Source organism: Marinobacterium sp. xm-m-312, from assembly GCF_013283295.1.
GTDB lineage: Bacteria > Pseudomonadota > Gammaproteobacteria > Pseudomonadales > Balneatricaceae > Marinobacterium_E.
Genome location: NZ_WBYS01000005.1, coordinates 57,672 through 268,476, shown reverse-complemented (window position 1 = coordinate 268,476; position 210,805 = coordinate 57,672). Strand labels below are relative to the sequence as shown.

The following is a 210,805-nucleotide window of genomic DNA, read 5'->3' as shown; positions in this document are numbered from 1 at the left end:
TCGCTGGCAAAGAGGTCGTTTTTGATTGCGCTACGCTTCTTCATGGTACTGATCTATCGGGTGTTAGTGGTTGCTTGATGCTATCACAGGGCTACCGGTGCTGTGAGGGAGGTTTTTCGAGGTGCCCATATAAAGCACAAGCCTAAGGGGCTGATGATTTTCTTGAAGCGGCATCACCCTTACCCTTACCTAGCGCAGTTAGAGCTAGTATTTTAAAGTAATAAACAACACTCATTTTACTAATCATCTCTGCGTCTGAGCGAGCTAGAAGCTCGGGCGTAGACATATCAATGCCCTTGATCTGTGACAGCCCTGTAATTCCAGGCTTTACGGTATAAACATCATATTTTGTACGAGCATTGATAAGTTCATGTTGAGTGAGCAGTCCAGGCCTTGGCCCTACTAAACTCATATCTCCTTTCACTACATTAATTAATTGTGGTAATTCATCAATCTTAGTAGTTCTTATAAAGCGACCTATATTTGAAATGAGATTGGGATCAGAAAGATGAGAGGAAACAGAAGGAGCCAACTTGGACATAGTGCGAAATTTGATCAATGTAAATGGTTTAAGATTTTTCCCCAAACGCACCTGAAGAAAAATAGGTGAGCGGCATTCAAACCAGACTAAAACTAAAAAAATAGTAAAAACAGGGCTCAACGCTACCAGTAATAAAATTGATATTAAAAAATCAAAAAATCTAATAATACGATTTTGTCTCAAAAACAATTTAAATAAACCTTTCATTTATCACAAACGGCTTTCAAACCAACATAGGTATTAACACTTGGAGCCCAATTAAATTTCTCTTTAAAAAGGGAGTTATCTACCTCGAGAGATTCAAAAAAGCTAGCGGAGCTTTTCCCTTTACCCAAAATTAAAAATAGAAGCTTCAACATAAAAGTAGGGAAATTAATAATTTTGCATCTATCTTTATTGTTCACTAAACAAAATAAAATCTCAGGCGTTGATAAAACTTGGTCATCAGAAATAACATAGTCACCCGATGCTACATTTTTATATTTAGCAACGTTCATGATAGCTTCAATTAAATTTTCAACAGAAACCAAAGATCGTCTATTTGCGATACTTCCCAATGGAAGTATCCTAAATTTATTAGCCAGACCACAGAGCAAACGGAGATTTCCTTTAATTCCATGACCATAAACTAAAACTGGCCTGAGGATAACTAGCTCAATATCGGTATCTGAAAACTTTTCCTTCAACAAACGTTCGGCTTGAAGTTTAGATCGAGCGTAGTCACTTTTAGGATTCATGGGACTACATGGCGAAATTGGATTACCTTTGAATGATACCTCGCCATGAACCTTTATGGTACTGATGAAGATAAATCGACTAGCGCCTGATGCGATTGCAATATTGGCCAGAGTCTCCGTGTAACGGACATTCACTCTGTGACATATATGTTTCGATTCTACTGAACGATCAATCGGAACATGAGCAGCGAGGTGGATAAAGGTAGAAATTCTTTCCCCTTCAAAGAGATCTGAATGTAAATCTGCCAAATCACTTGTAACGTGTTGAACATTTCCAAACTCAGCCTGAGCGACACCTCGTTGAATTGCGAAAACCTTTTGAAACTGTCTAGATAGTGATTCTAAAAGTTTTGAACCAATGAACCCTGAAGCCCCCGTTACAAGAACTGTGTTTGGTGAAAAATCAGACATGAAATGTATCGAAATAATTTAATTTTGGGGACATTATACTTTGTTTGCTCTTTAAATAGAAAATGATGATTTAAAAAGGAACGCGCCTTGAGAAGTTCCATCTTCTCGCGGCGCGTAAGATTTTTGGCATGTGCCTGAGATCCCTCTCTTCACCTCAATCCTTTGAAGTGTTGTAAAACTCACAGAACTCCGTTGCTGCTCACTTTACTGGGTTTAAATTAATAGACCCTGTAAGAAGGGACTCTACGTCGTCTGCTAAAACGACACAGAAATTAGGTCTATTAATCTGGGACCACTCCCAAGTACGCCCTTCCTTAGGCGCCTTTAACTGCTCTGTACAGCTAAATTCAAAAATAGTGTGCGCTTTGAAAAATTCCCTCTTCTCGCCACGCAACAGATATTAGTCGAAACTTGAGATCCCTCTCCAAACCTCACTCCGTTGAGGTTTGAGTGTAATGCATCATTGCCATCCTTTGCCGATCACATCACTGGACATTAAACGACAGACTCAATCGAAGGGACTCATTCCTGTAAAACTGTAGTGCCTGCTAGGGAACACTACAGAGTCAGAGTCTATCGTTCAGGGATCCCTCCCTGCTGTGCCCATCCTGCGGCACCCTTAACCGCCCTCATAACACGGTTAAATATATGGTTGATGCGCATTGAAAAACTCCCTCTTTTCGCGGCGCATCAGATTTTGGCAATTGCCGAAGATCCCTCTCCAAACCCAAATCCCTTTGGGTATTTGCATGCATCGGATCATCCTTGATCGATCAACATGTCGATTTCAATCAGCTCTCAGGAGCGAAGGGGGAGCTCACTAACTAATCCACTATGCTGGATGGATTGGTTAGGTGGAAAACCGATTCGAGATCTCTCTCGTTATCCCCATTCCGTCGGGGATGTATATAGGTATAGAACAAGATTTAAATTTTTGCGTAATAAAAAATGAAAAAAAGTTTAAAAAAGTTCGATTTTTTAACAAAAACCCAGAGCAACATCTCTCTCAAACCCCTATGGATAGTGACTTTCAGGTAGATTTTAAAAAACTAAAAAAATTTGTCGTTTTTTTCTAAAAAATGATGGCCATCGCAAATCTAAGACTAACTAGTGGAATAAAAAACAAAAAAATTACGCACATTTTCAAATCCTCTGCTAAACCTTAATGAGGTGTCCACGGAGGGATAGTTATTGTGAATTCATTTGAATCAGCCATATACAGCATTACGACATTAGCCAAGCTTAGACATAAAGCTTGCGATACAGAGCAGTTGCGCCATCAATGGCAAACATCCAAATCCACACTGACAGAAACGGATTTCATAAGAGCGCTAAACTCACTTAACCTAAAAGCAGGGATAAGAAACTGTAAAATCAGTGACTTACACAATGAATTTATGCCCGTTGCAGCACCTATGTCCGATGGGCAATACCTCACCCTTCTTCGCGTTAATCAAAATGGGCAGGATTGGTTCTGCTTAGTCATCAAGCCCGGCGAGACCACACCCAGAAAACTCAATTTGGCAGAGTTTGATCAGCTCTGGGATAACAGAATTATTTTCATTAAAGAGCGAGAAACCCTAGGTTATGATCGCCGATTTGATCTGAAATGGTTTATTCCTTCCCTGATTAAACACAAAGGGATTTTTACCGAAGCCATCATAATTTCTGTATTCCTTCAGCTATTTGCCCTAGCCACGCCCTTTTTCTTTCAAATCGTTATGGACAAAGTGCTGGTGCATAGAGGCTTCACTACGCTGGATATTCTGGCCATCGGATTTGCTGCACTGCTGATGTTTGAATTGGTGATGGGCATCGTTCGCAACTACCTGATGGTTCATACCACCAGCAGAATTGACGTGGAGCTTGGCGCTAAGCTTTTTAACCATGTCATGCGCTTACCTGCAGCCTATTTCGATTCACGCCAAGTAGGGCATACCGTGGCGAGAATCAAAGAGCTAGACACACTAAGGGAGTTCATCACTGGGGGTGCATTGACCCTGATGATTGATCTTAGCTTTCTTCTGCTCTTCATCGCTGTGCTTTGGATGTTTAGCCCTACGCTCACGTGGATCGTTCTTGGGTCACTTCCGTGCTACTTGCTGTTATCTATACTCATCACACCCACTTTGCGCCATCGCTTAAATGAGAGTTTCAAACGCAGTGCCGAAAACCAAGCGTTTCTGGTTGAATCGATCACGGGCATCGATACCGTTAAATCAATGGCGCTTGAGCCAAAGATGCAGCAACGCTGGGAAAAGCAGATTGCCCAAGCAACCAGTATCGGCTTCAAAGCTAAAAACCTAGGTAATATCGCGACTCAAATTGCTCAGTTTATTAGCAAGTTCACCACAGTGTTAATTATCTGGTTTGGTGCCCTTCTGGTCATGGACAATCAGTTAACCATCGGTGAATTGATCGCATTTAATATGATCGCGGGTCGAGTCAGTGCACCCATTTTAAAACTGGTTCAACTCTGGCAAGACGTCCAACAAGCGGGAATATCCTTGAAACGTCTCGGCGATATACTCAATACGCCCTCTGAGTCTGACGCTCAGACAAGCCAAGCGTCTCTCCCTAGCTTGCAAGGCTCCATTGCCTTTCAACACGTCAGTTTTCGCTACAGTCTGAATAGCCCCACGGTTCTGAATAGGATCAACCTTGAGATCAACGCCGGAGAATCGATCGGTATTGTCGGCGCTTCAGGCTCTGGCAAAAGCACACTGACCAAGCTGATTCAACGGACTTACCTACCCAACTTAGGAAAGGTGCTCATTGATGGTGTTGATTTAGCACAGGTCAACACTGATTGGCTTAGATCCAATATCAGCGTCGTTCCACAAGAGAGCTTTTTATTCAATAAAAGTGTGCGCGACAACATTGCGATACGCACACCCGGTGAATCGCTAGAAACCATTGTCAAAGCCGCCAAACTGGCCGGTGCGCACGAGTTTATCACTGAGCTTCCAGCTGCTTATTACACCTTGGCGGGTGAGCGTGGCAGCAACCTCTCAGGGGGGCAGCGCCAGCGAATCGCGATAGCGAGAGCCCTGATCAGCAATCCAAAAATTCTGATTTTTGACGAAGCAACGAGCGCGCTCGATTACATTTCAGAAGAGAAAATCCGTCAGCAGATGCACTTGATCTGCAAAGGGCGCACCGTCATCACCGTCGCTCACCGCCTCAACACAGTAAGACACTGCGATCGAATTCTTGTACTTGATCAAGGCGAGTTAGCTGAGTCTGGCACCCATCAAGAGCTGATGACATTAAACGGCCGCTACGCCGAAATGATTCGTCTTCAATCGGCCGATCAACCATCAGAATTTAAGGAGGCCATCGCATGAGGCTGACATCAAAAGAGCTGCACGATTTTTTACCTGGTGCGCTACTGATTCAAGAGCGACCACCCAAGAAATGGCCGAGGGTAACTGCCTACTTAATCGCCCTGCTGATGATGTCAGGGCTCACCTGGGCGTCTATTGGTGAGGTCGACATTGTGGCAAGGGCATCTGGAAAAGTCATTCCAACTGGACAAACAAAACGAGTTCAATCGTCTATCACAGGGAAAATCGATGCCATCCACATCACCAATGGTGATGAGGTTCAAGCCGGTGAAACCCTCATTGAACTGGATGCCACGGAACCCTTTAATCAACTCCAACAGAGGCTGGAGCAATATGAGTTTAAGCAACACGAGATAGAACGCACCTGGCACTTTGCTGAGTATTTAGAGAAAGGCAACGTCAAGTATCTGTCATCCTCTAACCCTCAACAGGCGCTTTTCTCAGAACAGATAGAGAGTTATACCCGAAAAATTGAACAGTTAAACGCGCAACTGCACAGCTCAGAATTGAGTCATTCACAGGCTAAAACGCAACTCGATTCAATGTCACGACTCCGCTCAATTGTTGAGGCCGAAACAGAAGCGATTGAGTCATTGGTTAAAAACGGCGCTGCATCAAACAGCGCCCTTCTTACCCAACGCCAACGGCTTATTGAAGTGGAAGCTAGCGTAAGGGCGTTACAACTGGACGTAGCTTCAACCTTGAGCCAGGCCGTTTCAATTCAAAAGCAGATCCAAGCATTTAAAGCAGAGAGCAAAGCGCAAACGTTGAATGAACTGCATCGACTGCAAGAGGCCGCCAGATTTCTATATGGGGATATCGCTCAATTAGAGTGGTTCATCGAGCAGCATAACATTCGCGCACCCATTGACGGGATCGTCAGTGATCTCAACGCGTTCACGGTTGGCGCTGTCGCTACCAGTGCTGAGACTCTGATGAATCTTGTGCCACTGAATCAATCGTTAAGAGTCGAAGCCTGGCTACAAAACAGCGATGTGGGCTTTATTCGAACAGGCCAACGCGCCGAAATTAAAGTGGATGCATTCTCGTTCACAAAATACGGCGTAATCGATGCTGAGATCGTTCACCTTGGCGCCGATGCACAACAAAATGAACAAGGCGTTTTACTCTTTCCTGCAGAACTTAAACTCTTCTCAGAAACCTTAGAAATCGACGGCAATTCCCACCCCCTGCAACCCGGGATGAGCGTCAGCGCGGAATTAAAAACAGGCAAAAGGAGGATCATCGAATATCTACTTTCACCGTTACTAAGAATGAAAACAGACTCAATAGAGGAGCGATAGATGAAAAAATTGTTATCCATTCTGAAATGGACCACCTCAATCATTATGGGTTTTCTGATCTTATTAGTATTCATAAGACCCGATAACTTCAACCTCTACGCTGCCGCAACAGCATCTGCTGTCGGATTGTGTAGCTACATCAAATATAAAAAAATCAAAGTAGGACGATGGGTGGATTTCGCCAATCCATTTTTCATTGGCCTGTTGATACCTGTATTGATGGTGCGTGTTTTGAAGGTGATGGTATGAATACAGAAAACATAACGGTTAAAGATGTTGTGATATGGAAGCTAACGTTTGTCATAACCCTTATATCTATGTTTTTTGTACCTCCAGAGCACAATACAAAGGTGTTTTTTATGACCCTTTTTGTGATGCTGATATCTATCTACTTAACTAAGTGGAAGGTAATTGGAATCAATACTTTAGGGAAAATTCTTTTCTTCTTACTACAAATCTTAGTGGCTACCTGGGTATTTCTAGTAGTACACAATTTATAAAAAACTAAACAAAGTAAAAAAGGACTTTTACTATGAGCAATCTTCGCGAGGAACTACTGGATGTTTTTGAGCTAGCTAAATCAATTAAAAGTTTTGATGATGCTATAGGTATTTTTGAGAGCAAGGACAGTACACCGCTACAAGCTGCTGCGGCTGGTATAGCCCTTATCGGCGCAACGATAGATACAATTCCAGACAACAACAAATCCACCCTTCTTAAGGTTATACAACACCATTTCGCCAGCTTAACTTTTGCATCTTCCATAGCGGATACATTAGATAAACACAAAGAAGGAACAGCAAATTTATCAGACTATATATCTACACTTGGCTCAATACTGTATGCAATCCCTACTCCACAGACGCGTCTTTTGGGTTCTATTTTAACCAGTTACCCATTAGCTACTGATTTAGGAGAGCACTTAGCTGAACAAGGGGCTCTTGATCCTATCTTTGACATGATTTTGCATCAGCCTGATGTTGAACTCACTTGGAATGATTGGGAGTTTGCAGCGAATGATCAATATGTTGAAGCACCCAGTTTCGCCAATGCAGAATCGATTACCTCACCGCTCGTTTTAGATCTGGACGGCGACGGCGTCGAAACTATTGGAATTGATCAAGGCGTCTATTTCGATCACGCTGGCGATGGTTTTGCCGAAAAAACTGGATGGGTATCACCTGATGATGGCATGTTGGCCATCGACCTGAACAACAACGGCAAAATCGATGACGGAACCGAGCTGTTTGGTAATAACACCCAGCTATCTAACGGAGACAAGGCCGCCAATGGGTTTGAGGCTCTAAAAGAGTACGACTCTAATTCCGATGGGGTGATCGATGAGTTTGATCGAGATTTCCAAGCGCTTAAAGTCTGGCAAGACCTCAATTTAGATGGACAAACTCAAGAGTTTGAACTGAAAACTCTAGAAGAGCTCGGAATCACATCGATCAACCTGGACTACTCTGAAGATTCACAGCAACAACAAGGCAACCACTTCATTCAAACGAGCTCGTTTGCAAATACAAATAGCCCTTCCAATGAGCTGGTCGATGTCTGGTTTCAAACTGATGAAACGCAATCCATCTATCAGGATTCCACTCAAACAGCTGATGACCTAATCAACTACCCTGATATTAAGGGCTGGGGTTATGTGGCCAACCTACAACAGGTAATGGCACACAATACAGAGCTCAAATCGATGGTTGACCAGTTCATTCAAGAGTCCGACCCTGCTGAACGATCTGCGTTGGTTAATGAGATCATCTACCAGTGGACGGGGGTAGCCGACGTCGACCCCTACAGTCGCGACCCAAGCCGCATTTATGGGCACGTCATGGATGCTCGACAGCTTGAGGCGTTAGAAGAGTTAACGGCTAAAGACTATGTTGGCACCTGGTGCTGGGGTGAACATGACCCAAACCCACATGGCCGCGCGGCACCGGTTCTGATCGCACAATTCAAAGCGTTTAGCGACTATGTCGAAGGGCAGCTCAACGCCCAAACCGACTATGCTGAGGCTTTTGATTTGATTGGGGTTAAATTTGATTCAAGAACTGGTCAATTTGCTCCAGATACGGAGAATTTCGAAGCCCATCTGCAAAGCCTTATCGATCAAAACGATCTGTCACAAGCCAACTTACTCTTCAAAACAGTGCAGCAGCTATCGAGCCTGTCACCGGCTTATGACGTTGTAATAGATGATCTGAAAGAGCACCCCACTCTTGCCCCATGGCTTATTGATTCACAGATTACAGGTACAGATGCTTCTGAGACACTGACAGGCTCAAATGATGATGATCTTATCACCGGTGGTTTAGGCGACGACCAACTCTTTGGCGGCGTGGGTAATGATATTTACCACTACAGCATTGGAGACGGCTCTGATCAAATCTATGACAGCCAAGGGGACGATGTGCTTCTGTTTGGCGAGGGTATTTCGGCCGATAACCTTCTATTTGAGCGAGGCATCAGTCACATCGACATTCATCTGCTGAATGAAGATGGCGCAAAAAGTGGCGCTGCTATTCGGTTAGAAAACGTATTCGACTTTGATGGCAGCCTTCAGGAGGGCACCATTGAAACCCTACGTTTTTATGATGGCAAAGCTCTTAATCTATCAGAAGTGATCACTCACTTTTCGACGAAAGGCGGCAACAGCGACGATTATTTATTCGGTTCCGATCTGGCGGATACACTTCATGGCAATCAAGGTAATGACACAGTTTACGGTGGTTCCGGGGATGATCTTTACCTATTTACTCAAGGGGATGGGCAAGACACCTACATTGAACATTCCGGCAGAGACACAATTCGCATCGTTGGAATAGAGCAATCTGATCAGCTAACTCTTCGACGCATTGGAACTTCTGGAGAGGATCTACTGATCCAATTCTCAGACCAAAACGGTCAATTGAAGGGAGATCAGATCACCATCAAACAGGTCTATGACAAAGGTATTATCACACCCAATCTGATTGAAACAATTGAACTAGTGAATGCGGAGGGGGTTTCAACACAGCACTCTATTTTTGAGCTTAACAGCCTCTACCAATCACTCGACTCCAATAGGCTCTATGGACTTGAGGGGGATGATACATTGCTTGGAACAGAGGCCAATGCATACCTAGAGGGCGCCGGTGGTGACGACCATTTAATAGGTAACCGTGGAGATGATCACTTATCTGGAGGTGAAGGAGGTGACCTGTTAGTAGGTGGTGAAGGGGCTGACGTTTTGCAAGGAGGTAAAGGCAAAGACACCTACCTCTTTAGCCGAGGTCACGGTCAAGATGTGATCAACAACCGCGACCGTGACTCCATCGATAGGGTGTTGTTTGATTCCACTATTAGCAAAAAGCAAGTTGATATCAGCCGGATCAACGATGATCTCTTAATCGAAACAGGGCAGCTGGGGGATCTAATTACCGTCAAATCCTTCTTTAATGGCGATCTTATCTCACTCGACACCATCAAATTGATTGAGTTCAGTAACGGTGAACAGATGAATCTATCGGACATTGCCCAGCAGACGCTTGCGACCAGCAACGGCGATGATCATATCCAAGGCTTAGCCTCTGCTGATGTCATCAGTGGTCATGGTGGCGACGATACTATCTCCGGCGGTGGCGGCGATGATCTTATCCACGGAGATCAGAACAACGATCTCATCTATGGCGATTCCGGCGATGACGAACTATTTGGTGATCAGGGAGAAGATCGTCTGCATGGCGGTAGCGGTTCGGACCACCTGTTTGGCGGCAACGAGTCGGATCAACTTTATGGTGGATCCGGAAACGATAAGCTATCAGGCGACAACGGCACGGATCATCTCTTTGGGGGCAGTGGCCAAGACAGGCTTATGGGCGGCAATGGCGATGACCAGTTAACCGGCGGTAAAGGGGATGACCTGCTGGAAGGCGGAAAAGGCGATGATACTTACATTATTCGAGCGGATGATGGATCAGACCAAATAGTGGATAGCAGTGGGAGTGATACGCTTGTATTGGAAGGCATCAATTGGGAGCGTCTTCAGTTGGAGATGCTTAATGATTCGCTACTGATAAAAGACCGTGATTCCAGCACCGAGGTGACTATTCAATCGGCTAATAAAGATGGCATTGAGAGGATAGAAACTGAAGATGGCTGGGCTGATATGGCTGATATCAACGCCATCATTCATGCAATTGCCCAGTTTGATGCACTCGATGAAGAAGAGGTGACGTTGGAGGATAGAAACACCCTCAACAACACCTTAGCGACTGCCTGGCATAGTGAGTGATATTGATACTCGATAAGGGGGTCAGACCGAAAGGTCAGCCCCCTTAAGTTACCCCTGAGATGAATTCCATTTAGATAAAGTGATACAATTGTATCACTTAAAACTCAGGGGTTATCTATGAAAACAGAGTTAGTAACCAACCTTAAAAGGCACGCGACTAAAATTCTTAGTGAGTTGCACGTCAACAAGGAGCCTATCTTGATTACAGAACATGGACAGCCTTCGGCCTACCTAGTAGACGTAGAAGATTACGAGTACATGCAAAACCGATTGGCTTTGCTTGAAGCGATTGCGCTTGGTGAAAAAGACGTTGCTGAAGGCAAAGTTCATACTCAAGCTGAAGTAGAAGCCAAGTTGGACAAATGGCTAAGCTAATCTGGACAGAAAAAGCGATCGATGACCTTTCAGAATTAGCAGAGTATGTTGCTATTAGTGACAGAGCCGCAGCAAAGCAGTTAGTGCAGAGAATACTGTCTAGCGTCAGGCGACTGGAACAACATCCTGAATCAGGTCGCCGCTTACCTGAGCTTCCATTACAAAACTACAGGGAAGTGATCACTCCACCCTCACGCATCGTCTACAGAATCGAGAAAGAAAATGTCTTCGTAATTAGGGTGATACGACAAGAACGCGATTTAAGGCGGTTAATGCTAGGGCTTAACACTCATAACCGATAAGTCATTCAAATAAAATCGCGGCCTTAATAAGACCGCTCCAACTTATCGAGTAGCTTCTGCGCGTGCAGCAGCGGCGCCAGCTGCATCCCCTGCCTGTTCGCGAATCAACGCCAGTTCACGCCAGAGTTTGCGCTGATAATCGGGAAGTCCCGTTGCAACGGCAACACCTCTTAGCGCAACCTGCTCTGCCTGAATCAGATTCAACTGGCGGCGTTTAATAGACGCTAAATGCAAATAGACCTGAGGATCGCGCGGTGAGATACGCAGTGCGCGCTCAACTTGGGATTCAGCAGCTGCCAGATCCCCTCTGTCTGCGGCTTGTTTTGCTTCAGCGAGCAACGATACTGTTGCTGAGTTGGAGCTTTCATCAATCGCGAGCGGCTCAGAGGGAGCAATTTGAACGGGTTGTTGTGAAGGTTGAGTTGGTGCGAAGTTCGGCACATCGTAGATGGGGGCAACATTCACATCACCACGTGGTTCCACCGGAACAACCGCACCGGGTGCAACCTTTGCATTGCGAGGCGACACATCGCGCTCCTCTACCGGAGTTAGGTAAGGGCTTGGGCCCGCACAACCGACCAGCAAGGTCAGCACAGCTGTAATGGATAAAGATTGGTACAGATTCATGAACCGGCTCGATGTTATCAAGATTAACAAGAACTAAGAATAATCAGTTGATTGCAGAAAATCTAATTAAACCAACCTTTGAACCAGTCTAATGGCGATTTAATCGCCTCCCCAGGTTTGCGTTTGCCACCACAGCTGACACGTTGAACCGGTTCTGTGCCCTGAATGTAGGGAACCGAACGAGCCCCCTCACACTGCTGATCAGTTTGAACATTTTGAGATGCATCGACCCAAACGTACTCCACCTCTCTAGGTTTTAAAGCTAAATAGGGTTCGGGCTGCTCTCTCTTCATCAGATCCGTCCACACCTTTAATGCGCCGCCTGATCCAGTAAAAGGTAAGGTCGCATTGTCATCCCGGCCAACCCAAACAACGGCTAAACGGCTGCCGGTAAATCCAGCAAACCAACTGTCTCGCTGCTGATCAGATGTCCCTGTTTTACCCGCCACATTTAAGTTGCTGGGAAGCGTTCTGTAGAGCGATCTAGCCGTACCCTCACGAGCCACCGATTGCATTGCGTAGTGAATCAGATGAACCTGTTTAGGATCAACGACTTGATTGAGCTTAAAGGGGTAGCGAGAGAGCTCTTGCCCATAGGCATCGGTGACTCGACGAATGGCGCGAAGCGGCATTCTGAACCCATTCGCGGCTAGCGTTTGATAGACCTGCGCTACTTCAATAGGTGCCAAGTTGAGCGCTCCCAATAGCAGCGATGGGTAGGGTTTGATCTCTGAATCAACGCCTAGTCGCTTCAACATATCGATGACCGAATCGACTCCTATATCCAGACCTAAGCGTGCTGAGGAGAGATTGTAGGAGCGCGAAATGGCCTCATACAGGGGCACCATACCCTTCTCTTTGCCGTCAAAGTTCTCAGGTGACCATACCGACCCGTCCGGCTGCTGCATCTGAAAGGCGCTGTCTTCGATCAGTGTCGTTAGGGTGTACCCCTTCTCTAACGCGGCCAAGAAGGTGGCCGGTTTAACTAAGGAACCAATCGGGCGGCGAGCATCCAAGGCCCGGTTAAATCCAGCAAATCGGGCATTACGTCCACCAATAACCGCTAACAACTCTCCTGTTTGCGGATCGGTAACCACCGTTGCGCCCTGCAGAGGCTGTGCTTTTTTGCCGTACTGTTTTTCTAACAACGCGATACGTTCACTTAACGCCGAAGCCGCATTCTGCTGCACTAAAGGATCCAGTGCTGTAAAAATACGAATCCCCTCAGAATTCAAATCCTCTTCGCGATACTCTTGTCGAAGCTGACGTTTCACCACATCGAGGTAGGCTGGGTAAGCCCCTTTTAAACGGGTGCCTCGTTTAATGACATCAAGCGGTTGTTGTATCGCACGTTGATACTGATTGGAGCTGATCATCGCTTGATCCAACAGCAGTTTCAGTACCAGATCACGGCGTTTTAGAGCTCTCTCTGGGTGACGCCGAGGATCATAATAAGAAGGCCCTTTAACCAACCCAGCTAGCAATGCAATGTGATGCAGCTCGAGTTCAGCGGCGGGACGGCCGAAGTAGAAGAGGCTACCTTGACCAAAACCGTGGATCGCACGCGCGCCATCCTGTCCCAGATAAACCTCATTAAGATAGGCCTCAAGAATTTCATCTTTCTCGTAGTGAAGATCCAACAGAACCGCCATCGGCAGTTCAAGCAATTTACGCGAGAGGGTTCTCTCAGAGGTCAGGTAGAAGTTCTTGATCAACTGCTGAGTAAGGGTACTCCCCCCCTGAACAAATCGACCCGCACGAAGATTGACCCACATCGCACGGGCAATGCCTTTCAAAGAGATGCCGAAATGATCGTAAAAGGCACGATCTTCAACGGCAACTAAGGCCTGGGGCAGTAGACTGGGCACATCTTGAATACGCACCAGTTCACGATCTTCATTATCACCGGGGTAGATCCCCCCTATCAGCACTGGCTCTAAACGCGCCAGCGTCATGGAGCGATTATTAGCATCCATCAGGCGGGCTATCTGGCCTTGCTGAAAGCTAAGGGTGACGCGTTTTGATCGTTCAGCGCCCTCAGGAAAATCAAAGCCACGGGTATAGATGTCGGCTCGAGTGGCACTGATTCGCGCTGTGCCAGGGCGATTGACCTGATTACCAATACTGTAGCCAAGTGCTTTCAATTCGAGTTGCAAAGCCTGAGTGTCCAGACGTTGCCCAGGGTAGAGTTCTAATGGGCGTGCATAGACCTTAGCCGGCAGTGACCAGCGTTTGCCTTCAAACTTTTCACGCACCTGCGCATCGAGGTAGACCAGACCCACCGCAGCAACAACGGTAGCGACCAAGCCCAGTTTAAAAAGAAACCAAAACAGCGATTTAGCCCAATTGCGGCTCGATTTTGCTTTGGTTTGCTTAGATTGATGTCTCTTTTTTGTCATCTTCTCAGTATAATCTTCGACCCGCTGGCGCGTATCTCGTTAGGCCAGCTTATGTTTAGTAAGGGCAGTTTAGTCGAACTATGGAATCCACGCTGGTAAACAATCTACTCAATCCAGCTTGCTACCCGCATGAGGTGAGCGAGTTTGAAGTGATTGAGACGCACATCGCGTGGCTTATCAGAACCGGCGAGTTCGTCTACAAAATCAAAAAGCCGGTCAACTTTGGATTTTTAGATTTTACTACACTTGAGAAGCGAAAGTACTTTTGTGAGGAGGAACTTCGCCTCAATCAACGTCTTTCTGAAAATACCTATATTGAAGTTGTGGCTATCGGCGGTACTGAGAGCGATCCAGTGATTGGAGCGACAGGTGAGCCGATCGAATACGCCGTCAAAATGCGTGAGTTTGCTTCAGGGCTACTGCTCTCCGAGCTACTAAACGTCTACAAATTCGACCCCAACTGGATCGATAAACTGGCTGATAAAATTGCTGACTTCCATCAGCGCGCACCCATTGTTGCCCCCGGAAGTCCATGGGGTGAACCCGATAGCATTGCCGCCATTTCCGAAGATAACTACAGGGACATCGATCGTTCGCTTATTCCCGAAGAGGATGCCAAAGAGCTCGACCGTCTTTGGCAGCACATTAAAGATCGTTACCAACTGCTTGAACCCTTAATGCGTCGTCGCAAGCTCGATGGCTCGATTCGTGAGTGTCACGGTGATCTTCACCTGGGCAACATCACCTTAGATGGTGATTCACTCCTCGTGTTTGACTGCATTGAGTTCAACCTAGAGTTCCGTTGGATCGATAAGATGTCGGACCTTGGCTTCCTGTTGATGGACCTAGAGGCTAACGGCCACCCTCGTTGGGCGAACCGTTGTCTTAACCGCTATATGGAGATCACCGGCGATTACGAAGGGTTAATTCTACTGCCCTACTACAAAGCGCACCGCGCGATGGTACGAGCGAAAGTCGCCATGTTGGGCGAGAAACCCAATCTTGCTGAGTTCCAACACTACCTTAAACTGACCGCCGAATACGCGGCTGCGCCACTACCGATGTTGGTGATGATGCAGGGGATTAGCGGCTCCGGTAAATCACATATCTCTAGCAAATTAGCCGAGCTGATCTCCGGTGTTCGTGTACGATCAAGTGCTGAGCGTAAAAAGATCTATCGCAAAGCGTCTCGCGAAGGTGAAAGCCTTGAGATGTACGGTGCAGACATGAATATGCGCACTTTCCTAGAGATGAAGCGCGTCTCTGGCATTCTGTTAGAAGCGGGCCAGACTCTGATTCTGGATGCCGCATACATTCGCCAACGTTCACGTCGACAGTTTCTGCAACTGGCCGAAGAGCTGGGCTGCCCAGCACGAATCATCGCTTGTGAACCCCCAGAAAAGGTCATCGAGGCGCGCCTGGCTAAACGATCTGAAGAGCGTGAAGACCCAACAGATGCAACTATTGAAGTGATGCAAGCGCAAAAACGCGTCGCTGAGCCATTAAGTGAAGAGGAAGAGAAGATCGCCCTTCACATCGATACCAGCGAAGAGAATGCGCACCTTAAGATCATTCAATACTTGATTGATCAGAAGCTGCTACCAGAGACGGTAAACTGCGGATAACCCTCCTCAGTGGGCTCTGCACTCTCGACTTCCACCTCGAACAGTTGCCTTAAGTGAGCGACCGTTAGAACAGAGTGGTCACCCTCGACAACAGAGTCTTGGGTGCCAAGTAAGTAAAAGTAATCCCCCATTCGTGAAGCCAAACTCGCCTCTTGAAGGGTCACAACAACCGCATAGCCCTCCTCTTTAAATGATCTAAGCAGCTCCACTGTCCGGCGTTTAAACTCCGCATCCATGGCAGTGCAAGGCTCTTCAATTAATATTAGGCTGGGCTCATTGGGGCGACTCACCAAATCACAGGCCAGCTGCACACGCTGCCTCTCGCCTCTCGAGAGCGTTTTAAAGGGGCGCTGCAATATTGATTCGAGTAACAACTGAGTTTTTACCCTTTCACTGCGCGATTCGAATAAGACTTCATCAGCACCCGAAGAGTGACCGGCCTGCAGAAGCAGAGACGAAACATTCATATCAGGATCAAGATTAAACTTTGAGAGAGACTGGCTTAACTCAGAAAAATGGCCAAACAGATCCACGTCATAGGCCTGTAAAATGACACTGACTTTGTGACGTTTAAAGGGATGAGCAGGCATACCGTTTCTCTCTGTAAAGCATTAAAATTTGGAAAAATTTTAGGTGTAACCCATGATTCTCTGCAGTGTATCGGATTTAGTCGACGGTGAAAGCCGTGGTTTTGAACGGGAGGGCCTATCCCTTTTTGTTGTAAAACAGGGCGACCAAATCTCAATTTTCAAAAACAGCTGCCCCCATCGCGGTATTCGCCTAGAGTGGCAACCAGACACTTTCTTGGATGTCGAAAAGCAGTTCATCCAATGCGCCACGCACGGCGCGCTATTCACGATAAACGAGGGCGAGTGCATCGCGGGCCCTTGCCCAGGTGAACGGTTAGAGGCGATCCCCTTTGAAATTATCGATGGGAATATTAGGTTAACGATCTAACACCTAGTGTCGCTGACAAACTGTTCAATTCGGTTAAGTGCTTCATCAATATTTGCCAACGAAGTAGTGTAAGCGAAGCGAACAAATTTGTGCGCCTGATACTCACCAAAATCGGCACCAGGCGTCGCGACCACGCCCGCCCTCTCTAGTAACTCCCAGCACCAACTAAAACTGTCATCACACAGATCAGAAGCATCGGCATAAATATAGAAGGCACCTTCTGGCGTTCTAGGGACTTTAAAACCAATTCGCTTGAGCCCTTCTAACAGGCGATCACGTCGCTGCTGCAACTCCTCTCTTCGCAACTCGAACAGTTCAATCGCATCAGGTTCGAATGCTCTGAGCGCAGCATACTGAGACAAGGTCGTGGGAGAGATGTAGAGATTTTGTGCCATCTTCTCCATTTCAGCCACCGCTGATGCATCCGCTACCAACCAACCCAAGCGCCAGCCCGTCATGCCGAAATATTTTGAAAACGAGTTGATCACGATGCAGTTTGTATCGATGCTAAAGGCACTGGGAGTCTCTGCACCGTAGGTTAGGCCGTGGTAGATCTCATCAACAACCAAGGTGCCACCTAAACGAGAGACCGTTGCTGCAATATTGGCAAGCTCTTGTGGATCGATGACCGCGCCGGTTGGGTTAGCTGGCGAGGCAATAAGAACGCCTGCAGTCTGTTCATCCCAATGCTGCTCAACCAATTCAGCGGTTAATTGGTAGTTCTGTTCATGATCCACGGGAATAGAGACCGCTTGGGCCTCCACTATGCGCAAAAATTGACGATTACAGGGGTAGCCTGGATCGGCCATCAATATCTTTTGATCACGATTGGCTAACAGGGCAAAGGTCAATTGCAGTGCAGCTGAAGCACCTGCTGTGACTAACACATTGTCTGCGGCGATCTTCTGCCCGTAACGCTGTTGGTGAAAGGCTGCAATTTTTTCACGAAGAGCCGAAATACCTGCTGCCGGTGTGTAGGTCATAGGGGTAGTGTCCAGCAGACGTTTTGCCTCCTCGATCACCTGGGGTGCCGCACCAAAATCGGGTTCGCCCGCCCCTAAATGGATGATAGAGCGCCCCTGATCGGCTAACGCATGAGCGTGTTTAAGCAGATCCATCACTTTAAAGGATTCAATTAACTGCGAACGCTGACTCCAACTCTTAGACATATCACCTCCCGATCGAATCGACACAGTATACTTGTTACACCAACAGAGACTAGCCATCTTTATACTGTTCTGGTAACTTCGCTGACTTACTAAAAAACGGACTCTCTCGATCCAACGTATTACCCAATAATCGAGAGCAATAATACAATCACAGGGTACGAGGCAGACACTATGCCAAGCAGTAATACTGAATCTTTTACTCACATTGCGCCATACGACATCAAAGACTCAGAAGAGTACATGAACGATGCGCAGAAGGATCACTTCCGACTTATTCTTAAAGAGTGGAAGCGCGAACTGATGGAAGAGGTCGATATAACCATCAACCACCTTAAGGAAGAGGCTAGCAACTTTGCTGACCCTGCCGATCGTGCCAGCCAGGAAGAGGAGTTCAGCCTTGAACTTCGCACACGAGATCGTGAGCGCAAGCTGATTCGCAAGATCGATAAAGCACTCGAGTCAATCGATGAAGACGATTTCGGCTATTGTGAAGCCTGCGGTGTAGAGATCGGTATTCGCCGACTCGAAGCTCGACCAACGGCAACTCTCTGTATCGACTGCAAGACGCTTGCAGAGATAAAAGAAAAGCAGACAGGCAAATAATAGAAGCGCGGTTTGTACCGCGCTTTTTTATGTCCTTTATATTCATACAATGAACTACATTGGTCGATTCGCCCCCTCTCCAACAGGCCCTCTTCACGAAGGCTCACTGCTAACCGCGCTGGCCAGTTACCTAGAAGCTAAAAAGCATCATGGACTTTGGCTAGTCCGAATAGAGGATCTTGATCAACCACGCTGTCAGCAGGCGCATGAAAAGGCGATTCTTGAAGCGCTAGAAGCCTACGGTCTCCATTGGGATAAAACGGTCATGCGTCAAACTGACCGAATCGATCGCTACACTGATCTCTTTCAGTCGCTCATCGCTCAAGGGCAGGCATATCGCTGTGGTTGTAGCCGAACGGACTTAAAGAGTCGGCACGCCTTACCGCATTACGATCGGTACTGTTTGCTGCACCCTGCCAATAAAGAGCCAACCGCAGTCCGATTTAAAGTGGAGCAATGTTCAGGGTTTGATGACCTCCTTCAAGGCTCTCAGCCGACTCCTTCAGAAGGGGTTGGTGATTTCATTCTCTACCGTCGTGATGGCATTGTTGCTTATCAGCTTGCAGTCGTACTGGATGACTATGAACAGGGAGTGACTGACATTGTTAGAGGGTCAGATCTGCTTGATGAAACGCATAAACAGCGAGCACTGCAGCTCACACAGGACTACCCTCTGCTGAAATATGCTCATTTGCCGTTGGTGTTAGCCGCTGATGGACAAAAACTATCGAAACAGACCTTTGCGTGCGCCTTGCCAACAGAACCATTGGAAATCATTAAACAACTTAAAAAGGCGATGGTTAGGCTTGGGCAGATTGATGAAAAGTGCGATATACCGAGCGATGTAGAGACTTTTATTCAGTTCGCACTAGACGTTTGGGATATACAAAAAGTTCCAAAAGTTATTAAAAACAGCTAGTTATTTAGACTTTGGTATGAAGTGTTAAATTTTTTTCACTTTAGGGTTGAATAGAGCTAATGGATTACCTATAGTCGCTCCACAACAACAAGAAAGGACGGCGCAATACTTAGCTCAAATAAAAATAACAAGAGCAAAAGGTGCCGACGAAATACCTGCTCCGAATAAAAATAAAAATGGAGCATTACTCGATCGTGAGGACTGTCACCGCAAGGGACAATAAAAATAACACCAAATTATTGGTGGCAGCCTCACGCTCGAACCCCCAAACGCAAATCCTACCCCTCTAAAATTCATTTTATATAAGACATTTTCAGACCGGTTATTAATTCTTACTAACTACTGGTAGACTAGCGCCTTTGTATTTTGACTCGAACTGTTTTTAAATGACTTCTCAAATTGTTCTGTTCCTTTTGGGCATTGCCGCGATTGCTGGCCTCTATTTTGCGCTTCGTACTAAAGCGGCACCGATCACTGAAGCCAATATTGAAAACACCCAAGCGGATGATCTAGTCACAGCCATTTTGCCGGAAGGTGAACGTCGCGTTGTTCCCGAGTCGATCCATAACATTCCTCGCCACGCTCTGGATGACAATGCCATGCGTGTCGTCTACCGTTTGCTTGATAACGGCTACGATGGCTATCTAGTCGGTGGCTGTGTACGCGATCTTCTGGTCGGCAAAAACCCTAAAGATTTTGACGTTGCTACCTCCGCAACCCCTGAGCAAGCAGAACCCCTATTTAAGCGTGCTCGACTTATTGGTCGCCGCTTCAAGATCGTCCACGTCCGTTTTGGTCGAGAGATCATCGAAGTCACCACTTTCCGTGCCGGACACGACAGCGTTTCAACCTCTAAGGATCAATCACGACAGGCCGCCTCTGGCATGCTGCTGCGTGATAATGTCTACGGCACGATCGAAGAGGATGCAAAGCGCCGCGACTTCTCGATTAACGCGCTCTACTACAACGTTGAAGACAACTCCGTTTACGACTTCGCTAATGGCTACCCAGATCTTCTTGAGAAGCGTATTCGCATCATCGGCGATGCTGAAGAGCGCTACCGTGAAGACCCTGTTCGCATGCTGCGCGCCGCTCGCTTTGCTGCAAAACTGAGCTTTGATATCGACCCCGACACCGCCCAACCGATTCATAAACTGGGTGGCTTAATCAGCAAAGTAGCTCCTGCTCGCATGTTTGATGAAGTACTTAAGCTATTACAAACCGGTTACGGCGAAGCCTGCCTTCGCCAACTGCTCCGTTTTGATCTATTTAAGTACCTTCTACCGGCCACTGATCGCATGTTAGGTAGCGATGAGTACCCAGTTGAGCAGCTAGTTAACAATGCGTTACGCAATACTGATCGCCGCCTTGCTCAGGATAAGAGCGTCAACCCCGCTTTTCTATTTGCAGCGATGCTTTGGTACCCGCTGGTGGATCGCATGCGTGATCTTGAAGGACACAAAGACCTACCGCCTCTACAGCGACTTCACGAGGCCGCTAATCAGATCCTAGGTGAACAGGTCCGAGCGACTGCCATTCCAAGACGTTTCTCCACGACGATTCGTGAAATCTGGGAGATGCAGCACCGTCTAATGCGCCGCGATCGTGCCGATCAACTAATGGAGCACCCTCGCTTCCGTGCTGGCTACGATCTATTAGTGTTGCGTGAAGAGAGTGGTGAAGATCTTAACGGAATCAGTGGTTGGTGGACCGAATACCAGAACAGCCAACCCAATGCTCGTCCTCAGATACCCGCTGAAGAGCGCCGCAAACGCTCTCGCCGTCGCCGTCCTAATCGTAAGCCAAAAGAGCAGTCATAAGATGATTCGCGCCTATATTGGATTGGGCAGCAATTTAGAGAATCCTCTACAGCAGGTGGCTGACGCTCTGCGAGAACTTCAGGCGATTCCCAACTCTAAGCTAGTAGAGCACTCCAGACTCTATCGCTCAGATCCAGTGGGTCCTCCTGGACAACCCGACTACATCAATGCGGTTGCTTGCCTCGAGACAAGCTTAGAAGCTGAACAACTGTTGGATGAACTGCAAGCGATAGAGCAGTCCCATGATCGTGTTCGAGTGCAACACTGGGGGCCGAGAACCTTAGATCTGGATATTTTACTCTTTGGTGATCAAGTCATTAACACTGAGCGGCTTACTGTACCCCACGCTTTTATGCGTGAGAGAAGCTTTGTCCTCTACCCTCTCGCTGAGATTGAACCCAATTTAGTGCTACCAAATGGTGATCACCTAAGCGAAATTTTGCTGGAATGTCCTATGGGCACACTGGAACCAATCGCACTATAATAGTGCGCATCTTATCGAATAGAGAGACTGATTAAATGAGCACACCAAGCCTGCACCGTTTAATTGAGAAAAAACAGGCGGGAGAGAAGTTTGCGGTTCTAACTGCTTACGATGCAACCTTCGCCCATGTCGCCAGCAGTGCTGGCGTAGACCTGATACTGGTCGGTGATTCATTGGGCATGGTTCTGCAAGGTGAATCCAGCACACTGCCGGTAACGGTTGACGATATGGCCTACCACACTCGCGCGGTGGCTATGGGCAACCAAGGGTCGCTGATCGTGTCTGACCTGCCCTTTATGAGCTACTCAAACACTCAGCAAGCGGAAGAGAGTGCCGCAAAACTGATGCGTGCAGGTGCCCACATAGTCAAATTGGAAGGCGGTGCTTGGTTAACTGACACCATTTCAGCACTCAGCCGCCAAGGCGTACCTGTCTGCGCACACCTAGGTTTAACACCACAATCGGTCAATAAATTGGGTGGATACAAGGTACAGGGACGCGACAATCATGCTGCGACGTTGATGCTTGAGGACGCTCAGCGCTTACAGGACGCAGGCGCAGATATGCTGGTGTTAGAGTGTGTGCCAACCCTACTGGCCTGTGAAATCACTAAAAACCTCGACATCCCAGTGATTGGCATCGGTGCAGGTAATCTTACCGATGCTCAAGTGCTTGTAATGCATGATCTGCTAGGTATTACACCTGGACGGCGTCCCAAATTCGTTAAAAACTTTATGGAAGGTGCTGGCTCGATCCAAGAGGCGATTGAACAGTACGTTGCCGACGTTAAAAGCGGCACATTCCCTGGCCCAGAGCACAGTTTCGAATAATCTATGAAAACCGTTACGACCATTGCCGAGCTTCGAGCTGCGGTCACTGCAGCACGTGCTGCAGGTAAAAAGATCGGCTTCGTGCCGACCATGGGCAACCTTCATCAAGGTCACTTAAATCTTTTGATTCGGGCTCGCGAGCTTTCAGACTTTGTTGTCTCATCGATCTTCGTTAACCCGTTACAGTTTAATAACGCTGACGACTTGGAACGATACCCGCGCACCCTTGAAGAGGATCAGGCAAGTCTGAAAGAGTTTGGCTGTGATCTGCTGTTTGCGCCAGCTGAGGCAGAGGTCTACCCAAAGGGTCGTGATTCACAGACCTTTGTTGAAGTACCAGAAGTCTCTAATCTTTACTGCGGTGCTAGCCGCCCCGGACACTTCCGCGGTGTCACGACCATCGTCAACAAACTGTTTAATTTGGTCCAACCTGACCTAGCGGTATTTGGTCGGAAAGACTTTCAACAGCTGCACGTGATCCGCCGTATGGTCGATGATCTATCGATGCCCATTGAGATTGTTGGGGAAGAGACAGCCCGTGCTGACTCAGGTTTAGCCCTGAGCTCTCGTAACGGTTATCTAACCGACAGCGAACTGGCTGCAGCGCCAGCGCTCTACCAGCAACTGAGCCAAATCCGTGATCAGGTTCAAGCGGGTAGCAACGAGTTTGCAGTGCTACAGGTCAAAGCGAGTGAAGCACTAGAAGAGGCAGGGTTCCGTCGTGATTACGTGCATATCGTTAATCGCAATACGCTTCAGCCGGCGACACCGGATGACACTCAATTGGTGATTTTAGCGGCCGCCTATTTGGGTCACGCTCGTCTAATTGATAATCTGGAGTTCGATCGCTAAGCCGTTGCGATCGAACCCTTACCAATCCCCTCAAACGCACGCACTTCAATCTGTTTGCCAGGTAGGGTTGCAGCAATGGTTTGCGCCAGGTGATTGGCGATCAACTCCACGGTAGATTCCGTGTCGATCATGTAGACCACTGAGGTAGGAAGCGTTAGGCTGAATGTCCCCTGGGGTGCTTGGTAGGCAAAATCGACAGACTGTTCAGTGCGACTGACAACGTGATCTTCTGTCCCTATGTAGATATCTTCAAAGCGCTTTGCCCACTGCGCTTCAAGTGCTAGATCACGCTCACCATCAACTAGAATATGGATTCTTGAGCGGTGTCCATGAGCGATACGTTGGCAGTTACCCTCATGCTTCTGTAGACCGTGTGTGTAATGGTAGTAGGCACCGTCAATCACCTCAGGGTATAGAGTCACTTTGATACCACTGACCGTTGGAAAGATCGCAGCTAACTCCTGTTCACACCAACGAGCGACGGGTTCAGGCTCTATCGCATCCACGGGAAGGATCTCAAACGCTTGATGTGGCGCGCTGCAACGAAGGGGCTCACCCGATGGGTAGAGCCACTCCACAGTCGTGTTCTGTTCTGCTGTAGTCACCTTTAGGTTAGCTGTCTTATCGGCAATCACTAACGAGTGATCTAAGCCAGCATCAAACCACTGTTTCACGCGCTTTTTAACGATGCCAAAATCGACAATCATCCCCTCATCGTTTAATTGGCCGTCCAGCTCTAAACGGACAGCCCAGGACTCACCCACAAGACCGCGTTGTGCGTCCAGATAGGTAAAATCAACATGGGTAAGATCATCAACAAATAGCTTCACACACGACTCCTAACAGTTTGTGCTGCTATTTTAGCGAATCGGGATAAGAAATCACCTGATTGTTCGCAGCCACTGGCTGCTCCGGTATAATGCAAAAATCTTAATTCAGGTGAACCCTTCCTATGCGACTCGATAAGTACCTTGCTCAATCCACCGGTTTCTCTCGTAAAGAGGTGAAGCGCATGCTGCACGCTGAAGAGGTACGAGTGAATGGCGAACTCGAAAAGAACCCCGCACGCAAAGTGGCTGAAGAGGATGAAGTCATTCTGGACGGCTACGAAATTGAAGCCCCGCGTGATCGCTACATCATGCTTAATAAACCCCTGGGTTACGTCTGCTCACACGACGAAGGGGATCATGCATCGGTGTTGGGTCTAATCGAGCTGCCCCGTGTTGATAACCTAACCATTGCCGGTCGGTTAGATGTTGATACAACAGGGTTAGTACTGCTCAGTGATAACGGGCAGTGGTGTCACCGTATCACCTCGCCACGTCATAAGCTGGGTAAGATCTATGAAGCGACCTTGGCAGACCCGATTGATGAGAGCTACATCGAGAAATTCGAGCGCGGTATTCAGCTTAATGGTGAGAAAGAGCTCACTAAACCGGCAAAATTAGAGATTCTCTCTGAGCAGGTAGCCAGAGTGGAGCTGTTCGAAGGACGCTACCACCAAGTAAAGCGCATGTTCGCAGCACTGGGTAACAAAGTAGAAGAGCTGCATCGCGAATCGATTGGACCGATCGCACTGGATGATGATCTCTATGAGGGTGAGTGGCGAGAGCTCACTGACGACGAGGTAGCCAGCATCTTTAATGGCTAACTTCGAATCGCTCATCAATCAGGAGATTCAAGCCAATCCAAACGGCCTTCTGATTGTTGATGAAAACCTCAACCCAAAAACAGTTCAAGCCGCCTCCGGTTGGCAGGCTCTGACCAACCGCTTTGATCAGCAACAAGCACTTTGCGCTCAAGGCTGGCAATGCTCACTCTCTGATTTTGAGTGGCCTACAGACTTAACCACTGATCTTATTCTGTATCGCATCAGCAAAGAGAAGGCGGTTGTTAATCATCTCATCAATTTGGCAGCAGAGCAGTTAAAGTCCGGTGCTCGCCTAATCTTGTTGGGTGATAAATCAGAAGGGATAAAAAGCTACGCCAAAAATGGCCAAAAATGCCTAAACGGTGATCGCTCTGAGGTTAAATTGGGCGGCGATAGCTGGAGGGTCGAACTCACAGTAGGCCAGGCAACAGGCACACCGTTAGATGATCAAGACTATCATCAAGTCCGAGAGGTTTCCAAAGTAAGTGAATACTCACTACTATCAAAGCCCGGTGTATATGGTTGGAAAAAAATCGACCAAGGTAGCCAGCAGCTGATTGAGCGCCTACCTTATATCCTCAATCGTCCGCTACCGATTGGAGCCGATCGTGTGTTAGACCTGGGCTGTGGATCAGGTTATCTTACTCTCGCTTCCTGTAGCCAAGCATCTTTCATCACAGCGACTGACAATAACGCAGCAGCAATCAAAGCGACGCAAGCAACCTTGGCAGCAGCGAACTTTCAGGCTGAAGTTTGCTTAACCAATGCCGGTGAAGAGTTGGCCTCTGAGTACGATCTGATACTATGTAACCCGCCCTTTCATAGTGGTTTTGGGATCGATTACGATTTAACTGACCGCTTTTCGAGAAATGCCGCTAGACTGTTAGCAGCAGAGGGGAAAGCCTGTTTCGTCGTGAACCAGCATGTACCACTGAAACGTATCGCATCAAGCTACTTCGAGTCTGTCGAGCTTGACCAAGATACAGGACATTTTTGCACCTATTTACTGACTAAGCCTAAGCGCTAGAGTTTTATGACTAAAGATTATCTACAACAATCGTTTTTCTTCTTCCGTTCCAACTTCAGTGCTCTATTGAGCATTCAACTGCCGTTTCTGATCATTCTGATGATCATCCAGATGAGCACTATTTCCGGAGTGGATGAGTCGAGCAACATGCAGGCACAGCTGATTCTGCTAACCGGTATGGACATGCTGTTTGTTCCTATCTACCTAGCGGCGACCATCTTCTATATGCAAGCCGTCATCGATGGAGGTTCGATCACAACCACGCAAAGCTGGTTTATGGCATTCCGCTGCTGGGGCAGACTATTTTTAACCTTCGTGCTTTCGGCATTGGTAACAGCACTGGGACTCATGTTGCTGATCGCCCCCGGTATCTATATAGCCGTTCGCTTAGCCCTGGCTAACGCCATCTGTGTCATTGAAGGTAAAGGGCCAATCGACTCGATGAAAGAGAGCTGGGAAGGCACTGACGGCCTGTTCTGGACCATGTTCAAAGGTCTGGCTCTGATCTTTGGTGGCCTGTTCATTCTAGAGGTGATCCTATCGCCGATGGTCGATCCAAGCAGCATGATCTCGATGCTGATCTCAGTCACCCTAGACTTCCTAAATGTCCTAGGCACCATCTACGCCTATCGCGTCTACCGCGCATGGCGTGATAAAGAGCCGGTTGAGGATGAACCTTCGGTTCTTTAATGGTGTTGGAGCATCTTTTCACGGTTTGCCCTTCGGGGCAATTCGCTCCTACAGTAGGACTCCGTTGCGGGCTTATCGCGAAGTCCTATTGTAGGAGGGAATTCAGCTCTGCTGAAACCCCGATCGATTTCAACAGCGGGTGACAGGCTGAAGGCCAGTCACCATACTTCGTAGGAAGATCAGCGCTCCAGTGACTGGCTTTAGCCTGTCATCTGCTTTCTAAAACAATCGCGGCCTTTTTAAGACCGCTCCAACAAAAAACCGCCATAAAGGCGGTTTTTTTAGTGCGAATCAGCAGTGATTAGTTCTCTGCAGTTTCGTCCTCTTCAAGATCTTTCATTGAAAGCTTGATACGGCCGCGGTTATCGACGTCCAGTACTTTAACTTTAATGACGTCATCCATGTTGATGTAGTCAGTTACTGCGTTCACGCGCTCTTTAGCGATCTGTGAAATGTGTACTAGACCATCTTTACCAGGAAGGATGTTAACGAATGCGCCGAACTCTTCGATGCGAACAACCTTACCTTCGTAGATCTTGCCGATCTCTGCTTCTGCAGTGATCGCAACAACACGGTCAACAGCTGCTTGTGAAGCTGCTTTGTTGTCTGCGTAGATACGAACAGTACCGTCGTCATCTAGATCGATTGAAGCGCCTGTCTCTTCAGTAATAGAGCGGATAGTTGCACCACCTTTACCGATAACGTCGCGGATCTTCTCTGGGTTCACTTTAAGCTGAGTCATGGCAGGAGCGTGGTCAGCCAGTTCTGGACGAGCGTAACCGATCACTTTCGCCATCTCACGTAGGATGTGAACACGAGCGTCCAGTGCCTGTTCTAGAGCGATCTCCATGATCTCTTCAGTGATACCCGTGATCTTGATATCCATCTGCAGAGCTGTAACACCCGCTTCGGTACCCGCTACTTTAAAGTCCATATCACCTAGGTGGTCTTCGTCACCCAGGATATCGGTTAGGACAGCGAAACGATCGCCCTCTTTAACCAGACCCATTGCGATACCGGCAACCGCTGAACTGACTGGTACACCCGCATCCATCATGGCAAGTGAAGAGCCACAGACAGAGGCCATTGATGATGAACCGTTTGATTCAGTGATCTCAGAAACAAGACGCATGGTGTATGGGAAGGCTTCCTGAGTTGGAAGTACCGCAGAGACACCACGACGAGCCAGACGACCGTGACCGATTTCACGACGACCTGCACCACCCATACGGCCAGCTTCACCAACAGAGTATGGAGGGAAGTTGTACTGAAGCATGAATGGATCACGACGCTCGCCTTCAAGCGCATCGATGATCTGTACGTCACGGCTTGTACCCAGTGTACAGGTAACGATTGCCTGAGTTTCACCACGAGTGAACAGAGCTGAACCGTGTACGTTTTTAAGAACGCCCACTTCCACTTCGATTGGACGAACGGTTTTACCGTCACGACCGTCAATACGTGGCTGACCGCTAAGGATGCGCTCACGTACAGTTGCTTTCTCGATAGACGCGAATACTTTAGAGACTTCACCAGCGCCTGGTGCGCCCTCTTCACCTGTTGCAAACTGCTCTACAGCGGCATCGCGAAGTGCTTTAAGCGTGTCTTGACGCTCCATCTTGTCTGCTACTTGGAAGGCTGCTTCAACCTGTGCACCGAATGCAGCAGTAATCGCATCAGTCAGCGCTTCGTTTTTAGCAGCTGGCTGCCAATCCCACTTAGGTTTAGCGGCTTCGGCGGCAAATTCGTTAACGGCGTTGATAACCACTTGCATCTCTTGGTGAGCAAATAGAACCGCACCTAGCATCTCATCTTCGCTAAGCTCTTTCGCTTCTGACTCAACCATCAGTACCGCTTCGTTGGTACCCGCTACGACCATGTCTAGTTCAGAGTTTGCTAGCGCTTCGTAGGTTGGGTTAAGGATGTAACCTTCATCTTCCGTGAAGCCCACACGTGCTGCACCGATTGGGCCAACAAATGGGATACCAGAGATGGTGAGTGCTGCAGAGGTACCGATCATTGCAGCGATATCTGGATCAACATTCTTATCAGAAGAGACCACAGTACACACCACCTGAACTTCGTTCATGAACCCTTTAGGGAACAGTGGACGAATTGGGCGGTCGATTAGACGAGACGTTAGTGTCTCTTTCTCAGTTGGACGGCCTTCACGTTTGAAGAAGCCACCAGGGATACGGCCAACTGCGTAGTATTTCTCTTGGTAGTGCACTGAAAGTGGGAAGAAGTCTTGTCCCTCTTTCGCTGTTTTTGCGCCAACGACAGTACACAGAACCTGTGTCTTTTCGTTAACAGTAACCATAACTGCACCAGTCGCCTGACGAGCGACCTTACCAGTTTCGATCGTTACGGTGTCATTACCGAACTGGAACGTTTTAGTAACCGTGTTAAACATCGATTAACTCCTAGTAATTAACTATGTTCCGCGTCCCCTGATCTTCACTCTTTTAAAGCCAGTACTCAGTTGAATTCAGTAAACTCAAGTGAGTACAGGCTGTCAGATCATTTGGTTTTGCGGAGGGTTTAAAGTAGAAAGGGCCATACTAAGTATGGCCCTAACTGGGTATCTAGCTCTTAGCGACGAAGACCTAGACGACCGATCAACTCAACGTAGCGAGTAGCATCTTTCTTCTTAAGGTAGTCCAGCAGCTTACGACGCTGGTTAACCATACGAATTAGACCACGACGTGAGTGGTGATCCTGCTTGTTCGCTTTGAAGTGACCCTGAAGGCCTTCAATGTTTGCAGTTAGAAGGGCAACTTGAACTTCTGGTGAACCAGTATCGTTCTGACCACGACCGTACGCTGCAACGATTTCAGCTTTCTTTTCAACAGACAATGCCATTGTTTTATCTCCTATTAGCAATATGCACACAGCCTAGGCTGCGGGTTAAGTCGCGCAACACCGAGCATATTTTCAGTGAAGCGTCATACCCTTGAGGGTAAATCAGTTTTCAGAGGTATCGAGTAGTCGACGAGCGCGTAATCGCCCCTCATCATCCACTTCAGCCATACCTAAGAATCGCTCTTCAGCAAAGAGTCTGACGAGGCCGCGCTCTGAGAATAACTCCCCTAAACGTTGCCCCTGCAGAAGACGATTTGCTAAATCTGCGGGTAATTCGATTGAAGGCAATGACTCCACTGCACTCCAGGGCGGCAATAATAGCGCATCTAAACGCATTTGTATGCACTCTAACGACTGATCTGACTCACGATGTTGTGCAATCTCATTCAACTGTTCGAGTGTCAGCATTGCGCTTCGATCGTAGGTAGCCACGGCAAGCCGTCGCAACATACTGACATGCGCACCACAGCCAAGTGCCAGACCTAGGTCTTCGACGATGGAGCGAATATAGGTGCCTTTAGAACAGTGCACCTCAAGATCAATCTCATCAGCACGCAGATCCAGCAGTTTGATCTCGTAAATGCATACCTGACGCGGCTTAACTTCGACCTTTTCACCTTTGCGCGCCAGCTTGTAAAGCGGCTGGCCATTGTGCTTTAAGGCCGAGAACATCGATGGAACCTGTTCGATTTCGCCAGAGAATTTGGCTTGAATCAGATCGTTTAACGCGTCTCGATCTAACTCAGGAACAGGCTTAGTTTCGATCACTTCGCCATCAGCATCACTGCTGTCAGTGCGAACCCCTAGCTTTGCCGTTGTGATATAGCGCTTATCAGAATCGAGAAGAAACTGTGAAAACTTAGTCGCTTCACCCAAACAGATGGGCAACATACCGGTAGCTAGAGGGTCTAGTGCGCCTGTGTGACCCGCTTTCGCTGCGTCATACAGACGTTTTACCTTCTGCAGGGCAGCATTCGAGCTGATGCCCTGAGGCTTATCAAGCAAAAAGACGCCGTCAATGCGGCGTCCTTTTTTACGTCGAGCCATGTTAGCCCTCGTTATCTTCGAGACGGCGAGCCTTCTCGATCAAGCTCGTTAGGTGACGACCGCGATGAATGCTCTCGTCATAATGGAAACGTAACGCCGGCATGACTCGCAGTGAGATGCCTTTTGCCAGTTCAGCACGAAGGAAACCTGCAGCCTGCTTAAGCACCTCTAGGCTCTGCTTGGTCGCTTCCGCCTCATCCTGTTCACCCAGTGGGAGAACGGTAATGTAGACATCCGCATAGCCTAAGTCTTTCGCTACTTTGACGTGGTTAATCGTCACCATTCCAATGCGTGGATCTTTAATCTCACGCTGAATAAGGGTCGCCAAATCACGCTGGATCTGGTCCCCTACTCGGTCTGTGCGTTTAAAATCGCGAGCCATACAACCTCTTAGATGGTACGTTGAACTTCAACTGTGTCGTAAACCTCAATCTGGTCGCCGACTTTAACATCGTTGTAGTTCTTCACGCCGATACCACACTCCATGTTCTGACGAACTTCGTTGACGTTGTCTTTAAAGCGACGCAGTGACTCAAGCTCACCTTCGTAGATAACGACGTTATCACGTAGGACACGGATGCGTTTATTACGGAAGATTGTACCTTCGATAACCATACAACCGGCAACCGCACCGATCTTAGGCGCACGGAAGACATCACGAACTTCAGCAATACCAACAATCTCCTCTTTGAACTCAGGAGAGAGTAGACCACTCATCGCCTGTTTCACGTCATCGATGATGTCGTAGATAACACTGTAGTAGCGAAGCTCCATCTCTTCACGCTCAACAATCGCACGCGCCTGAGCGTCTGCACGAACGTTAAAGCCGATTAGGATCGCTGAGGAGGCCAACGCAAGGTTAGCATCGGTTTCACCGATACCACCAACACCGCCAGAGACGATGTTCACTTTTACTTCATCGGTAGAGAGATCTTCTAGTGAGCTAGTCAGCGCCTCTAGAGAGCCTCGAACGTCGGTCTTAAGGACGATGTTAAGCGACTTAACTTCACCCGCTTCCATGTTCGAGAATAGGTTCTCAAGTTTCGCCTGTTGCTGACGCTGCAGTTTAACTTCACGGTATTTACCCTGACGGAATAGAGCGATTTCACGCGCTTTCTTCTCAGTGGATACTACGGTGAAGTCTTCACCTGCATCTGGCGTTCCGTCTAGACCTTGAATCTCAACAGGAATCGCAGGGCCACCCGCTTCTAGCGGGTTGCCGTTTTCATCAAGCATGGCACGTACACGACCGTAGTGAAGACCAGCTAGTACGATATCACCGCGCTTAAGGGTACCGTTTTGAACCAGTAGCGTAGCAACCGGACCACGACCTTTATCTAGACGTGATTCAACGACAACACCTGTACCTGGCGCATCTGGAACTGCTTCAAGCTCAAGAATTTCTGATTGAAGAAGGATCGCTTCAAGCAGCTCATCAATGCCCTGACCTGTTTTAGCAGAGACTGGACAGAACTGAACATCGCCGCCCCAATCTTCAGGAATAACATCACGTTGAGCCAGCTCGTTCTTAACTCGATCTGGATCCGCTTCCTCTTTATCGACCTTGTTGACCGCAACTACAAGAGGTACACCAGCCGCTTTAGCGTGCTGAACCGCCTCTTCAGTCTGTGGCATCACACCATCATCTGCGGCAACTACCAGGACAACGATATCCGTCAAAGAGGCACCACGGGCACGCATAGCGGTGAACGCGGCGTGTCCAGGAGTATCTAGGAAGGTCACCATGCCGTTGTCAGTCTCAACGTGGTAAGCACCGATGTGCTGGGTAATACCGCCAGACTCGCCAGAGGCTACGCGTGTTGAACGGATGTAATCGAGCAGGGATGTTTTACCGTGGTCAACGTGACCCATAACAGTAACAACCGGAGCACGTGTCACAGACTCACCGCTGTGAGCGGCCACCGACTCCATCAACTCATCTTCGATCGCGTTCTCAACCATAGGCACCGCTTTGTGGCCCATCTCTTCTACCACAAGGATCGCAGTATCTTGGTCGATTGGCTGGTTGATGGTTGCCATCGCACCCATCTTGAACATCACCTTGATCACTTCAGCCGCTTTGATCGACATCTTCTTAGCCAGATCAGCAACCGTGATGCTCTCTGGAATAGAGACTTCATGAACAATCGCAGTCGTCGGCTCTTTAAAGCCGTGCTGGTTATCGCCTTGACGCATTGGCTTACCACGACCTGGCTTACCGCCTTTACCCGGACGAGCGTTCAGCGTGCCATTACCACGACCTTTCGACTTACGACGATCGTCGTTATCACGCTGGTTGTTACGGCGCTCATCGCGCTGCTTGTTCTTGTTGCGAGGATTTTCAGTTTTAGGTTCCGCAGCTGGTTTCTTCTCAACCGGCGTTTCAACCACTGGCTCAGGTTTAGGCTCTTCAGCTTTAACCGGCTCAGCAGCCTCTTTAACTTCCGCTTTTGGCGCTTCCACTTTAGGCTCTGCAGCTGTTTCAACCGCCACCTCTGGTGCCGCTTCAATAACCTGTGCTTCAACCTGTGGTTCAGGCGCTGCCACTGGAGTCTCTTCCACTGCTGGAGCTTCTGGAGCCTGTTCAATCTCTGTACGTTTCACGTAGGTACGCTTTTTACGCACTTCAACGTTAACGGTTTTACGACTGCCGGCACCGCCCACTTTCAGCGTAGAGGTTGTCTTACGCTTAAGCGTGATCTTCTTCGGTGCGCCAACGTCATCGGCATCTTCGCCGTGACTGCGTTTCAAATGGGCTAATAGCTGCTGACGCTCTATCTCTGTGACAGTTGAATCGTTGGATTTACCTTCGACTCCCGCTTCCTGCATCTGTGTTAACAAACGCTCAACGGATACACCAACCACATCGGCAAGCTGTTTAATCGTTACTTCTGCCATAAATGGGTTCTCCTTTTCCGTTGTCTAATTACTGCTGATCTTCTGCAAACCAAGGTGCACGCGCTGTCATAATCAACTCACCTGCGCGCTCTTCGGTCATGCCTTCAATGTCTAGCAGCTCTTCAATAGACTGTTCTGCAAGATCTTCCATGGTAACCACACCACGGCTTGCTAATGTGTACGCTAGGGTACGTTCCATACCTTCCATAGTTAGGAGGTCTTCTGCTGGCTCTACATCGCCAAGTTGCTCTTCACCTGCAATTGCAAGGTTAAGCAGTGCATCTTTTGCGCGTTCACGAAGGGCGTCAACGATCTCCTCGTCAAACTCTTCGATCTCAAGCATTTCGTTAGCCGGTACGTAGGCAACTTCCTCAAGCGTGGTGAAGCCCTCAGCAACTAGGATCTCAGCAAGGTCGCTGTCGACATCAAGGTGCTTGATGAACAGATCCACTGTTTTACCCACTTCAGACTCGTGTTTAGACGCCGCTTCCGCTTCGCTCATCACGTTCAGTTCCCAACCAGTCAACTCTGCTGCTAGACGAACGTTCTGACCGGCACGACCGATCGCCATCGCCAAAGCATCTTCATCAACCGCGACGTCCATTGAGTGAGTCTCTTCGTCCATAACGATCGAAGCGACTTCAGCAGGCGCCATTGCATTGATCACAAGCTGCGCAGGGTTGTCGTCCCAAAGGATGATATCGACACGCTCACCACCCAACTCATCAGAGACGGCTTGAACACGCGCACCGCGCATACCAACACAGGCACCTACAGGATCTAGACGACGATCCTGAGTCTTAACAGCGATCTTAGAGCGAGCACCTGGATCACGAGCCGCTGCACGGATCTCAATCATCTGCTCGGCGATCTCTGGCACTTCGATAGAGAAGAGTTCGATCAACATCTCGTTTGAAGTACGGCTAAGGATAAGCTGTGGGCCGCGACCTTCAGAACGAACTTCTTGAAGCACCGCGCGAACACGCTCACCCATACGGAAGATTTCACGAGGTAGTAGGTTTTCACGTGGCAGAAGTGCTTCTGCGTTGTTACCCAGATCAACAATCACATTGTCGCGAGTCACTTTCTTAACAGTACCCGCGATCAATTCGCCCTGGCGATCACGGTAAAGATCAACTACTTTAGCGCGCTCAGCCTCACGGACTTTTTGTACGATAACTTGCTTCGCTGTTTGAGCTGCGATACGACCGAATGCAACCGACTCAACCTGCTCTTCGTGGTAATCACCAGGCTGCAGATTAGTGTCGATCTCTTCTGCCTCTTGCATGGTCAACTCGGTACCCAGTGCAGGAACCGCTTCGTTATCCACAACCAACCAACGGCGGAAGGTGTCATAATCGCCCGTTGCACGGTCGATAACCACTCGGATATCAGCTTCTTCGTCGTAGCGCTTCTTAGTGGCTGTTGCCAGCGCGACTTCAATCGCCTCAAAGATGACCGCTTTCGGGACATCTTTTTCGTTAGAGACGGCTTCAGCAACCAGTAGAATCTCTTTATTCATATCAGTTCTTCGCTCCTAATAGTCAAAGCGGATTAAAATTGCGGCACCACATTGGCCCGATCGATCAGGTCATGCGGTAACAAATATTCGTGATCATCAACGACCAAAAGCACATCTTCGCCTTCGATGCCGTTAAGAATCCCTTTAAACTTGCGACGCCCCTCAAACGGCGAGCGCAGACGCAGTTGAATCGTATGGCCAGCATACGCAGCGAATTGCTCTAGAGTGTAAAGGGGACGATCCATCCCTGGGGATGAGACTTCAAGGGTGTAGTTCTCTGAGATGGGGTCTTCTACATCCATCACAGCACTCACCTGCTGGCTAACGCGCGCACAGTCATCGACCGACACTCCGTTAGGGCCATCTATATAGATACGCAACAGGCTATTTTTACCTGACGCGTTGTACTCCAGCCCCCAAAGCTCCAAATCTAAGCCCTGCACAACTGGATCAATCAACTCTTGTAACAGCTTTAATTTTGCTGACACTGTTCACCTATAAATTTCAAAAACAAAAAATGGGTCATATAGACCCATTTTTGACTTATCTACCACCATGTACGGAAGGCAGATATCACTGTCTTCTGTTTGGACGCGGCCATCAAATAGCTACGAAAAAGCCCCATAAAGGGGCTTACCAAACAAGGATGTAACATCCTAAAAGTGGTAGTAAAAACCCGTCAAAACTAGTCTTCAGGATTTTCACAAATACCCAACGTAAAGTTGGTAGCGGGGGCCAGATTTGAACTGACGACCTTCGGGTTATGAGCCCGACGAGCTACCAGGCTGCTCCACCCCGCATCAAAAACAGGTAAATTTTACGCTTCACCCACTGCGTTTACAACTTGGTGCCCAGAGCCGGACTCGAACCGGCACGTCCTAAGACACTACCCCCTCAAGATAGCGTGTCTACCAATTCCACCACCTGGGCTAAACTTTTAATTGTCTCCTGCTGTTGGAATCTCTGATTCCGACACAACAGGCAGTTCCGTTGTTGACGCTTGCTCAACCTGGGCAGCCGCTTCAATCGTTGCAGCATCAGGGATACCTGCATCACCAACAGACGCGGCTTTCTCTTTCGCGAACACAGCCAAAACGAAGCTGGTTACAAAGATACCCGCAGCAAGAATGGCTGTAACGCGACCTAGGAAGCTACCGCTACCCTGGCTACCGAAAACAGTTTGAGAGGCACCACCACCAAATGACGCACCCGCTTCTGCACCCTTACCCTGCTGAATAAGAATCAGGCCGATAACCGCTGCTGCAAGCAATACGTGAATGATAAGAACGATGGTTTCCATTCTAGCTTTAAACCTTAATTACGCACCGAAAACAGGGGTGCCATTTAAAAGAGGCGCAAATCTTACCCGAGCACCCGTCAAGATACAAGCGCCTGCAGCTCTTTTTCAACCTGCCCCGCCAGTGTCTCACAGACCTGATCCACCTCATCAAGATCGGAGCCTTCAACCATAACACGGACCACAGGCTCAGTCCCGGAGGGACGTAGCAATACGCGACCACGATCAGCCAAACGCGCCTCGGCTGCTGCAACATGCTCTGCCACGGCTGGCGAAGATGCGATATCTACCTTCTTAGCCAAGCGCACGTTGATCATCTTCTGCGGTAGTTTTTGCATACCGTGCTTCAGCTGATTAATCGTTTTGCCTGACTGCACGACCGCTTTAAGCACCTGAACAGCGGCAATGGTCGCATCACCCGTCGGTAGAATATTACGACAGACAATGTGACCTGACCCTTCGCCACCCAAATTCCAGTCGTGCTCTGCGAGCTGCTCTAATACATAGCGATCGCCCACTTTAGCTCGCACGAACGGAATATCCATTTTTGCCAGCGCTTGCTCTAAACCAAGATTAGTCATCAGCGTACCAACGACACCGCCATGCAACTCACCGCTCTGCTGTAACGCCTGGGCAATGATGAAGAGGATCTCATCGCCATCGACGATCTCTCCCTTATGGTCAACAAGAATCAATCGATCGGCATCACCATCTAACGCAACACCCAGATCCGCTTCCGCTTCAAGCACTTTAGCCTGAAGTGCTTTAGGCGCCGTTGCACCACAATGCTCATTAATATTTAAGCCATCGGGATCGGTACCAATCTCGATGACTGAAGCGCCTAGCTCAGCAAAGACCTTAGGCGCAATGTGATAACCAGCACCGTTGGCACAATCAACGACAACCTTAAGGCCTGCTAAATTCAAACAACCCGCTGCAGTCGACTTACAGAACTCAATGTATCGCCCAGCGGCATCATTGACTCGACGAACCTTACCTAATTCGGCTGAGCTGACCGTAGTCATAGCCAGATCAAGCTGCGCTTCAATGCGTTCTTCGACATCATCTGGCAGCTTAGTGCCCGCCGAGCTGAAGAACTTAATACCATTGTCATCATAGGGGTTGTGCGAAGCACTGATCACAATACCGGCATCAGCGCGGAAGGTACGGGTTAGATAAGCGATCGCTGGCGTTGGCATAGGTCCTAGCAACAAAACATCAACACCTGCGGCAGACAGGCCTGCCTCAAGCGCTGACTCAAACATATAACCGGAGATTCGAGTATCTTTTCCAATCAGGACTTTACTACGTCCTTCACGGGCAAACACACGGCCCACAGCCCACCCGAGCTTCAACACAAAATCTGGGGTGATAGGAAAGGTTCCTACCTGTCCACGAATACCATCTGTACCAAAATAGCGACGACCCAATTTAGATCCCTTCCTTTAAAACGGCTTCCGTCATACGAACCATATCGACGGTTGCTAAAACATCATGCACACGAATAATTCTTGCACCGCGCTCAACCGCGAGCGCAACGGTTGCAAGACTACCAAAGAGTCGCTGGTCAGCCTCACGGTTAAGCACCTGGCCCACCATGGTTTTTCTAGAGGTGCCCGATAACACAGGCACGCCTAAGTCCAATAATTTATCCAAGCGATTGAGTAACTGTAAATTATGTTGCAAGGTTTTGCCAAACCCAAAACCGGGATCTACGATTAATCGTTCTTTCGCAATCCCTGCAGCCATACACCGATCTAACTGCTGATCGAGAAAATCCATCACCTCAGAGACCACATCGGCATACTCTGGCTGTCGCTGCATTGTCGCCGGGCTACCCTGCATATGCATCAGACAGATTGGCAGATCCGTTTTTGCAGCAGCCTCTAGCGCGCCTTCACGCCCTAGAGCTCTAACATCATTAATGAGACCAGCCCCTAGCTTGGCCGATTCTGAAATCAATTGAGCCGAGCTGGTATCGATGGAGACGACCACATCGATCTCGGCATTGATTCGTTCCAGAACAGGCAAAACGCGATCCATCTCCTCCTGCTCACTGACTTCAGCGGCACCAGGACGAGTCGATTCACCGCCGATATCAACAATCGTCGCGCCGTCGTTAACCATCTGCTGGGCATGCTGGAGCGCTTTATCAATCGAGAGCGCAGAGTGTTGATAGAGGTGACCGCCATCCGAAAAGGAGTCAGGCGTCACGTTAAGAATACCCATTACCTGCGCTTTAGAGAGATCGAGTACTCGACCGGCACACTGTAGCTGCGTCACATTTCTACCTTTATTCATACACTCTGCAAACAACGAAAAAGCCCTCACGAGTGAGGGCTTTTGTGAATCACGATATTACTGTTTGGGCTCGTCTTTTTGATCATCTTGAGGATCGCCCCAACCCGACTGACCCTCGTTAGATTGAGAAGCTTGATCATCCTGATCTACTTCTGGCACATCAGACTCAGCGACAGACTCAGAACTGTTAGCCGCCTCTTCCTCTTTGACGGCATCAACACGCTCTTGAGAATCGTTCCAACCCTCTGGTGGAGTCACCTCTTGACGCGCCATCAACTGATCAATTTGATCGCTGCTGATCGTCTCGTAGGTCATCAACGCTTCACACATTGAGTCAAGGATATCACGGTTATCCGTCAGAATTTGGTAAGCCTTCTGGTAGCACTCATCGATGATTTTGCGAACTTCGGCATCGATCTTGTTCTGAGTTTCACCCGACATCGGTTTAGATGGCTGCCCCATGCCGCGACCAAATGGATCATCATCTTCATCACCGTAGAGCAGTGGACCCAACTCATCGGTCAGACCCCAACGCGTCACCATGTTGCGCGCAAGCTGAGTCGCACGCTGAATATCGTTTGAGGCACCGGTTGTTACCCCCTCTTTACCCAGTGTCATCTCTTCCGCAATTCGGCCACCGTAAAGCGAACAGATTTGCGAGATAATGCCCTGACGACTGAACGAGTAGCGATCCTCTTCAGGAAGGAACATCGTCACACCCAACGCACGACCACGCGGGATGATAGACACTTTGTAGACAGGATCATGCTCAGGCATCAGACGACCGACAATCGCGTGACCTGCCTCGTGGAATGCCGTATTCAGACGCTCTTTGTAAGACATGACCATAGAGCGGCGCTCAGCACCCATCATGATCTTATCTTTCGCTTTCTCGAACTGCTCCATACCGACAGTGCGACGGCTATCGCGTGCGGCAAACAGGGCTGCTTCGTTAACCAGGTTAGCCAAATCAGCACCCGAGAAGCCCGGCGTACCACGCGCAATCAACTCAGGCTTAACATCATCACCCAGCGGAACTTTGCGCATGTGGACTTTAAGAATTTTTTCACGACCTTGAATATCAGGCAGACCAACGTGCACCTGACGGTCAAAACGACCTGGACGTAGCAGAGCAGGGTCAAGCACATCGGGACGGTTGGTTGCCGCGATCACGATGATACCCTCAGTGCCTTCGAAACCATCCATCTCGACAAGAAGCTGGTTCAACGTCTGTTCGCGCTCGTCATTACCACCGCCAAGACCGACACCACGTGAACGACCGACCGCATCAATCTCGTCGATGAAGATAATACAAGGCGCATGTTTCTTAGCTTGATCAAACATGTCACGCACGCGTGACGCACCGACACCGACAAACATCTCAACGAAGTCAGAACCCGAGATACTGAAGAAAGGCACCTTAGCTTCGCCAGCAATCGCCTTAGCAAGCAGCGTCTTACCGGTACCAGGGTTACCTGCCATTAGGACACCACGAGGGATATGGCCACCTAAACGCTGGAATTTACCTGGATCGCGAAGGTAGTCGACCAACTCAGCAACTTCCTCTTTGGCCTCTTCTACACCTGCGACATCTTCGAAGGTTGTTTTGATCTGATCTTCACTCATCATGCGCGCTTTCGATTTACCGAAAGACATAGGGCCGCCTTTACCGCCGGCACCGCCCTGCATTTGACGCATAAAGAACATGAAGATGGCAATGATGATAAGAATCGGGAAGGTCGCGACGAGCAGCTGCTGCCATAGACTCTGCTGCTCAGGCATTTTGCCTTCAACGACGACATTGTGCTCTAGAAGGTCATCAATCAGCTTGGGATCCGAGATCGCTGGGCGAACGGTTTCAAAACGATCGCCATTCTGACGCACACCTTCGATGGTAAAACCATCAACCGTCACACGCTCAATACGGCCTGATTGAACCTCTGCCACAAAGTCAGAGTAGCTCAGGCGGCCGCTCTCGGTCTCGGCGCTAAAATTATTAAAGATGGTTAGCAGTACGGCTGCAATCACTAACCATAGCACCAAATTTCTTGCCATATCGTTCAACTTCTTACCCTCTATAAACTAAAACGAAAGCTCTGTTTAAAAGCTATACGTCTTTAAAACCTTTTCCGAGCAGATAGACCTCACGCGAACGCGCGCGAGATGAATCTGGCTTACGGGTGACCACCGATTTAAAGCTACTGCGCAGTTCTGCAAGGTAGGGATCAAACCCTTCACCCTGAAATACTTTCACCAAAAAGTTGCCGTTCGGTTTCAGTATCTGACGCGCCATATCCAACGCCAACTCCACCAAGTACATCGCAGCTGGCTGATCCGATGATGCATTACCACTCATATTGGGGGCCATATCTGAAATTACAAGGTCTACTGGCTCATCTCCTATCGCAGAGAGGATCTCCTCGAAGACGGAATCTTCAGTAAAGTCACCCTGAACGAATGTAACTCCGCCCAGCGGAGCCATCTCAAGAATGTCTGAAGCCACTACACGACCAGAGTCACCCACGATTTCGGCCGCCACTTGAGACCAACCACCTGGCGCAGCGCCCAGATCGACAACCGTCATTCCAGGCTTTAACAGATGGTCTTTATCATTCACTTCCATCAACTTATAGCAAGCGCGTGAACGGTACCCATCATCTTTAGAACGCTTTACGTATTGATCGTCAAAATGCTCTTTTAACCAACGACCACTGCTTTTAGATCTTGCCAAGGGATGTTCCTAGAAAGCATCACTCTATGATGCATGCAACAAAGGGGTTAAAATGAAGAAATTGTAACGCCCACCAAATTTAAGGCACTAATTCTAATATGAGCTTAACAACTGATCAAAAAAAGCGTCTTCGCACGCGTGCACACACTTTAAACCCAATCGTTATGGTTGGCGGCAACGGACTGACTGAAAACGTTCAGTTAGAAGTCGACCGAGCATTGGAAGATCACGAACTGATCAAAGTAAAGTTCGCCGTTGGCGATCGTGACCTAAAGCGCGAACTGATCAAAGAGCTAGTCGCTGTCGTTGAAGCGGAACTGGTGCAAGAGATCGGTAACGTAGCCGTGCTATTCAGAGCATCGGATGAACCAAATCCAAAACTCTCCAATCTAATGCGTTAACCATTGGTTCATTTATTGATATTACAGGCCTTACAGCTTAATTAAATGTAACCAACCCCCTATTCAAAAATGTGAACAAGGGATTGTTGAACAACCGTATAAAAAATAGTGTTACGCAACGAGACGCTTTAATAGAAGAAAAACAACTTCTAATATCTAGATCCAACTCAACGAGTTTAATGATTCTTGAGCTAGTATTAACAAGTTAGTCGATGTCTTGTTTAAAACCCCAAGGAGAAAAATAATGATCAAACGTATTATCGCTCAGACTGCCGGTGTTGCAGTTCTTGGCGCTGCTATTGCAGCTTCTGCACAGGCCGCTGAATTTAACCTAAAGATGCACCACTTCCTTCCTGCGAAGGCACCTGCACACGCTAAGTTCTTCCAGCCATGGGCTGATTCTATTGAAGAAGCGTCTGAAGGCCGTATCAAGATCAAGATTTACGGTTCAATGTCTCTGGGTGGTAAACCACCTCAGCTAGTTGACCAAGTTCAAGACGGTTTCGTTGACATCATCTGGACGCTTCCTGGTTACACTCCAGGCCGTTTCCCAGCGATCTCTGCATTTGAAAACCCATTCATGGTAACGGATGCATACGAAACGTCGCAGGCACTTCAGGCTTACTACGAAGCTAACCCAGAAGTTCAGAAAGAGTTTGCTGATATGCACCCTCTAGCATTCTGGACGCATGACCGTGGCGTTGTTTACTCTAAAGGTGACGCAATCGACTCTGTTGCTGACTTCGCTGGCAAAAAGATTCGTAACCCAAGCCGTCCAGTTGCTGCTGCTCTAGATGCTCTAGGCGCTACTCCAGTCGGTATGCCTGTACCAGAGATGCCACAGGCACTGGCCAAAAACGTGATCGACGGCACAGTGATTCCATTTGAAATCGTACCTGCTCTCAAACTTCATGAGCTTGTCGACAACGCGGTTGAAGTTCAAACAGAAGATGGCCGTGGTCTATACACCGCAGTATTCCTTTTGGGCATGAACAAAGCTAAGTACGAATCAATGCCTGCTGATCTTCAACAGATCATGGATGACCACGCTGGCATGTACTTCGCCAAGCTAGGCGGTGAGTTCTTCAAAAACGCTGAAAACTACGGTCGTAAGCTGATTGACGAGAACGCAACTCGCTCACAGATGCCAGCTGCAGAAGTGAAGAAAATGCAGGAAGTAACCGCTAACGTACCCGTTGAGTGGGTTAAAGAGATGGACGGTCTAGGTCTACCAGGCCAGAAGCTTCTTGACTCAGCTAACGCTATGCTTGAGAAATACAGCAAATAATTAAAAGGTGTTCAAGTGACAACACTGTTACTGAAAACCCGGTCTCTAGCAGACCTCTACGAGCGAGCCACTTTGTGGCTCGCTCTTTTATCAGGATTCATCCTGACGATCATGGCATTCACTACGGTGACCAGTGTGGCGGGACGATACTTTTTCTCCTCGCCCATCAATGGTGATACCGAGATTGTCCAAATGTTTACCGCTGTGGTTGTTGCGTTAGCAATGCCCTACTGCCAAATGCGCTTTGGCAACGTCATTGTCGACGTCTTAACAGCTTCAGCTCCCGCGCCTTTCCGTCTCACTATGGATGTTATCGGCAGCCTAATTTTGGCCGTACTCTTCTACTTCCTTGCGACACAAGCCTATGAAGGCGGTTTAGCCGCTCAGAAATACGGCAATGAGACGATGATGCTGCGGATGAAAGAGTGGTGGTTCTATATGACCATCGCCTTTGGCTTTAGCCTTACCTCTATCGCTGGTGTACTTAAACCACTGGCGATGATTGCAGAATATAAGGGTGTGAAATGAGTGACGAATTAACGGCAGGCGTCATTATCCTGTTCATGCTAGTCATCATGTTTTTGCGTGTGCCGATCGGCATCGCAATGATGCTAGCCGGTGCGGTCGGTTACTCAATCATCGACGACTTCAGCACCCTAATGTTCTACATGAAGGGCTCATCATTCGGGCAGATGGCAAGCCATTCGCTATCGATCATTCCTCTGTTCCTACTGATGGGTAACCTCGCAACTCGTTCAGGTATTAGCCGTTCACTATTCACCGGTGTTAACGCGTTTATTGGCCACTACCGCGGTGGTCTGGCGCTAGCCGCTGTTGGCGGCTGTGGTGTATTTGGTGCGATCTGTGGTTCATCTTTGGCGACGGCTGCGACTATGGGTCAGGTTGCACTTCCAGAGATGAAACGCCACGGCTACCACGGTGCTATGGCAACAGGCGCACTAGCTGCTGGTGGTACCCTAGGCATTCTAATCCCACCATCCATCGTGCTGATCATCTACGCAATCATGACTGAGCAGAACATCGTCAAGCTCTTCATGGCAGCGATGGTACCCGGCATCATGGCGATCATGGGTTACATGCTGGTTATCGCGATTCTGGTGAAGCTGAAGCCTCACTACGCGGACAAGAGCGCGAAAGCGAGCTGGTCTGAACGCGGTAAGGCACTGATTGAGCTGCTACCTGCAAGCTTCCTATTCATTGGTGTATTGGGCGGCATCTATGGTGGTATCTTCACACCCTCTGAAGCAGCCGCTTACGGTGTGGTCGGTACCATCGTCATTGCGCTAATCAACCGCCAACTTACCTGGGATGGATTCATCGACTGTATCAAGCAGACCGCTATCAACAGCGCGATGATCTTTGTCATCCTCCTGGGTGCCGACATCTTCAACGCCTTCTTGAGTCTAAGCGGCATGCCAGAGACACTGGCTGAGTGGATTCTGGATCGCGAATTGTCGCCTATGCTGGTACTGATGCTAATGTTAGCTGTCTACCTAGTGCTAGGCTGTTTGATGGATTCACTCTCGATGATCCTTCTGACAGTACCGATCTTCTTCCCAGCCATCATGGGTTTAGACTTCGGCATGACTGAAGAGCAGACCGCGCTCTGGTTCGGTATCATCTGTTTGATCGTGGTTGAGGTCGGCATGATCACCCCACCGGTAGGGATGAACGTCTTCATCATCAACAAAATCGCAGAGGGCGTTCCGATGCGGGATACCTTTGTGGGTGTTCTACCCTTCTTGGCGTCAGACTTCGTTCGCGTAGCCTTGCTACTGCTATTCCCTGTTCTGACCTGGGGTATTATTCCGGATTAAGCGCGTTAAATCGTACTGCAAAAACCGCCTTTATGGCGGTTTTTTTTGTTGGAGCCATATCGAAGATGTGGCGATCTTTTCGGTGACTGGCCTTCAGCCTGTCATCCGCTGTTGAAATCGATCGGGGTTTCAGCAGAGCTGAATTCCCTCCTACAATAGGACTTCGCGACAAGCCCGTAACGGAGTCCTACTGTAGGAGCGAATTGCCCGTAGGGCAAACCGCGAAAATATTCCGAAGCTTGTCACCTGATTTGAAATTACGCTAGAGCAGTGTCTCAACATACTCCGGCAGCTCTTGTGCTGGCGGTACTGGCTTGGAGTTACCCTCATCATCCAGTGCGACAAACTTGAAGATTGCTTCGGTCACTTTTTCACGATGACCTATGCGACTGCGGCGCACCCAGCACTCCACTTTGATATCCATTGAGCTACTGCCGACTCTAACCACTTCGGTGTAGACACCCAGTACATCTCCTACACGAACCGGGCGGATAAAGCTCATACCATCCAGTGCAACCGTCACCACTCGACTCTGTGCACGCTGGCCCGCACAGATGCCGGCCGCCATATCCATTTGTGACAATACCCAACCACCGAAGATATCACCTGATGGGTTGGTATCAGCCGGCATCGCGATAGTACGAGTGGTTAGGCGGCCTGTAGGGGTTTCTTGGGACATGGGGAACTCCAAATAATAAAAAACCGCCCGAAGGCGGTTTAATAAGTCAGCTTAGATATGCTTAACTTCTGCAATCTCGTATTCAGTCACACCGGCCGGTGTCTCAACCGCGGCGATGTCGCCCTCCTCTTTGCCGATCAGTGCTCGTGCGATCGGGGAGTTGATAGAGATCTTATTCAGTTTGATGTCTGCTTCGTCGTCACCCACAATCTTGTAGGTCACTTCAGCGTCGGTATCGACGTTGATTAGATCAACCGTCGTACCAAAGATCACTTTACCAGTGTGTGGCAGGCTGGTGACATCGATCACTTGAACCACTGAAAGCTTGCTCTCAATGTCCGCGATACGACCTTCAATAAAGCCCTGCTGTTCACGCGCTGCGTGGTACTCAGCATTCTCTTTAAGGTCGCCATGCTCACGTGCTTCAGCAATTGCTGCAATCACGGTTGGACGATCTTGGGTTTTAAGACGCTCCAGCTCAGCGCGAAGTGCCACTTCGCCCTCAACCGTCATGGGAACACGATTGACACTCATGCAGACGCCTCCGCGTGAATCTCTTGTAGACGACGCACAGTACGCTCTTCACCGTAACGAAGTGCTTCGGTAATCGCCACTGCACCAGCCATTGTCGTTGAGTAAGGCACTTTATGCTGTAGCGCTGCACGACGAATATCGGCTGAGTCAGCTATCGCTTTACGCCCTTCCGTTGTATTCACAACGTAGTTAACTTCGCCGTTCTTCAACATGTCAACGATGTTTGGACGACCTTCAGTAACCTTATTCACAACCTTAGCTGTAATGCCGTGAGTCTCCAGTAGTGCTGCTGTACCGCTGGTTGCAACGATATCGAAGCCAAGTTCAACCAACTGTTTAGTCAGTTCACAAGCCGCCTCTTTATCAACGTCACGTACTGAGACAAACGCAGTACCTGGCTTAGGTAGCTTGTCGCCAGCTCCCAAGTGAGCCTTCATGAACGCTTCACCGAAGGTTTCACCGGTACCCATGACTTCACCCGTAGACTTCATCTCTGGGCCAAGGATTGGGTCAACACCTTGGAATTTATTGAACGGGAATACCGCCTCTTTCACGTTGAAGTAGCTTGGTACGATCTCTTTCGTAAAGCCCAGTTCTTCAAGTGATTTACCGGTCATAACCAGTGCAGCGACTTTCGCTAGAGAAACACCGATACACTTAGATACGAAAGGAACTGTACGTGATGCGCGAGGGTTAACCTCGATTACGTAAATCTCGCCATCTTGGTACGCTAGCTGAACGTTCATCAAGCCAACAACACCTAACTCAAGCGCCATCTTGCGCACCATCTCGCGCATCTCGTCCTGGACGTCTGCTGCAAGGTTGTACGGAGGGAATGAACATGCTGAGTCACCTGAGTGAACACCCGCCTGCTCAATGTGCTGCATGATCGCTCCAATCACGACCTGCTTACCGTCACAGACCGCATCGATATCCACTTCGATCGCTGCGTTTAGGAAGTGATCAAGCAGGACAGGTGATTCGTTAGAGACCTGAACGGCTGTATTCATGTACTTACGCAGCTCGTCCTCTTTGTAGACGATCTCCATCGCACGACCACCCAATACGTAAGATGGACGAACAACCAGTGGGTAACCGATCTTCTCGGCTTCAATGATCGCCTCTTCAAGGCTACGTACTGTTGAGTTCTCTGGCTGTTTCAGACCAAGACGCTTAAGCATCTGCTGGAACAGTTCACGGTCTTCAGCACGGTCGATCGCTTCAGACGAGGTACCAATGATTGGAACGCCAGCCTGTTCTAGAGCTACGGCTAATTTCAGAGGAGTCTGACCACCGTACTGAACAATCACGCCTTTAGGCTGTTCAACTTCAACGATTGCCAACACATCTTCTAGAGTGATCGGCTCGAAGTAGAGGCGGTCTGATGTGTCATAGTCGGTAGAGACGGTTTCAGGGTTACAGTTAACCATGATGGTCTCGTAGCCATCTTCACGCGCTGCAAGCGCTGCATGAACACAGCAGTAGTCAAATTCGATACCCTGACCGATACGGTTAGGGCCACCACCGATGACCATGATCTTGTCACGATCCGATGGGTTCGCTTCACACTCCTCTTCGTACGTTGAGTACATGTAAGCGGTATCAGTCGCAAATTCTGCGGCACAGGTATCGACACGTTTGTAGACTGGCTTAATACCAGCTGCCTGACGATGCTTGCGGAACTGCTTCTCTGAAACACCCAATAGCTTGGCTAGACGAGCATCTGAGAAACCTTTGCGCTTCAGCATGAACAGATCGGTTGTAGAGAGTTCACTCAGTGCGGTTTCCGATACACGCTGCTCATCTTTGATGATGTCTTCGATCTGAACCAAGAACCAAGGATCAACGCCACTCAGCTTGTAGATCTCATCAACGCTCATACCCATACGGAAGGCGTCGCCGATGTACCAGATGCGCTCAGAACCTGGAGTTGTTAGCTCGTAAACGATCTTATCGCGTGCATCTTCAGCGGTAATATCAACAATCGGATCGAAGCCTTCAGAACCAACCTCTAGACCACGTAGCGCTTTCTGCAAAGACTCTTGCTGAGTACGACCAATCGCCATCACCTCACCCACCGACTTCATCTGAGTCGTTAGGCGATCATTTGCTTGTGGGAATTTTTCAAAGGTGAAACGAGGGATCTTCGTTACCACGTAGTCGATGGCAGGCTCGAAGGAAGCTGGTGTTTGACCGCCAGTGATATCGTTCTGAAGCTCATCAAGGGTGTAACCGACCGCCAGTTTTGCCGCCACTTTCGCAATTGGGAAACCTGTTGCTTTTGAAGCCAGTGCTGAAGAGCGCGATACGCGTGGGTTCATTTCGATCACCACAACGCGTCCAGTCTTTGGACAAACACCGAACTGTACGTTCGAACCGCCTGTTTCAACACCGATCTCACGCAGAACTGCAATCGAAGCATTACGCATCAACTGGTACTCTTTATCGGTCAAGGTCTGCGCTGGTGCGACTGTGATCGAGTCACCAGTGTGTACGCCCATGGCATCAAAGTTTTCGATCGAACAGATGATGATACAGTTATCGTTCTTGTCGCGGACAACCTCCATCTCGTACTCTTTCCAACCGATCAACGACTCATCGATAAGAAGCTCGTTGGTTGGTGATAGATCCAGACCACGCTCACAGATTTCGATGAACTCTTCACGGTTGTAGGCGATACCACCACCAGAACCACCCATAGTGAATGATGGACGGATGATCGCTGGGAAGCCAACCTGATCCAGTACCTGAAGAGCCTCTTCCATCGAGTGAGCGATAGAGGCGCGTGGACACTCAAGGCCGATGTTCTTCATCGCCTTGTCAAAACGTTCACGGTCTTCCGCTTTATCGATCGCATCTTGAGTAGCACCGATCATCTCAACACCAAACTCAGCGAGAACACCTTCGCGGTCGAGGTCGAGTGCACAGTTCAGTGCAGTCTGGCCACCCATAGTCGGTAGCAGCGCATCTGGACGCTCTTTCTCAATGATCTTAGCAACCGTTTTCCAGTTGATTGGCTCGATGTATGTCGCATCAGCCATCGCTGGATCAGTCATGATCGTCGCTGGGTTTGAGTTAACAAGAATAACTCGGTAACCCTCTTCGCGAAGCGCTTTACACGCTTGTGCGCCAGAATAGTCAAACTCACACGCCTGACCGATAACGATCGGGCCTGCACCTAGGATAAGAATACTTTGTATGTCGGAACGTTTTGGCATCGTAAAACCTGGTCTAAATCTGTTTCTCTAAGTTACCCGTTACAACTCAGCCCTGTTGGCGTGAGCGCATCATCTCAACGAAGCGATCGAAGAGTGGTGCCACATCGTGTGGACCAGGGCTCGCTTCTGGGTGCCCTTGGAAACTGAACGCTGGACGATCAGTACGCTCAATACCCTGTAGTGAGCCATCGAACAGTGATTTGTGTGTTGCACGTAGTGTGCTAGGTAGTGAATCTTCAGCCACCGCGAAACCGTGGTTCTGGCTGGTGATCATCACCTGCTTGCTATCTAGATCCTGAACGGGGTGGTTGGCACCGTGGTGACCAAACTTCATCTTCTCAGTTTTAGCACCTGACGCAAGCGCAAGTAGCTGGTGACCAAGACAGATGCCGAAAACTGGCAGTTCTGTTTTTAGAATGTCAGAGATCGCTTCGATCGCGTAATCACATGGTTCTGGGTCACCAGGACCATTCGACAAGAAAACGCCATCTGGATTCATTGCAAGCACTTCAGATGCTGGAGTCTGTGCAGGCACAACCGTCAAACGGCAGCCGCGCTCAACCAGCATGCGTAGAATATTTTGTTTAACACCGAAATCGTAAGCCACTACGTTGAACGGTTGATCAGCATCGGCTTTCTCTGTGTAGCCAGTACCAAGCTCCCAAGTGGACGTGCGCCAAGCATCAGAACTGTCACGTGTAACGACTTTTGCTAAGTCCATGCCTTTCAGGCCAGGGAAGCCACGAGCAGCATCGAGTGCTTTCGCTTCATCAATGTTATCACCCGCAACGATGCAACCATTCTGGGCACCTTTCTCACGAAGAATACGCGTTAAGCGGCGTGTATCGATGCCGGCAATACCCATGATGTTGCGCTCTTTTAGGTACTCATCTAGCGCCTGCTCAGAACGGAAGTTGCTCGCAAGCAGTGGCAGATCACGAATCACAAGACCTGCAACCCAAGTGCGATCAGATTCTGCATCTTCAGCGTTACAACCCACGTTACCAATGTGTGGGTAGGTGAGTGTCACGATCTGGCGGCAGTAGGATGGATCGGTAAGGATCTCTTGATAACCGGTCATTGAGGTGTTGAATACAACCTCACCTGATGATTCGCCTTCGGCGCCGATCGAAATACCCCTAAAAATAGAACCGTCTTCAAGGGCTAAGATGGCTGGCTGCGTCAAAAGAACCTCCCCGCGCGCTGGCTAGATATGAAAAATTACTGTGGCTTGGCTGCAAAAAAGCGAGGCCAACTTGGGGTCCGCCTCGCTTTCAAAAACATCTCTTCGGTGGGATGCGCCGCTATCGCGGGCAAAACCTGCGGTATTCTAAGGGAATTAGCTGCGCAAGTCCATGCCGAATCGGTCGAATATGGTGAGTAAAAGTCAACTTAAACTGTAGCTAAGTTGCCCTTCTCCTCAAGCCAGCACTTGCGATCGGAAGCCCGCTTCTTCGCCAACAACATATCAAGCACCTGGTGAGTATCATCTCCAGACTCCAGCGTTAACTGAACCAAACGACGGGTATCGGGATCCATCGTTGTTTCACGCAGCTGCATCGGGTTCATCTCACCCAATCCCTTGAATCGTTGTACTCCGATGCGCGCGTTATTGCGCTCCGCTTTGATGCGCTCAACGATGCCATTCTTCTCAGACTCATCCAGAGCGTAGAAGACCTCTTTCGCCACATCGATTCGGAACAGCGGCGGCATAGCAACATAGACATGCCCTGCAGCCACTAGGGGTTTGAAGTGCCTTAGAAAGAGTGCACAGATCAGCGTGGCGATGTGCGCACCATCGGAATCGGCATCAGCAAGAATACAGACCTTGCCGTAACGCAAATTACTCAGATCTTCAGCACCTGGATCCACGCCAATGGCCACCGAAATATCGTGAATCTCTTGCGAACCGAGGATCTCTGAAGAGTCGACCTCCCAGGTATTCAAGATCTTTCCGCGCAGCGGCATGATCGCCTGAAAGTCTCGACTACGTGCCTGTTTTGCTGAACCGCCTGCCGAGTCACCCTCGACCAAGAAGAGCTCACTGCGCATAGGATCGGTGCCCGAACAGTCAGCCAGTTTACCCGGCAGAGCAGGCCCTTGCGTTACCTTTTTACGCACCACTTTCTTAGCAGAGCGAAGACGTTTTTGTGCATTGGCGATCACTAACTCAGCAATCGCCTCACCCTCTTCAACGTGCTTATTGAGCCACAACAAGAAGGCATCTTTTACCGCACCCGAGATAAACGCCGCAATTTGACGCGAAGAGAGACGCTCTTTGGTTTGACCAGAGAACTGCGGGTCACGCATCTTGGCTGAAAGAATAAAGCAGCAACGATCCCAGACATCCTCTGGCGACAGTTTCACACCGCGTGGCAGCAGACTGCGGAAGTCACAAAACTCACGCAACGCCTCCAAAAGACCGGTACGAAGGCCATTCACATGGGTTCCGCCTTGCGCGGTCGGGATCAAGTTGACGTAGCTTTCGCAGGTCATCTCGCCACCCTCTTTTAGCCACTGCACGGCCCACTCTACGGCATCCTCTTCACCCTGCAAAGAGCCACAGAATGGCTCTTCAGGAAGAGTCTCATAAACTTGTGTATTACCTTTCAGATACGCAACTAAGCCATCTTCGTAGTACCACTCCTCTTTCTCTTTTTTACCCGTAGAGAGATCGGTAAAGGTCACTTTCAAACCGGGACAGAGAACGGCCTTGGCACGCAGATTATGCTTCAGACGACTGACACTAAACTTAGGCGAATCGAAGTAACTAGGATCGGGCAAAAATCGAACGGTGGTACCGGTATTGCGCTGACCACAGGTATCGACCACTTCAAGATCCGATACTTTCTCGCCGTCTGCAAAACCGATGCGATGCACCTGACCGCCACGACGAATTTGCACCTCCAACAGTTTAGAGAGTGCGTTAACAACAGAGACACCTACCCCGTGGAGACCGCCCGAGTAGTTGTAGTTGTCATTGTTAAACTTACCGCCGGCATGCAGCTTGGTCAGAATCAGCTCAACCCCGGGGACACCCTCCTCTGGGTGAATGTCCACCGGCATACCGCGACCATCATCGGACACAGAGAGTGAGTTGTCGGGGTGCAGAATGATATCGATCTGCTTTGCATGGCCCGCCAAAGCTTCATCGACTGAGTTGTCGATCACCTCTTGTGCTAGGTGATTGGGACGATCCGTTTCTGTGTACATTCCCGGGCGACGCTTTACTGGGTCTAGCCCGCTTAGTACCTCGATCGAACCAGCATTATAGTCCTTTGACATATCTCTCTTTTCCTAGCCGTTCTCAGGCTGCCAGCGATTCTCAGCAAAGGCAAAAATCGTCGGCAACATGGATTCAAAATTCTCAAAGCCGTGATGGCCGCCCGGTTGAACAATCTGCGAGGACTCACTGTAATAGCTAACAGCCTCACGATAGTCGAGGGTCTCATCTCCCTCTTGCTGCATCAGCAGTAGACGTTCCGGGTATGTCAGTTGAGGATAATACAACCGCTCTAACTGAGCCATATGTTCAAGCGTCAATTCATACTCTTCGCCAGAGTAGAAATTCTTTTGCGGACCTAGTAACGCACCCAACAGTGTGTGTGGCGCAACCGCCGGGTTAACTAAAATGGCTTTTACATGTGCGTAGCGCTCACTGAGGCAAGTCGCATAAAAACCACCCAAAGAGCTGCCAATCAATAGTAGCTCGTCATGCTGCTGAACAATCGTCTCTAGCTGCTGCATCGCCTCTTCTGGCCAGTGCGACAATGCGGGTACTGATAGCTGCGATGCCCTACCGATCGACTCAAAGTGGCGTATCAACTGCTGACCTTTAAGCGACTCGGGTGAACTGTTAAAACCGTGAATATAGAGAAAATGCATTACTGTCCGCTCACCACCTTCACATCATGACGCACACCCTGAGTCGCACAGTGTCCTAACCACTCCGCAAGATGTTGATTAAGCTGGTATTTTTCATCTGGCTGATGCATCGCATCATTAGGGTAATCGTAACGTCCAGGCAGTTGTGAGCGACGTTTTAAACAGACCACTTCCGCCATCCGTGCATCATGATAGAGACGTATCACAAAAGACTGTGGGTTAAACCATGGGGAAGCTTGCTCAGGCCAGTAAGAGAGTGTCCACGTCGAGGTGTAGGCAAACTCCTCATCGCGTTTAATGGCGACAACATAGGCGTGTTGATGCCACTCGATACGAAACTCAACGGACTCCTGCTGAGCAGGAAGCAGACGCATCAGACGGGCATAGTTGGTCTCAGAGACAACACTCTGTTTTACCAAATCCGGCACATACTTACGCTTCACATCATGCATCAACAGCACCTTGTAAACTCAATTTATTCAGCGCCAGCCACTGCAAAGCTATGATGGCAGGCGAACTATTAATAACACCCTGATTGACTAACTCTATGGCATCATCACTCGAAAGGACGTGAACACGAATATCTTCACCCTCCTCCGGCAAACCATGAATGCCTCTAGCCTGTTCCGAATCCACCTCAGCATAAAGCAGATCGATCCACTCATCACAGCCACCGCCACTGGGCAGATAACGAATAATTCTACGCGGCTCGCCGATCACCAAGCCAGCCTCCTCAATCGACTCACGCTTAGCGACTTGCTCAGAGGTTTCACCCTCTTCCACCACGCCAGCAACCACCTCAAGCATCCAAGGAGAGGGGCCCTGCAGAGACCCAACCCGAAACTGCTCAACCAACACAACAGAGTCCTTCGCGGGATCATACAGCAGCACACAGACCGCATCTCCGCGCTGAAACAGCTCGCGTGTGATCTCAATCGATTGACCTGAAAAAGTCTTATGCTCAAGCGTTAGCCGCTTAACCCGAAAGTAGCCCTGAAAGGCCGTCTCATCGTTGATCAAGCGATAATCTTGTTGCCCAAAGCTGGGAGCCCAAGCCGGTTTGGAGTGCTCAGAACTCATTGCGCAGCCTGTTTCTCGCCAGCAAATTGACGCAACTGCTGAATCTCTTCTGGCCAAATCGTCTCATCAATAGTCTCTAAACAGAGCGGGACACCACGAAAACGATCGTCCTGCATGATGTAACGAAACGCCTCCCAGCCAATTTCACCCTGACCCAATGAGTGGTGACGATCGACGCGACCACCCAGCGCTATTTTAGAGTCGTTAATGTGCATACCGCACAACCTATCAAAGCCGATCAGTCGTTCAAACTCGGCAAAACTCTGCTCACAGGCTTCAAAAGTGCGTAGATCATAACCTGCAGCAAAAATATGGCAGGTATCGATGCAGACACCAATGCGTTCAGGGTATCGGCTTTTGTCGATGATGGCCGCAATCTCTTCAAATCTGTAACCTAAATTGGATCCCTGCCCCGCCGTCGTCTCAATCACGGCGATGACCTGTTCGGTCTCCTGAGTCGCGATATCGATCGATTCAGAGATGGTCGCTAAACAGCTTGTCACATCGATCTTTTTAAGATGACTGCCCGGATGAAAATTCAGATAACAGAGCCCTAACTGCTCGCAACGCTGCATCTCATCAACAAAGGCGTCGCGTGACTTCTCAAGTGGCTCTGCCTCTGGGTGCCCCAAATTAATCAGGTAACTGTCGTGCGGAAGAATTTGCTCTGGCAGAAAGCTATGCTCGGCACAGTTCGCTTTAAACTGCTCGATTGTCTCATCGGCAAGCGGCTTAGCTACCCACTGTCTCTGATTCTTAGTAAACAGCGCAAACGCATTGGCACCGATCGCCGCCGCATTCAATGGCGCATTCTGCACCCCACCCGCTGCGCTAACATGGGCACCAACGTAGTAGGGCTTCAGTGAGTTACTTACAGCTTGCACGCACCACCTGCACAGTCGTCAAAGTCCATCGACTCAAGCTCCATTCGCTCAGAGTGTGCGCTTTTAATCACCTTCAATAGACTACCCTCAGCGGATCCATCTTCAGCGACTCCAGCACGCTCAAATACAGAGACCAAAATACCCAGTTCGTCTGTCGTAAAATCGTTCATTCTCTTCTCCTTATTATCGGGCTAGAGTGGCTTAAGCCACTCCACCATTAGCTGTAAGCTGCGCTGCCCACGAAATTCATTGATATCCAATCGGTAGACGGCACGCACACGATTGATCGACGCATTCGGCCAAATATCAGACTCTACATTAAAGGCGATTGCATCCAGTGCCAAGCCTGTTGTCGGCTCTTGCAGTACCATTTTCAGATGTTTTTGACCGACGATACGCTGCTGCAACAGTCGAAACTCACCATGGAAGCTCGGCTCTGGGAATTGGTGCCCCCAGGGGCCCGCTTCTTGAATCATCTGAGCCAACTCCATGGTGAATTGATTAGGTGCCAACTCACCATCTGTCTCGATCACTCGATCCAGATCCTCTTTGCGTGTCTGACGAGTCACTTCAGCCGCAAAAGCAGTCTCGAAACGGGCTAGATCCGCTTTAGAAATGGTCAAACCGGCTGCCATCGCATGACCACCAAACTTTGAAATTAAGCCAGGATGTTCGGTCGCTATACGATCCAATCCATCGCGTATATGGAACCCCTCAATGGAACGAGCCGATCCTTTAATCTCACCCTCATCACCCGGCGCAAACACGATCACCGGTCGATGCAGTTTCTCTTTAACGCGAGAGGCAAGAATACCAATAACGCCTTGGTGCCACTGCTCGTTAAAGAGCGCTATGCCGGCTGGGCGTTCCGCCTCCAAAAGATCCAACGACTCTAAATGGGCCATCGCTTGAGCCTGCATTTCAGACTCAATAGAGCGTCGCTCGCGGTTTAAGGCATCCAGCTGTTCAGCGTATTCACGGGCACGTTGTGGATCCTCCTCTAGTAGACACTCAATACCCAAGCTGATGTCATCCAAACGACCTGCCGCATTAAGACGTGGTGCAACGGCAAACCCCAAATCAGAGCTACTAATGCGTTGATTATCACGCCCAGCAACCTCTAAAAGCGCAAGGAGGCCCGGACGCGCTCTGCCGGCACGGATACGGGCCAACCCTTGATGCACTAAGGTGCGGTTATTCCGCTCCAGAGGCACTACATCGGCCACCGTACCCAAAGCAATAAGATCAAGATAGTTAGCCAAATTCGGAGCCTTAACTCCGCTCTTCTCAAACCAACCAAGCTGCTGCAGCTGACGACGAAGTGCGATTAAAAGATAGAAGATGACTCCGGCACCACAGGTCGATTTCGCCATGAACTGACAGCCGGCCTGATTGGGATTAATAATTGCCACAGCCTTGGGCAATACCGAGCCCGGCAGGTGGTGATCTGTCACGATCACATCGATCCCTAGCATATTGGCTCGATCAACACCTTCGATACTGGAGATACCATTATCAACGGTAATGATCAGATCGGGCTGCTTCTGCTGAGCAACCTCAACAATTTCCGGAGACAGGCCATAGCCGTATTCGAATCGATTCGGAACGAGATAGTCGACCTGATTAAAACCAAACGCACGCAGAGCCAGTAACGCTGTCGTCGTACTGGTCGCACCATCACAATCGAAGTCGCCAACAATCAGGATCGACTCCTGTTGCCGAAGCGCAGTGACAAGCCTTGCCACCCCGGCATCAATGCCTAACATGGCACCATCGGGGAGCAGGGTCTCCAACCCCTTTTCAAGCTCACTGAGCTCAGACACGCCGCGCCCGGCGTAGATACGCGCAATCACCGGATGCAAAGAGGCAAGTGAGGAAGATACAGCGCCTATTGGGCGCTCAATAATCATCGCTTCGCTCAAGACTCACCTGGCAAAAGCTGATCAGTTTTATCGGTTAGGTAGTAGACAACCAGGCCTATCCATTCGCGCAAACCGGTGTGAAGGTCTCGCATGTTACGCCACAGCCTTGGATCCAACTTAAAGCCTGTTGTAGTCGTCGTGTAGTAATCCACTGGGTAGGGAATGACCTGCCAACCCTGTTTCTCAAAGATACCTACAGAGCGCGGCATATGAAAAGCCGAGGTCACCAACAACCACGGCTTATCAGGCACAGCACCCAACAATTTTGCCGACAATAGCGCATTTTCATAGGTGTTTCGGGACTGGTTCTCCAAAAGGACCCTATCCGCAAGACCTATTTGCCCCAGATAATCGGCCACACCATCCGCCCCTTTGAACGATTGACGGAGAACGGACCCACTGCCACCGGTAAAGATGATTTTCGCTTCAGGAAAACGCTTAGCCAAGGCTGGAATCACCATCACCCGCTCAGCAGCGGCATTGAACTGGGACTGTTGCCAAACCGAAGAGAGCTCAGGGTTTTCACCGCCGCCCAAAATCACGATCCCGGCGGGCTCAATCTGATTCAGATCCGGTTGCTTAAAACGTGACTCCAAAGGGTACAAAACCGCATCTCCCAAGGGCATCAATAGAACCGCCATCAACAGCAGTAGATCAATGGAGAGCAACCAGCCGGCTAAACGGCGTTTACCTAACCAAAGCAAAAAAAGGCCAAGCAGCATCAACCAGACCAAAAGATGGTCAGGTGCAGCGAGGAACCAGAAAAGCTTTGAGAGTGAGAAGAAACTGTCCATACAAAAAAACGCCCCTCAAAGGAGGGGCGATTCATTTAGCTCTTGTGCGAGTGAGTCGCCACAAACTGTTGTACTGTGGCCAGATCGTTATCCAGCACCGACAGACGCTCTTCTCGTTCAAACAGATCGCTCATATGAGCCGGCAAGCTAGGCGATTCAAGACCTGCTTTCACAACAGGATCTGGGAACTTAACCGGGTGCGCGGTGGCCAGAGTGACCATCGGTACACTCATATCACGACGACATTCGCGTGCTGCTTTAACACCAATCGCTGTGTGCGGATCCAGTAGGTACTCAGTCGACTCGTAGACATCAGCAATAACCTGACAGGTTGTCTCATCATCAACGGCGTAGCTGTTAAACAGCTCGCGAACCTTATCCCACTCACCATCACCAAGATGAACAGACTCTCTCTTAAAGCGCGCCATCAGATCAGCAACGGCTTTACCGTCACGACCATAAACATCAAATAGAAGACGCTCAAAGTTCGACGAGACCATAATATCCATCGATGGCGACAGAGTATGCTCAAGCTGACCTTTAGACATATCGTTACCGCTGATGACGCGGTGAAGAATGTCATTACGGTTAGTCGCTACCACCAACTGATCGATCGGCAGACCCATCTGTTTAGCGAGGTAGCCGGCAAAAATATCACCGAAGTTACCCGTTGGAACCGAGAAAGAGACTGGACGATGAGGGCCACCCAAGGTCAGCGAGGCTGAGAAGTAGTAGACGATCTGAGCCATGATACGAGCCCAGTTGATTGAGTTCACTGCACCCAGCTTCATACCGTTTAGGAAGCTCTGATCAGCAAAACTGTCTTTCACCATCTCCTGACAGTCATCAAAGTTACCTTCCAAGGCGATATTGAAGACATTGTCTTCCAATACGGTCGTCATCTGACGACGCTGTACTTCAGAGACACGGTTGTAAGGGTGAAGAATGAAGATATCCAAGTGATCAGAGTGACGACAGCCTTCGATCGCTGCAGAACCCGTGTCACCTGAGGTAGCACCCATAATCACCAGGCGTTCATTGCGCTGTTTCAGCACATGATCCATCAAACGACCGAGCAACTGCAGTGCGAAGTCTTTGAATGCCAAGGTAGGACCATGGAACAGCTCAAGAACGAACTCGTTGCTATCGATCTGAACCAAAGGTGCTACGGCATCGTGTTTAAAGACAGCGTAGGTCTCATCGATCATCGATTTAAGATCCCCGTCGCTAATGCACTCTTCAACGAACGGCTTGATCACTTTGAAGGCAAGATCCGCATAGCTAAGGCCTGCCCAGCTTGCGATCTCCTCTTTCGAGAAAGTCGGTAGAGTCTCAGGTACATAGAGACCCCCATCAGACGCCAAACCAGCTAATAGCACATCCGCAAAATTGAGTGCGGGCGCATCACCACGAGTCGAAATATAACGCATCGAAAATTCCTCTTAATCAGCCAGCTGTTCAACACGGATGCGGGTCACTTCACCCACAACGTCTGGCAGTGCTTCGATCTCGCGAAGCGCTTCGTTCATTGTCGATTCAACCACTCGTTGAGTCAGCAGAATGACAGGCACCTGTGATTCACGGATCGGTTTCTGAATCACGGCTTCAATATTGATCCCTTTTTCACCGAGGATGCGGGTAATGTGAGCCATCACGCCTGGGCGCTCAACGGCTTGCAAGCGAAGGTAGTAAGCACTCTCAACCTGTTCAACAGGAAGCACTTCAGCATCTGAAAGCTCGCTAGGCTGGAAAGCCAAGTGGGGAACTCGGTTGTCACGGTCAGCAGTGAGTGTACGAACCACATCCACCACATCAGCAACTACTGCAGAAGCCGTTGGCTCAGCACCGGCACCCGCACCATAGTAGAGGGTTTGACCCACCGCATCACCATCCACAAGGACGGCGTTCATGACACCATCAACATTGGCCAGTAACGCTTTCTCTGGAATCATCGTTGGGTGAACACGTAGCTCAATACCCTTCGCTGTGCGGCGGCTAATACCTAGGTGCTTGATGCGGTAGCCTAGCTCTTCAGCGTAGTTCACATCCTGTGAAGTGATCTTACTGATACCCTCGGTGTAGGCTTTTTCGAACTGCAGTGGGATACCAAACGCGATTGAGGCAAGTATGGTCAGCTTGTGCGCTGCGTCTATGCCTTCAACATCAAAGGTCGGATCCGCTTCTGCGTAGCCCAACGCCTGAGCTTCCGCCAATACATCTTCAAAGGCACGACCTTTGTCACGCATTTCGGTCAAAATGAAGTTACCGGTACCGTTAATGATGCCAGCCAACCAGTCGATCTTGTTCGCAGATAGACCTTCACGAATCGCTTTGATGATTGGGATGCCACCAGCAACTGAGGCCTCAAACGCGACCATCACATTCTTCTCTTGCGCAGCCGCAAAAATCTCGTTGCCATGCACCGCGATCAACGCCTTGTTCGCAGTGACGACGTGTTTACCGTTTTGAATGGCCGTCATCACGAGATCAAAGGCTGTCTCGTAACCGCCGATCAGCTCAATGACGATATCGATCTCAGGGTTGGTTGCGATCTCGAAAATGTCCGATGTAACGTGGATTCCTGTCGTATCAAACGCAGGGTTAGGGCGACGCATAGCGACCTGTTCAATCTGAATTCGACGACCCGCACGACGTGCAATCTCAGACGCATTGCGATTAAGAACATCGAACGTACCGCCACCGACAGTACCCATTCCACAGATGCCAACTTTTACCGGCTTCACAACCTTACCTCATTCGAAGTGAGCTCGAGCGGTTCACCCGACCCAGAGCGTTAAAAAATGGGGCATATTATAGCTAAAAAAGGGTGTTTGAACTATGGGTATTAGGGAGGTTTTACTGATAAAAAGCGTAATTAGAGGGCGGATGTCAGGCTGAAGCCTGACACCAGTGCTTCAACCTAACTACAGAGAAACGTGACTGGCTTTCAGCCTGTCACGACCCTACCAGCATTTTCCAGAGATTACTTAATCCCCAACACCGGCAGCAGACGCTCGGCTGGCATGTAACCCGGTAATAGATCACCCGTCTCGGTAATCATCGCAGGGGTGCCGGTAACCCCTAGCTTTTGACCCAGCGCCAGCTGTTCAAGCACGGGTGTTTGGCAGCCATCCGCTTTAACAGAGCCACCATCTAGCGCTGACTCCATTGCTGCTAAGCGGTCATCGGCACACCAGATCTGATCCATACGTGACGCAGTAGCACCGCCAGGACCAGAGCGAGGAAAGGCTAAGTAAGCGACTTCGACACCCGCTTCGTTCAGAGCATCCACCTCTTCGTGCAGCTTCTGACAGTAGGGGCAATCGATATCGGTGAAGACATAAAGTCGAGTTCTCTTCTCACCTTTAGCTGGGAAAATAACCATATCGCTATCAGCCACCTGCTGCATGGCATCTAAACGCATCCCACTTAAGCGCTTCTCGGTAAGATTGATCAGACGGTTCTCTTGTGTGATCTGATACGCCTTGCCCGACAGAATAAACTGCGCATCTTCACTGACGTAGAGCACCTCACCAGAACCGAGTAGCACCTCATAAAAACCGGTCATATCGGACGGCTCAATCAGCGTAATAGGAATCGAAGGATCAACCGCTTTCAGCTTCTCTTCAATCAGGGTTTCTGTATTTGCCAGAGCCGGCAAAGTCACAAGGGACAACAACAGTACGAACAAGGTTTTCATCTTAACTCCTTAAAAATTGCGCCCAGTGTGCCAGTTTAACCCCGCGGATGAAACTGCTTGTGCAACTGCTCTAAGCGATGCGTGGCAATTTGCGTATAGATCTGGGTGGTCGATAAATTGGCATGCCCCAATAGCATCTGCACGGCACGAAGATCCGCCCCATGATTCAACAAGTGTGTTGCAAACGCATGTCTAAGCGTATGGGGCGATAGTTCTGATTTAACGCCCGCCTGCTGGGCCCAAAATTTAATACGATGCCAAAAGGTCTGTCGGGTCATCTGCTGTCCTCGACGACTCAAGAAGAGCGCTTCAGGGTTGGTAGCACCCATCAACAGTGGCCGTGCAGCTGATTGATAGCGTTTCAACCAATCAATGGCCGCCTCGCCAACAGGGACCAGTCGCTCTTTATCACCCTTACCGACAACCTGTAATAGCCCAGCCCTCAGGTCAATTTGACCCACCTCAAGCCCAATCAACTCAGAGATACGCAACCCGGATCCGTACAACAGCTCCAACATAGCTCGATCTCGCAACCCCAGTGAATCTTCAACATCCGGCGCCTCAAGCAGCGCATCCACTTCTGCTTCGGAAATGGACTTTGGCAACGCGCGCCCGCGCTTTGGATTGGAGATATTCAACGTAGGGTCAACGTCGATAACACTTTCGCGCAATAGGTAGCGATAAAATCCACGGATACAGGAGAGTTGTCGAGCAGTCGAGCTGGCTTTAAACGCTTCAGACAGGCGCCAGGCAAGATAGTGCTGTAAATCGGACTGCGTAACAGCCATCAGTGATTTACCCTGCTGATTCAACCAACAGGCAAACTGATTCAGATCGCGTCGATAGGAGCTCTGCGTGTTGTCACTTAAGCCACGCTCCATCCACAAGCCTTGAATGAACTCTTTGATTAACGCGGCATCTTTGGAGTCAGGGCTTTGCGCAGTAAAACGTGCATCCGGCACTAACGGTAGACCTCAATAGTTTCTAAAAAGTTACGATCAACAGAGTAGGAAGCATACCCTTGATCGACCCTTCTTAGTAGAACTAACTTATTGTCTGCCACCTCGATCAAACGCCCCTCAATAAAGCGCCCGAAGTGGGTGTAGAGACGAATCTGATACTGTAGATAGTCATCCAGCTCATCAAAGCTAGCAGGATAGAACTGCTTAGAATCCTCAAGCTTTTGCACTTCGCGACTGGAGAGAATCTTCTCCTTGAGCTGCTCAACATTGACCAATCCCTCCTCCTGAGGGGTTAACTGTTCAGCCTGCTCCGCATCTGGCAACAGGGACTCCCAATCCAATCCCGCTAAATCAAGCCCCACCGAGTTGATGCGCAAAGAGGGATTCAAGCGTTCAGCTAAGACGTGGGGGGCGTTCATCAATACGAACAGCTCACTGCCCATACCGCCTGCGGGTGAGATGCCCAAATCAACACTTGAGCCCGGAGCAATAGCCTGCTCATAGGCATTCCAAAGCCGCTCTGGTACCTGCATACCCAACTGTGTAGCCTGAGCTTTTAACAGATCGGCATGCACCAAGCGGTACTCCGCCTCGGTTACATCAGTCTGTTCAGCACAGTAGGTATCGCGGCGAGCATTAAATCCAAGGTCTTGGTAGGCAAACTGAAAACGCTGGACTCGCGGACTGGCCGCCAACAAGGTCTGTGGTGCAAGGTATCCAGGTGTAAAACTAACCTCCAACACCAATCGTTGCGAGGCGATCCCCAACAGCTGAATCTGACTACCCAAGACTAGACGTCCATTATCGTTATCTGGGTCTAAGCGAATGTTAAGATCCGCCTGAATTTCGAGGTATCCCATATCTCGTAACACAGGCAGAGAGAATTCACGCACATCGCCACAACCCAGAGCGGCGATGTTAACTAACCCTTTGCTCGCAGCAGCACTCTGATTCGCAAGGGCCGTCTCCATAAAGTCGGATGCCAGATCCATTCTTAACTTATCGATTTTGATGGCCAAGAAACTGGGCCAGTCAGAAGCACTGCTGACAGGAGAGGGTTGCAAGAAGAAGAGCGGCGCGTCCGCTCGAATACTGATATTGGCCACTTTAATGGCAGACTCATAACCGAAAGGAGCCGCCTGCAGCGACTCAATTCGGACTTCACCGCGTGGATCCAGAACCAACTGCTCATAGTGCACACGATAGCCAGGCAGCAGAACCGTCAACGTATCATCGATATAGGCTTTAGCTTTGTAATAGACATAGGCATAACCGCCCCCACCGACCAGTAGCGTCGCTATCAATAACAGTAGAACGGTTTTAAACCAACGCAAAGGATTCCCCCCAACAGTCATCACTTCATACTAGACCACTATTAGAAATAGGAGAAATTTGAGCAATAAAAAAGGCGACCCATGGTCGCCTTTTTTAATCGAGATCAACTCAGTTAATAAAATTAACTTAGTTAAGCTTCTCTTTGATACGTGCAGACTTACCGCTACGCTCACGTAGGTAGTAAAGTTTCGCCTGACGAACGTCACCACGACGCTTAACTTCGATCGCTTCAACCGCTGGGCTGTAAGTCTGGAAAGTACGCTCCACACCCACACCGTGAGAGATTTTACGTACAGTGAAAGCAGAGTTTAGGCCGCGGTTACGCTTACCTAGAACTACACCTTCGAACGCCTGTAGACGGCTACGGTTGCCCTCTACTACACGTACTTGAACTACTACAGTGTCACCTGGGCCGAAGTTTGGTACTTCTTTACCAGTTTGTTCAGCTTCGATCTGCTGAATGATTAAGTTTTTGCTGCTCATCGCTCGCTCCTAACTTTTCAACTGCGGACTACTTTTTAGTCTCGCCGATGTATTCGTTTAACAACGTTTGCTGTTCTGGGTCCAAATCGATCTTCTCTAGCAGATCAGGGCGACGCTCATAGGTCCTTCCTAATTGCTGTTTTAGGCGCCATTTGCGTATCTCTGCGTGATTTCCACTCATCAATACCGACGGTACGCCAACGCCATCTAACTGTTCTGGTCGTGTGTAGTGTGGACAATCAAGCAATCCTTCCGAGAAGGAGTCCTCTTCAGCAGAGGCTTGGTCACCCAGTACACCAGGCACCATTCTTGATATCGCATCGACCATCACCATGGCTGGGAGCTCACCACCACTCAGGACAAAATCACCGAGTGACCACTCTTCATCCACTTCCGCTTCGATCAGGCGTTCATCAACCCCTTCGTAGCGACCGCAGACAAAGATCAAACTCTCTGCCGTGGCCAGTTCTGTCACACCTTGTTGATCTAAGCGTCTGCCTTGTGGCGACAGATAGATCACTTTAGCCTGACTGGGTGCTGCCGCTTTCGCCGCCGCTATCGCATCTCTCAATGGCTGAACCTTCATCAACATCCCAGGACCACCACCAAAGGGGCGATCATCGACGGTGCGATGTTTGTCGTGAGTAAAATCTCTTGGATTCCAACTCTCGACTTGGATCAGTCCGTTTTTAACTGCTCTGCCTGTAACACCAAAACGGCTAACCGCCTCAAGCATTTCAGGGAACAGCGATACGATCCCAAACCACACAACTTAGAACTCTGGGTCCCAATCGACCCGCATTGTTCCAGCGTTTAAATCAATTTGTTTGATCACCTGATCCGGTACATATGGGATCAATCGTGTCTCACGATCAACGCTCTCGTCTGTACCTTTAACAACCAACACATCATTTGCGCCGGTCTCTATTAGGTGATCTACCCGACCCAACAATTCGCCGGATTCGGTATAAACCAATAATGTCTCTAATTGACTCCAGTAGTACTCACCGTCATCCAACACTGGTAGAACCGAGCGTGGTACTGCAATCTCCGCTTCACAATATTGGCGGGCTGCTTCGGGTGAATCTATAGAGTCCAATTTTGCGATTAAACCCTTACCCTGTTTTTTAGCGCTGGTGACCTTAACCGGTACCCATTCACCTTGTTGTTTTACCAACCAGGGGCGATAGCTGAGGATATTCTCCATCGAATCAGTGTATGAGTAGACTTTAATCCAACCCTGTACACCGAAAGGTGAGTTGAAGCGTCCAAGAACTACGTAGTCCTCTGCTGCAATCTCTGCCACTGCTATCAGGCCTTAATCAATTACTTAGCTTTACGTGCTTCTTTAACCAGTGTGCTAACACGTTCGCTCATTTGAGCGCCCTTGCTAACCCAGTACTCTACGCGCTCTAGATCAAGACGTAGACGCTCTTCCTGGCCGCGAGCAACCGGATTGAAGAAACCAACACGCTCAATAAAGCGGCTGTCACGCGCAAAACGAGAGTCTGCGACATGAATGTGATAGAACGGACGCTTTTTAGCGCCACCACGGGACAAACGAATAGTGACCATTAAGGACCCCTTTATTTCGCGGATGGGTTTTGAGATCGCCCATCATTGTTGTTTCTTCACCAATCCCAGCAAACTGCCCAGACAGATGAAGGCCAAATTAAATAGGGCGCAGATTCTACGTGAATACTGCGCCCATTAAAAGCTATTTTTTGATCAGAGTTTGATCAATTACATACGTGGGAAACCACCAGGACCACCCATACCCGGTGGCATCATCCCTTTCATACCACGCGCCAATTTCGCCATGCCCGATTTAGAACCAAACTTCTTCATCATCTTAGCCATCTGCTTGTGCTGTTTAAGCAGGCGGTTGATCTCTTGGATGTTGGTACCCGAACCGGCTGCAATACGACGTTTACGCGAGCCGCTGATAATATCTGGGTTGCGGCGCTCTTTAGCCGTCATCGAGTCGATGATCACGGCAAACTTCTTCATGCCCTGCTCAGCCTGAGCCGTTTGTGCCGCTTGGATCATCTGCCCCATACCCGGCATCTTCTCCATCATCGACATCATACCGCCCATGTTGTTCATCTGATTGATCTGATCACGGAAGTCTTCTAGATCAAAGCCTTTACCTTTGCTGACCTTTTTCGCCAGCTTTTCCGCTTTATCCTTATCAATCTTGCGCTCAGCCTCCTCAATTAAGGAGAGCACATCACCCATACCCAAAATACGCGAAGCAACACGGTCAGGGTGGAAAGGCTCAAGGGCATCGACCTTCTCACCAACACCTAGGAACTTAATAGGCTTGCCGGTAATGTGACGTACCGACAGAGCCGCACCGCCACGGGCATCACCATCGGTCTTAGTCAGAATCACACCGGTAAGAGGCAAGACTTCATTAAAGGCTTTTGCAGTATTCGCTGCATCTTGACCCGTCATAGAGTCAACGACGAACAGCGTCTCGACCGGATTAACCGCTGCATGCAGCTCTTTAATCTCAGCCATCATGGCATCATCAACCGCTAGACGACCCGCGGTATCGACAATGACAACATCATGGTGCTGAATTTTTGCATGCGCCGTCGCGCCATTAACGATATCGATCGGCTTCTGTTCAATAGTCGACGGGAAGAACTCGACATCCACCTCGCCGGCCAGAGTCTCTAGCTGACGAATAGCTGCTGGACGGTAGACGTCAGCTGATACGACCAACACCTTCTTCTTTTCACGCTCACGGAGGAAACGCGCCAGCTTTGCAACCGAGGTGGTTTTACCCGCACCCTGCAGACCGGCCATCATCACCACAGCAGGTGGCGTTGCCGCAAGGTTAAGCTGCTCGTTCGCTTCACCCATCACGCGAACCAACTCTTCGTTAACGATCTTAACGAAAACCTGACCAGGACTTAGGCTCTTAGAAACTTCTTGTCCAACCGCACGCTCTTTGACCGCGTTTACAAACTCTTTAACCACCGGCAGGGCAACATCAGCCTCAAGAAGCGCCATACGTACTTCACGCAGCGTATCCTTAATATTGTCTTCGGTCAGTTTCGCGCGTCCTGTAACGGAGCGAAGCGTGCCAGTTAAGCGTTCTTGAAGATTTGCAAACATTCTATTCCTCATTGTGCGGGTCTAATGGGTCGTTTCGATATCGAGATATCCCGCCAAATTTGCGCCGTAGTATAGCGCAGGGACAGGCTGACTGTATATTTCGCATCCCAGCAATTTGTGCCACACTTGTGGAATTAGGTTTACACAGTCCGGAGTTTTGGATGCTATCGCTATTTACCCTTGCCGCCATTGGCCTCTATCTGATTGCCAGCCAGTGGCAAATGAAGCAGTTCGCGACTCAACAAGGCGGACCGCGCAACCGCATACAGGCTTTTGGTTTCATCGCCGTCATTTTTCAACTGATCGCGACTTTACAGATCATTTCGGGCGGATTTGGCTTAAATCTCAGCTTCTTTGTTGCCGGCTCGATGATCTCGATCGCCGTGGTCGTTCTTCTGCTATTGGGTAGCCTACGTCATAAGCTCGACAATCTGTTTATGTGGGTCTTTCCAATGGCCGCCATCACTCTGGCTCTGGCCTATGCTTTCCCTGGCGAAGGGACCAAATCAAGCTACAGCGCTGGACTGCTAAGCCACATTCTGTTGTCTATTATCTCCTACAGCCTGTTCACGCTTGCCGCACTGCAAGCTCTGTTGCTCTCTAAGCAGGAGCATGCTCTGAAAAGCCATAAGACCAGAGGCTTACTGAATACCCTGCCACCACTGCAGGTGATGGAGAACCTACTGTTTGATTTGATTACTGCGGGTCAGGTGGTACTGACGCTGGCGTTGATAACGGGTTACGTCTACACCGATGATCTGTTTGCACAACACCTCGCTCACAAAACGCTGCTATCCCTTGGCGCTTGGGTTGTCTTCACCATTCTGCTAACAGGACGTGCGATGTTTGGTTGGCGAAGCCGCACGGCTCTACGCTGGACACTCAGCGGATTTGTTCTGCTGATGCTCGGCTTCTTTGGTTCAAAAGCCGTTCTAGAGCTAATACTTGGGGCTTAATTGGGTTGACACCCACGCCCCATCTACACAAAATGAGCTTCCGTTAACAATATAGGCATTTCCCCTTGGAAGACGCGTCGATAAGCTCGCTCTCAATTCTTCTGTTTATCCTGATCCTCTGTTCTGCATTTTTCTCTAGTTCAGAAACTGGCATGATGTCGCTCAATCGCTACCGTTTGAAGCATTTAGCGAAGAATAACCACCTAGGTGCACGCAAAGCCGCCAAACTGCTAGATCGCCCAGATCGTCTGATCGGCCTGATTTTGATTGGCAACAACTTCGTCAACATTCTCGCATCAGCCATCGCGACCGTCATTGCGGTTCGAATCTGGGGGGATGCAGGTATCGCCATCGCGACCGGTGCCTTGACGCTGGTCGTGCTGATTTTTGCGGAAGTGACACCAAAGACACTGGCAGCCATGTATCCAGAGAAGGTGGCTTTTCCGGCCTCCTATGTTTTAGTACTGCTACTTAAAGTGTTTTACCCCTTGGTGTTTGCCGTCAACCTCATTACCAATGGAATTTTCCGTCTACTCGGTATCAAGACGACCGGGGAAGATGCCCACAATCTTAGTACCGAAGAGTTACGTACCATCGTGAATGAGTCAGGCGCTCTGATCCCTCAATCGAATCAATCGATGCTACTTGGGGTCCTGGAGCTTGGTGAAGTGACCGTTAATGACATCATCATTCCACGCAACGAGGTAGAGGGCATCGATCTGGACCATGAGATGGACCAGATTCTTGAGCAGCTCTCTAAGACCAAACATACCCGCCTGCCGGTATACCGTGGCGACATCAATCAGATCGTCGGCGTACTTCACATGCGCAATCTGGCCCAGTTGATTCAACAGGGAAAAGTCACTAAACCCGCTATTATGGCGGTGGTTCATGAGGCCTACTTTATTCCAGAGAGCACACCGCTGCAGACACAGCTCCTTAACTTTCAGAAAGAGAGCCGCCGCATCGGCGTCGTCGTTGATGAGTACGGTGATGTACAAGGCATTGTCACCCTGGAAGATATCTTAGAAGAGATCGTCGGAGAACTCTCTAACGATCAATCGGATATCCATGAAGACATCCACCAACAGGAAGATGGCAGCTACTTTATCGATGGCTCGGCTTACATTCGTGAGATCAATAAAGCACTGAATTGGGAGCTTTCGACCGAAGGGCCAAAAACGCTTAACGGTTTGATCACGGAGCAGCTCGAATCCATTCCCGACGCTAACGTCTGTATCGAACTGAATGAGTACCGTTTAGAGACGCTACAAATCAGTGACAACCTGATTAAGACGGTTCGTGTCCAGCGTCTCGAGATCGAGAGTGACGAGGAGGAGTAGCCTCCCGCTCTCGAATCAACGCCCAGACTTCACGTTTTTTCTCGTTGGAGTAGGTACTCCAATAGGCGATCTCTAGACCTGAACGACGACAGGCAATACAGAGATCGTCCTCATCGAGAGCGCACACGCCCATGCAAGGATTGGGAATCGGTTTTTCTGAATCCATTATGTTCGCTCTGGCCTCGGTCTGGTTTGAATCTGTGCATCAAAGGCACTGTTTAATAGCTCAGCAATGACCCAGGCGGTTAGCCCCCAGATCTCATAGCCTTGATAATCCCATGCTGGTGCATATCGAGTCTTACCGGATAGATCCATGAACTGATCAAATCGCGCACGGCCCGGCTCCATAAAGAAGCTCAACGGTACTCGAAAAACAGCTTCGATCTCATCGGGATTAGGTTGCTCGACAACCGTATGCGGCACAACACCAACCCAGGGAACCACTTTGAGGCGATGCTTAGAGAGCACATCACTTAAAGCCCCCAAGGGCCTAACTTGTGAAGGCTCAATACCTAGCTCTTCATGGGTCTCACGCAAAGCCGTAGCAAGAATATCCTGATCCTCGGGATCTCTGCGACCACCTGGAAAAGCCACCTCACCGGCATGACTCGACAGCTTGCTGTGTCGCAAGGTCAGTATCACCTCTGGTATGGCCAGATCGGTGATTAACATCATCACACCCGCCTGCCGATCAGACGAATAGTGGTCAGATAGCTGCCAAGGCTTGTAGTGAGTCAGGGTTTGCTCTATTTTCGAAATCATTAGTTTAATCATACACCGAATAGAAGAAAGCTACGCAAAAGATAGGAGATTCGATGAAGTTCTGCAGCGAGTGCGCCACACCTGTTGAATGGACCATTCCAGAGGGTGACCACCTTCCCAGACACGTCTGCCCCAACTGCGAGACGATCTTCTACTCCAACCCCAAAATCATCGCCGGCTGCCTACCCATCTGGGAAGAGAAAGTATTGATGTGTCGTCGCAACATCGAACCACGCAAAAACTATTGGACCCTACCGGCAGGCTTTATGGAGAATGGTGAAACCACTGAACAGGGCGCCATGCGTGAGACTTGGGAAGAGGCTGAAGCGGAAGTCGATATCATATCGCTCTACACCCACACCTCCATTGTGCATGTGAATCAGCTGCAGCTCTTCTTCCTAGCCAAGATGCGCACCCCAAGCTTTTCAACGACGTCAGAATCCAATGAGGTCGCACTGTTCAGCGAAGATGAGATCCCTTGGGATGAGATCGCCTTCCCCACGGTCAGCAACGCACTGCGTCTGTTCTTTAAAGAGAGAAACGCTGGCGGGCCGTTTAACTTCCACAGAATCAGTATCGATCGCCACAACGAGCAGAACAATGCATCGACCACCCAACATGAGATTCATATTTAATGTCAGTGCTAAAAGAGAGCAAAGCGGCCAAAGCTTTCCAACGCAAACTGCTGATCGCTTGGTGCATTGATCAGCACCCAGGCAACCTCACCCACCTACAGAAACTCACGGGCATGCCAAGACGGACACTGCAGGATGCCATTAAAGATCTGGATGATCTGTCGATCGAGTGTTCATTTCAACAAACTGAAGGGGCTTTGAATAACCAGGGCGTCTACCGCATTGATCAGTGGGGCTGTATTGATCCAGACTGGGTTAACCAGAATATTGAATCAATCGCGGAATCCTTAGAGATAAAGCTTCAGCTCGACTACTGATTCGCCGTCGCCGCCAAATCGAGAAGCGGCGAAGCGTCGATCGCCTCAGCATCCATCATCTGAGCAAGATCCTGCAGGGTATTAACGACCTGGAATCGCTTCGCTTCAGATAACTTAGAAAAGCGCTCTTCAAAACGCTCATGCAGAAGTGGTGGAACGGAACCCAGGGTAGAAGCACCCTCTTCGGTCAGACGCGCATTTACTTTACGCTTATCGGTCACTGAACGAACACGCACCGCTAAACCGCGCTGCTCTAGGCGGTTTAAAATAGTCGTTACCGTCGCCTGACTCAGTGAAACGCTTTCCGACAGCGTCTTAACAGTCACATCACCCAGATCCCCAATTGCACGCAACACCATTACCTGCGGAATGGTGAGGCCACAGCTCTTCGCAATACGCTTTGATTGAATATCCGTCGCACGAATAATCTTACGTAGAGCAATGAGTACATCTTGTGATTGCTGAATGTCTGTCATGTAAAGCCTGTCATTGAGATAAGTAGCACGATTAACAACCTGCTGAGCGGGCGCATTTATAGCCCATCCCCTTTTCATCATCAATCACTATTTAAATAATTACAACTATAATTATTTGAACTCTAATGATTAGACCTGTTAGGATGTTTGTCACGAGAGGTTAATAGCCTAATAAGAAACTGAAAACGAATGGGAACAGACACATGAAAAAACAGATACTTGCTGCATCACTGCTAGCCGCTAGCTCAACTGCATTTGCAGGTTCACACGCGTCTTGTGGTGACGTTCAGATTGCCGACATGAACTGGGCATCAGCAACCTTTATCGCCAACGTTGACCGCTTCATCCTAGAGCATGCATTTGGCTGTAATGCTGAAGTCGTGCCTGGCGACACCGTTCCGACTTCAACGTCAATGATTGAGAAACAGCAGCCAGACATTGCACCTGAGCTTTGGACTAACTCTTTCAAAGAGGGTCTAGAGAAAGCGGTAGCAGAAGGCAAACTATCCGTTGCTGGTAAAGTGTTCAGCGATGGTGGTGAAGAGGGCTTCTGGGTACCTAAATACATGGTTGAGAAGGATCCAAGCCTTGCAACAATCGAGGGTATCAAAGCAAACGCAGCACTGTTCCCACACCCAGAAGATGATTCAAAAGCAGGTTTCGTAGGCTGTCCTTCTGGTTGGGGCTGTCAGATCACTGCAGGCAACCTTCACAAAGCACTTAACCTAGACGATGCTAACTTTGAACTGGTTGATCCAGGTTCTGCAGCAGGCCTAGACGGTTCGATTGCACGTGCATACGAGCGCGGTCAAGGTTGGTTCGGTTACTACTGGGCACCAACAGCGATTCTTGGTAAGTACGAGATGGTTAAAGTGGACTTCGGTTCAGGTGTTGATGAGCAGCACTTCATCGACTGTATCTACAAAGCAGACTGTCAGGATCCAAAACCGTCTATGTACCCTGAATCACCTGTCTACACATACACAACTGCTGAGTTCTCTAATCGCGCTCCAGCAGCAGCTAAGTACCTAGCTAACCGTTCTTTCACAAACCCACAGCTTAACAGCCTTCTAGCGTGGATGGATGAGAACCAAGCAGATGGTGAGTACGCAGCTGAGTACTTCCTAACCGAGCACGCAGACATCTGGAAAGCCTGGCTAACAGCTGATCAAGCGGCTAAGGTTGAAGGCGCTCTTTAATCCTTAACAACTGCGTTATACTCACGCCTCGCTTTGAATAAAAGCGAGGCGTTTCTGTGTAATAACAAGAGGTATCTATGGCAGAGAAATCCTGGTTAACGGATATTCCTGAGATGGACCGAAGCTCACTACTGCAGCTTCGCAAAACGATGGACGGTGCATATCGTGACTTTTCACGTGAATATGGCGACTCTATCGAAGCATTTTTTGATCCGCTTCTTACCTTCTTAATCTGGTTTGAAAAACTCCTACTCAACAGCCCTTGGTGGTTGGTTCTGGGTGTCATTGCTGGTCTTGCCTATGCTGCAAGTCGCTCAGCTAAACTGACGATCGGCGTTGCTGTATCCCTGGTTGTGGTTGGCTACTTTGGCATGTGGGACGACACCATGCGGACCATGAGTATCATCACCGTCTGCACACTGATCTCTATTGTATTGGGTATCCCAATCGGCATTGCCATGGCGCGATCTAACCGCGTGCAATCCACTGTCACTCCGATGCTCGATATCATGCAGACCATGCCAGCCTTCGTCTACCTGATCCCGGTCGTTATGCTTCTGGGTATTGGCCGTATCCCTGGCGTGATCGCGGTAGTGATCTATGCTATCCCGCCTGTAATTCGCTTAACCAATTTGGGTATTCGCCTGGTTGATAAAGAGGTACTTGAAGCAGCGACGGCCTATGGTGCTAACCCACGTCAGCGTCTTTTAGGTGTTCAGCTGCCGTTGGCGATGCCGACAATTATGGCGGGCATCAACCAGACCATCATGATGGCGCTCGCCATGGTCGTTATTGCCTCTATGATCGGTGTAAAAGGCCTTGGGCAACCGGTACTTAAATCGATCACCAACCAATACTTCACCATCGGTCTTCTGAATGGTTTAGCCATCGTTGTACTTGCGATCATCTTTGACCGCGTTTCACAGGCATACGGAAAGCGCACTCAGGCGCACCTAGGAGGTGGCCATGAGTAATTCAGACGTATTGATTCAGGTTAAAGATCTTTACAAAGTCTTTGGCGACAAACCAGAAAGCGTTATGCCGATGGTTAAAGCGGGTAAAAGCAAGGATGAGATCCTAGCGGAAACTGGCCACACCGTCGGTCTTAAAGAGATCGATCTCGAAATCAAACGCGGTGAGATCTTTGTCATCATGGGCCTATCCGGCTCAGGCAAATCAACACTGATTCGCCACTTCAACCGCCTAATTGAACCGACTGCGGGTGAGATCATTGTTGAAGGCACCGACGTCATGAAACTCAACACTAAGGAGCTTGAACAGTTCCGTCGTCACAAGATGTCGATGGTGTTTCAACGCTTCGGTTTGATGCCTCACTACACAGTACTCGATAACGTCGCATACGGGCTTAAAATCCAAGGTGTCGACAAGTCAGTTCGTGAGCAGAAAGCGGTTGAGTGGTTAGAGACGGTTGGTCTGAAAGGCTATGAAGAGCAGTACCCAAACCAGCTATCGGGTGGTCAGCAACAGCGTGTTGGTCTTGCTCGCGCACTCTGTACTGATGCTGAAATCCTCTTGATGGATGAAGCCTTCTCGGCACTGGATCCTCTGATCCGTTCAGAGATGCAGGATCAACTGATTGAACTGCAACACAAGCTCAATAAGACCATCATCTTCATCACGCACGATTTGGACGAAGCACTACGCCTAGGTGATCGTATCGCGATTCTTAAAGATGGCCTGCTGGTCCAGCAAGGTGAGCCAGAAGAGATTCTACTTAACCCTGCCGATGAATACGTAGAAGCGTTCGTTAAGGATGTGAACCGTGCCCGCGCATTGACGGTAGAGACTGTTATGAAGGAGCCGGAACACCGTATTACAGCTGAAACCATCGGTGAAGCGCTGAAAGAGATGAAGAGAGGCGCTTACGATTACGGTCACGTGGTGGACGATTCAGGTAGCTACCAAGGCACCGTCACTCAAGAATGGCTTGAAGAGGAAGCTAAGGGCGGTAATGCAGATTCCACTTGGGAAGAAGCCGATCTAACCGAGACAACGACCATCACCTCTGATGCAGTACTTGAAACGGTTATCCCGGAGACGCTTGAAGCGGATCACCCAATCCCTGTTGTGGATGAGGAGGGCCAGCTGCAAGGTGAGCTATCTCGCTCAAGCTTGGCGGAAGTACTGGTCGACTCTTCTGAAACAGAGTCAGAATCTGTAGAGAATCAAAAGGTTTAACAAGCCCATTGATACAGACACAAAAAAGCCAGCTCATGTAGCTGGCTTTTTTTCGCCCTGAATAAAACAGGGCCCGTGCGAGTAACTCGACACGGGCCCATAAAAGGAACAACAACAGATAAATATTATCAGAGAGCGGTAGGAAAAGTACAGTCCTCAACTCTCTGGAGCGGGCTTAACGAAGCTCTAAAACATCCTGCATATCGAACAAACCTGCACCCTTGCCTGACAACCAACCTGCTGCTCGTACAGCGCCTTTTGCAAAGGTCATACGGCTAGACGCTTTGTGGGTAATTTCGATTCGCTCACCCTCTGTGGCAAAGAGTACAGTGTGATCACCAACCACATCACCAGCACGAATGGTCTCGAAACCGATCTCTTTTTCAGGGCGCGCACCGGTCTGACCTTCACGACCATAGACCGCACACTCTTTCAGATCACGTCCCAGCGCATCGGCAACCACTTCACCCATACGCAATGCTGTGCCTGATGGCGCATCCACCTTATGACGGTGGTGTGCTTCGATCACTTCGATGTCGTATCCACCATCATCACCCAAAGCCTTGGCAGCCACTTCAAGCAGTTTGAAACAGAGGTTTACGCCAACAGACATGTTCGGCGCAAAGACAATTGAGATAGTCTCACCGCCCTCTGCCAACTTCGCTTTCTGTGGCTCAGTTAGCCCCGTCGTACCAATCACCATCGACTTACCGGCCGCTTTACAGATCTCAAGATTAGCAAGGGTCGACTCTGGGCTAGTAAAGTCGATCAATACATCAAAATCGTCTGTCACAGACTCCAGCGAGCCAGTAATTGCGACACCCAGACGACCCACGCCTGCCAACTCACCTGCATCGGCACCGATCAACGAACTATCAGGAAGCACAATGGCTGCGCCTAGGGTTACACCCTCTGCCGCGTCGACAGCTTCGATCAATGTTTTACCCATGCGCCCTGCGGCACCCGTGATGGCAATACGTGTCATCTCTTTTTCCTTAACTAAAAATCTATTCGTCAGTGACACTCAGCCCTTGGTCCATATCCAAGGCTGGCATATCACTCATTAGGCAACCCACCACTTTGGCAGGGACACCCGCTACCGTCGTATGCGCCTCAACAGGCTCCAAAACCACGCTGCCTGCACCTACTTTGGCACCCTGACCGACTTCGATGTTGCCAAGAATCTTAGCACCGGCGCCAATCAAAACCCCAGCGCGGATTTTCGGATGTCGATCACCCGACTCCTTACCGGTACCCCCTAGGGTCACCGATTGCAGTATCGAGACATCATTTTCGATAACACAGGTCTCACCGATAACAATGCCGGTCGCGTGGTCAAACATCACACCCTGACCGATTTTGGCAGCGGGGTGAATATCAACCTGCAGGGTCGAGCTCATACGACTCTGAAGATAGTTTGCCAAGGATTGACGTCCTTGACGCCACATATAGTTAGCCACTCGATAAGACTGAAGCGCGTGATACCCTTTTAAGTACAACAGCACCGTGCTGTAGTCACGGATTGCAGGGTCACGCGTGTAGACGGCAAGGAGATCGGCACAGGCGGCTTCGATCAGTGTAGGGTCCGCTTCATAAGCGACCTCAAAGATCTCACGCATCGCCACGGCCGGCACCACATCATCCGACAGCTTTTCAGCCAACAGATAAGAGAGTGCCGAACGCAAGGTTGGATGGCTGTTTATCGTTGTATGGTAGAAGCTCAACAGAAGCGGCTCGTTAGCACTTAATGTACTCGCCTCACTCTGAAGTGCTTGCCATACCTCTGCAACCGCCTGATCACCCATAATTTAGGTCATATCCTCAAAGAATTTTTTGACTGAATCAAAGAAGCCGTGCTTCTTCGGTCCATGTTTCTGGTGCTCTTCCGTAGAGTCACGGAACTCTTCTAGCAACTCTTTCTGACGTGAAGTGAGGCTGACTGGGGTTTCAACAACCGCACGAACCATCAAATCACCCAAGGCGCCACCACGCACCGGCTTGACACCCTTGCCACGCAGACGGAACATCTTACCCGTCTGTGTCTCTGCCGGGATCTTCAGTTTAACCTGACCATCCAGTGTTGGCACGTTTAGTTCACCACCCAACGCGGCATCGACAAAGCTGATCGGTACTTCACAGTAGAGATTAGCACCGTCGCGTTCAAAAATCGGGTGATCTTTAACACTCACCTGAACATAGAGATCGCCTGAAGGGCCACCGTGTGCTCCCGCTTCGCCCTCGCCTGAAAGACGAATACGATCACCAGTATCAACACCCGCTGGAATCTTAACTTCCAACGTCTTGGTCTTCTGCGTGCGACCCTGGCCATGACAGACATTACAAGGATCAGAGATCACTTTGCCTTCGCCATGACAGGTTGGACAGGTCTGCTGAACCGCAAAGAAACCTTGCTGCATACGGACCTGACCGGCACCACCACAGGTACCACAGGTCTTAGCCGTAGTACCCTTCTTAGCACCGCTACCATCACAGGTTTCACAAGAGACGTAGGTTGGAACTTTTAGCGTCTTTTCACAACCGCGAACGGCCTCTTCAAGACTCAAATCGAGGTTGTAACGCAGATCGGCACCGCGACGCACGCTGGAACGACCGCGACCACGACCACCGCCGCCACCGAACATGTCGCCAAAGACATCGCCAAAGATATCTGAGAAGCCACCTTCAAAGCCGCCGCCCATACCACCTTGGCCACCCAACCCAGCATGACCATACTGATCGTAGGCCGCTTTCTTCTGCGCATCCGACAGTACTTCGTACGCTTCGCTGATCTCTTTAAACTTGAGTTCAGCCGCCTCGTCATCCGGGTTGCGGTCAGGGTGATACTTCATCGCTAAGCGACGGTAAGCCTTTTTGATGTCACGGTCAGATGCATCACGAGAGACACCTAAGAGTTCATAATAATCTTGCTTGCTCATACTGCGTGTAAACCTGTAATTACGCTATCGTGAATATGACAACGCGGGAGTAAAGACCCCCGCGCTGACACACGATTTTGTGAGAGTCTTAACTCTCGTTATTGCTTGCTAAGCTTACTTCTTGTCGTCTTTGACTTCTTCAAACTCAGCATCAACAACGTCATCGCCTGCATCGCGAGCTGCTTCCGCTTCAGCGCCTTGGCCAGCTTCTGCTTGTTGTGCAGCCTCTGCATACATCTTCTGAGCAACACCCGAAACCGCTTCTGTTAGCGCTTCAGTTTTTGCTGTGATCTCTGCAGTGTCAGAGCCTTTCAACGCCTCTTCAAGTGCAGTGATGGCTGCTTCGATGTTCGATTTCTCTTCATCAGAAGCCTTATCACCCGCATCTTCTAGCGTCTTACGTGCTGTGTGAACCATGGCATCACCTTGGTTACGAGCTGCCGTTAGCTCTTCAAACTTCTTATCTTCTTCAGCGTGCGCTTCGGCATCCTGAACCATCTTCTCGACTTCGTCATCGCTTAGACCAGAAGAGGCTTTAATAACGATCGACTGCTCTTTGCCAGTCGCCTGGTCTTTAGCAGAGACGTTTAGGATACCGTTAGCATCGATATCGAAGGTTACTTCGATCTGTGGCATGCCACGTGGTGCTGGTGGGATATCCGCAAGGTCGAAACGGCCCAGCGACTTGTTCTGAGTCGCTTGCTTACGCTCACCCTGAACAACGTGAATGGTTACCGCTGTCTGGTTGTCTTCCGCTGTCGAGAAGGTCTGAGACTTACGCGTAGGGATCGTCGTGTTCTTGTCGATCAATGGTGTAGCAACGCCACCCATGGTTTCGATACCTAGAGTCAGTGGTGTTACGTCCAGTAGAAGAACGTCTTTCACATCACCTGACAGTACCGCACCCTGAAGCGCAGCACCCATCGCTACCGCTTCGTCTGGGTTAACGTCTTTACGTGGCTCTTTACCGAAGAACTCAGCCACTTTCGCCTGCACCATTGGCATACGAGTCTGACCACCGACGAGGATAACGTCGTCGATTTCAGAAGCGGATAGGCCAGCATCTTGCAGTGCAATGCGACATGGCTCAAGTGAACGTTGTACAAGATCTTCAACCAGTGACTCTAGCTTCGAACGAGACAGTTTAACGTTCAAGTGCTTAGGACCTGTTGCATCCGCTGTGATGTATGGCAGGTTAACGTCAGTAGACTGTGCCGATGATAGCTCAACTTTCGCTTTCTCACCCGCCTCTTTTAGACGCTGTAGCGCTAGCGGATCGTTATGTAGATCGATGCCAGACTCTTTCTTGAACTCGTCTGCTAGGTAGTTGATAACCGCAAGGTCGAAGTCTTCACCACCTAGGAATGTATCACCGTTGGTTGCAAGTACTTCAAACTGGTGCTCGCCATCAACGTCTGCAATTTCGATGATCGAGATATCGAAAGTACCACCACCTAGGTCGTACACTGCGATCGTGCGATCGCCGGCAGCTTTATCCATGCCATACGCAAGAGCTGCAGCGGTTGGCTCGTTGATGATACGTTTAACTTCTAAGCCTGCGATACGACCCGCATCTTTTGTTGCTTGACGCTGAGAGTCGTTGAAGTAAGCAGGAACCGTGATAACCGCTTCCGTTACCGATTCGCCTAGGTAATCTTCAGCAGTCTTCTTCATCTTCTTAAGAACTTCTGCAGAGATCTGAGGCGGTGCTAGCTTCTCGCCTTTTACCTCAACCCACGCATCGCCATTGTCCGCTTTAGCGATGTTGTAAGGCACCATTTTGATGTCTTTCTGTACAACATCGTCTTCAAAACGACGACCGATTAGACGCTTGATCGCAAATAGAGTGTTGTCTGGGTTAGTAACTGCCTGACGTTTCGCCGACTGACCAACCAGAGTTTCGCCTTCTGCTGAGTAGGCAATGATCGACGGAGTGGTGCGATCGCCTTCAGCGTTCTCAATAACTTTAGTTTTATCGCCTTCAAGTACTGCTACACACGAGTTGGTAGTACCTAGGTCAATACCGATGATTTTACCCATGTTTAAATCTCCTAATGACACCGCGTTGGGTGCTTAAAACTGTTTTACCTTAACCCCTATATGGGTGTGGTCTTTCAAATATCAAGTCTGGTTTATAAAAAGGTCTTAACCTTTAGCGACCATCACCATCGCAGGACGAACTAAGCGACCATTAAGTAGGTAGCCCTTCTGCATCACCGCAATAACAGAGTTTGGTGCTGCACCTTCCGCTTCAACCATCGACATCGCTTGATGGTGCTCTGGGTTGAACGCCTCACCCTCTGGGTTGATCACTTCTAGATTGAATTTAGCAACGCCATCGATGAACATTTTGTGCGTCATCTCAACGCCTTCACGAAGCGGTTTAACCACCTCATCTTCAACCTGGCTCGCTTCAATAGCGCGCTCTAGACTGTCGATGACCGGCAATAGCTCTTCGGCAAATTTTTCAACAGCGAACTTACGCGCTTTATCCACCTCAACCTCAGCACGACGGCGCTGGTTAGCGATCTCCGCTTGGGCACGAGGTTCAAGCTCTGCCAGCTGTTTTTGCAGCTCAGCAATCGTCGCATTCGCCGCGGCTAGCTCTTCTTGAAGGGATTCAACGGTTAGCTCTTTCGTCTCAACCACTTCAGGCTCTACAAGATTCTCTTCAGCCGTCTCGTCGACTTGACTCTCTTCAACCTGATCTTGGTGTGTCTGATCTTCATTCGCCATGGTATTATCTCCAGAATCATTCAATCTTGTCTCCTATGTGGTATCGGCCAACTGAAATTCAACCCTTCCGCGCGCTTTTTTGACCTAAGGCTGCACTTTTCTATTGCCTAATCCACAAATATTGGTTAAAAACACAGTAACTGTATATCTAAACAGGTATTGAGCCATGTTAACGCTACTCAGCATTCGAAACTTTGCGATCGTCTCGACACTCGACCTAGAACTAAAATCGGGCATGACCGTCGTCAGCGGTGAGACCGGTGCCGGCAAATCGATCATGCTTGATGCACTGGGATTAGCCTTAGGCAAACGTGCAGAAGCCGACTCGGTTCGAGAAGGGGCGAAACGAGCTGAGATTAGCGCCGCGTTCGATATACACGCACTACCCGAAGCGAAACGCTGGTTAGAGGCGAATGAGCTAGAGTCGGAAGAGATTAACGAGTGTATTTTACGCCGTACACTGAGTGCCGACGGTCGCAGCCGTAGCTATATCAATGGCCACCCCTGCCCACTGAACCGCGTCAAAGAGCTGGGTGAGCTGCTTGTCGATATACACGGCCAGCACGAACACCAACGCCTATTAAAGCGTGATTTTCACCGCACCCTGCTAGACAACTACGCCAAAGCCAATGAGACAGCACTGGAAGTACGCAAACTCTTTACCCAGTGGCAATCAAAGCAGAGCGAGTTGAAACGCCTTCAAGACATGAGTGAAGAGGCGAATGCGCAACTGCAACTGTTGAGCTATCAAACGGAAGAGCTCAACCGTTTAGACCCTCAAACAGGCGAAGTGCAAGCCTTAGAAGAGGAGCAGAGGATACTCTCCAACGCAGGTGCAATACTTAACAGTGGCCAACAGATCCAGATGCTTCTTAGCGAGGGTGAAGAGAGCAACGCCACAGCGGTACTCAACCAAGCACTGCATCTACTCAGTGACATCGAAGCGGACTCACCTGCACTGCTGCAGACCGCCGAGATGCTAAACGCTGCTCTGATTCAAGTGGAAGAGGCCGAACGCGAGTTGAGCCATTTTGTTCAACGAGTTGAGTTGGACCCTGAGCGCTTACAAGAGGTGGAAGATCGCTTAACCAGCATCTACGATCTAGCCAGGAAACACCGCATTGCGCCAGAGCAGTTACCGGAATTAAAAGACCAACTAAATACTGAACTCGACTCTTTGGCTCATGTCGATGAGAACTTAGAGCAACTCGAATCCGAGGTTGCTACGGCTAATGCCGCATTGATTGAGAAAGCTCGCCAACTCAGCAAACTACGCAGCAAAGCAGCCAAACAGCTTGATAAAGAGGTGAATGAACAACTTGCCATGCTGGGCATGAACAGCGCGCGTTTCACAGCCAGTTTGAGTGATATCGATCCTAAATACATTACGGCTCAGGGCTTGGAAGAGATTGAGTTCCTGATCAATACCAATCAGGGCCAAACCGCAAAACCGCTGGCCAAAATTGCCTCGGGTGGTGAACTGTCACGAATTAGCCTTGCGATTCAAGTTGTAACGGCTAAGACGACTGACACCCCGACACTCATTTTTGACGAAGTCGATGTCGGTATTGGCGGAGGCATTGCCGAAGTCGTTGGCCGACTGTTACGTCATTTGAGTGAACGAGCACAGATTCTATGTGTCACACACCAACCTCAGGTGGCTTCACAAGGAACCCAACACCTGTTTGTCAGCAAAGGCGCAGACACCGGTTCGGTTGAGACCAAAATCACACCACTCACCGAAAATCAGCGCATTAATGAGATCGCTCGAATGCTGGGTGGACTTGAGATGACTGATACCACCCTTGAGCACGCTAAAGAGATGCTGACCAGCGCGCTATAGACTGGTCGATTCAAACAGTGGCGTGTAAACTAATGCCACTTTGAACAGTAACAGGAACAACCTGAACATGCGCAAGCTCATCATCTCTGCCTTTCTTGCTACTCTCGTGACCGGCTGTACAACCTTTCCAGGCGTGTACAAAATGGATGTTCCGCAAGGCAACCAGGTGACACAAGAGATGGTAGATCAGCTTCGCCCTGGAATGACGCCGAGCCAAGTTCGCTATGTGCTAGGAACACCCCTGTTAACGGATACCTTCAACCAGAACCGATGGGACTATGTCTTCCAGTTGGTACAAGAGGATGAAGTGGTCGAGCTACGTCAGTTTCGCGTCTACTTTGAAAACGACAAGCTGGTGCGTTTGGAAGGCGATCTGAAACCTCAGTAACGCAGAGCTCAACGAATACAAAAAAGCCAACTTACGAGTTGGCTTTTTTGGCTTTAGCTTCGGCTGCTCGACGAGCGCGAACCTCTTTAGGGTCAGCAATTAACGGGCGGTAGATCTCTACTCTATCACCGTCACGCAAGACCTCTGCTTTAGGGTCCTTGATCGCACGACTGAAGATACCCATTGGGTCACTGTTGATATCGATCTGTTTATACAGCTCAGCAATGCGCGAGCGAACAACCGCATCATATGCCGTTGTACCCTCTTCTACTTGCAGAGCAATGATCTTCTGCTCAGTCGGCAGAGCATAGGCCACTTCAACGTTAATCACTGATCACCTCATCCGTAAATTTGATCAGCGCGCGACACAAAGGCATCCACCAAAGTTGTCGCGACACTATTAAACACTTTAGACATCGCCATTCCAGTTAGCTTGCCCTCAAACTCGAAACTGAGATTGAGTTCCACCTTAGAAGCTTCATCTGACAACTCAGTGAACGTCCAAACCCCCTCAAGACTTTTAAAGGGGCCATTAACCAAACCAATGATCATTGAAGCGGGACGGACCAGACGATTACGCGTCGTAAAATCATAACTAAGCCCCCCTTTAGCGAGCTTCAGTGTCGCTTCGAGCATCTCTTCACTCTCAGCGATCACTTCCGTGCCAGAGCACCAAGGTAGGAACTCTGGGTAGCGACGCACATCGTTGATCAGATCAAACATCTGCTCAGCGGTGTGCAGTACAAGGGCGGTTCTATTTACGACCGTCATAACGGTAGGCAAATCTCAAATAACAGTTACAAGCTGCTTATTGTCCAGTTTATATACGCTTTGAACAAGAGGATTCCTTCCTTTGCTTACAACAGCTCTATATAATCCGCCGCATGGCAAAAAAGAAGAAAGCTCCTGGCGGAAACACCATCTGCCAAAATAAACGTGCACGATTCGAGTACAGCATCGAAAATAAATTCGAAGCTGGCCTCGTGCTGACCGGGTGGGAAGTCAAAAGCCTACGCGAAGGCCGCGCACAACTGGTTGAGTCTTACATCGATTTTAAAAACGGTGAAGCTTGGCTATTAGGTGCCCACTTCTCGCCATTAAAAACCGCCTGCACACACGTTGTTGCAGATCCGGTTAGACCACGCAAACTGCTTCTAAACCGCACAGAACTGAACCGCCTAGCCGGTGCAGTCGAAGCCAAAGGTTTCACCTGTGTTGCACTGAGCCTCTACTGGAAAGAGAGCAAAATTAAGTGTGAGATCGGTTTAGCAAAAGGTAAGAAGCTTCACGACAAACGTGCGACTGAAAAAGAGCGCGATTGGAACCGTGAAAAGCAGCGTGTTCTCAGCAAGAACCAATAGAGTTCTTGTAACCCAGATAGCAAACGCTATACTGGCCAGTTCTGGGGGTGACTTGGATTCGACGCCGATTGCGAACCCTTAGGTGCATGTCGAGAATGTGATGATTCTCGTAAATCCCTCATCACACAGTTATAGTTGCAAACGACGATAACTACGCTCTAGCAGCCTAAGCCTGCTAGCGCTGCCCTCTAAGGTGTCTATAACTCAGAGTTTCGGCAGTGTCATATGAGATAGAATCGCCCGGAGACTTCGCCTTAAGGCAAAGGGTTAAAACTCAAAAAGGCTCGCCCATAACAGCCTGACTCTCGGCTCGTGACGGGTTAACTCAATAGAGATGTCTATGCATGTAGAGCTTGAGGCAGAGGATTGACGGACGCGGGTTCGAAACCCGCCACCTCCACCATATACAAATAAAAAGACCACCCTAGCGGTGGTCTTTTTGTTTGTATTGTTTGAGCGGGTTGAGAACCCGCAGGGTTCGACAAAATTGCAGGAGAGCAATTTTGGGCTGACTTCAGTCAGGCACAAAGTGCCGAGGGCCAAGGATGGCCCAAGTCCAACCCGTCACTTGCTTTAAAGCCATAATCGGCTTACCCGAATCACTAAACATCAAGGATGTAGTTTTGGACAACACAAAGTGTTGCCCCAAAGGGGTGAAGGCCAGGATGGTCTGAATCAATCCCGCCACAATTCGATCTTTTTAAAAGACCACCCAGAATCACTCCCGCCCCACACCCAAAATCCTCAACTACACTTAATCCATACTCACCCACCTAAAGGGAAACAGATGGATAAGATAATCACCCCGTTAATCACCCTCATCTTCGTTGCATCAGGCAGTGCTAAGCTGCTGGGTCTGGAGTTTGAATTAGAAGCTTTTGATCGCTGGGGTTACCCGCTCTGGTTTATGTATTTCACCGGTGTCGTCGAAGTGATCGGAGGCTTAGTTATTTGGGTTAAGCGGCTTCGATTCATCACATCAGTAGGGCTCAACTGCGTGATGATAGGTGCCATGGCCACTCATCTGTTGAATGCTGAATGGCCGATGCTAGGCGTTGCAACGGCTATTCTAATCCTAACCTTTATCAACACTAGACGTTTTAAGAAGGATATCAACCCAGCCTAAATACAGCATCTTGAGCAGTGACTGTTCTGAGGTTAGTCTAGTTATCATTAAATTCAAAAGGGTAAAACACCATGGCTAAAGGTTACTGGATGGCTCATGTCGATATCTCAGACCCAGAGGGTTACAAACTCTATCAGGCCGCTAATACTGAGCCATTTAAACAGTATGGGGCTAAATTTTTAGTCCGTGCAGGCGATAACCAACAGGTTGAAGGGAGCGTACGATCACGCCATGTGATCATTGAGTTCCCGAGTTACCAACAGGCGTTGAATTGCTACCACTCCTCTGGCTACCAAAATGCTAAAGCGCTACGTGAACATGCAGGCATTGCTGATCTAGTGGTTGTCGAGGGCTACGAAGGCCCTCAACCTGGGGAGTAGGTATTTACACCTTCTCCATCGGCCTACCCGGCTCACTCCAACGCACGTGGTATTTTCCATCATCACGATCTGTTCGCTCGAATGTATGCGCACCAAAATAGTCTCGCTGACCTTGCAGTAGGTTGGCAGGCAGCACCTCGGTTCGGAATGAGTCGTAGTAACCTAGGGCGGAACTAATCGCCCCAGCAGGCACACCCGCTAGAGCAGATTGCGCCACAATCGCGCGCCAATTATGCTGATGTTTAGCCAGCTTTTCAGAGAAAAACGGATCCATTAGCAGGCTGGGCAGATCCTTATTACGCTGAAAGGCTGCTGAGATCGGCTGAAGAAACGCTGCACGAATAATACACCCGGCACGCCAAATTCTTGAGATGGCGGATAAATCGAGCGCCCAACCCTGCTCTTTTGCTGCCATCTGCATTAGATGATAACCCTGTGCGTAGGCACAAATTTTTGCACAGTAGAGTGCATCATGTAGCTGTTCAATCAACTGCTCTTTTGGCGTTTCTAGGGTGTAGTCCATTGGCCCAGGCAGAACTTTAGACGCTTCAACGCGAATCGATTTAAGGGTGGATAGTGAGCGAGCAAAAACTGCATTGGTCAGCGTTGGTGCAGGAGTCCCTAGTTGAAGCGCACTAACGGCAGTCCATAAACCGGTACCCTTTTGACCCGCTTTATCAAGAATGACATCGACCAACGGCATGCCGGTAAACTGATCCTCTTGATCCAGAACTTCCGCACTGATTTCGATCAGGTAGGAGTGCAGTGGGCCACGACTCCATTCTCGGAATACACAAGCGATCTCAGAGGGCGCCATCTGCATGGCGTGACGCATGAAGTGGTAGACCTCACAGATCAACTGCATATCAGCGTACTCAATGCCGTTGTGAACCATTTTTACGTAGTGGCCTGCACCAGAATCGCCAATGTACGTTGCACAAGGCTCGCCCTCAGTAACAGGATTACCGGGCTCTCGACGCTCAATAGGAAGTCCTGTGGTTGCATCCACTTTCGCTGCGATCGCTTCCATAACAGGGCGTAAACGTGACCAAGCTTTTTGATCACCCGATGGCATCAAAGAAGGGCCAAAGCGTGCACCGACTTCACCACCCGATACCGCAGTAGAGAAGAAGGTAAAGTGCTCTTTATAGTTCACTTCACGATCACGTGTGTCGGTCCAGAGTGAGTTTCCGGTATCCACAACGATATCGTCGACATCAACGCCTGCATCAATCAGCTGACGGCAGACTGCATCGACAGGATCACCTGCTGGGACAGAGACAAAAATGGTTCTTGGTGATGGCAAAGCCGCTAACAGTTCACCGAGCGAGGAACAGGCTTGAATCGGTTGAGGGCGATCCGGAACTTCAGCAGCTGCTTGAGCGATCGCGTCATCTACTTTGTTGGCATCCAGGTCAAAGGCTGCAATTTGGTAACCATTATCAACGAGGTTGAGCACCAAGTTTTTACCCATAACGCCAAGCCCAATAAAACCGATCATCTCTCTATCTGCCACTACCTAAGCCCCAAAAAAGTTGTTTATCTGAACCACGCTATTCTAACGTTTTTCAAGCTTGAAAACTCTACTCTATAAACCTCAATGCCTTATCTGGTAAAATTGCGCGGTTTTCAACTATCCAGATTACGCCGGGGAGATTATGGCCAATATCGTTGTATCCGCACTCTATCAATTTGTTCGCTTCGAGGAGTGTGAAGCACTGCGGCAGCCTCTGCTGGAGTTCCTGAACGAGCAAGATATTCGCGGTACGTTAATCCTGGCTAAAGAGGGTATCAACGGCACGGTCTCTGGTAGCCGTGAAGCGATCGATGCGCTCTACGCATGGTTTAAAGAGCACCCACCGCTGGATCAAGTCAGCTCCAAAGAGTCGTTCTTTGATGAGCAACCCTTCTACCGCACCAAGGTAAAACTGAAACGTGAAATCGTCACAATGGGTGTTGAAGGCATCGATCCACTGAAAACCGTCGGCACTTATGTCAAACCTAACGAGTGGAATGACCTGATTTCCGATCCAGAAGTACTGTTGGTCGACACACGTAATGACTACGAAGTGGATATCGGTACATTTAAAGGGGCCATCAACCCTCATACCGACACCTTTCGTGACTTCCCTAGCTACGTTAAAGAGCAGCTAGATCCAAGTAAGCATAAAAAAGTCGCCATGTTCTGTACTGGGGGTATCCGTTGTGAGAAGTCGACCGCGTTTCTCCGTGAACAGGGCTTTGATGAGGTCTACCACCTAGAGGGCGGCATTCTTAAATACCTTGAAGAGGTGCCTGCCGATAACTCGATGTGGGATGGTGAATGTTTCGTCTTCGACAACCGTGTATCGGTTGGACACGGTTTAGAGCCCGGTGACTACCAACTCTGCCACGCCTGTCGTATGCCGCTATCCGCTAAAGATCGTCAGAATGAACACTTCCAAGAGGGGTTAAGCTGTCACCACTGCTACGACAAAGTAACCGATAAGCAGCGTAAACGTTTTCAAGAGCGCCAGCACCAGCTCGAATTGGCAAAAGCGCGTGGCGAACATCACTTGGGTAAAGACGCAGTGCACGATTTCGAGCAACGTCGCCAAGAGAAAAAAGCGAAACGCGAAGCTCAGCGCAAAGCTAATCAGTAATGGCAGAGTTCAATGCAAGATAACCAGCATATTATCCTGCATTGATACCCTATCGTCTGTGAGTCTTAAAGATCAGCCAGCGGATTCACCGGCCATGGCGCTTCAAAGAACGCTTCAACAACGGCTGACTCCACAGTATCAACCGACTTGAACATCCAGTTTGGACTGCGATCCTTATCGACCAACAGTGCTCGAACGCCCTCAGGAAATTCAGGGTGTTGGCAGCACTGAACGGCCAGTACCAGTTCGGACATAAACACCTCTTTTAAAGAGAGATGACGAGTGCGTTTCAACTGCTCAGCAATTAAATGAACCGACAGAGGCGACCCGTGAGTGATCGCCTTTTGTGATCGTTGAATCCATGGATCGTCACTCTCAATGTTGGCCATTGCTTGCATCAACTGAGTTAAGTCATCCTGATCAGTCACCGATTGAATGAAATCATAGTGATCTTGAATCGGTGACTCTTGTCGAAACGCCGCTTGCGACTGCTGCTCTAACTGGCGAAGCGTCTGGTTGACCGTCTGAACACTATCACAGTGCCATTCGGCTGATTGGAGGCCAGTCACCATCTCAGTGTATCGCGCCGATTCAATAAAGCGATCCGCTAACCCTAAGAACAACGCATCCGCCGCGAAGATAGGGTTACCCGTTAAACCCAAGAAGAGTCCTGTACGACCCGGCATCCTGTTCAGAAAGAATGAACCACCAACATCGGGGAAGAGCCCAATCGTCACCTCTGGCATCGCCATGTGTGACGTCTCTGTCACGATACGGTGGCTGCAGCCATTCATCAGCCCCATACCACCGCCCATCACTATGCCACTGCCCCAACAGATGATCGGTTTAGGGAAGGTGTGAATGCGGTAGTCCAGACGGTACTCGTGTGTGAAGTATTCGGTCGGGAAGTTGGGGTTATCGCCTGAGGTAATCGAGCGGTAGAGTCTAACCACATCCCCGCCGGCACAAAATGCCTTTTCTCCGACGCTAGTTAATAGCACCGCTTTGATGCAGTCATCCTTTGCCGCCTGGTCCAGACGAGGCTCGATCAGCTGAATCATCTCCAACGTCAACGCATTGAGGGACTTCTCAGCATTCAGGGAGATCTCTAACAGCTTATAACCATCTTGGGTGGGGTATTCGTGAAACTGAACAACGCTCATTGCCATGACTCTTATGATTTAACGACAAGGGACAGCCTACTAAAGAGCGGGACGATGTCAAAATCTATTTGCAAAACCTTATTGCAAATGCAAATGATTCTCATGTAGAATCGCATCATTACTTCAATAAATTAGTAGTAATGATTCTCAAATGTTCTAAGGCTCTTATTTAAGGAATGAGTAAGGCCGGTTTATAATTCGTACCTTCAAGGAGAAACAAACATGTGGATTCGTCGTATTAGCGCTGTAGCAGCACTCTGCTTTACTACCACTGCTGTCGCTGACATTAACCTCTATTCATCACGTAAAGAGGCCCTGATTCAACCATTACTGAATCAGTTTACCGAGAAGACAGGTATCGAAGTACGCCTGCTCACCGGTAAAGATGATGCACTGTTAAGCCGTTTGAAGATGGAAGGTGGCGCCTCCCCTGCGGATCTTCTTATCACTGCAGACGTTGCACGTCTTCACCGCGCGAAAGAGATGGGTCTAACTCAGCCGGTTGAATCCACTGCATTGAACGAGGCGATTCCTGCCAACCTGCGCGACAGTGACAACCACTGGTTTGGTATGACCAGTCGTGCTCGCCCAATCATCTATGCCAAAGATCGAGTTAATCCAGAACAACTCAGTACCTACGAAGCACTAACCGATGAGCAGTGGAAAGGTCGTATCTGTATTCGCTCCTCAAGCAATGTCTACAACCAGTCACTGATTGCCTCTGCGATTGCTGCTAACGGTGTCGAAGCAACAGAAGCTTGGGTTGAAGGTCTAGTGGCTAATTTTGCTCGCCCACCGGCTGGCGGTGATACTGACCAACTAAAAGCGGCAGCCGCGGGTGTCTGTGACATCGCTATTGCCAACACCTACTACTTAGCGCGTTTGGTTCGCTCTGATAAAGCGAGTGACAAAGCGGTTGCTGATCAGCTAGCGGTGTTCTGGCCCAATCAGAACGATCGCGGTACCCATTTCAACATCAGTGGTGCTGCATTGACGGCGTCATCTAAGAATCGTGACGAAACAGTTGCCCTACTTGAGTACATGGTGAGCCAGGAAGCACAAGAGTGGTACGCTGAAGTCAACAATGAGTACCCTGTCGTAGCCGGCGTTGAGCCATCCAATGTACTAAAAGCCTTTGGCACAGCTAAGAGCGATGACGTTGCACTGTCTAAGCTTGGCGAACTGAACCAAGAAGCGCTTCGCCTTATGGATCGTGCTGGCTGGAAGTAAAACAGATGAGAGTTAACTATCAATAGTATCCGTGCAAATTGGGTAGCCTTATCGATCGCCGGTCTGGTTGCCCTTCCCATTCTAACCGTTGTTAGTCAGTCCCTATTTGCTGGATCTGAGGCTTTCTCTCACCTTCTTGATACCGTCCTCGCCGACTACGTTCTCAACTCATTAATCCTGATGGCCGGTGTCGGTATCGGCACCGTCATTATGGGAGCACCGGCTGCCTGGTTGGCAGCGATGTGTGACTTCCCCGGTCGTCGTTGGCTCGATTGGGGAATGCTACTGCCTTTAGCCATGCCCGCCTATGTCATCGCCTATACCTATACCGGTATGCTCGACTTTGCCGGCCCAGTACAAACCCTGCTGCGCGAACTGACCGGTTGGGGCTATGGTGACTACTGGTTCTGGGAGATTCGATCGCATAGCGGTGCCATTGCTATGTTGGTGCTGGTGCTCTATCCCTACGTCTACCTGATGGCTCGCGCGACCTTCCTTGAGCAGTCAGCCGTTAGCTTTGAAGCCTCTCGCAATCTTGGTTACTCACCCTTCAGGGCCTTTCTAAAAGTCGCCATTCCTATGGCAAGACCCGCCATCATTGCCGGTGTCAGCCTAGCCCTAATGGAGACATTGGCCGATTACGGTACGGTGCAATACTTTGGCATTCCGACCTTCTCAACAGGTATCTTTAGAACCTTCTATGGCTTTGGTGATGCCAATGGTGCGGCACAGTTAGCCAGTCTGTTGCTAGTGTTCGTGGCGACATTGATCTTTGTCGAGCGCTATTCACGACGCAAACTGAGCTACAACGTCCGAGCAGGATCTCGAGCGATGGCTAGCCGAATTCAGCTTAAGGGTGGACGCGCTTGGCTGGCGGCTCTGGCTTGTTTCATTCCGTTTTTCTTTGGCTTCTTGTTGCCGGCCGGTCAACTGCTCTCTTGGTCGGTGTTTGATGCGCAAATGCCCTGGAGTGACTTCCTCAGCCTCTCTTGGAACTCTTTCTATTTGGCAGGTCTTGCAGCGCTAATCGCCCTTGTTCTGGCCACGCTGCTGGCGTACACCCAACGCTTTAACAGTGGCTCATTGGTGAAACAGGCCACACAGTTCGCCGCACTGGGCTACGCACTGCCGGGTACCATTATTGCCATTGGGGTCTTAGCACCTTTAGTGTTTGTGGATCAGAGTCTGCTTGCTCTCTCCGAACGCTTCGGCTTAGGTATGAGCGGGTTGATCTTCAGTGGCACTCTGTTTGCCCTGTTGATCGCCTACACCGTGCGCTTTTTAGCCGTCGCGCTTGGCAGTGTGCAGTCTGGCTTGGGGCAAATTAGCCCTAGCCTGGATGAAGCGGCCAAAGGGATGGGACGATCCCCCTTTCAAGTGTTGCGACAAATCCATGCGCCCTTAATGAAGAGCAGTCTTCTAACTGCACTACTGGTGGTCTTTGTTGACGTCCTCAAAGAGCTGCCGGCTACGTTAATGCTGCGCCCGTTCGACTTTAACACCCTGGCCGTTCGCGCCTTTGAGCTGGCTTCGGATGAACAGCTTATCGAGGCGGCACCACCCTCATTAATGATCGTTGCCGTTGGGCTAGTCCCAGTTTTGTTGTTGAATCGTGCCATAAGCCGCCACAAGCACTAAGGAACTCTATGAGTATTGAGTCAAACATACCGACATCTACACACCTAAGTATTGAGAATGCTTATGCCGGGTATGCTGATCTGTCGGTTGTGAATGGGGTCACACTGAACATTCAACAGGGCGAACTCATCTGCCTGTTGGGGCCCAGTGGCTGTGGCAAATCTTCGCTACTGCGTTGCATTGCAGGATTTCACGGGCTCTCTAGCGGCAGCATCATGCTGGGCACAAAACGTCTGGATGATGGAAAGTCTCAACTCCCGCCGGAACAGCGCAACATCGGTATGGTGTTTCAGGACATCGCTCTGTTTCCCCATCTTAGCGTCAGGGAAAACATTGAGTTCGGACTGTTTGAGTGGTCAAGCCAACAGGCTAAAGCCCGAAGTGAGCAGTTACTTACAATGATCGGCCTACAAGGCATGGGCGGTCGTTACCCACATGAGCTATCAGGTGGACAACAGCAACGTGTCGCCTTAGCGAGAGCACTGGCACCCAAACCCGATCTACTGCTACTCGATGAGCCCTTTTCTGGCTTGGACGCCGCACTGCGAGATGAGCTCATTCCGGAAATTGCCGAGCTACTAAAGCAAGAGCAAATTACCACGCTGATGGTGTCACACGATCAGGCAGAGGCCTTTGCTTTTGCAGATCGCGTTGCGGTTATGAATCAAGGCAAGCTGGAACAGATCAGCCTGCCTGAAGCGATCTATTACGAGCCGAAAAGCCGGTTTGTAGCTGAATTCATCGGCGAAGGTGAGTTCATAAAAGCAGAGTACGTCGATACCCAGCATGTGAACTCTCTGTTTGGCCAGAGCCGCTCAACCACCGAGGTGAGTGAGGCACCCTACAATAAAGAGCTATTTATACGACCGGATGATGTCGAGATTGTTGAACAGAGCGAGGTTAGCGCACAGGTAGAATCCAAGCGTTTTCGTGGTGGGCAATCTCTATTGAGTGTGCTCTTGGAGGATGGCCAGTCACTTGCGGTGACCTGTCATGCAGTTCAAGCCCCCAGCGTGGGTGATACGGTCTATCTAGCATTGAAACAACACCGATTTTTAGTCACGGATGACCTAGGTAAAATTGAACCTAAAAACGAGGCCCGCTAAGATGTCTCTTAGCGTCTGAACAGTAAACATTGACGAGAACAACTATGTCTTCAAGCAACCAAGAACTTAAAAAAGCGGGACTCAAAGCGACTCTTCCGCGCATCAAGATTTACCAGCTACTCGAAGATGCCAATGAGAATGACCATTGGAGTGCTGAAGACATCTACAAGCACCTCATGCTTCAGGGCGAAGAGATAGGTTTAGCCACGATCTACCGTGTTCTGACTCAGTTTGAAGCGGCCGGTCTTGTTATGCGTCACCGTTTTGAGAACGGCCACTCAGTCTTTGAGCTGGCGTCGGATGACAACCACGATCACATCGTCTGTGTTAAAACCGGTGAAGTTAAAGAGTTTAACGACCCCATCATCAACGCTCGCATCGAAGAGATCGCGAAAGAGCACGGCTATGAGATGACCGGTCGAACTCTTCACATCTACGGCCTTAAGAAGAGCTAATGCACGCTACGGGCGATCGCTCTTTACAGGCAAAGTTCACCATCTCTCTATTGATGTTGGCTCTGTGCCTGGTTGCCCTATTCAGCCTGACCATTGGCTCATCAAACACATCACTGGCCAACTCACTTTGGGCGTTAATGCAGGGCGAAGCCATCGGCATTCAAGAGCAGGTCATCCTGTTTGATATTCGCGCCCCCAGAACAGTCATGGGCCTATTGGTCGGCGCTAGCTTAGCTGTCTCGGGTGCCATTATGCAGGGGCTGTTCCGCAACCCTTTGGCTGATCCAGGTCTTATTGGTGTCAGCTCCGGTGCAGGTTTGGGTGCCGTGACAGCCATTGTCATAGGTGGGCTGTTACCCATCTCACTCTTAAATAGTATCGGTGGATTTCTGGTCCCAATCGCGGCCTTCTTAGGTGGCTGGGGCTGTATGCTGATTCTCTACAAGATCGCGACGCGTCAAGGCAGAACCTCGGTCGCCGTGATGCTGTTAGCTGGCTTAGCACTCAGCGCCTTTGCTGCGGCACTGTCGGGATTGTTGATCTACTACTCCAACGACAGTCAGTTGCGTAACCTAACCTTCTGGAATCTTGGCTCCATTGCCGGTGCTAGTTGGAGCTCACTGAAAGTCGCTGGGCCGTTGATGCTAATCTCGCTACTGTTAGCTCCGTTACTCGCTTCTGGCCTAAACCGTTTAGCGCTGGGTGAAGCCGCTGCCATGCATTTAGGCGTTTCGGTGCAGCGTCTTAAACGAGCCGCTATCCTACTGGTTGGATTATCCGTTGGGGTCGCCGTAGCCGTTTCAGGTGCGATCGGATTTGTCGGCATCATCGTGCCCCACCTGCTGCGCCTGGTCATAGGACCAAACCATCGCTATCTACTGCCTGCCGCGGCACTGTTAGGCGCTATTGCTCTTCTGTTAGCCGACATTCTCAGTCGTACACTGATTGCACCGGCGGAGCTACCCATCGGCATTGTCATGGCGATATTGGGTGGGCCATTCTTCCTCTACCTGCTGCTGCGTAATCGTAATCTGCTGGATCTCTAATCATGATTATCACCAAGGATCTCAGCGTAGGATTCCACCAAACCGAGGTACTGTCGAAGGTCGATTTTCGCGCCGAACCGGGGCAGTTGGTCTCGATTGCAGGACCGAATGGATCGGGGAAAACCACCCTATTAAGGGCACTCTCAGGTGAAATTGATTACCGAGGCGAGATTCATTTTGATGGCGAAAACCTAACGGACCTTTCACACCAGACACTCGCCAAACGCCGCGCGATTCTACCGCAAGCGACCCAGTTGGCTTTCCCCTTTACTGTGTTGGAAGTGGTACAGATGGCGGACCTAGATCGCCGATCAGAACGTCCATTTCAGGCTCTCCAGCGTGTCGGTTTAGAAGGCTTTGAATCACGTTTTTATCAAGAGCTCTCTGGCGGTGAGAAACAGCGCGTTCAACTGGCACGTATTCTGGTACAAGTCTGGCAGCCTGTGATCGATGGTAAAGCCAACTGGCTGCTGCTCGATGAGCCCGTCTCCTCTTTGGACATCGGCCACCAAATCGAAGTGATGCAACTTGCCCGAGACTATGCCAACGCTGGCGGTGGCGTCATCTGCGTCATGCACGACCTAAACTTGGCCGCGATGTTCTCGGACAGCATTGCACTGTTTGAGAAAGGAAGACTGCTGATCCAAGCGTCGCCCGATGCCGTGTTAACCGATGACAATCTTTCAACAGCCTATCAGTGGCCGGTTCGAGTGAATCGAACACCGACTGAGTCCATGCCCTTTGTCCTACCGCAAACGGCTAAACGTGATTAATGTTACTGCTTAAGGAGATCACCATGTTTAGACACACTGCCCTTATACTCGCGTCTCTCAGCATCACTGCTTGTGCTACAGCACCGGACCTTCGTTTTAAAACCACCGAAGAGATCAGCGACCTTCTTATTGAGAAGGACAAAGCAACCATCGAGATGCAGCTCGGACAACCGCGTACCATCGCACAAGAGGGGCCACACACTTGGGTCTGGACCTACCACTCAGACATGATGCCCAATAAGAGCCCAAACCAAGGGAAGTGCGAGCTGGTCATTACATTCGATGATGACAAGCCGATCAAAGCGGTGGTCAACTCGACTGAGTACTCACCCTTTGTGCAGGAGCTGCAGACCTGTAACGATCTGGTGCAACAGCTGCAGTAATCACTGTTGCTTTTATGCCGCCGAGTTTTAAATGGCTGGGTAGATCTGTTGCGGATCAATGGTCGCTGAGCCAGCCTCTGAACTGAGCCAGATCTGCCCATCAGTAATCGACGCGCTGATTTGCGCACCGCGCTCGGCCAAGGCGGTTAACGCCTCACTTTGATCCTCGTTGATGCGGTAGATAATCAAACTATTTTGGCTAGCGACCAACTTTTTTACACCTTCCCACCAAGGGTTGAAGGCCTGATCCGAGCCATAGGTGATCAAAACCGTCTTTTGTGAGCGGTTGCACGCCTTCTTCAAGCGCTTTTCACTCGGCAAGCCCACTTCTAACCAGAGTTCGATCTCATCAGCGTAGCTCTTTAGCCATAGATCGGGTTCATCCTCTTCACAGAGGCCACGGGTAAACTCCAGACGCTCTTGCGCGTTCATCACAAAGGCTAACAGGCGCATCATCATGCGCTCATCTGTCTCTGAAGGGTGTCTGGCAAGTGTTAACGAATGATCGACGTAGTAGTTGCGATCCATATCGGCAATTTGCAGAAAGATTTTAAAAACGGTGGAGTTTTGCGCCATATCTGTTCCCTAAAAACAAACTGTCATTAGTGACAGATAAAAAAGTTGTGACTTTACTGGATTTTACTACAAAGCCGTCTATGCTGGCTCTAACTGATTGCGAAAGTTGTGTTGTCTTCGCATAGATAAACAAAATATGAGTGCTCTCAATGATCCACATGCTCGACAGCATTAAACGCATCCCTCTCTGGCTGAAAGTCGTCATTCTCGCCATGCAAGGTCTATTCTTTTTTGCGGTAGGGATCACGCTGCAAGAATTCTATTCAGACCACCAAAGACATCTAGCTTATGAGCGAGCGACGCAACAGCAGAAGCTCTATCGCAACAGCATCACCAGACTGGGGGAGTTTCGTGGGCTCTGCACACTGGCGCGAATTGAACCCATACCCTCTAGTGAGCTCATTCAGCTCTGCGAAAGCGCCAGTTTTAACCTAGTCGAAGCGCTGGAAGCGATGGATTACCCGGCCGCCGAGATCGATCAGATTCTCTCCGTCGATGGACAGTACTACGAGATCTTTTTAAGAAAGAGTGCCTATTCTGAGCAACTGTTAACAGAACTTTTTCAAATCTACCGTGATTCAGGAGTACAGTTGGAAGAGAACATCCTCTCGTACACAGCCGGCCGAACCATCTTTGTACACCTACCCGATCTGATTGAAAAAATGGGTTTCGTTCGCGGCATAACGGGATTATCCAATTCTGGCCTGGTCTCACGCAATAATCTTTACATTGCAAAAGGTCGAGTTACGGAGATCCTTAGCAGCACCCGAAACACCATAGAAGCCTTCGAACAGGCCAATGCAAGTAGCTCCCCGTCAGAATTATTACTCGATTTTGAAATCATCGAACAGCATATCGTTGAGCATTTTGAGCGATTAGATCGATACCGTTTCATGGAGTTGAGGGATCCAACCAAAGACTACGATCTCGATCTCTTTTTAAAAGCAACTGAGGTCCTTGACGAAATACAGCAATTGTATGATGTTACTGAAGAGACCTATATAAGCTTATTGGCATCAGAACATGATAGGACCGATCAACTAACAGGGCTATCCATTCTCTTTGCATTGGTGACTCAGTTTCTTTTAATACTGATGTTCCGGTTTATGTTGCGCGCCATTCACCAGATTGAAGAGACCTCAGAACAAGCGATGCAAGCCTCCTCATCGCTTGCAAAAACACTAAAGCAGCAAGATAAGATGTTTGCCATCATTGGACACGAATTAAGAACCCCTGCTGCCGACTTAAATATGCAACTGAATGAGCTGCAACTTCAAGATGGGCAAAACCGGCGAGTTGAAGAGGCACATGCCACGTCCCAACACCTACTCGACGTACTGGATGATATGAGGGTAGGCACCGATAAATCATTAATCACTGAGAGTCGAGTCGAGACCCAACTTTCGGTCTATCGCATCATTAAAGAGGCTAGCCACACTCTCTACTACACGGCCAATCAATACGGTGTCGATATTCAGGTGCGCGGCAACAGTGATGGGAATCATATTGGTTTTAAAAAACAGATTCGCCAAATCATTATTAATATGACTAAAAATGCCATTGTGCACAGTCAGGGCACTCAGGTCACATTAGATCTAAGTCATAAGGCTTCAGAAGAGGAAACCGAATATCGATTGCAGATCATTGATAATGGCAAAGGCATTCCCGACAAAGATGTTGATCGACTTTTTGAGGCCTTTGAACGAGGCGACACTAAAGCGTCCGGAACCGGTCTCGGTCTGCATATCAGTCGCGAACTTGCACGCAGTTTATCTAATGGAGATTTGGTCTTCAGCCCTAACCCTGAAGGGGGTGCCATCTTTACCCTGAGTTTCACACTCAAACAGGCCAAACACGAAGAAGCAGCAGCAGCAGCAGCAGCAGCAGCAAAAGAGCATGCAATCAAAGGCAAGAAGATACTACTAGTCGAAGATACCGCCACATTAAGAATGCTTGGCAAAACCATACTGACACGCGAGGGTGCCGAGGTGGTTGATGTAGAGAACGGTCAATTAGCCCTAGACGCCTACTCTAAGCAGAGCTTTGACCTAATCATTACTGACATCATGATGCCGATAATGGATGGCTATGAACTGACCGAAACGCTGAGATCCTGGGGTGCAACGCTTCCGATTATTGGAGTTACCGGTGCCACGGTGGGTAATGAGGCGGACAACCTGCTGGCGAAAGGGGCCGATCGAGTTTTGCCGAAACCTTTGAATCTCGACCAATTAGAGACAGCGTTAAAAGAGATAGAGGCGAATTAACTACCCCATTGGAGCGATCTTAAAAGGGCGCGATGCTTTAACGCTCATCGCCTCATCTGCGATAAGGCTCCAACAAAGAGCAATGAAGAGGTACTGCACGAACTGTTGGAGCGATCTTGCAAAGGTCGCGATACTTTAACGCTCATCGCCTCCTCTTCGAGAAAGCTCCAACAAGAGCGTTTAGAGAGACTGTACGAACCGTTGGAGCGATCTTGCAAAGGTCGCGATACTTTACCGTTCATCGCCTCATCTACGATAAGGCTCCAACAAAAAGCGTTAACGAGAGACTGCACGAACTGTTGGAGCGATCTTGCAAAGGTCGCGATACTTTAACGCTCATCGCCTCCTCTTCGAGAAAGCTCCAACAAGAGCGTTTAGAGAGACTGTACGAACCGTTGGAGCGATCTTGCAAAGGTCGCGATACTTTAACGCTCATCGCCTCCTCTTCGAGAAAGCTCCAACAGATATAGGGCAAGGTTTAGCAGATACGCTCACCGGTTTGGATATCAAACGCGACCGCTTTCGCCGTATTAACCTGCACCTCTGTACCAGCGCCTGCCGTCATGCCCGCTTTAGGAGAAAGGCGTGAGTGAACATCAATGCCGTTCCATTGACCAATTGCCATGGTGTCAGCCCCCATAGGCTCCACAACATCAAAGTCCAGCTTCATGCTGTGCAACCAATCCTGATCTTCAGGTGCCGGCTTAGGCTCGGTAATCATCTCTGGACGAATACCCAACACCACACGATCAAGGCCTTTTGCAGCAATGGCCTCGGCACATGGTAGTTTTAGGTGATGAGTTTCACCCGCAGATTCAACAACCGCTTGCCCCTCTTTGATGTCGACCTCAATAAAGTTCATCGGCGGCGAGCCCATGAATCCTGCGACAAACATATTGGCTGGGTTGTTGTAGATCTCGTCCGGAGTACCCAACTGCTGCACGATGCCATCTTTCATAACGGCAATACGATCAGCCAGAGTCATCGCTTCGATCTGATCGTGCGTCACGTAAACAATGGTCGTGCCAAGACGCTTGTGCAGCTTCTTGATTTCAGTACGCATCTCTACACGCAACTTAGCATCCAAGTTCGACAGAGGCTCGTCGAATAGGAAAACCCGCGGCGAACGCGCTAGGGCACGGCCCATGGCAACACGTTGACGCTGACCACCCGAAAGCTGGCTCGGCTTACGATCCAGTAGGTGATCGATCTGAAGCAGCTTAGCCACCTCGTTGACGATGCGATCACGCTCCTCTTTAGGGACTTTACGCATCTCAAGGCCAAAGGAGATGTTGCGCGCAACGTTCATTGTTGGGTAGAGCGCGTAGCTTTGGAAAACCATCGCAATGTCGCGATCTTTTGGCGAGGCCAAAGTCACATCCTTACCCGCCAACTCAAGCGTACCACTGGTCGCATCTTCAAGACCCGCAATGATATTCATCAGCGTCGACTTACCACAGCCTGATGGACCCACCAGGATGAGGAATTCACCATCCTGAATGTCGATGTTGATCCCTTTTAGGATGTCTGTTTCACCAAAGGATTTAGTGACGTTATCGATTAATAGAGAGCCCATAATAGTTATCCTTTTACCGCGCCAGCTGTCAGGCCGCGTACAAAATATTTACCTGCAAAGATGTAGACCAGTAGAGTGGGAAGCGCTGCAATCACGGCAGCCGCCATATCGACGTTGTACTCTTTACCGCCCATCGATGTATTAACTAGGTTGTTCAGTGCCACTGTGATCGGCTGCGTACCCGGACCTGAGTAGACCACGCCAAATAGGAAGTCGTTCCAGATCTGAGTGAACTGCCAGATGATCGTGACCGTGAAGATAGGTAGAGATACTGGCAGGAAAATGTGGCGGAAAATCTGGAAGAAGCTTGCGCCATCCAGTTGCGCCGCTTTCACCAACTCAGTCGGAACAGAGACATAGAAGTTACGGAAGAAGAGCGTCGTAAACGCGACACCGTAGATCACATGCACCAGAACCAGACCGGTTACTGTGTTGGCTAGGCCCAATTCAGCCAGTAGACGCGCCATCGGTAGCAAAATCACCTGAAACGGAATGAAGCAGCCAAACAGTAACATACCAAACATTAGGTCGCTGCCGCGGAAACGCCATTTCGAGAGCACGTAGCCATTCAGCGCGCCGATCACAGTCGACAGAATGACGGCCGGAACCACGATTTTCACACTGTTCATAAAGAAAGGTGCTAGCCCCTGACACTCGGAACCGGTACACGCACTACTCCACGCTTTGATCCAAGCGTACAAGGTTGGATCCTGGGGCAGTGCCAGTAGGTTACCGCTACGAATCTCCTCGATGTCCTTAAACGAGGTTGTCAGCATCACATAGAGCGGCGCTAGATAGAACAGCGCAAAGGCGAGCAGACAGCCATAAATAAATAGACGGCCTAAGTTAAATGAACGATTAGCGACCATTTTTTCCACCTCGTAGTTCTGAGTAGAGGTACGGCACAATAATCGCCAACACACCCATCAACATAATCATCGCACTGGAGGCACCCACACCCATCTGCGCTCGGTTAAAGGCGTAGGTGTACATGAAGTTAGCCGGTAGGTCAGACGCGTAACCCGGACCACCGCCAGTCAACGCTTGCACCAAATCGAAACTCTTAATCGCAATGTGAGAGAGAATAACGATCGCACTGAAGAAGACCGGACGCAGAATAGGCAGAATCACATACCAGTAGGCTTTCATCTTGCTCGCGCCGTCGATCTCGGCCGCTTTAATTAAGCTATCGTCCACGCCACGAAGGCCGGCAAGGAACATTGCCATGACAAAACCACTCGACTGCCATACCGCTGCAATCACAATGGTGTAAATCGCCATGTCTTGTTCAACCAACCAGCGGAACTCGAAGTTCTCAAAACCTAAGTCACGTACTAGTTTTTCTAGACCAAGACCTGGGTTGAGGATCCACTTCCAGGCCGTACCGGTGACCACAAATGAGACAGCCATGGGGTAGAGATAGATGGTACGCAGCGTACCCTCTAAACGAATCTTTTGATCCAGAAGGATCGCTAGGAACAGACCCAGCAGTAACGAGACCGCGATAAACAGAACGCCAAACACCACCAGGTTATTCAGAGCCACATCCCAGCGCGGGTTAGCAAACAGCTTGGCGTATTGATCAAAGCCGACAAAGTCCCACTGAGGCAACATTCGACTCTTGGTAAAAGATAGCGCTCCGGTCCAAATCATAAAGCCATACATGCAGACCAACATCACCGCGGTGGTGGGGGCTAACACAATTTTTGGCAATAAGGACTCTAGCGTCATTGGCTTTTTAGCCTTTGACACACTCATCGTGAATCTCCTAAAAAAATAAATAAGAGCCCCCAGGGTTGAGGGCTCTTGGTCGGATTACATCGCTGCTTGGATAGAAGCGATTAGCTGAGCTTTACCCTCAGCAGCCGACTGATCTGAGTTGAAGAAGTTAGTAGCGGTATCGTAGATAGCACCAGAAACGGCTTCAGGGACAGCCATACCGTGCGCGAAGCTTGGTACTAGACCGCCAGTTTGTGCAGAAGATACAAAGGCATCCATTGACGCGTGTGCACAGCTATCGAACTCGTCACGAGCCATGCCTAGACGTGCTGGAATAGACCCTTTGTTAAGGTTGAAGACTTTCTGGAAGTCCTGACCTAGGATCTGCTTAGCCATCTCTTGTTGAGCTTTCTGTGCGTCAGCATCAGACTGCGCGAAGAAGGCAAAAGAGTCGACGTTGAACGTGAATGAACCTGACGTGCCTGGTGCTGCAACACATGCGTAATCAACGCCTGGTGTCTTACCCGCAACCGTGAATTCACCCTTAGCCCAGTCACCCATGATCTGCATGGCTGCTTCACCATTGATGACCATTGATGTCGCAACGTTCCAGTCACGACCTGGAGAGTTCTCATCGATCAGACCGCGGATCTCACCGAATACGCGGAACACCTCTTCAGTGGTTGCGCTGTTAAGAGCGTCTGCATCTAGCTCAACGAATGCTTTCTGGTAGTACTCAGGACCGCCAACACCAAGCACAACGGCTTCAAATACAGTCGCGTCCTGCCAAGCTTGGCCACCGTGCGCTAGTGCAATGTAGCCAGCGTCTTGGATCTTTTTAGCTTGAACTAGGAAATCGTCCCAAGTGGTTGGGATGGTAGCGCCCGCTTTTTGGAAGATCTCTGGGTTAGCCCACAACCAGTTTACGCGGTGTACGTTTACTGGAGCCGCTACGTATTTACCATCGTGCTTCATTACATCCGAAACCACACCAGGTAGAAGTGCATCCCAGTTGTTCGCTTTAGCGACGCTGTCGATGTCTGATAGGAAACCTAGCTCACCCCACTCTTGGATCGATGGGCCTTTGATCTGTGCTGCAGTCGGTGGATTACCCGATACTGCACGTGACTTAAGAACGGTCATTGCGTTCTCACCGCCACCACCAGCAACTGCGAAATCTTTCCAGCCCACACCCGCTTCAGTCAGTTTCTCTTTTAGGTATGCAACCGATTTCGCTTCACCGCCACTTGTCCAGTAGTGAAGAACTTCTACGTCAGCAGCTTGTGCTGCAGTTGATAGTGTTGCTGCAGCTACGCATGCAGCTAAAGTACGTTTGATCATTGAGTAAACCTCTTTATTGTTGTTTATAGGTAAGAATACCTTGGGAACTGGCGATCAAGATCTTCAGTTCTTCAATCAATATAACAACTTGAGTCTTACGCAGAGTTTCGTTCTGTTACAAAGTGTGACAATGGAAAACGAAGCTCAACGATCAAACCGCCCCCTTCACGATCAAGCAGCTCAATACTGGCACCGTGCAGCTGCGCAATCGACTTAACAATGCCCATACCCAGACCGACATGAATCGATGAGGGCGCTTTATCGATGCGATAGAAGGGCTCAAAGACTCGCTGCTTTAACTCATCACTGAGACCCGGGCCTCGGTCACACACCTGCACCACCAACTCATTGTCTTCCGGCTCTTTATGGCCAAAGATCTCGACTCCACGCCCGTAGTGCAACGCGTTATCGATCAGGTTAGTAAACAGGCGTTCAAGCGAGAGACGGCGACCCTCTAAGACAAACTCATCGGGCAGTGTCGCAGAGCTGGGCAGCCCTTCGATCTCTGCACTGGCAAGGGCTGACTCAATCACCTGTTTCAGATCGATCTGTTCGCTGTTCTCGTGAATGGCGCCATCTTTAATCATCTGCAAGGACGCTTTGACCAGCAGATCGACGTTCTCGATGTCACCAATCAGGTTATCGCGCAGTTTATCGTCATCAATCATCTCAACCCGCAAACGGGCGCGTGTCAGCGGGGTTTTCAGGTCATGGGAGATTGCGGCAAACAGCTTCTCGCGATCGGAGATAAACTTCTCAAGCCGTTGCGCCATCTGGTTAAAGGCACGAATGGTTGTCTGCATCTCCCGGGTACCCTCGGCCGGAATCAGGGAGGGCGTTTTACCGCGCCCTAGGGCATCCGCCTCACGAGCTAACCTTCGCAAGGGTCGAACAATACCGGCCACCAGCAGGGTCACCAAAACAACCACGGTCAGTGTCACTGCTAATAAAGAGACCAACCGCTCAGACTCAAACAGAGTACTGCCCATGAAATCCCCACCAGGGAATACCGTGGCCAGATAGACCCACTCGTCCGGGTTTAATTTAAGCTGCACAACGACGACGGGGCTGTCATCACCGGGATCTAACAGGGCAAACCGCTGCCATTTGGGTGGCAGCTGCACCATCAGGTTGTCATCAGAGAGAATGCGAAGATTCGAAAACGCAACGAACTCAACCGCAAAGTCTTCGGATTTATAGGCTAACTGGCGGGCTGCATTCTGTTTTACACGCTCGCCAACAAGCTGCTGTAGCTCAGTGTTGGGCAAGGTCTCTAGATGAATTTTTTGACTGTTAATCGAGACAAAGTAGCGCGTACCGCCCATATCGCGCAGCTGATCGAGCACGATGTGACGATATTCACGCGGTAGTTTAGAGAAGAACTGAATCGTCTGACCTATGCGCGCGCCCATCACTTCCGAGATCTCAACGAGACGTTCGCGTTCTGCCTGTTGAATCTGGCGTGTCCAGACATAAGAACTGACCGCCTGTGCCACTAAGACACCGATGATCAACACCAGAGACATGCGTGCAATGATCGACTTAGGCATCAGCCGATCGCGTAGGCGGGACCAAAAACCGATCATTTTAGAACCAGGTGGTACCCTTTGCCGCGAATGGATTTGATCGTCTCATCCTCGCTGAAGGGGGTCAATTTGGTGCGGAGTCGACTGACTAAGGTATCAATCGAACGATCTTGCGGAAGCGCCGCATGCCCCTTAAGCTCCATGCTGAGCTGATCACGGCTGATGACACCGTCATGGCCATGCAGTAGCGCCAACAGATCAAACTCAGCCCCAGTCAAACTAAGCGCTTCACCATTGACTGACACGGTTCGTTTCGCCCTGTCTAACAGTAGAGTAGAGATAGCAGTTGGTGATTCGACGGGGGCGGATCGACGCAGCAGCGCTTTAATGCGAGCCAACAATTCGCGAGGGTTAAAGGGTTTACCCATGTAATCATCTGCACCCAACTCAAGACCCAGGATACGATCCACATCGTCACTGGCAGCGGTGAGCATAATGATCGGCAAGTTGGAGTCCTGACGCAGAGTACGACAGAGAGCCAGTCCATCCATGCCCGGCAAACCGACATCAAGAATCAACAGCTCGGCAGCACTGTAGTCGCCCTCAAGCAGCGCTTCAGCCGACTCAAACGCAAGTACCGTGAAACTGTTTTTCTCTAAGTAATCCGAGAGCAGTGAGCGTATCTCGTGATCATCATCAACGAGTGCAATGACAGGCATGTAGGGTAACTTCCTAATTGTTATCTTTTTACTCTAACGAGAAACACTTACGAGAGCTAGCCTTACTAAGTTCACCACCAAATTACCGTTGGAGCGATCTTGCAAAGGTCGCGATTCTTTCAATCCCCATTCGCCTCATCTTCGATAAGGCTCCAACTAAGTGCATTGAAGGGGTACTGCACGTACTGTTGGAGCGGTCTTAAAAAGGCCGCGATGCTATTTGCTTTCAACAAAAAACCCCATAGCCTAGGCGATGGGGTTTTTTAATCATTGGGTGATTAGCCTTCTAGCGTACGAGCTCTTTCAAACATGTAAGGCACCGTCGTCATACCAGCCAGTACTACCGCACCCAAGATCAATAGAGGCGCAACAGCTGCCATGCCCATTGATACTAGCAGAACCGCTGCTGCCACGTAGACGGCTGCAAGGATAAGCGCCAGTGAACGTTTCAAGGTCACAGCTACAGCCACGGCACCCAACACAAGCACGAGAAGCGACGCGAAGGATTGCCAGTTGCCAGACACAATGGCTTGTAGTTCAGCCACAGCCGGCGCATCCAGTAGGCGAGCCGTTTGGTTAGCCGCAAGATCAAGTCCAGCTGATTGCATTGCCACCATGCTGTTGTGCTCATGCAGTGAAATCGCCGAGCTGATCAGTGCAGAACCCGGTGTTAAGCAGGCAAACAGAGCAAGAACCAGAGCCACAACACCCAGCATACGCTGAACTTTAACCGCTGATTTAGATTGGCGAACAATATCCAATCCAACGGCAACCAAAATGATCAGACCCAGTACCACCATCTGCCAGAAAGTCTCTAGCTGAGCCAGGGTCAGACCGTTATTGATCAGTTTCAGAAGGATGACACCCATGAAGGTACCGATGATCGTACCGCGGCCACCAAACAGAGAGGTACCACCAATAACAACCGCAGCAATGGCATCCAGCTCCCACATCTGGCCGTAGTCAGATTTTGCATAAGGCGCGCGACCTAGGAAGAGCATCGCACCCAATGCAGCGCCCATCGAACAGATTACGTAGGTGTAGAGAGTGTAGAGACGCGTATTGATACCCGCTTGGCGAGAGCCCTGTTCGTTACTACCAATCGCATAGATGTATCGACCCAAACGCATGTTGGATACAACGACCGCCAACAGAATGAAGAAGACGATGAAGATGATCATAGACATCTGGAAGGTACGGAAGAAGTCCATCCAGTGCTCGTTCACGAAGGCGCCAATCGACTCCATAAAGCCGCTCAGTTCACCCGCTTTGTAATCAGCACGAAGTTCGGCAAAGGGGTTGTAGCGACCAAATAGGTCGAACGTTTCAGGTAGCTTAGGTGTTGCACGCGCATCCGTTGAAAGGTGTGCCGTACCACGCCAAATCGAAAGACCCGCCAGGGTAACGATAAAGGCCGGCATCCCGAGATAGGCGACCAACGTGCCATGAATAATACCCACTAATGCACCCATCGCTAGGCCAGACATGATCGCTAACCAAGGTGGGAAACCCCAGTAGCTAACAATGTAACCGGTGACCGCTGCGATTAAGCCCATAACAGATCCAACCGAAAGATCGATACCTGCCGCAAGAATCACCAACGTCATACCACCCGCAACAATACCGATAGCGGCTGAGTTGTTCAGAATGGTCATTAAGTTAGTGGGATGGAAGAAGGGTTTACCATCCGTTACTAGCTCAATGGCTAGAGCAAGAATCAGAATCGCCAGCAGTGCGCCAGACCACTCTTTACGGAAGAAAGAAACCGTAACGCCGATCGCTTTATCTTGAAGGCTTTTAGAAGTCATTATTCAGGACCGTTTGTTTTAAACAGTTAAAGAAGAGATCGGGCTAATGCCCGATCTCGACGGAGTGTAAGTAAAACTTACTTGATACCTACTAGGTCTTTGTAAGCACCTGAAGTAGATGGAGTCACTAGGAAGAAACCAGTGTCGATGCGTGGTGATACATCTTTACCCTGTGATGCAGCAACCGCAGCTTTGATGCCTTGGTAACCCATCTGGTAAAGCATCTGAGCTGTGTCAGCGTGTACCCAACCTTTATCCATCGCTTCGATTGCGTCAGTTGCGCCGTCGAAACCAACCAGTTTGATGTCACCTGCGCCTAGGCCAAGGTTTTCCATCGCTGCTTTAGCACCCATAGTGCCGCCGTCCCATGCGTTAGCAACCATTTTGATGTCGCTGCGTGAGTTTAGGATCGCTTCAACACCTTCCTGAGCTTGGTTAGAGTCCCACTCAGTTGGTACTTCTAAGATTTCAGAGTTTGGACGAGCTGTTTTGAACGCTTCAACGAAGCCGTTACGACGCTCTTGGCCAGTAGACTGAGCTTGGTTACCCGTCACGTAGATGATCGCATCGCCATCGTTGATTAGAGTGGCTGCAACAGCACCCTGTACTTTAGCCACTGCGTAGTTGTCTGTAGCAACGAATGACGTCACTGCAGCGCCTGATACGCCAGTATCGATTGCAACAACAGGGATACCTGCATCCATTGCATCGTTTACTGCTGGAGCAACACCTGAAGAGTCAACTGGCGCGATACCGATTGCATCCACACCCTGTGCTACTAGGTTTTCGAACACTTCTAGCTGGCTTGATAGGTCGCCTTGGAATGCTGGACCTACAGTTACTAGGTCAACGCCCGCTTCTTGAGCTGCGTCTGCTGCACCCTGGTTGATCATCATCCAACCTGAGTTTGTTGCTGATTTAGTGATGTAGCCGATAGAACCTGCGTATACAGAGCCAGACATAAGTGCGCCAGCAGCCATTACGCTAAGCATTTTTTTCAATTTCATGTGTAGATCTCCACATTTGTTTGTTTTTGTTTTCGGCGGTCTATTTCGATGCCTAACAGCGATCTTCTAATACTTTATAGCGCCCTGTCAATAATTAAATTGAATTGATTTAATTATTGACTCGCTCTTAATTGTTAGTCATATTTAGTCACATTCAAATAAAGAGAATTTTCGTTCAGGAGTCTTAAAGTGTCTCAAAAAGTCTTAGAGATCAGAGGGTTAACCAAGCACTACGGCGGTGTACACGCGCTGAATGATGCGGACTTTGATCTTGCTCCGGGTGAGCACGTAGCGATTGTTGGAGATAACGGTGCGGGTAAATCGACCTTCGTTCGTAACCTAACCGGTGTAGAGCAACGCACTCGCGGTTCGATTAAATTCTATGGCGAAGAGGTCAACTTCGACTCTCCTCTTGAGGCTCGCGATGCTGGTATTGAGACCGTTTATCAAAACTTGGCACTGGCAGATGAACTAGACGTGCCAGCCAATATCTTTTTGGGACGTGAAAAGACCAAATTCAATCTTGGCCCATTCAGCTGGATGGACAAGAAAGGGATGCGCCAAGAGTCAGAAGCACTGCTTGAAAAGACCGGCGTTAAGATTCCTGACCTAAGCCAGTCCTTACGTGGCATGTCGGGTGGTCAACGCCAGTGTGTAGCGATCAGCCGTGCAGCGGGCTGGGGTGAGAAGTTGATCATCATGGATGAGCCAACCGCAGCTTTGGGTATCCAAGAGACCACGCGTGTTGAAAACATTATTCGTGGCTTAAAAGACCAAGGCATTCCCCTAATTTTGATCAGTCACAACCTTCGCCAAGTCTTTAACCTTGTGGATCGCATTATTGTCTTCCGCCAAGGTCGTATCGTTGGCAACGTTGTAGCGGCTGAAACGACCGGCAACGAGATCGTCTCGTTGATCACCGGTGCAGCGGATCAGGGTGTCCACGAAAACGCGAGTTACATCTAATTATGCGCAGCGCTTCGGCTTCTCAACGCGCCTCTGGTTCAAACCAGGTCGGTGTTCGCCAATACAATGAACGACTCATCCTCTCGTTAATTCGTGAGCATGATGCGTTGACGAAAGCCGAAATTGCCAAAGCAACCAACCTTACTCCACAAACCGCATCAACGATCATTAATCGATTGATGGAACAGGACCTGTTAATCGCAGGCACTAAACGCCGCGGCGGTTTGGGACAGCCTTCTACCCCCTACGCACTCAATCCTGAAGGGGCGTACAGTATCGGTGTCAAAATTGGCCGCGCCTCGTTGGAGGTGCTGTTTATGGATATGACAGGGAATATTCGTACCCGCATATCGCACGAATACCCCTTCCCGACGCCTAAAGAGGTCTATGCCAAGATCGAGCAGAGCATCAACACGCTTCTTGAACCTCTTGACGAGATGCAACGCGATCGCGTTACCGGTGTTGGCCTGGCAGCGCCGTTTGCGCTGGAAGGTTGGGGCGATGAGCTAATTGAAGCGAAAGAGGCTTTAGCTGAGTGGGCGAAAATCGATCTGCTCGAAGAACTAAAGAAGGTCACCGACCTAGATGCGGCCATGCTGAACGATGCAACAGCAGCTTGCCTAGCCGAGCTAACCTACGGTAATCCGCAGAGCTGGGAGAACCTACTCTACTTCTACGTGGGTACGTTCATCGGTGGTGGTGTCGTTCTTAACGGACAGATTCTTCCAGGCAGCCATGCCAATGCCGGTGCACTGGGTTCAGTTCCGAGCGCCAATGGCAAGCAACTGATTCACTATGCGTCACTGCACCAGCTTGATAAACGATTGAAATCAGAATCGATCGTGGCGGATTTTGCCAATCTATCGGAAACCCTAGAACAGGATGCCTGGGCTCTGTTTACAGAGTGGGCTGACAACGCAGCACCCTACATTGCCCAGACTATTGCGGCAGGTTCTGCCTTTGTTGATCCAGACGGAGTCATCATTGATGGACGCCTACCGGCGGTCGCGACACAGTACTTAGTACTGGCTATCAACCGTGCTTCGAGCGATGTGAACTGGGAAGGTCTCAACAAACCCCCGGTAATCGCAGGCAACCTTGGATTTGAAGCCCGCGCGTTAGGCGGTGCTCTACTGCCGATCTACTCTAACTTTGGCTTAGATAACCAAGCCTTCCTTAAAGCCGCACAGTAGTTGCTATGCAGTTGGAGCGATCCTCTAGCCCCCTGTTGGAGCGGTCTTAAAAAGGCCGCGATTCTCTTTCAAACCTTTCGCCTCATCTTCGATAAGGCTCCAACAAAGAGCGTTCGTTGGAGCGGTCTTAAAAAGGCCGCGATGTGCAAAACCTGCATCGCTTCCTCTTCGAGAAAGCTCCAACAAATACTCAGCGAAGATCAAAGCACCAAATTCGTTTCATACTCACGCAACGCCGCCTGCGCTGCAAAGCGGATATGTGCATTCGCTTCACCGTAAGCCTGATACCCAGCGATACGCTGCACAACTTCAAAGAAGACACCCTGTACTTCACGCGTGTAAAAGTGCAAAAACTCACCCTCATCATTCGCATCGTAAAGAATATTAAAGCGCTGTAAGGTCTCAATTCGCTCAGCAGAGAGACCAAACTTACCCTTTATTTCACGGTAGTAGTTGTTGGGTACCGGCAACACGGACTCCGGATTAACCTGCGCTGCAAAGGCCAAAACATCCTCACACTCAAATGCGATCTGCTGCATACCAGCACCGTGAGTTCGCTGAATAAAGCGCTGCGGTGACGCCTGACGAGCCTCGGTCATATTGATTGGAATCTTCACCTGCCCGTTTTGGCTAGAGGCCACTCGACTGGTCACAAGGCCATAAATATCAGGCAGATCCTGTACAGGCGTGATGTCAAAGTTAAACACCGATTTATAGAAGAACGCCGCCGATAGGAAATCGGTATTTGTCACCGACTGCGCCATATGATCGACGCGTTTAACGCCGACTTTCGGTAGTTCTACTCCCTCGACCGATTCAAAATCGACATCAAAGAAACGGAACTTCTTATGACGCTCAACCAGATAGACCAAACTGTCACCAACACCGCGCAGCGCTGGAATATTCAACTCACCAGGGCCTGCTGTGTTATTGAAGCGTTTAATTTGATACTGGTCTGCCTGCTTCAACGACTCTTTGACACTCGACGTCGTCAATGCCAAAGCGCACACTGATGCGCCGTGCAGCTGGAAGTGCTGGTGTGCTTGGCTGGCAGGCTCACGGTTAAGCACCAGGTTTACATCACCCATCTGCATCAGACCGACATCTTTTGAGAGATGTTTGTGCGTCTCTTGAAAGCCTAACGAATTCAACATAGAGACGATCGATTCACCCTCTTCACCAGCAATCGCAAACTCAATGAACTCAACGTCAGTAATCTCAGCTTTAGGCGTTTCATCCTTGCACTGCTTATTCAACCAGATCAATGAACGCATACCATCTACTGCACGCTCTTTGGCAGGAGAAGCACGGAACTCATCATTGAAGATCTCGTGCGAAACGTAGTCATCAAAGCCTTTGTCACACAAGACTTTCATGAAATCAACGACCGGAAGATCACCCTGACCCGGGAAGCTGCGGTAGTGACGGCTCCAACTCATCAAATCGCTCAAGTGCATCACAGGCGCATCGGCCACCTGAACCAAGGCGATTTTATCAACAGGAATCTCATCGCGCAGACAGTCGAGCGTATTACCTCGAGAGAACATGTGGAAGGTATCAAGGTTAATGCCCAGCGCAGGATGATCGGCACGCTTTACCAGATCCCAAGCATCCTCATAATCAGCGATGAAGCGCCCCCAAGAGAGCGCCTCGTAACCCATAATAAAACCTTCTTTTGCTGCCAGCTCAGCCGCTTCGTAAAGGTCCGCAGCACAGCGTGCACGATCATCACTGGCATGAGGAGAGACACTAGAGCAGCACAAAATTCGTTGAGTGCCCAGCTCATGCATCATCTCGAATCGACTCTGCATGTGATAGAACTTTTGACGCTTTAACTCAGCAGGCAGACCTTCCAGATCACGAAACGGCTGCAGCGCTAGAATATCCAAACCTAAGTCATCGGCAATCGACTTCACCTCACGAGGTGAACCAGCAAACTGAATCAGGTCATTATCAAAAATCTCAACCGCATCAAAACCCGCATCCGCAGCGGCCTCAAGCTTGTTTGGCAAACTGCCAGAGAGAGTAACGGTAGCAATGGATGTTTTCATAATGAGGACTCACATTGGGTTACTTTGAACCAAACGGTTCAAAACTATGAGTGCATATTAGCAAATACCATTTAAATTAATAAATAGTATTTAATTGATTAGATATAACTTAAAGGAAATTTATCTTTTACGAATCAAGGTAAGCAGCAAAAAGACGCTGGCGGTCATGCCCAAGAAAACCTGCGCCAGCGCTTCCAATCCGACACTAGAGACTATAAGCCCCAAGGAGAGTGGCATAACCACTAAACCAACTCCGGCAGCAGAGATCTGCATGCCGATCAGGTTGGTCACATGCGATTTTGGGACTCGCTTTGAGGTGGTTGAAAGCAGTGCTGGGAAGGTGGGTGCAAAGCCAAGGCCGACCAGAGCAAGCCCATAGACCCCACCTGGCCCACCTAATTGAAGGGTGAACAGAACCAATCCAATCAGTGACATTAACAGACCGAAGAGCGTCAGGTTCATCTCACCAAACTTGGGCGCAAGCAGGCCCGCAACGATTCGACCAAGGGTAAAAGAGCCCCAATAGATCGTTACCCAAAGCCCTGCCGTGGCAAGGACCACATCCCGCGATTCCGTCAACAGGGTAAATGCCCAAAAGCCCAAACCAATTTCGGCCGAGGTGTAGAGAAAAAAGGCCAACATACTTAGCCATGCCGCCGGTAGTTTGAGCGTGGCGAGCATGCTGGCATTACCCTGCTCTACAGTTTCTCCAGCATCAGGCTGTTCACTCCATAAGCCGCGGTAGTGAATAAAGGCAGAGAGCATCAATAACATCAAAAACGCGACCAACAGATAGCCAGGTCGCCATAGACCTGTCAGGGCCAGCGACAAGGTCATGATCGCAGGACCTAGGGTGACTCCGACACCAAAACTGGCATGCAACCACTGCATGACACGGCTTGAGTAGTGTTTCTCCACATAGGCATTGAGGCCCGCATCGATACCACCACCGCCCAGACCGGCAATGAGTGCGACCAAGGGCATCCAATACCAGTCCGGCACAACCATAAACAGCACCAATGCGATGACAGTAAGCGAAGCACTTTGAATCAGCAGGCCAGCCAATCCAATACGATTAACAATTGCACCGATCATGAAGCTACTCAGAGCATAACCGACGGTTCCGCCCGTCATAATGATTCCGAGACGATCCAGAGTGGTTGAGAACTCATCGGCCATAGTGGGCCAAGCCACACCGAGCAGCGCATCAGGCAGGCCTAAAGAGATGAACGCGATAAAACAGAGAATTAAAAGAAGGCGGCTAGGATGCATGTAAAACTCACTAAAAAGAGCTTCAATCTAGCGAAGCTGTAATGAAGTTACCAATCCAAAATGTTCTTAAATATCAGTTGGCGACAAAGCGCAGGATCATCTCTTGTACCTGCTGATTAAGATGACTTTGCCCCTCTTCCGTAAATAGATCGTTGCCAAAGGCTGCACTGAAGGTTGAGCGGTTTGAGTTATTGAAGAAACAGGCTGAACTGATCAACCAGTGAAGCTCAATGACACTGATGCCCGATCGAAAAACACCCTCCTCAACACCTCGTTGGTAGATCTCGCCAAGCCGATCGATTGCAGGGTTGTTAACCTCCTCAAACGCCTCTTTTGCGATCAGATTGCGTCCCTCGTGAATGTTCTCAATCATAACCAGGCGAATAAACTGCGGATTGTTGCGCTGATGTTCAAAAGTGAACGCCACCAGTGAGCGAAGCGCCTGCTCGGGATTGAGATCATTCAAATGCAGCTGTTGCTCGCCCAAACGGATATCTCGGTAGGCAGCCTCAAGAACGGTACGGTAGAGCTCTTTTTTATCGCCAAAGTAGTAGTAGATCATCCGCTTGGATGTATCGGTTTTTTCAGCGATCACATTGACCCGCGCACCGGCATAGCCTGAGGTGGCAAACTCTTCGGTGGCGACACGCAGGATATTGGCTTTAACTGCTTCAGGATTACGTTTTTTTGCGGCTGAACGGTTCGATGTAGAAGGGATACTCATTTTACTTTTAACCAAACGTTTAAAAAACGGTTATAAAGGTTCTAACAAATTGTTTTAACCAAATAGTACAAAAAGCTTGAATGCCTGTATAGGGCTATGGCAAATTTGCGCTACTTAGTTTTAACCAAGTAGTACAAAAGCTAAGAGCAAGACAATAAAACCAGCTTGCTTGGGGTAGGTGGTTTTAGACATCTTGCTACAAAAAATCTTGGAAACGTCATCTCTAGGCGTGAAACGATAATAAATTGGAGAGCCCAATGAAAAAGGCGATGCTAAAAACTCTTGTTGCTACTGCTGTAGCGGCTGCTTCTGTTTCAACTTTTGCAGCACCCACTATCAAACTAGGTCACGTTGACGGCGCTGACTGGCAGACATCTAAAAAAGGTGCTGCTGGTGTCATCTTCAAAAACATTGTTGAAGGTGAGACAGATATCAAAGTAGAACTTTTCCCAGCAAAAGCTCTAGGTAACGAAGGCGATCTAGTTCAGCAAGCACAGGAAGGCACTACGCACATGGCGATCGTTTCTGGCGCTATGGCTAAAATCTGTAAAGAAGCTGACGTTCTAAACATTCCTTACACATTCTCAAACGCAACGATCGCCTGGGACGTACTTGACGGTCAGTTTGGTCAAGATCTTGCTGCACACTGTCTAGAAGAGACTGGCCTACGCACACTTGCATACGGTGAGACAGGTTTCCGTAACTTCACTAACAACGTTCGTGAGATCAAATCTCCAGCAGACATGAAAGGTCTTAAGTTCCGCGTTCAGCCAATCCCTCTATACGTAGAGATGGTTGAAGGTCTTGGCGGTGAACCAACGCCTATCGCTTGGTCTGAACTTCCAAACGCACTTACAACTGGTGTTGTTGACGGTCAGGAAAACCCTGTCGGCACTATCTACAACAACAACCTTCACAAGCTACAGAAGTACATGGTTCTTGATGGCCACGTTTACGCTGCTGACTTCATCGTAATCAACGACGAATTCTTCCAGTCTCTAAGCGCTGCTGAGCAGGACATCATTGCTAAAGCCGCTCGTACTGCAGGCCTAATGGGTCGCGCAATTCAGCAGTTCAACACGGCTGAAGGCGTAACGAAAGTGGTTGCTGAAGGTATGAAAGTACACTCACCAACAGCTGACGAAATGGCTCAGTTCAAGAAGCTTGCACAGCCAGCGGTTAAAGAGTGGCTTGCTAAAGAGCTAGGTAGCGATGAGTGGATCGCTAAACTAGACGCTGCTGTAGAAGCTGCTTCTAAGTAATACTCCAAACCTCTTCAGGTTTGCACGGCTCCGACCATCCGGTCGGAGCCTATTTCTCAAAAAACTTATAACTGTCGGTATGACTTATGCACACTCTATTGCGTAAGGTGACCCGCTTCGTCGGTACCTTTTTTGCAGCAGGTTCAGCCATCTCTATGGCTTCAGTGTTCCTGATCATCTTCATAAACTCAGTACGCCGTTACACCATCGGAGAGTCGATCCCATGGGGCGAGGAGTTACCCGTCTACCTGGCAGTCTACGGAATTATGTTTGGCATGGCTTGGGCTTACCTGCTCGATCGCCATGTCTCTTTTGATCTTGTCGCGGGTCTGCTGCCTAAAGCAGCCCACAAACCGATCAATTTCTTTGTGGACCTCTGCATGGTCGTTATAGGTGCGCTGTTGAGCTACTCCGGCTACCTCTTCATGATGAAGCGCGGCAAAGTCGATGCATCCAGCATCCTTTCAAGTGCGCGTGAACTTCGAGATCTATTCGGTATCGAACAGCTTGCGGTTCTTGGGCAGATGTACCCCTACTACTTCGCTATGGTGCTGGGTGGCGCCATGCTTGCAGTAGCAGCACTACTGCGCCTGCTAAATCGAGCTGCGAATACCGATCAACATGAAGCGGAGGGCGCATTCTAATGACTTATGCCATTCTTCTAGGCGGTATCTTTATTGGCCTACCCATCGCTTTTGCCATCATCGCTGCACTGCTCTACTTCATGGCTGTGGGCGAATTCCCATACCACCTTCGCATCGTGGCAACACAGATGTTTGGTGGCATGGCCTCTTACCCACTATTGGCGATCCCTCTATTTATTCTTGCCGGCGAGCTGATGAATGAGTCGGGTATCACCAGTCGTATCATCGCATTTGCGAACGTTTTGGTCGGCAAAATGCGTGCCGGCTTAGCCATGGTGAATATCTGGGCTTCGGTCATATTTGCCGGTCTCTCTGGCTCTGCGGTTGCGGATACATCGGCGATTGGTCGTGTCTTTATTCCAGAGATGGAGAAGAAAGGCTACCCACGTGAGTTTGCTGCTGCCATTACGGCGGCCTCTTCCGTCATTGGTCCGATTATTCCACCATCGATTCCTGTCATCATCTATGCCCTGACTGTGACGGGTGTCTCGGTACCCGCGCTATTCATGGCCGGTGTGGTTCCCGGTGTAATGCTTGCGATCTTCCTTTCGGTCTACGTCTACTTCTTCAAAGGCCACTACGAGAAGCAGGGCACAGAGCACGAACTTGGCGAAAAGCAGAGCAACTCTCGCGCCCTGATCCAAGGGATTATTCCTCTATTGATGCCTGTCTTCGTGGTTGGCTCAATACTGATGGGGGTCGTGACGCCAACGGAAGCGGCCAGCTTTGCCGTGGCCTACGCCCTGTTTGTCGGAATCTTTGTCTTCAAAGAGCTGAAAGTCTCTAAACTGGCCGGTCTTTTCGCCCGAGCGATGCGCGACAGCTCGATCATCATGGTCGTTATCGGTGCGGTTGCTGCTGCTAACTGGTTGATGAACTACAACCGCGTTCCCAACATGATCACTGACTTCGCCTTGGAGTACATGACGGTTCAGTGGATGTTCTTAGTCGGCGTCATCATTCTCTTCTTAGTGGTCGGTCTGTTCCTAGAGGGCATCGCGGCAATGTTGGTACTGGTGCCGATTCTGCACCCAATTGCTGTGAGTCTAGGCGTCGACCCAACTCACCTTGGCATCATAATTATCTTCAACCTAATGATTGGCTTGATCACACCACCAATGGGACTCTGCCTGTTTGTCGCGGACTCCATCGCTAAGGTCGGTATGGCGAAGCTGAGCAAGGTGATTTTGCCGCTATTCTTAGTGGAGCTTTTAGTTCTTATTATTATCACGTTCGTTCCAGATTTGGTGATTGGATTACCAACAGCACTGGGCTTGCTGTAAAGGATGACAGCTATGAAGCAACTTAAACTGGGTTTAATCGGTAACTCAATCTCACAATCGCGTGCCCCTTTCCTGCACAAGATGTTGGGCGATATCTATGGCTTTGATGTCTCTTACGACTTGAAGGATCCGGGTCAAAGTGACAAAGAGGCATTTAAAACCATGCTTCAATCACTTCGTAATGATGGATTTACCGGTTGCAACGTCACCTTCCCCTTCAAATCCATTGCCGTTGAGTTCGTTGATGAGCCCGATGAAGCGGTACGTGAAGTAGGTGCAACCAATACACTCTACCTAGCCAATGGTGCTGTAAAGGCAACAAACACGGATTACACCGGTTTTATTCACGGCTACAAAGCTCAACGTGGTGACAAGCCAGCAGGTGAAGTACTGATGCTAGGCGCCGGCGGTGTCGGTCGAGCGGTTGCCTTTGGACTGTTCCATTGTGGCGCAACTAAGCTGAACATCTTTGACCTGAACATTGAAGGGGCTGAAGCGTTAGCGGCTGCAGTACGGGCTAAAGGGTACAACGCTGAGGTTATCTCTAAAGAGCAGCTAGCCGAAACAGCTAAAGCCGCAAACGGTTTGGTCAACTGTACGCCCGTAGGACATTACGCTACACCAGGTATCCCACTTGATCCAGAACTATTTGGTGGCCAAGAGTGGGCGTTTGATGCGGTCTATGTCCCATTAGAGACTGAGTTTTTGACTGCTGCACACGAAGCGGGTTTGGATATCGTCAGTGGCTTTGACCTCTTCTTCCACCAGGGCATTGATGCCTTTGATACCTTTGCTGGTATCAAAGCGGATGGGCATGAAGCGTTGGGACGTTTTATTGAAGAGTTTGATATTCAGAGCACGTTTATCAAGTTGCGCTGAATGACTTGGGCGCTGTTGGAGCGATCTTGTAAAAGGTCGCGATTCTCTTTCAAATCTATCGCCTCATCTGCGATAAGGCTCCTACAAAGGGCAGCAAAGAGATACTGCACGATCGGTTGGAGCGATCTTGTAAAAGGTCGCGATCTCTTTTCGCCTCATCTGCGATAAGGCTCCTACAACAAAGACTCTACGATGACTCCGTGGATCAGCTTTATAGAGACCAGCAACAGTCCGACTTCTACTAAGCCAAAGAACCATCGATCCTTCAAAATCTTAGTCAGCTTAGCCCCCATAAAGGTACCCAACAGTGCACTGGGCACCATCCAAAGCGCCAGCGTTAAATCCTCTGTGGAGTAGCCACGAAGCGCTAGGTAGGGTGGCAATTTTGAGAGGTTGATTACAGCAAAGAAGAGCGTTGCTGTCCCGGCAAACACCAGTTTCTCCAGTTTTTGTGGCAGAACATAGACCTGAAAGGGTGGGCCACCAGTATGGGAGATAAACGAGGTAAAACCGGCAATGGTGCCCCAGATCCAACCGCCCACTTTGGTCGGTTTTTTCGCCTCTTTTACTTGGCGCTTTCCAAACCAGATATAGGAGACAAACGTGAGGCCCATAATACCGATCAGCAGGGCGACAAACTGATCAGAGACAATGGATGCCGTTGCCCAACCAATAAACACCCCTAGCAGACCCGCGGGGATAAGATTTTTCAGATTAATCATTGAGAAGTGTTTTCGATAGAGCCACACCGCCACCATGTCACTGATGATATAGATGGGTAGCAACAGAATGGCACCCGTCATAGGTGACATCACTAGGGAGAGGATCGGCACCGACAACATAGCAATGATGGGCAATCCACCTTTTGATAGGCCAACAAACCAGGCGGCAATCAACGCAATGACAAAGGCTGTACTTCCAAATTCAATCAATTAGGGAAACCTGCACTGAACATAAAGAGCTTCAAAGTATACGGCTCTTTTTCAATCTATGTACAAAAGATGTTGCACTCATGCGGCAGGATCTTAGACTAGGAAGCCTGCGAATAAGTCCATAGCATCTCAGCGAGATCTGAAATGTGTAGATACAAGGCGCTTTTTGCCGCTAATGGCCGTAGTCCTTAGCAAGAAGAGCAACACAGTAGATGCACATTACAGGTCACGCCCTGCGGGGCTTACAGTCAAATCCATCTTCAGCGTTGTGCTTTCTCGACTTAGCCCGCTAGGCCTTCGAAAACACGCCTTGATAATGAATTTGACTGTAAGCCTGAGATGCCATGGACTTGTTCGCAGGCTTCCAAAGCGACCAGTTGTCTGGCAAACAGTTAAGGATAGAACCATGGCAAAAATACTTCTGCTTCACGGCATCAACCACGCAATGTTCGGCAAGCGTGATCCGAAACATTACGGCACCTTTACGCTGCAAGATATCGAATCGGCCGCAGCTAATTGGGCTGCTGAGCAGGGGTGTGAGCTTGAGTGCTACCAGACAGACATCGAAGGTGAGCTGGCACGCAAAATTCATCAAGCCTTTTTGGAAGATGTTGATGCGATCGTTATCAACGCAGGTGCTTGGACTCACTACAGCTACGGTCTCACCGATGCGTTGGCGATATTCAAAGACAAAGGCCCTATCGTTGAGGTGCACATGTCCAACGTTCATGCGCGTGAGGAGTTCCGACATAAATCGGTCTTCTCACAGGTCGTTATTGGTCAGATATCAGGCTTTGGCTTGACCAGCTACAAGTTGGGTATTACCGCAGCAGCGGACGCACTTAAAGGAGCCTGATTGCATGAAAGGTTGGTGTCCAGTTTGTGAAACTCGACGCCCTATTCAACGTGAAGAGGGTATGGGCACTGACTACATTTGTACAAGGTGCAAAACAAAACTGTCACTCAGTGGTAAGAATCAAATTCTTATCTTGCCGTTTTTTTTAGCCGTTCTATGGTTAATTATCACTACGGTGTTTACCGAGAGAGGAGCCTTCAATGCTTATGAGATAGCCGCTCTACTCATCTCCATTCCACCATTTGCGCTTTACGCTTTGCGCTACATCACTTTTGAAAAGATCTGCGAGCAGTAGACTCGGCAGTTAACATTCTTGCTTTTAACGGCAACCCCCAGCGGTAACCTCCCAATGAGCCATCACTTCTGACGGCACGATGGCATGGCACCCAATAAGCAATGTTATTTGCACTCAGTGCTGATCCAACCGCCCGAACAGCTTTGGGATTTTTAATGTTTAAAGCAAGCTGAGAGTAGCTCACTGTATCACCCTCTGGAATCTGACAAACCGCTTGCCAGACCTCTTTTTGAAATTCTGTACCGATCACCCATGCTGAAGGTTTGGGTTGATGACAAAAACTCCCAAACAACTCAACCGCCTTCTCATTCGAGATGTACCAGTTTGCGTTGGCAAATCGTTTGCTTAAATCATCCCAACCACAAACCTCATCCCCTTCATAAAACCCAAGAAAAAGGAGACGGTCGTTAAACCATGCAGATCGAGCCACACCAAACTCAGTCCTTATGTCGCCCGTTAATATATCGAGCTGAGAACCTTGATTTTGTAGATGAGCTTTCGGTAACGCTATTAATTCCAAATGACTCATGACTAACCCCGCTAACTTTCTTCGACTCGCTGTTATTAATTGTTAACCCAAACGTCACCAAACTGTCATGTTTAAGGCGTTTAATCACGCTACTAAATTGATAAACAATAAAAAGGTAGCTGCACAATGAATCATAGTGATGCGCTAGTAAGAATGCACCATCGTGGCTTTAACGTTTCTGAGCTTAAAAACCAACCTAATATTGACCGCACCGATCTTGATGCTGCGTTGAAAAAGATCGAACGCGAGCATGAAACCTCTAAAAGAGGTCTAGCTCAACACTCGCAAGCCAGCTTTGCGATGCGACTTTAGACGCTAATTGCTCCAATAGCCCCTCATCTTCGTAGATTAATTGGACTTACACGAACCTTTGGTTATAAACTTATTCGATCGGGCGCTCTAAGCTAAATTTAGCTCCATAAGAGCAAACGAAAGTTCATGAATTGAGGTGGATATAATGAAAAAGACTCTACTTGGCCTAACAGCCGCTGCTCTTATGGTTCCTGCAACTGCAATGGCTGAGCGTGATGGCGCAACTGTATACAACACATACTGTCTAGCTTGTCACATGGTTGGCGTTGCTGGCGCTCCTAAAATGGGTGACGCTGCAGCATGGGCTCCACGTGCCGCTAAAGGTATCGATGCGCTTCTAGCGACTGCTAAGACGGGTATCAACGCAATGCCTCCAATGGGTACTTGCATGGATTGTTCTGATGCTGAACTTCAGGGCGCTATCCAACACATGCTAGATTCCTCTAAATAAGTTTTAGACGTCTCTACAAATAACCGGCCTAGTGCCGGTTTTTTGTTTTCTGGCATACAATAGCGGCTCTTAAAAACTCTCGGGGTACAGCTTGTCTGATCTAATCTGGTGGCAATACCTTCTCATTGCACTCATCTTTGTCTGGAGCGGCTTTGTTCGAACCGGCCTTGGCTTTGGTGGTGCCGTACTCGCCCTACCGTTTCTGCTGTTAATCGTTGATGATCCCCTCATCTTTCTGCCCATAATCGCCGTGCACCTGCTCATCTTTTCAGGGGCTATTACGCTGGGGAATCATTTCAAAGCGAAGCGTTTGGGAACCAGTGGGCTCAAAGAGAATGTCGATTGGCCCTATCTGAAGAAAACCCTAAAAGTGATGATTATCCCGAAGCTGATTGGGGTATTCGGGCTCTTAACACTGCCCAACGAAATCATGTCTGGGCTAATTTTTGTCATCGTCATCGTCTATTCAATTGGTTACATTCTTAATAAACCCTTTAAAAGCAACTCCGCTTGGATCGATAACCTCTTCTTAATGCTGGGAGGCTATGTCAGTGGTACTTCTTTGATTGCAGCGCCACTGGTCATGGCCGTCTACGCTAGCCATGTCGCTAAAGAGCAACTGCGCGATACACTGTTTGTTCTCTGGTTCATTCTGGTGGTTATCAAGATGGGATCCTTCTTTGTCGTAGGCGTCGATCTGCAGTTAATCCACCACCTCTGGTTGCTGCCCTGCGCATTCATCGGCCACCTTCTTGGGCAAAAGCTGCACCGCTATCTGGTCAAGACCGATTCCGCCCGTTTCTTCAAAATTATTGGCACAGTACTGATCATTACCAGCACCATAGGTATTGCACGGACCTTTGCTTAAGGACAGGGTATACTACAAAACTTGTTCGCAGGTTCCCTAAATTTAAGGACTGAGTAATCATGGCAGAAAGCAAACAGACAACGGACTTCGAAGGCTCCCTAAAACGGTTAGAAGCCCTGGTTTCAGAGATGGAGAAGGGGGATCTCTCTATCGAAGAGGCACTAAAATCCTTTGAAGAGGGGATCAGCCTGACCCGCGAATGCCAAAACATTCTGCAATCGGCCGAACAGAAAGTCGTGATGCTAACAGAGCAATCCGGCGAGCTGGTTGAACAACCGTTTAACGAATCTGAACAAGCCTAATGCCGCAACCGATGTTAGCCCTGTACCGACAGAGAGTTGAAGCTGAGCTCAGTCGACGTTTAGCTGAACGTAACGGGATTGACCCTAGCCTTCATCAGGCGATGCACTACAGCCTGATGAATGGAGGCAAGCGCCTTCGTCCCACGCTGGTCTACCTGGCCACTGAGTTACTAGGTGGACAAATTGAGCAAGCGGATACGGCCGCGTGTGCTTTGGAGTGCGTTCACAGCTATTCACTGGTGCATGACGATCTACCGGCTATGGATAATGATGAGCTGCGCCGCGGCAAACCAACCTGCCATATCCAGTTCAATGAAGCGACCGCCATATTAGCCGGTGATGCACTGCTAACCTGGGCATTTGAACTGCTCAGCCAGCCTATTGATGCACTACCAGCGTCCACTCAGTTACAGATGGTTCATACCCTAGCTAGATGCAGTGGTGATCTGGGTATGGTTGATGGACAAGCCTTTGACCTAGGCTCAGAGGGTAAAAGACTGAGTCTAGAGCAGCTGAAAAGCATGCACGCAGCTAAAACGGGCGAACTCATTCGTGCAGCTCTGCGTTTAGGCGCTTTAGCCAGTGGTAATGCTACCGATACGGATCTAGAGGCACTCGATCGTTACGCGCAAAAGATTGGACTAGCATTTCAGATTCAAGATGACATCTTAGATATCGAAAGCACCACAGAACAACTGGGCAAACCCCAAGGTTCTGATGAAGAGAGAGACAAAGCCACCTACCCTGCACTTATTGGGCTTACTAAAAGCAAGCAGTGGTTGAATGAATTGCACCAACAGGCGATTGAAGCTCTAGAAACCTTCGGTGAACGTAACCAGTCATTAATAGCCCTTGCTGATTTTGTCATTGCCCGTAACCATTAATGATTACTGATATCCCCACACAACGTCCTGCGACTCCACTGTTGGACCAGATTGACTCCCCTTCAGATTTAAAAGGGTTGAATCTGGGCCAATTACAGCAGCTAGCGGATGAGTTACGTCTCTATCTGCTCTTCTGTGTCGGTCAGACTGGGGGACATCTTGGTGGCGGACTAGGGGTTGTCGAACTGACACTAGCGCTTCACCAGCTATTAGACACACCAGACGATCATCTGGTTTGGGATGTAGGTCACCAAGCCTATCCGCACAAAATTCTGACGGGTCGTCGTGAGGCGATGCTTAACATACGGCAACGAGAGGGGCTTACTCCCTTTCCCGATCGAGCTGAGAGTATTTACGACTGCTTTGGCACTGGGCACTCCAGCACCTCTATCAGCGCCGTTCTCGGCATGGCGATTGCCGACACACTGCAAGGCAATGATCGTAAATCGGTGGCTGTTATAGGTGATGGGGCTCTGACGGCTGGTCAGGCCTTTGAAGCACTCAACCACGCAGCACATACTGATGCGAATCTACTCGTCATTCTGAACGATAACGACATGTCGATCTCGCCCAACCAAGGGGGATTGGCCACCTATCTAGCCAAGAATCTACGTGAGCAAGCACCCACTAACCCTGTGATGCCTCTATTTGAAGCACTGAACTTTGAATACTCTGGCCCTATTGATGGTAATGACCTGAGCCAATTAATCCCTGCCCTTAAGCAGTCATTGAGCCAAACAGGGCCTCAATTCCTGCATATTAGAACTCGTAAGGGGTTTGGGTTTAAGCCAGCTGAAGAGGATCCGGTCGGCTATCACGCCATCACTAAACTGGAAAAACCATCAGAGATCAGTGCTCCTAATCTGAAATACAGCGATCAGTTTGGCCAATGGATCTGTGAAACTGCTTCAAGTGACCCTCGAGTAGTCGCGATTACCCCGGCCATGAGGGAGGGTTCTGGCCTTGTGCAATTCGCTGACCAATACCCAACACGTTACTTTGATGTTGCCATTGCAGAACAGCACGCAGCCACCTTTGCAGCCGGCCTTGCGGTAGGTGGGATGAAACCGGTTCTGGCAATCTACTCAACTTTTTTGCAGCGCGCTTTGGATCAGGTCATCCACGATATCGCCCTGCAAAATCTCGACTGTTTGATCGCTGTAGATCGTGCAGGATTGGTTGGGGAAGATGGTCCAACCCACTCAGGTATCTTCGATATCCCAATGCTTCGCTCGCTACCCGAGGTTGTCATTATGACGCCCTCCACACTGGATGAGCAGCAGCAGATGCTGACTCTAGGCTACCAATACAATGGCTGTGCTGTGGTCCGCTACCCTCGAGGCGAAGGCGTTAAGAGCAGAACTCCATTAGCGTCCTTAGCCATGGGTCAAAGCCGGTTGGTAAGAGTTGGTAAAGGTGGCGTCATACTCAACTTTGGCCCTCTTTTACCAGCAGCCGAGCAGGTCGCTGATCAGTTGGATCTTGGCTTAATCGATATGCGCTTCGTCAAACCACTCGATGAAGCTATGCTTGAAGAGCTAGTGAATACTTACTCTCACTTTATCACCCTGGAAGATGGGGCTATTGCGGGCGGAGCGGGCAGTGCTGTGAATGAGTGGCTGACTCATAATGGCCAGAACTTACGTTGTCTTAACCTTGGCATTCCCGATCGTTGGATTGAGCATGCGACTCGGGATGAACAGTTACAAGATGCCGGCTTAGATGCTGACTCAATTCGAGAGCAGATAGAGCACTTTCTACAGACCTAAAAAAACCCCAGCACTGCTGCTGAGGTTTATCAATGCACCAAATCGGTACCAACCTATGCCATTAAGCATCCGGTTTGAAATGCACTTCGCTCATCATATGACCGAGTTTACCCATTTTCGTCTCTAGGTAGTGCTCGTTGTAGCGGTTCTTACCGACTTGCAGTGGCACACGCGACGAGACATTCACACCATACTCTTCGAGTGCAGCGACTTTACGCGGGTTGTTGGTCATTAAGTTAACGCTCTTAACACCGATCGCATCCAACATTGGCTGACACATTGAGTAGTTACGCATATCAGCGGCAAAGCCTAAGCGCTCATTGGCCTCTACCGTGTCACAGCCAGAGTCTTGCAGGTTGTAGGCTTTGACCTTATTCAAAAGACCGATACCACGGCCCTCTTGGCGTAAATAGAGCAGAACGCCTTTGCCCTCTTCGGTAATGCGCTTTAGGGCCTCTTGCAGTTGAAAGCCACAGTCACAGCGCAAGCTGAACAAGGCATCACCTGTTAGACACTCTGAGTGCATGCGGGCTAGAACGGGTTCGTCACCTGCAACATCACCGTATACCAGCGCGATGTGCTCTTTACCGCTCTCGACCTCTTCGAAACCAACCATACGGAATACACCCATAGGCATTGGCAATTTACATTCCGCTATCAGTTTAATATCCAAAATCTTATCCTCAATTCGATGCATCCTTGCATCTTTACCTCTGAATTAGTGAAAGGTATTACGACCAGATCACTAAAGCAGATTGCTATACAGCATAGTTTACCGCTTGCACGACCCCTAGCGCCATCAATCCAGCCAATAGATCATCCAACATAATGCCTAGGCCACCCGAGACGCGTCGGTCTGCCCAGCCTATCGGCCAGGGCTTCCAGATATCGAATAGACGGAACATCACAAACCCGAACACGACCCACTCCCAGCCCGTCGGAAGCGCAATAAAGGTAATCCATAGGCCAACAAACTCATCCCAGACAATGCCGCCATGATCATGAACACCCAGATCGTCTGAGGTTTTGCCACACAACCAGCAACCCAATAAAAAGGTCACCAACATTAATAAAAGATAGGGTATCAGTGCCCAATCGTTGAATAGGTACCAAATAGGAATGGCCGCAAGCGTACCGACGGTGCCGGGTGCTTTTGGCGCGGCACCACTGCCCAAACCAAAGGCTAAAAAGTGAATGGGGTTTCGCCAGATACTGGCAGGCGCTCTATTCATGTTCGTTTCCAAAATGGTTGAAACCCAATGAGGCAGGCAGAGGCACAGGTTCGCCCGATTTCAACAGTGTGATCCCTGTTTGTTGTGTGATCTTGCCTACTAGAGTCAGGGGTAGTGCTAGACGTTCACTGATTTGTTGAAGTTCAGGCACTCTATCCTGTGGAAGTGTAAAGCAGAGTTCAAAATCCTCACCGCCTGAAAGCGCCCATCTCTCTGCCAAATCTGGGGCAAGATCTTTAATGTCGGCTGATAGAGGTAGTGACTCAGTATGGATCTCTGCCCCAACACCCGAAGCGGTTAATAGATGCCCAAGATCCGCTAATAGACCATCCGACACATCCACGGCTGAATTCGCAATTCCACGCAGCGCCTCACCCAGCGCAAGTCGCGCGGTTGGGCGATAGTAGCGTTCAAGTAGGTAATCAGACCCACTTTCACACTCAGCAGTTAATAGCGCTAATCCGGCTCGGGAATCGCCTAGAGTGCCGCTGACCACAATGGCATCGCCAGCTTTAGCACCGCTACGTTTAAGCGCCATGCCTAACGGAACCTCTCCATGCACCTGAGCCGTAAACACTTGTTGTTGCCCTGAGGTGGTATCCCCGCCGACCAATATCAGTGAGTAGTGATGACAGGCCTCTGCTAAACCTTTTGAGAAGGCTGCTAACCACTCTCGCGTAGGCCCATTCAGTGTACAGGCAAGTGTCAGCCATTTGGGGAATGCCCCCATTGCCGCCAAGTCGCTGACACTACTGGCAACTAATCGCCACGCCAAATCTTCTGGATCGATGTCCGGTAGAAAATGAACACCTTCAACCAGCGTATCGACAGAGATAGCGAGTTCGGTATGGGGACTGGACGTTAACAGAGCGCAATCATCACCAATGCCGAGTTGAACACTGGGATGATCGCCACTGATGGAGTCAAAATAGCGGCGAATCAGATCGAATTCGCCTGGCATTACTTACCGCGGTTGGCTTTGATCTCGACAGCGCGGACTTTTTGCGCCAGCTTATCGAGGACGCCATTAACGTACTTGTGGCTCTCGGTTGCCCCAAAAATTTTCGCCAACTCAACGCTCTCGTTGATAGCGACTTTATAAGGGACTTCGATACGATTGATCAGCTCATAAGCACCGATACGAAGTACGCTCACTTCCACCGGATCTAACTCTTCGACGTTACGATCCAGATAGATGTTAAACGCTTGATCAAGCTCTGCTTTTTGCGCATTCACGCCTTGCAACAGTTCAGAGAAGAGCGGTACATCGGTTTCACTCATGTCGTTGTCGACACGAAAATGAGCCTCTACCTCATTCGTTGCGTTTTTCGTCAGCTCTTGAGAGTAGAGTGCCTGCAGCACAAAGCTGCGAGCGTTGCGACGCTTCTCTGTATTAGAGACTTTTTTGCGCTTAGGAGCCTGTTCTTCGCTCATCTTAAACCTCAAGTTGGCGAAGAAGACTCACCATCTCAACAGCTGATAGCGCGGCTTCAGCGCCTTTGTTACCTGCTTTCGTGCCAGAGCGCTCGATTGCCTGCTCGATAGAGTTCACTGTCAGAACGCCGTTTGCAACTGGGATATCAAAGTCGAGAGATACCTGGGCTACACCTTTAGACGCTTCGTTAGAGACGTACTCAAAGTGTGGCGTACCACCACGAATTACCGCACCCAGTGCGATGATTGCATCATCTTGTTTCTGTTGAGCGACGCGCTTAACCGCCAATGGAATCTCAAACGCACCCGGTACACGAACGATGCGGATATTATCTTCAGAAACGCCGTGGCGTTTAAGAACGTCGATAGCACCTTCTAATAGGCTCTCTACGACAAATGAATTGAAACGGCCAACAACGATTGTGTAGCGACCATTTGCAGCGACAAAATCGCCTTCAACTACTTTTACACTCATGATCTTTTACTCTGCAAAAGGGATGTATTCATCAATCTCAAGATCAAAGCCTGAGATTGCATTAAATTTCATTGGTGAACTGAGCAGGCGCATTTTGCCTACCCCAAGATCACGTAGAATCTGTGAACCAGTACCTACTGTCAGGTAAGCGCCGGACGCGCTGACATTCACTTTAGACGGTTTAGAACCACTGGTGATCTGGCTGATAGAGTCGCCAAGATCGATGCGATTACCACTATCCAGAAGCAGGGCAACACCCTTACCTTCTGCAGCGATACGCTCTAGTGCGCGACGCAGTGTCCACTTAGCTTCACTCTCCTCAGCTACGCCAACCACGTCACGCAGAACTTCAGAGCGGTTGTGTACACGAACCATAGTCGGCTCATCAGCACTGATATCACCTTTGTGAAGTGCAAGGTGGGTACAACCGAGGATCTCATCGTTATAGGTCGTGTAATTAAATTGACCGTAATCTGTCTCCAGTGAACCGGTGTCTGCCACCGTCACTGTCTGTTCATTAGTCGTACGGTAGTGGATTAGATCCGCAATGGTACCGATCTTCAAACCGTGCTCTTTAGCAAAGATCTCAAGATCGGGACGACGCGCCATGGTGCCATCTTCGTTCATCACTTCGACGATCACAGACGCTGCGCTCATGCCTGCCATACGAGCTAGATCACAACCCGCTTCTGTATGACCGGCACGGCTTAGAACACCACCTGGTTGCGCCATCAATGGGAAGATGTGACCCGGCTGAACGATGTCCTCAGGTTTAGCATCACCCCGCACGGCTGTACGCACAGTATGGGCACGATCAGCGGCTGATATACCCGTGGTCACACCTTCAGCCGCTTCAATAGAGACCGTGAAGTTGGTGGAGTAGGCTGCACCGTTGCTCTGCACCATCAGCGGTAGGTTCAGACGTTCACAGTGTTCACGCGTCAGGGTAAGACAGATTAGACCGCGGGCATTCTTCGCCATGAAGTTGATGTCATCTGGACGCACCATTTCGGCCGCAATCACTAGATCACCTTCATTCTCACGATCTTCATCATCCATCAAGATAACCATCTTACCTTGGCGAATGTCGTCGAGTAGCTCTTCGACGCTGTTTAATTGCATATCCACTCCTAAATTAACGCCTGTGCATAAAGCCTGCAGAGGCCAACATCTCCAATGAAATCCCTTCACTGGACGATTCAGATTCCTGCTTCGTTTGAAGCAAACGCTCTAAGTAGCGAGCGATCATATCCACTTCGATATGAACACCATGCCCCACTTCATACTGACTAATGATCGTCGTATCTGCCGTATGAGGCACAATGTTGAGGTGAAAACTGTCTGCATCAACACTGTTCACCGTCAAACTTACGCCGTCTATTGTAACCGATCCCTTCGGCGCGATATAGCGAGCTAACGAGCTTGGCATGTCGACGGCGATGCGCACTGAGCGGGCATCGCGCTCAATGGAAGCGATGCTACCCACACCATCGACATGTCCAGAGACTAAGTGCCCGCCTAGACGGGTTGTTGGCAGCAGTGCTTTTTCAAGATTGACCGCTTCACCGGGTTGCAGATCCATCAATCGAGTATGTGCCAGACTCTCTTGCGAAACATCGGCCGTGAAATGTTGCTGATCATACTCAATGACGGTGAGACAGACCCCGTTGGTGGCAATACTGTCACCTAATGCCACATCAGACATATCCAATTGACCCGTTGCTAAGGTCAATCGAAGGTCGCCACCAACCTCTTGTTTGGCAGCGACGGTACCGATCGCTTCTATAATTCCGGTAAACACCTTCTGCTCCTAAACCGTCCAGGTCATACGAAGATCATGACCAAACTGTCGGACATCTTTCAGTTTCATCTCGATCGCTTCAGACATCTCAGTTAATGGAAGCTCAGCTAGCGGGCGTGCATCAGACCCCATCAATTTAGGTGCCATATAGTGAACCAACTCATCCACTAGCCCTGCTTCTAGCATGGCTCCGGCTAACTGGGCGCCACACTCAACCAACACCTCATTACAGGACTCTTTTTCCGCCAAATAGCTAAGCAACTGCGGCAGATCGATACGCCCTGCCTCGTTCGCTAGTTGAACCTGTTCAGCACCCTCAAGTAGGTTGCAGTCGTTTGCAGCGACAACCTGTAAGGTTCTGCCAGGCAGCGCCAGCATCTGGGCTGAGGCTGGCAGTCTTCCCTGAGAATCCAGTACCACGCGCAACGGCTGACGACCTTCAGTCAGCGGCACAACGGATGCCGGCAACTGAGCTTCTCGAACCGTCAAAGCAGAGTCATCTTGTAGTACCGATCCGACCCCGGTAATCACTGCACTACTGCGGGCACGCAATCGTTGCACATCGGCACGCGCTTCAGGCCCAGTAATCCACTGCGACTCACCCGATGCCATGGCCGTTCGGCCATCAATACTGGTGGCAAGTTTCAATCTAACAAAAGGACGGCCGCGCTCCATTCTGGAAAGAAACCCAGGATTCAGTGCCCGCGCTTCACTCTCAAGTAACCCGGCAGCCGCATCGATTCCCGCCGCTTTCAACATTGCAATGCCTTTTCCGGCGACTTCAGGGTTTGGATCAACCATGGCCGCAACGACACGCGTCACTCCGGCGTCGATGAGTCCTTGAGAGCAGGGTGGCGTCCGACCAAAGTGGCTGCAGGGTTCCAGAGTGACATAGGCAGTCGCACCGGTTGCATCACCGGCCGCTTTTAACGCGTTGACTTCTGCATGGCCCTCACCGGCGCGCTGGTGGTAACCCTCGCCGATAATCACACCATCGCGCACCAATACACAGCCGACTCTGGGGTTAGGGTCTGTGGTGTAGGTGCCTTTAGCCGCCAGCTGTATGGCTCTTGCCATGTACTGGCGATCTTCGATCGTAAAACTCAAAGTAGCTCGTCTCCAAACAGATCTGGACTATCTGGAACCTGTGGCTCCGGTTTTTTCTGACGAGATTTACGACTCGGTTTCGATTTAGGTTCTGGTTGGGCGTTAGCCGTCAGTGCCGATTTCGAGGCACTTTTAGTCTCAACTACTTCGGGCTCAGCTAGACGCTCAATTTCAAGTTTAAACTCATTGATGTCTTGGAAGTCACGGTAGACCGAAGCAAAACGAACGTAAGCGACCTGATCAAGCTTACGCAGTTCAGCCATGACCGCTTCGCCGACCAGTTTTGACTCAATTTCACGCTCTCCCGGTGCACGCAAACGCTGCTTTACACGGTTCAAACAGGCTTCAATCTGTTCAATACTGACCGGGCGCTTCTCTAGGGAACGTGTAATACCTGAACGGAGTTTCTCTTCGTCGAACGGCTGGCGACTGCCATCATTCTTAATCAGACGCGGCATTAACAGTTCAGCCGCTTCAAAGGTGGTGAATCGCTCATGACAGCTCACGCATTCGCGACGACGACGAACCTGCTGACCTTCTGAGATCAGTCTTGAGTCGTTCACTTTGGTGTCCGATGCGCCACAGTAGGGACAATGCATATTGGCCTCTCAGTGCTGTTAAAAGAGCGAAAAAGGGCAGCTCAATGCTGCCCTCGGTATTCTATGTGGTTGAGAGCGAACTCTCAAATCCACAATTAAGCGTAAACTGGGTATTTCGCGCAGATCGCTTTAACCTGCTCTTTAACGCGGTTGATCACATCATCATTGTCGATGTTCTCAAGCACGTCACAGATCCAGTTAGTTAGCTCAGCCACTTCAGCCTCTTTGAAGCCACGACGAGTAACGGCTGGAGTACCGATACGTAGACCTGAAGTGACGAACGGTGAACGTGGGTCGTTTGGAACCGAGTTCTTGTTCACAGTGATGTTAGCACGACCTAGTGCCGCATCAGCATCTTTACCGCTGTACTCTTTGCCAATTAGGCTCAGTAGGAATAGGTGGTCATCAGTACCGCCAGAAACGACATCAAAGCCACGCTGCTGGAATACTTCAGCCATCGCCTGTGCATTCTTAACAACCTGTGCTTGGTACGCTTTCCACTCTGGCTCCATCGCCTCTTTGAAGCAGACAGCCTTAGCCGCGATAACGTGCATCAATGGACCGCCCTGAGACTCTGGGAATACCGCAAAGTTCAGTTTCTTCTGCAGCTCTTCATCAGCGCGCGCAGATAGAATCAAACCACCACGTGGTCCGCCCAGTGTTTTGTGAGTCGTTGTTGTCACGACGTCAGCGTATGGCAGTGGGCTTGGGTAAACGCCAGCAGCCACTAGGCCTGCAATGTGTGCCATATCGACAAATAGGTATGCACCCACTTTGTCAGCGATTTCACGGAACTTAGCCCAATCAACGACACGCGAGTAAGCAGAGAAACCGGCAATGATCATTTTCGGTTTATTTTCTAGAGCAAGACGCTCAACTTCCGCGTAGTCTAGGTCACCGTTCTCATCAAGACCGTACTGGAAGGCATTGTAGATACGGCCTGAGAAAGAGACTGCAGCACCGTGAGTCAAGTGACCACCGTGTGCAAGGCTCATACCCAAAATAGTATCGCCGGCTTTACAAAGCGCCATAAATACAGCCGCGTTAGCTTGTGAACCTGAGTGTGGCTGAACGTTTGCAAACGTTGCACCGAAAAGCTCTTTAGCACGCTCAATCGCAAGCGTTTCTGCTTTATCAACGTACTCACAACCGCCGTAGTAACGTTTGCCTGGGTAACCTTCCGCGTACTTGTTAGTAAGAACTGAACCCTGCGCTTCCATAACACGTGGGCTGGTGTAGTTCTCTGACGCAATGAGCTCGATGTGCTCTTCTTGACGCGTCTCTTCAGACTGCATTGCTGCCCAAAGTTCTGCATCGTAGCTAGCGATGTTCATATCCTTACTAAACATGGAGATCCCCTGTATTGGTTCAACGATCTGACGACTTTGGCTGCAATCGAGAAGCCTGGTCAGCTCGAAAGATTTTGATGGCGCGCATTATAAGGCAAAACGGGTAGAAAAATCACTTGAAAAGCGATCAGGTCAACCTGCAATTGTTCTCAAGTTTAAGTGTGCCGCCCTGTGATTTGACCGCCCCCTATCTGGTATACTCTGCGCAACCTTTTTAAATGGGTCATGCAACGGCGTTGTAGCCCAGATATTTTGCTAGGAATCAACACATGGCACAGTTTGTCTACTCAATGAACCGCGTTGGTAAGGTGGTCCCACCTAAACGCGAAATTCTTAAAGATATCTCTCTATCCTTTTTCCCTGGCGCGAAGATCGGTGTCCTCGGTCTTAACGGTGCAGGTAAATCAACGCTGCTAAAAATCATGGCAGGCGTTGATCAGGATTACATCGGTGAAGCGCGCCCAATGCCCGGCATTAACGTCGGTTACCTACCGCAGGAGCCTGAGCTGGATGAGACAAAAACCGTTCGTGAAGTGATCGAAGAGGCGGTGGCCGATGTTAAAGGCGCTATGGCTGAGCTGGACGAAGTCTACGCAGCATACGCTGACCCAGATGCTGATTTTGATGCCCTAGCTAAACGCCAAGGCGAATTAGAGAACCTGATCACCGCCAAAGATGGTCACAACCTTGATACAGCATTAGAGCGTGCGGCCGATGCGATGCGTCTACCGCCTTGGGATGCTGAGGTAAAACACCTATCTGGTGGTGAGCGCCGTCGTGTTGCTCTGTGTCGTTTGCTGCTTGATCACCCAGACATGCTGCTACTCGACGAGCCGACCAACCACCTGGATGCTGAGTCGATCGCATGGATCGAACGCTTCCTCCAGGAGTACCCTGGCACCGTGGTTGCGATTACCCACGACCGTTACTTCCTTGATAACGCGGCTGGTTGGATTCTGGAACTGGACCGTGGCCATGGTATTCCATGGGAAGGCAACTACAGCTCTTGGCTAGAGCAGAAAGATGCACGTCTAGAGCAAGAAGCGAAACAAGAAGCGGCTCACCAGAAAGCGATCAAAGCAGAACTTGAGTGGGTGCGCCAAGGCGCTAAAGGTCGTCAATCGAAATCGAAAGCGCGTTTAAAGCAGTTCGAAGAGATGAACTCTAAAGAGTTCCAGACTCGTAACGAGACACAAGAGATCTACATTCCACCTGGCCCACGCCTAGGTGACAAGGTGATCGAACTCAATAACGTGACTAAGAGCTACGGCGATAAGCTGTTGTTCGAAAACCTCAACTTCTCGATTCCACCGGGTGCGATTGTCGGCATCATTGGTGCCAACGGCGCTGGTAAATCGACTCTGTTCCGCATGATTGCCGGTGAAGAGCAGCCAGATTCAGGCTCTGTAGAGCTAGGTTCAACAGTAAAGCTAGCTTACGTTAACCAGTCTCGTGAATTAGATGGCAACAAGACCGTATTCGAAGAGATCTCTGACGGTTCAGATATGATCACCGTCGGCAACTACACCACCCCTTCACGTGCCTATTGTGGTCGTTTCAATTTCCGCGGCTCCGATCAGCAGAAGTTTGTCAAAGATCTTTCAGGTGGTGAGCGTAACCGCCTGCATATGGCGAAACTGCTTAAAGAGGGTGGCAACGTGCTGCTTCTCGATGAGCCGACTAACGACCTGGATATCGAAACGCTACGTGCGCTTGAGGAGGCGATTCTAGCCTTCCCAGGTTCTGCGGTAGTCATTTCCCATGACCGTTGGTTCCTAGACCGTATCTGTACTCACATGATCGCCTACGAGGGTGACTCACAAGTGACCTTCTTTGAAGGTAACTACACCGAGTACGCGGAAGACTACAAAAAACGCTTCGGCAAAGATCATCAGCCAGAGCGTATCAAGTACCGCCGCATGAGCTAAGCTCAACAGCAACAAAAAACCCAGCATCTGCTGGGTTTTTTGTTGTCTCAATGAGACAGTATCAAAGGCTCAATCGACCTCTGGACAGAAGCTCACTGACTGCCTCTTTGAAGGCTTCTGCTGTTAGGGGCTTAGAGAGCACGACGTCTGCGCCCGCCTCTAACATCGTCTGTTTCTGAGAACCAATGGTCGCTGCTGTAACGCCAATAATCGGAATTGAGACCCCCTGTTTTCTGAGGTGTTCGATCATCTCTATTCCGTTCATATTGGGCATAAAGTAGTCCGTCATTACTAGGTTATGATCAGCATTAAATTTAGAGAGCCCAACGACGCCATCTTCGGCTTCATCAACCGAGGCCCCTAGTTTTGTTAAGAGCTTATGCGACATCAAGCGCAGCATATTCTCATCTTCAACAAACAGGATGTTCAATTCTTGCAAGATACGGTTTAGGGCTGACTCATCCAATGAAGTCATTGGTTTTGCCTCTGTTATTTCAGACTCGACTAAATCTTCATCGGTTAACAGTGGAATAGACACTTTAAACAGTGATCCGTTCTCAAGCGATTCATACACAACACTGCCACCAATCTCCTCTATCCAAGTTCGGGTTATATAGAGTCCTAAACCGCTACCCTCAGCAGAGGTTTCACCGCGTGTATGTTGATCAAAAAGATGTTCAATGAGGTCCGCCGGGATACCGATACCATTGTCCGAAATACTCCAAGTGATATAGGCGCCATCGACACAATTGGCTAGAGCAGTATCCATCCTGACCTGCGACCCCCTGGAGTGAAGGCAGGCGTTTTTAATTAGGTTGGTCACAGCAACACGAAGTCGATAGGTATCGGTGAGGAAGTTTTTAGTGACATCTTCCGGATTGAGCGACAGTGATTGATCGAATCTAATACCAGTACTAGCAACAATAGAGGCGACTGCCGATGTAATGGATGCATTGATATCCCTAACCGTAAACAGCTCAGATCGAACAGGACGACTCATGTCAGGGTTAATCAGCATGCGCATATCATCAACCGTGTTGAGCAGGTGGCTAGCAGCCTCCACAACGTCTTGCTTATGATCAAGGAATTCTGTATCAGAACTTGCCGCCAGCATAGAAACCGTAGAAATAGGCGTACGTAATTCATGCGCAATCATTCCGTACATCTCATTCTGCTTTCTCTGAACATCGGTTAATTGGGTCAGTGAGTGTTGCAGAGCCTGCTTAGTTTCAACCTCATCAGTTACATCTTCATGCGTACCGGTAAAACGAGTGACACCACGGCTATCACGACTGACCACCCTGCCGCGATCACGGATATAGATCCAGCGCCCATCTTTGTGCTTCATTCGATGAGTGTTGTCATAAAAATCCGTTTTACCCTCCAGATGAGCCGTAATGTCGGCAAAACAACCCTCAATATCGTCTGGATGCACACGGCTTGACCAGCTTTCAACACTGAACTCGATCTCATCGAGTGAGTAACCCAGCATTTCACACCAGCGCACATCAAAGACCACCTCATTGGTTTGTGGGTTCCAGTCCCAAAGCCCAAGGCGTGTCCCCTTTAGGACCAATTCCAATCTATCTCTATTGTTCTCAAGCTTATGAGAGATGGCTTCAAGCCTGATGCGCTGTCTGCGTTCACGAACAATAAACAATGCCCCAAGACCAAACACAATGACAATAATGACTGACCCGGTCGTCAAAAGTGATACATAATAGTCGCTCAATCCAGGTTGAATTGGGTTAAATCGCTCTGCCTCAGCAGGAATAAGATCAACGCTACCACCTAAACGAACAAACTCGAGCTCATTGATAAGATATTCACTGGTGGAATAGTTATCCTTGAACGATCCAAACGCGGCGTAATCTATGGCGGCCTCAATCGCTCGAGATCCTGCGGCCGATGGAACAAAGACATAACCGCCAACACCGCCGCGCTTGACCAAGTTGTACCAGAAAGGGAAGATGGGTGCCGCCGTGGCCTCATTTAAACGCTCAATCACGGCCCCTGCACCGAGACCTTTGCTGCTTTGATACGCCGTTATAGGGAAATAGAAAATCGTATCTTGTGGCGGAATGGCACCCACCAATTTCACTAAATCACTGATATCTGGCGGTGTATTCACCATCTCTACGGTTGCATAACCATCCTGCGCTAGCTCTTCTAGTAACTGTTTGACAGAGGGTGAGTCTGGTTGAGAGTCGCCGTGCACAATCCAGACTCGAGAGGAGGGAGTTCGCAGGGTTTTAACCAATTCAACCGTGCGGGCTATTCGTAACGAGATGTCTTGACCAATTGCAATCTCATTAGGTGATTCTGAGACCGGGCGAACACTGAGGTTAATCAGCGGTTTATGAGGGTAACGAGATCGTCCCCAATCATAATCGTTCCCCCACCCAGTCAGTACAACATCCGCGGAGTGGATGCTGGACATGGCTGCATCAACCCATCGCTCAGGTGCAACCGCTGCACCATTGGCATCGAACTGACTCTGAATCCTGGTGATTTGAATCTGCTTGCCATAGGGTAACACTGCCTCAGTTATCCCCTTGGCAATACTTACGGCACGCGGATCCCCCGCTGGAGTTTCACTTATAAACGCAATGGAGAGAGTCGCTTGTGACGGGGGCGCATCCGCTGACAGGGCCTTGGTCGAAACAATAGAGGCCAAAGCCAACATTACAATTGCAAGCTTTCGAATTAAGAGCCGGTATTTAAGAGCAGTACAGTGCATCACTTAGCCTTACCAATGTTAGGGTTAACTGTTTTTATTGGAACCTCATTTAAGATTAGTACAAATCGGGGGGTTAGCAAGGGAACGCTATTAGACCTGATCAAAAACCAGATCTGCCTTTCGGCTTCGTTCTACCACCGTTTTAGCGTTCGGAAGGTCGTTGTTCCAAGCTTTTTGCTCAGCCTGCTGTAGTGTGTAGCCATGATCTAACCAACGCTGAATCAGACGACGTTCCAGCTCTTCAAATGTGGGTGATGTGAACACTGTCAGATCAAAATAGGGGGCCAACTCTGACCAAGGCGCCTCGTCTAGTAGAAGGTAGTTACCCTCTACTACGACCACTTCACACCCTTTAGGCAGAAGACCCGCATCGATATGACTCGCCTCAATTGAGCGATCAAAAATGGGGTAACGCACATCAGCATCCGCTTGTTTAATACGTCTTACTAGGCTGATCAATCCCTGCACATCGAAGGTGTCTGGAGCACCCTTTCGATCTAGACGACCTCGTTCGACCAGGATCTCATTGGTTAGATGAAATCCATCCATTGGGATAACAGCGGCCTGTCCATCCCCTTTGGTGTTATTGTAAGTGTCGACCAGCTCCTCAGAGAACGTCGACTTGCCGGCACCGGGCGGGCCAACAACAGCGATGACAACCCGTGTGCCAAGCTGATGATAATTGGTTAACCATGAGAGTAGATGTTGTACCTGTTGTGAAATCATTAGTGCTAACTCAGATTAGATAGAGTCTAAGGCTTCAGAGAGGCGATCAACGGCGATGATCTTCATACCCGGAACGTTCTCTTTTGGCTTATTACCTTTGGGCACAATCGCACGAGTAAAGCCGTGTTTAGCCGCCTCTTTAATTCGCTCCTGCCCGTTTGGCACTGGACGAATCTCACCGGACAAGCCAACTTCACCAAAGACGATCAAGTCGGTTGGCAGTGACTTATCACGAAAACTGGAGACAATCGCCGTTAATAGCGCCAAATCCGCGCTGGTCTCCATGACTCGTATGCCGCCAACCACGTTGATAAACACATCTTGATCACCGGTCATTAATCCACCATGACGGTTCAATACCGCTAAAAGCATCGCCAGTCGATTTTGATCCATCCCCACGGCCACACGTTTGGGGTTGGAGTGGTGCGACGTATCGACTAGGGCTTGAAGCTCAACCAGCATCGGACGGGTGCCCTCCCAGACCACCATCACGACGCTGCCTGGCCTTGCATTATCATCACGACTTAGAAAGATAGAACTGGGGTTCTTAACCTCTTTTAACCCTGTCTCCAGCATGGCAAACACACCCAGCTCGTTGACAGCGCCAAAACGGTTTTTATGGCTGCGCAGTGTGCGGAATCGGCTGTCGCTCTCGCCCTCTAGTTGCAGTGAACAGTCGATCATATGCTCTAGTACTTTAGGGCCAGCCAATGAACCATCTTTGGTCACATGACCTACCAGAAAGATCACCGTGCCCGTCTGTTTGGCGTAACGCGTTAAATAGGCCGCACTTTCACGAACCTGAGATACAGAACCTGGTGCAGACTGGACATCGGAAACGTGCATCACCTGAATAGAGTCGATGACTAACACCTTAGGCTTGAGCTGATCCGCCACATCACAGATAGTCTCGACAGAGGTCTCAGAGAGCATCTTCAGATCCCCAACCGCTAGGCCTAAGCGTTTAGCACGCATGGCGACCTGTTGCAGTGACTCCTCACCGGTCACATAGAGTGCTGGCATATCGGCCACCAGTGCGGCCATGGTTTGTAACAACAGGGTCGATTTGCCGGCGCCGGGATGCCCACCGATCAGCACGGCAGATCCAGGTACTAAGCCGCCCCCTAGGACTCGGTCCAATTCACCGATCTTACTGCTGATACGATCTGTCGCTTTCAACTCCACCTCAGAGAGGCTCACCACTTTCGACTGACCCGCCTCACCGGCATAACCCTGACGACGCACAGCGGCCTGGGCACCACCTGCCGGTGCCGAGCCAAGACGCACCTCTTTCAATGAGTTCCAAGCTTTACAGGCAGTACATTGCCCTTGCCATTTACTGTAATCAGCTCCGCACTCGTCGCAGACGTAGGCTAACTTTGCCTTTGCCATATAAGGTTATTACTCCATAGAAGTTGCGTAAGGTTTGGATTACGCGTACAAAATATCTATCTATTTTGCATTAAGCGTAGATCAATAAGAAGAGAAGGAAAGATAAATGAAATTGGAAACACAAGCGGTACACGCGGGCTATCAAATTGACCCAACCACCAAGTCGGTTGCGGTACCTATCTACCAGACAACCTCTTACGCTTTTGACGACGCACAGCATGGCGCTGACCTATTCGACCTTAAAGTAGTCGGCAACATCTATACGCGCATCATGAACCCAACGACTGACGTTTTAGAGCAGCGTGTCGCAGCGCTAGAAGGTGGCATTGCCGGTCTTGCCGTCGCTTCAGGTATGGCAGCGATCACTTACGCCATTCAGACCATTGCCGAAGTCGGTGACAACATCATCTCGGCCAGCGATCTTTACGGCGGTACCTACAACCTATTTGCACACACACTGCCACGCCAAGGCATTGAGGTACGCTTTGTAGCCAGCAATGACATAGCCGCCATCGAATCTAAAATTGATGCGCGTACCAAAGCGCTCTACTGTGAATCGGTTGGCAACCCATCAGGCCGTGTTGCAGACATCGAAGCACTGGCAGAGGTCGCACACCGTCACGGCATCCCGCTGATCTGTGACAACACCGTTCCAAGCCCTGCGCTTTGGCGTCCCATTGAACAGGGTGCCGATATCATCGTGACTGCTGCCACTAAATACATCGGCGGCCACGGCAACTCCATTGGTGGTGTGATTGTCGATTCCGGCAACTTCCCCTGGGCTGAGCATGCAGACCGCTTCCCGCTTCTCAATACGCCTGACATCTCTTACCACGGCGTAGTCTATACAGAAGCCTTTGGTCCGGCGGCATTCATCGGCCGTTGTCGCGTAGTGCCTCTGCGTAATACCGGCGCAGCGATCTCTCCAATGAACGTCTTCTTGTTGCTACAGGGCATTGAGACCTTGCCACTGCGTATGGAGCGCATCTGCTCAAACGCACAGAAAATCGCTGAGTTCCTTGAGAATCACGATCAGGTAACTTGGGTGAAATACGCAGGCCTTGCCTCGCACCAAGATAACGCACTGGCTAAGAAGTACATGGACGGTAATGCGTCTGGTGTCATGAGCTTTGGTGTCAAAGGTGGTCGTGAAGCAACGCGTAAATTCTACGATGCTCTGCAGATCTTCCTGCGCCTAGTGAACATCGGTGACTGTAAGTCACTTGCCTCTATCCCCGCCGAAACGACTCACCGTCAGTTGAATGCCGAAGAGTTAGCCTCTGCCGGTGTTACTGAGGATATGGTGCGCCTATCGATCGGTATTGAGCACGTTGACGACCTGATTGCCGATCTGGATCAGGCATTAGCAAGCGTTTAATACCAAGAAGAGCCAACAAAAAGCCCGCTGATGCGGGCTTTTTACTGTTTACTCGATCTAATCGTGATCGCAGAAGGTACTGCAGGTATGACCTTCAACCTGCTTGCCTTTCGCTTCGATCAAATTGACCGCGTCGATAAAGGTAGGACGGATCGTCTCTCTGCTGCTGACCGTGAAGCCAAGGTCACGCAATAAGCCATCACCGAGACCGTAGATCCAACCGTGCACATTAAGCTCTTGCCCCCGCGCCCAAGCATCGGTAACCGTGGTGGTGTTACAAACATTGAGCGCCTGCTCGACGACGTTCAGCTCACAAAGACGATCAACCTGGTAAGGTTTCGCTTCCCACTGACCGAGGAACTTGCGATGGTTGTAGTAGACATCACGAATATGACTTAGCCAGTTATCGATGAGGCCGTGACGCTCATCTTCCATTGAGGCAACAACACCACCACAGCCGTAGTGTCCTACGACCATGATGTCTTTGACTTTCAATACATCGACTGCGTACTGAATAACCGACAGACAGTTCATGTCTGAGTGCACGACAAGGTTCGAGACGTTGCGGTGAACGAACAGCTCACCCGGCATCAGATCCACGATCTCATTGGCCGGGACGCGGCTATCAGCACAGCCTATCCAGAGGTACTCCGGTGCTTGCTGTGCTGCCAGGGTTGCGAAAAACTCTGGATTAGCCCGGTGGATCTTTTCAGACCAGCCTCGGTTTTTTTCAAACAGCCCGCTCAGTTTTTTCATAGTCTCTCGTCTACCGCAGTCTCAGTTTAATCCTGGTGCTTCTTATTTGTGGCGCTTCTTATTTATGGTAAGGGACACTCAGCTCATGCACCGCATCGACAAAGATTTTGGCGTGATCTGGGTTCACAAACTGGTGAATACCGTGGCCAAGGTTGAATACGTGACCGGTACCCGAGCCGTAACCTTCAAGAATGCGGCTCACTTCAGCGCGTATAGTATCAGCCGGCGCATAAAGAACCGATGGATCCATGTTGCCTTGCAGTGCCACTTTATCACCGACACGACGACGCGCATCTGCAATGTCTGTTGTCCAATCAAGACCTAGTGCATCCGCACCCGCATCAGCCATCGACTCAAGCCACTGACCGCCGTTCTTAGTGAACATGATCACCGGTACTTTGCGACCATCGTATTCACGAATCAGACCATCGGCGATCTTCTTCATGTAGTCGAGTGAGAAGGCTTGGTACATAGGACCGCTCAGAGCACCACCCCAAGTATCAAAGATCTGAACCGCTTGAGCACCGCTGCGAATCTGCTCATTTAGGTAGAGCGTGACCGACTCAGCAAGCTTATCCATCAATTTGTGGAGTACTTCTGGTTGTGAATACATCATCGCTTTGATGTGACGGAAGTCTTTAGAAGAGCCCCCTTCGATCATATAAGTCGCCAGTGTCCATGGGCTACCAGAGAAGCCGATTAGAGGAACACGGCCGTTCAACTCGGAACGAATGGTCTTCACCGCATCCATCACGTAGCCAAGATTTTTGACTGGGTCTGGAACCGGAATCGCGTCAACGTCTGCCTCTGTGCGTACCTCTTTCTTAAAGCGTGGGCCTTCACCCGCTTCAAAGTAGAGACCTAGACCCATCGCATCTGGAATAGTCAGAATGTCAGAGAATAGAATCGCCGCATCCAGATCGAAACGCTCTAGAGGTTGAATGGTCACCTCACAGGCTAGATCTTTGTTCATGCAGAGTGACATGAAGTCACCCGCCTGGGCGCGTGTTGCTTTGTACTCAGGAAGGTAACGACCCGCCTGGCGCATCATCCATACTGGCGTGTAATCGACTGGCTCTTTCAATAGAGCACGAAGAAAACGATCATTTTTCAATTCAGACATGTTCGCAAATTCCTAAAAATAACTGCGCAGATTGTACCTGCTTTGAGCCTGTTAAGCAGTTAATAAAAAGCCGCTGGGGTCAGCGGCTTTTGATGTAGATCAGCGAGGATTAAACCTCTAGGTAATCAAGAATACCTTCAGCTGCGTTACGGCCTTCGTAAATCGCGGTTACGACCAGGTCAGAGCCACGCACCATATCACCACCGGCAAACACTTTAGGGTTTGACGTCTGGAACGGCAGGCGATCACCCTCTAGTGCAGCATCGACACGACCGTCTTGGTGAAGGTTGATACCGAAATCAGCCATCCAAGGCGCTGGGCTAGGACGGAAACCGAATGCAACCAATACCGCATCAGCAGGTAGGATCTCTTCTGAACCTTCGACCACTTCTGCGCGACGACGACCGTTCTCATCGGGCTCACCCATCTGAGTCGTAACCACTTTGATACCGGTTACTTTGCCGTTCTCACCAACCACTTCAACGGGCTGACGGTTAAACATGAAGTTGACGCCCTCTTCACGCGCGTTTTCGACTTCGCGCTTAGAGCCTGGCATATTCTCTTCGTCACGGCGGTAAGCACAGGTTACGCTCGCCGCTTTTTGACGGATCGAGGTACGGTTACAGTCCATCGCAGTGTCACCACCACCAAGCACAACAACTCTCTTACCTTCCATGCTGATGTATTCAGAAGCATCTTTCTCGTAGCCACGGCAGTGGTTTACGTTAGAGATCAAGAAAGGCAGTGCATCGTAGACACCGTCAAGATCTTCACCTGGGAAACCACCCTTCATGTAGGTGTAAGTACCCATGCCAAGGAAGACTGCATCGAACTGATCAACCAGTTCCTGCATCGTGATGTCTTTACCCACTTCAGTGTTCAGTTTGAACTCAACACCCATCGCTTCGAAGATCTCACGACGCTGAACCATGACATCTTTCTCAAGCTTAAACTCAGGAATACCGAAGGTCAGTAGACCGCCGATCTCTGGGTTACGATCGAATACCACTGGCTTAACGCCGTTACGCGCAAGGATGTCGGCACAACCAAGACCTGCAGGGCCTGCTCCGATAACAGCAACCTTCTTGTCAGTCCACGTCACATTGGACATGTCTGGACGCCAGCCCATCGCAAAAGCGGTATCCGTGATGTACTTCTCTACCGAACCGATGGTCACCGCACCAAACTCTTCGTTGAGTGTACAAGCGCCTTCACAGAGGCGATCTTGTGGGCAGACACGGCCACACACTTCGGGCAGTGAGTTTGTCTGGTGCGACAGAGTAGCCGCTTCAAACAAGTTACCCTCTGAAACCAACTTCAACCAGTTAGGGATGTGGTTGTGTACTGGGCATTTCCATGAACAGTATGGGTTACCACACTCAAGACAACGATGTGCCTGTGCGTTAACGTCCTCTTGCTCAAACGGCTGATAGATCTCAGCAAACTCGCCACGGCGTACTTCTGCTTCGATCTTTTCTGGGCCCTTACGGCCTACTTCAACAAACTGAAAATTGTTGTGAAGACGGGTAGTCATAGTCCCACCTCTTGTCTAAGCCCAGACGCATCTGGGCGATAATCTAATAAACCTAAATCTTACTCTGGAGCGTGTGTCATGCTGTTAAGCAGAACATCTAGGCTCGCCGCCTTTGGCTTAACCAGCCAGAAGCTGCCAAGGAAATCTTCGTAGTTATCCAGAATTTCCTGACCCCAAGCACTGCCCGTTTCACGAACGAATTCGATGATCACTGAGCGCAGGTGGTTTTTGTACTGCTCCATGTGTTCGGTGTGGATACGGTGGATATCAACCAATTCGTGGTTGTACTTATCCACGAAACTACGATCTTTATCCAGTACATAAGCGAAGCCGCCCGTCATACCTGCACCGAAGTTGTAACCTGTATCACCCAGAACCGTTACCAAACCGCCCGTCATGTACTCACAACAGTGATCACCGGCGCCTTCAACCACGGCATGTACACCTGAGTTACGAACACCGAAACGTTCACCTGCACAGCCCGCTGCGAACAACTTACCGCCCGTTGCACCGTATAGACAGGTGTTACCGATAATCGCAGTCTCTTGTGAGGCGTAAGTCACTTCAGAGAATGGTTTGATGACGATCTTACCGCCCGCCATGCCTTTACCAACGTAGTCGTTCGCATCACCCTCTAGAAGAAGGTTCTGACCACCGGCGTTCCAGACACCGAATGATTGACCTGCGTGGCCACGGAACTTAAAGGTAATTGGGTTGTTTTCCATGCCCAAGTTGCCGTGTTTCTTAGCGATAGCACCCGAGGTGCGTGCGCCCACTGAACGGTCACAGTTAGTGATTGTCAGTTCAAACTCACCGCCGGCTGCTGAATCGATTGCAGCTTGCGCCATCGCTAACATGTCAGTGTTTAGACGGCCTTCATCAAACGGAACGTTGCGCTCTTGCTGAACCGTCTGTGGACGATCTGCTGGCACACCGGCATCACTGATGAGCGGCGAAAGATCCAGTGATTTCTGACGATCAGTTTTGCCTTCGATGATCTCTAGTAGATCAACACGGCCAACCATCTCTTCGACAGTGCGCAGACCCAGCTGAGCCATGATCTGACGAACCTCTTCTGCCACAAAGCGGAAGTAGTTCTTAACCATCTCTACAGTACCGCGGAAGTGATCGCTACGTAGACGATCATTCTGCGTCGCAACACCGGTCGCACAGTTGTTCAAGTGACAGATACGTAGGTACTTACAACCCAATGCAACCATTGGCATGGTACCGAAACCGAAGCTCTCTGCACCCAGTAGCGCGCCTTTAACAACGTCTAGACCCGTTTTCAAACCACCGTCTGTCTGCAGACGAATCGCACCACGCAGATGGTTACCGCGCAGTGACTGGTGAGTATCGGCTAGACCAAGTTCCCAAGGTGAACCTGCGTAGTGAATCGATGTTAGAGGTGATGCCGCAGTACCACCGTCGTAACCAGAAATTGTGATCAAATCTGCATAGGCTTTAGCAACACCACAGGCAATGGTACCGACACCTGGACGAGAGACGAGCTTCACAGAGACCAGACCTTCAGGATTCACCTGTTTAAGGTCGAAAATAAGCTGCGCCAAATCCTCGATCGAGTAGATATCGTGATGCGGTGGAGGCGAGATCAATGTCACACCTGGCACCGAGTAACGTAGGCGCGCGATTAGGCTGTTAACCTTACCACCTGGTAGCTGACCACCTTCACCTGGTTTCGCGCCCTGAGCCACTTTAATCTGCATAACATCAGCATTCACCAGGTATTCCGGTGTCACACCAAAACGGCCCGATGCGATCTGCTTGATCTTAGAGCGCTTAATGGTGCCGTGACGGACAGGGTCTTCACCACCCTCACCTGAGTTAGAGCGACCGCCCAGTTCGTTCATAGCAACAGCTAGAGCTTCATGCGCCTCTGGAGAGAGTGCACCGAGCGACATTGCCGCTGTATCAAAACGTGGGTAAATCGCTTCAGCGGGTTCTACTTCATCAATACTAATCGGAGTGACATCTTTAAGCTTAAGCATATCACGAATCGTCGCGATGCCACGTTCGTTAACCAGTTTAGCGTAACGGTCGTAGTGCTTCTGATCACCCGACTTAACCGCTTCGTGGATTGCTTGTACCACGTCTGGGTTGTAAGCATGGTACTCACCACCAAACTTGTACTTCAGTAGACCGCCATCAGTGATTGGCTTACGCGCGATGAAGGCAGTTTTAGCCAACGCCGCTTGGTCCTCTTCAAAGTGAGCAAATTTAGAGCCCTGAATACGGCTAGTAACCCCTTTGAAACAGAGATCAACCACTTCATCGCTAAGGCCGATCGCTTCAAACAACTGAGCACCACGGTACGACGCGATGGTTGAGATACCCATCTTAGATAGGATCTTGAACAGGCCTTTATCAATACCTTTACGGTAGTTCTCGTGGCTTTGTAGAGCATCTTGTAGCATCTCGCCAGTACGACAAAGATCAGTCAGCACACGGTAAGCCAAGTATGGGTAGACCGCGGTAGCACCAAAACCGAATAGAACTGCGAAATGGTGTGGGTCACGAGCCGTACCAGTCTCTACAATGATGTTGGCATCAGTACGGATACCTGTATCGATTAGACGGTGGTGAACGGCACCCGTCGCCATCGCTGCATGGATAGGTAACTTACCTTTCTCAATGTTGGCATCCGATAGGATGATGATCGATTTTCCAGCACGAACCTCAGCTTCCGCCTTATCACAGACAGCAACGATCGCTTTATCAAGCGATAACTCTTCTGGGTTGTAGTTAAGATCGATAACAGCAACTTCAAACCCTTTTTCATCGTTGTCACGAATACGGTAGAACTTGCTTGCAGAGAGTACTGGCATCGTCAATACAACACGACGAGCGTGATCCGCAGTCTCTTCAAATACGTTTTGCTCACGACCTAGGCAGGTCTCTAGTGACATCACGATCGCTTCACGTAGTGGGTCGATTGGTGGGTTGGTCACCTGTGCAAACTGCTGACGGAAGTAATCGTATGGCGAACGAATCTTCTCTGATAACACGGCCATCGGCTTGTCATCACCCATTGAGCCAACCGCTTCCATGCCACTTTCGCCCAACGGACGAAGCACCTGGTCACGCTCTTCAAAACTTACATTGAACATCTTCATGTAAGTCTTAGTCTCTTCTGGGGACATATCACTGAGCGCTTCCGCTTCAACGGAAAGATTCATCGTGTTCTCTAGACGCAGTGTGTTCTCTTTCAACCACTGCTTGTAAGGCTGTGCCTTCTTAAGACGATTATCGACATCATCAGTGTGCAGTACATCACCTGTCTCTGTATCGATTGCTAGAATCTGACCCGGTCCAACACGGCCTTGAGCCACGATATCGCTTGGTTCGTAGCTGAATACACCGATCTCAGAAGCGGTACAGATCATGCCGTCTTTGGTCATTACCCATCGAGATGGGCGAAGACCGTTACGGTCTAGAAGACAGACCGCGTAACGACCATCAGTCATAACCATGCCAGCAGGACCATCCCAAGCTTCCATGTGCATTGAGTTGTACTCGTAGAATGCACGTAGCTCAGTGTCCATGGTGTCAACGTTCTGCCACGCAGGTGGAATGATCATACGAACCGCGCGGTAGATATCGATACCACCGACCAGTAGGAATTCGATCATGTTATCCATTGATGACGAGTCAGAGCCGGTGGTGTTAACGATTGGCTGTAACTCATCAAGATTTGGAATCAATGGAGTAGCAAATTTAGAGGCACGTGCACGAGCCCAGTTGCGGTTACCTTCTACCGTGTTGATCTCGCCATTGTGAGCAAGGAAACGGAATGGCTGTGCAAGAGGCCAGCGCGGTGCTGTGTTCGTTGAGAAGCGCTGGTGGTAGGTACACACCGCTGTCTTCAACTCAGGATCTGCAAGGTCTTTATAGAACACAGGAAGATCGACAGGCATCATCAAGCCTTTGTAGCTGATCACGCGCTCAGATAGGGTACAGATGTAGAAATCTGCATCATCAGACAGAGCGATCTCAACTTTACGGCGAGCCACAAACAGCGCAACTTCAAGCGCTTTTGCATCCATGTCTGACACATTGATCAGAACTTGTTCGATCTGTGGAAGCGTCTCTTTCGCGATAGGACCAAGGCAGCTGTCATCCGTCGGAACTACACGCCAGCCAGCAACGGTAAGGCCCTGCGCTTCAAGTTCGCGATTCATGACAGTACGAGCATTGTCAGCCGCCGCGGCATCCTTAGATAGGAATACCATGCCAACAGCAAAGGTGTCAGTTAGGTCGACATTCAACTCATTCTTAGCGGCTGCACGCATGAAATCGCGTGGCATCTGCATCAACAGACCACAGCCATCACCCGTCTTACCATCCGCTGCAATACCACCACGGTGAGTCATGCAGGCCAATGCTTCAATGGCGTTATCAAGTACCTTATGACTTGCTTCGCCCTGCATGTGGGCCATTAGACCAAAACCGCAGTTATCTTTAAATTCATCCGCGCGATACAGACCGTTGCTCATACGCTATTCCTACCTAAAAACTTAAATAAAATCAGGCACTTAAAACCTGAATACACCTCTAGAGAAATGACACAGAGGCAAAATGGGACCGTAATTCTACACTTCTACGGCTCTGGCTACAAATCGACCAAGAAAAAACAAAAAACGCGCCAAGTTGGCGCGTTTTGTAAGTCGGAATTTTTTTATTCGCCGCTGTAGTGCTGCTTTAGTGTCGATTTTAGGGCTTCGGGGTCGACCTCGCTGGTAACGACTGCCTGACCTAGCTGTTGCAGCAAGACGAGTCGAATCTGACCGTCTAAAACCTTCTTATCAACCGACATCAACTCAATAAACCGATCCGGCGTCATATCTGCTGGAGGTGCTATCGGCAACTTCGCTCGACGCAAGAGTGTTTCAACACGTGCTAAATCAGCAGGCTCTAACCAACCGAGACGCATCGAAAGATCTGCAGCCATCCACATACCTGCTCCCACCGCTTCACCATGCAGCCAATTTCCGTAGCCCTGATCAGTCTCAATGGCATGGCCAAAGGTGTGACCAAGATTCAAAATGGCACGAATACCGCCTTCACGCTCATCTTGTGCAACGACCTCTGCTTTGATTTCACAAGAACGTTTAATGGCATATGCCATCAACTCAGGATCACAGTCGTTAAGTCCATCGATGTTCTTCTCCAGCCAAGCAAGAAATTCAACATCGTAGATCAAACCGTACTTGATCACTTCAGCAAGACCCGCGGCCAACTCACGCTCTGGGAGTGTCTTCAAGACATCGGTATCGGCCAATACCGCTTTGGGCTGATAAAAGGCACCGATCATATTCTTACCCAGCGGATGGTTAACGCCCGTTTTCCCCCCCACCGATGAGTCTACCTGAGAGAGCAAGGTTGTCGGTATCTGAATGAAATCGACACCACGCTGATAGGAGGCCGCTGCGAAACCAGTCATATCTCCGATAACTCCACCACCTAGAGCGATCAGTGTGGTCGTGCGGTTGTGGCGCATCTGCAACAAGGCATCGAAAATAAGGTTAAGAGTATCTAAAGTTTTGAATGACTCACCGTCTGGCAGAATCACTTCGTCCACTTGAAGGCCAGGAAGCTGGTCACGCAGCGCGCTCAAGTATAGTGGAGCAATCGTCTCATTGGTGACGATCATTACCTGCTTACCCCGAACCGCACCCGCAATATCTACTTTCTGAAAAAGATGGTCGCCTACGTAGATAGGGTAGCTACGGTCACCTAAGTCGACTTTTAACTCTTGCATGCGATGAATCCTGACTACGCGCTTTTCAGAACGCGATGTTTTTTAAGGGCTTTGACGATCTCACTGATGACCATACGCGGATGTCTGCGATCAGTGCGCAGTATCATATCGGCGGTGTCGCGGTAGAGTGGATCTCGTTTTTCTAAAAGGGTCTCTAGTGTCTTGCGAGGATCTTGGGTTTGCAGCAGAGGACGGTTGCGATCACGCGCGGTGCGCTCAATCTGCTGATCAATACTGGTTTCTAGGTAGATAACGAAACCACGGCTGCGGAGGAATTCTCGGTTGGCTGGGCGCATCACAGCACCACCGCCCGTCGCTAAGACGATGTCATCTTGCTGAGTGATTAGATCGATAACCGTCTGCTCGCGATCGCGAAAGCCCTCTTCACCCTCAACATCGAAGATCCAAGGAATATCGGCGCCAGCACGGTCAACAATCACTTTATCGGAGTCAATAAACTCCAATTTCAGCTCGTTAGAAAGCAAACGCCCTATGGTGCTCTTTCCAGATCCCATAGGGCCAATTAAAAATATTTTCAAAAAACAGCCTTACACTACCGCACGTTCAGTGACTCACGAATCAGTTTCGGGGTAATGAAGATCAACAACTCGTTCTTCTGTTCTGTTGTCTGTCGATTTCTAAACGCAGCACCAATAACAGGCAGGTCACCTAGACCTGGAACCTTCTGAACACCATCGGATGCTTCAGTACGGAATACCCCACCAAGCACTATGGTATCACCATCGTTAACCACAACCGAAGTAGTTAATTGGTTTGTATTGATAGAAATTTCACCATTAGCCAGGGTTGAGCCCACACTGTCCTGATTAATTGCCAGATCCATAGCGATTCGGTCACCTGGGTTTAGCTGGGGTGTAACGTTAAGCGAGAGCGCGACATCTTTGAATGCGGTTGTCGTTGTACCGTCTTCAACAGTTTGGTACGGAATCTGTTGCCCAGAGGTGATATTCGCCGCCTTACCATTGGTTGTAATCACCTTAGGTTGTGAAATCACCTCACCATTACCTGAGCTCTCAAGCGCAGAAAGTTCAGCCGAGAGCAGTAGCGAGTTTTTGATAAAGCCGACCGCTAGAGAGGGTCCTGCCACACCGAAGTCCACATTCAAACCAGACTGAGTGACGCCCGCCACACCTGGAGCCGTAATGCCTGAACCAAAAGAGAGCTGACCATCACCCAATACGGTGGTTGGGCCATTAGCAAAACCCCATTTAACACCAAGACTTTCTGAGAAGTTCGCCGAAGCCGTGACTACGCGCGCCTCCACCATGATCTGAGCGACTTCAACATCAAAGCGCTTCAGAGTTCGGCGGATATCTTCGATGGCTGCGTTAGTCTCACGCACCATTAGGACGTTGGTTTGGTCATCAGCCAATACAAAACCACGCTCACTGATCAGATTGGCCGCCGAAAGATACTCTTTCATCTCAGAGGCACGGCGGTAGTCGATCTGGATGTATTCGGTTACCAGCGGCGCCAGCTCTTTAACCTGTTGCTGGTTTTCAAGCTCTTGACGTTCACGATCGGCGATTTGTGTTGCATCGCCCACTAGCATGACGTTACCCACGACACGCTTATCCAGCCCGTTGGTCTTCAAAATAATATCCAGCGCCTGATCCCAAGGGACATTCTTCAGACGAAGCGTGGTATTACCGCTCACTTCATCGCCTACCACTAGGTTCTTCTCTGCCACTTCTGCAATGATTTGGAGTACAGAGCGCACCTCTACATTTTGGAAGTTTAGATCGATCTCTTCACCGGTAAACGGGAACAGATCTTTCTGAAGATCCGCTTGAGCACTCAACGAGATCGGTTTGAAATCTAGCACTAGTTGGTTGTTGGATTGGTACGCGAGGTAATCGTAAGGGTCGCTAGAGGGCAGAATCAAAATTGCCGCACTGCCATCAGCATTCATCGAGTCGATAAAGTTAATCGGTGTCGCAAAGGCTTTGACATCAAGCTTTTGAGACAGCCCGGGTGCCAAGGTTGCCCCGACCAGATTAACAATGACGCCGTTACCCTCTTCGATAATATCCAATCCAGCACGATCGTCACTCAGAGAGATCGTCACCCGACCTTGATTGCCTTCTAGACGCTCAAAATCGACACCCACTACTCGTGTTGTGTCATCTACAGTGGTTTTTTGAGCAGGAGCTGCTTTAGATGCCGTTGCTGCAGTAGCGGCTGAAGCTTGAGTTGAGTTACCCATTGAGAGGATCAATTGATTACCCTGCACTGAGGTTTGGTAGCCAACCGATTCCGTCAGCTCGACAACGACACGAAGGCGATCGTTGGTTTCTGCAAAAAGCAGTTTTGATACGGGACCAGAGCCAACACTGATTGAACGATCCAACTGCTCAGATTTATCAACACCCCACAAATCAACCACCAACCTCGCAGGTGTATCCACTGCGTAAATTTTTGGTTCGGCCGGTTGATCCGTGAAGTCAAACCTCAACTCTGTCTGATTGCCCGGCAGCGCAGTCGCAACCACAGCATTTAACGTTTGCGCCGACGCCATCGTCGACATAAGCATCAAAGTGACCAGAGTAACTAAACGCTGAACCGACATATTTAATTTCCATCTCTTCATATTCATGGCTTACTCCAATCCCGGCAGTTTGACGACTCTGGGTCTGCTCATCCAGCCGCCGCGGCCGTTCGATACAATCTCTTTCAACTCAATACCGCGTTCATCAATATTCACTACAACACCATAATCGATGCCCATGCGAGCACCCATTTTAATCTGATGCACTTCAGAGTTACTGTCTCTGACTAGGGCGATCAATTGACCATCCATTGGCGAGGTAATTGTTCCTACCATCTGCAACTGCTCAACCGGAAACTCTTCCAAGTACTCTTTAATACGATTGAAATCAGGCATGATTGTTGGTGCAACCACGACCTCATCGTCATCGAGAAACTGTTGTGGCAATAGCGGTACAAAGGGATCACGCTGCCAAGGTCCTTCATAAACAAAGGCTTCGTAGGCGATCAGCTCAGGCAGCGGTTCAATGCCACCTCCAGGCGCCGCCAGCTTCTCACGAACAAAGAGTTTAAGGTCCGACGAATCATCTACCCAGATACAACCCTGCAAAAGAGATGCCAATAGCGCGATGAGAGAGAGATGTTTGATTGTTCTATTCATCACATCACTCCTCATCATCATAGCGGTAAGTTTTAGCGCTGATGCTCATGGTCAAAAGATCACCATTGGCTGGGCTAAGGTTGAAATCATGTAGGGTTACGATGCGCTTAACGCTGGCAACACCCGACACGAACTGACCCATCTGATGGTAGGTACCTTTAACCTGAATGGCGATCGGTAGCTCGACATAGAATGAGGCTTTGCGTTCTGGCTGCAGCGCGATGGAGTCTATTTCAAGTCCCGCGTTTCGACCTGTCGCACTGATATCCTCGAGCAGACCCGGTACCTCTTTCTCTGTTGGCAGTTGCGCCAGCATCTCAGCAAAGCGCAACTCAACGTCCGCCATTTGACGTCTCAGTGCATCCAGTGAGGCCACTTGGTAGGACTTCGCTTCAAACTGAGTTTTGAGTGTCTGCTCTTTACCAATCTCTCTGTCGAGCGACTCTTTTTGATCCATCACTAAGAAGTTAAAGCCGACACCATTAATAACGATGAACAAAAGAGCAAACGCGATCGCTTTTACGCCATAAGGCCAGCTCCAAGCTTCGGACAGATCTAAGTTATTGATGTCAAAACCGCGAAACGCGCGTTCAAACTTCTGTTTTAGGGAAACTGAGCTCATTGTGCAGCCTCCTCAACATTGGGGCGCTCAAGCGGCACTCGCAAATTAAAACTCTTCAAACCATTCTGTGTCGCGACTTTCGACAACGAGGGCTCACCAAACCAGATGGAGTCATTTAATGTGCGCATCAACGACGAGACATCTTCATTAGCAACCGCAAGGCCATTGATCGACATCTCTTGGCCAGAGCGGTTCAGTGACTGGTAGTGAATGCCATCAGGCATAACCTCTACCAACTCATCAAAGGTGCGAACAATAATAGGACGTGTACCCTGCAGCTCTTGAATTGCAGTCAGTCGTTCTAGCAGGCGTTCACGCTTGTTTTTAAGCTCTTGTATCTCTTTCAATTTAACATCTAGGCGCGAAATTTCGCTGGTTAGATAAGCGTTTCGATCCTGCTGCCTATTCAACATAACCGTTAGGTAGTAGTAACTCGCTCCGATAATCGAAGCGGCCAACAGAGCGGTGACGATAAGTTGTGTATAGAAACGTTTTTGCAGGAAAGCATTTCGCTCTTCACGCCAAGGTCTCAGGTTAATGGTTCTCATATTGCCCCCCGACACCACGCAAGGCCAAAGAGAGTGCTTTAGTCAAAGCGTTCTTTTCAGCATTCAAACGATCTATATTGATCTGGGACGAAATTTCTATTCTCTCAAACGGATCTAAACCATGAACCTTAATACCCAACTCACTGCTCAATTTATCTTTGATACCAGGTAGAGAGGCTAGACCGCCCGTGATATACAGTGTCGATAACTGCTCTTGGGACCCCGAAGCTGAATAGAACTGCAAAGCTCTAGAGACCTGCTGAACCGCTGAATCAGCAAAGCTCTCCATGAGACTGATAAGCGAGGGATCTAGTTCACCGTGTCGCAGCTGTGCAGCCAATTCATCATGCGGCAGCTCTGTGTAGAGTTGCAGTTGCTGCAGTAGTTCCTCGCCCCCAAAGGTATGCTCACGATGGTAGCTAATCAAGCCATCCTTAAAAGCGTAAAAGGTAAGATTATGAGCGCCAAAATCGACAATCGCACAGGCTCTTCCAGGCACCAGCTCTTCTGGTGGGAGTGCGCGTTCATAGACATAGGTATCTACATCAACCACATCGCATTGGAGCCCAGCCAAATCTAGGCAATCCTCTCGAGCAGAGACGCCGTCGCGACGACAAGCGACAATCCCAATTCGATTAAATGCCGGATTACCTTGCACAGGCCCTAGCACCTCGAAATCCAGTGCAACATCCTCTATTGGATAGGGGATAAATTGATCGGCTTCAATTTTAACTTGCTCTTCAAGGTCAAAGCCGTAGAACAGTTCAGAAATTTGAATCTCTTTTGTGATCACGTCAGAGGCGGCTACGGATGTGATGGCTCGCGTGGCTTTCACACCCGCCAGACGTTGTGCTTTGACAATGGCATCGGCAACCTCTTCAGGTTTCTCAATACTGCCATCTACAAAGGATTTTTCTGGCAGAGAGATGACGCCAAAGCCGTCCAGCACAGGCGTCTTTCCACGAAAGCTTAAAGCAACAAGCTTAAGAGAGGAGTTCCCGATATCAACTCCCAAAACACTTTGTTTGTTACCACCAAAGAGTTTGAACACAAAAATACCTAATAATTAGTGGATATTATCTAACTTCACTCTAGACTAGGTCACAAAAGTTACAAGTGACATTATGGACCTAAATCAAGTTCTCGTTATAATCCTAGCTCAATTTAAGAAATTTGCAGATTAATGCGCATAATTAAAAAAATTATTAAATGGTTGATGGCACTGGCTGCAATTGGATTGCTGGGAGCCGTTTTGGCAGCCGGCGGAATCTACTACTACTTTAGCCCACAATTGCCTGACGCTGAGACCCTGCGTGAGGTTGAGTTTCAAACCCCTCTGCGCGTATACAGTGCAGATGAAAAGTTGATTGCTGAGTTTGGAGAAATGCGCCGAACGCCAATCAGCTATGCCGATATCCCGCAACACTTTATCCATGCTCTTCAAGCCGCAGAGGATGCACGATTTTTTGAACACCAAGGGATCGATCTTCGCGGGCTTTTTCGTGCAGCCTTTCAGCTAGCAACTTCTGGCAAAATTCAGAGTGGCGGCTCGACCATCACCATGCAGGTGGCTAAGAACTTCTTCCTAACGCGCGAGCGTACCTTTGAGCGTAAATTTGTTGAGATTCTGTTAGCACTCAGCATTGAACAATCACTCTCTAAACAAGAGATCCTTGAGCTCTACATCAACAAAATCTATCTAGGCCACCGATCGTATGGCATACAAGCCGCCGCACAGGTCTACTATGGCAAAACCATTGATCAGCTCAACATCGCTCAACTGGCAATGATCGCAGGTTTACCTAAAGCGCCATCAGCCTATAACCCCATTACTAACCCGCAACGAGCCCTCGAACGTCGTAACTGGATTCTTGGTCGAATGCAGGAGCTAGGCTTCATTACAACGACTGACTACTCCGACGCGGTCAATCAACCGGTTACGGCTAGCTACCACGGTGCTGATATTGAAATCCCTGCGCCTTACGTTGCAGAGATGGTTCGTGCGGAGCTCTATGAAACCTACGGTGAAAGGATCTACACCGAGGGTATGAAAGCCTACACGACCATTGACAGCACCATGCAGCGCAGCGCCAATCAAGCGCTCAGAACGGCGCTGCTGGCTTACACGGAACGCCACGGCTACCGTGGTCCAGAGCAGCATTTTGATCTAACAGAGATTGAACCCTCTGCACTGCAGAAAAAACTTAAAGCGACACCAGCCTATGGCGGACTTGAGGCGGCTCTGGTGAAAGCGGTGGATGATTCTGAAGCGACGCTACTACTTGGTGATGGCAGCGAAACGACGCTGCGCTGGTCAGGTATCAGCTGGGCTCGAGCATATAAAGGGGTTAACTCAACCGGCTCTGAACCGAAAAAAGCATCCGAAGTGCTGGCTGTTGGCGATATGATTCGAATTCGCCAAACCGCTGAAGGCTGGCGTCTCTCGCAACTGCCCGAAGTGCAAGGTGCGTTCATTGCCATCAATCCTGAGAATGGCGCAATTCAATCCCTAACCGGCGGATTTAGTTTCTATCTAAACAAGTTCAACCGAGCCACTCAAGCGTACCGTCAGCCGGGTTCTAATATTAAACCTTTTCTATACAGTGCCGCTCTGAGCAATGGCTACACTCCGGGGTCAGTAATCAATGACGCTCCCGTTGTTTTCCATGACGTCAGCCTAGAGGGTAACTGGCGGCCTGAGAACGATAATGGCAAGTTTGGCGGTCCGACTCGACTTCGTGAGGCGCTATACCGGTCACGTAACCTAATATCCATTCGTCTGATGCGAGCTTTAGGTATCGAAGAGACGCGAAACTTCATACTCGGTTTTGGTTTTGAAGAGGATAAGCTTCCTAAAAACTTATCACTCTCGCTAGGCAGTGCTGATGCCACACCGCTTCAGGTTGCAACAGGATATGCCTCGATTGCCAATGGTGGATTCAAAATCAATCCTTACATCATTGAGTCGGTGCTAGACCGTGAAGGACTACCTCTGTTTGCTGCCAATCCGAGTATTGCCTGCGGTAGTTGTCCTGAACGCCAGCAAGCAGAGTTAATCGCTCAAGAGCTCGCCGACATGGCTTCCAATGATACAGCTTCTGAGGCGCAAGCCAGCACCGAGAGTGACCCGCAACTAGTGACGTTAACGGGACAACCTCTCGCTGAACGTCTGCTAGATGAACGCACCGCTTACATCATTCACGACATGATGCGCGACGTCATTAAAAAGGGTACTGGTCGTCGAGCACTGGCTCTGAAACGTGGTGACCTAGCTGGCAAAACGGGAACAACCAATGATCAAAAAGACTCTTGGTTCAGCGGTTTTACCCCTAAATTGAGCGCAACGGCTTGGGTCGGCTTTGACCAACCGTCTCATCTAGGTAAGCGCGAATGGGGTAGCACGGCTGCACTGCCTATGTGGATCGACTTCATGGGAGATGCTCTTCGTAACATCCCTGAAAGTTACCTGCCTGAACCGGCAGGTATTGCGACGGCTCTGATTGATCCTGCGACAGGACTACTAGCTTACGAAGGACAGAAAAACGCTTACAACGAGATTTTCAAAGAGGAGCAGGTACCGACTGAGGTCGCTCCTAAACCGGGCAGTGAAGTAGCTCCTCCTACTTCTGAAGAGCTGTTCCGATAATCCGTTAAGTTCTGTAATGTGTTTAACACAAAAAAAGGGAAGCCAGTGGCTTCCCTTCTTATTTACCTCAGAGTGATTAGCTCAGTGGGTAGTTCTCTGGCATGCCTTTAACGGCAACACCTGAATCGATCGCTGCTTTAGCCACTGCGTAAGATACCGCGCCCAAAAGACGTGAATCTGTCGCTTTCGGCAGAATGTATTCACGACCGAACTCTAGGCTCTCTAGGCCGTAAGCATCCAGTACTTCTTGTGTAACAGGTTGCTTAGCAAGTTCTGCTAGTGCGATAACGGCTGCGGCTTTCATCTCTTCGTTGATCGCTGTTGCACGAACATCTAGAGCGCCACGGAAGATGAATGGGAAACCTAGCACGTTGTTTACCTGGTTAGGGTAGTCTGAACGACCTGTTGCCATGATGACATCTTCACGAGTCGCGCGAGCAAGTTCTGGCTTGATCTCTGGATCAGGGTTTGCACAAGCGAAGACAACAGGATTAGTTGCCATCTTAGCTAGGTTCTCTGCTGAAAGCAGATCAGGACCTGATAGACCAAGGAATACGTCAGCGCCATCGATAGCATCTTCAAGTGAACGTTTATCCGTTTCAGTTGCGAAGATCGCTTTCTCGGGAGTTAGATCATCACGACCCGAGTGGATAACACCCTTACGGTCGATCATGTAGATGTTCTCGTTGCGAGCACCCATGTTGATCAACAGCTTCATACAAGCACTTGCTGCAGCGCCAGCACCAAGACATACAATCGATGCCTCTTCTAGCTTCTTACCAGCAAGCTCAAGTGCGTTGATCATACCGGCAGCGGTAACAATCGCAGTACCGTGCTGGTCATCGTGGAAGACTGGGATGTTACAACGCTCGATCAACGTGCGTTCGATTTCAAAACACTCTGGTGCTTTGATGTCTTCTAGGTTGATACCACCGAAGGTATCAGCGATGCGAGCGACAGTATCGATAAACGCCTGTGGGCTCTCAGCATCCACTTCGATGTCGATAGAGTCGATGTTTGCAAAACGTTTGAATAGAAGCGCTTTACCTTCCATGACTGGCTTAGAAGCCAATGGACCTAGGTCGCCAAGACCCAAAATAGCAGAGCCGTTTGAGATAACGGCAACCAGGTTGCCTTTGGCTGTGTAACGGTAAGCATTTTCAGGATCTTTAGCGATCTCACGCACTGGCTCAGCAACACCTGGAGAGTATGCAAGAGATAGGTCGCGTGAAGTTTCAGCAGGTGTAGATAGTTCTACGCTGATTTTACCTGGCATTGGAAACTCATGGTAATCCAGTGCTGCCTGTTTAAAGTCTTGAGACATTGTAGAATCCTGAATGGTTATAGGCCCATAGGCATAATGCAGATAGGCTAAGTTATGTTCTAGTTAAAGGTCGTTGTGGGATGATATAAAAATAACCTCTCGGTAGAAAGGTCTATTCTTGGAAACTGTCTAAGCAATTGGGCTTATAACCGTTTCACATTTTGATATGCCGTTTATCTAAAACCGGCAGCAAAAAGGGTTTAAATCGCGAGCCCGGCTTTAAAGAGTCACGGCGATCCAAAATCCAGCCTCGCACCTCCAGTGAGTTGCCCAATGTAAAGGAGAGACTCCTGTTCCACTCTTTCGGTATGCGAACCGCCAATCGATCATCCAGTTCGACGTAGAGGTACTTTTTAGCCTGATCAATCTTGGTAATGCGTCCCGACACCAAATTGAAACCACCCTGTTCAATCTCTTTAGCGGCAGCAATGGATTTTGACCATACTCCTTTTCCTAGAGTTCTTGGTCTGTTTTCGGATGAGAAGAGACAATCCGCTAGTCGATCATTAGGGGGAACACTGATCGCCCAACCCAAACCCTCGTGGATCAAACGTTGCGAGAGCGTTTTCGATCCATCGAACAAGTAGCCCAATACACGACCGTAACGATCTTTAGGCTCACGTCCGAAATAGAGCTGCAAAGATTCTGACTCGTTTACCCAAGATTGCAATTGGCGTTTAGCCTGCAGGGCCCCCTCTTCAGCCCTTGGCTTTGAGTAGAGCTCAGGGGTATTAACGCCTATCAAGCGCACCTTTCGCCCATCGGTTAGATGAACGGTATCGCCATCGACCACTTTGGCTACCCGTACCGATTCAGATGCACCTTGTGGGGTACAACTACTCGCTTGCGCTGACTGACAGACAATAAAAAAGGCACTCGCGATGAGTGCCTTTTTAATGTTCTGCATGCAGAGACCCAAGTTACTTCTTGAGGCTGCGAGCACCGAAGCGCTTGTTGAAGCGATCCACTCGACCACCGGTCTGAGCTTCTTTCTGCTTACCAGTGTAGAAAGGGTGACACTGACTGCAAACGTCGACAGCCATTGTGCTCTCTTTCATAGTAGAGCGAGTTGTCATTACGTTACCGCAAGAACAGTTGAAGGTAACTTCGTTGTACTCTGGGTGGATACCAGCTTTCATAGTATTAAACCTCTATGTTTTATGTGCCGCCACTTAACGCTTGATGCATATATTATGCTGCTTAAGCACCGCACGACTGACGAAAAATTCGCCGGGAAATGTCAAGGCGCGCAATTATACGCAGGCGCTGTACGAATAACAACCACTGATCACCCAATACCTTGAAGCAGCTATTTCCAAAGACCAGATGGGTGCTAGACTTGCCCTTCGCTTATTAGAAATTTTGACCATGATCGTACGTGTTGCACTACCGGTACCCCTAAACCGTCTGTTTGACTACGCCATTCCGCAAGGAGTGACGGCGCCCGCTGTCGGAGCTCGTGTGCTGGTCAAATTCGGGCAGCGCAGCTTGATAGGGATGATTCATAGTCTTAGCGAGCAGACCGAGGTGCCACTAAATAAGCTGAAACCTTTCGAAGCGTTACTCGATCAGGAGCCCCTTGTCGATGATGAGCAGATACAACTCGGTGAGTGGGCGGCAAGCTATTATAAGTACCCACTGGGCGATGCCTTAATTCACCTTCTACCCAACTTAGCACGCAAAGAGCAGCACCCCTTCTCAGCCCCCGATTACTGGCGTTTAACCGAGCACGCCGATATTGAATCGCTGCCCAAACGGGCCGTCAGACAGCGCGCCCTGTTTACGCTCATTAAAAACCGACAGCCAATCAGCACATCCGCAATTAGAGAGGCTGAATTCACGTCACAAGTGCAAAAGGCACTGATTGAATCGGAGCAGATCGAACCCTGTGAAGCGCCTTTAATCGGTGCACAGCAGGTCAATACTGTCCTACCTAGCGTTGCGGGCTTGGCACTGAATGCTGAGCAACAACGAGCGGTTGATCAGATCAAACAGAGCGAGGGTTTTAGCCCCATCCTATTAGTCGGCGTGACCGGCTCGGGAAAAACCGAAGTCTATCTACAATCAATCGAGCAAGCGCTGGCCGACGGCAGGCAAGTGCTAATTTTGGTGCCCGAGATTGGCTTAACCCCACAACTGGTTGAGCGCTTTACTGCTCGCTTCAACACGAACATTGCTTCGCTGCACTCTGGCCTTACGGATCGAATGCGCTTTGATGCTTGGCAGTCGATCCAGTCCGGGGAGACACGCATTGTTATTGGCACACGCTCAGCGATCTTCATTCCTTTTGCTAATCTTGGGATGATCGTCATTGATGAAGAACACGATCCGTCGTTTAAACAGCAAGAGGGCTTCCGCTATCACGCACGAGACCTTGCTCTGGTGCGTGCAAAACAGCTTGATATACCGGTCATCATGGGCAGTGCGACACCGGCACTGGAATCGCTACTTAACGTTCAACAGGGCCGCTATAAAGAGTTGCAACTAACACAGCGTGCGGGTCGAGCAGCGGCGCCAACCTTTGAGCTGTTTGATACGAAAGGTGTTGAGTTAGATACTGGCCTCGCTCCAGAGATTATCAGTCGCATTAACGATCACATTACCCTTGGCAACCAAGTCCTGGTATTTATCAACCGTCGCGGCTTTGCACCAACACTGACCTGTCAGGATTGCGGATCAACCGTTGACTGTACACGCTGTGATGCACGCATGACGCTGCACCGCAAACCACCAAAGCTGCACTGCCATCACTGTGATCGACAAACCCCTATCCCGCGCCACTGTCAGCACTGTGGCAGTGATCAACTAAGACCGGCCGGTAGCGGTACGGAGAGAATCGAACAGAGATTGTCAGAGCTATTCACCCATACCAGCATCAAACGTGTGGATCGTGATTCAACCCACTCTCGCCAAGCCTTTGAGTCCTTGATGAACGAAGTTAACAGTGGCGATCCATGCATCTTGGTCGGTACTCAAATGCTGGCCAAAGGCCATCACTTTCCGAACGTCACACTGGTCGTCATCGTCAATACCGACGCAGGCCTATTCAGTGCCGATGTTCGTGGCATGGAGCGTACCGCGCAACTTATTATGCAGGTTGCCGGCCGAGCGGGGCGAGCGGAACGTCCGGGCGAAGTGGTGTTACAAACCCACCAGGTTGATCACCCTCTACTAAACACCTTGGTAACCTCTGGCTATCTCACCTTTGCAGAACAGGAGTTGATGAGTCGCAAACAGGCTCAACTCCCCCCTTTTGCTTTCCAAGCGATTATCCGTGCTGAAGCGAAAAAACAGGGCTGGGCCGAAGCACACCTTATGCGTTTAAGGAGATCCCTAGAGGCTACCTACCCAAGAGAGCAGCTTCCGATGATCAGCGGCCCCTTCCCCTCCTTCATGGAGAAGCGCGCTGGCATGTTTAGAGCACAATTGATGTTCACTGGAGACTCTCGCACGTCGATCCAAGGCACTCTGAAAGCGGCACAAAATTGGTTGGAGCAAGACAAAGAGTCGAGTCGCGTTCGCTGGAACATAGACATTGACCCTGTCGATAGCTTTTAAGGGCTGCAAAACGATATAATGCAGCCAACTTTGTAGTGACAGACTACACCATCGATCTATTTCACTGAGTAAAGACATGAAAGAACAGATAGCGCTCCTGTTAAACGGCGCCATTGAAGCACTGAAAGCAGAGGGCAAACTCCCTGCTGATCTTGAGCCAAACATCCAAGTTGAAAACACACGTGACAAGGCGCACGGTGATCTTGCGACCAACCTTGCGATGACACTGGCCAAACCGGCTCGCCAAAACCCACGCGCTATTGCAGAGATGATTTTGCAAGCTCTTCCAGCTTCAACGGTCGTTGATAAAGCTGAGATCGCTGGTCCTGGCTTCATCAACTTCTTTGTCAACGATGCTGCAATCTACTCAGTAGTTGCCGATGTACTGGAGCAGACTGACCAGTTTGGCCGCAGTAAACCAACCAGCGATGATCGTGTACAGGTAGAGTTTGTCTCTGCTAACCCAACAGGACCATTGCACGTAGGTCATGGCCGCGGTGCCGCTTACGGTGCAACACTGGCCGACCTACTGGAAGCCGGTGGTATGAACGTTGAGCGTGAGTACTACGTCAACGATGCGGGTCGCCAAATGAACATTCTGGCGGTCAGCGTCTTTCTTCGCTACCTCGAGTTGCTTGGCGATACCATCACCTTCCCAGCCAACGGCTACCAGGGTGAGTACATTCGTGACATCGCAGCTAGCTTAAAAGCCACTCAGGGTGATGCACTGCAGTGTTCACTCGATGATCTCTATCTCGATGTCCCTGCTGATGAACCGGCAGGCGGCGATAAAGAGCTTCACATCGATGGGCTTATCGATCGCGCTCAAAACATCCTTGGCGCACAATACAGAACGCTATTCGATGCTGGCCTGGACTCAATCCTAGGCGATATTCGCGAAGACTTAGGTGAGTTCGGCGTGAACTACCAGTGCTGGTTTAGTGAGCGCTCACTGACTTCCAGCGGTGATGTTGATGAGGCACTGAAACGCCTTGATGATAAGGGCTATCTCTACGAAGAGGATGGCAATATCTGGTTCAAATCGACCGATTTCGGAGATGATAAAGATCGTGTGGTTAAACGTGCCAACGGCCAGACCACCTACTTTGCCTCTGACATCGCCTACCACATGAACAAATTTGAGCGCGGTTTCCAAACAGTTATCAACGTCTGGGGTGCCGATCACCACGGCTACATTACTCGAGTCAAAGCGGCCATTCAGGCACTTGGATACGATCCAGAGCGTCTGGTGGTGAAACTGGTTCAGTTCGCCATACTTTACCGTGGCAGCGAACGCGTTCAGATGTCGACTCGTTCAGGTTCATTCGTCACACTGCGTGAGCTTCGCGACGAGGTAGGCAATGACGCATGTCGATTCTTCTATGTCACTCGCAAAGCCGATCAGCACATGGACTTTGACCTAGACCTTGCCAAGTCAGAATCTAAGGATAACCCGGTCTACTACATCCAGTACGCTCACGCTCGAATCTGCTCGGTACTGCGCAAATTAGAGAGTGAAGGTATGGCTTGGGATCAAGCGATGGGCTTAGCATCACTGGAGCGTTTGGATAGCGAAGCGGAGCGTGACCTTGTCACCGCACTGGGCAAATACCCAGAGACGGTTAAACTCGCGGCAGCCAACTTCGAGCCACACCAACTGGCTAACTACCTGCGAGACCTCGCTTCGGATTACCACACCTACTATAACGGCCATAAGATGCTGATTGACGATGAAGCACTGCGCAATGCACGCATTACGCTTTCCGTGGCGGTGCGCCAAGTCATCGCAAACGGTCTCACCATTTTGGGTGTTTCGGCACCTGAACAGATGTAATCATGTCGAACCGAGACTTTGCATCCAAACCCAAGTCAAACAAGCCTCGAGCTGGTGCCACTCGTACCACTTCGAGCGCTCGCAAAACACCGGCTGCTCCTCAACCTTCAGGAGTATCTGCAGGTTTAGTGCTTGCTGTTGTCGTGGCTTTGGGTCTGCTTGCTGGTCTGATCTTCTTTTTGATTAAACAACCGGCACCAACGAGCAATAGCAAAGCGGTTCAGCAGGTTCCAACACTGGAGCCCGTGATTCCCGCTAAAGTCGAACCCCGACAACCTGGGGAATCTCTCCCTTTAGATAACATCGACCTAGAGTCACAGGATGAGCGGTTTGGTTTCTACAAGCTATTAGAAGAGAGCGAAGTCCAAACACCTGAAGAGTCAGCCTATGTTTCGACCCCCAAAACGGCTTCACTGGATGCCGTTTACCGACTGCAGACAGGCTCATTCCGCAATGCACGCGATGCTGAAGCTCAGCGTGCACGACTGGCACTTTCTGGCCTGCCAAACGTGACCATGTCCCGTACAGAGGGGAGCAACGGCGTTTGGTACCGAGTATCGACTGGAAACTTCTCGACCTATAACGAGTTAAAAAGCGCCACAGCCAAACTCGAAAAGCTGAACATCCACCCAGTTAAGCGCAAAGTAAACTACCCTTGAAAACGGGCGATTCATCCCAATAAATGCAGATAAGCTTATGATTGGGAAAATCTCTAATGACCACTATTGTTTCTGTTCGCCGCGGTGATCAAGTCGTTGTAGGCGGCGACGGCCAAGTCTCTCTGGGTAATACCGTAATGAAAGGTAGCGCCCGTAAAGTTAATGTCATCGATAAACACAAAGTCATCACAGGCTTTGCTGGAAGTACTGCCGATGCGATTACTCTTCGCGATCTATTTGAGCAACAGCTTGATAAACACCAAGGCAACATTGTGAACGCGGTTATCCACCTTGCTCGCGAGTGGCGCTCGGATCGAGTGTTGCGTCGTTTAGAGGCCTTGATGCTGGTGGCCAACTCTGAGAAGACCTTTCTTATCTCCGGCAGCGGCGATGTGATCGAACCTGAAGACGGTGTTATTGCGATCGGTTCAGGGGGTAACTATGCCCTTGCTGCAGCTCGCGCGCTGGTCGATAACAGTGAACTAAACGCACGTGACATCGTTGAGAAGAGCCTTCAGATCGCAGCAGATATCTGTGTCTTCACTAACGCCAACCTAACCATCGAACAACTCGAGTCTGTCGCTTAAGGAGCCTTTTATGTCAGCTATGACCCCTCGCGAGATCGTATCAGAACTCGATCGTCACATTATTGGTCAGGATTCCGCTAAGCGCTCTGTTGCAATTGCCTTGCGTAATCGTTGGCGCCGCATGCAACTGAATGAAGAGATGCGCGGAGAAGTTACCCCAAAGAACATTCTTATGATTGGTCCAACCGGTGTGGGTAAGACTGAGATTGCACGTCGTTTGGCGAAGCTTGCCAACGCTCCATTCATTAAGGTTGAAGCGACAAAATTCACCGAAGTCGGCTATGTGGGTCGTGATGTTGAGACCATCATCCGCGATCTGGTCGACCAATCGATCAAAATGCTGCGTGAACAGGCGATCGAGAAGAACAAGTTCCGTGCTGAAGAGGCTGCAGAAGAGCGCATTCTGGACGCACTGCTACCTGAAGCACGCCCTATCGGTAGTGAAGAGCTAGACAAAACAGACTCAGCAACCCGCCAAATCTTCCGCAAAAAGCTGCGTGAAGGTCAGATCGACGATAAAGAGATCGATATTGAAATTGCTCAACCCAAAGTTGGTGTTGAGATCATGACACCACCAGGCATGGAGGAGATGACGAATCAGTTGCAGAGCCTCTTCGCCAACATGGGGCAGGATAAGAAGCAGTCGCGCCGTCTTAAAGTATCAGAAGCCTTCAAGCTTCTAACCGAAGAGGAAGCCGCTAAGCTGATTAAAGAGGACGACCTCAAACAGCAAGCGCTAGAAGCGGTAGAGCAGAATGGCATTGTCTTCTTAGATGAGATCGACAAGGTGTGTAAACGCGCCGAGTCTGGTAACGCTGACGTATCACGTGAAGGGGTACAGAGAGATCTTCTACCACTAATCGAAGGGTGTACGGTCAGCACGAAGCACGGCATGATCAAAACCGATCATATACTGTTCATTGCGTCAGGCGCCTTCCACTTGGCTCGCCCATCAGATCTGATTCCAGAACTCCAAGGTCGCTTACCGATTCGTGTAGAACTAGAAGCACTGACACCAGAAGACTTCTCTCGTATTTTGACCGAGCCCAAAGCCGCTCTTACAGAGCAATATAAAGCCCTGATGGCTACTGAAGGCGTTTCGATTGAGTTTACTCAAGAGGGGATTCAGCGCATCGCCGAGCTCGCCTGGTCGGTGAACGAGAAGACCGAAAACATTGGAGCACGACGTCTGCACACGATGATGGAGCGCCTACTTGAGGAGCTCTCTTTCAGCGCTGCGGATAAGAGTGGTCAAACCGTCGAAATTGATCGTAACTTTGTAGACCAATACCTTGGTGAACTGAGCGCCGACGAGGACTTGAGTCACTACATTCTGTAATACGAGGTTACCCCATGAGTTCTGTGCCCATGCCTAAACAGATCCATCTTCACAAGCGCTCTAAGACTCTTGAGTTGGTTTATGAAGATGGCAACTATGAGCTGACCGCAGAGTTTTTGCGTGTTCATAGCCCCTCTGCAGAGGTTCGTGGGCATGGCATTGGTCAAGAGGTCCTTCAGACTGGCAAGCGCTTGGTTGGACTTAAAGGTGTCGAAGCAAGCGGCAACTATGCTCTGAAGCTGATCTTTGATGATGGGCACGACTCTGGGCTCTATACCTGGGCCTACCTCCACGACCTAGCGCACAATCAACAGCAGTATTGGAGTGATTATCTCGCTCGACTTGATGCAGCCGGTGCTAGCCGAGACAACGGAATGATTGCGATAGGTTAACGACAAGCTCCCACTCAGTCGTTACAATAGCCCCATTGAACAGTTAAGTGGATCCAACCCCATGTCAGACAATCAGAAAAACACCACGCACTTTGGCTACCAAGAGGTACCGGTTGATGAAAAAGTTAACCGTGTTGCCGACGTATTTCACTCGGTAGCCGCTAAGTATGACGTGATGAATGATCTGATGTCGGGCGGTATTCACCGTATTTGGAAGCGCATTACGATCGAAAGTTCCGGTGCTCGTCCTGGACATAAAATTCTCGATATCGCTGGCGGAACAGGTGATTTAACACGCCGCTTTGCACAGATCGTTGGCCAATCAGGCAAGGTGGTGTTGGCGGATATCAACGACTCCATGCTAAAAGTGGGTCGCGATAAGCTGATCGACAAGGGTGTTGCGGGTAACGTTGAGTACGTGCAAGCCAATGCCGAATGCCTACCCTTTGAAGACAACACCTTCGATATCATCACCATCGCCTTTGGCCTTCGCAACGTGACCGACAAAGATGCTGCACTGCGCTCTATGAACCGTGTGCTCAAACCAGGCGGTAAGTTGATGGTGTTAGAGTTCTCTAAAACTGAAAACCCACTACTGACAAAAGCCTACGACTTCTACTCCTTTAATCTACTGCCAAAAATGGGTCAGTTGATTGCCAACGATGCCGAAAGCTACCGCTACTTGGCAGAGTCGATTCGCATGCACCCTGATCAAGAGACTCTTAAAGGGATGATGGACAGTGCTGGCTTTGTGCAGACGCGTTACCGCAACCTGACCCAGGGCATTGTTGCCCTTCACACCGGAATTAAACCCTAACATAACGGATTGAGAGGCTAGGTTTATGAATCTGATCGATGCGACTCTAACAGGCTCCATTGAATCAGCGATAAACGCTTATCTATCCACTCGTCCTAGCGCTCGTAACACTCTAAACAAGCTTGCAGGTCAGAGTTTAGGAATCACACTACTGCCACAAGAGCTGAGGATCACACTGATTTTCAGCGATGATCAAGTCAGCGTCATGCGTGAATACGACGCCGAACCGACCACTCATTTAACCGGATCAGCCTCAGATTTGCTGAAGCTGCTGAATGACCCCAATAGTGTGATGTTCGGTCAAGGGGTTGAGGTTAAAGGCGATTCCGCTCTGCTACAACGCCTCTCTCACGCGTTCGATAACCCAACCCTCGACTGGGAAGATTGGTTAGCTGAACAGATCGGTGATCTACCGGCCGCTATGATCATGAAGCCGATTAATCAGTCTCTAGAGTGGGCAAATAGCAGTCGTCAAACACTGACAACGACCGCTAAAGAGTATCTCCAAGAGGAGATCAACCTATTGCCAACGCGCGTCGAGTTTGAGGGATTTATTGACGACGCTCGCCAACTCAAACAAAAAGCTGAGCTGCTAGAGCGCCGTTTAAAGGCTTTGTTGAAAGACTCTTAAAACGGCTTCACAACAACAAAGATGAGAATCGGTACGAATATGAGCAGCGGTAATTCATTGAAGAGTCGAAAGTAGCGTCCACTCTGAGTCAGCTCGTCTCGCTTTAATCTCTGCAAGTAAGAGCGACACCAGAAGTGGAAACCGATCAAAAAGCCGACAAACAACAATTTTGCGTGCATCCAGCCACCACTAAAGCCATACCCCAACCATAACCAGAGCCCTAAGCCGAGTGTAAATATCGCCATTATGGTCATAAAACCATAGAGTTTTGACGCCATAATCGACAAACGCGCAACATCTTGACCCGCTGCCTTACCCTCAACATAGTGCACAAATATGCGTGGAAGATAGAAAATACCAGCCATCCAACTCGTCATCGCCAGAATGTGAAACATCTTAATCCAAAGCATAAAAACTCCTTAATGGCTTACCAGGGGATTGAAGAGCCATCCCAAGCTAAAAATTGACCACTCTGCCCCCCGCGAGCACTCTCCATAACATCCAGTAGCGCACTGGCGGCAAAGGTCGTAGTAAAGAGTTTACCTTCCGGCACTCTTGCCTGAAAGGGCCTAGAGAGCTCTGTATCAGTTGTGCCTGGATGTAGCGCCAACAGCTGAACCTTAGGGTGCGTTCTTGCAAGCTCAATACTGAGCGTTTTGATCAACATATTCAGTGCCGCTTTAGATGCTCGATAGCCGTACCAACCGCCTAGTTGGTTATCGGAAATACTGCCAACACGTGCCGATAGAAAAGCTATCTGCAGCTCTGACTGACGCGGAATAAGACGCATCAACTGGGCCAGAAACGCCATTGGGCCGAGGGCATTGACCTGCATTACTTGTGTCATCCAATCAAGATCTATTTCGCGCAGAGACTTCTCTGGACGTTGAGTCTCGTTGTGCAGCAAACCTTGAGAAAAAATGATTCTAACGGGATCAAATTCAAGCTCTTTCAACTGATCGATACAGGGCTTAAAAGTATTAGTATCGGTTAGATCAAGGACTATCGGCTCGTCACCCGATGAGGATCTTGTAGTTGTGAGCACTCGAGTGTCAGGGCTGCGAATGGTGGACTGTTCAGCAAACGCCTGACCAATTCCGCCACTGCCTATGATTAAAAGATCGGCCATGGTGCGTCCAAAATTAAAAGATACGCGTTAAACAGCGTTCTGGATGCAAACTGCTGTCAGGTTCTCTAACCCGCAAGGGCCTGACGTTTTCTCTCTAAGCGGATTGAGTAGCTGAAGGTCAGAACTAACACGATCAAAGAGCCTAAAATCACACCTGGCCAGTGCCAGATCGACCAGAAGGGCTGCAGATAGAAACCACCCAGACTAGCGCCGAGGTAGTAGAAGAGTAGATAGAGTGAAGAGGCGCTCGCTTTGGCATGCGTTGCTTGCTTGCTGACCCAACTGCTGGCAGTAGAGTGGCTAAAGAAGAAGCCAAAGCTATTAATTAAGAAGCCGATGATGATCATAATGAGCGAATCAAACAGAGTGACACAACTGCCCACCGCTAAAATGGCAATACCCAACGCCATCGCTCTCGGCTGAGAAAGATAGTCTGACACTTTGCCCGAAATGGCTGAGCCAAAAGTGCCGGTCAGATAGGTCAAAAACAACATACCCAGCAGACTGGCAGGCAAGTTGTAGGGATCATCCGCCAAAACGAAGGTAATGTAGCTGTACTGATTAATGAAGATAAAGAAGTTGAGGCCGCCAATGAGATACGCGCTCAGCAACATCGGATTGGAGAGGTGATCGCCCATTGATCGTAGCATGGGGCCTACTCTTAACGGTCTGGATTCAAAGCGTTTCGATCTAGGTAGCAGATAAACAAAGGTCGCCACGCAGGCTAGGCTGATCAGCGCCATCACTAGAAAGGCGCCTTGCCACCCCAATGACTCACCCACAAAGCCACCAATTAAGCGACCGCCAATTCCCCCAAGGGTGTTACCGCCAATGTACAGACCCACCGCCAAAGAGAGTGCGCGTGGAGTAAATTCATCGTTCATGTAAGCGATAGCAATGGCAGGCAACCCACCTAATAAAAGCCCTTGAGCGGCCCGTAGTATTAGAAGTTGGTGATAGCCTTCAACCTGACTCAACGCAAATCCACAGCCCATCACACCCGCCAGCGTCAGAATCATGATGCCTCGACGCCCTAAAGAGTCTGACAGTGCACCGTAGAACAACAAGGATAGACCCAAGGTCAGCGTAGTGATGGTGAAGGTCCAACTGGCCTCTAGCGCTGAGACCTGAAACTCTTCGGCTAGGGTCGGTAGGAGAGGTTGAGTGATGTAGACATTGGCAAAAATCATGAACGACCCTAAACAGAGGGCCAAGGTGGCACGCCAATATTCGCGGCTGTTCGCTTCAATCATGGTTAATCTGCAATCCGTGCAATGAATGGGCGAAGCCTACTCCTTTAGATCGGTAGTGACAAACCCAACAACTCTGAATACTATTTGCGTTCAATTTTTTAGGAGACACCCATGCTGTCAGTTAACTCTTACTTTGATGACAATGTAAAATCGATCGGCTTCGAGTCAGCCGACGGTCCTGTGACCTCTGGTGTTATGGCACCGGGTGAATATACGTTTGGCACTAGCCAGAACGAAGTAATGAAGGTGGTACACGGTGAACTGGTTGTTCGCCTCCCTGAAGCCACTGAATTCCAAAGCTTTCCAGCTGGCAGCCAGTTCAATGTTCCCGCTAACAGCTCATTCGATGTCAAAGTAGCAACAGCAACTGCTTACCTCTGCTACTACAGCTAACCGGCATTTTTAAAAGGCCCTCTTCTTAAAGAGGGCTTTTTTATGTCTAAAGATTCGTTCAGAACAAAATGGCGCCTGTTAAATCAAAATTCTTCAGCTTAACCTGAGAATATTTCGCCCACTACGATTGTATAAAAGCCGACCAATCGCCCGTTTGTGCTATAATCGCGCCCCTAAATTTTTAAGCCCTAGTGGTTAAACCTCAGAATCGAGTGGCAAAAATGAGCAAAGAGACGTCTCTAGAAAAAGGCAAAATTAAAATTCTTCTATTGGAAGGTGTGCACCAGTCAGCCGTTGATACATTGAACGCGCAAGGCTACACCAACATTGAGTTCCACACCGGCTCGCTTCCAGAAGAGGAGCTACTAGAGCGCATCGCTGATGCTCATTTCGTTGGCATTCGCTCGCGCACTCAGCTGACTGAAAAAGTATTTGATGCGGCCGAAAAACTGGTCGCAGTTGGCTGTTTCTGTATCGGCACCAACCAGGTTGATCTGCAAGCAGCGACTGAACGCGGTGTAGCGGTCTTCAACGCACCTTACTCAAACACTCGCTCTGTGGCTGAACTGGTTCTTGCTGAGACCATCATGCTGATGCGCGGTGTACCAGAGAAAAATGCGGTTGCACACCGTGGTGGTTGGCAGAAAACGGCTAAGAATAGCTTCGAAGTGCGTGGTAAGAAGCTGGGGATTATTGGTTACGGCAGCATCGGTTCTCAGCTGAGTGTGATGGCTGAAGGTTTGGGAATGGATGTCTACTTCTATGACGTCATCACTAAGCTACCACTTGGTAACGCGAAACAGGTAGGCACACTGCACGAGCTTCTAGGCATGTGTGATGTTGTTTCACTTCACGTACCCGAGACGGCGGCTACTCAGAACATGATGGGCCCTATTCAGTTTGAAGCGATGAAGCAGGGCTCGATCCTAATCAACGCGGCTCGCGGCACTGTCGTTGATATTGATGCGCTATGCGAAACGCTTGAGAGCGGCAAACTGCTGGGTGCTGCAATTGACGTATTCCCAGTTGAACCACGTTCAAATGATGATGAGTTCATCAGCCCACTGCGCCAGTTCGACAACGTCATCCTGACGCCACACGTCGGTGGTTCGACAATGGAAGCGCAGATGAACATCGGCTATGAAGTGGCAGAAAAGCTCGTTAAATACTCTGACAACGGTTCATCAATTACCTCTGTTAACTTCCCAGAAGTAGCACTTCCTGGCCACAACAATGCACACCGCCTACTTCACGTGCACAAAAACGTGCCTGGCGTGCTGTCGAAAATCAACAACATCTTCTCTGAAAATGACATCAACATTGTGGGTCAGTACCTTCAGACCAACGAGAAAGTTGGCTACGTTGTAATCGATGTTGACGCTGATAGCTCAAAAATTGCTATTGAAAAACTCTCTGAGATTGACGGCACAATTCGCTGTCGCCGACTCTTTTAAGTCGGTTCAACAGAGTGACGAAAGCCCAGCCTTGCTGGGCTTTTTCAGTTTTAGGGGCTCGATGAGCCCCTTTTTTTTATCGCTGCGAGCGTTTACATTGGACACAACATAATAAAAAGGAACCGTGATGAATCGCCAAATAGTAGCCGGAAAAATGGGGCGCTTTGTAGAAAAGATGAATGATCTGTTGTTACTCAAACCCGATGAGGAGCAGATGCTTGATCATGCCAGTATCTACCTTGGTAAGCTGGTGGAGGAGGATGACTGGCTCCCCGAGAGCTGCACGATTCCAAACCCAGAGCACTATCAGCAGTATCTTCTTTATCGCGACCCAGAAGAGCGCTTCAGTGTCGTGAGTTTTGTCTGGGGTCCGGGACAAAAGACGCCCGTTCATGACCATACTGTCTGGGGTCTAATCGGCATGTTACGCGGCGGCGAAGTAGAACAACGTTTTGAAATAGCGGATGGCAAGGTGATACCGGGCGAAATCCATGAGTTAAAACCAGGTGATGTCGGTCTTGTATCACCCACCATTGGCGATGTCCATCAGGTCGCCAACGCTTCACAGGATGAAGTTTCAATCAGTGTGCACGTCTATGGTGCCGATATCGGTAAGGTGAGTCGCCATGTATATACCGAAGCCGGCGAAACGAAAACATTCATCTCGGGCTACACCAATAACGAATTGCCCGACCTATATTAATACCCTTCAAAGAGGTGGTATGCGCGCCTGGCTTAGCACATAGGAAAACCCCTGAGTACGAGAAAGTCGGTACTGGCTGGGCGACACCCCCATCTGTTTTCTGAACAGACGCGAGAAATAGTAAGCATCCTCATACCCCACTGCATAGGCGACCTCTTTGATCTCGTTTGTGGTGGTATCTAAGAGGTGACAGGCGCGCTCTATCTTCAGCTGGATAAAACGGTTAATCGGTGTGGTACCTGTCATTTCTCGGTAGCGCTTAACAAAGTGGTATTTTGACAGATTCACACTCGCTGCCAGGGTATCCAAATCCAACCTCTCATGCACATGCGCCTGCATCAGCGAGTGGATCTGATCAAGGCGCCAGCCATCGCGGGTCTCTTTAGCAGCTTTGAGCGGTCGCAACACAGTAATATGTGTCAGGATCTGGCGTAATTGGTTCGCAGCAAACAAATGCGTATTCATATCTTGAGCTGAGCTTCGCGCCTCCAGCAGCGTTTCGAAATCCACTACCAGTTGCGATTGAACGCCAATTGACTCCAGGAAGTACCCGAGATCTTCTTGCTCGCCAATCGCGTGTTCAAAAAACGCCAACGCCAGCTCTCCGTGGAAATGAACCCAGTATATGGTCCAGGGCTGAGTGTCATCCGAATGATAAGCATGGGAGATTCCCTGTGGTACCAAAAGCAGATCGCCTGCGTTAATAGGCGTGTCTGAGTCTCCAACACGAAAACGTCCCTGCCCCTCTATACAGTAAATCAGCAGAAAATCGTCATGCTCTTCTCGCAGCATGCTATGGCCCTGAGCCTTGCGGTAATAGCCCATAGCCAGCGGGTAGAGACCGCGACTCAATGCGGACTCACCGAGCCCCTCGACAATACGCCGCGGGATCATGTAACGGATACTTTCAGGCGGCAGGGGCCAGTTTGAGGGCCGACTCATCTAACAACTCTAATACGAATGACTTACTAAAAACCACAAGATAGTCCATTAATAGAGCAATATTGTCAATCCGCAGAGAGCTATCTGGCTGGTAAAAATAGAACTACAGATTGATTACAACATTCGATAACAAAAAGAACAGGACTATCTCATGACTCAACGCGTACCGCTTTTTATCAATGGCGAAATGATCCAGAGCCGTTCAGACAACTTTATCTCGGTAACCGATCCAGCCACCCAGAATGTAATTGCTGAAGTGCCTTGCGCGACTCACGATGAGGTCGAAGACGCAATCAGCGCAGCGATGACCGCTTTTGAAACCTGGAAAGAGACACCGGTCGGTGAACGAGCTCGATTGATGCTGCGCTACCAAGCACTGCTAAAAGAGCATCATGACGAGATCGCCACACTACTATCCAGCGAGACTGGAAAAACCTTCGAGGATGCAAAAGGTGATGTATGGCGAGGCATTGAAGTGGTTGAGCATGCCTGCAACATTGCCTCACTGTCGATGGGCGAAACGGTCGAGAATGTTGCACGCAAAATCGACTGCTACAGCATCACCCAGCCCTTGGGCGTTTGCGTAGGTATCACTCCGTTCAACTTTCCCGCGATGATCCCACTCTGGATGTTCCCGATGGCAATCACCTGCGGTAACACCTTCGTATTGAAGCCCTCAGAGCAGGATCCTCTGACCCCCATGCGACTTGCAGAATTGTTCCAGGAAGCAGGTGCTCCAGCCGGGTTGCTTCAAGTGGTTCACGGCACAAAGGAGGTGGTCGATCAGCTACTGACCCATAAAGATACTCCAGCGATATCTTTTGTTGGATCGGTAGCGGTTGGGGAGCATATCTATCGTACCGGGACTGAGCATCTTAAGCGGGTTCAGGCATTTGCGGGTGCTAAAAACCATATGGTCATCATGCCCGATGCCTCTAAAAATCAGGTAATTAACAATCTGGTAGGAGCTTCAGTAGGAGCCGGCGGTCAGCGATGCATGGCGATCTCAGTGGCCGTATTCGTCGGACAGGCAAAAGAGTGGATCCCAGAACTTCGCGAAGCGATGATGAAGGTTCGCCCTGGCACTTGGAATGATCCTGATGCGGGTTATGGACCGCTTATCAATCCAGGTGCGCGCCAGAGAGTGCTTGATTTTATCCAGCAGGGTAAGGATGCCGGTGCAGACTGTATCCTCGATGGGAGTGACTGTACCGTCGAAGGATTCCCAGATGGAAACTGGGTAGGTCCAACCCTTTTCCGAAACGTAACTACAGAGATGTCGATCTATCAAGAGGAGATTTTCGGACCGGTGCTCTGCGCGATTGAGGTCGATTCAATTGATGATGCCATCGAGATGATCAACGCAAACCCTTACGGCAATGGTACCTCTATCTTTACCGCCTCTGGAGCAGCTGCTCGCAAATACCAGCATGAAATCAAAGTGGGTCAGGTCGGCATCAACGTTCCGGTCCCTGTGCCGCTACCAATGTTCTCTTTCACTGGTTGGCGTAAGTCCTTCTACGGGGATCAGCATGCGTATGGTAAGCAGGCTGTTAAGTTCTATACCGAGACAAAGACCGTCACTGCGCGCTGGTTTGAAGATGATATCGACACTGGGGTTAATACCACGATTCAGCTAAAGTAATGGGTCAAATCACAGAATAATAACGATAAAGAGGACGAATTGATGGATTTTGAATTAAATGAAGATCAGATCGCCTTTGCTGATCTTGCACGCAACTTTGCTAAGAAAGAGTTTGAGCCCAATGCCGCTCACTGGGACGAAGAGCAAATATTTCCGGTCGAAGCGCTAAAAAAAGCGGGCGAGCTGGGTCTCTGTGGCCTATATGCACCCGATGATATTGGGGGACTGGGTCTTAGCCGCCTTGATGCCAGCATCATATTTGAAGAGCTGGCGATGGGCTGCACCTCTACCACCGCGTTTCTGACCATTCATAATATGGTCGCCTGGATGATCGCGAAGTTTGGGAATGCAGAGACCCGCGAGCACTGGTGTCCGGGACTGACAGCTGGTGATATCTTTGGATCCTACTGCCTGACAGAACCCAATGCGGGTTCTGATGCGGGTTCGCTTAAAACCAGCGCCAAGCGCGAGGGCGATGACTACCTAATCAACGGCAGCAAAATCTTTATCTCCGGTGCCGGTGCAACGGATGTCCTAATTGTTATGGCGAGAACTGGGGAAGCTGGTCCAAAAGGGATCTCAGCCTTTGCCGTCGATGCCAAAACTAATGGGATCAGTTACGGGCGCAAAGAACAGAAGATGGGCTGGAACTCGCAACCCACTCGAATGATTACTTTTGAGGATGTTCGGGTTCCTGCTTCTGCAATGCTCGGCAACGAGGGCGATGGCTTTAAAATAGCGATGAAAGGTCTGGATGGCGGGCGTATCAATATCGGCGCCTGCTCGATCGGCACCGCTCAGGCCGCTCTGCAGAGAGCAAGAGACTACCTGCTTGAACGCAGCCAGTTTGGTAAAACACTGAGCAACTTTCAGGCGCTTCAGTTTAAGCTTGCCGACATGACAACCCAGTTGGTCGCAGCTCGCCAAATGATCCGCATGGCGGCTAGCCGTTTGGATACTGAACACCCCGACCGTACCACTTACTGCGCGATGGCCAAGCAGTTTGCGACCGACGCAGGTTACACCGTTACAGACGAAGCGCTTCAGATCTTCGGGGGCAATGGCTATATCAAGGAGTACCCGATGGAGCGATACCTGCGTGACAACCGGGTCCACCGTATTCTTGAAGGCACCAACGAAATTATGCGTCTGATTATTGCGCGCCGCGCACTGATGCAGGATACCAGCGAGCTGTTATAAGGAAATTAAGATGTCTGACGCACTTATACTCGAAAAACAGGGCCACACAGCCATAATCACCATGAACAATCCGCCGGCCAACACCTGGACGGTGGAAAGCCTCAAGCTTTTGAGCGAAACAGTGGATCAACTCAACGCTGATAGAGAGATCTTCGCATTGGTTTTGCGCTCTGATAGTGAAAAATTCTTTTGCGCGGGCGCCGATCTAAACCTGTTTGCAGATGGCGACCGATCAATGGCAAGGGATATGGCACGCGGCTTTGGTGAGGCTTTCGAAGCACTTTCCAACTTCCGCGGTGTCTCAATTGCAGCGGTCAACGGCTTTGCAATGGGCGGTGGGCTTGAGGTTGCACTCGCCTGCGATATCCGTGTTGCTGAAGAGCAAGCTCAGATGGCTCTTCCCGAAGCAAAAGTTGGTCTACTCCCTTGTGCGGGCGGCACTCAAAACCTGACCATGCTGGTTGGCGAGGGATGGGCAAAGCGGTTGATTATCCTCGGCGAACGCATTAAAGCACCCAAAGCGCATGAGATTGGACTCGTAGAGGAGCTTGTGGCAACCGGCCAGTCGTTCAAACGTGCACTAGAACTCGCAAGACAGGCTGAACAACAAAGTCCTATGTCAATCGCCGCGTGTAAGCAGCTGATTCAGAACAACCGCACTCAACACTGGGAAGCTGGCTATCGCTTAGAGCGTGAACTCTTCGTTGACCTGTTCTTCACAGAAGATCAGCGCGAGGGGGTCAATGCATTCCTTGAGAAACGTGCTCCCGAATGGAAAAACAGCTAAGGACTATCGATGAGTAGCGTACTTTTTACCGAACACCCAACCAAGGACGGGCATAAGATTCTAGAGGTTTCGCTCAATGCTAAGCGTTCACTGAATGCTTTAACTCTGGAGATGATCGAGCTAATCGAACCGCGTCTCGAGAGTGCTGCAAATGACAAACAGATAAAAGCGGTGATTCTGACCAGTGCGGGTGAGAAAGCCTTTTGCGCAGGGGGCGATGTGGTCAACCTGTATAAGTCGATTACCTCTGGTGAGAACGCAAATTTTCCACTCGACTACTTTACAGCAGAGTATCGACTCGACTACACCATCCACACTTTCCCCAAACCGATTATCTGCTGGGGTAGCGGTATCGTGATGGGCGGTGGCATGGGGCTAATGAATGGCTGTAGTCACCGTGTGGTCACTCAGAGCTCACACATGGCGATGCCCGAAGTCACAATCGGGCTCTATCCGGATGTGGGCGGGTCTTTCTTCCTCAATCGAATGCCTGGCCGAACGGGATTGTTCCTCGGACTAACAGGCAACCCTATCTATGCCGCTGATGCGCTTTTTCTAGGGCTGGCTGACCGTTTTATCGACTCAGCAAAATATGATGAGCTAGTTTCGAGCCTTCAAGCCGCTGACTGGAACACTGATGCAGACGTCTGCGTAACTCGTGTTCTTCGTCGCTTAGAGCAGGCATCTCAGGCCAATTACCGGGATGAATCCCCTATTCAGGATCACTTCGACTTTATCCAAAAGATCACCGACCAGGATTCATTAGTGGATTTGATGGAGGCAATGAAAGTCCTTGTGAGTGATGATCCCTGGATTCAACGCTCTCAAAAAGCGATTACTCATGGCTCTCCACTGTCGGTTCATCTGATTGCAGAGCAGCTTAAACGCTCTCGTCACCTATCGCTAAAAGAGGTCTTTCTGGCGGAACTGGTGCTATCTGTACAGTGCTGCCGTCATCGCGAGTTCCCCGAAGGTGTTCGAGCGCTCCTCGTCGATAAAGACAGAAACCCAGACTGGACCTACAAATCGGTTGAAGAGGTTGAAGCCAGTTTTGTTAATAAGTTCTTTGAATCACCATGGGAAACTCACCCTTTGGCGGCAATCTAGAGAATAGAAACGGATCAAACTCCAAAAAATAAAGATAAAAAGGATAGATTATGGCAACAATAGGATTTATTGGGCTGGGCAACATGGGCGGCCCTATGGCGATCAACCTGGTTAAAGCTGGCCATAAGGTCAAAGTATTTGACCTCTCTGAAGAATCGATTGCACGGGTTGTCAGCGAAGGCGCACAGTCATCAACCTCAGCCGTGGACCTGGTAAAAGGCGCCGAGTTTGTAATCACGATGCTACCGGCCGGTAAGCATGTCGAAGGACTCTTTCTCACTGGTGATCAGCCGCTTTTTGATGAGGTCGAACCCAACGCGCTGATTATTGATAGCTCCACCATTGATGCTGAAACCGCTAGACGTGTCTCCGCGGCGGGTGCCAAGCGTGGTATTGAATTTATCGATGCCCCGGTATCTGGCGGTGTTGGAGCCGCGACGGCCGGCACGCTGGCATTTATGGTTGGGGGGAGCGAATCTCAGTTTGAGCGAGCCAAACCGATCTTAGAGGGGATGGGTAAAAACATCTTCCGCGCCGGTGATTCAGGTGCAGGGCAAATCGCCAAATGCTGCAACAACATGTTGCTGGCAATCCATATGGCCGGAACTGCAGAAGCACTGAATATGGGCGTGCGCAATGGTCTAGACCCAGCCGTACTCTCAGAAATTATGAAGCAGAGTTCAGGTAACAACTGGTCGTTACAGGTCTACAACCCCTACCCAGGAGTGATGCCAAATGTTCCCTCCTCTAATAGTTACCAGGGCGGTTTTCAGGTTGATCTGATGTTCAAAGATCTTGGACTGGCGATGGATGTCAGCCAACAGAGCACTTCCCCCACTCCCATGGGATCTGCAGCGCGTGCTCTGTTCTCGCAACACAAGAGCAACGGAAATGGCGGATTAGACTTCTCCAGCATCTTGAAGCTCTATCAAAATGAGTAACTGTTAAAAGGCGGCTTCAACAGCCAGAATCATAAAAAAATAACAATAAAGGATTACAAGATGAGATACGAAGATGAGTACCAGACTGCGCTGGACAATCCAGAAGCTTATTGGGCAGCGCAAGCAGACAGAATCGCTTGGTTTAAGAAGCCAGAGACGGTTCTTCATGAAACAGAATTTGGCACCTACAATTGGTACGCTGATGGTGAGCTAAACAGCTGTTATCTGGCACTAGACCGTCAGATTGAACAAGGGCGTGGCAATCAGGTTGCGCTCTACTATGATTCGCCCGTCAGCAACACCAAAGAAGCGATCACCTATCAGGATCTTCTCACCAGAGTTTCACGATTTGCCGGTGCACTTAAAGCCTGTGGTGTCAGCAAAGGTGATACCGTGCTGATCTACATGCCTATGATACCTGAAGCCGCCGTAGCAATGCTGGCGTGCGCACGACTCGGCGCAGTGCATTCAGTCGTCTTTGGTGGGTTTGCACCCAATGAGATGGCGATCCGTATTGATGATGCCAGCCCCAAAGTAATTTTAACCGCTTCGTGCGGTATTGAGTTTGATAAGCAGATCGCTTACAAACCATTGGTTGATCAGGCGATCGATCAGGCGACGCACAAACCCGCACACACCATCGTATGCCAACGACCAATGTTGCAAGCTGAACTGGATCAGGCCTGGGATCTCGACTGGTACGAGATTCAGCAAGAGGCGGAACCGGCAGATTGTGTAACGGTTAAGGGTTCAGACCCGCTCTATATTCTCTACACCTCTGGCACAACGGGACAGCCAAAAGGGATCGTGCGCGATAACGGAGGTCATGCGGTTGCACTGAGATATGCACTAAACAACGTCTACGGCATGGAAGCGGGCGATGTCTGGTGGGGCGCATCCGATATCGGCTGGGTTGTCGGACACTCTTTTATTGTTTACGGCCCCCTTATGGGCGGCTGCTCTGCAATATTCTTTGAGGGAAAACCGATCAAAACACCCGATGCGGGCACATTTTGGCGCGTAATTGATGAGTATCGCGTTAATTCAATGTTTTGTGCACCGACAGCTTTTCGAGCAATACGCAAGGAAGACCCGAAGGCAGATTTATCGAAACAGTATGATCTTAGCAGCCTGAAATGGGTGTTTGTCGCCGGTGAGAAATTGGACTCATCCACCTATTCATGGCTATCAGAGCTGCTTAAGGTTCCGGTGATTGATCACTGGTGGCAAACCGAAACCGGCTGGCCAATGACTGCACCGATGATGGGCTGGGAAAACCCTTCTGAGGTCCGACTGGGCTCGACCAACAAACCGATTCCGGGCTATAACATTATGGTACTAGATGATGCGGGCATTCCGGTCGAGGCCGAATCAACCGGGAATATCTGTGTCAGCCTGCCGATGCCACCGGGTGTTGCCTGGAGTATCTGGAACAACAATGACCGCTACCGGACCTCCTATCTCGAAGCATTCCCAGGTTACTATCATACGGGCGATGGCGGATTTAAAGACTCCGAAGGGTATATCTACATCACAGGGCGTACTGACGATGTAATTAATGTTTCTGGACACCGTCTCTCGACCGGTGAGATGGAGGAGGTTCTCTCTGGACACTCTGCAGTGGCCGAGTGCGCTGTAATCGGCGTTAATGACGATTTAAGAGGACAACTTCCGCTAGGATTGGTTGTACTGAAAGCAGGAGAGAGTATTGCTGAAGAGACGCTGGTCGAGGAGTTAACTGCAATGGTGCGCGACCAGGTCGGAGCAGTAGCTTGTTTCCGTCAGGCACTGATTGTTCAGCGACTTCCAAAAACTCGTTCAGGTAAGGTGCTGCGTGCTGTGCTGAGGAAGATTGCAGCGAATGAGAGCTATACAATGCCCTCGACAATCGATGATCCGGCCATACTCACCGAGATAGATCAGAACCTGAGATCAGCAGGCTTCTGAAAAGCTCAAACACAGGGGAGTGCGTCAAGCGCACCCTCCTTTAAAATCCCTTTATTGTGAAAAGTCCCCGATAAAGAACGTTGGCTTTGTCAGCAGTGTAAAAAGCCCAGCCTTGCTGGGCTTTTTTATTTCCAATTCCACACTATGAAATAACGACTAATTTTCCACAGTATGAAATAGAACATTTCACACTTGAGACTAAAGGTGGGTTACATATATATGGCAGTCGTTTAATGTTGCATAGCACAATTTGAAACCGCGACCCTTCGGCGACACAGAGCCGGCCAACGCGAAACTCAGGAGTAATTATGATTCAACGTACCGAAGTAAATGGCCTACAGGTCGCAACAGAACTCTACACCTTCGTTAACGAAGAAGTCCTTCCAGGCACAGGCGTCAGCACTGATGCTTTTTGGAGCTCATTTGCATCAATTATTCATGACTTAGCGCCTCGTAACCGCGAATTACTCGCTAAGCGTGACCAGATCCAAGAGCAGATGGATGAGTGGTACCGCGCACATCAAGGCGGTTACGACTTTGCTGAATACAAGGCCTTCCTAAAAGAGATCGGTTACCTGGTTGAAGAGGGTCCTGATTTTAAGATTACAACCTCTAACGTCGATCCTGAAATGGCGACCATGGCCGGCCCACAGCTCGTGGTTCCTGTTATGAATGCTCGTTTTGCATTGAACGCAGCTAACGCACGTTGGGGCAGCCTTTACGATGCACTGTACGGTACGGATGCGATCTCGACTGATGGCGGTGCAGAGATTACGAAAGCTTACAACCCAGCACGTGGTGCAAAAGTCATCGCTTTTGGTCGAGACTTCCTAAATGAATCGGCACCCCTTGCTTCAGGCTCACATGCTGATGTGACCGCTTACACCATTGTGGATGGCGCACTGGTTGCCACCATTGATGGCAACGCCGTTGCACTGGCAAACCCTGAGCAGTTTGTCGGCTACAAAGGTGATACAGCAGCACCAGAATCCATCCTACTGATCAACAACGGTTTGCATTTTGAAATCCAGATCGACGCTTCTCACCAGATCGGTTCAGAGGACAAAGCTGGCGTTAAAGACATTGTGATGGAGTCGGCTCTAACGACCATCATGGACTGTGAAGACTCTGTTGCAGCAGTTGATGCCGAAGATAAAACTCTGGTTTACCGCAACTGGTTAGGTCTTATCAAAGGCACACTGAGCGAAACGATCGAAAAAGGTGGTCAATCATTCACTCGTACTGTAAACGGCGATCGTGAATACACCAGCAAAGATGGTCAGCCAATGGCACTTAAAGGTCGATCTTTGATGTTCGTTCGTAACGTTGGCCACCTAATGACCAACAACGCAATCATCGATAAAGATGGCAACGAAGTGCCTGAAGGCATCATGGATGGCATGATCACTTCAACCATCTCTATCCACGACGTGAAGCACAACGGTAAGTTCAACAACACTGTGACTGGATCTATCTACATCGTTAAACCGAAGATGCATGGTCCTGAAGAGGTTGCTTTCACAAACGAGCTTATGGGCCGTGTTGAGCAGGCTCTGGGACTTGAAGAGAACACAATCAAAGTCGGCATCATGGACGAAGAGCGTCGCACAACGATCAACTTGAAAGAGTGTATCCGTGCAGCGAGCTCACGTGTTGTGTTTATCAACACAGGTTTCCTTGATCGCACCGGCGACGAGATCCACACCTCGATGGAAGCAGGCCCAATGATTCGCAAAGGCGATATGAAAGCAGCTTCTTGGATTGCGGCTTACGAAAATTGGAACGTGGATATCGGTCTTGCATGCGGTCTAAGCGGCAAAGCACAGATCGGTAAGGGCATGTGGGCGATGCCAGATCAGATGGCCAACATGCTGGATCAGAAGATCGGTCACCCGATGTCTGGTGCAAACACTGCATGGGTTCCTTCACCAACAGGCGCTACACTACACGCCCTTCACTACCACAAGGTTGATGTGTTCGGCCGCCAGGAAGAGTTGGCGAAGCGTGAGCGCGCTTCTCTAGACGATATCCTAACCATCCCTGTAGAGCGCAACCCACAGTGGAGTGCTGAAGAGATCCAGGCAGAGCTGGATAACAACGCACAGGGTATCCTTGGCTACGTTGTTCGTTGGGTTGATTCAGGTATCGGTTGTTCGAAAGTACCAGACATCAATGATGTTGGTCTAATGGAAGACCGCGCAACGCTGCGTATCTCATCACAGCACATCGCTAACTGGATCCGTCATGGCATCTGCACAGAAGCACAAGCGATGGAGACTCTAAAGCGTATGGCCGCTGTTGTAGATCGCCAAAATGCGAACGATCCAACTTACACACCACTGTGTGACGACATCGACAACAACATCGCATTCAAAGCGGCGTGTGACCTAGTTATCGATGGCTGCAAACAGCCAAACGGCTACACAGAGCCAGCACTACACGCACGTCGTCTAGAGCTGAAAGCTGCTCGCTAATAGACAGCACTGCAAAAAAAACGGGCCACCATGGCCCGTTTTTTTATCTTGGCGGATCGACACGATCTAAGGTTGATCCATTTACTCGGTACCAGCCAGCTATGGAGTAACGATCTCGGTTTGCGGGGAGCACTTCGTGAGGGAACTCTTCACTTAAAAACAGAACAACCGTACCCATCAGCGGTGTGACTTTAAGTCCTTCGGTGTCGGCATCGTTTTGATAAAGCACCAGCTCGCCACCATCCTCTGGTCCCCAGTTTGGGTTTAGGTAGACGACCATCGACAGCACTCTGTTACGCTGATCTCGGAACGCATCGTAGTGGCGCTTATAAAAGTCACCGGCAGAGTAGTGTGCCAAATGGCTCTCAAACGAAAATAGGCCTAAAAATAGACGACGATTCAAATAACTTTGTAAACGATTCGCCCAGGCCAACCAACGGGCGCCTATGGGGGTTTCGCCGGTAAACCAACAGATACGATCTGTGCGCACAAATTCATTCTGCATGTGTTGATTTTGACGGCCAATACCCGCAACAGTGAACTCAGTTTCATCCAGGCCGTATAACTGTTCGCAGATATCTTGTCCGAGCTCTACCGGCAGTGACGCGGGGCAGATCGCATAGCCTTGGCTTTGAAGGTTGTTCGCGATCTGTTCAAATAGAACCTCTTCATCGGCATAGGATTGCAATTCGGTCAGGGGCTGAGCAGGCATCATAGGTATGAACTCAAAAAGATAAGAGATGCATTTCATTCCTAAATCGAGGAATAAGCAAGCTTTTAGAGAGCAATTAATGACAAGATTTAACCCTCAGAGCCAACAGCTGGCCGACTTTATAGAGCGTCACCCTAGACTGTTAGTATTAACGGGTGCCGGCATCAGTACCGGCTCAGGGATACCCGCTTATCGAGACGCTAAGGGTAACTGGCAATCACCGCCTCCGGTACAGCATGGTCAATTCATTACTCAGTTGGCGGTGCGTCAACGCTATTGGGGACGTAGCTTAGCGGGTTGGCATACCATGCGTGATGCCCAACCCAGTAACGCACATAAAATATTAGCCGCGCTTGAAAAGCGAAACCGTATTGAATTACTGGTGACACAAAACGTCGACCGTTTGCATCAAAAGGCGGGGAGCCAGAACGTTGTCGACCTGCATGGCCGTGCAGACATCGTGGCCTGCATTGATTGTGACTATGAAATTACCCGTGATGAGATGCATCAGTGGTGTCGGCGTGAAAACCCAGACTTTAATGCCCCGCACTCAGCGCCAAGGCCCGATGGTGATGCTGATTTTGAAGCCGATTTTAGCCACTTCAAGGTTCCCAACTGCCCTGATTGTGGCGGCGTAATGAAGGCGCGCGTTGTCTATTTCGGTGATAACGTCCCGAAAGAGACCGTATTTAGTGCGATTAATGCACTGGAGCGATCAGATGCCCTGCTCTGTATTGGTACGTCGCTGCAGGTTTTCTCTGGATTCCGCTTTAATCGCCATGCGCAGCAACATCAGATTCCACAAGCGGCGCTGACGCAAGGGGTGACTCGTGCCGATGAGATGCTAGATCTCAAGATCGATGCTGAGATTAATCACACCCTTGAAGAGGTCGCTAGCCAGCTTGGAATAGATTGGCGCTAGTTGATATCAGCTCTGGTATACTTCGCGCACTATCAAGTTGAAGGCATACCCGTGAGCAAATCTAAATCGTTCAAATCCCTCCCTCTTTCTGAAGGCCAGTTAAACAATTTGGCTTCGATCGGCTACGAGTCGATGACCGAGATCCAAGCTGAAAGTCTGCCTTACAGCCTTGAGGGTACCGATCTGCTTGCACAAGCGGCCACCGGCAGCGGTAAGACATTGGCCTTTGGTCTGCCACTGGTGGAGCGCTTAGAGCCTAAACGTTTCTGCATTCAGGCGTTAGTGCTATGCCCAACACGCGAATTGGCCGGCCAGGTCGCCGATGAGCTTCGCAAACTCGCGCGTCACCCGGGTAATATCAAGATTTTATCGCTCTGCGGTGGCCAACCTATCGGCCCGCAGATCGGCTCACTCGAGCACGGAGCACACATCATCGTCGGCACACCGGGCCGAATCGTTGATCACCTGCGCAAACGCACTCTTGATCTATCACGAGTCACAACACTGGTGTTTGATGAAGCAGATCGTATGCTCGATATGGGCTTCCAAGATGACCTAGATCGTATCCTTGGTCAAATGCCGAAAGATCGCCAGACACTTCTGTTTTCGGCTACCTACCCTGAGAACATTCAAGCACTGAGTAAAGAGTATCAGCGCAACCCTAAAGAGGTGCGCATCGCTGCCAAAGATCCCGATATCAGCACGATTAAACATCGTGCCTACCAGTGTGATCGGACTCAAATGGGGCAAGGCGCTTTGGCGGTACTGACGTCCGTAATGCCAGAATCCGCCATCATCTTCTGTAATACCAAAGAGAGCTGTAACCAGTTAGGACAGGAGCTACGCTCCTACGGTCTAAAAGCGGGTGTGTTGCATGGTGACATGGAACAGCGTGATCGTGACCAGGTACTGATTCGCTTTAGTAACGGCACGTTAAGATTCTTGATCGCCACTGATGTCGCAGCACGTGGTTTGGATATCGACTCGGTTGATCTGGTGCTCAATGCTAGCCTGCCCGGTGATTCAGCTGTCTACACACACCGCTGTGGCCGAACGGGCCGTGCCGGACGTAAGGGCCAAGCCATCTCCTTGGTTGGTGCGAAAGATGGATTCCGTTTAGAGAAGATCAATGCAGCAGCAGGCTTGTCACTGGAAGCGAAGCCAATGCCTCGCCCGCAGATTAACAATGTGATTAAACTGCAATCGAACCTGCGTACCATTGCAATTTCAATGGGCCGAAAGAATAAAATTCGCCCAGGGGATATTGTCGGAGCGCTCACAGCTACTAAAGAGATCAAGGGCGATCAGATCGGAAACATTACCGTTCAGGACTTCAACAGCTACGTAGCCGTGCCAAGAACACTGGCTGATCGTGCTGTAGAGATCCTGCGCCAGCGCCCTCTTAAAGGTAAGCCAGCAAGAGCTCGTAAAATTTAAAGCAGTTTCAGCACCGGCTCATCGAGAGCTGAAAGCTGTACTTTAAGGTCGAGCAGATGCTCACCCCAATAGCGCTCTGTGTTAAACCATGGGAAGGCTTTGGGGAAGGCGGGGTCATCCCAACGTTTTGCGATCCAAGCGGCGTGGTTCATCATTCTTAGTGTTCTAAGTGGCTCTACTAAGTTGAGCTCGCGGGGATTGAACTCAAAGAACTCTTCGTAACCGGCTATGACTTCACCGAGCTGCATCTCCATCTGATGGCGCTCGCCCGTCAAAAGCATCCAGATATCCTGAATAGCAGGGGCCATACGCGCGTCATCGAAATCGACGAAGTGCGGTCGATCATCACGCCAAAGCACATTGCCACTGTGACAATCGCCATGCACGCGAATGGTTTGCAGGTCTGAATAGTCGGCGAAACGCTGCTCAACCCTCTCGAGTACCTCTTGTGAGATCGACTCATAGGCCGCACGAAGACTCTCAGGAATATGTTCCGACACTAACAGGGCACGACTCTGCCAACCGTAGCTGTCGACATCTAATGTGGGCCGCTCTGCAAACGACTTAGCTGCACCCACAGCATGGATTTGGCCTAGTGCAACACCCAGTTGATAGAGATGTTCAGGATCATCCAGTTCGGGAGCCCGTCCTCCACGTCGCGGAAAGAGGGTGAAACGGAATTGATCAAAGTTGAGCAGACTATCCCCTTCGCTATTTTTCAAGGGTGCAACGACGGAGATATCGGCATCAGCCAACTCAAAACAGAAGTCATGCTCCTCTTGGATTTGCGCATCACTCCATCGGTTCGGGCGGTAGAACTTAGTAATTAAAGGCTCCGCTTGATCAATGCCAACTTGATAGACGCGGTTTTGTTTGCACTCTTAATGGTTGTTTTTATGTATATCAGTTTTAAGCCAGTAAATACGAGGGGTGTAGGACGTTGTCACAAAGCGATGTGTACACATGAAAATTTGACCAAAGTATGTACAAAACTGCTTAATCGTGTACATAAATTTTGTGTCCATATGCACAAATTTTGGAGTCTCTTTAGTAGTTTCCACTACGTCTCGACAGGGGCCTCTCCTGCATGTTGGCAAACTGCTCACGCAACTCAAGAACGTGCTCTGCCCAATAGCGCTCTGTATTAAACCAAGGAAACGCTGGCGGGAAGGCGGGATCATTCCAACGGCGAGCTATCCAAGCCGCGTAATGCATCATACGCAGGGTACGCAGTGGCTCGATAAGCGATAGTTGAGCGTCATCAAACTCATGAAACATTTCATAGCCCTCCAAGAGGACATCAAGCTGATCCATCTGATCGACTCTGTCACCACTGAGGAGCATCCATAGATCCTGAACGGCTGGGCCCATACGGCAGTCATCAAAATCAACAAACACCGCACGATCATCACGCCAAAGAATGTTGCCGGGGTGGCAGTCAGCATGTATCCGTATCGGTGTGTAAGGGCACTCATTAAAGCGTTGTTCAATTAACTCAAGGAGATCCCGAGTAAGCGTTTCATAGGCCTCTCGCAAGGTGCTGGGGATGAAGTCGTGACTGAGCAGGAACTTACGGCTCTCAACTCCATAACTCTCGATATTAATGCTGGGACGATGACTAAAGGGGCGTTGAGCACCAATGGCGTGAAGCCGACCTAGTGAACGTCCGAGCACTTCAATTGTGTCAAGGTTGTCCAGTTCCGGGGCGTGCCCCCCAAACCGCTCAAACAGAGCAAAGGTAAACTCACCATCTTGGTGGGCTGTCTCTCCTGTTGATATTGCCAGCGGAGCCACCAGTGGCCATTCTGACGCTGCTAATTCCGCGCAAAACGCATGCTCTTCTGCTATCTGTGCAGGAGACCACCGAGACGGCCTGTAGAATTTTGAAATGATCGGTGACGCGTCTTCGATGCCGAGCTGAAAAACCCGATTTTCAAATGAGTTCAGAGCCGCTAGCCTTCCATCACACCGATAACCAATAGCATCGACAGCATCAAGTATTCTTTCGGGCGTTAAAGCGCTGTAGGGATGCTCTGACATCGTGACTCTCTGCATGCTGTATTCAGTAACAGCTATGCTACGAGATCTCGTTGCGAATACCTACTTTGAATTGAGCCTATCTGCAGATCCTGACTAGCTCACTTTGGCCGTAAACGACCCATCTGAGACATTTCTTAGCATCTATTTGAGGCGGACTTTGATCTAAAACTGGAGAGTTTCTAGAGCTTCCATGCGTTCTGCTTTCGACAGAGCGCAGCAGCAATCAACCCATACCTTCAGTGTTATCTCCGATGATAAGACGGCTAAAAATTTCTGGTCCCGTCCGTTAAATGTAGGACGGGTCGGGACTGGGGTTTAATTCTGGCCTGATAATTGCTTTTCGTCTTATTAGGATTTGAACCTTCTGTTTCGTTGAATTTTTAAGAAAATTCTAGAGGTGGATAGTTTGTTTTTGCGTTACGCGTCGCATTTTGCGACGTTTTTTGCGATTTAATATTCGGGTCATCATGGACTCGATGCGACAGAATAGGGATTTCTGCATGCACACAAATGATCAATTGGTACTTCGCGCAGCGCGATTTAAGTGGTTATTACCACTTGCTGTTCTGGTGCTGTCGCTGCTTTCGGTTGAATTCTATTTTGATGCGGAGCTCTCGTTTTCATGGCTATGGGTAACGAATGCCGTTGCTGTCTTGTGGCTGTCGTTGGAGGCTTATAGCCGCCACTCCGCCTTACCAGATTCAAAAGTATTCCTAGTATCTGTGCTGGCCTTACTGGCGTCGAACCTGCTATCCGGTAGCGCACTGCCTGACGCGGTTGCTATGACAGCGGTTAATTCTGCTGAGATTTTTCTGGCATCATGCCTTTTTCTCTCGGTGATCAATAAAGGGTGCTCACTACAAGACGGTGGGCGGTTCGCCCGTAAAGTCGCACAGGTGTCACTGAAGCTTGCAGTCATACTGGTCACCGCAGCACTGATCATCTCGGTCTAGTTTCAGCAGCGCTACGGCGCCCCGGTGCTACACGGTGCCGGAGCCTGGGTAGGTTCTCAACTGACTAGCTATCTTTTTGTCTTTCCGGTCCTCATTTCGGTCTGCAACTACGATTCCACTCCGAACAACCTTTCGTTTTTGACCAAGCTCTTCGTGGGTTTTGTGGTGTTTGAAGTCATCAGTCACATCTTTGGGAAGCCCCTTCTATACGACTTTATCGATGTCGCCGTATGGTTGATGGCAATTGCGCTACTACTGCCCATGCGCGCGTATGCTGCGATGGGGTTCTCATTTGCGGCTATAGAGTTGCTTACTCTTCAAACGGAAGTACTTCCCAGCGGATTGGATCCGTTGCAGGTGAATCTAGCACTTAGCGTGGTGGTCGCAATGTCCGTGGCGACGGCTATCGTAGTGGCACGCTCTACACTGCTTAATAAACTCACGGTAGGCGCATATGAGAAACTGAATGCTAAGAGCGCTCAACTTTCACTCATTCTGCAAAGCGCAGACATCACCTTGTTTGAACTGGATATTGATTCTGGAGATGCGACCCTGATTGAGGGTAAACATCCCGCGATGCCTGTCGGTACCGTGATTCGAATAGGCGATGCCCTAGCGAGTATGATTCCGTCTCAAGCTGATGCGAATCAATTACGCCAAACACTCGCTCAAGATGAAGCTGAGATGACCTATGCGGTACGTTATCCCGGCGAGAGCAGGCCACACTGGTCGCATATATACACGGGTAGGACCTATAAGAGAGGGGCTCTACTTAAACGCTTAGTTTTGCGCCAAGACGTGACAGAGCTGATGCAGACAGCAGAGGAGCTGCGAGAGAATTCGGAGCGTCAAAAGGAGCTCTTTTCTGTTATCGGACATGAGCTGCGCACGCCCGTGGCATCGATGGCGATGATTGCGGATGATCATGATCTCAGTGCCCCCGAGAAGCTGACAACCGTCCGCGAAATATCTCGTAACTTGTTAGCTGTGTTGGAGGATCTTCGCACAGTGGTTATGCCCGAACGCGCTCGGGTATCTCAGGAGAGCATCGCTAAACCCGAGGCGGTTATTGAGCGGGCGCTGAGTGCGATTTCGCACTTAGCATCGGATAACCAGGTAACGGTAAAATTTTCTCATACAGCCAGCGGCTCACTGTACTCAATCCGTGAACAAGCGCTTCGCCAGTTAGTGACTAATCTGACGAAGAACGCGGTGATACATTCAGAGGGATCTGAGGTTTCAGTGAGTTTGACTTGTACACAGGGTGAGGATGGCAGTGATAGAGCAACCCTCATCATTGAGGATAACGGGAAAGGCATTCCTGCTGATCAGGTTGAGCGCCTTTTCACAGCATTCAGTCGAGGCGATACGCAGAAAGATGGTACAGGTCTTGGGTTGTTCATCGCTGAAGAGTTAACCGGTCAGCTGGGCGGCGTGTTGACATACCGCGACAGTGAGAAGCTTGGGGGCGCATGTTTTAGTGTTGCGTTCCCGCTGAAGCCGCTCGACGATGAGGCACAGGCACAGGCACAGGCACAGGCAAGTATAAATCTTTCAGGCTACCGAGTGCTATTTGCAGAAGATGACAGGATGTTGCGCATGCTAACCGAAAAAGCATTGATCAAGCAGGGAGCAACGATCGAATGCCATGAAAACGGGCAAAGTGCGTTAGATGCGTTTAAAGAGTCAGACGGTGCATTTGATCTTGTATTGACGGATCTTATGATGCCGCAGTTGGACGGATATGGCTTTACATCGGCTCTCAGAGCAGAGGGCTACGCTGGCCCAATTATTGGCGTAACCGCAGCGGTAGTAGGGGCAGAGACGGATCGTTTGCTCGCGGTTGGCGCCAGTGGTGTCATTGCCAAACCGATTACAATTGAGAAGTTACTCGACGAACTGACTCGCTTAAATACGGAGCCCGCAAATGACTAAGGGATCGATTTTATACATCGATGACGATCCGCTCGCGCACGCTGCACTGCATCAGATGCTGGGCTCCGACTTTCACCTCCACAGTTGTACCGATCCCAATGAGGCACTCGCGCAGGCGCTGAGGCTTCAGCCCTCATTGATTCTGCTGGATGTACGTATGCCACATGTGGACGGGTCCGAGGTGCTGGAGCTTCTGAAAAGCCTGCCGGGTACTCGAAATATTCCTGTTCTCGCTTACAGTTCAGAGATTGATCAAGGTACCCTGTCAGTATTGATTACACGTGGGATTCGAGGTGTTTTGGACAAGACAGCATCGGAAGACGAGTTGCGAGACAGCATTGAATACGCTTTGACCCATCCGGCGCCATTGCAATAGCGACGGATGATTTGGATGTGTTGATATTGGTAAATACGATCCTTACGCGACATTTCAGCCAATTATCATTAGTCTAAATTGATATAAGAATATTCCCTAAATGCCGCAGTTTCTGTTACTGTCAAAGGATGTGGAATAGTGAGCAGAGCTGGTTTAAGTGGTTTGGCAGGTTCACTATTCAAGAGAGTTTATGAGCATGCTCGCCAGCAACTCAAAGACCAGAAAGATGTCTGAAACCCCTTCAATGATTCAACCGTTATTAAATTACGGTTTACCGTCTTTAACTGTTTTATATACGCTTTTGAAAATCATGGCATCATGGCATCATGGCATCAGTGGTTCTCTGCTTGATATAAAAGGACATAGTTATCATGAACATCTCAATTGCCCATTCAGTTTTGGAGCGTAATAACGTCAATGTATCTGGGGAGGGCTCGCGAACGTTCTTACTTGCTCATGGATTTGGCTGTGATCAGACTATGTGGAGGTTTCTGGAACCACATATAAAGAACGACGCACGCTTGGTACTGTTTGATTACACGGGCTGTGGCAGGTCCGATGTGACGCAGTTCGACTCCACGCGCTACTCAGATCTACACGGCTATGCTGAGGATGTAATTGAGATCTGTGATGCGCTTGATCTTAAAGAGGTCTGTTTTGTGGGGCACTCTGTCAGTGCAATCATTGGCATGCTGGCCTCCATAAAGCGGCCTGAGCTTTTCAGTAGTCTTGTACTGGTCTGCCCTTCGCCATGTTTTCTCAATTTCCCGCCGCACTATGAGGGTGGTTTTGAGCGTGCTGATCTCGAAGAGTTAATTAACCTTATGGATAAGAACCATGTTGGTTGGGCTAACTACCTAGCCCCGGTGGTAATGGGGGCGACGAACGGTGAAGCGATGGTTACTGAACTCACCGACAGTTTTTGCTCAACTGACCCGACTTACCTCAAGCCCTTTGCGCTAGCTACTTTCTTCTCTGACCACAGAGAGGACTTACGAAAGTGCCCAATTCCCAGTCTGATACTGCAGAGTGCTAACGATGCACTGGCGAGTCAGCAAATTGGTGAATACGTGCATAAAAACATACCTAACTCCAAGCTCGTTCTCTTGGAGGCAAACGGTCACTGCCTACACATGACACATCCAGTAGAAGTGTCCCATGAAATTTATAACTTTTTAAAGGCTGAATAGTGGATGATCGGTTTCCCGGTGGGCTAATGGTGAGTGGCCTTGAGGACAGACGACTTTCATATGCTAATGATTACGTCGCGTCGATACTCGGGTATGAGATTGAGCAGGTGGTTGGCCTCGGTCTGGATAAACTTCTCACTAAAGCCTCACTGATCTTTTTGGATAGCTATGTATACCCGAAACTGCTGGATGAGGGTGAGCACACTGAGTTGCAATTGATGCTGCTTGGCCGCGGTGGCGCGCGCTTGCCGATCCTTGCTAATGTACGATTAAGACATGGGGAGCTGTATTGGGCACTGTTTAGTGCAGTCGAGCGCGATAAAATGTATCAAGAATTAATCGAAACTCGTGATCAGCTGCAGCAGGCAAAACTAATTGCAGAGCGTGCAAATGCCGCTAAGTCTGACTTTTTGGCCAACATGTCACATGAAATTCGCACACCGCTCAATGGGATATTTGGCTCACTTCAGGTGGTCGGGGCGCACCCTGAAGACCGAGAGACTGTGGTTCGTTACACCAATGTTGCAATGCAGAGCTATCACTCGGTGCTGGGGATTATTAACGATATTCTGGATATCTCTAAAATCAACGAAGGCAAGGTGAGCCTCTATCCGGAGCCCGCTCGTCTGTGCGACACGGTAGGTATGGTATCGTCCGAACTGGCCGCTCAGGCTCGTAAAAAGTGCATTAAGTTGGAGACTCACTGCTCCGCTCATGCGCGTCAGGGAAACCGTTTGATCGATACGACGCGCTTAAGCCAGATATTGCGAAACATTTTATCCAACGCGGTTAAATTCACTGACAAGGGCACAGTCTCTCTGTCGGTAGACATTGGTAACCAAAACAGTGAAGTTATCATCGTCATCGAAGATACCGGGGTAGGTATTCCTGCTGACAAGCTCGAGAGTGTGTTCGAAGCATTTGAGCAGGCCGAGGCGAGTCGTACGACTGAGCGAGCAGGCACGGGGCTTGGTCTGGCGATCACCAAACGACTGGTCGAGTTGATGAATGGTTCGATCTCTGTGGATTCTAAGCTTGGCGAGGGAACACGATTCACTGTGAAACTCACACTACCTGCCACCCAGCAGCCTACCGCCGACCAGGAGCAGGGTGAGACTATCACCGAAATAAAACCGGCACGTATTCTCTTAGTCGAAGATGTGACGACTAACCGCCTTATTTTTAATGCGCTTCTCAAAACCTATCCGTTTGAGATCATTGAAGCCGTAAACGGTGAGATCGGGGTGGAGAAAGCGTTGAATGAAGAGTTCGATCTAGTGTTTATGGATATCCAGATGCCGGTGAAGGATGGTCTGGGGGCGTTGAGTGCTTTGAAGGCCGCGAACTACGACAAACCCGTTATCGCATGTACTGCCAATGTTATGAAAGAGGATATTGAACAATATCTTGCAGCGGGTTTCGACTCTGTTATCGGTAAGCCCTATCTGAAAGAAGATTTGATCAGCAATATTCAAGCAGCGGTGACGCGCGGCTCGCTACATAAGTACATCAAACGGACTTAATCGGCCCGGATACGCTTAGTGCTCAAATGACGCCTAAGTGCCGTTCTGAGACGGTGAACCAGATAATTACGGCGCGAAGATACAACCGCAAAAATCGGTCTATAACTTCGTTACTTCGGCCGTGGCACCGCAAGGTTAAACAGCAGGTGAGGGCAGTGCCCTCACGGACTCATATGTTTAAAAATTACCGGAGCCGCCTGTGGCGGGCAACGCCCACCGACTGTAACCGTTCTGAAAAAGTCCGAGTGTGGGCTATGCCTTCGGCCTGATGGGCACCACATCCGTCAGAACGGTACATCGGTACTTTTAGGGTCGATGCTGATGTCCGTCACGCCACCAAATCGCGGCACATCACCGCCGAGCCTGCGTATGGTTTTTGCCATCTCAGCATTGAGGTACAGCAATGACATGTAGCGACTCCGTGCCACATCGAGGTCACGCTTCAGTAATTCGATCTCGGCTGTTTGCTTAGGGTTCACTGCGACGCGCTTTTTAGCCTCAGGGCGCGGCTGTGCGCCTGCCTGCTCAATCGCTTCGAGGAGCAACTCAAAACCAGGTCGATTACGGATCGAACCCCTTTTACGACCTGCCTCCATAGCTACTGTGTCCTTGTTAATCGGACTGCCTTTCTCGATAACTTGCGGCTTGTTCTGCTTGAGGCGCTCAAGCGCAGCGAAGTACTCCTTCACCGTTGCACTCATAGTCATGCGTCCATCTCCTCGGGTTCTAAGTAGGTTTTTGTGACGTAATCAATCTCGGCGGCAATGAGTTTATAGGGGCGACTATTCGGCGAATGCGCCTCCATGTCATACCGTAGACTGTCGACGTACACCTCAAGCTTCTCGGGCATGAGGATCGCGTCTTTACAGTTCGAGGTACAGGGAAGTACCACATCCACCGCGAAATGCGGGCAACTGCCCTTCAGCGCGCACCCGCCCACAGGGGTCTCTTTGTAGGCTAATTTCCCTTGTTTGACGGCTTTCTGAGTCTCTTCACGACTCTCAAACATCTTAGGTAGAGCACCCGACTCTTTTGCACGCTGGAACTCTGCGCCCCGAGGGCCATAGAGTGGGGTTTGAGACTCAATCACTTGCTCATGAAACCGTACACTCACGTTGAATGCGACCGACTCTCTGAAGTTGAAAAGCACCGAGCCGTCGTCAATCGGCTTACCCTCCCCATCCATCAAGAAGTTCTCAGCAAAGGAACACCCCTCAGCGTACACGGCAGTCATGACCTCAGAGAGGTGTTTGAAGTGGGTTTTCAGCGTGGGGAGCGACACCATACCCGAGCGGCTGGCGTAGACCGCTACGGAGCGACGTAACTGGTGCGACGCAAGCGGCCACAGTTTGCCGACAGCAAATTCAGGCTTCTCGTCCCAGCCCCGAAACGCATCAAACACGGCCAACTCCTCCATGTCTTCATCCTCAATCACCAACTCCAAGGAAGCCGCAAGAGAGCGCCAATTGCTTGTTTCTGAAATCCGTGTGGCTATTGGGATTGGATAGTGGCCTCTGTTGTCGATTCGGTTGATGCGCGGTGCAATAAACAACGGCAGATTACTGGGAAGCGGCGCATCCGCTGGACGGTTGCGAAACCAATTCAAACGGGCAATCTGTTGAGCGATTTTAACAGCGTATAGACCCTGCTCTGCAGTCGCCCATACCAACGGTTTGCTATAGTTGCCCTTGTCCGTGAATTTCTTCAAGTGCGACACCACCACTGGCAAGTCCCCAAACCCTTTTGCAAACCCATGCACAACGGGCTCGTGGGGCATAACCCGCACCTCGCTTGTACGCATCCCGGTAAACGCGTGAATGAGCAGTACACAGAGTCCTTGCAGGTGGCTGATATGCTCCTCGATATCTCTAAAATCTTCAAACTGCATGTGTTGTTCGGCATAGTCCGTCAGCCCAAACCGCGCAAGCACACCTTCGGGGCTCGTTGGCTCATTAGCGCGTTTGCTCCAAGCAGGAAAGACTTTGTCTGGATAAACCCTCTTCACCCGCTTAAGGCCTACCATATACGAATGACTATCGCACACCCAGAGCAACGGGTCGGCGTACACGGCCTGAATAAGCGCCTCTAGACGCGGCAAATACGGCTGGGCCGCCTCCATCTGTGCCAAAGCACCACCAATCAACTTACCGAATAAGCGGGTCGGCACTAATGGCGTTGGGTCTCTGCGTTCAAGCTTACGGTTATGCGATTTTTTGCATAGCGCGAGAACATCGGAAAGATCCGCTTCCGGTACGATACGCGGAACATTGCAGGTGATTTTTTCAACGCCCTGCCAGTAATTCAGGTCTTTCAGTAAACCATCCAATCGTATTGAATCTTTGAAACCCTCACGCGCATTTGCGATGGATGTGCGCAAACCCACTTGAAAATGAGGACTGTGCTCAGCCTCGGCCAACGAAATTCCAAGTAGATGGCACATTTTGGCGATTGCGCGCAACGGTTGTATTATGCCTGCTAGGTAAGCCAATCCCCGCGAGCGACCCGCATTGCTCGTCGTCTCGAAGCCACTAAGCCAGTGAAGGCTTTTAATCTCATCCGTGAGTGTGCGGGCCAGCCCATCCATCGGACCTTTCTCGCTACTCCACCACGAATCAAACCAAATCTTGCTCAACGCCCCGTAAGGGGTGTAATCCCATGAGTCATCCTTGAATCGGCTTATCACCTTTCTTTCGGTATTGCGAGCGATTACGAATTCAGGATCAATTCCCGTGCTCTTTATCTCTCCAGTGCTATCGGGACTGTAGTCAAGTTTTTCGTCGATACAGCGGAAGTCGAAATCCATCTTAAACCTCCTGTATATCGAGCAACGCGTTGATTTTTGAACCCCAGTAATGATCTTGCTCACCTCGCTCAAACCGCGCTCTTGCATCTTTCAGGCGCTGTGAAAAACCGTCACTGTAGTCATGAACATCCGCCAAAATTTGATCAATACGATTCTGATAGGGCGCAAACTTAACGAAGTATTCATCAATTGAGCTTGAGAACTGTCGGCTCTGCACTTCAATCCAACGTTTCATTGTGAGTAGCTGTATTAGATCCGTGTCGTCAGCGTGCAGGCCAAAGTGAATGCAGAAGATGCAGGTGACGGGCGCACCGCAACGCGGCTGCAAGCTAGGATCTACAACGCCGTCAATCGCTTTGGGGCCGCTCAGTTCATTCTCATCACAGATGCCTGAGCTGATTGTCTTGCCACCATCAATGACTCGCACAGGTGCCACACCGTTATAGCGATGCTGTGCTGACTCCGCTTGCAGTTTAAAATATTCACTCATTGCTTTGGCCGCTTCTAGGCAGCTTTCATAGGCGTAGTGGGATTCGATGGTTTGAGGGGTTGCGGATTGAAGCGCGGAGACCAATGCAACGTTGTTTCCCGAGGCCTTCTTCAGATTAACCGTCCGATGCTTGCGAGATGCACGTGTTGCCTTTGTAGGCGCACCTTCTGGCCACAGCGCAAGCGCGGACATCTCGGAGTGCTTCAAAAATCGGTAGGGCTCCAAATTTTTTCTATTAGGTATAAGGAAAACGCCCCGTTTGGGTGGATGCGCTAGTTTCGCACTCATCCATTGGCGCAACCTAAGATATTTTTTCCAGGTTGTTTGAGCAAAACGAACATCGACATATTGGCTTTGATTTTCGTACCCTGCACGGCCCTTGATTGCACGCATTTGGGCAAGCCCAAGTGCTTTGTTTAAACGTATCTGACTACAATCCACACTGGCGAGGTGCGCGGCATTGTTGCCTGCCTCCGCCAGCAAAAGATAACCAAAATGCCGAGCCGCTTCGTTGGCTATTCTAATCAGTTGCCCTTCACTAAACTGGCGATTCTCATCCTGCTTACGTTTAAAGTTCTTGGTACCAATAGGCTCAATGCTATGCTGCACCAACAGCGCATTGAAATCTTTTGACGTTCCCTCGAACACCCCCTCGCGACGGTAGAAATAGGGCATCCAGTCGGTACGCCCATTGTTTGTCCAACCGTTGTGGTTGTTGGCCGCCTGCGAGTAGTAAATCAGGTCATCAAACCCCAGATCCTGTAGCTCAATCACAACTGGCGGTGCAGTTTGGTTTACTATCGCGTCGGCCAGACCGTCAAAGATTCGCGCATGCATCGCATGGGCTAAGTTGTGATCGTCCGAAGTCGAGGCGGGCGCAGGCACTTCCTTGTCAGATTGTTTTTTCTGAGGGATCTTAATTGCCCATCCTTCCACAACAGCATTATCAGTACTCAGCGCTAACGCGCACAGATAGCGCAACGCTCTCTGGTAAATGCTAGCGGTCGGATAGCATATAGAACCCTCGGCCTCTGTTTTCATTTGCCCAACGTTCGATAGACGCAATCGATATCGAAGGTGCTCGGTGTAGTCAATGTAGAGCTGTCGTGCCGCCTCTTGCTCAGATAGATCGTGACTACGACCTTTCGTATCAATCCAAGTGAGAGCTTTCTCAATATGAATGAAGCTAGGCATATTCGAGTGACCTTCAAGCAGCGCTTTGCACACCTTGGCCATCAACGTAGTGCGCTGTGAGCACAGGCTCAGCAGATTGACCTTCTGAAGCTCTTTTGTACTGGACACCGTTGCATCAAGGTTACGACGGTCGAGATAACAGACGCGGTAAGGGCGTGCGTAACGAGTTGAACCTCTAGTCTTCTGATCAATTACCAAAGTATCAGGCGTGAATTCTGGAGCCACATCGAATTCACCTAATGGGAGTGTTTGCAAATCAGGCAGCGTGTACACAGCGGGATTAGATATCATTAGTTAAAATCCTTTAGACGGCTGTTGATGCGGTCATGGTGATAAGCGATGGCCTCTTTTACAGACTCGTTCTCCTCATCGAATTTGAGGTAGGCTTGCGTTGTCTCGAAATTCGAGTGACCCATGCGCGCTTTGAGTTCGTGACGCACGTCCTTCACGCCCGACGTATCCGCATCCCTTACGAAGTTCATTCCGTATGTGGCACGGAAATCATGGAATCTAAACGCGTTAAAGACAGGATGATCGCGGCGGATATCACGGATCAGACGACCTAGGTAGTTCCTTACCGCATTGCCCTCCTGAACAGTGAACGTCACACGGTCTTTGGCAGTTATTCGCTGGCTGTACTTGCTGTCCTGACGATCAGATTGCTCCTTTAGGCTCGTATAGAAAGGCGACCCGTTCCTCGCGAGAAACAAATAGTTGTCGCGTGAGTCGCCGTAGAAGCTAATGGCTCTGCGCTCCTGATGTTCGTCTGACTCCATGTAATCACGCAGCATATCGCGTAACTGGATAGGCACATGCAGGCGGTATTTCTTCTGATTCTTAGTATCGACGCCTGTGCCCTCGCCGATATTGAGTAGTACCTCGCCGTTACGAGAGCGCTGCTCCATCAAACTGTCAATGTCACGCATGCGCAGTGTGCATACCGTCTGTATACGCGCACCTGTGTAGAGCGCAACAAGACACATCAACTGAAAGACTCGATTATCCGATTTCGCCAGATACTCCAAAATGAGCGTCTGATCCTCTTCGCTCAACGGTCTTAAATTACCGCCGTCTTTGAGGGTGCCGATTTGATCACGTCTGGAAACACGAAAGGCAAAGTTCGTTGTCTCTACCGCTTTCATGAACTGAACGCCCGAAGAATTCACAACGGGGATACCGACTAGTTTGCCTTCATAAGGCGGGTTTTCTAGGGCTGTTTCCGCCACTAATTTATAAAGAGAAAGGCCGCGATAGAAACCGACCACCGCTTGCATTCGTGCTTTTGCAACACCTACTGAGATTGGAGAGTCCTGCCCCATGCGCAACAATTTTCTGAGGTAGCGGTAGTACGACCAGGTGCAGCGCTGCTCCGCTTCTTTTGGAAGGAACAGTTCATGCATGGCACGACCTTCAGACTGCTGGTGCTCGATCCAGCGCAAATACATCGTTAGGTGCTTAGCGATAGACTGAATAGTTGAAACACTCGGCGGCTCAACCTTGGCCATCTCTGTAAATTTGCGTATCAGATACAGATTGCCCAGATCCCATGGCTCTCTGTCACCGCGCAGGATAATTGGGAACTTGCGGACGACCCCGTCTTCAATGGGTGACAATTGGATGGAGAGGTCGTGGTAACGAAACGGCGAGAAGTGACCAACCTGCTTGCTGCCTTCGCTCTCTAGTGAGACCTCGGACGGGACAAACACATCAATGTATGAGAGATGTGCGCTTGAGTTTAACGCTTCTTTTGATCGCTTGTCTGATCGCATTGATGTAATAGCCCATATGTATTATGTACATATAGACTATCACGTTAGGTGTTCTATTTTTATGTGTACACGTTAGGTGTATCGTAACTGTTTAGCTCAAGAATACGGAAATCACTCAGCCACCCCTGTGACTCGACCGCATCGATGACTCGGTCAGGCGTCATTGAGTAGAAGGGGGTTTTGCTGTCCATCTTATGGCTCCATCGTTCGGTTATGACGGTATTCTATCATTGCGCCAATCGATTCAGCGTGATGAAACGTAACTATATTCAATTAAGGATCAGATCATGCGCAGAACAACCGATTATCAGCTCAACATAACCGAGGGGACAGGCTGGCCAGAGACCCCTTTCGTCGTCTACTCTTCAACGATCAATGGCAACTCTGATCTACTGGAGTTACTGGGTGAACACCTGCGCAAGATGGGACTGCAGCGAGAGTGGCAATCCCTTCAGATCGTCGATCATCATACCCACCAACAGGGCCTACAAACGCTACACAGTTTTGAAGTGAACTATGAGCAGCTAGAAGCGGGACAGATGGAGTATTTCAGTGCGGTCATCTGGTACGACATCACCGAGCCCTGGAGTAAGTTGCATACAGAATCCATACACTAGAGACAAAAAAGGAGGCCTAAGCCTCCTTGATATCCAGTGAACTTGGATTAATTCACTTTTGCGTCCAGTTCACCTGAGAGGTAACGCTCTGTCATATCTTCAAGGTTGATCGCTTTGATCTTGCTAGCATTGCCCGCCGCACCAAAAGCATCGTAACGCGCGTAAGCGATATCAGACATCGCTGTAATCGTTTTCGCTAGATACTTACGTGGGTCAAATTCAGCGGTATTTTCAGCCAAGAACTTACGCACAGCACCGGTCGACGCTAGACGAAGATCGGTGTCGATGTTGACCTTGCGCACGCCGTGCTTGATACCATCAACCAACTGCTCAACCGGAACACCGTAAGTTTCAGGAATCTCACCACCAAACTGGTTGATCACCTCTAGCCACTCTTGTGGCACGGAAGATGAACCGTGCATAACAAGGTGAGTACCTGGAATACGTTCGTGAATCGCACGAATACGATCAACGGCAAGAATGTCACCTGTTGGTGGACGAGTGAACTTGTAAGCACCGTGTGAAGTACCCACTGCAATGGCAAGCGCATCGACCTGAGTCGCCTTAACAAACTGCGCAGCCTCTTCTGGGTCAGTCAGCATCTGGTCGTGGCTAAGTTTACCGACAGCACCGATACCGTCCTCTTCACCGGCTTCACCCGTTTCAAGTGAACCCAGACAGCCAAGCTCGCCCTCAACAGAGACACCACATGCGTGAGCCATCTCAACGGTACGACGAGTCACATCAACGTTGTAGTCGTAGTCGGTCGGTGTCTTACCATCTTCACCCAGTGAACCGTCCATCATGACCGATGAGAAGCCTAGTTGAATGGAGCGCTGACACACTGCTGGGCTTGTGCCGTGATCTTGGTGCATACAGACAGGAATGTGTGGAAACTCCTCAATCGCTGCCAAGATCATGTGGCGAAGGAAGTTAGAACCCGCGTACTTACGTGCACCGGCAGAGGCCTGCACGATGACAGGGGCATCGGCACGATCAGCTGCTTCCATAATGGCACGCATCTGCTCCAGGTTATTCACGTTGAACGCTGGAATGCCGTAGCCATACTCTGCTGCATGATCGAGCAGCTGTCTCATTGAAATAAGAGCCATTTTTTACCTATTTGCTATTAATCGTTTGCTGTTAACCGTTAGCGCGTGCTTCAAGCACTGCAACTGCAGGCAGTACCTTACCTTCAACAAACTCTAGGAAAGCACCACCACCTGTTGAGATGTAGGATACATCATCTGCAATAGAATATTTATCTACTGCCGCTAAAGTATCACCGCCACCTGCAATCGAGAAGCCGTTACTTTGAGCAATCGCTCTTGATAACGCTTCCGTACCGTTACCAAACTGATCAAATTCAAACACGCCTACTGGACCGTTCCAGATGATGGTACCGGCATTCTGCAATACTTGTGCCAACTGTCCCGCAGTCTCTGGACCAATATCCAAGATCATTTCATTGTCGGCGACGTCGTCTGCTGACTTCGTAATCGCTTCCGCACTCTCTGCAAACTCAGTCGCTGTCACGACATCCGATGGAATTGGAATTTCACAGCGAGCCATTAACGCTTTCGCAGTATCAATAAGATCGGCTTCATGCAGTGACGTACCAACGGGTTTGCCCGCTGCAGCCAAGAAGGTGTTGGCGATACCGCCACCAACGATGAGCTGATCACACTTCTCAGAGAGTGAGTTAAGTACTTCAAGCTTAGTAGATACTTTTGAACCACCCACGATCGCCACCAATGGACGTGCTGGGTTATCAAGCGCTTTACCCAAAGCTTCAAGCTCATTCGCTAGCAGTGGGCCTGCACAGGCGATAGGTGCAAAACGTGCCACACCGTGAGTTGATGCTTGTGCGCGGTGCGCGGTACCAAAAGCATCCATGACGTAGACATCACAAAGCGCGGCCATCTTCTTAGATAGCTCTTCGTTATCTTTCTTCTCGCCCGCGTTAAAACGCACGTTCTCCAGAAGAACGACCTGACCTGGCTCTACTGAAAAGCCACCATCAACCCAATCCTTGATCAGTGGAACATCTCGACCCAACAGACCTGCTAAGTGGGTCGCAACGGGTGCTAGTGAATACTGCTCTTCATATTCGCCTTCGGTTGGACGACCAAGGTGTGACATCAACATCACTGTCGCACCCTTTTCTAGCGCTAGCTGAATAGTCGGTAGTGACGCACGAATACGAGCATCGGAAGTCACTTTGCCATCTTTAACAGGAACGTTCAGATCTTCACGAATCAATACGCGTTTCCCTGCAAGATCCAAATCTTTCATCAGTTTTACGTTCATTGTTATTCTCCAATCATTAAATTAATTCTGTTTCAGTGCGAGCCAATGCTCAGCAATATCCAACATGCGGTTGGCAAAGCCCCACTCATTATCAAACCAGCAGACCAGCTTCAGTAAACGCTTGCCGGACAATCGCGTCTGAGTGCCATCAACAACGACTGAGCGACTGTCGTGGTTAAAGTCGGTCGATGCATGCGGCTCCTCTGTGTATCCCAACAACCCTTTTAACGGCCCTTCAGAGAGCGATTTGAAGAGTTGGTTAATCTCCTCTTCAGTGGTATCGCGCTCTAAGCTGATCGACATATCCATCAGTGAGACATTAAGGGTTGGCACACGTAAATGGAGGCACTTAAATTTCCCTTCCAACGACGGCAATAAGCGATCGATCCCTTTTGCTAACCCTGTATCCACAGGAATAATCGACTGCAGAGCACTGCGGGTTAGTCGCAAATCGGTGTGATGGTAGGCATCGATCACTGGCTGATCATTCATCGCCGAGTGAATCGTCGTGGTCACACCCTGCTCAATGCCAAAATGCCTATCGAGCTGATCTAATATAGGTATCACACAATTGGTCGTACAGGAGGCGGCTGAGACCACTTTATGATTCACGTTTATTGAATCTTGGTTTAAGCCAAACACAACGGTAGCGTCTACCTCAGCCGTGGCGGGCTGTGAAAAGAGCAAGCGTTTGGCCCCCTGCTTCAGATGCAACTCAGCTGTTTGACGGTCACTGAACGAGCCTGAACACTCCATCAGCAGATCAATACCCATTTCACGCCAAGGGAGTTGGTCGGGCTTGGGAGTATTTAAGATTTGGATGGCGTGGTCACGAATAACTAGCTGATCATCTTTAAGAGACACCTGTGCCGGGAAGCGGCCATGCGTCGTGTCATAACGCGTCAAATAGGAGACCGTCTCAGGCTCAGCCAACTCATTAATCGCAATGGGTTGAAGCTTAGTCTCTAAGCCACGCTCAAACAGAGCCCTGAGCAGACACTGCCCAATTCGACCATAACCGTTAATCGCTATTCGGTAGCTCATCTCACCTCTCAGAGAGTAAAACGCCGGTTAAAAACCAGCGTGATCAACTTAAACGAGGGCTAGCGCCTTCTGTTTAACATTCTCTACCGTGAAGCCGAAGTGCTTGAAGAGCTCGCCAGCCGGTGCAGATTCACCAAAGGATTCCATACCAACAATCGCGCCACCAAAGCCAACGTACTTGTACCAGAAGTCTGCAATACCCGCCTCAATCGCTACACGAGCTGTAACCGCAGCCGGTAGAACAGACTCTTTGTACTCAGCAGTCTGAGCATCAAAACGATCAGTTGATGGCATAGAGACTACGCGAACCGCTTTGCCTTCTGCTGTCAGTGCTTCGGCTGATGCCATAGCCAACTCAACTTCAGAACCTGTCGCGATTAGGATTAGATCCGGTGTGCCGGCACAATCTTGCAAGATGTAGCCACCTTTAGAGATCGCTGCGATCTGATCACCACTGCGAGATTGGTGCGGCAAATTCTGACGCGAGAAGATCAATGAACTTGGACCATCGGCACGCTCAACCGCGTTACGCCAAGCCACAGCGGATTCAACCGCGTCACAAGGGCGCCATGTCTCCATGTTAGGCGTCATACGCAGGCTAGCTACCTGCTCAACCGGTTGGTGAGTAGGACCATCTTCACCCAGACCGATAGAGTCGTGAGTGTAAACAAAGATAGCGCGTTGCTTCATCAGAGCCGCCATACGAACCGCGTTACGAGCGTACTCCATAAAGATTAGGAAGGTCGCACCGTATGGGATGAAACCACCGTGCAGTGCGATGCCGTTCATGATCGCACTCATACCGAACTCACGCACACCGTAGTGCAGGTAGTTACCGCTCGCATCTTCTGCAGTGATCGCTTTAGAGCCAGACCACAGTGTTAGGTTAGAACCTGCTAGGTCGGCAGAACCACCTAAGAACTCTGGCAGGATAGGTCCCAGTGAGTTAAGAGCGTTTTGCGAAGCCTTACGAGACGCGATGGTCTCACCCTTTTCAGCTACTTCAGCAATCCATGCATCCGCTTTTTCAGAGAAATCGGCAGGCAATTCACCCGATAGGCGACGCATCAACTCCGCAGCAAGCTCTGGGAAGGCTTCAGAGTACTCTGCAAGGCGTTCGTTCCACTCGTTTTCAAGAACGCTGCCCGCTTCACGTGCATCCCAACCCTCTGCGATCTCTTCTGGGATCTCAAATGGGGCGTGTGGCCAGTTCAACTCTTGGCGAGCCAACGCGATCTCGTCGTCACCTAAAGGTGCACCGTGACAATCCTCTTTGCCCTGCTTGTTGGGTGAACCAAAGCCGATGATTGTTTTACAGCAGATCAACGTTGGCTGATCTTCGTTCGCTTGAGCGGCTTCAACAGCAGCAATGATCTGTTCCGCATCGTGACCATCAACGCCACGGATCACCTGCCAGCCGTAAGCTTCAAAACGTGCAGGCGTGTCATCGCTGAACCAACCTTCAACCTCACCGTCAATCGAGATGCCGTTGTCATCCCAAAATGCGATCAGTTTGCCAAGACCCAGAGTACCCGCTAGTGAACAAGCTTCGTGTGAGATACCTTCCATCAGGCAGCCATCACCCATGAATGCGTAGGTGTGGTGATCGATAATCTCATGACCAGGGCGGTTGAATTGAGCCGCAAGTGTCTTCTCAGCGACAGCCATACCAACGGCGTTAGTGATACCTTGACCCAATGGACCGGTCGTCGTCTCTACACCTGGGCAGTAACCATACTCGGGGTGACCCGCCGTTTTAGCATGCAGTTGGCGGAAGTTAGCCAGATCTTCTGCACTGACGTCGTAACCGGTTAGGTGCAACAACGAGTAGATCAGCATCGAACCGTGGCCGTTTGACAGTACGAAACGGTCGCGATCAAACCAGTGAGGGTTGCTTGGGTTGTGCTTCATGAACTCATTCCAGAGTACTTCGGCAATATCCGCCATACCCATTGGGGCACCTGGGTGACCAGATTTGGCTTTTTGAACAGCATCCATGCTCAATGCGCGGATCGCATTGGCTAACTCACGGCGAGATGACATTAATCTACTCCTGCGGGGGGTATTAAAAATTGAGGGGTAAATTCTCTCGCAGACGGGGCTTAGATTCAAATGACATTAGCTAAAATGACTCAATTTCATGGGTAATGATCAAAGGTTTCATCGAAGTAGAGCTCTTTTTACTTAGAACTCGAC

193 protein-coding genes, 2 tRNA genes, 1 other RNA gene and 2 pseudogenes are annotated in these 210,805 nt (G+C 49.7%); 86 read left to right on the top strand and 112 right to left on the bottom strand.

Going from position 1 to position 210,805, the window contains the following annotated elements; genetic code table 11:
• Positions 1 to 142: 142 nt before the first annotated feature.
• Both XMM312_RS08330 and XMM312_RS08325 read right to left on the bottom strand, forming a co-directional pair.
• Positions 143 to 748, bottom strand: a complete 606-nt coding sequence (locus tag XMM312_RS08330; RefSeq protein WP_217363895.1) for a sugar transferase — start codon at positions 746 to 748, stop codon at positions 143 to 145.
• Positions 745 to 1,689, bottom strand: a complete 945-nt coding sequence (locus tag XMM312_RS08325; protein WP_173489056.1) for an NAD-dependent epimerase/dehydratase family protein — start codon at positions 1,687 to 1,689, stop codon at positions 745 to 747. The genes XMM312_RS08330 and XMM312_RS08325 overlap by 4 nt, the downstream gene beginning before the upstream one ends.
• A 1,193-nt stretch (positions 1,690 to 2,882) precedes the next feature.
• Between XMM312_RS08325 and XMM312_RS08320 the strand changes: the two genes are divergently transcribed.
• The 6 genes from XMM312_RS08320 to XMM312_RS08295 all read left to right on the top strand — a co-directional run bounded on the left by XMM312_RS08320 (position 2,883) and on the right by XMM312_RS08295 (position 11,296).
• Positions 2,883 to 5,036: a type I secretion system permease/ATPase gene (locus tag XMM312_RS08320; RefSeq protein WP_371743476.1), complete on the top strand. Its 2,154-nt coding sequence runs from the start codon at positions 2,883 to 2,885 to the stop codon at positions 5,034 to 5,036.
• On the top strand, positions 5,033 to 6,340 hold the full coding sequence (locus XMM312_RS08315; RefSeq protein WP_173489055.1) for an HlyD family type I secretion periplasmic adaptor subunit: 1,308 nt from the start codon (positions 5,033 to 5,035) through the stop codon (positions 6,338 to 6,340). The genes XMM312_RS08320 and XMM312_RS08315 overlap by 4 nt, the downstream gene beginning before the upstream one ends.
• Complete coding sequence (locus tag XMM312_RS08310; protein ID WP_173483800.1) at positions 6,341 to 6,589, top strand: hypothetical protein; 249 nt, start codon at positions 6,341 to 6,343, stop codon at positions 6,587 to 6,589. It begins immediately after the preceding gene.
• A gap of 283 nt (positions 6,590 to 6,872) precedes the next feature.
• On the top strand, positions 6,873 to 10,619 hold the full coding sequence (locus tag XMM312_RS08305; protein ID WP_173489054.1) for a calcium-binding protein: 3,747 nt from the start codon (positions 6,873 to 6,875) through the stop codon (positions 10,617 to 10,619).
• 117 nt (positions 10,620 to 10,736) lie between these two features.
• Positions 10,737 to 10,994 (top strand): type II toxin-antitoxin system Phd/YefM family antitoxin, encoded by a 258-nt coding sequence (locus XMM312_RS08300; protein WP_173480264.1) that lies wholly within the window; start codon positions 10,737 to 10,739, stop codon positions 10,992 to 10,994.
• Positions 10,982 to 11,296: a type II toxin-antitoxin system RelE/ParE family toxin gene (locus XMM312_RS08295; RefSeq protein ID WP_173480263.1), complete on the top strand. Its 315-nt coding sequence runs from the start codon at positions 10,982 to 10,984 to the stop codon at positions 11,294 to 11,296. Before XMM312_RS08300 ends, XMM312_RS08295 begins: the two co-directional genes overlap by 13 nt.
• 42 nt (positions 11,297 to 11,338) lie before the next feature.
• On the opposite strand, the gene XMM312_RS08290 is transcribed toward XMM312_RS08295, so the two are convergent.
• Both XMM312_RS08290 and mrcB read right to left on the bottom strand, forming a co-directional pair.
• The gene (locus XMM312_RS08290; protein WP_173489053.1) at positions 11,339 to 11,923 is read right to left on the bottom strand and encodes a type IV pilus biogenesis/stability protein PilW; all 585 of its coding nucleotides are present in this window, start codon (positions 11,921 to 11,923) and stop codon (positions 11,339 to 11,341) included.
• A 62-nt stretch (positions 11,924 to 11,985) separates the two neighbouring features.
• Positions 11,986 to 14,322, bottom strand: a complete 2,337-nt coding sequence (gene mrcB / locus XMM312_RS08285; protein ID WP_173489052.1) for a penicillin-binding protein 1B — start codon at positions 14,320 to 14,322, stop codon at positions 11,986 to 11,988.
• An 80-nt stretch (positions 14,323 to 14,402) separates the two neighbouring features.
• On the opposite strand from mrcB, the gene XMM312_RS08280 reads away from it, so the two are divergent.
• On the top strand, positions 14,403 to 15,947 hold the full coding sequence (locus XMM312_RS08280) for a bifunctional aminoglycoside phosphotransferase/ATP-binding protein (protein ID WP_173483795.1): 1,545 nt from the start codon (positions 14,403 to 14,405) through the stop codon (positions 15,945 to 15,947).
• Here the strand turns inward: XMM312_RS08280 and XMM312_RS08275 are convergent.
• Positions 15,911 to 16,537 carry a hypothetical protein gene (locus tag XMM312_RS08275; RefSeq protein WP_173489051.1) on the bottom strand — a complete coding sequence of 209 codons (627 nt, stop codon included), beginning with the start codon at positions 16,535 to 16,537 and terminating at the stop codon, positions 15,911 to 15,913. The two genes, XMM312_RS08280 and XMM312_RS08275, sit on opposite strands and share 37 nt — an antisense overlap.
• Before the next feature lie 52 nt (positions 16,538 to 16,589).
• Here XMM312_RS08275 and XMM312_RS08270 point away from each other — a divergent pair, with 52 nt between their 5' ends.
• Positions 16,590 to 16,904: a Rieske 2Fe-2S domain-containing protein gene (locus tag XMM312_RS08270; RefSeq protein WP_173489050.1), complete on the top strand. Its 315-nt coding sequence runs from the start codon at positions 16,590 to 16,592 to the stop codon at positions 16,902 to 16,904.
• On the opposite strand, the gene XMM312_RS08265 is transcribed toward XMM312_RS08270, so the two are convergent.
• Positions 16,901 to 18,073, bottom strand: a complete 1,173-nt coding sequence (locus tag XMM312_RS08265; protein ID WP_173489049.1) for an aminotransferase class I/II-fold pyridoxal phosphate-dependent enzyme — start codon at positions 18,071 to 18,073, stop codon at positions 16,901 to 16,903. The genes XMM312_RS08270 and XMM312_RS08265 overlap by 4 nt on opposite strands.
• Before the next feature lie 171 nt (positions 18,074 to 18,244).
• Here XMM312_RS08265 and dksA point away from each other — a divergent pair, with 171 nt between their 5' ends.
• The 6 genes from dksA (at position 18,245) to panC (ending at position 23,581) form a co-directional block, all read left to right on the top strand.
• Entirely contained in the window at positions 18,245 to 18,676 is a 432-nt protein-coding gene (gene dksA, locus XMM312_RS08260; RefSeq protein WP_173489048.1) for an RNA polymerase-binding protein DksA, read from the top strand.
• Between the two features lie 49 nt (positions 18,677 to 18,725).
• On the top strand, positions 18,726 to 19,595 hold the full coding sequence (gene gluQRS, locus XMM312_RS08255; RefSeq protein WP_173480255.1) for a tRNA glutamyl-Q(34) synthetase GluQRS: 870 nt from the start codon (positions 18,726 to 18,728) through the stop codon (positions 19,593 to 19,595).
• A gap of 386 nt (positions 19,596 to 19,981) precedes the next feature.
• The gene (gene pcnB / locus XMM312_RS08250) at positions 19,982 to 21,415 is read left to right on the top strand and encodes a polynucleotide adenylyltransferase PcnB (protein ID WP_173489047.1); all 1,434 of its coding nucleotides are present in this window, start codon (positions 19,982 to 19,984) and stop codon (positions 21,413 to 21,415) included.
• Position 21,416: 1 nt separating this feature from the next.
• Positions 21,417 to 21,899: a 2-amino-4-hydroxy-6-hydroxymethyldihydropteridine diphosphokinase gene (gene folK / locus XMM312_RS08245; RefSeq protein WP_173489046.1), complete on the top strand. Its 483-nt coding sequence runs from the start codon at positions 21,417 to 21,419 to the stop codon at positions 21,897 to 21,899.
• Between the two features lie 35 nt (positions 21,900 to 21,934).
• Positions 21,935 to 22,729 (top strand): 3-methyl-2-oxobutanoate hydroxymethyltransferase, encoded by a 795-nt coding sequence (gene panB, locus XMM312_RS08240; RefSeq protein ID WP_173482967.1) that lies wholly within the window; start codon positions 21,935 to 21,937, stop codon positions 22,727 to 22,729.
• 3 nt (positions 22,730 to 22,732) lie between these two features.
• Positions 22,733 to 23,581: a pantoate--beta-alanine ligase gene (gene panC, locus XMM312_RS08235; RefSeq protein ID WP_173480251.1), complete on the top strand. Its 849-nt coding sequence runs from the start codon at positions 22,733 to 22,735 to the stop codon at positions 23,579 to 23,581.
• Here panC and XMM312_RS08230 read toward each other — a convergent pair.
• The gene (locus XMM312_RS08230; RefSeq protein ID WP_173489045.1) at positions 23,578 to 24,411 is read right to left on the bottom strand and encodes a 6-carboxytetrahydropterin synthase; all 834 of its coding nucleotides are present in this window, start codon (positions 24,409 to 24,411) and stop codon (positions 23,578 to 23,580) included. The two genes, panC and XMM312_RS08230, sit on opposite strands and share 4 nt — an antisense overlap.
• A gap of 122 nt (positions 24,412 to 24,533) precedes the next feature.
• Between XMM312_RS08230 and rsuA the strand changes: the two genes are divergently transcribed.
• The 3 genes from rsuA to XMM312_RS08215 are packed head-to-tail and all read left to right on the top strand — an operon-like array spanning position 24,534 to position 26,949.
• A complete protein-coding gene (gene rsuA, locus XMM312_RS08225) occupies positions 24,534 to 25,232 on the top strand; it encodes a 16S rRNA pseudouridine(516) synthase RsuA (RefSeq protein ID WP_173480249.1) in 699 nt (232 codons plus the stop codon).
• On the top strand, positions 25,225 to 26,259 hold the full coding sequence (locus XMM312_RS08220) for a methyltransferase (protein WP_173489044.1): 1,035 nt from the start codon (positions 25,225 to 25,227) through the stop codon (positions 26,257 to 26,259). The genes rsuA and XMM312_RS08220 overlap by 8 nt, the downstream gene beginning before the upstream one ends.
• Positions 26,260 to 26,265: 6 nt before the next feature.
• Complete coding sequence (locus XMM312_RS08215; protein ID WP_173480247.1) at positions 26,266 to 26,949, top strand: YciC family protein; 684 nt, start codon at positions 26,266 to 26,268, stop codon at positions 26,947 to 26,949.
• A gap of 301 nt (positions 26,950 to 27,250) precedes the next feature.
• Here the strand turns inward: XMM312_RS08215 and pnp are convergent, their stop codons facing one another.
• From pnp to rlmE, 14 genes are all read right to left on the bottom strand, one after another.
• A complete protein-coding gene (pnp, locus tag XMM312_RS08210) occupies positions 27,251 to 29,362 on the bottom strand; it encodes a polyribonucleotide nucleotidyltransferase (RefSeq protein ID WP_173482972.1) in 2,112 nt (703 codons plus the stop codon).
• 179 nt (positions 29,363 to 29,541) lie between these two features.
• Entirely contained in the window at positions 29,542 to 29,811 is a 270-nt protein-coding gene (rpsO, locus tag XMM312_RS08205; RefSeq protein ID WP_173480245.1) for a 30S ribosomal protein S15, read from the bottom strand.
• 102 nt (positions 29,812 to 29,913) lie between these two features.
• A complete protein-coding gene (gene truB / locus XMM312_RS08200) occupies positions 29,914 to 30,858 on the bottom strand; it encodes a tRNA pseudouridine(55) synthase TruB (protein WP_173480244.1) in 945 nt (314 codons plus the stop codon).
• A 1-nt stretch (position 30,859) separates the two neighbouring features.
• Entirely contained in the window at positions 30,860 to 31,240 is a 381-nt protein-coding gene (gene rbfA / locus XMM312_RS08195; protein ID WP_173480243.1) for a 30S ribosome-binding factor RbfA, read from the bottom strand.
• 8 nt (positions 31,241 to 31,248) lie between these two features.
• The gene (gene infB, locus XMM312_RS08190; RefSeq protein WP_173489043.1) at positions 31,249 to 33,756 is read right to left on the bottom strand and encodes a translation initiation factor IF-2; all 2,508 of its coding nucleotides are present in this window, start codon (positions 33,754 to 33,756) and stop codon (positions 31,249 to 31,251) included.
• Positions 33,757 to 33,784: 28 nt separating this feature from the next.
• Entirely contained in the window at positions 33,785 to 35,278 is a 1,494-nt protein-coding gene (nusA, locus tag XMM312_RS08185; RefSeq protein WP_173480241.1) for a transcription termination factor NusA, read from the bottom strand.
• 32 nt (positions 35,279 to 35,310) lie between these two features.
• A complete protein-coding gene (gene rimP, locus XMM312_RS08180) occupies positions 35,311 to 35,766 on the bottom strand; it encodes a ribosome maturation factor RimP (RefSeq protein ID WP_173480240.1) in 456 nt (151 codons plus the stop codon).
• Positions 35,767 to 36,001: 235 nt separating this feature from the next.
• Positions 36,002 to 36,078: transfer RNA gene (locus XMM312_RS08175), tRNA-Met, on the bottom strand.
• Between the two features lie 45 nt (positions 36,079 to 36,123).
• Positions 36,124 to 36,208 (bottom strand) — tRNA-Leu (locus tag XMM312_RS08170).
• Positions 36,209 to 36,215: 7 nt separating this feature from the next.
• The gene (gene secG, locus XMM312_RS08165; RefSeq protein WP_173480239.1) at positions 36,216 to 36,578 is read right to left on the bottom strand and encodes a preprotein translocase subunit SecG; all 363 of its coding nucleotides are present in this window, start codon (positions 36,576 to 36,578) and stop codon (positions 36,216 to 36,218) included.
• A 77-nt stretch (positions 36,579 to 36,655) separates the two neighbouring features.
• Positions 36,656 to 38,005, bottom strand: a complete 1,350-nt coding sequence (gene glmM, locus XMM312_RS08160; protein WP_173489042.1) for a phosphoglucosamine mutase — start codon at positions 38,003 to 38,005, stop codon at positions 36,656 to 36,658.
• Between the two features lies 1 nt (position 38,006).
• Complete coding sequence (folP, locus tag XMM312_RS08155) at positions 38,007 to 38,876, bottom strand: dihydropteroate synthase (protein ID WP_173489041.1); 870 nt, start codon at positions 38,874 to 38,876, stop codon at positions 38,007 to 38,009.
• A 57-nt stretch (positions 38,877 to 38,933) separates the two neighbouring features.
• Positions 38,934 to 40,931, bottom strand: coding sequence for an ATP-dependent zinc metalloprotease FtsH (ftsH, locus tag XMM312_RS08150; RefSeq protein WP_173489040.1), 1,998 nt, complete (start codon positions 40,929 to 40,931; stop codon positions 38,934 to 38,936).
• 52 nt (positions 40,932 to 40,983) lie between these two features.
• A complete protein-coding gene (rlmE, locus tag XMM312_RS08145) occupies positions 40,984 to 41,607 on the bottom strand; it encodes a 23S rRNA (uridine(2552)-2'-O)-methyltransferase RlmE (RefSeq protein ID WP_173480235.1) in 624 nt (207 codons plus the stop codon).
• 98 nt (positions 41,608 to 41,705) lie between these two features.
• Between rlmE and yhbY the strand changes: the two genes are divergently transcribed.
• From yhbY to XMM312_RS08125, 4 genes are all read left to right on the top strand, one after another.
• Complete coding sequence (yhbY, locus tag XMM312_RS08140) at positions 41,706 to 42,008, top strand: ribosome assembly RNA-binding protein YhbY (protein ID WP_173480234.1); 303 nt, start codon at positions 41,706 to 41,708, stop codon at positions 42,006 to 42,008.
• Positions 42,009 to 42,252: 244 nt separating this feature from the next.
• On the top strand, positions 42,253 to 43,296 hold the full coding sequence (locus tag XMM312_RS08135; RefSeq protein WP_217361972.1) for a TRAP transporter substrate-binding protein: 1,044 nt from the start codon (positions 42,253 to 42,255) through the stop codon (positions 43,294 to 43,296).
• Positions 43,297 to 43,311: 15 nt separating this feature from the next.
• Positions 43,312 to 43,824: a TRAP transporter small permease gene (locus XMM312_RS08130; protein WP_173482975.1), complete on the top strand. Its 513-nt coding sequence runs from the start codon at positions 43,312 to 43,314 to the stop codon at positions 43,822 to 43,824.
• Entirely contained in the window at positions 43,821 to 45,134 is a 1,314-nt protein-coding gene (locus XMM312_RS08125) for a TRAP transporter large permease (protein ID WP_173489039.1), read from the top strand. The genes XMM312_RS08130 and XMM312_RS08125 overlap by 4 nt, the downstream gene beginning before the upstream one ends.
• 262 nt (positions 45,135 to 45,396) lie before the next feature.
• On the opposite strand, the gene XMM312_RS08120 is transcribed toward XMM312_RS08125, so the two are convergent.
• The 22 genes from XMM312_RS08120 to ffh all read right to left on the bottom strand — a co-directional run bounded on the left by XMM312_RS08120 (position 45,397) and on the right by ffh (position 67,736).
• Complete coding sequence (locus tag XMM312_RS08120; RefSeq protein ID WP_173483789.1) at positions 45,397 to 45,813, bottom strand: acyl-CoA thioesterase; 417 nt, start codon at positions 45,811 to 45,813, stop codon at positions 45,397 to 45,399.
• A gap of 51 nt (positions 45,814 to 45,864) precedes the next feature.
• Positions 45,865 to 46,347: a transcription elongation factor GreA gene (gene greA, locus XMM312_RS08115; RefSeq protein WP_173480230.1), complete on the bottom strand. Its 483-nt coding sequence runs from the start codon at positions 46,345 to 46,347 to the stop codon at positions 45,865 to 45,867.
• Positions 46,344 to 49,565: a carbamoyl-phosphate synthase large subunit gene (gene carB / locus XMM312_RS08110; protein WP_173480229.1), complete on the bottom strand. Its 3,222-nt coding sequence runs from the start codon at positions 49,563 to 49,565 to the stop codon at positions 46,344 to 46,346. The genes greA and carB overlap by 4 nt, the downstream gene beginning before the upstream one ends.
• 46 nt (positions 49,566 to 49,611) lie before the next feature.
• Positions 49,612 to 50,751: a glutamine-hydrolyzing carbamoyl-phosphate synthase small subunit gene (gene carA / locus XMM312_RS08105; RefSeq protein ID WP_173482979.1), complete on the bottom strand. Its 1,140-nt coding sequence runs from the start codon at positions 50,749 to 50,751 to the stop codon at positions 49,612 to 49,614.
• Between the two features lie 206 nt (positions 50,752 to 50,957).
• On the bottom strand, positions 50,958 to 52,850 hold the full coding sequence (parE, locus tag XMM312_RS08100; RefSeq protein WP_173489038.1) for a DNA topoisomerase IV subunit B: 1,893 nt from the start codon (positions 52,848 to 52,850) through the stop codon (positions 50,958 to 50,960).
• A 12-nt stretch (positions 52,851 to 52,862) separates the two neighbouring features.
• Positions 52,863 to 53,450 carry a YqiA/YcfP family alpha/beta fold hydrolase gene (locus tag XMM312_RS08095; protein WP_173489037.1) on the bottom strand — a complete coding sequence of 196 codons (588 nt, stop codon included), beginning with the start codon at positions 53,448 to 53,450 and terminating at the stop codon, positions 52,863 to 52,865.
• Positions 53,450 to 53,902, bottom strand: coding sequence for a DUF1249 domain-containing protein (locus XMM312_RS08090; RefSeq protein WP_173489036.1), 453 nt, complete (start codon positions 53,900 to 53,902; stop codon positions 53,450 to 53,452). The genes XMM312_RS08095 and XMM312_RS08090 overlap by 1 nt, the downstream gene beginning before the upstream one ends.
• A complete protein-coding gene (locus XMM312_RS08085; RefSeq protein ID WP_173489035.1) occupies positions 53,895 to 54,530 on the bottom strand; it encodes an NUDIX domain-containing protein in 636 nt (211 codons plus the stop codon). The genes XMM312_RS08090 and XMM312_RS08085 overlap by 8 nt, the downstream gene beginning before the upstream one ends.
• Positions 54,527 to 55,414: a deoxyribonuclease IV gene (nfo, locus tag XMM312_RS08080; RefSeq protein WP_371731420.1), complete on the bottom strand. Its 888-nt coding sequence runs from the start codon at positions 55,412 to 55,414 to the stop codon at positions 54,527 to 54,529. The genes XMM312_RS08085 and nfo overlap by 4 nt, the downstream gene beginning before the upstream one ends.
• On the bottom strand, positions 55,402 to 55,584 hold the full coding sequence (locus XMM312_RS08075; RefSeq protein WP_173480223.1) for a hypothetical protein: 183 nt from the start codon (positions 55,582 to 55,584) through the stop codon (positions 55,402 to 55,404). Before XMM312_RS08075 ends, nfo begins: the two co-directional genes overlap by 13 nt.
• 21 nt (positions 55,585 to 55,605) lie before the next feature.
• Positions 55,606 to 57,336, bottom strand: a complete 1,731-nt coding sequence (gene recJ / locus XMM312_RS08070; protein ID WP_371731421.1) for a single-stranded-DNA-specific exonuclease RecJ — start codon at positions 57,334 to 57,336, stop codon at positions 55,606 to 55,608.
• A complete protein-coding gene (locus XMM312_RS08065) occupies positions 57,333 to 58,130 on the bottom strand; it encodes a YdcF family protein (RefSeq protein ID WP_173482984.1) in 798 nt (265 codons plus the stop codon). The genes recJ and XMM312_RS08065 overlap by 4 nt, the downstream gene beginning before the upstream one ends.
• 35 nt (positions 58,131 to 58,165) lie before the next feature.
• Positions 58,166 to 59,560 (bottom strand): threonine synthase, encoded by a 1,395-nt coding sequence (thrC, locus tag XMM312_RS08060; protein WP_173480221.1) that lies wholly within the window; start codon positions 59,558 to 59,560, stop codon positions 58,166 to 58,168.
• Positions 59,561 to 59,572: 12 nt separating this feature from the next.
• On the bottom strand, positions 59,573 to 60,874 hold the full coding sequence (locus XMM312_RS08055; protein WP_173480220.1) for a homoserine dehydrogenase: 1,302 nt from the start codon (positions 60,872 to 60,874) through the stop codon (positions 59,573 to 59,575).
• A gap of 239 nt (positions 60,875 to 61,113) precedes the next feature.
• Complete coding sequence (locus XMM312_RS08050) at positions 61,114 to 61,830, bottom strand: DsbC family protein (RefSeq protein ID WP_173480219.1); 717 nt, start codon at positions 61,828 to 61,830, stop codon at positions 61,114 to 61,116.
• 35 nt (positions 61,831 to 61,865) lie between these two features.
• Positions 61,866 to 62,792, bottom strand: a complete 927-nt coding sequence (gene xerD / locus XMM312_RS08045) for a site-specific tyrosine recombinase XerD (RefSeq protein WP_371731422.1) — start codon at positions 62,790 to 62,792, stop codon at positions 61,866 to 61,868.
• A complete protein-coding gene (locus tag XMM312_RS08040; protein WP_173489034.1) occupies positions 62,792 to 64,126 on the bottom strand; it encodes a hypothetical protein in 1,335 nt (444 codons plus the stop codon). Before XMM312_RS08040 ends, xerD begins: the two co-directional genes overlap by 1 nt.
• 127 nt (positions 64,127 to 64,253) lie before the next feature.
• A complete protein-coding gene (gene rplS / locus XMM312_RS08035; RefSeq protein ID WP_173480217.1) occupies positions 64,254 to 64,610 on the bottom strand; it encodes a 50S ribosomal protein L19 in 357 nt (118 codons plus the stop codon).
• A 28-nt stretch (positions 64,611 to 64,638) separates the two neighbouring features.
• The gene (gene trmD / locus XMM312_RS08030) at positions 64,639 to 65,379 is read right to left on the bottom strand and encodes a tRNA (guanosine(37)-N1)-methyltransferase TrmD (RefSeq protein ID WP_173480216.1); all 741 of its coding nucleotides are present in this window, start codon (positions 65,377 to 65,379) and stop codon (positions 64,639 to 64,641) included.
• Between the two features lie 3 nt (positions 65,380 to 65,382).
• Complete coding sequence (rimM, locus tag XMM312_RS08025; protein ID WP_173480215.1) at positions 65,383 to 65,916, bottom strand: ribosome maturation factor RimM; 534 nt, start codon at positions 65,914 to 65,916, stop codon at positions 65,383 to 65,385.
• A gap of 20 nt (positions 65,917 to 65,936) precedes the next feature.
• The gene (gene rpsP, locus XMM312_RS08020; protein WP_173480214.1) at positions 65,937 to 66,185 is read right to left on the bottom strand and encodes a 30S ribosomal protein S16; all 249 of its coding nucleotides are present in this window, start codon (positions 66,183 to 66,185) and stop codon (positions 65,937 to 65,939) included.
• Between the two features lie 168 nt (positions 66,186 to 66,353).
• On the bottom strand, positions 66,354 to 67,736 hold the full coding sequence (gene ffh, locus XMM312_RS08015) for a signal recognition particle protein (RefSeq protein ID WP_173482986.1): 1,383 nt from the start codon (positions 67,734 to 67,736) through the stop codon (positions 66,354 to 66,356).
• A gap of 161 nt (positions 67,737 to 67,897) precedes the next feature.
• Between ffh and XMM312_RS08010 the strand changes: the two genes are divergently transcribed.
• Both XMM312_RS08010 and XMM312_RS08005 read left to right on the top strand, forming a co-directional pair.
• Positions 67,898 to 68,692, top strand: coding sequence for an inner membrane protein YpjD (locus XMM312_RS08010; protein WP_173480212.1), 795 nt, complete (start codon positions 67,898 to 67,900; stop codon positions 68,690 to 68,692).
• Positions 68,693 to 68,757: 65 nt separating this feature from the next.
• Positions 68,758 to 70,035 carry an HlyC/CorC family transporter gene (locus XMM312_RS08005; protein ID WP_173480211.1) on the top strand — a complete coding sequence of 426 codons (1,278 nt, stop codon included), beginning with the start codon at positions 68,758 to 68,760 and terminating at the stop codon, positions 70,033 to 70,035.
• Here XMM312_RS08005 and XMM312_RS08000 read toward each other — a convergent pair.
• Together XMM312_RS08000 and XMM312_RS07995 are read right to left on the bottom strand one after the other, a co-directional pair.
• Positions 69,983 to 70,201 (bottom strand): DUF1289 domain-containing protein, encoded by a 219-nt coding sequence (locus XMM312_RS08000; protein ID WP_173480210.1) that lies wholly within the window; start codon positions 70,199 to 70,201, stop codon positions 69,983 to 69,985. The genes XMM312_RS08005 and XMM312_RS08000 overlap by 53 nt on opposite strands.
• Positions 70,201 to 70,797, bottom strand: coding sequence for a CoA pyrophosphatase (locus tag XMM312_RS07995; protein ID WP_173480209.1), 597 nt, complete (start codon positions 70,795 to 70,797; stop codon positions 70,201 to 70,203). The genes XMM312_RS08000 and XMM312_RS07995 overlap by 1 nt, the downstream gene beginning before the upstream one ends.
• Positions 70,798 to 70,850: 53 nt before the next feature.
• Here XMM312_RS07995 and XMM312_RS07990 point away from each other — a divergent pair, with 53 nt between their 5' ends.
• Positions 70,851 to 71,432 carry an NUDIX hydrolase gene (locus tag XMM312_RS07990; RefSeq protein WP_173480208.1) on the top strand — a complete coding sequence of 194 codons (582 nt, stop codon included), beginning with the start codon at positions 70,851 to 70,853 and terminating at the stop codon, positions 71,430 to 71,432.
• Positions 71,432 to 71,749, top strand: coding sequence for a helix-turn-helix domain-containing protein (locus XMM312_RS07985; protein ID WP_173482987.1), 318 nt, complete (start codon positions 71,432 to 71,434; stop codon positions 71,747 to 71,749). Before XMM312_RS07990 ends, XMM312_RS07985 begins: the two co-directional genes overlap by 1 nt.
• On the opposite strand, the gene XMM312_RS07980 is transcribed toward XMM312_RS07985, so the two are convergent.
• Positions 71,743 to 72,225: a MarR family winged helix-turn-helix transcriptional regulator gene (locus XMM312_RS07980; protein ID WP_173480206.1), complete on the bottom strand. Its 483-nt coding sequence runs from the start codon at positions 72,223 to 72,225 to the stop codon at positions 71,743 to 71,745. The genes XMM312_RS07985 and XMM312_RS07980 overlap by 7 nt on opposite strands.
• Positions 72,226 to 72,428: 203 nt before the next feature.
• Between XMM312_RS07980 and XMM312_RS07975 the strand changes: the two genes are divergently transcribed.
• From XMM312_RS07975 to XMM312_RS07965, 3 genes are all read left to right on the top strand, one after another.
• Entirely contained in the window at positions 72,429 to 73,424 is a 996-nt protein-coding gene (locus XMM312_RS07975) for an ABC transporter substrate-binding protein (RefSeq protein ID WP_173489033.1), read from the top strand.
• A gap of 77 nt (positions 73,425 to 73,501) precedes the next feature.
• Complete coding sequence (locus XMM312_RS07970; protein WP_173482989.1) at positions 73,502 to 74,398, top strand: proline/glycine betaine ABC transporter permease; 897 nt, start codon at positions 73,502 to 73,504, stop codon at positions 74,396 to 74,398.
• The gene (locus XMM312_RS07965) at positions 74,391 to 75,623 is read left to right on the top strand and encodes a glycine betaine/L-proline ABC transporter ATP-binding protein (RefSeq protein ID WP_173489032.1); all 1,233 of its coding nucleotides are present in this window, start codon (positions 74,391 to 74,393) and stop codon (positions 75,621 to 75,623) included. The genes XMM312_RS07970 and XMM312_RS07965 overlap by 8 nt, the downstream gene beginning before the upstream one ends.
• A 175-nt stretch (positions 75,624 to 75,798) precedes the next feature.
• On the opposite strand, the gene dapB is transcribed toward XMM312_RS07965, so the two are convergent.
• The 5 genes from dapB to grpE all read right to left on the bottom strand — a co-directional run bounded on the left by dapB (position 75,799) and on the right by grpE (position 81,295).
• A complete protein-coding gene (gene dapB, locus XMM312_RS07960) occupies positions 75,799 to 76,608 on the bottom strand; it encodes a 4-hydroxy-tetrahydrodipicolinate reductase (RefSeq protein ID WP_173489031.1) in 810 nt (269 codons plus the stop codon).
• Positions 76,609 to 76,630: 22 nt separating this feature from the next.
• Entirely contained in the window at positions 76,631 to 77,428 is a 798-nt protein-coding gene (gene cysE, locus XMM312_RS07955; RefSeq protein WP_173489030.1) for a serine O-acetyltransferase, read from the bottom strand.
• A 3-nt stretch (positions 77,429 to 77,431) separates the two neighbouring features.
• Entirely contained in the window at positions 77,432 to 78,559 is a 1,128-nt protein-coding gene (dnaJ, locus tag XMM312_RS07950) for a molecular chaperone DnaJ (protein ID WP_173480200.1), read from the bottom strand.
• Between the two features lie 114 nt (positions 78,560 to 78,673).
• Positions 78,674 to 80,599 (bottom strand): molecular chaperone DnaK, encoded by a 1,926-nt coding sequence (gene dnaK / locus XMM312_RS07945; protein ID WP_173489029.1) that lies wholly within the window; start codon positions 80,597 to 80,599, stop codon positions 78,674 to 78,676.
• Positions 80,600 to 80,704: 105 nt separating this feature from the next.
• Positions 80,705 to 81,295: a nucleotide exchange factor GrpE gene (gene grpE, locus XMM312_RS07940; protein ID WP_173489061.1), complete on the bottom strand. Its 591-nt coding sequence runs from the start codon at positions 81,293 to 81,295 to the stop codon at positions 80,705 to 80,707.
• Between the two features lie 166 nt (positions 81,296 to 81,461).
• Between grpE and recN the strand changes: the two genes are divergently transcribed.
• Together recN and XMM312_RS07930 are read left to right on the top strand one after the other, a co-directional pair.
• Entirely contained in the window at positions 81,462 to 83,138 is a 1,677-nt protein-coding gene (gene recN / locus XMM312_RS07935) for a DNA repair protein RecN (RefSeq protein WP_173489028.1), read from the top strand.
• 67 nt (positions 83,139 to 83,205) lie between these two features.
• The gene (locus XMM312_RS07930; protein WP_173480197.1) at positions 83,206 to 83,526 is read left to right on the top strand and encodes an outer membrane protein assembly factor BamE; all 321 of its coding nucleotides are present in this window, start codon (positions 83,206 to 83,208) and stop codon (positions 83,524 to 83,526) included.
• 31 nt (positions 83,527 to 83,557) lie between these two features.
• Here XMM312_RS07930 and XMM312_RS07925 read toward each other — a convergent pair whose 3' ends face one another.
• Together XMM312_RS07925 and XMM312_RS07920 are read right to left on the bottom strand one after the other, a co-directional pair.
• Positions 83,558 to 83,857, bottom strand: a complete 300-nt coding sequence (locus tag XMM312_RS07925) for an RnfH family protein (protein WP_173482670.1) — start codon at positions 83,855 to 83,857, stop codon at positions 83,558 to 83,560.
• Between the two features lie 8 nt (positions 83,858 to 83,865).
• The gene (locus XMM312_RS07920; protein WP_173489027.1) at positions 83,866 to 84,297 is read right to left on the bottom strand and encodes a type II toxin-antitoxin system RatA family toxin; all 432 of its coding nucleotides are present in this window, start codon (positions 84,295 to 84,297) and stop codon (positions 83,866 to 83,868) included.
• A gap of 113 nt (positions 84,298 to 84,410) precedes the next feature.
• Here XMM312_RS07920 and smpB point away from each other — a divergent pair, with 113 nt between their 5' ends.
• The 4 genes from smpB to XMM312_RS07900 all read left to right on the top strand — a co-directional run bounded on the left by smpB (position 84,411) and on the right by XMM312_RS07900 (position 86,393).
• The gene (smpB, locus tag XMM312_RS07915) at positions 84,411 to 84,887 is read left to right on the top strand and encodes an SsrA-binding protein SmpB (protein ID WP_173480194.1); all 477 of its coding nucleotides are present in this window, start codon (positions 84,411 to 84,413) and stop codon (positions 84,885 to 84,887) included.
• Between the two features lie 43 nt (positions 84,888 to 84,930).
• Positions 84,931 to 85,290, top strand: a transfer-messenger RNA (tmRNA) gene (gene ssrA, locus XMM312_RS07910).
• A 384-nt stretch (positions 85,291 to 85,674) separates the two neighbouring features.
• Positions 85,675 to 86,013, top strand: coding sequence for a DoxX family protein (locus tag XMM312_RS07905; protein ID WP_173489026.1), 339 nt, complete (start codon positions 85,675 to 85,677; stop codon positions 86,011 to 86,013).
• A 71-nt stretch (positions 86,014 to 86,084) separates the two neighbouring features.
• Entirely contained in the window at positions 86,085 to 86,393 is a 309-nt protein-coding gene (locus XMM312_RS07900) for a DUF1330 domain-containing protein (RefSeq protein ID WP_173482747.1), read from the top strand.
• A gap of 4 nt (positions 86,394 to 86,397) precedes the next feature.
• On the opposite strand, the gene gndA is transcribed toward XMM312_RS07900, so the two are convergent.
• Positions 86,398 to 87,909 carry an NADP-dependent phosphogluconate dehydrogenase gene (gene gndA / locus XMM312_RS07895; protein ID WP_371743474.1) on the bottom strand — a complete coding sequence of 504 codons (1,512 nt, stop codon included), beginning with the start codon at positions 87,907 to 87,909 and terminating at the stop codon, positions 86,398 to 86,400.
• A gap of 142 nt (positions 87,910 to 88,051) precedes the next feature.
• Between gndA and XMM312_RS07890 the strand changes: the two genes are divergently transcribed.
• The gene (locus XMM312_RS07890) at positions 88,052 to 89,035 is read left to right on the top strand and encodes a rhodanese-related sulfurtransferase (protein WP_173489025.1); all 984 of its coding nucleotides are present in this window, start codon (positions 88,052 to 88,054) and stop codon (positions 89,033 to 89,035) included.
• A gap of 65 nt (positions 89,036 to 89,100) precedes the next feature.
• Here the strand turns inward: XMM312_RS07890 and XMM312_RS07885 are convergent, their stop codons facing one another.
• A complete protein-coding gene (locus XMM312_RS07885; protein WP_173480170.1) occupies positions 89,101 to 90,198 on the bottom strand; it encodes an enoyl-CoA hydratase/isomerase family protein in 1,098 nt (365 codons plus the stop codon).
• A 222-nt stretch (positions 90,199 to 90,420) separates the two neighbouring features.
• Here XMM312_RS07885 and XMM312_RS07880 point away from each other — a divergent pair, with 222 nt between their 5' ends.
• The 7 genes from XMM312_RS07880 to XMM312_RS07850 all read left to right on the top strand — a co-directional run bounded on the left by XMM312_RS07880 (position 90,421) and on the right by XMM312_RS07850 (position 96,829).
• Positions 90,421 to 91,428, top strand: a complete 1,008-nt coding sequence (locus XMM312_RS07880) for a Fe(3+) ABC transporter substrate-binding protein (RefSeq protein WP_173480169.1) — start codon at positions 90,421 to 90,423, stop codon at positions 91,426 to 91,428.
• A 180-nt stretch (positions 91,429 to 91,608) separates the two neighbouring features.
• Positions 91,609 to 93,066, top strand: a complete 1,458-nt coding sequence (locus tag XMM312_RS07875) for an ABC transporter permease (RefSeq protein WP_371731490.1) — start codon at positions 91,609 to 91,611, stop codon at positions 93,064 to 93,066.
• 8 nt (positions 93,067 to 93,074) lie between these two features.
• Entirely contained in the window at positions 93,075 to 94,172 is a 1,098-nt protein-coding gene (locus tag XMM312_RS07870; protein ID WP_173489024.1) for an ABC transporter ATP-binding protein, read from the top strand.
• Positions 94,173 to 94,216: 44 nt separating this feature from the next.
• On the top strand, positions 94,217 to 94,627 hold the full coding sequence (fur, locus tag XMM312_RS07865) for a ferric iron uptake transcriptional regulator (protein WP_173480167.1): 411 nt from the start codon (positions 94,217 to 94,219) through the stop codon (positions 94,625 to 94,627).
• A complete protein-coding gene (locus XMM312_RS07860) occupies positions 94,627 to 95,673 on the top strand; it encodes an iron ABC transporter permease (RefSeq protein WP_173489023.1) in 1,047 nt (348 codons plus the stop codon). Before fur ends, XMM312_RS07860 begins: the two co-directional genes overlap by 1 nt.
• A 2-nt stretch (positions 95,674 to 95,675) precedes the next feature.
• Positions 95,676 to 96,446: a heme ABC transporter ATP-binding protein gene (locus tag XMM312_RS07855; RefSeq protein WP_173489022.1), complete on the top strand. Its 771-nt coding sequence runs from the start codon at positions 95,676 to 95,678 to the stop codon at positions 96,444 to 96,446.
• Positions 96,447 to 96,469: 23 nt separating this feature from the next.
• A complete protein-coding gene (locus tag XMM312_RS07850) occupies positions 96,470 to 96,829 on the top strand; it encodes an outer membrane protein assembly factor BamE (RefSeq protein ID WP_173489021.1) in 360 nt (119 codons plus the stop codon).
• Positions 96,830 to 96,856: 27 nt separating this feature from the next.
• Here the strand turns inward: XMM312_RS07850 and XMM312_RS07845 are convergent, their stop codons facing one another.
• A complete protein-coding gene (locus XMM312_RS07845) occupies positions 96,857 to 97,405 on the bottom strand; it encodes a YaeQ family protein (RefSeq protein ID WP_173489020.1) in 549 nt (182 codons plus the stop codon).
• A gap of 149 nt (positions 97,406 to 97,554) precedes the next feature.
• On the opposite strand from XMM312_RS07845, the gene XMM312_RS07840 reads away from it, so the two are divergent.
• A complete protein-coding gene (locus XMM312_RS07840; protein ID WP_173489019.1) occupies positions 97,555 to 99,672 on the top strand; it encodes a hybrid sensor histidine kinase/response regulator in 2,118 nt (705 codons plus the stop codon).
• A gap of 478 nt (positions 99,673 to 100,150) precedes the next feature.
• Here the strand turns inward: XMM312_RS07840 and XMM312_RS07835 are convergent, their stop codons facing one another.
• The 8 genes from XMM312_RS07835 to XMM312_RS07800 all read right to left on the bottom strand — a co-directional run bounded on the left by XMM312_RS07835 (position 100,151) and on the right by XMM312_RS07800 (position 109,368).
• Positions 100,151 to 101,248, bottom strand: coding sequence for an ABC transporter ATP-binding protein (locus XMM312_RS07835; RefSeq protein ID WP_173480160.1), 1,098 nt, complete (start codon positions 101,246 to 101,248; stop codon positions 100,151 to 100,153).
• Positions 101,249 to 101,253: 5 nt separating this feature from the next.
• On the bottom strand, positions 101,254 to 102,117 hold the full coding sequence (locus XMM312_RS07830) for a carbohydrate ABC transporter permease (RefSeq protein ID WP_173480159.1): 864 nt from the start codon (positions 102,115 to 102,117) through the stop codon (positions 101,254 to 101,256).
• A complete protein-coding gene (locus tag XMM312_RS07825) occupies positions 102,107 to 103,006 on the bottom strand; it encodes a carbohydrate ABC transporter permease (protein WP_173480158.1) in 900 nt (299 codons plus the stop codon). The genes XMM312_RS07830 and XMM312_RS07825 overlap by 11 nt, the downstream gene beginning before the upstream one ends.
• A 57-nt stretch (positions 103,007 to 103,063) precedes the next feature.
• A complete protein-coding gene (locus XMM312_RS07820; protein ID WP_173480157.1) occupies positions 103,064 to 104,308 on the bottom strand; it encodes an ABC transporter substrate-binding protein in 1,245 nt (414 codons plus the stop codon).
• 95 nt (positions 104,309 to 104,403) lie between these two features.
• Positions 104,404 to 105,894 carry an ATP-binding protein gene (locus tag XMM312_RS07815; protein WP_217363795.1) on the bottom strand — a complete coding sequence of 497 codons (1,491 nt, stop codon included), beginning with the start codon at positions 105,892 to 105,894 and terminating at the stop codon, positions 104,404 to 104,406.
• Positions 105,891 to 106,553 carry a response regulator transcription factor gene (locus tag XMM312_RS07810; protein ID WP_173484461.1) on the bottom strand — a complete coding sequence of 221 codons (663 nt, stop codon included), beginning with the start codon at positions 106,551 to 106,553 and terminating at the stop codon, positions 105,891 to 105,893. Before XMM312_RS07810 ends, XMM312_RS07815 begins: the two co-directional genes overlap by 4 nt.
• Before the next feature lie 278 nt (positions 106,554 to 106,831).
• Positions 106,832 to 108,361, bottom strand: a complete 1,530-nt coding sequence (locus tag XMM312_RS07805; RefSeq protein WP_173489018.1) for an ABC transporter permease — start codon at positions 108,359 to 108,361, stop codon at positions 106,832 to 106,834.
• A gap of 77 nt (positions 108,362 to 108,438) precedes the next feature.
• Positions 108,439 to 109,368 carry a sugar ABC transporter substrate-binding protein gene (locus XMM312_RS07800; protein WP_173480154.1) on the bottom strand — a complete coding sequence of 310 codons (930 nt, stop codon included), beginning with the start codon at positions 109,366 to 109,368 and terminating at the stop codon, positions 108,439 to 108,441.
• 189 nt (positions 109,369 to 109,557) lie between these two features.
• On the opposite strand from XMM312_RS07800, the gene XMM312_RS07795 reads away from it, so the two are divergent.
• Together XMM312_RS07795 and XMM312_RS07790 are read left to right on the top strand one after the other, a co-directional pair.
• Positions 109,558 to 110,334 carry an ATP-binding cassette domain-containing protein gene (locus tag XMM312_RS07795; RefSeq protein WP_173480153.1) on the top strand — a complete coding sequence of 259 codons (777 nt, stop codon included), beginning with the start codon at positions 109,558 to 109,560 and terminating at the stop codon, positions 110,332 to 110,334.
• Positions 110,335 to 110,336: 2 nt separating this feature from the next.
• Positions 110,337 to 111,527: an ROK family transcriptional regulator gene (locus XMM312_RS07790; protein ID WP_173489017.1), complete on the top strand. Its 1,191-nt coding sequence runs from the start codon at positions 110,337 to 110,339 to the stop codon at positions 111,525 to 111,527.
• A gap of 200 nt (positions 111,528 to 111,727) precedes the next feature.
• Here XMM312_RS07790 and XMM312_RS07785 read toward each other — a convergent pair whose 3' ends face one another.
• From XMM312_RS07785 to XMM312_RS07775, 3 genes are all read right to left on the bottom strand, one after another.
• Positions 111,728 to 113,578: a bifunctional sugar phosphate isomerase/epimerase/4-hydroxyphenylpyruvate dioxygenase family protein gene (locus XMM312_RS07785; protein WP_173489016.1), complete on the bottom strand. Its 1,851-nt coding sequence runs from the start codon at positions 113,576 to 113,578 to the stop codon at positions 111,728 to 111,730.
• A 120-nt stretch (positions 113,579 to 113,698) separates the two neighbouring features.
• Positions 113,699 to 114,850: a sugar MFS transporter gene (locus XMM312_RS07780; RefSeq protein WP_173489015.1), complete on the bottom strand. Its 1,152-nt coding sequence runs from the start codon at positions 114,848 to 114,850 to the stop codon at positions 113,699 to 113,701.
• A gap of 73 nt (positions 114,851 to 114,923) precedes the next feature.
• Positions 114,924 to 115,574, bottom strand: a complete 651-nt coding sequence (locus XMM312_RS07775) for a TetR family transcriptional regulator (RefSeq protein ID WP_173480149.1) — start codon at positions 115,572 to 115,574, stop codon at positions 114,924 to 114,926.
• 257 nt (positions 115,575 to 115,831) lie between these two features.
• Here XMM312_RS07775 and dctP point away from each other — a divergent pair, with 257 nt between their 5' ends.
• The 4 genes from dctP to XMM312_RS07755 all read left to right on the top strand — a co-directional run bounded on the left by dctP (position 115,832) and on the right by XMM312_RS07755 (position 119,642).
• Positions 115,832 to 116,836, top strand: coding sequence for a DctP family TRAP transporter solute-binding subunit (gene dctP / locus XMM312_RS07770; RefSeq protein WP_173480148.1), 1,005 nt, complete (start codon positions 115,832 to 115,834; stop codon positions 116,834 to 116,836).
• A gap of 86 nt (positions 116,837 to 116,922) precedes the next feature.
• On the top strand, positions 116,923 to 117,480 hold the full coding sequence (locus XMM312_RS07765) for a TRAP transporter small permease (RefSeq protein ID WP_173480147.1): 558 nt from the start codon (positions 116,923 to 116,925) through the stop codon (positions 117,478 to 117,480).
• A complete protein-coding gene (locus XMM312_RS07760; protein ID WP_173480146.1) occupies positions 117,480 to 118,763 on the top strand; it encodes a TRAP transporter large permease in 1,284 nt (427 codons plus the stop codon). Before XMM312_RS07765 ends, XMM312_RS07760 begins: the two co-directional genes overlap by 1 nt.
• Positions 118,764 to 118,775: 12 nt before the next feature.
• Positions 118,776 to 119,642 (top strand): shikimate dehydrogenase, encoded by an 867-nt coding sequence (locus tag XMM312_RS07755; protein ID WP_173489014.1) that lies wholly within the window; start codon positions 118,776 to 118,778, stop codon positions 119,640 to 119,642.
• Positions 119,643 to 119,815: 173 nt separating this feature from the next.
• Here XMM312_RS07755 and XMM312_RS07750 read toward each other — a convergent pair whose 3' ends face one another.
• Positions 119,816 to 120,574, bottom strand: coding sequence for a sulfite exporter TauE/SafE family protein (locus XMM312_RS07750; RefSeq protein WP_173489013.1), 759 nt, complete (start codon positions 120,572 to 120,574; stop codon positions 119,816 to 119,818).
• Between the two features lie 406 nt (positions 120,575 to 120,980).
• Here XMM312_RS07750 and XMM312_RS07745 point away from each other — a divergent pair, with 406 nt between their 5' ends.
• Together XMM312_RS07745 and XMM312_RS07740 are read left to right on the top strand one after the other, a co-directional pair.
• Positions 120,981 to 121,430: a type II 3-dehydroquinate dehydratase gene (locus tag XMM312_RS07745; RefSeq protein ID WP_173484455.1), complete on the top strand. Its 450-nt coding sequence runs from the start codon at positions 120,981 to 120,983 to the stop codon at positions 121,428 to 121,430.
• Positions 121,431 to 121,434: 4 nt separating this feature from the next.
• Positions 121,435 to 121,725: a hypothetical protein gene (locus tag XMM312_RS07740; protein WP_173489012.1), complete on the top strand. Its 291-nt coding sequence runs from the start codon at positions 121,435 to 121,437 to the stop codon at positions 121,723 to 121,725.
• On the opposite strand, the gene XMM312_RS07735 is transcribed toward XMM312_RS07740, so the two are convergent.
• Positions 121,697 to 122,254, bottom strand: coding sequence for a methylated-DNA--[protein]-cysteine S-methyltransferase (locus XMM312_RS07735; RefSeq protein WP_173489011.1), 558 nt, complete (start codon positions 122,252 to 122,254; stop codon positions 121,697 to 121,699). The two genes, XMM312_RS07740 and XMM312_RS07735, sit on opposite strands and share 29 nt — an antisense overlap.
• Before the next feature lie 126 nt (positions 122,255 to 122,380).
• Here XMM312_RS07735 and XMM312_RS07730 point away from each other — a divergent pair, with 126 nt between their 5' ends.
• The 6 genes from XMM312_RS07730 to XMM312_RS07705 all read left to right on the top strand — a co-directional run bounded on the left by XMM312_RS07730 (position 122,381) and on the right by XMM312_RS07705 (position 126,840).
• Positions 122,381 to 122,566 carry a hypothetical protein gene (locus XMM312_RS07730; protein ID WP_173480141.1) on the top strand — a complete coding sequence of 62 codons (186 nt, stop codon included), beginning with the start codon at positions 122,381 to 122,383 and terminating at the stop codon, positions 122,564 to 122,566.
• A gap of 145 nt (positions 122,567 to 122,711) precedes the next feature.
• Positions 122,712 to 123,017: a cytochrome c5 family protein gene (locus XMM312_RS07725; protein ID WP_173480140.1), complete on the top strand. Its 306-nt coding sequence runs from the start codon at positions 122,712 to 122,714 to the stop codon at positions 123,015 to 123,017.
• Between the two features lie 91 nt (positions 123,018 to 123,108).
• Positions 123,109 to 123,885: a sulfite exporter TauE/SafE family protein gene (locus XMM312_RS07720; protein WP_173480139.1), complete on the top strand. Its 777-nt coding sequence runs from the start codon at positions 123,109 to 123,111 to the stop codon at positions 123,883 to 123,885.
• Positions 123,886 to 123,944: 59 nt separating this feature from the next.
• Entirely contained in the window at positions 123,945 to 124,187 is a 243-nt protein-coding gene (locus tag XMM312_RS07715) for an exodeoxyribonuclease VII small subunit (protein ID WP_173480138.1), read from the top strand.
• Positions 124,187 to 125,071, top strand: a complete 885-nt coding sequence (locus XMM312_RS07710) for a polyprenyl synthetase family protein (RefSeq protein WP_173489010.1) — start codon at positions 124,187 to 124,189, stop codon at positions 125,069 to 125,071. The genes XMM312_RS07715 and XMM312_RS07710 overlap by 1 nt, the downstream gene beginning before the upstream one ends.
• Positions 125,071 to 126,840 carry a 1-deoxy-D-xylulose-5-phosphate synthase gene (locus tag XMM312_RS07705; protein ID WP_173482759.1) on the top strand — a complete coding sequence of 590 codons (1,770 nt, stop codon included), beginning with the start codon at positions 125,071 to 125,073 and terminating at the stop codon, positions 126,838 to 126,840. Before XMM312_RS07710 ends, XMM312_RS07705 begins: the two co-directional genes overlap by 1 nt.
• Before the next feature lie 61 nt (positions 126,841 to 126,901).
• Here XMM312_RS07705 and ribA read toward each other — a convergent pair whose 3' ends face one another.
• The 10 genes and pseudogenes from ribA to glyA form a co-directional block, all read right to left on the bottom strand.
• Complete coding sequence (ribA, locus tag XMM312_RS07700) at positions 126,902 to 127,513, bottom strand: GTP cyclohydrolase II (protein ID WP_173480732.1); 612 nt, start codon at positions 127,511 to 127,513, stop codon at positions 126,902 to 126,904.
• Between the two features lie 85 nt (positions 127,514 to 127,598).
• Positions 127,599 to 128,072, bottom strand: coding sequence for a phosphatidylglycerophosphatase A (locus XMM312_RS07695; protein WP_173480135.1), 474 nt, complete (start codon positions 128,070 to 128,072; stop codon positions 127,599 to 127,601).
• Positions 128,065 to 129,033 carry a thiamine-phosphate kinase gene (gene thiL / locus XMM312_RS07690; protein WP_173480134.1) on the bottom strand — a complete coding sequence of 323 codons (969 nt, stop codon included), beginning with the start codon at positions 129,031 to 129,033 and terminating at the stop codon, positions 128,065 to 128,067. Before thiL ends, XMM312_RS07695 begins: the two co-directional genes overlap by 8 nt.
• On the bottom strand, positions 129,033 to 129,506 hold the full coding sequence (gene nusB / locus XMM312_RS07685) for a transcription antitermination factor NusB (RefSeq protein WP_173484449.1): 474 nt from the start codon (positions 129,504 to 129,506) through the stop codon (positions 129,033 to 129,035). Before nusB ends, thiL begins: the two co-directional genes overlap by 1 nt.
• Position 129,507: 1 nt before the next feature.
• Complete coding sequence (ribE, locus tag XMM312_RS07680; RefSeq protein WP_173480132.1) at positions 129,508 to 129,981, bottom strand: 6,7-dimethyl-8-ribityllumazine synthase; 474 nt, start codon at positions 129,979 to 129,981, stop codon at positions 129,508 to 129,510.
• A 6-nt stretch (positions 129,982 to 129,987) separates the two neighbouring features.
• Positions 129,988 to 131,103, bottom strand: coding sequence for a bifunctional 3,4-dihydroxy-2-butanone-4-phosphate synthase/GTP cyclohydrolase II (gene ribBA, locus XMM312_RS07675; protein ID WP_173480131.1), 1,116 nt, complete (start codon positions 131,101 to 131,103; stop codon positions 129,988 to 129,990).
• Between the two features lie 13 nt (positions 131,104 to 131,116).
• A complete protein-coding gene (locus XMM312_RS07670; RefSeq protein WP_173480130.1) occupies positions 131,117 to 131,782 on the bottom strand; it encodes a riboflavin synthase in 666 nt (221 codons plus the stop codon).
• 9 nt (positions 131,783 to 131,791) lie between these two features.
• Positions 131,792 to 132,889 carry a bifunctional diaminohydroxyphosphoribosylaminopyrimidine deaminase/5-amino-6-(5-phosphoribosylamino)uracil reductase RibD gene (gene ribD, locus XMM312_RS07665; RefSeq protein WP_254442891.1) on the bottom strand — a complete coding sequence of 366 codons (1,098 nt, stop codon included), beginning with the start codon at positions 132,887 to 132,889 and terminating at the stop codon, positions 131,792 to 131,794.
• A gap of 137 nt (positions 132,890 to 133,026) precedes the next feature.
• Positions 133,027 to 133,488, bottom strand: a pseudogene (nrdR, locus tag XMM312_RS07660) (transcriptional regulator NrdR); the annotation flags it as partial.
• A 95-nt stretch (positions 133,489 to 133,583) separates the two neighbouring features.
• A complete protein-coding gene (gene glyA / locus XMM312_RS07655; RefSeq protein ID WP_173480128.1) occupies positions 133,584 to 134,837 on the bottom strand; it encodes a serine hydroxymethyltransferase in 1,254 nt (417 codons plus the stop codon).
• Positions 134,838 to 135,106: 269 nt separating this feature from the next.
• Here glyA and ettA point away from each other — a divergent pair, with 269 nt between their 5' ends.
• The gene (gene ettA / locus XMM312_RS07650) at positions 135,107 to 136,765 is read left to right on the top strand and encodes an energy-dependent translational throttle protein EttA (protein WP_173489009.1); all 1,659 of its coding nucleotides are present in this window, start codon (positions 135,107 to 135,109) and stop codon (positions 136,763 to 136,765) included.
• 61 nt (positions 136,766 to 136,826) lie between these two features.
• Here ettA and XMM312_RS07645 read toward each other — a convergent pair whose 3' ends face one another.
• From XMM312_RS07645 to radA, 3 genes are all read right to left on the bottom strand, one after another.
• Positions 136,827 to 139,451, bottom strand: a complete 2,625-nt coding sequence (locus XMM312_RS07645; protein ID WP_173489008.1) for a PAS domain-containing protein — start codon at positions 139,449 to 139,451, stop codon at positions 136,827 to 136,829.
• 144 nt (positions 139,452 to 139,595) lie between these two features.
• Positions 139,596 to 140,231 carry a hypothetical protein gene (locus XMM312_RS07640; RefSeq protein WP_173489007.1) on the bottom strand — a complete coding sequence of 212 codons (636 nt, stop codon included), beginning with the start codon at positions 140,229 to 140,231 and terminating at the stop codon, positions 139,596 to 139,598.
• Between the two features lie 15 nt (positions 140,232 to 140,246).
• Positions 140,247 to 141,623, bottom strand: a complete 1,377-nt coding sequence (gene radA, locus XMM312_RS07635; protein ID WP_173489006.1) for a DNA repair protein RadA — start codon at positions 141,621 to 141,623, stop codon at positions 140,247 to 140,249.
• A 106-nt stretch (positions 141,624 to 141,729) separates the two neighbouring features.
• Here radA and XMM312_RS07630 point away from each other — a divergent pair, with 106 nt between their 5' ends.
• Complete coding sequence (locus XMM312_RS07630; protein WP_173482761.1) at positions 141,730 to 143,001, top strand: O-acetylhomoserine aminocarboxypropyltransferase/cysteine synthase family protein; 1,272 nt, start codon at positions 141,730 to 141,732, stop codon at positions 142,999 to 143,001.
• 57 nt (positions 143,002 to 143,058) lie between these two features.
• Here XMM312_RS07630 and can read toward each other — a convergent pair whose 3' ends face one another.
• The 11 genes from can to pilM form a co-directional block, all read right to left on the bottom strand.
• Positions 143,059 to 143,757: a carbonate dehydratase gene (gene can / locus XMM312_RS07625; RefSeq protein WP_173489005.1), complete on the bottom strand. Its 699-nt coding sequence runs from the start codon at positions 143,755 to 143,757 to the stop codon at positions 143,059 to 143,061.
• 58 nt (positions 143,758 to 143,815) lie between these two features.
• On the bottom strand, positions 143,816 to 144,880 hold the full coding sequence (hemE, locus tag XMM312_RS07620; RefSeq protein ID WP_173489004.1) for a uroporphyrinogen decarboxylase: 1,065 nt from the start codon (positions 144,878 to 144,880) through the stop codon (positions 143,816 to 143,818).
• 109 nt (positions 144,881 to 144,989) lie between these two features.
• On the bottom strand, positions 144,990 to 146,414 hold the full coding sequence (locus tag XMM312_RS07615; protein ID WP_173480113.1) for an FAD-dependent oxidoreductase: 1,425 nt from the start codon (positions 146,412 to 146,414) through the stop codon (positions 144,990 to 144,992).
• 59 nt (positions 146,415 to 146,473) lie between these two features.
• The gene (gltB, locus tag XMM312_RS07610; RefSeq protein ID WP_173480112.1) at positions 146,474 to 150,928 is read right to left on the bottom strand and encodes a glutamate synthase large subunit; all 4,455 of its coding nucleotides are present in this window, start codon (positions 150,926 to 150,928) and stop codon (positions 146,474 to 146,476) included.
• Between the two features lie 182 nt (positions 150,929 to 151,110).
• On the bottom strand, positions 151,111 to 152,193 hold the full coding sequence (gene aroB / locus XMM312_RS07605) for a 3-dehydroquinate synthase (protein WP_173480111.1): 1,083 nt from the start codon (positions 152,191 to 152,193) through the stop codon (positions 151,111 to 151,113).
• A gap of 14 nt (positions 152,194 to 152,207) precedes the next feature.
• Positions 152,208 to 152,732 (bottom strand): shikimate kinase AroK, encoded by a 525-nt coding sequence (aroK, locus tag XMM312_RS07600; RefSeq protein ID WP_305792067.1) that lies wholly within the window; start codon positions 152,730 to 152,732, stop codon positions 152,208 to 152,210.
• Between the two features lie 14 nt (positions 152,733 to 152,746).
• Entirely contained in the window at positions 152,747 to 154,810 is a 2,064-nt protein-coding gene (gene pilQ / locus XMM312_RS07595) for a type IV pilus secretin PilQ (RefSeq protein WP_254442890.1), read from the bottom strand.
• A 3-nt stretch (positions 154,811 to 154,813) separates the two neighbouring features.
• The gene (locus XMM312_RS07590; RefSeq protein WP_173480110.1) at positions 154,814 to 155,362 is read right to left on the bottom strand and encodes a pilus assembly protein PilP; all 549 of its coding nucleotides are present in this window, start codon (positions 155,360 to 155,362) and stop codon (positions 154,814 to 154,816) included.
• A 4-nt stretch (positions 155,363 to 155,366) separates the two neighbouring features.
• A complete protein-coding gene (locus tag XMM312_RS07585; RefSeq protein ID WP_173480109.1) occupies positions 155,367 to 155,984 on the bottom strand; it encodes a type 4a pilus biogenesis protein PilO in 618 nt (205 codons plus the stop codon).
• Positions 155,981 to 156,532: a PilN domain-containing protein gene (locus tag XMM312_RS07580; RefSeq protein WP_173482763.1), complete on the bottom strand. Its 552-nt coding sequence runs from the start codon at positions 156,530 to 156,532 to the stop codon at positions 155,981 to 155,983. Before XMM312_RS07580 ends, XMM312_RS07585 begins: the two co-directional genes overlap by 4 nt.
• A complete protein-coding gene (pilM, locus tag XMM312_RS07575; protein ID WP_173482764.1) occupies positions 156,519 to 157,583 on the bottom strand; it encodes a type IV pilus assembly protein PilM in 1,065 nt (354 codons plus the stop codon). Before pilM ends, XMM312_RS07580 begins: the two co-directional genes overlap by 14 nt.
• A 132-nt stretch (positions 157,584 to 157,715) precedes the next feature.
• On the opposite strand from pilM, the gene XMM312_RS07570 reads away from it, so the two are divergent.
• Positions 157,716 to 160,178, top strand: a complete 2,463-nt coding sequence (locus tag XMM312_RS07570; RefSeq protein WP_173482765.1) for a penicillin-binding protein 1A — start codon at positions 157,716 to 157,718, stop codon at positions 160,176 to 160,178.
• Positions 160,179 to 160,254: 76 nt separating this feature from the next.
• Here the strand turns inward: XMM312_RS07570 and XMM312_RS07565 are convergent, their stop codons facing one another.
• From XMM312_RS07565 to rpmE, 3 genes are all read right to left on the bottom strand, one after another.
• Positions 160,255 to 161,502, bottom strand: a complete 1,248-nt coding sequence (locus XMM312_RS07565) for a malic enzyme-like NAD(P)-binding protein (protein ID WP_173480105.1) — start codon at positions 161,500 to 161,502, stop codon at positions 160,255 to 160,257.
• Between the two features lie 154 nt (positions 161,503 to 161,656).
• On the bottom strand, positions 161,657 to 162,409 hold the full coding sequence (locus XMM312_RS07560) for a thermonuclease family protein (protein WP_173489003.1): 753 nt from the start codon (positions 162,407 to 162,409) through the stop codon (positions 161,657 to 161,659).
• A 13-nt stretch (positions 162,410 to 162,422) separates the two neighbouring features.
• Complete coding sequence (rpmE, locus tag XMM312_RS07555) at positions 162,423 to 162,641, bottom strand: 50S ribosomal protein L31 (RefSeq protein WP_173480103.1); 219 nt, start codon at positions 162,639 to 162,641, stop codon at positions 162,423 to 162,425.
• A gap of 229 nt (positions 162,642 to 162,870) precedes the next feature.
• Here rpmE and XMM312_RS07550 point away from each other — a divergent pair, with 229 nt between their 5' ends.
• The 8 genes from XMM312_RS07550 (at position 162,871) to XMM312_RS07515 (ending at position 171,319) form a co-directional block, all read left to right on the top strand.
• Positions 162,871 to 165,060, top strand: coding sequence for a primosomal protein N' (locus XMM312_RS07550; protein WP_217363894.1), 2,190 nt, complete (start codon positions 162,871 to 162,873; stop codon positions 165,058 to 165,060).
• Between the two features lie 76 nt (positions 165,061 to 165,136).
• A complete protein-coding gene (gene argS, locus XMM312_RS07545; RefSeq protein WP_173482768.1) occupies positions 165,137 to 166,894 on the top strand; it encodes an arginine--tRNA ligase in 1,758 nt (585 codons plus the stop codon).
• A gap of 2 nt (positions 166,895 to 166,896) precedes the next feature.
• Positions 166,897 to 167,553: an SPOR domain-containing protein gene (locus tag XMM312_RS07540; protein WP_173489002.1), complete on the top strand. Its 657-nt coding sequence runs from the start codon at positions 166,897 to 166,899 to the stop codon at positions 167,551 to 167,553.
• A gap of 56 nt (positions 167,554 to 167,609) precedes the next feature.
• Complete coding sequence (gene hslV, locus XMM312_RS07535) at positions 167,610 to 168,140, top strand: ATP-dependent protease subunit HslV (RefSeq protein WP_173480100.1); 531 nt, start codon at positions 167,610 to 167,612, stop codon at positions 168,138 to 168,140.
• A 10-nt stretch (positions 168,141 to 168,150) separates the two neighbouring features.
• The gene (hslU, locus tag XMM312_RS07530; protein ID WP_173480099.1) at positions 168,151 to 169,479 is read left to right on the top strand and encodes an HslU--HslV peptidase ATPase subunit; all 1,329 of its coding nucleotides are present in this window, start codon (positions 168,151 to 168,153) and stop codon (positions 169,477 to 169,479) included.
• Between the two features lie 14 nt (positions 169,480 to 169,493).
• Entirely contained in the window at positions 169,494 to 169,871 is a 378-nt protein-coding gene (locus XMM312_RS07525; RefSeq protein ID WP_173480098.1) for a gamma-butyrobetaine hydroxylase-like domain-containing protein, read from the top strand.
• Positions 169,872 to 169,932: 61 nt separating this feature from the next.
• Positions 169,933 to 170,688, top strand: a complete 756-nt coding sequence (gene ubiE / locus XMM312_RS07520) for a bifunctional demethylmenaquinone methyltransferase/2-methoxy-6-polyprenyl-1,4-benzoquinol methylase UbiE (protein WP_173480097.1) — start codon at positions 169,933 to 169,935, stop codon at positions 170,686 to 170,688.
• Between the two features lie 25 nt (positions 170,689 to 170,713).
• Positions 170,714 to 171,319: an SCP2 domain-containing protein gene (locus tag XMM312_RS07515; protein WP_173482773.1), complete on the top strand. Its 606-nt coding sequence runs from the start codon at positions 170,714 to 170,716 to the stop codon at positions 171,317 to 171,319.
• On the opposite strand, the gene XMM312_RS07510 is transcribed toward XMM312_RS07515, so the two are convergent.
• The 3 genes from XMM312_RS07510 to XMM312_RS07500 form a co-directional block, all read right to left on the bottom strand.
• The gene (locus tag XMM312_RS07510) at positions 171,316 to 171,729 is read right to left on the bottom strand and encodes a CopD family protein (RefSeq protein WP_173480095.1); all 414 of its coding nucleotides are present in this window, start codon (positions 171,727 to 171,729) and stop codon (positions 171,316 to 171,318) included. The genes XMM312_RS07515 and XMM312_RS07510 overlap by 4 nt on opposite strands.
• 17 nt (positions 171,730 to 171,746) lie before the next feature.
• A complete protein-coding gene (locus XMM312_RS07505; protein WP_173489001.1) occupies positions 171,747 to 172,448 on the bottom strand; it encodes an SDR family NAD(P)-dependent oxidoreductase in 702 nt (233 codons plus the stop codon).
• Between the two features lie 65 nt (positions 172,449 to 172,513).
• On the bottom strand, positions 172,514 to 173,701 hold the full coding sequence (locus XMM312_RS07500; protein WP_173480093.1) for an MFS transporter: 1,188 nt from the start codon (positions 173,699 to 173,701) through the stop codon (positions 172,514 to 172,516).
• A gap of 111 nt (positions 173,702 to 173,812) precedes the next feature.
• Here XMM312_RS07500 and XMM312_RS07495 point away from each other — a divergent pair, with 111 nt between their 5' ends.
• The 3 genes from XMM312_RS07495 to XMM312_RS07485 all read left to right on the top strand — a co-directional run bounded on the left by XMM312_RS07495 (position 173,813) and on the right by XMM312_RS07485 (position 176,251).
• Positions 173,813 to 174,094, top strand: a complete 282-nt coding sequence (locus tag XMM312_RS07495) for a pyrimidine/purine nucleoside phosphorylase (protein ID WP_173480092.1) — start codon at positions 173,813 to 173,815, stop codon at positions 174,092 to 174,094.
• Between the two features lie 221 nt (positions 174,095 to 174,315).
• Positions 174,316 to 175,548, top strand: coding sequence for a phosphoglycerate dehydrogenase (gene serA, locus XMM312_RS07490; RefSeq protein WP_173489000.1), 1,233 nt, complete (start codon positions 174,316 to 174,318; stop codon positions 175,546 to 175,548).
• A 127-nt stretch (positions 175,549 to 175,675) separates the two neighbouring features.
• On the top strand, positions 175,676 to 176,251 hold the full coding sequence (locus XMM312_RS07485) for a cysteine dioxygenase (protein WP_173482777.1): 576 nt from the start codon (positions 175,676 to 175,678) through the stop codon (positions 176,249 to 176,251).
• A gap of 6 nt (positions 176,252 to 176,257) precedes the next feature.
• Here the strand turns inward: XMM312_RS07485 and XMM312_RS07480 are convergent, their stop codons facing one another.
• A complete protein-coding gene (locus XMM312_RS07480) occupies positions 176,258 to 177,193 on the bottom strand; it encodes an AraC family transcriptional regulator (RefSeq protein WP_173482778.1) in 936 nt (311 codons plus the stop codon).
• A 151-nt stretch (positions 177,194 to 177,344) separates the two neighbouring features.
• Here XMM312_RS07480 and XMM312_RS07475 point away from each other — a divergent pair, with 151 nt between their 5' ends.
• The 7 genes from XMM312_RS07475 to XMM312_RS07445 all read left to right on the top strand — a co-directional run bounded on the left by XMM312_RS07475 (position 177,345) and on the right by XMM312_RS07445 (position 187,294).
• Positions 177,345 to 178,838 (top strand): CoA-acylating methylmalonate-semialdehyde dehydrogenase, encoded by a 1,494-nt coding sequence (locus XMM312_RS07475; protein WP_173482779.1) that lies wholly within the window; start codon positions 177,345 to 177,347, stop codon positions 178,836 to 178,838.
• 42 nt (positions 178,839 to 178,880) lie between these two features.
• Positions 178,881 to 180,038 (top strand): acyl-CoA dehydrogenase family protein, encoded by a 1,158-nt coding sequence (locus XMM312_RS07470; protein ID WP_173482780.1) that lies wholly within the window; start codon positions 178,881 to 178,883, stop codon positions 180,036 to 180,038.
• 10 nt (positions 180,039 to 180,048) lie between these two features.
• Positions 180,049 to 180,825 carry an enoyl-CoA hydratase gene (locus tag XMM312_RS07465; protein WP_173482781.1) on the top strand — a complete coding sequence of 259 codons (777 nt, stop codon included), beginning with the start codon at positions 180,049 to 180,051 and terminating at the stop codon, positions 180,823 to 180,825.
• Positions 180,826 to 180,834: 9 nt separating this feature from the next.
• The gene (locus tag XMM312_RS07460) at positions 180,835 to 181,932 is read left to right on the top strand and encodes an enoyl-CoA hydratase/isomerase family protein (protein WP_173482782.1); all 1,098 of its coding nucleotides are present in this window, start codon (positions 180,835 to 180,837) and stop codon (positions 181,930 to 181,932) included.
• A 50-nt stretch (positions 181,933 to 181,982) separates the two neighbouring features.
• Complete coding sequence (gene mmsB, locus XMM312_RS07455) at positions 181,983 to 182,873, top strand: 3-hydroxyisobutyrate dehydrogenase (RefSeq protein ID WP_173482783.1); 891 nt, start codon at positions 181,983 to 181,985, stop codon at positions 182,871 to 182,873.
• Positions 182,874 to 182,933: 60 nt separating this feature from the next.
• On the top strand, positions 182,934 to 184,820 hold the full coding sequence (locus XMM312_RS07450; protein WP_173482784.1) for a propionyl-CoA synthetase: 1,887 nt from the start codon (positions 182,934 to 182,936) through the stop codon (positions 184,818 to 184,820).
• Positions 184,821 to 185,128: 308 nt separating this feature from the next.
• Complete coding sequence (locus XMM312_RS07445; protein WP_173482785.1) at positions 185,129 to 187,294, top strand: malate synthase G; 2,166 nt, start codon at positions 185,129 to 185,131, stop codon at positions 187,292 to 187,294.
• A 43-nt stretch (positions 187,295 to 187,337) separates the two neighbouring features.
• Here the strand turns inward: XMM312_RS07445 and XMM312_RS07440 are convergent, their stop codons facing one another.
• Positions 187,338 to 188,009 carry a 2OG-Fe(II) oxygenase gene (locus tag XMM312_RS07440; protein ID WP_217361966.1) on the bottom strand — a complete coding sequence of 224 codons (672 nt, stop codon included), beginning with the start codon at positions 188,007 to 188,009 and terminating at the stop codon, positions 187,338 to 187,340.
• Between the two features lie 76 nt (positions 188,010 to 188,085).
• Between XMM312_RS07440 and XMM312_RS07435 the strand changes: the two genes are divergently transcribed.
• Complete coding sequence (locus XMM312_RS07435; RefSeq protein WP_173482786.1) at positions 188,086 to 188,928, top strand: NAD-dependent protein deacetylase; 843 nt, start codon at positions 188,086 to 188,088, stop codon at positions 188,926 to 188,928.
• A gap of 51 nt (positions 188,929 to 188,979) precedes the next feature.
• On the top strand, positions 188,980 to 190,365 hold the full coding sequence (dbpA, locus tag XMM312_RS07430) for an ATP-dependent RNA helicase DbpA (RefSeq protein ID WP_173484424.1): 1,386 nt from the start codon (positions 188,980 to 188,982) through the stop codon (positions 190,363 to 190,365).
• Here the strand turns inward: dbpA and XMM312_RS07425 are convergent.
• Together XMM312_RS07425 and XMM312_RS07420 are read right to left on the bottom strand one after the other, a co-directional pair.
• Positions 190,362 to 191,225, bottom strand: a pseudogene (locus XMM312_RS07425) (serine/threonine protein kinase); the annotation flags it as partial. The gene dbpA and the pseudogene XMM312_RS07425 sit on opposite strands and share 4 nt — an antisense overlap.
• Before the next feature lie 187 nt (positions 191,226 to 191,412).
• Positions 191,413 to 192,405 carry a serine/threonine protein kinase gene (locus XMM312_RS07420; protein WP_173488999.1) on the bottom strand — a complete coding sequence of 331 codons (993 nt, stop codon included), beginning with the start codon at positions 192,403 to 192,405 and terminating at the stop codon, positions 191,413 to 191,415.
• Between the two features lie 500 nt (positions 192,406 to 192,905).
• Here XMM312_RS07420 and XMM312_RS07415 point away from each other — a divergent pair, with 500 nt between their 5' ends.
• From XMM312_RS07415 to XMM312_RS07395, 5 genes are all read left to right on the top strand, one after another.
• Positions 192,906 to 193,358, top strand: a complete 453-nt coding sequence (locus XMM312_RS07415) for a hypothetical protein (protein ID WP_173488998.1) — start codon at positions 192,906 to 192,908, stop codon at positions 193,356 to 193,358.
• 24 nt (positions 193,359 to 193,382) lie between these two features.
• Complete coding sequence (locus tag XMM312_RS11690) at positions 193,383 to 195,293, top strand: hybrid sensor histidine kinase/response regulator (protein ID WP_173488997.1); 1,911 nt, start codon at positions 193,383 to 193,385, stop codon at positions 195,291 to 195,293.
• The gene (locus XMM312_RS07405) at positions 195,286 to 195,669 is read left to right on the top strand and encodes a two-component system response regulator (RefSeq protein WP_173488996.1); all 384 of its coding nucleotides are present in this window, start codon (positions 195,286 to 195,288) and stop codon (positions 195,667 to 195,669) included. The genes XMM312_RS11690 and XMM312_RS07405 overlap by 8 nt, the downstream gene beginning before the upstream one ends.
• A 371-nt stretch (positions 195,670 to 196,040) precedes the next feature.
• Positions 196,041 to 196,859 carry an alpha/beta fold hydrolase gene (locus XMM312_RS07400; protein WP_217363893.1) on the top strand — a complete coding sequence of 273 codons (819 nt, stop codon included), beginning with the start codon at positions 196,041 to 196,043 and terminating at the stop codon, positions 196,857 to 196,859.
• The gene (locus XMM312_RS07395) at positions 196,859 to 198,382 is read left to right on the top strand and encodes a PAS domain-containing hybrid sensor histidine kinase/response regulator (RefSeq protein ID WP_173488995.1); all 1,524 of its coding nucleotides are present in this window, start codon (positions 196,859 to 196,861) and stop codon (positions 198,380 to 198,382) included. Before XMM312_RS07400 ends, XMM312_RS07395 begins: the two co-directional genes overlap by 1 nt.
• A 284-nt stretch (positions 198,383 to 198,666) precedes the next feature.
• Here the strand turns inward: XMM312_RS07395 and XMM312_RS07390 are convergent, their stop codons facing one another.
• The 5 genes from XMM312_RS07390 to XMM312_RS11610 all read right to left on the bottom strand — a co-directional run bounded on the left by XMM312_RS07390 (position 198,667) and on the right by XMM312_RS11610 (position 204,829).
• A complete protein-coding gene (locus tag XMM312_RS07390) occupies positions 198,667 to 199,089 on the bottom strand; it encodes a hypothetical protein (RefSeq protein ID WP_173488994.1) in 423 nt (140 codons plus the stop codon).
• Positions 199,086 to 200,822, bottom strand: a complete 1,737-nt coding sequence (locus XMM312_RS07385) for a hypothetical protein (protein WP_173488993.1) — start codon at positions 200,820 to 200,822, stop codon at positions 199,086 to 199,088. Before XMM312_RS07385 ends, XMM312_RS07390 begins: the two co-directional genes overlap by 4 nt.
• A gap of 364 nt (positions 200,823 to 201,186) precedes the next feature.
• Positions 201,187 to 203,160: a hypothetical protein gene (locus XMM312_RS07380; RefSeq protein WP_173488992.1), complete on the bottom strand. Its 1,974-nt coding sequence runs from the start codon at positions 203,158 to 203,160 to the stop codon at positions 201,187 to 201,189.
• Positions 203,160 to 204,638: a site-specific integrase gene (locus tag XMM312_RS07375; RefSeq protein WP_173488991.1), complete on the bottom strand. Its 1,479-nt coding sequence runs from the start codon at positions 204,636 to 204,638 to the stop codon at positions 203,160 to 203,162. The genes XMM312_RS07380 and XMM312_RS07375 overlap by 1 nt, the downstream gene beginning before the upstream one ends.
• Positions 204,639 to 204,697: 59 nt before the next feature.
• Positions 204,698 to 204,829, bottom strand: a complete 132-nt coding sequence (locus tag XMM312_RS11610; protein ID WP_256368484.1) for a hypothetical protein — start codon at positions 204,827 to 204,829, stop codon at positions 204,698 to 204,700.
• Positions 204,830 to 204,925: 96 nt separating this feature from the next.
• Between XMM312_RS11610 and XMM312_RS07370 the strand changes: the two genes are divergently transcribed.
• A complete protein-coding gene (locus XMM312_RS07370; RefSeq protein ID WP_173480085.1) occupies positions 204,926 to 205,255 on the top strand; it encodes a hypothetical protein in 330 nt (109 codons plus the stop codon).
• 47 nt (positions 205,256 to 205,302) lie between these two features.
• On the opposite strand, the gene fba is transcribed toward XMM312_RS07370, so the two are convergent.
• The 4 genes from fba to tkt are packed head-to-tail and all read right to left on the bottom strand — an operon-like array spanning position 205,303 to position 210,652.
• Positions 205,303 to 206,367 (bottom strand): class II fructose-bisphosphate aldolase, encoded by a 1,065-nt coding sequence (fba, locus tag XMM312_RS07365; RefSeq protein ID WP_173488990.1) that lies wholly within the window; start codon positions 206,365 to 206,367, stop codon positions 205,303 to 205,305.
• A gap of 31 nt (positions 206,368 to 206,398) precedes the next feature.
• Entirely contained in the window at positions 206,399 to 207,565 is a 1,167-nt protein-coding gene (locus tag XMM312_RS07360) for a phosphoglycerate kinase (protein WP_173484420.1), read from the bottom strand.
• A gap of 21 nt (positions 207,566 to 207,586) precedes the next feature.
• On the bottom strand, positions 207,587 to 208,609 hold the full coding sequence (locus tag XMM312_RS07355) for a type I glyceraldehyde-3-phosphate dehydrogenase (protein WP_173480082.1): 1,023 nt from the start codon (positions 208,607 to 208,609) through the stop codon (positions 207,587 to 207,589).
• Positions 208,610 to 208,657: 48 nt separating this feature from the next.
• Positions 208,658 to 210,652, bottom strand: coding sequence for a transketolase (tkt, locus tag XMM312_RS07350; RefSeq protein ID WP_173488989.1), 1,995 nt, complete (start codon positions 210,650 to 210,652; stop codon positions 208,658 to 208,660).
• Positions 210,653 to 210,805: the final 153 nt, after the last annotated feature.

Bases quoted from the DNA above. Each gene is read 5' to 3' on its own strand.
- XMM312_RS07565 (WP_173480105.1), bottom strand. From the start codon at position 161,502: ATGTCTCAAGACTTTAAACAGGCAGCACTGGATTACCATGAGTTTCCA.
- XMM312_RS08275 (WP_173489051.1), bottom strand. From the start codon at position 16,537: ATGCCTGCTCATCCCTTTAAACGTCACAAAGTCAGTGTCATTTTACAG.
- XMM312_RS11610 (WP_256368484.1), bottom strand. From the start codon at position 204,829: ATGGACAGCAAAACCCCCTTCTACTCAATGACGCCTGACCGAGTCATC.
- XMM312_RS07755 (WP_173489014.1), top strand. From the start codon at position 118,776: ATGAAGCAACTTAAACTGGGTTTAATCGGTAACTCAATCTCACAATCG.
- truB (WP_173480244.1), bottom strand. From the start codon at position 30,858: ATGGCTCGACGTAAAAAAGGACGCCGCATTGACGGCGTCTTTTTGCTT.
- dnaJ (WP_173480200.1), bottom strand. From the start codon at position 78,559: ATGAGCAAGCAAGATTATTATGAACTCTTAGGTGTCTCTCGTGATGCA.
- XMM312_RS07450 (WP_173482784.1), top strand. From the start codon at position 182,934: ATGAGATACGAAGATGAGTACCAGACTGCGCTGGACAATCCAGAAGCT.
- grpE (WP_173489061.1), bottom strand. From the start codon at position 81,295: ATGGCGAATGAAGATCAGACACACCAAGATCAGGTTGAAGAGAGTCAA.
- panC (WP_173480251.1), top strand. From the start codon at position 22,733: ATGAAAACCGTTACGACCATTGCCGAGCTTCGAGCTGCGGTCACTGCA.
- XMM312_RS07630 (WP_173482761.1), top strand. From the start codon at position 141,730: ATGAAATTGGAAACACAAGCGGTACACGCGGGCTATCAAATTGACCCA.
- XMM312_RS07905 (WP_173489026.1), top strand. From the start codon at position 85,675: ATGGATAAGATAATCACCCCGTTAATCACCCTCATCTTCGTTGCATCA.
- mrcB (WP_173489052.1), bottom strand. From the start codon at position 14,322: ATGACAAAAAAGAGACATCAATCTAAGCAAACCAAAGCAAAATCGAGC.
- parE (WP_173489038.1), bottom strand. From the start codon at position 52,850: ATGTCAAAGGACTATAATGCTGGTTCGATCGAGGTACTAAGCGGGCTA.
- XMM312_RS07825 (WP_173480158.1), bottom strand. From the start codon at position 103,006: ATGAGTGTGTCAAAGGCTAAAAAGCCAATGACGCTAGAGTCCTTATTG.
- XMM312_RS08075 (WP_173480223.1), bottom strand. From the start codon at position 55,584: ATGAACGATTTTACGACAGACGAACTGGGTATTTTGGTCTCTGTATTT.
- XMM312_RS07810 (WP_173484461.1), bottom strand. From the start codon at position 106,553: ATGCCTGTCATTGCACTCGTTGATGATGATCACGAGATACGCTCACTG.
- XMM312_RS07505 (WP_173489001.1), bottom strand. From the start codon at position 172,448: ATGGCCGATCTTTTAATCATAGGCAGTGGCGGAATTGGTCAGGCGTTT.
- XMM312_RS08095 (WP_173489037.1), bottom strand. From the start codon at position 53,450: ATGCATTTTCTCTATATTCACGGTTTTAACAGTTCACCCGAGTCGCTT.
- dksA (WP_173489048.1), top strand. From the start codon at position 18,245: ATGCCAAGCAGTAATACTGAATCTTTTACTCACATTGCGCCATACGAC.
- XMM312_RS07640 (WP_173489007.1), bottom strand. From the start codon at position 140,231: ATGATTTCACAACAGGTACAACATCTACTCTCATGGTTAACCAATTAT.
- XMM312_RS08270 (WP_173489050.1), top strand. From the start codon at position 16,590: ATGATTCTCTGCAGTGTATCGGATTTAGTCGACGGTGAAAGCCGTGGT.
- XMM312_RS07820 (WP_173480157.1), bottom strand. From the start codon at position 104,308: ATGATCAAACGTACTTTAGCTGCATGCGTAGCTGCAGCAACACTATCA.
- folK (WP_173489046.1), top strand. From the start codon at position 21,417: ATGATTCGCGCCTATATTGGATTGGGCAGCAATTTAGAGAATCCTCTA.
- XMM312_RS07980 (WP_173480206.1), bottom strand. From the start codon at position 72,225: ATGACAGACATTCAGCAATCACAAGATGTACTCATTGCTCTACGTAAG.
- XMM312_RS07435 (WP_173482786.1), top strand. From the start codon at position 188,086: ATGACAAGATTTAACCCTCAGAGCCAACAGCTGGCCGACTTTATAGAG.
- XMM312_RS08010 (WP_173480212.1), top strand. From the start codon at position 67,898: ATGCTATCGCTATTTACCCTTGCCGCCATTGGCCTCTATCTGATTGCC.
- infB (WP_173489043.1), bottom strand. From the start codon at position 33,756: ATGGCAGAAGTAACGATTAAACAGCTTGCCGATGTGGTTGGTGTATCC.
- radA (WP_173489006.1), bottom strand. From the start codon at position 141,623: ATGGCAAAGGCAAAGTTAGCCTACGTCTGCGACGAGTGCGGAGCTGAT.
- can (WP_173489005.1), bottom strand. From the start codon at position 143,757: ATGAAAAAACTGAGCGGGCTGTTTGAAAAAAACCGAGGCTGGTCTGAA.
- XMM312_RS08125 (WP_173489039.1), top strand. From the start codon at position 43,821: ATGAGTGACGAATTAACGGCAGGCGTCATTATCCTGTTCATGCTAGTC.
- XMM312_RS07360 (WP_173484420.1), bottom strand. From the start codon at position 207,565: ATGAACGTAAAACTGATGAAAGATTTGGATCTTGCAGGGAAACGCGTA.
- XMM312_RS07740 (WP_173489012.1), top strand. From the start codon at position 121,435: ATGAAAGGTTGGTGTCCAGTTTGTGAAACTCGACGCCCTATTCAACGT.
- argS (WP_173482768.1), top strand. From the start codon at position 165,137: ATGAAAGAACAGATAGCGCTCCTGTTAAACGGCGCCATTGAAGCACTG.
- ffh (WP_173482986.1), bottom strand. From the start codon at position 67,736: ATGTTTGCAAATCTTCAAGAACGCTTAACTGGCACGCTTCGCTCCGTT.
- XMM312_RS07790 (WP_173489017.1), top strand. From the start codon at position 110,337: ATGCGCAGCGCTTCGGCTTCTCAACGCGCCTCTGGTTCAAACCAGGTC.
- XMM312_RS07470 (WP_173482780.1), top strand. From the start codon at position 178,881: ATGGATTTTGAATTAAATGAAGATCAGATCGCCTTTGCTGATCTTGCA.
- XMM312_RS07785 (WP_173489016.1), bottom strand. From the start codon at position 113,578: ATGAAAACATCCATTGCTACCGTTACTCTCTCTGGCAGTTTGCCAAAC.
- XMM312_RS07870 (WP_173489024.1), top strand. From the start codon at position 93,075: ATGAGTATTGAGTCAAACATACCGACATCTACACACCTAAGTATTGAG.
- smpB (WP_173480194.1), top strand. From the start codon at position 84,411: ATGGCAAAAAAGAAGAAAGCTCCTGGCGGAAACACCATCTGCCAAAAT.
- greA (WP_173480230.1), bottom strand. From the start codon at position 46,347: ATGAGTGTCAATCGTGTTCCCATGACGGTTGAGGGCGAAGTGGCACTT.
- XMM312_RS07375 (WP_173488991.1), bottom strand. From the start codon at position 204,638: ATGCGATCAGACAAGCGATCAAAAGAAGCGTTAAACTCAAGCGCACAT.
- XMM312_RS08120 (WP_173483789.1), bottom strand. From the start codon at position 45,813: ATGTCCCAAGAAACCCCTACAGGCCGCCTAACCACTCGTACTATCGCG.
- carB (WP_173480229.1), bottom strand. From the start codon at position 49,565: ATGCCAAAACGTTCCGACATACAAAGTATTCTTATCCTAGGTGCAGGC.
- XMM312_RS07975 (WP_173489033.1), top strand. From the start codon at position 72,429: ATGAAAAAACAGATACTTGCTGCATCACTGCTAGCCGCTAGCTCAACT.
- XMM312_RS07990 (WP_173480208.1), top strand. From the start codon at position 70,851: ATGAAGTTCTGCAGCGAGTGCGCCACACCTGTTGAATGGACCATTCCA.
- XMM312_RS07745 (WP_173484455.1), top strand. From the start codon at position 120,981: ATGGCAAAAATACTTCTGCTTCACGGCATCAACCACGCAATGTTCGGC.
- XMM312_RS07480 (WP_173482778.1), bottom strand. From the start codon at position 177,193: ATGAGTCGGCCCTCAAACTGGCCCCTGCCGCCTGAAAGTATCCGTTAC.
- rsuA (WP_173480249.1), top strand. From the start codon at position 24,534: ATGCGACTCGATAAGTACCTTGCTCAATCCACCGGTTTCTCTCGTAAA.
- XMM312_RS07850 (WP_173489021.1), top strand. From the start codon at position 96,470: ATGTTTAGACACACTGCCCTTATACTCGCGTCTCTCAGCATCACTGCT.
- XMM312_RS07540 (WP_173489002.1), top strand. From the start codon at position 166,897: ATGTCGAACCGAGACTTTGCATCCAAACCCAAGTCAAACAAGCCTCGA.
- XMM312_RS07780 (WP_173489015.1), bottom strand. From the start codon at position 114,850: ATGCATCCTAGCCGCCTTCTTTTAATTCTCTGTTTTATCGCGTTCATC.
- rpmE (WP_173480103.1), bottom strand. From the start codon at position 162,641: ATGAAAGCTGGTATCCACCCAGAGTACAACGAAGTTACCTTCAACTGT.
- XMM312_RS07390 (WP_173488994.1), bottom strand. From the start codon at position 199,089: ATGACTATGAGTGCAACGGTGAAGGAGTACTTCGCTGCGCTTGAGCGC.
- tkt (WP_173488989.1), bottom strand. From the start codon at position 210,652: ATGTCATCTCGCCGTGAGTTAGCCAATGCGATCCGCGCATTGAGCATG.
- XMM312_RS07805 (WP_173489018.1), bottom strand. From the start codon at position 108,361: ATGACTTCTAAAAGCCTTCAAGATAAAGCGATCGGCGTTACGGTTTCT.
- XMM312_RS08065 (WP_173482984.1), bottom strand. From the start codon at position 58,130: ATGGACAGTTTCTTCTCACTCTCAAAGCTTTTCTGGTTCCTCGCTGCA.
- dctP (WP_173480148.1), top strand. From the start codon at position 115,832: ATGAAAAAGGCGATGCTAAAAACTCTTGTTGCTACTGCTGTAGCGGCT.
- XMM312_RS07495 (WP_173480092.1), top strand. From the start codon at position 173,813: ATGCTGTCAGTTAACTCTTACTTTGATGACAATGTAAAATCGATCGGC.
- panB (WP_173482967.1), top strand. From the start codon at position 21,935: ATGAGCACACCAAGCCTGCACCGTTTAATTGAGAAAAAACAGGCGGGA.
- gluQRS (WP_173480255.1), top strand. From the start codon at position 18,726: ATGAACTACATTGGTCGATTCGCCCCCTCTCCAACAGGCCCTCTTCAC.
- XMM312_RS08325 (WP_173489056.1), bottom strand. From the start codon at position 1,689: ATGTCTGATTTTTCACCAAACACAGTTCTTGTAACGGGGGCTTCAGGG.
- XMM312_RS08050 (WP_173480219.1), bottom strand. From the start codon at position 61,830: ATGAAAACCTTGTTCGTACTGTTGTTGTCCCTTGTGACTTTGCCGGCT.
- pcnB (WP_173489047.1), top strand. From the start codon at position 19,982: ATGACTTCTCAAATTGTTCTGTTCCTTTTGGGCATTGCCGCGATTGCT.
- ftsH (WP_173489040.1), bottom strand. From the start codon at position 40,931: ATGGCAAGAAATTTGGTGCTATGGTTAGTGATTGCAGCCGTACTGCTA.
- fur (WP_173480167.1), top strand. From the start codon at position 94,217: ATGTCTTCAAGCAACCAAGAACTTAAAAAAGCGGGACTCAAAGCGACT.
- cysE (WP_173489030.1), bottom strand. From the start codon at position 77,428: ATGGGTGATCAGGCGGTTGCAGAGGTATGGCAAGCACTTCAGAGTGAG.
- XMM312_RS08300 (WP_173480264.1), top strand. From the start codon at position 10,737: ATGAAAACAGAGTTAGTAACCAACCTTAAAAGGCACGCGACTAAAATT.
- XMM312_RS07970 (WP_173482989.1), top strand. From the start codon at position 73,502: ATGGCAGAGAAATCCTGGTTAACGGATATTCCTGAGATGGACCGAAGC.
- XMM312_RS08315 (WP_173489055.1), top strand. From the start codon at position 5,033: ATGAGGCTGACATCAAAAGAGCTGCACGATTTTTTACCTGGTGCGCTA.
- rpsO (WP_173480245.1), bottom strand. From the start codon at position 29,811: ATGGCATTGTCTGTTGAAAAGAAAGCTGAAATCGTTGCAGCGTACGGT.
- XMM312_RS07370 (WP_173480085.1), top strand. From the start codon at position 204,926: ATGCGCAGAACAACCGATTATCAGCTCAACATAACCGAGGGGACAGGC.
- XMM312_RS07885 (WP_173480170.1), bottom strand. From the start codon at position 90,198: ATGAGCGTTGTTCAGTTTCACGAATACCCCACCCAAGATGGTTATAAG.
- XMM312_RS08265 (WP_173489049.1), bottom strand. From the start codon at position 18,073: ATGTCTAAGAGTTGGAGTCAGCGTTCGCAGTTAATTGAATCCTTTAAA.
- XMM312_RS07900 (WP_173482747.1), top strand. From the start codon at position 86,085: ATGGCTAAAGGTTACTGGATGGCTCATGTCGATATCTCAGACCCAGAG.
- XMM312_RS08085 (WP_173489035.1), bottom strand. From the start codon at position 54,530: ATGAGTTCTGAGCACTCCAAACCGGCTTGGGCTCCCAGCTTTGGGCAA.
- XMM312_RS07355 (WP_173480082.1), bottom strand. From the start codon at position 208,609: ATGAGCTACCGAATAGCGATTAACGGTTATGGTCGAATTGGGCAGTGT.
- thrC (WP_173480221.1), bottom strand. From the start codon at position 59,560: ATGCGTTATATTTCGACTCGTGGTGATGCGCCCGCACTCAATTTTGCG.
- XMM312_RS07440 (WP_217361966.1), bottom strand. From the start codon at position 188,009: ATGATGCCTGCTCAGCCCCTGACCGAATTGCAATCCTATGCCGATGAA.
- ubiE (WP_173480097.1), top strand. From the start codon at position 169,933: ATGTCAGACAATCAGAAAAACACCACGCACTTTGGCTACCAAGAGGTA.
- nusA (WP_173480241.1), bottom strand. From the start codon at position 35,278: ATGAATAAAGAGATTCTACTGGTTGCTGAAGCCGTCTCTAACGAAAAA.
- XMM312_RS07705 (WP_173482759.1), top strand. From the start codon at position 125,071: ATGATTACTGATATCCCCACACAACGTCCTGCGACTCCACTGTTGGAC.
- XMM312_RS07995 (WP_173480209.1), bottom strand. From the start codon at position 70,797: ATGATTTCGAAAATAGAGCAAACCCTGACTCACTACAAGCCTTGGCAG.
- XMM312_RS07815 (WP_217363795.1), bottom strand. From the start codon at position 105,894: ATGATCGGTTTTTGGTCCCGCCTACGCGATCGGCTGATGCCTAAGTCG.
- ettA (WP_173489009.1), top strand. From the start codon at position 135,107: ATGGCACAGTTTGTCTACTCAATGAACCGCGTTGGTAAGGTGGTCCCA.
- XMM312_RS07965 (WP_173489032.1), top strand. From the start codon at position 74,391: ATGAGTAATTCAGACGTATTGATTCAGGTTAAAGATCTTTACAAAGTC.
- hslU (WP_173480099.1), top strand. From the start codon at position 168,151: ATGTCAGCTATGACCCCTCGCGAGATCGTATCAGAACTCGATCGTCAC.
- ribE (WP_173480132.1), bottom strand. From the start codon at position 129,981: ATGAGTGTAAAAGTAGTTGAAGGCGATTTTGTCGCTGCAAATGGTCGC.
- XMM312_RS08090 (WP_173489036.1), bottom strand. From the start codon at position 53,902: ATGCATGATGTGAAGCGTAAGTATGTGCCGGATTTGGTAAAACAGAGT.
- XMM312_RS07890 (WP_173489025.1), top strand. From the start codon at position 88,052: ATGGCCAATATCGTTGTATCCGCACTCTATCAATTTGTTCGCTTCGAG.
- XMM312_RS07420 (WP_173488999.1), bottom strand. From the start codon at position 192,405: ATGTCAGAGCATCCCTACAGCGCTTTAACGCCCGAAAGAATACTTGAT.
- pnp (WP_173482972.1), bottom strand. From the start codon at position 29,362: ATGTTTAACACGGTTACTAAAACGTTCCAGTTCGGTAATGACACCGTA.
- XMM312_RS07645 (WP_173489008.1), bottom strand. From the start codon at position 139,451: ATGTTGGCTTTGGCCTCTATTGTTTCGACCAAGGCCCTGTCAGCGGAT.
- rbfA (WP_173480243.1), bottom strand. From the start codon at position 31,240: ATGGCTCGCGATTTTAAACGCACAGACCGAGTAGGGGACCAGATCCAG.
- XMM312_RS07725 (WP_173480140.1), top strand. From the start codon at position 122,712: ATGAAAAAGACTCTACTTGGCCTAACAGCCGCTGCTCTTATGGTTCCT.
- XMM312_RS08220 (WP_173489044.1), top strand. From the start codon at position 25,225: ATGGCTAACTTCGAATCGCTCATCAATCAGGAGATTCAAGCCAATCCA.
- XMM312_RS07590 (WP_173480110.1), bottom strand. From the start codon at position 155,362: ATGAATAGAACAATCAAACATCTCTCTCTCATCGCGCTATTGGCATCT.
- secG (WP_173480239.1), bottom strand. From the start codon at position 36,578: ATGGAAACCATCGTTCTTATCATTCACGTATTGCTTGCAGCAGCGGTT.
- XMM312_RS07515 (WP_173482773.1), top strand. From the start codon at position 170,714: ATGAATCTGATCGATGCGACTCTAACAGGCTCCATTGAATCAGCGATA.
- recN (WP_173489028.1), top strand. From the start codon at position 81,462: ATGTTAACGCTACTCAGCATTCGAAACTTTGCGATCGTCTCGACACTC.
- ribBA (WP_173480131.1), bottom strand. From the start codon at position 131,103: ATGCAATTAAACAGCGTCGAAGAGCTACTCGACGACATTCGCCAAGGT.
- XMM312_RS08215 (WP_173480247.1), top strand. From the start codon at position 26,266: ATGACTAAAGATTATCTACAACAATCGTTTTTCTTCTTCCGTTCCAAC.
- dnaK (WP_173489029.1), bottom strand. From the start codon at position 80,599: ATGGGTAAAATCATCGGTATTGACCTAGGTACTACCAACTCGTGTGTA.
- XMM312_RS08330 (WP_217363895.1), bottom strand. From the start codon at position 748: ATGAAAGGTTTATTTAAATTGTTTTTGAGACAAAATCGTATTATTAGA.
- XMM312_RS08280 (WP_173483795.1), top strand. From the start codon at position 14,403: ATGGAATCCACGCTGGTAAACAATCTACTCAATCCAGCTTGCTACCCG.
- XMM312_RS07485 (WP_173482777.1), top strand. From the start codon at position 175,676: ATGAATCGCCAAATAGTAGCCGGAAAAATGGGGCGCTTTGTAGAAAAG.
- mmsB (WP_173482783.1), top strand. From the start codon at position 181,983: ATGGCAACAATAGGATTTATTGGGCTGGGCAACATGGGCGGCCCTATG.
- XMM312_RS07845 (WP_173489020.1), bottom strand. From the start codon at position 97,405: ATGGCGCAAAACTCCACCGTTTTTAAAATCTTTCTGCAAATTGCCGAT.
- dapB (WP_173489031.1), bottom strand. From the start codon at position 76,608: ATGACACGTATTGCCATCACGGGTGCCGCAGGGCGCATGGGTAAAACA.
- XMM312_RS07855 (WP_173489022.1), top strand. From the start codon at position 95,676: ATGATTATCACCAAGGATCTCAGCGTAGGATTCCACCAAACCGAGGTA.
- XMM312_RS07385 (WP_173488993.1), bottom strand. From the start codon at position 200,822: ATGTGCCATCTACTTGGAATTTCGTTGGCCGAGGCTGAGCACAGTCCT.
- XMM312_RS07735 (WP_173489011.1), bottom strand. From the start codon at position 122,254: ATGAGTCATTTGGAATTAATAGCGTTACCGAAAGCTCATCTACAAAAT.
- yhbY (WP_173480234.1), top strand. From the start codon at position 41,706: ATGAGCTTAACAACTGATCAAAAAAAGCGTCTTCGCACGCGTGCACAC.
- XMM312_RS07830 (WP_173480159.1), bottom strand. From the start codon at position 102,117: ATGGTCGCTAATCGTTCATTTAACTTAGGCCGTCTATTTATTTATGGC.
- pilQ (WP_254442890.1), bottom strand. From the start codon at position 154,810: ATGAATATGAAGAGATGGAAATTAAATATGTCGGTTCAGCGTTTAGTT.
- XMM312_RS07585 (WP_173480109.1), bottom strand. From the start codon at position 155,984: ATGAGCTCAGTTTCCCTAAAACAGAAGTTTGAACGCGCGTTTCGCGGT.
- XMM312_RS07800 (WP_173480154.1), bottom strand. From the start codon at position 109,368: ATGAAATTGAAAAAAATGCTTAGCGTAATGGCTGCTGGCGCACTTATG.
- XMM312_RS07570 (WP_173482765.1), top strand. From the start codon at position 157,716: ATGCGCATAATTAAAAAAATTATTAAATGGTTGATGGCACTGGCTGCA.
- rpsP (WP_173480214.1), bottom strand. From the start codon at position 66,185: ATGGTCACTATTCGTTTGTCCCGTGGTGGCGCTAAAAAGCGTCCGTTC.
- glyA (WP_173480128.1), bottom strand. From the start codon at position 134,837: ATGTTTAGTAAGGATATGAACATCGCTAGCTACGATGCAGAACTTTGG.
- folP (WP_173489041.1), bottom strand. From the start codon at position 38,876: ATGAATAAAGGTAGAAATGTGACGCAGCTACAGTGTGCCGGTCGAGTA.
- XMM312_RS08290 (WP_173489053.1), bottom strand. From the start codon at position 11,923: ATGAATCTGTACCAATCTTTATCCATTACAGCTGTGCTGACCTTGCTG.
- XMM312_RS07580 (WP_173482763.1), bottom strand. From the start codon at position 156,532: ATGAGAACCATTAACCTGAGACCTTGGCGTGAAGAGCGAAATGCTTTC.
- XMM312_RS07460 (WP_173482782.1), top strand. From the start codon at position 180,835: ATGAGTAGCGTACTTTTTACCGAACACCCAACCAAGGACGGGCATAAG.
- XMM312_RS07985 (WP_173482987.1), top strand. From the start codon at position 71,432: ATGTCAGTGCTAAAAGAGAGCAAAGCGGCCAAAGCTTTCCAACGCAAA.
- XMM312_RS07695 (WP_173480135.1), bottom strand. From the start codon at position 128,072: ATGAATAGAGCGCCTGCCAGTATCTGGCGAAACCCCATTCACTTTTTA.
- XMM312_RS08310 (WP_173483800.1), top strand. From the start codon at position 6,341: ATGAAAAAATTGTTATCCATTCTGAAATGGACCACCTCAATCATTATG.
- XMM312_RS07550 (WP_217363894.1), top strand. From the start codon at position 162,871: ATGATCGTACGTGTTGCACTACCGGTACCCCTAAACCGTCTGTTTGAC.
- thiL (WP_173480134.1), bottom strand. From the start codon at position 129,033: ATGCCAGGCGAATTCGATCTGATTCGCCGCTATTTTGACTCCATCAGT.
- XMM312_RS07765 (WP_173480147.1), top strand. From the start codon at position 116,923: ATGCACACTCTATTGCGTAAGGTGACCCGCTTCGTCGGTACCTTTTTT.
- XMM312_RS07860 (WP_173489023.1), top strand. From the start codon at position 94,627: ATGCACGCTACGGGCGATCGCTCTTTACAGGCAAAGTTCACCATCTCT.
- XMM312_RS07715 (WP_173480138.1), top strand. From the start codon at position 123,945: ATGGCAGAAAGCAAACAGACAACGGACTTCGAAGGCTCCCTAAAACGG.
- XMM312_RS08135 (WP_217361972.1), top strand. From the start codon at position 42,253: ATGATCAAACGTATTATCGCTCAGACTGCCGGTGTTGCAGTTCTTGGC.
- XMM312_RS07920 (WP_173489027.1), bottom strand. From the start codon at position 84,297: ATGACGGTCGTAAATAGAACCGCCCTTGTACTGCACACCGCTGAGCAG.
- XMM312_RS08000 (WP_173480210.1), bottom strand. From the start codon at position 70,201: ATGGATTCAGAAAAACCGATTCCCAATCCTTGCATGGGCGTGTGCGCT.
- XMM312_RS07710 (WP_173489010.1), top strand. From the start codon at position 124,187: ATGCCGCAACCGATGTTAGCCCTGTACCGACAGAGAGTTGAAGCTGAG.
- XMM312_RS07415 (WP_173488998.1), top strand. From the start codon at position 192,906: ATGCACACAAATGATCAATTGGTACTTCGCGCAGCGCGATTTAAGTGG.
- XMM312_RS07835 (WP_173480160.1), bottom strand. From the start codon at position 101,248: ATGGGCTCTCTATTAATCGATAACGTCACTAAATCCTTTGGTGAAACA.
- XMM312_RS07875 (WP_371731490.1), top strand. From the start codon at position 91,609: ATGGCCGGTGTCGGTATCGGCACCGTCATTATGGGAGCACCGGCTGCC.
- XMM312_RS07465 (WP_173482781.1), top strand. From the start codon at position 180,049: ATGTCTGACGCACTTATACTCGAAAAACAGGGCCACACAGCCATAATC.
- XMM312_RS07475 (WP_173482779.1), top strand. From the start codon at position 177,345: ATGACTCAACGCGTACCGCTTTTTATCAATGGCGAAATGATCCAGAGC.
- serA (WP_173489000.1), top strand. From the start codon at position 174,316: ATGAGCAAAGAGACGTCTCTAGAAAAAGGCAAAATTAAAATTCTTCTA.
- hslV (WP_173480100.1), top strand. From the start codon at position 167,610: ATGACCACTATTGTTTCTGTTCGCCGCGGTGATCAAGTCGTTGTAGGC.
- XMM312_RS07525 (WP_173480098.1), top strand. From the start codon at position 169,494: ATGAGTTCTGTGCCCATGCCTAAACAGATCCATCTTCACAAGCGCTCT.
- XMM312_RS08305 (WP_173489054.1), top strand. From the start codon at position 6,873: ATGAGCAATCTTCGCGAGGAACTACTGGATGTTTTTGAGCTAGCTAAA.
- rplS (WP_173480217.1), bottom strand. From the start codon at position 64,610: ATGAGCAGCAAAAACTTAATCATTCAGCAGATCGAAGCTGAACAAACT.
- XMM312_RS07510 (WP_173480095.1), bottom strand. From the start codon at position 171,729: ATGCTTTGGATTAAGATGTTTCACATTCTGGCGATGACGAGTTGGATG.
- XMM312_RS07560 (WP_173489003.1), bottom strand. From the start codon at position 162,409: ATGCAGAACATTAAAAAGGCACTCATCGCGAGTGCCTTTTTTATTGTC.
- aroB (WP_173480111.1), bottom strand. From the start codon at position 152,193: ATGCAAGAGTTAAAAGTCGACTTAGGTGACCGTAGCTACCCTATCTAC.
- fba (WP_173488990.1), bottom strand. From the start codon at position 206,367: ATGGCTCTTATTTCAATGAGACAGCTGCTCGATCATGCAGCAGAGTAT.
- XMM312_RS07615 (WP_173480113.1), bottom strand. From the start codon at position 146,414: ATGACTACCCGTCTTCACAACAATTTTCAGTTTGTTGAAGTAGGCCGT.
- XMM312_RS07760 (WP_173480146.1), top strand. From the start codon at position 117,480: ATGACTTATGCCATTCTTCTAGGCGGTATCTTTATTGGCCTACCCATC.
- XMM312_RS07500 (WP_173480093.1), bottom strand. From the start codon at position 173,701: ATGATTGAAGCGAACAGCCGCGAATATTGGCGTGCCACCTTGGCCCTC.
- XMM312_RS07880 (WP_173480169.1), top strand. From the start codon at position 90,421: ATGTGGATTCGTCGTATTAGCGCTGTAGCAGCACTCTGCTTTACTACC.
- XMM312_RS07405 (WP_173488996.1), top strand. From the start codon at position 195,286: ATGACTAAGGGATCGATTTTATACATCGATGACGATCCGCTCGCGCAC.
- XMM312_RS07775 (WP_173480149.1), bottom strand. From the start codon at position 115,574: ATGAGTATCCCTTCTACATCGAACCGTTCAGCCGCAAAAAAACGTAAT.
- gltB (WP_173480112.1), bottom strand. From the start codon at position 150,928: ATGAGCAACGGTCTGTATCGCGCGGATGAATTTAAAGATAACTGCGGT.
- hemE (WP_173489004.1), bottom strand. From the start codon at position 144,880: ATGTCTGAATTGAAAAATGATCGTTTTCTTCGTGCTCTATTGAAAGAG.
- XMM312_RS07930 (WP_173480197.1), top strand. From the start codon at position 83,206: ATGCGCAAGCTCATCATCTCTGCCTTTCTTGCTACTCTCGTGACCGGC.
- XMM312_RS08295 (WP_173480263.1), top strand. From the start codon at position 10,982: ATGGCTAAGCTAATCTGGACAGAAAAAGCGATCGATGACCTTTCAGAA.
- XMM312_RS07400 (WP_217363893.1), top strand. From the start codon at position 196,041: ATGAACATCTCAATTGCCCATTCAGTTTTGGAGCGTAATAACGTCAAT.
- XMM312_RS07730 (WP_173480141.1), top strand. From the start codon at position 122,381: ATGAATCATAGTGATGCGCTAGTAAGAATGCACCATCGTGGCTTTAAC.
- XMM312_RS07445 (WP_173482785.1), top strand. From the start codon at position 185,129: ATGATTCAACGTACCGAAGTAAATGGCCTACAGGTCGCAACAGAACTC.
- XMM312_RS07840 (WP_173489019.1), top strand. From the start codon at position 97,555: ATGATCCACATGCTCGACAGCATTAAACGCATCCCTCTCTGGCTGAAA.
- nusB (WP_173484449.1), bottom strand. From the start codon at position 129,506: ATGAGCGAAGAACAGGCTCCTAAGCGCAAAAAAGTCTCTAATACAGAG.
- XMM312_RS07380 (WP_173488992.1), bottom strand. From the start codon at position 203,160: ATGATATCTAATCCCGCTGTGTACACGCTGCCTGATTTGCAAACACTC.